Source organism: Paenibacillus sp. FSL P2-0322 (assembly GCF_037975315.1).
In the GTDB taxonomy this organism is placed as follows: domain Bacteria; phylum Bacillota; class Bacilli; order Paenibacillales; family Paenibacillaceae; genus Paenibacillus; species Paenibacillus polymyxa_B.
Window position 1 is genome coordinate 3,219,388 of record NZ_CP150243.1, and the last position, 230,686, is coordinate 3,450,073.

Consider the following 230,686-nt stretch of genomic DNA (forward strand, 5'->3'; position numbering starts at 1 on the left):
CAATTCTGTAGTAATTGCAGGCACGAATGTAGCAGTTTCGTGCTGTATACCAGTTTCCAGCCGTTTCGGCCTCCTTGCCGTGTCTTTCCAATGCCTGAGCCGTTATGAGCCATTCCCTGTGCCACGTGTCCTTGTCATCGGGGTCGATTTTTTTGCAGGCCTCGTAGATCTCGGTGACGTCCGTAGCACCGAGGCTTGCCATACCTAAAGCTTTGGTGACTTGGTATGACATCATGTAGTTATTGGGCCAACGGCTGAACTCAATTGACATTGCAACATCCTCCTTTTCCAGTTCTAGTGATTGTAGTTTTTTTACTACAAGTAATTTTTACAACACAAAGATAAAGCTTCTTTAAAAGAAAAATAAATGTTTATAAAGAGAATATAAAAAACTATAAACCGCTGAAAAAACAAAAAAGGCTGCTGCCTGGGTGTTCACACCTGGCAGCAGCCTTTAACTCCTGTAGTAAAAGAAAATGTGCAAAAATAAAATCAGTGTTGTGCGGCCAAGGGAAGGCTGAATCTTATCCCCAAACCGCCATATTCGGAAGGGTAGGCGCAAATTTCGCCCCTATGATGTTCAATAATGGATTTACAGCTTGCAAGACCCAGACCCAGCCCGCCCTTTTGGATTTGCCGCGATTTATCCACAGTGAAAAATTTGAGGAACAGAGAAGATATATCCTTATCCGGCACTCCAATTCCATTATCTTCGATTTGAAAAAAGGCATACTGTCCTAGCGGGTATCCGGTCATATACACTTTCAGTTTATTTTTCCCTCCATATCTTACAGCATTGCTAAAGAGGTTGCCGAAAACCCGACGTATCTTCGGTTCATTGACCATCAGCAATATATTTTCCGTGAATGAATGGCGGCAAGTAAGCTCGTTGTCAAGTCCCGCCAACTCATACTCATATTCAAGGGCAATGTTTTCAAATAATTTTGATGCTTTTACAGGTTTAGCTACCATAGATTCCAACTCCAGTTTTTCTTTGGTGAAACTGGAGAAATCATTGATGAGTTCGACCATATATCCTGACTTCCTTTGAATCAAATCATAATATTCCTGCTTTTCAGTTTCTGGTAAATCCTTGTGTGTAGCCAGCAGTTCAGTAAAACCATTAATAGATGTCAAGGGTGTTTTCAAGTCGTGGGCAATTGCCGCGATCATATCGATCTGCTCTTTGTGCGCGAGTTGAAGCCGATGCTCCATCTTATTGAAGTGCTTATAAAGTTCTCCGATCTCATCATTACTTCTCAGAGCTAGCGGAGGCAGTGGATGTACAATATTTACTTCTTCAAGCCTGGTATTCAGAAGCTGAATGGGTTTCTCTATGCAAAAATGAATATAGATAATCAGAATAATAAATATGAAACAGGCAATTGCAAATATGGGCAGGAGCAATGCTATATATCGCGAGTCCAGCAATGAACTGCGTATAGGGGAATATACTGCAAAGACAAGCTTCAGATACATTCCAATCGAAAACATGAATATTATAAACATCAGCAGGAACAAAAGAGGAAGCTTTATTTTCAGTTTCATACTATTGCTCTCTTTCCGTGTATTTATATCCTATGCCCCATATTGTTTTAATAAAGTCATATTCAGAACCAAGTTTCTTACGGATATTTTTTATATGAACCGTTACGGTATTTATTTCTCCGTATTCGTCTCCCCAGACGTTTTCATATATCTGCTCACGAGTCAATACATGATTGGGGTGGCGCATGAGGATAGACAGAATCTGAAATTCCTTCGTTGATAAGTCGAGCTTCCTGCTATTCAGAAATGCTTCAAACGTCTTATCGTTCAAAATGAGCGGAGCATCCGCCTTTTCGTTACTGGGACTAAGTTCATCCCACTCTTTAAAAAGCCTGTCCACTTTTCTGAAGTGAGCCTTTATCCTGGAGACAAGCTCCTGAATACTGAAAGGTTTGGTCATGTAATCGTCTGCTCCTATTTCGAGCCCGACGATTTTATCAATGTCCTTATCACGCGCACTTAAAAACAGAATTGGGACATTATAAGAATTTCGGATACTTCTGCAGACATCAAGTCCATCCATATCAGGCATCACTATATCAAGAACGATGAAATCAATGTGATTTTCTTCCAATGCAGATAAGGCTTCTTTCCCGGAACATGCCGAAATTGTTGCAAATTGCTCGTACCTTAAACTCTTTGTGATGAGTTTTACGATTTCTTCATCGTCGTCTACAACTAATATCGTTTTTGGCATCTTTATACCTCCCAACCTCTTTAAATGGACTGCATTTATATAACACAAGAACCGCATGGACTCGAATTGACAAAAAAAGTCGCGCTCAAAGCGCCTCTCCAGTTCCGGATACGCTGGAATAAGAGCTTGAGCAACGCCTTGGGGAATTCTGGATTTAACAAGCTGGTATGCCCTTCAATAGCGGTCGAGTTATGGGCGTCAGTGTCAATTTAGAACAGATAAATATACGAACATTTATTCCTTTCGGATAAATAATATCAACAACCAGCGCAAAATCTTTCTTCTTATGCGGTGTTCATGAATTTCATGATTCAGGATTCTTTGGTACCGGCTATTGTAGGCTATTTTTAAACAATTGATGATCAGAATTACGCAAACGGATCTGATATAAATAATAATTCCTTAATCTTGTTGATGCAATTCTCCACTTCGTAAATAGAATCAAGGTATAAATATTGAATTGCATAGTCCGTAGAAGTACGTGCACCACCATGAACACAAAGCTTGATATTAACCTCTTCCAGCATTTTATTTACGAAGATTTTATTTCTCCTTGTTAATCTATCCAGAGTGTCTCTGTGCTCTGTATACACATACTCCACTAACGAGATCTCATTTTTGTGTTTACTTGTTACATACTCTCGTAGAGTCATGTCCCCCTGTCTCTTTAAAGCACCAATCAGCACAAAATCACTAGGGGAAATAAGCTTTGTTAATGCTCTTAATGAAATATCTTCGCTATCTTTAAATTTATTGAAGTTCTCTCTTTATCATAAGATCCGTCATCAAATGAACCTACTGAAGTTTGATAATAAGAAAATTCCCTATCACTATCCCCAATAATTACCTTTAAGCGATTCATAAACTTTTCTCCATAGATAGCGCTAGCAAAGCTAACCATTTCTTGCAGTTTTTTTAGAAAAAGTTCTTCCCGCTCTTGTAAACTTTTTTGTAAAAGAAGATTCAGGATATATCTCAATCGATCTTCCATGAATGGTTCTAAACTATCCGAAACCAAAACACAATAATCGTATGTTTTGCATTTTCTTACTCTCACATTAGATATTTGAACCGAAATATCTTCAGGATTATGATAAGTAAAATATTGTTTTCTATCGTGGCCGTTTACATTGGTCGTTCTTGATGTTAAAGAGTAATTGAACTCAATGGTTAAGGTTGGCTTCTTCGACATCGAGAAAGTATACCAAACCTGTTTTTTTATAAATGTATTCATCGAAATCCACTCTTTTTCTAGCATCTGTATAGTCTCTAGCCGAAGAAAATTTCATGAATTTGGACTTATCAAAGATCCAGAAATCTTGAATACTAACGGACTCAAATAAATTATGACGTTCTTCCCATTGGGCAATGGTAAGAGGAGCTATGCTGAAATTCAAAAGCCCATTTCATTCCCTCATACTCTCCATCTTGATGCTCAACATAAATATCTGCTATTTGCCTTGTAGTGGGGATATACACTTCAAATTCCACAAATGCATTAGGAAATTTACCTTTTAACCAATTGTACATTATCCTGAAAGTAACCTTCTATAAAAAATAAAAAAAGGGCTCAAATCTTTGGTAGAATGGTGTTTGTCGAGAACAAAATCACCCAAAGAGAGGAGCACCTTTTAGGTGAAGTCTACCACACCCATCCATAAAATCAAGACCTAATTTTCCCTAAACCAGTCCACAAACATCGGAGGAAGCAAGATCTTCCTCGATTATCTCGAAAAAATTAAACTGAGCCTTGTGCTCCAAACCTTAACCGGAGGCAAAGCTCACAATGCGCTGTTCCCAGTGCACCGCATTCTGCTATACCTCATCGTCGGCTGGATACTGGGCTGTGAGTGTCTGTTTCACTTTCGCCGATGGCAAAAGGACTCCCTCCTTCAGCGGTTTCTCGGTGGACGCTGTCCACACCACTCGCTTCTGTACAAGGAACTGGATCGGCTGGGAAAAACGAATCCTAATGTACGAATGGAACTTCGGCAAGTGAACCTCGAAGTGATTCGGCCTTGTCTGCCCTCCAAGCTCATTCTCGATTTGGATTCGACCGTGGAGTCGGTCTACGGCAATCAGGCCCAAGCGGCGAAAGGCGTGAATGCCCATAAGACGGGGCGCAAAAGCTATCATCCCTTGCTCGCTTTTGAAGGACAGTCCCGCCTTTGCCTGAATGCCGTGCTACGGGCAGGAAACGTTCACTCGTCCACCGAGGCCGCCCCTTTTCTGAAAGAGACCTTTGACCTCTTAGGTCAGCACCCGGTCCAATACGCCCGGTTTGACAAGGGCTTTGGCGGCGAAGACTTCTATTCGCTCTGGAAAGGACGGCAGATCGGCTATGTGGGCAAAATGAAATGGACCAAACGTTTGGCGGCTGAAGTGGCCGCTTGTCGGTATTGGAAACGTTACGTGGACGAAGACTGGATCATTGAAGGCATCGCCCTTTGGTACCAAGCCACGTCTTGGAAGAAACCGCGGCGGGTCGCCGTCATCCGCAAGGCGAAAGTCGTTCAGGACGACCAAGCTTGTCTCCTGCTGGATACCGATTGGGAGTATGAAGCGATCGTCACGAGCCTGGAGTGGGAATCCATCGATTTGTGGCGCTTTTACAACCAGCGGTGTTGTATGGAAAACTACATCCAGGAAGCCAAGTGCGGATTTGCCATCGATAAAATCGCCACGGGCTCTTTTGAAGCCAATGAAATTGACCTGCTCGTCAAATTACTGGCCTATAACCTGTACGAGCGATTCAAACAAGATTGCTGCGAACCGGTTCATAGGGGCTACACGATTGCAAGGTTTCGTCTGGAATTCTTCCGGAATCTACGTGCTGGTAAGCCGTTTTGGAATATTCCCCCTGTTAATACACCCTGATTCTTACAGGTTTTTTGAGCGGTGAGTCTCTGGCTTCTTTGATCTTACGGGCTTTCGAAATTCAGGATAATATATATTATGTTATTTTTATGATCACCATTGTATCGAATTAAAGAAGTCGACCTTGACTTCAACGCCTGTCCAATCGTATAGTATGGTTATATCTTCAATTAAGGGAGAGATTTTGATGTCGGTGAACGTTCTTAACTAAGCAATTGCATATTCAGGGAGTATCATCAGGCGCTTGTATCCTTCGGGGACAGGTTTGTTTGTTGCTTTGTTGTTACCCTGATATTAGTTAAGAACATGCGGATATCATAAATCGCCTTCGGGATTATCTTCATCCAGGCCCTATTCCGTGCTGTGTTCAGCGCGGTTTTTTTGTTTTCAGATTTTGTAACTTCCCTTTAAACGTCTTCCATTCGATCCAAATAGCTTAGAAAAGAGCTGTTGCGTGAATAAATTGGAAACACGGAACTCGGAACTACAAAAGCTGCATAACAGGCTTATTTGATGATAAATTCCCTCTTTCCTTAAGGGCGGAGAATGAACGTTTTGTTCATTCTCCGCCCTTTTTTATTTTAACAGCAAGGTTTCCAAAATCCTGACACTACACAACTAAAGGAGCGATTTATTCATGAACGAAACTACAATGCTGCGTTTGGAATATGATCAAATTAAAACAAAAGTTTCCGAATGTGCTTTTTCTTACCTGGGTAAGCGTCACGCTGCTTCTATGCGCCCAATTACTGATATCCGTACAATTAAGATTCGTCTTGACGAAACGAACGAAGCCTTACAGATCATTCGCCATGGAGCAAGCGTCCCTGTCCCTTCGTTGGAAGGAATGGAGCACATTCTTCATCTGCTCGGGACCGGGTATATGTTCAGCGAGCGCGATTTTTCTCATATGGCCCAATTCATTAGAAGCTGCATTCAACTAATAAAATATATGCATTCCAAGGCGGACGCTGCTCCAACCGTCAGCGCTTATGCATCTTCCATGTATAGCATGGAGCCACTTCTATCCGAAATCGAAAGATGTATTCATTCGGGACGTGTGACGGATATCGCCAGTAAAGAACTAGCTAAAATTCGCAAAAAAATTGCGGTTACTGAAGAACGTATCAAGAGAAAACTTGACTCTCTCACCAGCCGTCACCGATCCATTATGCAGGAAAATATGATTAGTCAGCGCAATGGCCGTTACGTGCTTCCAATCAAAAAAGAATTCCGTAAACAAGTGAAAGGCAATGTACTGGATGAATCGGGAAGTGGTCAAACGGTTTACGTTGAACCTGCCGAGATCACGAATCTGCAATTCGATCAGAGCGCGAACATGGCAGAAGAATCAAAAGAAGAAATGAAAGTACTGGGAGACCTGACGGCAATGGCTGAGTTATACAATCGGGAACTAAGCATCAATACAGAGACGGTAGGTGTACTGGATTTTTTATTGGCAAAAGCCAAATACGCCATGACTCTGGATGCTGTCCCTGTCGAACTTAACCTTGACGGGATTATAGACATCCGAGGTGCACGTCACCCGTTGATGTCCAATACCATGGTGCCGCTTGATTTCTCAATTGGTGAAGGATATTCCTCACTCATCATCACCGGACCGAACACAGGCGGAAAAACGATGGCCCTCAAAAGCGTCGGTCTATTAACATTAATGGTGCAATCTGGGCTACTGGTACCTGTTTTGCATGGCAGCCGAATGGCTGTATTCGAGGAAATTGTGGTTGACATCGGGGATGGACAAAGCATTGAACATGCTTTGAGCACCTTTTCTGCACACATCCGCAACATGATTAGCATTTTAGAAACGACGGGCAACTCTACTCTGATCCTGATTGACGAGATGGCATCTGGTACCGATCCGGGAGAAGGGGTAGGGCTCTCTATCGCGTTGCTAGAAGAATTCCACCGTCGCCGGGCGACAGTAGTGGCTACAACCCACTTTAGCGAAATCAAGCATTTTGCTGAAAACACACCGGGATTTCAGAATGCTCGTATGGAGTTTGATACCGAAACGCTGCAACCATTGTACCGACTTCGCATTGGAGAGGCCGGAGAAAGCTATGCATATGCGATTGCCTTGAAGCTGGGCATGTGGACACGTATTATCGAGCGTTCTGAGGCCATTTCTGCAGGCAGAGTGTCTCGGAAAACACAGGAATCGTTTGTTATTCCCCCTTCTGTAGATGATGAAAAGTCTGATGATGCAAATAAGCCTCTCCCTAAAAAAGCAGCTTTAGACGGTACAGTCACAAAACGGGGGAAACAAGAAATTCCTCTCAAAACCAAGCCATTTGCCCTTGGTGATAGTGTTTATGTAGGCTACCTGGATCGAACTGGAATTGTATACAAAACCGAGGATGAACGGGGGAATGTCGGGATTTTAATCCAAGGACAGAAGCTAACCATAAACAAAAAGAGGCTCGCCCTTCACATCGCTGCTACTGAATTGTATCCTGACGACTATGATCTGGATATTGTTTTAGAAACCAAGGAAAACCGCAAAAAACGAAAACTGCTGGGACGCAAGCATGTCGAAGGAGTGATGATTGAATCTCCCCCGGAAAATGAAATATAGACGCATGCGTATATTCTCAATATAAAAAATAAGTTATTTTTATATTGTCAGTGAAACTTGAATCTGCAAGCGGACACTTGATAAGAGTGATCCACTTGCAGATTTTACCACACAAAAAAACATAATATATATTATGTAAACTTAATGATTCCTTACTAGATAGGACAAGATAAATCAGACATCCAAGTTCATGTAAAACTCGGCTTCTAACCTTCAATCCAGCTTCATTATATAAAGCTCCTATATCAAACGTCTGTAATGCAAAAAAGGCGTGTCCAAAGTTAAGGCACGCTCTTTTATTGTTATTTTATTTGTTTGTAATACTCAATCCCGCGCTCATCGAAATATAACTTTTGTTATCATTCAAGATGATAGGATTGTTTGTAGTTATATATAGCACCTTGCAAATTCGCTTCATTGCCTAATCTACTTTGTTCAATATCTGCACGCACAAAATTATAGAAAGAATCCTTATAAAGCTTTTCTAGCTCTTCCCTAATGGTAATAACCAGTAAAGGATTTTCAGATATGCCTCCCCCAATTACAAACTTTTCAGGATCAAGTATGGATTGCAAATTAATGATTTGTGTTGCGATGTTCCTACAGTATTCTCGAAAAATCGTTTGGACCGTGCCATCACCTTCTTCAATGAACTTGAATATCTTTTCACCTGTCATAGAATCTGCAGGAAGGTCTTTGGCTTTCGCAACGGTTTTAGTTAAAACAAAACTACTCCCTTGCATACCAAGCAGATAATCATCATTGTCTGCATTTTCGTTGTTCGTTCTAATGAAGGAGAACTCCCCAGCTGATAAATGATGGCCCTTCAACAATTTCCCTTGAGAGATGATTCCACCGCCCATCCCTGTTCCAACGACCAGAACGACACCATCGGTAATCCCTTGTAATGAACCACGCCATGCTTCTCCAAGAGCAGCACACTTTCCATCATTTTCAATCGCTACAGGTTTGTGAAACGCTTTCTTAAAAACGTCAAGCATATTTATATCATTTATATATCTTAATGAACCGCCATGCACCATGTGACCGCTTTCCGAATTCACAATACCTGGCATGCTGACGGCTATACCTTCACATTCATCCATAAACTGATTATGAATTTGCTTCAAAGCTACAAGCAGATTCTCAAGTGAGTCCAATGGAGTTTTAACTTTCCCCTTGCACATAAATTCACCTTGAAAATACAAACTAAATTTAATAAAAGAGCCACCAATATCAAAAACCAGTATTTTATTTTTCATGCTACGTATAGTCCTTTCATGAGGCAATTTGGGGTCTTCTCTCCATAACGATAATTAATATTATTGCTTTTGTAAATCCATCATTTTTTTTATCGTTAATAAGACACCGTTTTCTTCGTTGGATTTAGTGATAAAACTGGCTGCATTTTTAGTATTATCACATGCGTTTTTCATAGCAAAACTATATTTTGCTATACTCATAAGTTCCACATCATTTTCACCATCTCCAAAAGACAGGGTCTCATCCTCAGTAACCCCCAATATCTCTTGGAGTTTTCTTACCGTCTCCCCTTTATGGGTATGAAGGGCTGTAATATCCAGCCAATTTGCTTCAGAATCAACGATATAAATTCGATCCATTAGAGTCTTTTCAACATGTTTTCTTAATAAGGAACTTCTTCCAGTTGGATCATATACAGTTATTTTAAGAAAGCTACTGTTGATTTGATCAAATGAATCAATTTTAATCACTTCTTTATACGAGCCTTTCACAATTTTATAGTATTCGTCTTGAATATAAGAATGAACAAATGCTGCTTCCGTTGTACATGCTATGATAATGAAATCATTGGAAAAACTTTCGATGTCTCTTATCGCTTGTAAAGCTAAATTGCGTTCAATCGTAAACTCTTTGACGACGACTCCATCCTTTTTAATCCGCGTAGCACTGTCCCCTAAGATCCAGATCCCTTTTCCGTGCTCGCCAAATAATTCTTCTACTCTTTCACACTGCTTGCCTGTACAGGCTACAAAGGAAATATTATTTTCTTGCATTTCTCCATACACCTGATTAAATAATTCTACATCAAAAGTGCTACTATTATTCAGAAAAGTACCATCCAGATCACTTACTACCAGTTTAAACATATATAAATCCTCCCTTAATATATAAAGATCTTTATTAGCCAAGTTTAATTTACGGCTTTTCATTTTCTTTCCATGGATCAACATCAAAATCTTTATTAAAATCTTCAAACATTCATTTAATAGGTGCATTACATACCCTGTACACTTATTAAACCATTTAATTAAACATATTAATAAAGTGAGTAAAAAAAGTTACTTTATTAAGTGGACATACAAAGTTATTCAAAAAAATCATCGATGGAGCGGTAAGGTTTTACTTCCTTAGGCTGCCCGGATAATGCTAAGCACCAATAAGTACCAACCCATATAACTGAGCAAAGTAAAATCAGTGAGATCATAGAGTGCCCTCGCTTTCTCTTTTAGGTTACACGTTTACTTTAGCTGATGAAACGCGTTTCAGGTCAAGCGATAATTTATAGAAAAGCACATTTTTGTCATGGATGTTTATGATTTAAGATATAATCTTGGGTTAACCGTTCAAAGTTCTCTTTTTCAATGTACGATTCACTTGTTCTGAACTGAACAGCATAAAAAGAAGGAAAACAATGACGGCAATCGGGAAAAAATGAATACTTGTCTGAGAAGCTATAACCCCAAAAATGGGAGGAAGTAATGTCGTTCCTGTATAAGCAACTGCCATTTGATATCTCATGAGTTTGGAAGAATTCTCTTTACCAAACCGAGTTGGCGTTTCATGAAGAAGTCCAGGGTAAATCGGCGCAAGTCCTAACCAATAAGAATAAACCCAGGTAATCATATATACATTATTTAAAGACAATGATTGGACGTTCCAATTCTTTTAGAGTTAACCCTCTCAACCCTGTTTTAAAATCTTCATAAAATAAATCTGAGAAAATAACCTTAGGATACAAAGGCATCTTATGTTTAGATTTGTAGGATTCTAAAAAATGAAAGAAAGACACTTCTTCTATATTCTCTCTATAGATCACAATTCGATCAGGATCAAATACAGATTGTAATATTTGAATAATTTCACATATACTATTGAAGAAAACTTCCGTTCCCTTGCTCTCATCCCAAACTATCGACGGAAGGAATTTGATTTCACCAGCTAATCCATGTTTGCCTTTTAAAACCCCATTTCGCAAATAAATCCCCATTCCTGGTGGAGAATTCTCAGGAAAATAAATAGCCAGTACACATTGATCTTCATCTATTTGTTCTCTATAGACGTAACCACATACAGCGGCATTTACGTCATTCTCCACAATAACCGGCAAACCAAATTTGCTTTGCACATCCTCTGCCAACCGAATTCCATTTAATCTTTCATGACTGCTGACTGTAATTTCTCCATTTACAGATTGTCCCGGGATTCCTATTCCAATAACTTTAATGGAAGGATAGAGGGAAATGATGTCTTGAATCGTGGAATAAAATTGTGTAGCATTAAAAATTTGAAAGGGATGCTCTTCTTTCATCAGAGCATCCTCATTTAAATTCACTACCGTAGTACACACTACATCTGTCCCTTGTTTTTCGTTAATATGTATAATCAGTGCTAGACTATACTCATAATTAAAACGATAGGTTAACGCATGCCTGCCTCCGTTTGAAGGGACGATTTCATCTTCAAAGATCTCTCCATTATTAAGCAATTCCTGCATAAGGGTATTGATAGTTACCACACTTAAATCAGTCAATGCGGCTAGTTGGGGTTTTGTTGTCTTACTGATCTGTTTCAATACTTTGCGAACCAGGTTCAGATTTATTTCTTTAATTAAATTTGTATTAGCTTTTTCCATACATAGCACCTTCTTTTTATAACATCATAAAACAACTTTATAAACCATATTTATAAATTTGTTTCACTAATTTTGCAGTAAAATATTACCTTTGTCAAGGTAATATCGTACTAACCTTTAATTCACTATTGCTTTCCAGCTTATTCTGAATTATTCTCATGCTTAACATAAGATGATCGCTAAAATAAGGAGGCTAATCTATTGAAGAATGCTGTTGCAGAACCAAAATCGAATCGTATGCGCAAAATGATTGGGTGGCAGCTAATCAGTATCAGGTTGGAGCAAATCAATCAAAAACAAAACTAACGCTATGAAAAAGAATACTACGTTCATGATCATAATGACCTAAAGCCGTTGATGTGATTTTCAAGTCAGGATGTAATTTCCTCTGACGAGTTTGCATAATGATTATTATGTAAACTATTTTTCATTTAATCTCAACTTTCATGCTATACTTACAATCTTGATATTGGTATCTGAATATCCAGCTTATCCATTGCTTTTTCTTTTTCCCGATCAGTGACATGTGTATATACTGTGGTTGTCTGAATGGATGAATGCCCTAGTAGCTCCTGTACGGTACGCAGATCTGCTCCCTTACGTAATAGCATTGTCGCAAATGTATGTCTCAGCTTATGGCTGGAATAAGCCTCCCGGCGATCTATACTCTTATCTTGCTGGAATCGTTCGAACGTTTCTGTAGCGATCTGTTGAATGGTGCGCACTGCCAGACGGCGGCCTTTTTGGGATACGAACATCGCATCCTCTTTACCTCTCCACGGCGTCAATCTTTCCTCCAACGCATGCTCTACAAAATCACATACGGCTTCCGGTACCGGGAGAGTACGCCACTTACGCCCTTTACCGAACACATCTAAGGTACGTCTTTCTCGGCTGTAATCCGAGACATTCAATGAATGAACCTCCCCCACCCGCAATCCCATGTAGACCATCAGCAGAAAAATAGCCATATTACGATTTGCATATTTCCCCTCCACCGCGAGCAAAAACGGATGAATATCCTTTTCATCCAGATAGACGGGCATACGATTCTTTTCAGTCTTTGCTTTCTTAATTCCCGCTGCCGGATTTGTGCTGCATAACTCAAATTCCTGTAGCGCTTTAAAAAAACTGTTCACCGCTGCATGCTTCCGGTTCCGCGTACTATCTCCGGCGCCTCCCTCCCGCGCTTTAGACAAATACGACATAACATGAATCTTCTTCACCTGATCGAGTGGTTTTTCACGCAACGTGCGCAAAAATTGCTTTACATCCCCCATATAATTTTTTTGCGTATGTATCGTATATCCCGCATCCTTCATCCAGATCAAAAAAGCTTCCAGCTCCTCAGTATATATTTCATCAGTTTCTTCAGTTGTATCGAGCTCCACATGTCGCAACTCTTTTTTCATCCCGTTCGCCTCCAATTCAGTTCATATTCCGAAATATACTGTAAAACGATCATTTTCGTCTGATTTTTATCGACAATTCAATCGACATCTTATGCAGGAGAGATTCTAAAAGTCGTTTTAAACCTAAACAGCGTATAATTTATATTATACGCTGTTTTTTTAGCGCTTTTTAAGTATAAATAAAGCGCTCCCCTCTTGTCCAGCCTGGTATCGCCTTCAAGCAGACATTTCAAAGCACTTAACGGGGTGGCATAGGGTCAGAGGGGGTCGATCCCACAATGTAGACAAATTAAAACACGCTCAAGAAAAGTTCTCCGAATGTAATTCATTCATATCCAAAACAAAACTAAATAGCCAATAGTCTTGCATGCAGCACCACTTCTCTACTTCATCAGCAAGCTGGGGCGCTGCTCTCGATCGGTAGCAGTCAAAATCGCCATAGCGGCCAAAACATGAATATCATATGCAGTTTCCAGCTCGCTATCCGGATCATCTTCCGGCGCGTGCACCATCTCCATATGATAGCCTGCTAGCTGATTGTAATTTTCACCCAATAGCAGCAGTGGATCACCAAGAATTTCACCGATTTTCGAGATGATGACCGTGTGATCCAGCTTCTGGGCAAATTTCTGCTGGACGCCTACATGCCTTATCATTTAAACTATTAAAAATTAATTTTCGAAAGAGTGAGATTACAACGACAGCATGAGGCTCCAGCACCCGGATCTTACAAACGAAAATACAAACATCACTTTCTGTCAGCCGAAACCCTGATTCATAACTACATAATAATTATTATGTAAACTAAGATTGGAGGATGATTGTATGATTAACAAATTGTACTGGTTACCGATCGGTCAGCTTGATATTGATCGCTCCTCACTCAACCATCATGCACAGCCCGGTGAACTGGTGCGCCTGCAAATCTGGTCGTATCTGCTGGAGACAGATCACGGTCCGATTCTCATTGATACCGGTATGCCGGATTCGTTTATCAACAATCCAAATTATTTTAAAAGTACACCGTTTGAAGGGCGCTTCATTCCCCATATGTCAGCCGATGATAGTATCGTGGCTGTACTGGATCGGATCGGCTATCAACCGGACGATATCCATGCCATCGTAATCTCTCATATGCATATGGATCATGCTGGAGGCAATCCGCATTTTCCGAATACACCGATTTATGTGCAGCAGACCGAAGCAGACGCTGCGATCGGTAATCTGGAGTATGCGCCACCGGAATGCGTGCAGGCGGACTTGAATTACCGACTGCTTCAAGGGGATCATGAGCTGGTTCCAGGTTTGCAACTGTTCTATACTCCGGGTCATTCGCCGGGTCATCAGTCCGCGCTGGTCACAACAAAGGAATCGGGTCCGGTCATGCTGACGATTGATGTTGCCTACACGCAGGAGAATTACGCAAACGACGTGCCGTTTGACGGCTTTGACCGTGAACAGGCACGCCAGTCAATCGCCCGCATTCAGCAGATTGTGCAGGAGGTTAAGCCGAATCTGTTGTTCTTCGGTCATGATCCTGAGCAGGTAGCCGTTCAGCCAGTATATCCACAATACAAATAATGATAATAAAGCAGCTATTTCTCCACCATTCCGGATCTTTTCGGTCCGGGGTATAAAGAAATTGGTATTATGAATGCACACAAAATAGACGTATCCAGAGCCGTGCTTCATTCGGATCATGGCTTCCAGTATACGTCTACGGCGTACACACAGGACTTGAAAAGTTCGGCCTCAAAGGCAAGTGGTGCGGACTGGCAGAATAGTCGTAATTCGGCCAGCTCCTCTCATGAGCTCAATTTCTTCATTTGATTTTTAAATAATCATTATTGTATCTCCTCACTTCCAAAATGTTATAGCCTCTTATTCTTTTCTTTTCATTAGGTAGTTGTAATGACTCCGACATTTAGAACTGCAAAATTTGGTTAACTGAGCTCGCTGATATGGAATAAACCAATGATTGCATTGAATACACCTTTGCAGTTCTAGTTGCTCCCCTCCATAGCTTTCAGCAAAATTTTAAATGGATTAATACACTAAATCCGTTTATATCAAAAAACATGAGCTAGTCAAATTATATACATGAAGTTAATTACGACTAATCCCCTGTTATCGCCAGCATCAGGAAGTATATCTAAGAACTCATGGGGTGAGTCGCTGTCGACACGGCATGGATGATGAGAAAAAGTAATTTGCAGTCTCGCTCCGTTTTCCCTTGATCATCTAGCACGATATACTTAAAGAAGTCGAAAGGCAAACTTATATTCAGCCTATGCTCATTTCAAAAATGTAGGTTTATTCATGACAAAGGGAGTGTTCATTTATTTATGAGTACCGAAATGCTGGAACGTCGAAGTGAAATTCTAAAACGAAACATCCATCAGTTGCTGGTTCAGGAAAATCAACACGGCGTGACACGTCAGGAAAATTACACGTTGCATAAAATGATCAGAGAGCTGCATCAAACCTCTCATGCCTTGAATACTTCCCGTTGAGATGAAAGGCTGCTAAATCAAATGAAAAAAATAACCTTCAGCCCCACTTCCTTAGTGGTATTGAAGGTTATTTTAATTGACAGGTGGTATCCTTTCGTGATGTTACCCTTTGGAGCGACTCAGCAGATATAAAAAGTATGGCGCACCAATGATGGCTACAATCAAACCTGTCGGTATTTCTTTCTGTAAAGGTAAGGATCGTGTGATCGTATCCGCTACAAGGACCAGGAGTGCTCCGACTAAAGCACAGGTTACCAGTAGCGTTTTATGCTTCGGACCCACCAGCTTTCTCGCCAAATGTGGAGCCACCAAACCGACAAAGCCGATACCGCCGCTAACCGAAACACTAGAACTGGCCAATCCAACCGCAGCAGCGAGAAGGAGAATACGTTCCTTTTCGATAGGTGTACCCAACCCCGATGCCGTCTGATCTCCCAGATTAAGCACATTCATCACATTTGCTTTGTAGTATGCGAAAGGAAGCAATACAATCAGCCAAGGCAACAGAGCCATTACGAATTTCCAGTTTGAGCCCCAGATGCTTCCTGCTAACCAATTAGCTACAAACGTGTAGCTTTCAGGTGTCAGCTTAAGAGTCATAATGATCATCGCAGCACTGATACCCGCCGCTACGCCAATTCCGCTCAGCAGTAGCCTTGTTGGGGAAATTCCTTCGCCTTTCTTGTAAGAAAGCGCGTAGATGAGAATAGCAGCTGCTCCTGATCCAATCAGCGCAAGAGCGGGAAGTAAAAACAATGAATTCGTAGTTTGCATAGATGGAAAAAGCAATACAAACAGCATGACCATCAGCCCGGCGCCCGCATTAATCCCCAGAATACCAGGGTCCGCTAGGCCGTTACGTGAGACCCCTTGCATGATGCAGCCAGAAACAGCGAGACCTGCACCGATTAGAAGAGAAATAACCATTCGCGGCAATCGGAATTCAAAGAGGATTAATTCCTGCTGTGGAGTCCCTTGTCCAAACAAGGTTCTAAATAGCTCCATTGGCGAAAGCCGGATGGTTCCCGTATTCGCGCTTATGGTGAACGCAGCAATGAGCAATACGAGCAGAATAATTACAACCATCCAATCATGGATTTTTTTACGATGACTAGCTTTGGCAATAGCCCCATTCGTAACGTTATTCATCTTACAGCGCCCTCCTTTCTTTACGTGCCAGATAAAGGAAGAATGGAACCCCAATTAAGGCAATAAGTACGCCCACCGGTGTTTCCTCAGGTGCGTTAATCATACGGGCTGCCAGATCGGCAAACACAATGAGTAAAGCTCCCATAATGGCCGAGCATGGAATAATCCAGCGATAATCGACGCCAACCAGCTTGCGGGTTATATGGGGAATAATTAATCCCACGAAACCTATAGAACCAACCAACGACACCGCTGCACCCGCCAGAATCAGAACAAGAATCATCCCGACTACCTTTACCACCCCAGTTCGCTGACCAAGACTTAACGCAATTTCATCTCCCAGACTAAGCAGCGTAATAGAGCGCGACAACATGAGAGCGCCGATAAAAGCTGCCACAACCCAAGGCAAAACTATACCGAGCTGAACCCACTTGGTTCCACTAAGCCCTCCGGCATACCAAAAGGCTAAATCCTGTCCAACATTAAAGTACAAACTAATTGCATCTCCTAAGGCAGACAGCAATGCCGTGACAGCTGCGCCCGCCAATACAAGACGAACTGGCGTAAGACCTGATTTGGAGATGGAGCTTGTACCATATACCATCACAACAGCCAGAGCTGCACCAACAAAGGAATACAACATTAACTGTAAAAAGGAAGATCCGGGAAAAAGGGCAAAGCAAATCGCCATCGCCAAGCTGGCTCCCGAGTTCAGTCCAAGCAAGCCCGAGTCAGCAAGCGGATTTCGGGTCATTCCTTGCATAATTGCACCTGCTACGGCAAAGCAAACTCCGATTAGAACCCCACCCAGAATCCGAGGTAGACGGATTTCCCAAATAATTTGATGGTTTTGTAACTCGGGTTTAAAATGAAAAACGGCGTTCCATACCTCTTCTAGCCTAATAGAGGCTGCACCAAAAGATAGGGATAGCGCGATACCGAACGCTAAAAGTCCAAGCCCAGCTGTCAGGATAAGCGAAGCCGCCCAAGGTCGCGAGTGGAATTGAGTCGGCGACTGGTTATGATTACTTTGAGCAGGGCTATCCGATGATTCTGATAATTTCATAACTATTGTTCACCCTTACTGTTGAATAGTATGTAGCTATCACGAACTGTGTTGAAGATGATGTTGATAATGAGAATTATTATCATGCAATCTTTACTATTGTAAATTAATGTGGCAACGGCTTCAATAGCAAATTTCGAGGAATGCCTAATGATCTGCCCTATTGTGAAAAATAAAGCCCTTCGGCATAAATACCAAAGGGCTGCCAACAACACCGAAGCGACTACTTCTGTGCGGCGTTCTCTTTATTCCGCTGGACGATCATATCTGCGATTTCTTCAGCTTGCCCTACAATAGCGATGGGATCGAAGTACCAATATCGATCCTCTTGGAGCTCAAAAACCTTACCTTGCCGGACTGCATTCAGTGATTTCCATATGCTGTCTCCTTCGTAAGCGCCCAAATCCTTGTTAACCGTCAGAAAGATATAAGAGCCGGCATATTGATTAATGACTTCTTTTGACACCGATTTCCATTGAGTCTCACCTAATAATTCTTTTTGGACAAGCGGCGGAGGTGTCAAATTCAGTCCTCTGTATACCGCCTGTCCTCCTCTGCCAAAATTATCACCATAGACATAGTATTCTTTTTCCGAAGCTTCCATTACGGTGAAAGTATCTCCAGGCTGAACAATTCCCTTTAGCTTGTCACGTGCAGCCTGCATTCGCTGATCGTATTGAGCAAGCCATGTTTTGGCTTCCTGTTCTTTTCCAAGCAGTTCACCAAAAGCTGTCAGTTCCTCATGCACATTCTTGTACGTTCCATAAGGAATCACGATGGTCGGAGCAATTTTACTGTATTTTTCATATTCAGAAGCATCTTTGGAACCAATCAGAATCAAATCCGGCTGCAGAGTCAATACTTTCTCAATGGATACACTTCCGCGGTCTCCAATGCTTGTAATTCCCTGTACAAGATCCTTCGAAAACGGATTATCCAGATAATATTTAACACTTCCCACAGGTTTAATTCCTAGTGCTAATAAATCATTCAGGTACAAATCCACTACAACCCGCTGAGGGTGAACCGGTATCTTAATATCTCCATGAATCGTTTTGACTGTTTTCGTTTCCTCTGATTTTTGTTCACTAGAAGTTTGATTCTGCTTTTCATCCGGCTGCTTTACGTTTCCACCACAGGCGGTAAGAACTAAAATGACTGACAGAAGCATCATCACAATCCACATTTTCTTTGTCAAACTCGTTCATTCCTCTCTCTATTTACGGCGTCATATCGACCTATTTACGTTCCATATTGAGCTTGGTGCAGGCGGCTATATGCCCCTTTTACTGCTAATAACTCTTCATGTCTGCCTTGCTCGGCAATCCCTTGATCTGCAACTACGATAATGCGGTCAGCATTTTTGATCGTTGCCAAACGATGCGCAATAACGAGTGTCGTACGGCCTTGGGATAGCTCTGTCAGCGCCTGCTGAATCGCGGCTTCTGTCTCTGTATCCAATGCTGATGTCGCTTCATCTAAAATGAGAATTGGCGGATTTTTAAGGAACATCCGGGCAATAGACAAACGTTGCTTTTGACCACCGGAGAGCTTCACACCTCGCTCACCGATCATTGTATCCAGACCATCCGGATATGAGCGAACAAGGTCTTCAATCTGAGCTCGACGAGCAGCATCCCAGATTTCTTCTTCCGAAGCATCCAGCTTACCATAAGCGATATTTTCACGAATCGTTCCATCAAAGAGGAATACATCCTGCTGTACGATACCAATCATGGATCGCAGCGATTCCAGCTTCATTTCACGGATATCCATCCCATCAATGGTAATGCTGCCTTCCTCGACATCGTAGAAGCGAGGCAACAAACTGCAAAGTGTCGTTTTACCTGCTCCTGAAGGACCCACAAGTGCTACGGTTTCACCCGTATGGATAGATAGGTCCACTTTGCGTAATACCTTGTCTTTGTTCTCGTAACCAAACGTTACACCTGCAAATTGAATATCTCCGTTAAGATGGCCAACCGCCTTGGCCCCAGGCAGATCTTCTACATCCGATTCACTTTCCAGCAAATCCAGATACCGTCGGAAGCCGGCAATCCCTTTCGGATACGTTTCGATGACAGAATTAATTTGTTTAATCGGCCCCAGGAATACATTAGACAGCATCACAAATGCGATAAATTCCCCGTAGGTCATCTGTCCTTCGATAACAAACCATGTTCCACACACAAGCACAAACAATGAAACCAGCTTCATTAGTATAAAACTAATTGAGGAATTCCAGGCCATAATCCGGTACGCGATCAGCTTCGTTTTACGGAAACGCCCATTATTTTCAGCAAAACGTTCCATTTCATGTGCTTCGTTGGAGAACGCTTGAACAACGCGAATCCCGCTGACGTTATTTTCAATACGAGCGTTATAATCCGCAATATCAGAAAACATACGATGGAAAGCAGCAGACATTTTTCGGCTGAAATAAAGAGACAAGTAAATCATGAGGGGTACAATAATGAAAGTCAGTACAGCCAGCTTCCAGTTAATACCGAGCATGATACCAAAGGCTCCCCCCAGTGTCATCAATGCGATAAACAAATCTTCGGGGCCGTGGTGAGCAATTTCCCCAATATCCATCAGATCGTTGGTCATACGTGAAACGAGATGCCCTGTTTTGTTATTGTCAAAAAAGCGAAAAGATTGCTTTTGTACTCGATCAAACAGCTTTTTACGCATGTCCGATTCGATGTTGATGCCCAGCTTGTGCCCCCAATAGGTAACCACGTAATTCAGCGCAGCACTTATGACATAAATACCGAGTAGAGCTAGACAGGCATATAAAATCCATTTCCAGTTTCCGCTAGGCAGCAAATCATCGACCACCCGATTGACTGCAAGCGGAAAAGCCAACTCCAGCAGTGCAGCCAGCAAGGCACAAGAGAAATCAATGATGAACAAAGTCCGGTAAGGACGGTAGTATTCAAAAAAACGTTTAAGCATAGTCATTGCTTCTCCTTTCTAATTTCGAGCGATTATTTAGGATCGATGGAAAGCATGTTAACGGCTTCATCCAGCGATTTGTCAATAGCAAGCGGTGAGTAGGTAAACCACGGGTCGGCTTTGATGAAATACACTTTGTGGTTCTTGACAGCCGGGAGATTTCTCCACAGTGCACTTTGCTCAATTTGCTTAAGCATTCCGTCCTTAGTCGCTTCATCATAAACCAGCATAATAATACGGTCTCCTGACAGTTCGGGTAACTTTTCCATTGAAATGCTATCGTATACAAAGTTAAACTTCGGGTCATTTTCCAGCTTCTGTCGTATGTACTCAGGAGGATTCAATTCCAGTGAACGGTAAATGACATGTCCTACATTTCGCGCTCCATATACTCTTAGCACATCCTTACCGTAGGTCATATAAATGGTAACCGTTTCATCTTTTTTGAATTTTCCAGCCAGCTTCTTTCGACCTTCTTCAGCCTTTTTGTCGAAACTAGCGATCCACTGCTCGGCTTCCTTGTCCTTACCCAGCACGGCTGCGATATCCCGCAGTTGCTTAAATACATCCCCATCTCCAAACAAAACGACTACGGTTGGAGCAATTTTATCCAGCTGCTCTTTCACTTCTGGCGTGGTATCTTCTGTTGTGATGATCAGGTCCGGTTGTAGCTCCAGCACCTTTTCTACATTTGTCGGGTTCCCAATATCCGCAACTCCGTCAATCTTACCTTTTAAATAGTTGCCTTCCAACAAATGGGAAGCAGCACCTGCAGGCTTAACTCCCAAGGCCAGCATAGCATCCAAATATTGTGTCGTGACAACTCGCTGTGGATTTGCAGGGATACTGATCTTATTGCCAGTGGCATCAGTATACTCGCGCATGACAACCGTTTTGGATTGCCCGGAGGGATCATTAGTGCTAGTCTTGTCGTTTGTCTGGTTGTTACTAGCTGCGTTTCCACATGCACTCAATACAACCATCAAAAGAACCACAAGACAAAGCGTGGATTCCCATTTTAATCTGTACCTTTGTTGCACAATATACGTCCTCCTTAGATATATACAATTCATTATATGATAGTGATTCTCATTATCATATAATTGTTATTCTATCTTTTACCGTCTCTTCTTACAATACAAAAATAAAAAACTTCCATTTATGTGTATGTATCGTCATTGTAGAATAGCCAAAAAAAGGACTGATGCGCATTACAGCATCAGTCCGAATAGCTTAATATGTTGAGTCAAGCGCCCTTTTTATTTCGATTGATCCACTAACTCCAGCTTAGCGGGAATGGATGTTTTCACGGTTTTACCTTGAAGTACATCCTTGGCTGCCTGCACCGCCAATTGACCAATAAGCTCGGGTTGCTGAGCTACGGTGGCTGTCAGTTTCCCTTCCTTAATTGATTTAAGCGCATCCTCGTTACCGTCAAAACCGATGACTGGAATGTTCTTACCTGAGCTTTGGATTGCTTCGATCGCACCCAACGCCATTTCATCATTGTGGGCAAATACTGCCTGTACGTCCGGGTTTCCTTGCAGCAGATTTTCCATCACGTTCAAACCTTTGGTCCGATCAAAATCGGCCGATTGTTTTGCTATGACTTTCAGATCCTTATCTGCTACTTCATGGAAGCCTTTCCCACGTTCACGGGTAGCGGATGCTCCTGGAACACCTTCCAGCTCAATCACTTTGGCACCTTTTCCAACTTGATCAATCACATATCTGGCAGCCATTCGTCCTCCCTCTACGTTGTCTGAAGCGACGAGTGCTTTTACGTCTCCTTTGTCAGCAGAACGATCCAGTGTAATAACCGGGATGTTCAATGCATTCGCTGATTGTACCACAGTGGAGATGGCCGACGAATCTGTCGGATTAATGAGTAACGCGTTTACTCCCTGTTGAATCAGATCATCCACGTCATTACTTTGTTTCGCCGAATCATTTTGTGCATCCACAACAATGACCTGCATTCCTTGTTTTTTGGCCTCTGCCACAACTCCGTCTTTGAGAGAGACGAAGAATGGATTGTTCAGCGTTGAGATCGACAAGCCGATTTTAATGTCCTTCAGGTTCGCGGCCGCTTTAGGTTTGGCCCATTCGGGCGGTTCCAAGGAACACCCTGTCATGAGCAGGAGCAGCAAGGCAGTCATGATTAATATAAGCTTTTTCATATTTATGTGTCTCCTTCTACGCAGATTAGGTGTATTATGCGGATTTTTTACGGTCAATCAATACAGCAATAGCGATGACTATCCCTTTTACGACCATTTGATAAAAAGAGTTAACCCCCAGCAAGTTCAAGCCATTGTTTAGTGTACCGATGATAAGCACACCAATTAACGTACCTACGATTCGTCCGCGTCCTCCCGAGAGGCTTGTTCCACCTAATACGACAGCCGCAATGGCATCCAGTTCATAAGAAGTACCCGCTGTCGGTTGTGCCGAGTTCAAACGTGAGGTCAAGATAGCACCCGCCAACGCGGAAAGCATTCCAGCCAGAGAGTAAATCCAAATTTTCACACGCGGTACTTTAATACCGGATACAATCGAAGCCTTCTCGTTACCACCGATGGCATACGTTTTGCGTCCGAATGGTGTTTTATGCAAAATGATCCATAGGACAGCAAAGGTAATGAGCATCGTAATCGCTGGAACCGGAATACCGAACTGATAGCCACGACCGAACAATTGAAATACCAGACTGTCTCCGAGTCCTGTAATAGGGTTACCGTTGGTATAAACGAGTGTTAATCCTCTGAAAATGGTCATGGTTGCTAGTGTAGCGATGAACGGAGCCATTTTACCTTTCGTAATCATCAAGCCGTTGACCATGCCCATCACGCCACCCAATGCACAACCGATGATAATCGCCAAAATAGGATCGAACCCGGCCAGCATCATATTTGCGACAAACGCACTGGATAGTGCTAATATGGAGCCGACTGACAAATCAATTCCGCCTGTGAGAATAACGAAGGTCATACCGAACGCAATTAACGCATTAATGGATACCTGGCGCAATAAATTCAAAATATTAAGCGGTTCCAAAAAGCTGGGATTTAAGACCGATACGATAATTACCAAAATAATGAGTCCCAACAACGGGCCAAGCTTCTGTGTGATTTGTGACATTTGAAAGCCTTTGCTGCTTTTTGATTCATTCATAGTTGTCATATTACTGTCCTCCTGTAGCTAGCGTCATAATATTTTCTTGTGTGGCTTCTTCCCTGCTCAGCTCTCCGCTGATCTTTCCCTCGTGCACCACGACAATACGATCGCTCATGCCGAGTACCTCAGGGAGTTCCGAGGATACCATGATAATCGCGACTCCACGTTCGGTCAGCTCGTTCATCAACTGGTAGATTTCCCGCTTGGCTCCCACATCCACACCTCTCGTCGGTTCGTCAAGAATGAGCACATTTGGACCAATACCTACCCATTTGGCAATAACCACCTTTTGCTGATTACCACCTGACAAACTGCGAACCGTTGTTTCGCCCGATTGGGTTTTAATTTGTAAGCGCTTAATTAAAGTGTTAACAAAATCTAGCTCTTTTTTACCTGAAATAAATCCTTTTGAAGTAAAGCTGAACAGATTTGGCAGCACCATATTTTCCCGGATGGAAAAGTCCAGCACCAAGCCCTCATCTTTTCGGTCTTCTGTAATGAAGCCAATCCCAAGTTTCACCGCATCATCCGGCTTACGAATAGACACTTTTTTTCCACGCACATGAATCTCACCACGATCCAAAGCATCCAGTCCAAATAACGCCCGCATGATCTCGGTCCGTCCCGAGCCCATTAAGCCTGAAAAACCTACAATTTCCCCAGATCGTACAGTGAAATTCACATTTTCAAATAACCCTTTATGCGAAGCATTTTTGACCTCCAGCACCACTTCTCCCAAAGCAGGCGTTCTTACCGGGTAGCGTTCAGTCAGCTCTCTACCCACCATTTTCCGTACAACTTCATCAAAATGCGTATCGGGAATCGCCTGAGTATCCACCGTTTTCCCGTCACGCATGATGGTAATCCGATCACAGATCGCGAATATCTCCTCCATCCGATGTGAAATATACACAATCGAAACACCATCTTTTTTCAAGGAAGTAATAACCTCGAACAGCTTCTGAATTTCTCGTTCGGTTAAGGCGGCTGTCGGCTCATCCATCACGATAACTTTAGCATCCGTCATGAGTGCTTTGGCAATTTCAATCATCTGCTGTTGACCCACTGAACAATCGCCTGCTTCACCGTTCAATGGAAGATTTACCGAAAGCTTGCTGAATTGTTCATTTGCTAGCGCTTTCATTTTGGAGCTGTCTAGTAAGCCCCACTTGGATGTCATTTCCTTGCCGATAAATAGATTTTCCAGCACGGTCATCTCCGGCCACACATTCAGTTCCTGGTGAATAAAAGCAATTCCTTTTTGCTCCGCTTCTTTGGGGTCGGCAAAATAGGTTTCCTGACCGTCAATGATGATCGTTCCCTCATCTCGCCGATGCAGTCCGATTAAAATATTCATCAGCGTTGATTTGCCTGCACCATTCTCACCCATGAGGGCATGTACTTCTCCTTCACGAAGATCAAAGTCAACACCACTCAGTACCTGATTGGTTCCAAAGGCTTTGTGAATTCCTTTCATTTGAATCTGCATGCTGTACCCTCCTTTTTATTCAACATTGATTTATCCAAAATGAACTCCTGCCTGCAAAATACAATTGGCAAACGGCTTAGCCTCTCCTGTACGAATGACCGCCTTCGCATACCGGGTCAGCTCCTTGAATTGTTCATGAGGGCAAAACTCAATGACGGCTGCCTGCTTATTAAGCTGTGGCTGTTCTAATTGCTCCCCTGCAAAGGTGCGCATAATATACTGTAATGCTTGTTCATTTTCTTGTTTAATTTCTTCGGCCAGCATTACTTTTTCGATCACCATATCTGCTGCAATGACATCAACGACGTCCTGAAAGGATGGAACCCCCAATTTAAGGGCCAAATCAATTTTGGTAACGCCTTCAGGAACAGGTAAGCCGGCATCAGCCACGACAATATAGTCTGTGTGGCCGAGATCCGACAGTATTCTGGATATATGACTGTTTAGGATTCCATGTTTCTTCATATTATATTTGCTCCTCCACTTCACGTCGGGTTGGCATTCCACCTTGGGCTCCAAATTTGGTTACGGACAATGACGCAGCACGATTAGCAAATTTCACACTGTCTGCCAGCGAATTTCCTTCAGCCAATGCCACTGCAAAAGCAGCGTTAAACGTATCTCCTGCACCTGTTGTATCAACGGCTTCTACTTTATAAGTAGGAACCACGACTTCCTGTTCTCCGTCGAAGAACCGTACACCGTTGCTGCCCTCAGTCACAAACAGCTTGTTGGGATATTTGCGCAGCGCTTCTTGAAGGCTCATATCCTTAAACATAATGGCAGCTTCATGCTCATTAGGCGTAATGTAGGTCGCATTCGCAATTACGCTGTCATCCACCTCGCGAGCCGGAGCTGGATTCAGCAACAAGGGTACCTGGTACTTCGCACAAATTCCACTTACATAAACAACCGTTTCCGACGGTATTTCCTGTTGAATTAACACAATATCCGAACTTCGGATGACGTCAAGCGCTTCTTCCACATAGGCAGGTGTCACTTCATTATTTGCTGCTTTTACCACGACAATACTGTTATCACCTTCAGCGAGTACAATATGCGCTGTACCGCTTTCCATATGTGTAACCGGTTTCACATAGCCAGTATAAACATGATTTTCTTCAAAATTACGTAAAATCTGTTCTCCAAAATGGTCATCCCCTACACGTCCAATCATCGTAACGTCCGCTCCGAGTCGTGCTGCGGCTACTGCCTGATTGGCTCCTTTACCTCCAGGTACGGTTGTAAAGCTTTCACCCAATACCGTTTCACCAGCACCGGGACGTTTGGACGAAGTAACTACGAGATCCATAGAACTGCTTCCGATAATCGAAATTTTAGCCATCATGATCCACCTTTCTTGTCGTTTCCCGTTCTATAAATTTGACGGGCAATTGTATGCTTGAATAGGTAAGTACTTTCGAATGAAGATTAGGTACGCTTGACTTCGTTACTTGCGACTGCTCAATCAACTGAATGAGTAGCCCTGCTGCTTCCCAGCCCATTTCATAAGCAGGTTGTCGGATCGTTGACAAAGGCGGGAATAACAAACTACTTAATGGTATATCATCAAACCCGATAATTTGAACATCATCCGGGATTTTCTTTCCTAATCTATGTGCCTCATGCATCACCGCTGTAGCCACGATATCGTTACTTGCGATAACTCCGTCCGTATCCGGGTACTTGCTAAACAGCTCTTTGGCCCACGACTCGGCCTCCTTGAACGAAAAGGAGGTTGTCTCGACCACATGGTAAGCAATTCCGGATTGCTGAAGCTCTTCAACCGCCCCGCGAAAACGGTCTTGTGCTGGACGAATATGTGCAGGGCCCTGCATGACTGTAATTTGTTTGCTGCCGCGGGCAACCATTTCTTGAGCAGCCAAGCAACCGCCATGGGCTCCATCTGCATATACGGAGAGGCTGTCACTGGAAGTTCGATCGAGAAAAACGACCGGGATCTTCAGTTTGGCATAACAATCGGCATCGGGATCATTGGTAGAAGAAATAACACCAACGACATTATTTTGAACAAAAGTATCCATGTAATCCAATTCTTTTTGGCGATCTTCATCACTATTACCGAAAATAATCCGAAAATCATTTTCCTGCATTCGATCCTCCACCCCACGAGCTAACAAGGGAAAGTAAGGGTTCGTAATATCCGGCAGCAGCAGGCCGATTAATCTGGATTTCTTTTTATACAAAGAACGTGCAACTTCATTAGGCTTGTAATTTAACTGCTTCACAGCAGCCTCTACCTTTCGCCGTGTATCCTCATGTACATATCCAGTTTCATTAATAACTCTGGATACGGTCGCTACGGAAACACCTGCAAAGCTGGCGACTTCTTTAATTGTTGTCATAGTGTAGGTTCAACTCCAATGTGTAACCGGTTACACATATAAAATATCACAGCATTAATTTTTTGACAAGCATTAATTATTTGCACGTTGAATGCTTTAGCTTTATAATTCTTATTGTAACTAATGAAGTTCCACCTTAATACACATTCTAAAGGGGGGAGCACCACTCCCAGTTACTCAATAAAATACGTATACATGGAGGCTTTTTCCTGATGAATATCGAAGTTTGGTCTGATTATATGTGTCCATTCTGTTATATCGGCAAACGCCGTTTGGAGCAAGTATTACAGCAATTCCCACATCGCAATGAGGTGCAATTGACATTCAAGAGTTTCGAATTGAACCCGAATGCTGTGAGAGATAGTGGTAAAACGATCAATGAAGAACTATCAGCTAAATATGGGGTCAGTCTGCAAGAGGCTCAGGCTATGAATGATCGAATGAACGAAAACGCACGCTCTGCGGGTCTTGATTATAATATTCATGCCATGGTGCCGACGAACTCTCTTGATGCTCACCGCTTAACACTTTGGGCTCAAACACAAGGCAAAATGCTGGAGCTGAGCGAGCGTTTATTCCAAGCTGTTTTCATCGAAGGCAAGCATACAGGGGATCATGAAGTGCTGGTAGCGCTGGCTACTGAAGTTGGTTTGGATCAAAAGGAAGCGGCTGCTATATTAGCCAGTGACCGTTTTACCGACGAAGTTAGAGCTGATGAAGCCGAAGGCGCTGAATTGGGTGTTCAGGGTGTGCCATTCTTTGTATTTGATCGAAAATTTGCTATTTCTGGTGCCCAGCCGGAGGAAGTATTTCATGATGCGCTTCAAAAAGCATGGGATGAACGCTCACCTTTCACCATGATAAGCGGCAGCTCGTCCAAACAAGATGCAGGTGGTTTATGTACCGATGAGGGTTGTGAGCTTCCAGGCCGTGAGGGCTGAACAGTCCGTGAATGAAGATTTTCTACTTCCTAAATAAATTTTAAAAAAGCGTGCCAGCACTCAATTAAACCTGAGGCTGGCACGCATCTTTATTTTATAACGATTTAATCATTCCGCCATCCACAAGGATGGTACTCCCTGTCAAATAGGATGAAGCTGAAGACGCCAGAAAAGCAACAACTTTACCGAACTCTTCAGGCTCTCCATACCGTCCCAATGGAATGCCCTCTTCTGCTTGTTTGCGAACCTGATCCGTCGTTTGCTGGGTTTTCTCAGCTCGATGCTCGTCCAAGCTACGCACGCGATCAGTTGCAATTCTCCCCGGTGCTACAGTATGTACCAGAATATTATGAGGAGCTAATTCCAGAGACAATGTTTTTGCCAATCCAGCAACTCCAGTACGCAGCGTATTTGAAATGATTAACCCCGGAATTGGCTGCTTAACTGAGGAAGAAGCAATATTTAAAATCCTACCGCTTTGTTGTTTTTTCATATATGGTAACACTTCACGGATCAACCGGATATGACTAAGTAAATTTTGTTCAAAGGCCTGCATCCACACTTCATCTGTAAAATCATCAAAGGTACCGGCAGGAGGCCCACCCGCATTGTTAACCAAAATATCCACGGTGCCAAACAAATCAGCTGTACGGCGGATGGCCTGGGAGATATGTTCTGGTTTTGTTACATCGCAAACTACATATTCAACGCGGCCACTCGCTGTTTCCAGTAATTCCGCCTGCGTCCGCTGAAGCTCTGCTTCGTTCCGTCCTGAAATGACGACATTCGCACCCTCGCGTGCCAGCTCTCGTGCGCTTGCCTTGCCGAGTCCTTTACTGGAACCTGCAACAAAGGCTGTTTTTCCCGTTAATCCTAAATCCATCTATGACACTCCCTTTTCTAAGCGTTCTCTATTTAATTGTACACATGACCAGCACATAATGCGAATAGCTTGGTAGTATTATGAAGGCTATCTGTCTTCTCACCATTAAAAAGAATACGAAATCATTAATTTCAAGGTAAAACAAAAAGGCCTGACAGTTAGTCAGGGCCCTTTTTGTTTACAGCACGTTATGATGTTGATGCAGGTGTTGTTGTTGTCTGCTCGTATACAACAACGGACTGGCTCTCAGGCTCCCATTTAACATTTGTCCCCAAGGCCTCTCCGATTACCCTTACAGGTACCATTGTCGTCCCATCCACTATGGATGCTGGCTGCTCGATAGAATACGGCTGACCGTTAATATATGCTTTCGGACTGTTAACAAATAATTTGACGGACACGCCGTTACGGGTGACAGTAACAGCCTTTTCTTTCGGATCCCAGGAAACCTTTGCATCCAAAGCTTCGGAAGCTGTTCTAAACGGAACAAGTGTGGTCCCATTGCGGTTAATCGGTTTGGCATCGTATTTTTCACCATTCACGAACAGCTTCATACCCGACGGCCGTCCGGCCTTCTTCGAGAATTCACCCAGCTTTTTGTAGCTGTCCAGATCGGACACATTAGCCAGTACCGCCTCCTCCTGCATGTAAACGGCATCAGTCACATTTCCGTTTTCAGCCAGTAGCTCAGCTGCCTCAGTCAGTGCTTTACCAGAATTCCGGATCAATTCAAGTTCAGCAACCTGCTCCGGAGTCAAACGGTTTGGGTATTTCGTAAGCAGCAGATTCGCAATAACCGCTCCTGCCGGCTTATCCTTCGTATTTTCTACCGCGTGAAGCAGACCCTTATAACCGTTGCGTCCCTTGTGACCATTATGGTCTTTGGACTCCTCGTATGTATCATCTGTTACTGCAACAGGTTCGGTTTTTCTGATTTCTGCGTGTTTGTCTTTTTTTCTGTTTTCATCCTTTTTCCCGGATGCTTTGTCCTTTTGTTTTTTGGACTGATCATTGTCTGAGTCATGGGGATTGATTAGCTCTTCCCCGCTCTTTTCATTCCCGTCTTTAACAGACGTCTTTGCTTCCTGTTTGTCCTCCTGATCATTTCCGCGTCCCTGCTTGGCTTCAGCGGTTCCCGCTGCCAATCCCAAGACCAGTATACACGCTAGTAAGGCTGTCCAAGTGTTTCTCATGATGCGATTCCTCCTTATAGTAAAGACCGGGCTCAAATGTCCCTAGATGTATTAACGGCTTCTCTAAGCTGATTTTTTATCTTTTCTTATCTAATGTGTGAGACACTACTATAGCTGCAGTCCATATTGTCAAAATCACTATAAAATTTTATTATACGCCTAACCTATTTACACAGTATAATGAGAATTACACATGCATTTTTAAGAATCAGCCTTTACATTCGCATAATAGAAAGAAGATGAAACAGACATGTTCGGCACCATTCTTTTGGACGTTGTTTTACCTATTTTTGTACTTATCGGTTTTGGTTGTATCATGCAATATTATTTTCGACTGGATTTGTATACCTTAGCTAAAATCAATTTTTACTATATCACCCCCGCAGTTGTGTTTACAGGTCTTTATAACTCGGAAATTTCTTTAATGCTCATGGGTGAGGTTTCACTTTTTTATGCCTTGTACATAGCTATTCTGTACGTAATCAGCACTATCGTCGCCAGATCTCTGAAATACAGCCCCGGAATGCGTGGAGCTTTTACAAATAGTGTAATGCTAGATAATTCAGGAAATTATGGTCTGCCAATCAATCAGCTGGTGTTTAAAGGTGACCCGTTGGCCATTTCCGTTCAAGCTCTGATTATGACCTTTCAAAGCTTTGTCACTTTTACATACGGCACTTTTGTTGTGCAAAACGGCAAGGCCAATACTCGAAAAATATTAATTAACTTTTTTAAAATGCCTGTTCCCTATGCGCTTGCGCTAGGTTTGCTCCTTAATCTGCTGCATAGTCCGTTGCCTAATTTACTGGCTGAACCTTTGAATTATATTAGTCAGTCGATGGTTGCTGTGGCTCTGCTTACTTTGGGAGCACAAATTGTGCAATATCCCTTTCGTTTGCGCCGGACAGCCGTGTACATTAGTATGGTACTACGTCTGATTGCTGGTCCAATGGTCGGTTTTATGCTCGTCTTGCTGCTGGGTCTTAAGGGGATTCCGGCTCAAGCCTTGCTCATTGCATCGGGTATGCCTACCGGCGTTAATACAAGTATTTTAGCGGAAGAATATAAAAATGAACCCGATTTTGCCGCACAAACAGTATTACTTTCTACGATTGTGAATGTCATTACGATGACACTGTTAATTTCAGTATCCCGGCATCTTGTTTGAGGTGTATGATAAATATAAAAAATGGATTAGAGACGCTTTTTGTCTAAGGACAGGAGCGTTTCTTTTTTGAGATAAAGGAACATATGTTCGTGTTAGTGTTTCTTTTTTCTACTTAAAGTGGTGTGTTTGTTTTGTGGAGATCGTATGCGAGAAAGAGTTTTTTTATTATGAATTTTTCATATAGTGAAATAATTATATTATATAATTTGAATCTCTATTAGTAGCTGTTTTCAACTTGTCGTTGCTTTTTCCCCAAAAAAAGAATGCGGGACAACAGGTCGTCAAAAATAAAGCCAGCTCACTCATTAGAGTGGCTGACTTAGGATTATCCTTATTAAGGTTTAGGGCTCAATTCCCCATTGCTTGCTTCCAGACAGGTAAGCGGTTATTTTAGCAGAATCTTGTAAAACGTTTGCTGTGGGATTAAATGAATAATCATCGGTTTGTGTGTAACTGCTCCAGTCCTCTTTGGATATCCGGGTTTGCAACTCCACACTTTGACCGGGTTCTAAAGAACCCGCAGCCGATTTAAACCCGATTTCTGCATAAGAATCTGCCCCTGGCTTCGCATTGGATAATGTTTTGAAGCTAGCAATCACATTCCCTGTACCGACGCTCGACCAATCCGTGAAGAAATTTTGTGCTTTCTCCCCGTTAATGGTGTAATAATAACGCAATGTCACGTCTGCTAGGGAAATTGATGAGGTTCCCGTATTGGTTATTTTAAATTTGGAACTGATTGTATTGCTTGTGGCGGATACATTCCCATTGAAGGTTTGCACCTTCAGAACGCCCTCGCCTGTTCCCGGCTCACTTGGCGTATCCTCTTTCACCGTAATCGTAAACAACGCATCATTGCCTGTACTAAAATGGAAGTTTAGTGCTGTCTCTCCTTTAGGAAGTTTAGATAAATACTTGTTGGTAAGAACGACTGTTTCTTCACTAAGCGTATAATCTTCACCTTTGTTCAACACCACACTCCCCTGCTTAATAGCTTCTAGCGTATTGCCGTTAAGTGTTAGCTTGACAGTAAGATCCGTATTGCTGGTATCCACTCCATAGGTTGCAGTCGTTGGTGTAATACTTGCTTGCCCGGTAGACGGCTGATCACCACCCACACGATCTGCCACCAGAATGCCGCGGCCATTCGTTCCCAGATAAGCACGTCCATAAACCCGAGGGTCCCCAATAATTTTGGTCACTCGAGCATATTGATGCTTGTCGTCATTAATGCGCGCCCAGTTTGCGCCAGCATCGTCCGAACGGTAAAATCCACGTGTACCATCAATTTTACCAACGATAAATACCGCTGCATTCGTACGGTTCGGCGCTGCCTTACCAAAGCCTACAAAATCCGCTTCCTGCACATTATCGAGTTTGGTGAATGTAACACCTGAATCCTTGGAATGCCATAAGCCGTATGGTCCTCCATCCTCGGAGCCTCCGGCGAACCACACATCTCCTTCTGCTCCTCGTACAGCATCAATATCAGCATTGCCTGCTGTCGGTAAGCCAGTTGCCGCTGATGGCGTAAAGGATACGCCTCCATTGGTGCTCACATATATTTTCCCGGAGGAAAATGCGTAATATTTATTAGGGTTCACTCGGTCAGAGACGATCTTTGCATTCGCTGGAATCCCTGTGCTTGCTGTCCATGAGTTGCCGCCAGTTTTGGAGTAGAACACACCTTTGTCTGATGTACTCCACAGCAAGCCATTACCATCTGCTGCTACGGCGATGCTGCCTCCTCCTGCTGTACCGGGAGGCTCGCTATTTGCTTTATACCAGTTGGCTCCTCCATCATTGGAAAAACCGATGGATTTGGCATTTGGATCTTTTTTATAATCCGCTTTACCTACTCGGGCCATAAAAGAAGGATTCAGCTCGGCATAATCAATGCTTTCGCTGCTTGTAAAGGTCGGATTATCCAGCATTTTAGCTGGAGCCTTGAATAAATCGTCATGTCTGAATCCAGAGACATCACCTACTGCGCTCACCAAAGGCGCGCCGGTTGGAGGGCTCACCAGATCCAAAATTGCCGTTTCCTCTACCCCTTTAGCGGCTACTGAAATATCCAGCTTTCCGCCTTTATCCCAATTGGTCAGATTTTTAGAGCCATAAATCGTAGCTCCGGTGCCGTACAACATATGGTCTGAATTAAATGGATCTATCTCCAGATCTCCAATCATCCACCCCAGCTTGGGCGATACTTCCGGTGGTGCAGGGTTGGCATTGAAAGTCAGCCAAGGCGCACCGCTTATATCCAGATTGTATTTCAGCTTACGAGACGGATAACCATCAAATTCCCAAATAGGACTCCAAGTTGCCCCACTATCAGTGCTGCGATAAATCGTTTCATCCGGCCACCAGGCATTCAACGTAGCAACCATGAGTGTACCTGGCTTCTGGGCATCCACCGTCAGTCCACCATATCCAAAATGATTGTCCGCACTACTGCTACCTACGGGGCTAATGTTAGTCCATTGCCCGCTTGCTGTATTCAATTTCCACAGTTCACCCTTTGATCCATCATATGGACCTGCTCCATCGCTATAAGAAATATATAGATTGCCGTCCGGTGATAACACACCGTGATGTGGCAAATAGCCCGTAGGCTGTCCCGCTATAGCAGACCAGGTTGTCCCGCCATCTGTACTGCGATAGACACTTTGCTTTTTATCTGCAACACCTACATAGATCGTCTGCGTTGCTTTATTGGAAGAGCCTGTTTTTTTGTCAAAGGTGATCCACGCTAAACCGACAATGTCGCTGGTATATTCATTGGAAGGGTCCTGTACATACGTCCCTGGATTCGGGAAACTGCTTACCTTGCTCCAAGTTGCTCCAAAATCAGAGCTTTTCCATAGTCCATTACCACTTCGAGCTCCAAAGAACAAAATATTATTCTTATTTGGATCAATCGTCAGACGTTCACCCATTGAACGCCCCGGCATATTGCCCCCCACCTTAAAAGGAAGCTTGGTTGTCTGCCACGTATTGCCCCTGTCGGTGGAACGCATAATTTGCCCATTTTGTTTATCCCATGAATTAGTATACGTACCTGTAGCTATATATACACGATTCGGATCAACAGGATCAGTCGCTAGTGCATCGACACCATTTTTGTTCCAATCCTCCCAGCCCACAGAATCCGTCAGCGGAATCCAACTCTCATTGGCAGCATTCCAGCGGTAAGCTCCTCCAATATCTGTACGGGCATAGATCAGGTCTTTTTCCGTTTCATTAAAAATAATGCCAGGTACAAAACCACCTCCTCCACCCGTAACCACACTTTTCCAACTGTAATCGTCACTTGGAGCAGCATGAGTCGGCGCTATCATTCCTGTCCAGGAAGCACCCGCTACCACAAGCGCCAAACAAGCAATTCTCAACCTGTTTTTTGCCTTAGTCAATGAATTCAACCTCCTTCTTCATTATCAATTGAATATGCGAGTCATTTTGAGATAAAAGTAATCACCCGATTCTGAATTCGTTCCTATCGTTATCGTTGCTTCTCACAATTCTGACAAATGTCCTCTCAGACTCACCCCCATTCATTCCCAATAAATACGGTGCAACACCGGTTTTGTTAGCGCTTACATCGGTGTCTTGCTCAATAGATTCGTCATCTTTTTCCCATTTCCTTGTGCGAAAAATCAAGATAATACAATTTTATCTCCTGCTCCGCAGCTTATAATAGGAGGTTTGAACTTCCCTCAGAGTTAATACCTTTTATTTAATTCTATTATGAATTTTTCATATAGTGAATTAATTACTTAATTTTCATTCTTTATGGGTGTCAAAATACTTGGATTTACAACAAAAAACCGCGCTATGCGCGGTTCCAGCTTCGTTAATATGTCGTCAGTCATAAACATATGCCTATTATTGCAAGTATTCAAGCGCCAGTGCTAAAAAAATATGCCCTGAGACGAGCAATGCCCGCTCATCAAAATCAAAGTGAGGATGGTGATGAGCAAAATGCGTTCGTTCATCCTCATTGCGTGCACCCACATGAATGAAGGCTCCCGGTCGATGCTCCAAATAATAAGCAAAATCCTCTGCTCCCATGACCAGCTTCAAATCCAAAAAAGCGTCTGCTCCATACAGTCTGCCGATGAGCTCGCGTACACGTTCCGTTTCGGCTTCGGCATTCACCAAAGAAGGATAGCCATTCAGATAGTCAATTTCGTATCCGGCATGATAAGCCTCAGTCAACCCCTTGACGATACTGCGAATTTCATTCTCGACTTCCTTACGCACTTCCTTATTAAACGTACGTACGGTGCCTTCAATTTTAGCCTTATCTGCAATCACATTAAAGGCAGTTCCAGCTTGAAATACCCCAATAGTTAACACTGCTGATTCAATAGGGTCCACCCTGCGACTAACCACCTGCTGCAACCCGTTCACAATTTGACTGCCGATAACAATAGAGTCCACCGTCTGATGCGGTCGTGCGCCATGCCCGCCTTTACCGTTGATCTGGATCGTAAACGCGTCGACAGCCGCCATCGCAGGCCCACTCTTTAATCCAATTTTACCAAAAGGAATTTCAGATGCGAGGTGAATACCATATACCGCCTCTACCCCATCCAGACAGCCATCCTCAATCATAAACTTGGCTCCGCCAGGCGGTTTTTCTTCCGCATGTTGAAAAATAAACACAAGCTTTCCCTTCAGCGCCTCACGGTTATGGCTCAACACGCGTGCCACTCCAAGTAACGCAGCCGTGTGACCATCATGTCCGCAGGCATGCATAACGCCCGGAACGGTCGATTTATAAGGCACATCCTTTTCATCCTGAATGGGAAGTGCATCAAAATCAGCACGAAATGCAATCGTTCTACCTGGCTGACCGCCTTCTAAAAACCCGAGCACACCGTTTCCACCCACATTCGTTCTTACCTCAATACCAAAAGAGCGCAATTGATCGGCGATAAATGCAGACGTATTCGTTTCTTCAAAAGACAGCTCGGGATGCTGATGTAGATGTCTTCTCCACGCAATCAGCTCTTGTTCATCATCTTTTAATTCCTGAACCCATTTATCTATCATAATACCCTCTTTTACTATTGAATTTATATACTTCTATCCTTATCTTACCATGAACGGCCTGTAGAATGTAGCTCTCTTATCATGCCGATAGCAGATCAAAGGAAGGGGTTGAACCTAGGCCGGGTAATGACAAGCGGCATAATGTCCTGTGCTAATCGCTGTCAGCTCAGGTGCTTCCTCACGACAACGCGAGGTCGCTAGTGGACAGCGGGTATGAAAACGACAGCCGGATGGCGGCTTCGCAGGCGAAGGAATCTCACCTTGTACCGTAATTAGCTCCCGACGGTTTTTCGGATTTGGGTTAGGTATCGAGGCAACAAGCCCCCGGGTATACGGATGGGCAGGATGCCTGAACAACTCGTCACTTGGCGCAATTTCTACAAGTTTCCCCAAGTACATAACCCCTATCCGATCTGAAATATGGCGGACAATGTGCAATCCGTGTGCAATAAACAAATAGGTTGTATCCAGCTTACGCTGTAAGTCCTGAAGCAGATTGACAATTTGTGACTGAACGGAAACATCCAAAGCCGACACTGCCTCATCCGCCAAAATAAACTGCGGTTGCAGAGCAATGGCACGGGCTATCCCGATTCGCTGCCGCTGTCCTCCCGAAAATTCATGCGGAAACCGCGTAACCAGCGAAGGTGATAATCCAACAGCGCTCAGGAGTTCTTCCACCCGTTCCTGCTTTGCCTTGCCATACAACCCTTCATGAACCGCAAGCGGCTCCCCTATGATATCTCCCACATTCCACCGTGGATCAAGTGATCCGTAGGGGTCTTGAAAAATCATCTGCATATCACAGCGAACGGATCGCAACTCAGAATTTCCTAAACGTGTCAGCTCCCGATCCTGGAACCATACCTGCCCTGAGGTCGGACGTTCCAGCTGCATCAGCAGCCGGCCTAAAGTAGACTTACCGCTGCCGGATTCTCCGACCAATCCAAAGGTTTCGCCCTGCCGGATTGAGAACGATACATCATCCACCGCCCGGATCGAAGCACCCGTCCGACCGGGAAAGCTTTTTTTCACCGGATAATACTTGCGAATTCCATCCACTCTAAACAAGTCCTGCTTGTTCTGGACGGTTTCCGTGATAGTCTCATTGGATTTAGGGGAGTTCTTTACCTGTACGCCATGACTGCTCACCTTAGCCCCATCAACAGCAGATACGTTCGTCAATTCTTCCTTTACTTCGGTTGCCTTTGCAACAGCATTTGCCGTGATCTGCCCTTTCATCGATAGCTCTGTAATATGCCACTCGTCGGAGGCAGCCAATTGCTCCGAATGCCAGCAAGCTACCTCGCGTTCATCCTTGGCTGCCAGCGGTGGCGCTTCGTTTTTGCATTGATCTGTCGCATGCGGGCAACGCGGGTGAAACAAGCAGCCGGAAGGCAATGCACTCAGGCTCGGAATTGCCCCCGGGATCGAAAACAGCTTGCTGCTGCGATCTGTATCCAGTGTTGCCACCGAACGAAGTAACCCTCTAGTGTAAGGGTGCAATGGCAGCTCGAACAGTTCTTCCGTTACTGCTTGCTCCACAACTCGACCGGCATACATCACAACAATTCGATCCGCAACCTCTGCGGCAATACCCAAATCATGCGTAATCAACAGAATCGACATGTTGAATTCTGTCTTTAATTCCTGAAGCAATTGCAAAATTTGTGACTGAATCGTTACATCCAGCGCCGTCGTTGGTTCATCCGCTATTAGCAGCTCAGGGCCACATGAAAGTGCCATTGCAATCATCGCCCGTTGCAGCATCCCACCGGACAGCTCTCCGGGGTACTGCTTCATACGAATTTCCGGTTCAGGAATCCCTACCCTGTTCAGCAAATGAACCGCATGAGCCCATGCTTGCTTTCGTGTCTTCCGGTCATGCTCCATGATGATTTCTATCAGCTGATACCCGATAGTGTACACCGGATCAAACGCCGACATCGGCTCCTGAAATACCATCGCCATCTTTTTACCACGAAGTGAGCGTAATTCCTGCTGTGACAAAACGGTCAAATCTATGCCCTGCAACCGTATTTGTCCTTGGGCAATTCGTCCGTTCTCATAATCGATTAGCCGCATAATCGCCTTGGAGGTAATCGTTTTTCCGCTGCCAGATTCACCGACGAGGCAGACCGTTTCTCCCGCCCTGATCGTCAGTGATACGTTGTCGAGTGCTTGCAGCAAACCTTTTTTAGTATGAAAATCGACCGACAAATGTTCAATCTCCAGCAATGATGACAAACGAACTCCCTCCTTCTATAGCACTTAAGAATAGGCTTCCTGATGCTAGTTTGCGTTCTTTTTCGGGTCCAACTGGTCTCTCAGCTTGTCGCCCAAAATATTGACTGACAACACAAACAACGTAATGGCTAGGCCAGGAAAGGTACATATCCACCAAGCTACTGTCAAATATCCTCGTCCTTGAGACAATACTGTTCCCCAATCTGGAATTTCCTTTACCGTGCCAAGTCCCAGAAAGCTTAATCCCGATCCGGCCAAAATAGCGCTACCGATGCCAAGCGTCGCCATCACGAGCAAAGGGGACAAGGAATTAGGAAGCACATGACGCCAAAAGATGCCGAAAGGTGTAACTCCGATGGAACGCGAAGCAATGACGTAAGAACGTCCTTTTATACTCATGATTTGGCCTCGCATAACTCTTGCATAACCGGGGACAGCAGATATGGCTACCGCCAGCACAATATTGAACAAGCTTGGGCCAAGAGCCGCCGCAATCGCCAAAGCCAGCAGAATTCCGGGAATAGTCATCAAAATATCAATAAATCGCATCAGTATCGAATCCACTGTACCGCCAATGTAACCTGAGAGCGCACCAATAATTCCACCCACCAGACCGCCGACGAGTACCGACATGAAGCCAATAAACAGAGAATCCCGACTTCCGTGAACAACCAGACTGAATACATCCCGCCCAAAATAGTCCGTTCCGAACCAGTGAGAAGCACTTGGGCCTTGTAAAATATGGTCGCTTAACATTTCTGTGGGTGCATAAGAAGCAATCCATTGTGGAAACGCCGCACAGACGATTACGAACACAATAATCAGTCCCGCCGCATATACGAACCCATCCGACACTCCACCGAGTTGCCACCTTCCAGTTTGCCGAGCTACCCGCAGCTTTCTTTCCTTCCAAATTGTTTTGGCAGCCATTGTTTCTCTCAACCGACTTCCTCCTCCCTGAATCCTTCCGGCTTACGCCGAGCGTCTAACCCTTGGATCAATGAACGTATACGATATATCCACCAGTAGATTTACGATCACATACATGATGGCAGAGAACAATACAACTCCCTGCACAACTGGCAAGTCTTTAGCCATAATTGCGTCCGCAATTAAACGCCCAATGCCTTGCCGTGAAAATACCGTCTCACTCACAACTGCTCCGGCCAGCATTTCTCCCATCAGCATCCCGATCATCGTTATCGCTGGAATCAACGCATTGCGTAGCGCATGGCGATACATAATAACCTTCTCAGACAAACCCTTGGAACGGAGCGTTACGATGAACTGCTCATTAATGACTTCCAGCATACTGTTACGCACCATTCTGACAATGAACCCTGCACCGACAATGCCCAAAGTGAGAGACGGAAGCACAAGAGTTTTCCAACCGTCCGAGCCCATAGCAGGCAGCCATCCCAAGTGAATGGAGAAAATAAGCAACAGCAGAATGCCTGACCAGAATGTGGGCATAGAAATGCCGAACAATCCAACGATTCGAGCGATGATATCAATCGGTTTATCCCGATGAATGGCCGACAGCACTCCAAGCAGGACACCAATAATGACCGAAATAGCAGAACCGGCAAGCGTCAGCGCCAGTGTAGGCGGGAGATTGACCCATATTTTAGGCAGCACCGGATCAGCATTGAGCAGTGATTTTCCAAAATCACCTTGTAGCAGATTTCCGAAATAGTTCAAAAACTGAACATGAAAAGGCTGATCCACTCCCAGCTTATGACGCAAATTGGCGATCATCTCTGGCGTGGCCGTTGAAGGGTCAAGAATCGAATCCACCGGGTCCCCCGGGAGCAGATACAAAATGCTGAATACTAAAATGCAGGAACCCAGAATGACCAACAAAGAAGTAACCAGTCTTTCTGCAACAGCTCTGATCATAGCCCACACTCCTTCCTTACTGGATGGTCCCCAGAAATTATTTAGCAATACTATTTTTGAATACGCACATCGTTAAAGAGCGGATAACCCACTAAATCGAATTTGAGACCCTGCACTGACTTGGCTGCTCCAACCGTATAAGGGAAAACATAAATCGGAATGATGACGGCCTGATCACGTATTAGCTGTTGCACCTTTTTATAAATCTCCTCCCGCTTGGCATCGTCCTGTTCAATAGCTCCCTGCTCCAACAGCTTGTCGACCTCTGGATTGGAGAAGTTAGGAAGTGTAGGCCGCTGATTTGGTGCCGCTGTGTGGTAAAAAGCATATAAAGCGTTCGGGTCCACATTGACCTGGCTATTTCCGTAGAAATCATAGTTTCCGTTCGTATATACAACTGTTGCAATATCCTTGGTAATTTCAATCTTCACATCAACACCGATTTTCTTCAGCTGCTGCTGAATAATGGCTGCAATGTCGTTCCGTTTTTCACGGTTCGGTGTGCCGTCTACATAATGCAGCGTAAGACGTTGTCCATCCTTCACCCGGAAACCATCCGTTCCCTTAACCCACCCCAACTCATCCAGTAACTGATTGGCCTTGTTAAGATCAGGCTGTAAACCGTTTTCCAGTGATTTATCATATCCAAAAATACCTGGAGTGAGTGGCGACCAAGCCTGTTCATAAGTTCCTAGATACAGCGTTTTGACGACCGTCCCCACATCAATACCATATTGTAATGCCTGCCTCGCCTTTAATTCATTCCACGGTGTCTTCTTTTGGTTAATGAACAGCGTATATGGCAGTCCTAGGGTATTGACCTGCAACAATTGGAAATTAGGGTCACTCTTCAACGTTAAAATGTTCTGCGGTGGGACGGTTTCAGCGGCCAAAGCCTGCCCACTCTGCACACTGCCGATCCGGGTCGCCTCCTCCGGAACAATTTTAAAGGTCACGCTGTCCAAATACGGTGCCCCCTGATTCTCAATAGTTTCCGGTGCCCATTTGTAATCCGGGTTACGTTCGATTTTGATTTCTGCATTTTCGTCCCATTTTACAAACTTAAAGGGGCCTGTACCCACTGGATGCTTACCGAATTGATCTCCATATTTTCTAACTCCTGCTGGCGAAACAATGGCTACAGCCGGAACACTTAAATTGCTCAAAAATGCCTGCGATGGTCGTTTCAGATTCAATTTAATCGTGTATTCGTCAATCACCTGTGAGGATTCATAGGGAGCCAGCAAGTTAGCGGCATTACCTACTACGGCTTGCGGATCAATAATCCGATCATAGCTAAATTTGACGGCTTCCGCATTGAACGGAGTTCCGTCATGGAACTTAACATCCTTGCGCAGCTTGAATGTATAGCTTTTGCCATCCTCGGAAACGCTCCATTCGGTTGCCAGCCAAGGCTTAATCGTATTGTCCGGTAGCTTTACCACCAAGTTATCGAATATCGCACGATATACCCGAGATGCTACTGCCAATCCACTCTTATGCGGGTCCAGTGAATCCGGCGATGTTGCCAGTGCATAGGTAAGATCTCCACCTTCTGCAGCTTGCCCGCCTCCCGCTGCATTCGCCTCAGTATTCGTAGAATTGGCCCCGCTATTACCCGAGCATGCCGATAAGACCAGCACCATCGACAGGGTTAAAGCTACCATTTTTGCAAATCGACTTGTTCGTTTCACCTAAAAACACTCTCCGATCTGATGGGTGATGTTATGATTACATTGCATTTTTGGAGCCGATGTTTCATTGTTGATAATTCCAATCAGATATATATGAATTATGTTAATAACTGTATACCTGCGTCTTTATAGTGTCAATGCAGGTTCTAATTGGAATGCTCTATAGATGGATAGAAGACTTGAATTGACAACAAAAAAAGAGCCGATAGGATACTCTCCCCGACTCTTTTTCATTACTTAATTTCTATTTCGAATTTTTCAGGTATTGAAAAACTGACTGATATTCCCTCTTACCGGATGTGTCTGTTCCCTGTACTCACCTTTCGTATAGCTTCCAATCACCTTACGCCAAAAGGACTGTGCCGGCCTATTCGTGCTCATTTGGGTCACCTTCCAACGTCCGTTAAAACGTCCAAACAGCTCATGAGCCGCCCAAGTCCCAACCCCATTATGCCGATAAGGACGAAGTACAAAGAACTCAGCCATGTAGTAGTCAGCTTCTCGATTGCTGGACATTCGGTCAACGAGTGCAAAACCCACAGGAATATCCTGTCTCCAAATCAGAAAAGGTAGCTTCTGTTCACCGCTCGTCCAATATTGATACAAGTCTGGATAAGCCGGGAATGTCCCCTTCTCAGTGACATCAATTCGAAGATAGGTTGTAAAATCATATAAATAAAATTGCATGAGCTGTACAATAATGTCCTTTTGCGACTCCGGTACACTCTTAATAGACAGCTTCAGTTCCGATTTGATATTATACCCCATACTTTCACCTCTCTTGGCGGTTCAATCTGTTCTTTAACTTCGAATTACATCCCATCCAGTGCTGTTCAAAATATGCTAAAATACATATATATTATGACCGGACGAGGTGGAACTCAATGAATATACAAAAGATCATCGACCGGCGCAAACTAGATGAAAAAATGCCGGGATTACCATGGTACGTGCAGCAATTTATGGATTATAAGCTGCCCGACCTGTCCCCTTCCACATTACTAGAATATGTGCGGGATTACGAAGCTTTCTTTTCATGGCTTCGCGCGGAAGACTTGTCCACCGGAGAAACGAATGCCCAAGTTACACTGGAAGAGTTGGAGACACTTCATATGGACAGTATTACAGGCTTTCGATTATTCCTGTCTACTAAGCGCGAAGGCTCCAACTCCCGTATTACCATTTCACGTAAGCTATCGTCTCTGCGTTCGCTTTTTCATTATTTAAGTCAGATCGCTGAGGATGAAAATTTTTATCCGTTGCTCAAACGCAACATTATGGCTAAGGTCGAAATCAAGCGTATACATAAACCCAAGGATACGGCGGCTAAGCTTAAAGGTAAAATACTGGAAGAGGAAGAACTGCTTGAATTCATCGGTTATATTTATGAAGGCTATGGTCAAGATTTGGCCGATAACAAGCAGGCTTTATACTCCTATGAACTAAATAAGGAACGGGATGCCTGCATCGCCAGCCTCATTCTGAACTCAGGCCTGCGCGTATCTGAAATCGTCAATCTGAATCTGGACGATTTAGACATAAACAATAAACTATTATATGTGTACCGCAAAGGCAATAACGACGAAACCTTTAAAACGCCGGTGTATTTCCGCGAGCAATCCAAAGATGATCTCGTACTTTATTTGTCCCTGAGACATACCCGTTACCGCGCTCCAAAAAAAGAAAAGGCTCTCTTTGTCACACGTCCTAACGGCAGTACAGAAGGCAAACGAATGACCAAAAGAGCGATTCAGGCAATGATCATTAAGTACGCCAAACGGTTCGGCAAGCCTTACCTTACCGTGCATAAGCTTCGTCATTCCTTTGCTACTGACTATTATTTACAAAATGATATTTACAAAACAAAGGAACAGCTGGGGCACGCTTCGACAGAAACAACAGAAGTGTATGCTCACCTGACTGACAAAACCATGTCTCAGGCGATCGAACGGCGGGTAGAGACTCTAACCGACTCAGCCGATTGATGTCTCACCCCTGCTCATTCCTCATTCCTTCTATCTGCTTTTGAGTCTGTTCGAGTAGCCAGCGGCCTGCGGGTCCGTTGGCCTCGGCAGGAAATATCTGTATCATTTCATCTGAGTAGTGACCTTGAGCCCAATCCATTTGATGCTCCCAAACCGCTACTCCCTGTACATTTGTCAGCTTATCGGTAAGCTGAGCATCCGATTGTTCCCGCACCATGACCAGCTTCGGATAATCCTCTTGCTTGAAGCCTTCTAGCAACACACAATCATAGGCCTGAAAATGCCGGATCAGTCCGGTGACAGGCTGACTATTCTCCTCTAAAATGGCTGTTCTTCCAGCCGAAACAATAGCTATGCCTTCAGCACCCGCCTGTCGGTGCTTGAACGTATCTGTACCCTCATGATCCATTTCAAATTCATGTCCATCATGCTTAATCACTGCTACGCGTAGACCTGACTTCTGCACATAACGAATCAATCCTCCGAGAAAGGTCGTTTTTCCCGTATTTTTGAATCCGACGATTTGACATACAAATGGATGTTTCGTATTCACGTCACCTGTCCACCTTGTAACACCAGTACACGCACCTCTTCACCTTCGCGTAATCCTTCTGTTGTGGGAGGAATCACGATCAGACAGTCGCTGTCCTTAATGGTCACCATGACACTGGATTCATCTACTCGCGCAGGAATCGCGTATACTTGTCCACCACGTATCTCCAGAGAGCTGCGTACAAAGCGTGTATAGTTGTTTACCTTCATATAATCTGCGCCTAACTTCGCCGTCCAGGTTTGTAAATATGGATGTGCCGAAGATACCATCATTTGGATCGTCGGCCGTACAAACAGCTCACAGCCTACAAAGCACGCACCGGGGTTGCCTGAAAGCGCAAATAACAGCTTGCCGTCAATCACTGCGGCTGTGGTCACACTTCCTGGACGCATCGTAACCTTGTTGAACAGCATATTCACATCTTCCTGTCGTACCAGATCACCCATAATATCAAAATCCCCCACTGATACTCCTCCACTCGTGACCACGATATCATAGGCAGCTATCGCTTCACGTACAGAAGTACGGGCAAGGCTCAAATCATCATGAATGGCTTGTAAAATAAACGGCTCTCCTCCTGCCTCTCTAATTTGAGAAGCCAACATATATGTATTACTGTTTCGAATTTTCCCCGGTTGTAACGGCTCATCCACTGCAAGTAATTCCGATCCTGTAGAAAAAACGGCCACCTTTGGCTTCCTGTAAACAGGTACCCGGTGTACTCCAAAAGTAGCCAGTACCGAGATGTGCCCTGCTCCCAGGCAGGTTCCCTTACTAAGCAAAAGCCGACCTTCCTGAATCTCATGACCAATCTGTGTCACATTTTTGCCAACTTCTATACGCTTCTTCAAGCCGACATATGTCTGTCCGTTTTCCTCACGCAGCTGTGTCGCTTCCAGCATGACAACCGTGTCCGCTCCTTCAGGTAATTGCGCTCCTGTCATGATGCGGGCAGCCATTCCAGTCTCCACCCGCTTGTCCGATACGGTGCCACATGGAATTTCATCAATCACATGTAGCCAGATTTCCTGACCGGATGAGCACACTTCGGTGTCCGAGCCTAGGATCGCATAACCGTCCATACCTGACCGACGAAAACGGGGATACGGGTGTGGTGCGGTCAAATCCATCGCCAAATAACGTCCATGCGCCTGCTCCAGCTCTACGTCTTCCCTTTCACCCTGTTTAACATAGCTAGCTATCCTGCTTTGTGCCTCTTCCACCTGAACTGCTTTACGCTGGAATTTTTCTGCGTTTAATGATGTATGATTCATAATCTCACTCCGTTCTTCTAAAATGCCCTCTTTCTGTTATAACGCTAAAACCGTTATCTGGCAAATCCGGGCGGAGTTTAGAACGTCAAACTCGGCTGCTTTTCCCCGTGCTGTTGCGTGTTTTGGGCTTACTATATAAGTATGTTGGCAATAAAATAACCCGTGAATTCCACGGGTCATTTCCATAACTTTATAAGTGCTTCAAGCTTATTATGAGAAATAGAGCAAGTGAAGCTTCGAATCGTACCAGGCCTTCAAATGCGCTAGACTCGATCTCACAGCTGAAAAGCTTCCTTACAAGCCTGTGCAGTTACCCCGATCGTATAAGAACAATGTCTAGAGTAACGCGGTACATAATCAGTTCTTTTCTTTTTTCTTGAGCTCTGCCGGTATCGGTTTAGCGCCAAATACTGTTTTTTCGTTTTTGGTAGATTCGTTAGCGTATTTTCCCAGTCTTAAATTTAAAGCTCTCGCCAATTTCTTATCCATTTTCGTTCACCTCCTTTCCATAAAGGAAGAATACTGAATGCTTGAATAGCTAAAGATAAGCATATTATGTGGGATTGTACAAAAAAATTCACCACACAAATTAAAACACATACCGTTTTATAATATTTGTGGTTATTGGTCTTATGAATATAAATAAAATGATTGGGTGCATAAACTAAAAACACTAATACTGAACAAGCATTAATAATCAAAATCGTTGATAAATTTAAAGAGACGAGAGGTATAGTTACACATATTGCCGTTGTAAAACAGACACAAAATGTAAGATTACTGAAGTGTGCCCCTCCTGAAAATCTTCTTACAAACATGATAGTAACCAGAGCAAATAACGATCCCCAAAAATGCCCGGTCATCCAAGCGATAACCGCAACCATTAGTATCGATGATACTTCGGTAATTTTTATACCAAGCGCATACTCCATCACTTCTACACTTGTTGGACCATCAGGATCAGCTTTTTTTATTTCCGTTGCGATGTACCTTGATAGCGCTTCTAGCACCCTCATAATCTCCTCTCTCTGAAAAGAAATACGACACGCCGAAAGTAAGCAATGAAATGGATAGTAATCCTATTGTATTTGAGCTATAGATCATATACAAAGTAATAAAAATGGTGACAGCTGATATTAGAGCACCTAGAATCAACATTTTATTTAGGGATGATAAGTAATTTTCGGCTCTTAAAAAATCATGTGGAGGCTGAATTATAAACGAGAAACCAAAGTTATATTTTCCCATTATATAAGAAATAAAGCACGCAATAATAATAGAAGTTAACTGAATAACGTAAATAGAAGAGCCAGAAGTATCATTAATAGCACCTGGTTCTGCTACTCCAAAAAAATACGCAAACAGAAATACAAAAAGTTGTAAATTAATGTAGGCCGTTAGACCAGAACCAGCAGAAAAAGCTGCTAGATGGGTTTTGATCCCTAAACCAAATCTAAAAAAGATAACCATTAACAAATACTGAAGCGGCAAATCTAATTTAGGCAAGCCTATAACTTCCCTCATTAGAAAGGAAAACAAAGCTATGCCAATTGCATAAAATAATATTTTTCTACGATATTCCCTCACGGGAAGCATATAAAGCTTTAAGACCAAAATAACAGCGGCCAAAGCATCGAATACACCAAGTGATATATATAAAAAAGCAGATAACACAGATACACCATCCTCTTATTTCGCCTGTTGTAATTGTATATTTTACTATTAGATGTGGCAATGAAATAATCTAGTAAACTGGTAATATTTGTTTTTATGTAAGGTAAATATTTATTTTTGTCATCAAAAAATATAAAAAGAACGATTTTAAAATCGTCCTCTTGTTGCAGTTTTAGCCTGGAACCTTCTGAATTATCTATCTGGCATCATCCTTTTGTCGAGCTGCTCAAGTACAAGCGGCCAAGCCTGCTCATGTTGGTTTCTTGAATTCTCGTCTGGTAAACCTGCATGCGTTAAGTAAAGATGCGTGCCATTACCGCGAGGTTTAAGCTCAACAGTGAGAACTGTTTCAGCTCCCTTGGTACCGCCTTCGCCAGTAATCCAAGTCAGCTCGATCAGTCGGTTTTGCTCAAGTCTTAGAAATCTTCCGTAATGTGGATGACGCTTCCCCTCAAAATGCGTTTCGAAAAAGAAGGTCATGTTCACTTCAGCCTCCATTAATACTGATCCTGGGGCTGCAAACCAACTGTCAAACTGCTTCGTCCAAGCCTGATACAGGACATTCAGAGAACACTCCATTTTTCGTTCCACCATTAGATTAAATGGTCTTTGTGAAAGATCTGGCCAAGAAATAGATTGTACCATTTAATTTTCAATCCCTTCAATCAAACAAAGTTTTGATTATCTCTACATTATTATATCCATAAAAGTGTAGGTTTGGCTGTGCCGCTAGATGATCACCAACGTCATCTCTAAAAATAAAAAAAGGAACTGTGCATCAGTACCACAGTTCCGCGAATCTTTTGTTTTCAAATAAATTGACGATACCCATTATCGTCGACTTCGTCGGCTGATTTTACCTGAACCGCTACGTGTTTTGGGCTTACTATAAGATCTACGCGGCGAATCAAATATGCTGGAACCGTCGCTGTCGCTCCGGTCACGTGAAATCGAGCCTCTGCTCGGTGAACTGCTGGACCCTCTGTCAAACAAACTTCCGCTTGATCCAACGCTAGAATCCGAGTTCTTTCCTCTACGGGTAACCGAACCTTTCCGCTCCACCGTAATCGGCGGAATTGCCTTTTTCTCCTGCACTGTAGGAGCACGATATTGGCCCTGAGAAGGTCGGTATACATCTCTGCTGGAGTAGCCTCGATAGGAGCCTGAACCACGCAACGAATCAAACAGAGCATCTAGTACAGTTGCGGTTAAGTATCCTTTTACAAAGCTTGAACTGTAATTTTGTTCGACATACTTTTTACTGTCAATTTCAATGAGTGTATCTTCCTTCTTAGCTGGATCTTGCTGCAAATGGTACCACTCATCGCTATATACCAGAAACATCCGCTCATTGCTCTGCGGTGACATTTGTTCCGGTGTACGCTGTTCTTTCAATTCCTCCGCTACTTCCGGGACTGTCTTGCCAGCTGCCCGGTATACATACGAGGTCGAGTTTCCGCTGCCACTAACCGATTCCAGCGGATACGTATCTTTTACACTTGGCGCGCCGCAGCCGCTTAACACGGATACGAACAAGCTCAGCGCCACAATGACCTTTAATGCATACTGCCAGGTGCGTTTGCTCATGTGTAACCCTCTCCTAGCTTGCCCGAATAACCTTGACGTCTCCGGTAATCACTTCTTCTCCTTCATAAAGCATAAAGCGACCGTCCTGCCACTCTACTCGCAACAGATGGTAATCATCAGACTGGTACTGCCACACATGCTGCTCTCCACCCTGTCGGAAAGGAGCACGGCCCATGACGGTAACATGCCCAGAATACTGCTCCTCCAAATGATACGTTGTATCATCCAACTCTAAAATGGTCGGCACTTCCTCAGGGTTGTCAAGTCTGCCGTCGATGGCCTGATATAGTCCAAATTGCAGTGTTTCCCGTTCCTCAATATGAAGATAACTGACTTGATTACCATCCTGAAGCGTCAAAACAACGGCATTCCGGGCACGATTATGTACACGACCTACCACTTCATAGGTGACAAGCGACACTTCACAGATATCACCTGGATTTAAGTGAAGCATGCTTTTCTCTGCTTTCGGCGGCTCCGGCTTAGCAAATAGATTTGAAATTCGTTTCCACACACTCATGGTTATATTCCTGCCTTTCTTAGCCTAGAAGCATGCTGTAATGATCAAGGCGCCAACCAGATGCAGCGCTCCTGAAAACAGACCGAAACCAATTTTACCTTCCTGTGTCCCTTTATCCAGATCAAACTGAGCCCAGTACCGCAACAGCAGACGTACAATAACTTCCAAAACAAGCAGGATGACAAAGGCAATCACAGAATACACAAGCGCTTCGAGCAAATTATTAGCTGTAGCGATAGAGCCTGACAAGATATAACCTTGTGCAACTAACTTCATAATCATTCGTACCGTTACGGCCATATTTCCAGCCTTCACTTCGGCAAAATCCTTATACTTCGTAAATAAAGAGTCGACATACATTAATGCGAAGATCAAAATAGCCCCCGCACCAGTCCATACAAGCATTGCTTTCATCGTTTCTAAAAAATGCATTTCATACCATCCTCCACATCTTCTTGACCTTCATATAATGTTTTACGCCTCCAGGCAGGGAAAAGCGAAGGAGAAAACGTTTCTCCTTCGCTTCCTGAGCAATCACTCTTGGCGGCACTGCTAAAATGTTCTTATTTATTTTCGTATTGCTTCAACAAAGCGGCAAGCTCATCGTCCACGGCGCTTTTCTTATCCAGCTCCTTGAACTCCTCATCCAACGATTTTTCCTTAGAAGACATTTCGTTGCTCGCTTCGGCACGTGCTTCTGCTTGCAGCATTTTTTCTTCCATACGCTTCAATCCGGCAGTTGCCGTATCAGAGCTAAAACCGTTCATAGCTTTGTTAATTTCAGTTTGCGCTTTAGCTGCATTATAACGGGCAACCAGTGTCTCGCGCTTGTTTTTCATTTCTGTCAGCTGTCTGCGCATTTCATCCAGCTTGCCACGCAGGTTATCGGCTGCAGCTTTGTTCTGTTCGTAACCAGCTTTGAACTCATTCATTTTTTGTTCAGCAGATTTCTTTTCTTCCAGCGCGCGACGAGCCAGATCTACATTTTGTGCTTTTGCAGCGGTATGTGCCTGTTCTTCGCGTTTCTTTACCAAAGCAGCCTGTTCTTCGTATTGCTGTTTGAATCTCTTTTCAATAGCAATTTGAGCGGCTACCGCTTTCTCTGCATCTTCCAGGTCCTCTTGCATATCACGAATGTATTGATCCGTCATTTTAATTGGATCTTCTGCCTTGTCAATAATGGCGTTAATGTTGGACATCGTAAGATCTCTTAATCGTTTGAAAATAGACATGTGAAGTTCCTCCTAGAGTTGAATGCTTAAATTTTAAGCTCTGTACACATGTTTACGCAAGCTTTGCAAAGAGGGTTTCAAAAATATCTAAAAGCCGCGCAAATAAGGCTCTGGGATGTCGGCCTGTACTTTTAGCTCCCGCGATGCATGCAACGCCCAATAGGGATCACGCAGCATGGCACGGCCTATTGCTACCAGATCAGCTTCTTTCTGCTGAACAACCCGACGGGCGTCCTCATAATCATCCAGTAAGCCAACAGCAATTACAGGTACATTCAGCTTTTCACGGATGGTATGAGCCAAATCCACCTGATAGCCGGCACGCGCAGACGGGCCTCCGCCAGAACCAATCGGACCCTCACCACCAGAAGAGATATGGAAAATGTCCACACCCGCATCACGATATCGTTCCCCTACGCCTGTTATGTATTCCACATTATATCCATCCTCGACGTATTCTTTGGCAGATATCCGCATAAGCACAGGCATATCAGCAGGAAGAACCTCTTTAACAGCATGTATGACCTCAACACCGAACAGTGACAAATCCTGCCCATATTCATCTTCTCTGGCATTTGTTAAAGGCGAATGAAATTGATGGATCAGATAGCCGTGAGCGCCATGTATCTCGACCGTGTCAAAACCTGCTTCCACCGCGCGGCGCGCGCCTTCTTTGTATGCCTGAACCAGTTCCCTGACTTCAGCTGTCTTTAAGGCGTGCGGCTCTTTAAAGCGTTCGCTAAAAGGAATCGAGGAAGGACCCACAGGTTGCTCAGCATCTTCAGCCTTGCGTCCAGCGTGGCCTAGTTGAATGCCAATTTTGGCACCATACTTGTGAACTTCCTCTACAATCTTACGATATGCAGGAATATGTTCGTCACTCCAAATACCCAAATCACGATCTGTAATACGTCCATCTGGATGGACCGCTGTCATTTCCACAATAATAAGTCCAGTGCCTCCTACTGCCCGGCTCACATAATGGACATGATGCCAATCCGTTGGATTTCCGTCCTTGGCCTCCACGCTGTATTGGCACATCGGGGGCATGACAATCCGATTTTTTAAAGAAAGCCCCTTTAATTGATAAGGAGTAAACAAGTCGGTCACTTTTATCCATCCTTCCTTCAATTCCATGTCTGTACAATTATGAATTGCATCCCCATTATACACCAGCTGTCACGGTATACCGAATTCGTTGTAAGGCTAAAACTTGCGAAAATGCTCCTGTTTTCGGTCATGTTTAAGAGAATATGTACGTTTAGCTCCATCATCTTCATTGATAATCGTTTCATCGTGGACTTCTTTCCAGTCGTTTATGAGCCGAACTTGGTAACCAGCATATTTTTAATAGGACAGGTACATAATAGTCGAGAGCACCACTAGGTATCACTGCACGGAAAGGGGGGATACATATGCCGTACAGGGGAGTGTTGCCAGGCTTGGCACTGTTACTAGCATTTTCAAGTTTACCCGTTCACGCGGATGCGCCTCCCAACATCGGAACGCCCCATCCCAAGGAAGCAACTGTTGCTTCTTCTGTACAACAGAGCATAGATCGAGCAACTCCTACATTAGCAATGCTGCGAAAAAAACATGCGGACATTTTTAAAATGTGCGGCCCACACACCCGCCAAATTGCCCTAACCTTTGATGATGTGCCCGATTCTAGGTATACGCCGCAGGTTTTGGACGTATTACACGCCAATGGCATCAAAGCTACATTTTTCATCGTCGGTCACCGTGCGGAAAAGCATCCGGGGATCATACGCCGTATTATCCGTGAAGGCCATGCTATAGGAAACCATTCCTATACTCATCCGGATTTTAGGAAGGCCACACCAGAACGCTTTCGCAACCAGATTACAAAAACAGAACGTATTTTACAAGCCAGCGCAGGTTTTCGCCCCAAGTTGATTCGTCCACCCTACGGTGAAATCACGGAGCCTCAAATCCAGTGGGCACGTCGTCATGGCTACATGATTGTCAATTGGAATGTAGACTCTCTCGACTGGAAGGGACTAAGTAAAACACAAATTCAGCGCAATGTGATCCCAGCTACTGGGCCTGGCTCTATTATTTTAATGCACGCAGGTGGAGGTCAAAGTTCCAACTTGCAAGGCACTGTCCAAGCTCTGCCGGGTCTAATTCACTCTCTAAAAGCTAAGGGCTACAAATTTGTGACAGTCCCCCGGCTACTCCACACATCGGAACAGAAATAACCATATGTTTATGATTGAGCTACAAGCTAAAGCAACGTAAAAAGGCTGTCTTACCAGCAGAAGTTTTCTGCTCGTCAAGACAGCCTTTTTTATGGATAGGACCTGATAAGAGTCTGACCTAGTTATATGCGGTAGGATACAGGCATTAAGTTTACATAATATATATTATGTTTAATTAAACCATATACACGTATAATGCTATTTATCAATAACGTACAGCTTCACATTTTGAAATCCAAAGTCGTTCACAAATGATTTGTTGCCAGGAATAAAGATATCAATCCGTTTTCCTGTAATGGCGCTGCCCTGATCACGAGCGACAGCTACAAAAGAATGATCCGGCAAACCTGGGTGGGAATAGCCTGTAACCAGCACTTTCGTGCCCATCGGAATGACGTTCGGGTCTACCGCAATTGTACCTAGTTTAAGCGGATTGCCGTAGTAGTCCACAGCTCCCCATTTACCATTCTCATCGGCTGCGGCAGAATACGCAGTAGCCTTAACGTCAACTATTTTGCTATAGTTAAATGTTTTGCCCCACGCTTCAATCGTTGGCCCCTCATTCGCTGGTGCTTTCTCCGTAAGAAGCTGAGGCTTCGAATCCGAAGCTGCATTCACACTTTTTTCACCAGGTACCTTAATTTGCAGACCTGCATATATATTGTTAGAGGCAATGTTTGGGTTCGCCTTCGTCAGCTCGTCCACTGATACTCCATAACGTTGAGCAAGCAAAAAGAAGGTATCGCCATCTTTGGCAGTATGAAGCGAAGCAGCATCCGCTACTCCAGCTGTCTGTGCCAGCCCTGCAATGGCTGCGGCAAGCACCGCAAATTTCATGGTTTTTCCAATATGTTTTAGATGTTTCAAAGATATGTACCTCCTCTGTTATGCCTGCGAAGTTAGCTGTCGGATTCGGACTCAGGAGAAGCCCTATGCTTGTGCAATTCACCCCTAGGCATATTCCATATCGTCTTATGACGTTTCGGAAAGACTGCCGTTGTTACGTCCCCCGCACTTCCCATAGTTTGGGCCCAGCATTCAGCGTTTGTCATAACCGCATGCTGTCCCGGTAAGTTTTGGCTTACTGCATAATATCACAATTTTGTAACCTTATCCGCATGAAAATGTTGGGAACCTTGAACATCATACTATACTCGTTACAATTTTGTCACCAAGAAATCGATATTTGTTACGAAAATATGGTGAAATGGTGACAAAAAAAGAAAAAGCCCTCCGTCAAACGGAGGGCTTTTTTATAGCTCATATCAGCACTTTCTTACAATACTTTGGCAAGAAAATCACGGGTGCGATCATGGCTTGGAGTACCAAATACCTGCTCTGGTGTACCTTGTTCCACAATTTGACCGTTATCCATAAAGATGATTCGATCGCCTACCTCGCGGGCAAAGCCCATTTCATGCGTCACGATTACCATGGTCATGCCGCCTTCGGCGAGCTTCTTCATTACATCCAGAACCTCTCCAACCATTTCAGGGTCCAATGCAGAAGTCGGCTCATCGAACAGCATTACGTGCGGCTGCATGGCCAAAGCACGCGCAATCGCAATACGTTGCTTCTGACCACCGGATAGCTGGTTCGGATAGGTATTCTTCTTATCCTCAAGCCCTACGGTACGCAGGAGTTCTAGCGCAATTTTTTCCGCTTCCTTCCCTGACTGTCTTCTAACCTGCGTTGGTGCTAGCGTCAGGTTCTGCAACACTGTTTTATGCGGGAACAGATTAAAATGCTGGAACACCATCCCCATCTTCTCCCGGGTTACATTAATATTATGACCACGAGCTGTAATCGGCTCGCCCTCAAACAAAATCTCCCCGTTCGTAGGCTGTTCTAGCAGATTCATGCAACGCAAAAACGTACTCTTCCCCGAACCGCTGGGACCGATGATGACGACGACTTCACCTTTGGCGATATCTATATCAATGCCTTTTAAAATCTCATTCTTGCCGAACGATTTACGCAGTTGTTTAACGGTGATCACTGGCTCTCAACTTCCTTTCCCATAAACCCAGCAGCTTAGACAAGCTGAATGTCATTACAAAATAAATAGCGGCTGCGATTACGAACGGACTTAACCCTTCGTAGGTAATGTTCTTAATGACCTGGGCCTGATACATAATATCCACCATCCCAATGGTCGAAATAATGGATGATTCTTTAATGATCGTAATAAACTCATTACCGATAGCAGGCAAAATAGATTTAAATGCTTGCGGCAAAATGACATGACGCATAGCTTTGCCTCGTCCCATACCCAATGAACGGGCAGCCTCCATCTGTCCACGGTCTACTGCCTGGATACCTGCACGGAAAATTTCAGCCAGATATGCCGAGCTATTCAGAGACAATGTGATTATACCAGACTGGAGTGGAGTAAAATTGACACCCAGCGTCAAAGCAACCCCGTAGTGAATAATCATGAGTTGCACCAGCATAGGTGTGCCACGCAGTATCTCTACATAAGTGGTACCTAACCACTCAATGATGCGTACTCCACTCATACGTAGCAAGGATATGATCAGACCAATGATGAATCCGAACAGTACTCCGAGCGCAGACAGCAACAAGGTGTAGCCGATACCCGTAGCGTATAAACTGCGGTATTTCCAAAAAATATCTACAATGTTATTAGAAGAAACCTGACGATCCGCAGAAAGTGCACTCGCTTCCGTGGAAAACTTCTCAATCGACCCGTCTGCTTTCAGGCGAGCCAACGTTTTATTTACAGAAGCAAGCAATTCTGCATTCCCTTTACGGATACCTACAGCTGTTTCTGCTCCCGCATCCTCAGGCACAGCCTTGGCAAGGGTTACGGTACCGTCTAACGTGTATCCTTTAGCAACCGTATCTTCGATCACGACAGCGTTCACACGCTGGGTCCGCAGCTGGAGTACCAGGTCAGATATTTTATCCAGTGAAGTTACAGAGGCATTGGGCACTTTTTGAGCAATCTCTTCCTGAATACTTCCCTTTTGTGCTCCGATCTTCTCGCCTTTCAAAGCATCCATCGTCGGATATTTGTCTTTATCCTCTGGGCGTACCATGATGACTTGCTTGGAGCGATAGTATACATCCGAAAAATCAATACTCTTTCTGCGTTCATCCGTTGGTGTCATACCGGACAGTACCAAGTCTACACGACCACTTTGCAGAGCAGGCAGCAAAGAGTCAAAACTCATGTCTTCAGGGACCATCTCCGCATCCAAATCTTTGGCGATTTCCTTGGCGATATCCACATCGAACCCAACAATGGTATCCTTACCGTTAATGACTTTATGAAACTCATACGGCGGAAAGTCGGCACTCATGCCCACTACAAGTTTTTTCTGTGGCTTTGCTTCCGTTCCGTATGCATTGAGCATGGGAAGACCAGTCAACAGCAAGATAACCGCCGTCAAAACCAGGGCGGTAAAACGATATGCCTTTTTCAATCTTTTTTTCTCTCCTTAAATTCTTTATAATAAATAAGATTGTGTCATTATAAATGAATATGCATGATTATGCAATGAATGTTATAGTACAATTTCAGCATACCTAACGCAGTACCTACATTACAGCTTATATAAAGGAGTTTTCAGCATGGATTTTAAACAGACCATTCAACAGACCATCGAGCAGCATGCCCCACGGTTTAAGGACATTTCGTTATTTATTGGCGCAAATCCTGAACTTGGAAACGAGGAATTTCTGGCCGCTGCCCGTTTAAAAGAAGAACTGGTTTTTCACGGATTTGAGGTCCAGGCACCTGTATTGGGCATAGAAACAGCCTTTATTGCAACTTACAAAGCTGCAAAACCCGGGCCGGTTGTCGCTTTTCTGGCAGAATATGACGCTCTGAAAGGTCTAGGACACGCCTGTGGGCACCATTTGATATGTATGATGAGTACTGGTGCTGCCGTCGGCCTCAAGTCGATCATCGACGAAACTGGTGGAGAAGTACGGGTATATGGCACACCTGCCGAAGAAACACGCGGTGCAAAGGTCCCTATGGCCGCTGCCGGATTGTTTGATGATTGCGACATCGCACTTATGACGCATCCTTATGACCGTTACGAAAAATCAGGCAAATCACTGGCGATTGATGCTGTACAATTCGAATTTTTTGGTCAATCTGCTCACGCGGCTGCCAGCCCGCACGAAGGCATTAACGCGCTGGACGCTGTGATTCAAACGTTCAATGGCATCAATGCGTTCCGTCAACAAGTAAAAAGTACAGTGCGTATCCATGGGATCATTAACCAGGGTGGGCAAGCAGCCAATATTATTCCTGATTACGCCTCAGCCCAATTTTATGTAAGAGCGGCTACACGTCAAGAACTGAACCCACTGACTCGCCGTGTTATTCAAATTGCTGAAGGAGCTGCTTTACAGGCCGGGTGTCGTTTGGAGACCTCCAATTATGAGACTTCTTATGATGAAATGGTCACGAACCGTGTACTTTCCGATGCGTTTACCGCAAATTTGGTGCAGGCTGGCATTTCACAAGAAGATATAACGGAAGGCGAAGATCACGGCTCCATGGATATCGGAAATGTATCGCTTCATTGCCCTGCTATCCATCCTTACATTCAAGTTATTGACGAGAAGCATGCCTTGCATACACCAGAATTCCGCGATTTGGCGATGCAGGACCGGGCCATGGAAGGAACGCTGCTGGCTGCGAGAACTTTGGCATGGACTGCTTGCGATGTAATCACGAATCCTGAACTGCTAGCCCGGATAAAAAAAGAATTCGCTCTGCTGAATAACGAACGCTAAATCTTAATTCCGTGTTCTTTCAGAAAGGAGTAGTCAGCCATCATGGATAGTATGAGCAGCTTTTGGACGTTGTTTATTGTGGTGATCCTCTTCATTTTTTGGTTTATATTCCGTGCAATACGCAGAAACCGGGGAAACAGAAAAACACGGAGCCGGAATGCTTTTTTCCTCAGCTCCCCATCCCCTTCGTCCCTTGCGCAGGAGCGTCATCCAGAGATTACAGAGCTGATGCAGCTACTGGAGCAATCCATTCCCGCCTCCTATGCTCATAGCGTAAGGAGTCGTGTAATCGAAGCCCACCCTGAGCTGACGGAGCAAGAATATGATTGGCGCTGGCATGAGCTAAAACGATATTTTATGCTATGCGCGATTATGAATCGAGTGCCTATGTTCAGTAGTGATGTGGATGAATTATGGCACGAAATGTTGATGTTTACCCGCGAATATCAGCAATTCTCGGAAGCTTTTTTTGGTCGTATGCTTCACCATGCTCCTCATTCCGGCGGCTCTCAGCCGATGCCTGAGGAGCGGGCGTGGTTTGACTGGTTGTATGTAGAATGCTTTGGCTGGAACCGCTATAGCGCCAGTTTGTGGGGAACTTTTTTTAATCATCCATTACCTAGCGACGAGCTTTCGCGCTATTACAAACTCACAACTTCCGCGCAGCCAGCAGGTGACCGCTGGAATACGCAGGAGAATATAGCCATTTCACAGCAGGCCCAACAAGCGGTTCATAAGATTGTACAACATCTGCGCGAGCGGGTGAATAAAGCGGTGGATGATCCTGAGGGTAAGCAATTGCCTAAGGTCAACTATTTACAGGTCGACTACTTGTTATTAGCTTTTGTGTGGTATTCATGGTATCAACCTGAGCAATTTGCCATACACATGCACCCGGATGCTACAGGTAATGCCGTATTAGCTAGCTCATCCGGCTGTAGCTCGGCAAGCGGCTGTTCGAACTGGGATACACATCACTCGCACCATCATTCCTCTCATGACAGTTCTCATCATGGAGGCTCTTCTCATCATGATTCAGGCGATTCTGGTAGCCATTCTTCGTGTAGCAGTGGCTCTTCATGTGGAAGCAGCTGTGGTGGTGGGGGCGACTGATCATAGCAAAAAAGGGAATTCCTCAGCCAGAAAACTTGGCTAAAGGGATTCCCTTTTTCTTTAACATGACTGGGGTGTTCCTACTCTGTCCAGTCCGTTTTTGCTAGCAAATGGTAAATATCCATATACGCTTCGGCTGAAACATCCCAACTATATTCTCCTGCAAAAGCCGTCTGTGTAAGCTTCGACCAATGCTCAGATTGGCGATAAAAATGAACAGCACGACGAATGGTGTTCAGCATATCATGTGCATTGTAGTTCGTGAAACTAAATCCGTTTCCTTCACCTGTGGATTCATTGTAAGCCTGCACAGTATCGTTAAGGCCCCCTGTTTCTCGTACAATAGGGATACTTCCATAACGAAGTGCCAGCAGTTGGCTGATCCCGCAAGGTTCAAACCTTGATGGCATAAGATACATATCGCTTGCCGCATATATTTTTCGTGACAGAGGTTCGCTAAAAGCGAGCTGCGCCGACATTTTCAGTGGATAGCGTCCTGCTGCCTCACGGAACCAATGCTCAAAAGCCGGATCCCCTGTTCCCAGCACGACAAACTGGAGATCATCATAATACAAGATTTCGTCAAGCACTCTCGTTACCAGATCTAGCCCCTTCATATCTACAAGCCGGGTTACCATGGCAATCATAGGTACGTCTGGCCGCACCGGCAGACCCAGCTCCTTCTGCAGGCCAATTTTGTTTTCCTTTTTCTTTGTCAGACTCGTGCGGTACTTCGTATAAATACGATTGTCCGTGGCAGGATTGTAGCTTTTGGTGTCAATTCCGTTCACAATCCCCGTTAAGCGACCCTGATCTCCCAATTTACGAAGCAGACCCTCCAGCCCATATCCGTAAAATTCCGTTTGAATCTCCTCTGCATAGGTTGGACTTACGGTCGTGACATGATCCGAGTACGTAAGCCCACCTTTCATAAAATTCAGTCTGCCATGATATTCCACACCCTCGGGGGTGAAATAGCTCCCATCCAGGTTGAGCAGCTCAGTTAAGACCTCATACGGAAAATCCCCCTGATACAGCAGATTATGTATCGTAAACACTGTGCGAATATCACTGTAGAAGGGCAAATGTCGATAATCAGCATTCAGAAGCAGCGGAACCATCGCCGTATGCCAATCATGACAATGCAAAATATCCGGCCGAAAGTTCAGTTCAGGCAGCACTTCTAAAATCGCCCGGTTAAAAAAGGAAAAACGTTCGCCATCATCCATATAACCGTAAATACCGTCACGACCGAAGTAATACTCATTGTCTATAAAATAAACCTTGATTCCGTCTAATGTCAGTTCCTCTATTCCACAATATTGATTACGCCAGCCTACGGCTACTTGCTTCACCGCTACCGGACGCAGAGACTTTTTATAAGTATTGGGAATCCCCGCATATTTAGGTAAAATGATTCGGACGTCGCACCCCGCCTGACGAAGTGCCTTCGGCAGTGCGCCAATGACATCAGCCAACCCGCCTGTTTTAATAAATGGATGTGCTTCTGCTGCCGCAAACAAAATGTTCATATGTGCTTCCTCCTTATGTGTTTAATCTGCTTTTTTAGGCCTCCGAGGCGCTTTCTTGAGTATAACGATGCTCAGGGGTGGTATGGTCACCTCCAAGCTGTGAAGCTGTCCGTGGCAAGGGATGGGGGCGGTCCGTATTATTCCCGTATTCAGCTGGTCCCTTCCCCCAAAGTCCTTATGATCACTGTTCAGCAGTTCGATATAACTCCCGGCCTTTTCCAGCCCAATTCGGTAGTTCTCTCTGGGCACGGGCTGAAAGTTAATAAGCACGACCAGTGTATCTCCCGGCTTTTTACTTTTACGTAAATACGTAATTACGCTCTGCCCACGGTCCTCCGCCTCAATCCACTGATATCCATCCCACGAATGATCCAGTTCCCATAATGCCTTTTCCTGAATATACAAATGATTCAGCGCTTTCGTAAAGGCGTGCAGCGAACGGTGACTGTCATAATCCAGCAGAAACCAGTCAAGCTGCTCCTCATCCTTCCATTCGATGAATTGGCCGAATTCCCCTCCCATAAATAAGAGTTTTTTGCCCGGTGAGGTGATTTGGTAACCGAGAAGCGCTCGAAGCCCGGCAAATTTTTGCTCATAGCTACCCGGCATTTTATCAAGCAACGACTTCTTACCATGAACAACCTCATCGTGCGACAACGGCAGTGTAAAATTCTCGCTGTACGCATAAGCTATGGGGAATGTCAGCAAATTATGGCGCTCCGGCCTCTGATCGAAATCCGTTTCGATATAATCAAGCGTATCGTTCATCCAGCCCATATTCCATTTGTAATTAAAACCGAGTCCTCCATCGCTTACCGGGGAAGTCACCATCGGCCAGGCACTGGACTCCTCTGCCATCATCAGAGCATACGGATAATAGCGGAATACTGTTTCATTCAGTTGTTGAAGGAAGGCAATAGCCTCCTCATTTTCAATGCCTCCTTTAGAGTTAAAACGATATTGACCGTCCTGCTTTTCAAAATCCAGTCGTAGCATACTCGTCACTGCATCTACGCGCAGGCCGTCAATATGGTACACATCCATCCAGAATAGCGCATTAGATATCAGGAAAGAACGCACCTCCGGCTTGCTGTAATCAAACGTCAGTGTTCCCCAGCCGGGCTTTTCCGCAATCAGCGGATCCGCGTATTCGAACAGGGGCGATCCGTCAAACAGCCTTAATCCATGAGCATCCTTGGCAAAATGGGCTGGAACCCAATCCATCAGCACTCCGATTCCCGCCTGATGGCAACGATCCACCAAATACATAAAATCATGCGGTTCTCCATACCGGCTTGTGAGTGCAAAATATCCGGTGAGCTGGTAGCCCCAGGAAAGATCATACGGATGTTCACTCAGCGGCATCAGCTCAATATGTGTATACCCCATATCGGTCACATAAGGCACAAGAAGATCTGCTATTTCCCTGTATGTATAAAACGTACCATCTTCTTTTTGCTTCCAAGTGCCCAGATGAAGCTCGTATATGTGCAGAGGCTTTCCATAAGGTGCTCTACGTTTTCGGCGCCAAATCGCATCGTTCCAAGCATAACCATCTATAGAAGCTACCACAGAAGCCGTTGCCGGTCTCACTTCAGCACGTACCGCGTAAGGGTCTGCTTTCAGGAATCGTTCACCGTTTGCCCCCGTAATGTCGTATTTGTAAAAAGTTCCTTGGGATATCCCCGGAAAAAAACGACTCCAAAAACCGGATTTGGGAACCCTATATAAGGAATCCTGTTCCCCATTCCAGTTGTTGCGATCTGTAGCAAGCCCGACATGGAGAGCATGAGGAGCCCAGACCGTAAAGCGGACGCCCTGTTCTCCGTTCTCCACAGTAAGGTGGGAACCCAAAGATCGGTAGCTGTGATAAAGCGTTCCTTCATGAAACAAATAAATATCTTCCGATGAAATAGCCTGTTGCGGAAGAGTTTGGTCTGTCATCACGTCACCACCCTTATATGTTTTGTAAGTAAAAATGTATGAATCGGTAATGCATTCGCTTTTGGGTCAAAGCTGACCTGAGTTATTACCCCATTCTAGCCACAATGAACAGAAAAATGACTAGGAAAAAAATAAACCTTAGTTTTGGGGGAATCTTATATACCTTATGGTTTCAAGAGTACCCCATACCGTTTATGTATGTACTACACTGACAACTAAACCGGGAGGGAAACGAAATGTTTAATAAAGAATGCATTGCCATGCTGCTGGCAGGCGGAGAGGGACGCCGTCTTGCTCCCCTTACTTCAACGATTGCAAAACCCGCCGTACCTTTTGGCGGTCATTACCGGATCATCGATTTTCCTCTCAGTAACTGCGTAAATTCAGACATTGATACTGTAGGTGTACTGACGCAATATGAGGCAGAATCCTTGCACGAACATATCGGGGATGGAACACCATGGGGTCTTACAAAAACAGATGACAAAGGAATTACCCTGCTTCCATCTTATAACACAGGTAACGCTGAATACTTAGGAACGGCAGATGCTATTCATAAGAATATCGAATATATTGACAGCCAAAATCCGGAGCATGTGCTTATTTTATCCGGTGATCATATTTACTATATGAATTATCGTGAAATGCTGAACCACCATAAGGAAAAAGGAGCTGCAGCTACCATTTCTGTCATGGAGGTACCTTGGGATGAAGCACACCGTTTTGGTGTTATGAGTGCCGATGAAGATCTGCGTGTCACAGAATTTGCAGAGAAACCGGAGAAACCGGTAAGTAATTTGGCCTCCATGGGGATTTACCTTTTCAAATGGGATTACTTAAGAAATTACCTGTTAGAAGACGCACAGGATGCTCAATCCAGTCATGATTTTGGTAAAGATATCATACCTAAAATGTTAGCGGACCAAGAATCCTTGTACGTTTATGAATTCCAGGGCTATTGGAAGGACGTGGGTACCGTTAAAAGCCTATGGGATTCACACATGGATTTGTTACAGGATGATTGTGCTATCGACCTTCAACGCAAGGACTGGCCGATGTATACACGTGAACGCCGCACAAGGTTGAGCGCACAAAAGGTACCTAACCGTCAAACACAACCATTGGGTAGCTTGTTGCATGATTCCTGCCAAGTAGAGGGCCGAATAGAACGCTCCGTTGTATTTAGTGGTGTCGAGGTAGGTAAAGGATCAGCCATCAAAGAAAGTATCGTTATGCCTGACACACGTATTGGACGTAACGTCCATATTGAACATGCGATTATCGGTGAAGGTGCTGTGATTCGCGATGGTGCTGTCATTAAAGGTAACCCGGGCGAAATTATGGTCATCGGACCCAATGAAACGGTATTTGGTAAAATGGCGGTACGACCGCAAACTACACGTATGCTGAAAGAAGCTTACGAGCGCAATACACGCTTGCGTGCCGAAGGTTTTACTTCATAACGTACCCCCAAATTAAAAACAGCCAGCCCTCCCGATTGAGAGGACTGGCTGTTTTTCTAATTACACCTATAAGTAGGCTTTAAATCTGTCCTTCAGTAAGTTGTGATGGTTCCACGGACTGCTCTGCTTGCAGAGCAGGTAATGAAACCGTAATGGTAGTTCCAGCCCCCAATTCACTTCTGATGAGCATCTGACCATGATGACGCTCGATAAACTGTTGCGAGATTGCCAATCCCAGTCCAGTACCACCGTTTTGGTGGTCTACCTGGAAAAAGCGGTCTCTGACTCTGGCAAGATTTTCAGCACTAATTCCAATCCCTGTATCTTGTACGGATATCTCGATATTGCCATCAATCCGTTGTAGAGACAGGAAAATAATTGAGCTTTCATGCGAAAACTTGATAGCATTGTCCACAATGTTCAAAAACACCTGTTTTAGACGGTTACCGTCTCCATGGACGAGATATGCCGTTTCCTCCGAATCCAGCTGAAGTTTTATCTGCTTCATTTCTGCTTTGGCCCATACGTTCAGCATAATTTCCTGCAAAAGCTCCCGTAGATCCACCGTTCCCATCACAAGCTTCATGGCATTTTGCTCCAGCTTGGAAAAATCGAGGATTTCCTCCACCAAGCCAATCAGTCGATCCGTCTCTTTAGAAATAATCTTCATCCCGATTTTCGTCTCTTCCGGGTCATAACCGCCAGAATTTAACGTTTCACTCCAACCTTTAATAGATGTAAGCGGAGTACGCAATTCATGAGATATGGATGATATAAAATCATCCTTGATTTGATTTGTTCTGACAATTTCCTGTGCCATATAGTTCAGAGTCGAAGCCAGTTCACCCAACTCATAGCGATAATCGCCTTCAATGCGTGCATCAAACCTCCCCTGAGCCATCTGAGCAGATACATCGCGGATATTATTAATTGGTCTAACAATGGAATTCGCGAGCCCTGTACTGACCACAAATACAATAACCAGTACAGCTGCCATGATGCCAAGAGAAAACAGCGTAATCGTAAACAACTTATCATTTACCAATTCCAGCGAAGTCGTATACCGAATAACATACACCTGGTCTCCGACGATATTGTCCAGTTTTTGAGATACCGCCATCACCTGCTGCCCCGTACTCGGTTGCTTTCCGATCCATTTGCCCGTATCTCCAGCTAATGCTTGTGTCACATCACTTGTTTGCACACTTAGATCTGCTGCAAAATTAGTCGAGTTATCAATTACATTTCCCTGTTCATCAAGCAACTGCAGTTCAGTGAAGGGCAGAGAAAATGTATTTAACAAATACGATTGCAAAGACTGTTCCGGCTCTTTGAATTTGGGTGCAAATTCACTTACCGATTCGATACGGCTTTCGATATGTTTGTAAATGGAATCGTAATAGTACGACCGGAGTGCAAACATAAAAATGACTTCTACTAACAGAAGCGCCAAGAACACTACGAAAAAATAGTGAAGCACAATCTGTCGGCGAATCCCCTTTTTGATCATTGAGACTGACCTTTCCATTTATATCCATGTCCCCACACTGTTTGTAAAAAAGCTGGCTCAGATGGATTGTTTTCAATTTTCTGCCGCAAACGTCGGATGTTCACATCCACAATTTTCGGATCGCCCATATATTCCTTGCCCCATACGTGATCAAGTAGAACATCTCGGCTGAGCGGCGTGTTTTCTTTTTCGAGAAAAAATTGAATCAGGGAAAACTCAGTCGGTGTCAACTCGATCAGCTGCCCGCTCTTCTTAAATTGCTTAGCAATCAAATCTAGCGTAAACGGTCCAGACTGGAAGGACACTTTGGCTGCTGTTTCACGATGTACATTCACCCGACGCAATAACGATTGAATACGTGCAATCAGCTCCGTCGGGCTAAAAGGTTTACTCACATGGTCATCGGCCCCTACAGACAAGGCATACACCTTATCCTGCTCCTGTACCTTCGCTGTGAGAAAAATAATGCCGATGCGTTCATTCGTTTCCCGGATTCTCCGACAGACTTCAAAACCATCCATACCGGGTACCATTACGTCAAGCAGTGCAATATCAATATCCCGCACCGTGTTCAAAATATTCAGAGCCTCATGCCCTTCCGACGCCTCCAGCACCTCAAAACCGTTACGTTTCAAGTTAATGACGATAAAACTGCGAATGGATTCCTCGTCTTCCATGATTAAAACTTTACTCACTCTACTCTACCTGCCTTTCCCCCATCTTGTTTTTTATAGTTTTACGCGGTTCCAGCTCACTGGATCGCTTAATGCCAATGACCTGCGCATTCGTTCGCCACAGTTGGCTATACCCTTCGTTGTTTCGCTCCCATTGTGACAACGAGAAAAATTTAATTTCCGCAATCGTTTTGTCTGTATCATCCAAAATGAAGCGCAAATAGCTGTCCTTCTTCGAAACTTTCGGATCAATCGTCACCTTGCCATGCAGCTCTTTCGGTAATCTGAAGTAGACCTGTTCATTAGAATCACGATACTGCTGCTGCTTAAAAATCGTCCCTTTCGCCCCGTCCCACTGATAGAACGACACAAAATATGGAACCTCATCCAGCGGCTTGTTACTCCAACCTTTTGGCTTCTCCAAATTACCAAATTCCAGAATACCGTCACCATCCACATCACCACTGGCGATGGTCGCATCCTTGAAGGTGACATCCATAAGATTAAGCTTCCTGAGCTTGCCGTGATCCATCACAATGACATTGGAGACGGTAGTGGTCTGGGCAATTTTGGTATCTATAACAATCCCCTGCCTACCCTCGGCTACCTTGCCAGCAACGACATTATAGACACCTAAGACCTGACTGTCCAAATCCAACGATCCGATTTCCTTAAAGGTTCCCCCACTGAATTGAAATGTTTTAACTGTAAAGAATTCATTACGTCGCAGCGTGATAATCGTCAAATCATTCAAATTATCCCCGTTCAAGTCCATCTTGTTATGGTTAAAATCATCTACGACGAAGTCCGTATAGCCTGTAGCATATATTTTCTCCAGAGTTCCTCCGGTATAGGAATACACGATGAGTCCCTTCTGATCCCCGCCATCGCCACTATCTCCACTGGAAAAACCCGCTACAATATCGAGTGTTCCATCATTCGTTAAATCCACGAGCTTAAATGACTCTAGCACAGTGCCTTCCCCATCAAACGTTAGCTTCTTTACCCACGTTCCGCCCTGATCTTCAAACAAGGCACCATGTATTTTTACGCTCTCATCTGGCGTTTCATAAAAGAGCACTGCTTCGTCTGTGCCATCATTGTTCAGATCACCCGTCCGAATTGGCGTCGGGTCATCTGGGTCATTCGGTCTTAAAGGCTGTACCGCCCCTAGTTGCGTATTCACTGCACCATTCAACTGCTGTTTCTCGTCAGACATCGTCGGTGTCTCCATCAGCGAAATGGGATCGCTAATAACATTACAGCCGCTTAAAAATCCAGCAAGGAGCAGCAAGGAACAGCAGCCAGCTACCATTCTCAACAGCATTATTTTCACTTCTCTTGCCGTCCCCTTCACAATTTGTTCTTTTCTGCTTGTGTCAATCGTCTTCCCTGAATATCAAACACCAATTCACCATCATTCAACCCCCATATACGGGAAGCAAAGCGTTCAGCCATTTCCAGCGGCAATACAGTAATGATCGTCACCCGCTCGTCAGAACACAGCTTGCGAAAGGTCTCCAATACATGCGCTGCCGAAGCTGGATCAAGTCCATTTACAGGCTCATCAGCTAAAATAACTTTGGCTCCGTGCACGAGAGCACGCGCAGTCGCTACCCGCTGCCGCTCGCCACCGCTGAGCTTGTCGCATTTATCATGCGCCTTATCCAGCAGACCCAGATCCTCCAGTACGTCCATCGCTCCCATGTAATCGTCGGAACGCACCATACCGGTCACCATTCTCCACATTGGAGTTTGACCGGATCTGCCAATGAGCACATTTTTAAGAGCGGTTCGATTCATATTTAGATGCGGGTTTTGCTCCAGGTATGCCCATTCCCGCTTTATTTTCATCTTGCCCGTCCACCCGGATTTCAGCACATCATTGCCACCTACAATTAAACTGCCTTCATCCCATGGCTCTAGTAAAGCAAGACAGCGAAGCAACGTCGTTTTGCCGCTTCCACTTGGCCCTACTATGGCAATGAATTCGCCCTGATGAATTTCAGCATCAATTCCTCGAAGTAGCTGGGTCCGTTCAGGCCCCACTTGCTTGGTCAGCTTCCGAATTTTAATCATCTAAGTGATTCCCCTTTGCGCGCCATCAATACTGTTTATATTTTATAGTAAATGTGAAACAAATACCATGCAAACCGCAGTTTTAAACCGCCGGTACTCTTTTTCTGGAAAACAGACCTAACAATCCGAAAACAACGTAACTACCTCCAAGGACAAGAAACATGCTGCCTTGAGTTCCATAGTCCAGCAATCCTCCGCTAATATTAGGTCCGATCACACTTCCCAGATTAAAGTGAAAGGATGCCAGTACATTCGCGGCTGCTAAAAATGATTTGGGCAGCAGATCAGCGGCATAGGCCAAACCGAGGGAGAAAAAGGAGCCTACTAAACCACCTGCTAGGGTCAGCAATATCAAAGTGAACATAAAATGATTACCGCTCCATGGTAGCAACATAAAGGTTATTCCCCCTGCTATACCTACGCTCATTAGCACCTTTTTACGTCCCCAACGGTCACTCAGTATCCCTAGCGGTAGCTGCAGCACTAACCCTCCCAAACTGACGAACGGCAGCAAGGCGGCGATTTCATCGGTATGAAAGCCAATACGTAGGCCATAGACTGGAAAGTTACTGTTCAGGCTCGCTTCCATATAGCCGTATAGAAATGCTGGCAAAAGAGCGTACCATGCCCAGCTGTAACTGCGACGAAATCTTTGAGTGGGACGTGCCTCGGACTCCAGCTTCTCCGGTCTGGAGTCCGGCAGCTTAATTAACACCAACAGCAAGACAAGCAAGCACAATAAGGCCAACGCAGCGAATGGAACCAGCATTCCATAATCGAGTAGCCATAATCCCAATGGTCCTAATGCAAAACCCAGACCGTATGACATACCATAAAAGGAAATGTTGCGGCCTCGCTTCTCTGCTGGAGTCACCAGCAATATCCATAGCTGCGCAGAGTAGTGCAGTGCACTGTCACCAATACCTACTAGCAGACGCAGTACGAACCATACCCGAATATCAGGGATTAGCGGGAACAGCAGCAGCGTAATGAGCACTAGCACAAGCCCTCCGGCCATCAGCTTTTTGAACCCTAACAAGCCCAATGTCCGTTCTGCCACCAACGTCATTGCGAATGAGCCAATATACAGGGCAGCCGCATTCATTCCGTTTAGTGAAGATGAAACTCCCATTTGTTCCAACGAGATAGACAGAATAGGTAATAATAAACCTTGGCATAATCCGGCAACAATAATAACAGCAATTAAAATAAAATAATGAACCCGTAACGACGACGACATCCTAGCTCCTCCTGATCGAACAAATAAAATAATTAAAATTAATGTTAAGAAATGATTTGCATTTGATTCCATAATCAATAATAATTCTTATCACTATGTATTCCATACCGTCCTGCAAAACCGACAAACACATACAAATTCAGGTGTAATTAGTGTATTAGAGAATAGAAGAAAAAAATCGCCATCTGAGATGACGATTTTACGGAAAGAGCTTGTCTGGTATGTATCCGACTCCTTTGGTTAAGGAGCCTCGTATGTTCAATCCGAACCCATTCACGTCACAACGCACTATTTCATATTATAGTGGACAATCCCTGGCAGAACAAGCCATAATAAATAAGTGAGCAATTATTAAAATGCTCATGTTTTGCTTATGGACGGGCTTAATTACGTTCACCGCTCTGGGCTAGAAGACAGAATAGGAGGCATTGGGTTCCATGAGTTATCAAATTAAAATAGACACTTCTCCAATTTATGAATTGCTCGGCAGCTTCATGGCCTATGTGACTAAAAAGTGGGTCCAAGATATGGACTTGGGCCATGAATGGATCGACAAGGTGGATGCACGACTACAACATGAAGTTCGTACTGAGCTTGCTACAGCTCAGGATTGCCCTTTTAGCGATTATGACGCACTCTATGCCTGGGCGTTACTTCGACCGGAATCGGATGAAATATCTGATTATATCTCTTATTTGGACCACGGTCCGGATAAAGATATGTTTGAGCTGCTCGTTCCGCATATCCCTTTTTTAACCTTTGAAGAATCTTTACGCATTCGTAAGGTATACGCACCACTCCTCAAATTGTGGGATCGTGATTATTTTCGGGCCTTGGAAGGCGAACTACGTGTGTTGGCAGAAGAAGACGCTGCGGAAAAGCGCATGCTACTGAGTAAAATGGAACCGGAAGCACTGGTTGAGTATGCGACAGCTGGACTAGTCGTGCCACACATGGAAGACCTGGATACAGTAGTCCTATTTCCGGTTGTCCATAATCGCCCGATTAATTCATACTGTTTTTATACCCGCACACTGCTGATCCAGTATCCAGTAGATATTCCCGAGGAGAGCGAGGAAGAACCGCCTACGCTTCTGCTACGGCTCACTCGTGCGGTCAATGATCCGCAGCGGCTGCGAATTCTGCGTTATGTAGCTCAAGGTCCTAAGTCTCTCGAAGATATGCGCCATGATTTGAGCCGTTTGGAAGATACACTCATGTCTGATATGATGATTTTACGAGTGGCTGGTCTGCTCCGTATTCACATCGGACGTTATCATAAGGAAAAATTCAGCATCCGTCCCGATGGCGCGGCTGATTTACAGGTATTTTTGGAATCCTATATTGGATTGTAATTTGAATTGTACTTTTAGTTATAACCAAAGCAGCGTTAAAGCTTTGGCTTGGAAGGAGTATGCATCATGTCGTATCCGAAGCAGCACATTTTATTTGATCTTGATGACACCTTAGTCCACTGCAACAAGTATTTTGACCTTATCCTCAACCACTTTTTCGATTTGCTTCAGGAATGGTTTGCAACTCATAATCTAACGAAAAATACGATTCGTGAAAAACAAATCGAAATTGATGTGGCTGGAGTTCATCAAGTGGGCTTTGCCAGCGAGCATTTTCCACAATCTCTGATAGATACGTACCAATTTTTCTCGGAACAATTCGGACGCCGTCTCGATTTTCGGGAAGAGCAGGAGCTTCGCTCTCTTGGCCGAAGTGTGTACGAACAGGAAATCGAACCGTATCCAGGCATGGTCGAAACGTTGAACTCCCTCCAAAAAGCAGGGCATTCCCTCCACCTTTATACTGGGGGTGAGCAGATCATTCAAGAAAGAAAGATTGAACAAATGAAACTGGCTACCTACTTTAATGAGCGCATCTACATTCGCCAGCATAAAAATGTCGAAGCACTGGAAGAAATCATCCAGATGAATCGCTTGGACCGAAGCATCACCTGGATGATCGGGAATTCTCTGCGCACTGATGTATCTCCAGCCCTTGCCGCAGGTATTCATGCTGTGTATCTCAAGCAGCCTAAGGAATGGATTTACAATATGGTTGAATTGCAAAAAAACGTGAACTCCGTGATGTATACGATACAGAAGCTAACGGAAGTACCACGAGTTATCCACGAAAGCATACAATTGCATCAACAAAAAAGGACCCTCGGATAGGGTCCCTTTTTTGTTTTTAAAATGTTATTCAACCTTTGATTCAGCCAAAATGGTGGTCTAAACCCTGTCTCAGGATTCCTCTCGAACGCTAAGTTGTCCTGTACCTGGTTCATTCAGAACAATTCGCGCTTTGACGGTCGATCCATCTTTACGCTTAAAAGACAACAATTGCGTCTGTCCCTTCGTCAACAGAGATTTGAGCATCGTTCCGGTAATCTGCTTTCCAGCATATTCCTTCCAGACGACAAAGCCACAACCCTTCTTGTAGTGGCTGCACCCATACCCTTTGCGGCCTTCTATAATGCTTCCGCCGCAATTAGAGCGTGGGCAGCTACCCAAAGCTTGCCTTTGGCTCACCGAAAAGCCTGAGGCTCCATCGGAGGAGCTGCGTGCAGCGGAACCCGCTGTTCCCGCAGCACGACTTGCTGGTGCTGCTGTCTGCTCCAGCGTTGCGCTTCCACCGCGTCCTGATGTAGCACGCCCCACCCCTTTGGCGGCGGTGCCTCCACTCGCGCGTGCATTACGTGCGCCTTCTTTTCCAGCTGCACGCTTTCCCCTCGCTTCCTCGCCAAAGGCATTTGCCGGAGCCGGTGGCTGCTGCCTCACCTTGTCAATGATGGACAACGTAAATCTTTTAACGTTATCCATAAACTTCTCTTGAGCCGCCTCTCCTTTGGAAATTTGGTGTAGACGACGTTCCCATTGACCAGTCATCTCCGGCGAGGCTAATAGATCAACCCCAGCATGACGGATCAGGTCAATAGCCATCTTTCCCTTTTCCGTAATAAGAATCTTTTTGCCCTTCATTTCAATATAGCCAACCTTTTTCAATCGTTCAATTGTGGCGGCCCGCGTCGCAGGTGTGCCTAAACCGGCGTCCTTCATGACCTCACGCAATTCCTCATTCTCCATCTGTTTGCCCGCGCTTTCCATCGCCTTAAGCAATGTACCCTCCGTGTAGCTTTTAGGGGGCTGAGTCGCCTTTTCTTTCATCTCGGCCCGAACACAATCCACGGGACGCCCCGCATCAATCTCAAACTTCTTATCCGTCCACTCGTCCGTTTCCTCTTCATCCTCTTTTTTCGGTGATTTGCTCTTTTTACCTTTATCCTGATCAGCCTTACTCAAAACCACTTTCCATCCCAAGGAAAGAAGCTCTTTGATATTTGTTTTAAACAGATGCTTGTCCACCTGTGTCATTACGGTATGCATTTTGTATTCAGCAGGTGGGAAAAAATGTGACAAAAACCTGCGAATAACCAGGTCATATACATTTTGCTCCTCCTTGCTTAACGTTCCTGGCCTTTTTAACGTCGGCAGAATAGCATGGTGATCCTCAACACGAGATGGATTGCAGACCGATTTATTTTGTTTATGAACCAAATTGGGGTTGGCTTGTTGTACCAGATCAGCATAAGGACCTGTCCCCAGCATCCGTAGTGCCTTGTGCATGCCGTCTATATTTTGCTCTGTCACATAGTTAGAATTGGTACGCGGATAGGAAATGACCTTGTGTCGCTCATAAAGCGCTTGTGCCACATCCAGTGTTTTTTTGGCCGAATAACCGTACTTGGCATTCGCCTCGCGTTGAAGCAGCGTTAAATCGTACAATTTAAAAGGATACTCTTTTGTCTGCTTGGTATCATATTTGGTGATTTCACCTGTTTTTCCGCGAACGGCCGCAGCGATCGCCTCAGCTTCCTCTGGCTTCGTCAACCGATCCCCCTGCCACGCACCTTTGTACTTAATCTGTTCTTGCTTAAATTCAGCCCACACATCATAGAAGGTTTGAGACTGAAATGCCTCAATTTCCTTTTCCCGGTCATGAATCAGTGCCAGCACGGGAGTTTGCACCCGTCCTACTGACAGCAGTGTATTATGTCGTGTTGTGAACGCTCTGGAAGCATTCATTCCGATCAGCCAGTCCGCTTCACTTCGTGCCCTCGCAGCTTGAGTCAGAAATTCAAACTCCGAAGCATCTCGCAATCGTTCAAAGCCTGTCGCAATACTTTCCGCTGTCAAATCTGAAATCCACAGCCGCTTAACTGGCTGATGCAACTTCAATTGCTGCTGAATCAACGCAAAAATATATTGCCCTTCCCGTCCAGCATCACAAGCATTTACGATGGCATTGCAGCGTTTAGCCAGTTCACCAATCATTTTCAGCTGATCTTTTGTTTTCGGATTCGGTACAATTTTGAACTGCTCAGGGATAATAGGAAGATCCTTAATATTCCATCGTTTGTACTTCTCATCGTATGCATCCGGCTCAGCCAAACCCAACAAATGTCCGATCGCCCAGGTTACAATGTATTTCTCACCTTCCAAATAAGTACGGTTATTTTTAGCCCGCGGCTCCATAACAGCGGCAATCGTCCGTCCCATATCTGGTTTCTCAGCAATAATCAACGTCTTCATTCATACTCCATTCCTTCCTGACGGCCTTCTGTTTCTCCCCCATGAATCATACATATACATGGAACGTTAATGAAAACACAGGTATCCCGGCCTCATGCAAAAGGAGCCTTCTCGCGACGAAAGCTCCTTTGTAAATTCATTTAGTCTAACGTTTCAACAATATACGTGTATTATACCATAGATACCATGGTTCTCTCAGGTCATGATTTTATACAGTCAATGAAAGTTATGTATATGTTAATTTACATGACACAAATATCGGATTTTATCTAATTTTCTTGTGAAATAATTCTTTTTTCTATAAAAAAGCTACACTAAACACTCTTTTTTATGTTATGATCAATATAGATAAGAAATATATGGTGAGATAATTAAATTGGAGTTATATTAACTAACATAAATTTCACATGTTTCACAGCTTAATAATCATTTATTCATTTTTCGCTTCTGACAGACTCAGCTTGAAATACAATAAAGCCCCATCCGAAGATGGAGCTTTTACTGATCCGTAACATAAAATTTATAATTACACCAAAACAGTAGCGCCCATGAGGTATTTATCAACCTCTCGTGCAGCTTCGCGACCTTCATTAATAGCCCACACGACAAGACTTTGTCCGCGACGCATATCACCTGCAGCAAAAACCTTATCTACATTGGTAACATATTTTCCATAACGTGCTTTAACGTTGGAGCGACGATCCGTCTCCAAACCAATTTGCTCTACAATCGTTTGCTCAGGACCATCAAATCCAATGGCAATAAGAGCAATTTGTGCAGGGAATATGCGCTCCGTACCTGGAATCGGTTGATAGATTTTGCGGCCCGTTTCATCAACAATCCGTTGAATTTGAATGGTGTGTAGCTCTTTCAAATTACCGTTCTCATCACCTACAAATTTGGTCGTCATGATGGAGAACTCACGCGGATCTTCTCCGAACAGCGCCTTCGCTTCTTCCTGTGCATAATCGAGAGAATACACGTTTGGAAATTGTGGCCAAGGATTGGCAATCGGGTCACGCTCCATAGGCGCTTTGGTGTGAGTACCAAATTGAGTGACACTCCGACAACCATGACGCAAAGAAGTAGCTACACAGTCTGAACCCGTATCACCACCACCGATTACAATAACGTCTTTACCTTGGGAGGACAAATAGTTGCCATCTTCCAGGTTGGAATCCAAGTAACTTTTGATGGTACCATTCAGATAGTCCATCGCATAATGAACACCCTTCAAATCGCTACCTTCAATGTTGAATTCTCTTGGCTTCGTAGAACCACCGCATAGGACAACCGCATCATATTCAGCAATCAACTGATCGGTAGGGATATCTTTGCCGATTTCCGTATTTGTGATGAATTGAATACCTTCAGCCTCTAGCAAATCCACACGCCGCTGAACAACCTTCTTATCCAATTTCATAGACGGTATTCCATACATCAATAATCCACCCACACGGTCCGCACGCTCATACACAGTCACGCTGTGCCCTGCTTTGTTAAGCTGAGCAGCTGCAGCCAAACCTGCCGGACCCGAACCAACAACAGCCACACGTTTGCCTGTACGCTTTTCTGGCGGATTAGGAACGACCCAACCTTCCTCAAAGCCTTTTTCGATAATAGCTTCCTCAATGGTTTTAATTGTAACAGACTGTCCGATCAGGCCGACTGTACACGAACCTTCACATGGCGCAGGACAGACACGACCTGTGAATTCCGGGAAGTTATTCGTTTTGTGCAGCCGCTCTAGTGCTTCCTTCCACAAACCACGATATACGAGATTGTTCCATTCCGGAATGAGATTATGAACCGGGCAGCCTAAAGTTGCTCCCATGATATCCATCCCCGTATGACAATAAGGAGTTCCGCAGTCCATACAACGCGCCCCTTGGGTACGCAGCTCTTCTTCAGACATATGCTTATGGAATTCTTCCCAATCCTTTATACGCTCTGCCGGATCCCGGTCTGTAGGAAGCTGTCGTGTGTATTCCATAAATCCAGTTGGTGTAGACATGTTACGTTCCCCCATCTCTTCGCTTATGAACCCCGATCATCCATTCAGAATTTAAGTCAAATTCGAATTTGTCTGTTTGTATTATGAAAGGGTCTGTTCTCGTTGAATTTGATTTATTGTATCACAATACAGCGTAAAAGTGATGAAAACTTATGCAACTTTCTGCATCAACAGCCAAAAGGATTTTTTATATGGTTTATTAATTTTTCAAATGAGTGGGGTCGAATACAGTCTATTCTTATTCCGTTCTCTCGTAAACAACAAAACGATACTCATAGGGATTTTTGTCATCCTTGATACCCGGGGTCTCACTGACTATATTCCAGCCGTTCCAACCCAGCTCAGGGAAGGTTGTATCGCCTTCAAAAGTCTCCTCAATCCGAGTCACAATCAGCCGATCAGCATGTGGCCAAAACAGTGAATAAATCTCCGCTCCTCCAATGACCATTAACTCCTCCTGCTTTGCTAATTGGAGCCCTTCTTCCAGTGAATGAATTACTTCCGCACCTTCTGCCTGATAGCGCTGATCTCGAGTCAAGACGACGTTACGTCGGTTTGGCAGGCTTTTTCCTCCAAAAGATTCCCACGTCTTGCGTCCCATGAGTACCGTTTTATTAATCGTCTGCTCTTTGAAAAAAGCCATGTCTCTAGGGAGGCGCCAGGGAAGTTTGTTATCCCGGCCAATCACACCATTTTGTGCCATAGCCCATATCATTGAAATGCCCATTTTTCCACCTCCTCTAATCAGATGGCGACAGGCGCCTTGATCCCTGGATGATACTCGTAATTTTCAAAAGCAAAATCGTCGTAGGTATAATCAAAAATCGAATCCGGCTTGCGCAGAATTTTTAACTGAGGCAACGGATAAGGATCACGTTCCAGCTGTGTATGCACTTGCTGCATATGATTTGAATAAATATGCACATCGCCTCCTGACCAAATAAATTCGCCGGGCTCCAAACCGCACTGCTGTGCAACCATATGCGTTAGCAATGCATAACTTGCGATATTGAACGGTAACCCTAAAAAGGTATCCACAGAACGCATCGTTAGCATACAGGAAAGTTTCCCTCCAGCTACATAGAACTGAAATACAAAATGACATGGAGGCAACTTCATCGATTCGATTTCAGCCACATTCCAAGCACTGACGATGTGTCGACGTGAATCCGGATTATTTTTAATAGCCTCAATGACATTCGAAATTTGGTCAATATGTTGTCCATCTGTTGTTTCCCACGAGCGCCATTGCGATCCATATACAGGCCCCAGATTGCCCTGCTCATCGGCCCATTCATCCCAAATGGTAACTCCGTTCTCTTTGAGATAAGAAATGTTGGTATCTCCCCGCAAAAACCATAACAGCTCATGAATAACGGATTTCAAATGTACTCTTTTGGTGGTCACCAAGGGGAAGCCCTTGGCCAGATCAAAACGAAGTTGTCTTCCGAAAACAGATAGTGTACCCGTTCCTGTACGATCCTCTTTTTTTACTCCATTCTCTAAAATATCCTCCAGCAGTTCCAAATAGTTACGCACGTTATTCCTCTCCTTTGAGCATGAATAAAAACCTGGCATCGCCAGATTCTAATCTTTAAAATTCTTTTTCTGCACCAATATCTATATTTAGTTTATCATGTACGGTGCTTCGTTGACCATGTACTGTGTGAATTTTCATGGTAGTCCTGAAAATCCTAAAGTTTGAAAAAAAAGAGACAAAGAGCGCAGATATAGCGCTCCTTGCCTCTCTTTGTCATGTATGAAAACCAAAAACGAGATAATGAAAAATGGTATTAGCGACGTGGTGCCAATGCGTGGATCGGATGACCCAGCACGACTTCTGCTGCTTCCATAACGATTTCGCCCAATGTAGGGTGAGCATGAATAGTCAAGGAGATATCTTCGAGTGTAGCACCCATTTCAATCGCCAGACCCAGCTCAGCAATAAGGTTGGAAGCTTCCAGACCTACGATTTGCGTACCCAGTACCAGACCTGTGTCAGCGTCAGCTACGATTTTCACAAAACCTTCAGCAGCGTTCAGGGAAACCGCACGACCGTTTGCTCCATAAGAGAACTTGCCAACTTTGACATTGTAGCCTTTTTCTTTGGCTTGTGTCTCTGTGTAGCCTACACTGGAGCATTCTGGATCTGTGAAAACGACAGCCGGCATACACTTGTAATCTACTACAGACGGCTCGCCTGCGATTGCTTCAGCAGCTACTTTACCTTCGTAAGAAGCTTTGTGCGCCAGAGCAAGACCAGCTACGATATCGCCGATTGCAAAGATGTGAGGAATGCTAGTACGTCCTTGGTGGTCAACTTTCACCATTCCGCGCTCATCTAGTTCGAGGCCGATCAGATCCAGACCCAGTTCACCGTCAGTGTTTGGACGACGTCCAACAGTTACAAGCAGATAATCAGCAGTTACTTCTTTGCTTTCGCCGTTGACGGAGAATTTCACTGTTACGTCTTTATCTGTTTGCTCTGCACTTTCCGCTTTAGCGCCAGTGAAGATTTCGATGCCAGTTTTCTTCATGCTTTTCGCAACGATTGAAGTCATATCTTTGTCGAAACCAGGAAGCACTGTATCCATACCTTCAATGATCGTTACTTTGGAACCGAATTTGGAGTACATTTGTCCAAGCTCTGCACCAATGTATCCACCACCGATTACGATCAGGCTTTTCGGAATTTCAGGCAGGTTCAATGCTTCTGTAGAAGACAGAATGCGTCCGCCAAATGGGAATGGTTTCAGTTCAATTGGACGGGAACCTGTTGCGATAATTGCATTTTTAAAACGGTAACGTGGTGATTCATGTTCGTTGAATACACGCGCTTCGTTTTCGTTGATGAACATGCACTCACCATTGAAAACTTCAACTTTGTTGCCTTTGAGCAAGCCACTTACGCCGCCTGTCATTTTCTTAACAACACCGTTTTTGAATTCTTGTGTTTTAGCAAAGTCTACTTTTACGTTCTCAGCCGTAATACCGAAAGACTCGCCATGTTTAGCTGCTTCGTATTGATGAGCTGCAGAGATCAAAGCTTTGGATGGAATACATCCACGGTTCAGACAGACACCGCCCAGCTCAGATTTGTCAACGATCAATACGCTTTGTCCCAATTGTGCGGCACGGATGGCAGCTACATAGCCGCCAGGACCCGCACCGATAACCAATGTGTCAATATCCAGAGAAGCGTCTCCTACTACCATTGATTACACCTCCATAACAAGCAACTCAGGGTTAGCGAGCAGCTGTTTGATATAGTTCATGAAGTTTTGAGCAGTTGCACCGTCAATAATACGGTGGTCAAAGCTCAAGGAAAGAGCCATTACTGGAGCAGCTACAATTTCACCGTTTTTCACGACTGCTTTTTCACTGATGCGGCCAGTACCCAAAATCGCAACTTCAGGGAAGTTAATGATTGGAGTAAAGAACATACCGCCTGCGGAACCGATGTTAGTGATTGAGATTGTGCTCCCTCTCATCTCATTCGCAGCCAATTTTCCATCACGACCGCGCACAGCTAGATCACGAATGGAATCAGCAATCATCCAGATACTCTTACGATCAGCATCTTTGATAACAGGAACGATCAAGCCGTTGTCTGTATCTGTAGCGATACCGATGTTGTAGTATTTTTTGTAGACAATTTCGTTTGCTTCTTCGTCGATCGTGGCATTCAGAGCCGGGAATTGACGGGAAGCAGCAACCAAAGCTTTTACGATGAATGGCAGGTATGTTACTTTTGTGCCTTTCTTCTCAGCAATTGGTTTGATACGAGTACGGAAAGCAACCAGTTCAGTTACATCTACTTCATCCATAATCGTAACGTGCGGAGCCGTATAAGCCGATTTAACCATAGCATTGGAAATAGCTTTGCGGATACCTTTAAATGGTACGCGCTCTTCCTCAGCACGTGGATCTACTGCTGGTGCAGATGGTGCTGCAGCTTTCGCTTCTTTCTTAGCAGGCTCTTGTGCTTTTGCAGCTTCTTTCGCTACTGGTGCAGCCGCTTGACCTCCACCATTTTTGAAAGCTTCTACATCTTCTTTGGTGATTTTACCATTTTTGCCGGAGCCACTCACTTGAGCGATGTTTACACCTTGCTCACGAGCAAATTTGCGGACGCTAGGTGTAGCCAGTACGTCTTTGTTAGAAGCAGCAGGTGTTGCAGCTGGTTTTGTGTTAGCTCCGCCTTTTGCAGCATCCTCTTCTTGTTTCACAGCAGCTGGTGCATCTTCTTGTTCAGGAAGTTCGCCCTCTGCAGCGATTACAGCCACAACTTGACCTACATTAAAGATGTCACCGTCTTTGGCAAATACTTCTTGAACCGTACCATTGACTGGACACGGAACTTCAACTACTGCCTTATCGTTCTGTACTTCCATGATGATATCTTCATCTGTTACTTTGTCGCCGGGCTTGATGTGAATCTTGATGATTTCGCCTTCGTGAAGACCTTCACCCAGCTCTGGGAATTTATATTCAAATCTAGCTGTACCTGCAGCTCCGCCTTGTGCAGCAGCACTTGGTTCAGGGCTAGCAGCTGGTGCTTCTGGTGCATCTTCTTGTTCAGGAAGTTCACCTTCTGCATCAATTACAGCTACGACTTGACCTACGTTAAAGATGTCGCCGTCTTTGGCAAATACTTCTTGTACTGTACCATTAACCGGACAAGGAACTTCAACTACAGCCTTATCGTTTTGTACTTCCATGATGATATCTTCATCTGTTACTTTGTCGCCGGGCTTGATGTGAATCTTGATGATTTCGCCTTCGTGAAGACCTTCACCTAGCTCCGGGAATTTATATTCAAATTTAGCCACGTTTAAAACCTCCCAAATTTACGGTGTGCTTTAATTAAAATTCCAATACTTTATTAACCGCATCAATGATACGTGTTGGCGTTGGCAACCAAGTATCTTCAATTTGAGCAAAAGGATAAACGGTATCTGGACCTGCTACACGCAGAACGGGTGCTTCCAGATGCAGGATTGCTTTTTCGTTAATTTGTGCAATAACTTCAGCAGCTACACCGGAACTCTTTTGCGCTTCTTGAACAACGATGGCACGATTGGTTTTTTGAATAGAAGCAACAACGGTATCAATGTCAATCGGGCTAATGGTACGCAAATCAATGATTTCTACTTTGATACCTTTTGTTTTTTCCAGCTCATCAGCAGCTTTAATCGAAGTGTGTACCATCATACCGTAAGTAATGATCGTCACATCGGAACCTTCACGAACTACATTAGCTTTGCCCAGTTCAACTGTGTAATCATTCTCAGGAACTTCAGCGCGGAATGCATGATACAGGTTCAAATGCTCCATGAAAAATACTGGATCATTGTCGCGTATAGACGCGATCATAAGGCCTTTTGCATCGTAAGGGTTGGAAGGAACAACAACCTTGATACCAGGTGTTTGAGCCAGAAGACCTTCCAAGGAATCTGTATGCAGCTCGGCTGCCTTAACACCACCACCAAAAGGTGTACGGAATACGATTGGAGAATTGTAACGTCCACCGGAACGGTAACGCATACGGGATGCTTGAATTGCCATTTGATCGAGTGCTTCAAAGATAAAGCCTACGAACTGGATTTCAGCTACAGGGCGGAAGCCTTGAATACCCAGACCCACAGCAAGACCCCCGATTGCGGATTCCGCCAGCGGAGTATCGAATACACGTTCTTCGCCAAATTCTTTTTGCAGACCTTCCGTAGCGCGGAATACGCCACCTACATGACCTACGTCTTCACCGAAAAGCAGGACGTTAGGGTCGCGTTTCAACTCTACGCGCAGTGCGTCACGAATCGCTTCTTTCATGTTCATTTGTGCCATTTGCTTCATTTCCTCCTTAAACATTGACAGATCAATTTCAGTTCAGGTCAATCGAAAAGCAGACCGGATCGGGTTACCGCCCGGTCTCTTTTAAGTTCAATTATTTAAAATCAGCTTTTTGTTCTTCCAAGTGCTTAGGCGTTGTTTCGAACATGCTATCAATCAGGCCAGGAATTGTCATTTTCTCTGTTTTCTCGGCTTTTTTGATCTCTTCGTTCACTTTTGCCTTAGCTTCTTCTTTTACGCGAGCTGTATCTTCTTCAGTCCAAAGACCTTTTTTCTCAAGGTATTTCGCAAAGCGGGCAATCGGATCTTTCGCATTCCATTCGCCTTCTTCTTCTTTGGAACGATATTTTGTTGCATCATCAGAAAGGGAATGCGGACGGAAACGGTACGTTACGGCTTCAATCAATGTAGCACCTTCGCCATTACGTCCACGTTCTGCAGCTTCTTGAACGGCTTTAATAACTGCAAGCACGTCCATGCCGTCAATTTTCACGCCTTTAATACCAGCAGCTACTGCTTTATGAGCGATCGAAAGAGCAGCCGTTTGTTTTGAGAATGGAGTCGTGATCGCGTAACCATTGTTTTGCACAAAGAAAATAACTGGCAACTTGTATACACCAGCATAGTTCAGGCCTTCGTAGAAATCACCTTCGGAAGAACCGCCGTCACCTGTATATGTAATGGCGACTTGTTTTTGCTTTTTCAGTTTGTAACCCATCGCAATACCCATAGCATGCAAAATTTGCGCGCCAATGATGATTTGCGGCATCAGTACATTAACACCGTCCGGCACTTGGCCGCCGTGTTGATGACCACGGGAATACAAGAAAGCTTGGTATAATGGCAGGCCATGCCAAACGATTTGCGGAATATCGCGGTAGCCTGGAGCAATAAAGTCTTCTTTTTGGAGCGCATATTCGCTACCAATCATGGTTGCTTCTTGTCCGGATACCGGAGCGTAGAAACCGAGACGTCCTTGACGGCCTAAGTTAACGGCACGGTCATCCCAAGTACGTGTAAATACCATTCGATACATAATTTCTTTCAATTGATCATCTGTAAGTTTAGGCAACATATCTTTATTGATAATTTCACCATCCGGAGAAAGTACGGACAGCGCCTCAACTTCCTCTGTGTAAACTTCATAAGGAACCTTGCTCATTTTCTTCACCTCAACAAAAAAATTTGAATATCAAGTTCCGCTGTTATAGGATTATTATACACCTGTTATATCGCTCGCGTCAAAGATTTAGTTATTTTTTTTGAGTTTGCCACATTTTTGTGTGTGTAACAGGGTATGTTTTTTACTATAACAGCTTAGTACATGATTGAAATTTTAAACATCTATTGCAATCAGGGTAATCTTAACTTATTGTGATCCCGAATGCAAAATAATACCCAAGAAAGGTGACGAAAAATGACGGATTCTCGGTATTTAAAACGAACCATCCTTAAAGACGAAGTAGACAGCCGCTTTCTTGGCGAGACCAGAACTCTCCGGATTTATTTGCCGCCCGGCTATAATGAAATATTGAGCTACCCGGTCGTATACTGTCAGGACGGAGAAGAATTTTTCAATTTTGGCCGCATTGCAACTCACGCCAACCGCCTCATTCTAGATGAGGGCGTCGAACCCTTCATTATTGTAGGAGTGGAAGTGAACACCAAAATCAGAACTCAGGAGTATGCTCCCTTTGGCAATCGTTTTGAGGCGTATACCGCCTGCTTTGCAGAAGAAATTATTCCCTATGTAGAGCAAAAGTATCCTATAAGAAAAGATGCAGCGTCCCGCATTTTGGCGGGGGATTCACTGGGAGGCAGTGTGTCTCTGCATTTGGCTTTGATGTATCCTCAGCTGTTCAACCGCATTATCAGCCTCTCAGGTGCTTACTATAAAGCTTCGCAGGAAATCATAGCCCGTGAGAAAGATCTGTCTCATTTGCGGGTGTGGATGACAGTTGGCCTTCAGGAAGATGCATTTGAGAGTGATACTGGCATTTACAACTTTGTAGAGCTTAACCGTCAATGTGCAGATTTGCTGCGCGAACGGAACGCTGAAGTTTCTTACCGTGAAAAGGATGGCAAACATTTGTGGGGCTTTTGGCAAAACGAGTTGCCTGACGCGCTAATGTATTTTTTGGATCGCGCCTGAGTAAATATTCTTCCAGGTAACTAAGGGGAATGAGAGCATTGACCTAATAGGTCATAAAGCTCCTTCCTCTTTTTCATAATTTGGTTACGCTTTCAAAAGTGTATAACGAAAAACGGCAATTATTGCCGTCATCTTTCGTTCACATTATAGCTTTTCTTCTATGATCTTGTCCAGCAAGGCGTCGCACCCTGCGTCCATTAATCGATAGGTCTCTTCAAAATTCCCTGTAAAATACGGGTCGGGTACTTCTCTTAATTTTTCTTGAGGGAGCAAATCCATAAATTTTAGAATATCAGCCTCCGCCCCACCTGCAATCTTACGCATGTTTTGTTCATTGGAGTCATCCATGCACACAATATAATCAAACGCGTCAAAATCGCGGCCCGTTACTTGCCTCGCCTGTATGCCTTGTTCGCTGATTCCATGCAGCTTAAGTTGCTTTAGTGTTCCCTCATGCGGGGGATTTCCGATGTGCCAGTCGCCTGTCCCGGCCGAGTCTACCCCGATTTCTGCACCCAATCCCCGTTCCTGCGCTTTATGTCTCAGTATCGCCTCCCCCATCGGAGAGCGGCAAATATTGCCCAAACATACAAACAAAACGTTAATCATTTCGTTCTCCTTCCTATTACACTTCCTTTTTTCTGTTTCATTGTATCCGTGTCCTCCAAAATTGTGCAAGCCATATTTAACGCGGTATACTTAAAAACGATGGTATATATAGGATCGTATCAGAAAGAAAGGATGTTGATTATGACAAAAAAACGAGCGATTGTATTTTCAGGCGGTCGTCTTAATGAAGAAGATTTACATCAAATACAACCCGATGATTTTATTATAGGTGCAGATAAAGGTGCTCTTTTCCTGATCGAACACGGTATTACACCACATGTCTCTGTAGGAGATTTTGATTCGATCACACCAGAGGAAAAAGAAAAGGTAGAATTAGCAAGCCAACGTATGATTGCGTGTGATCCAGTACTTAAAGACTTAACAGATACTGAGCTTGCTTTGGAAATCGCTATGGACGAGCACGTAGATCATGTATTGTTGCTTGGTGTGACTGGCACCCGGATGGATCACACATTAGCTAATGTTCAAATATTGGTACGCGCAATGCAGCATCATATTAGCTGCGCTATTATGGACGCACATAATTATATTGAGCTCACCGGATCAACGCTTGAGATCCAGCCTATGGGCTATACATATACATCGCTGCTTCCTATGACTGCCGAAGTAACAGGTATACAACTGGAAGGATTTATGTATCCGCTACATAATGCCACCCTCAAAATGGGACAATCGCGTGCTGTCAGTAATAAGCTAACGGCTTCAAAAGGTACGATTTCCATCAAAAGCGGTCTACTACTCGTTATTCAAAGCAAGGATTAATTATGACATTGTTGTAACCATTGTTCAGATTGTTCTTTCACTCAAAACCCTTGATTAACAAGGGTTTTTCCGTTTATAGAGATCTATGAATCGATATATTTTTTACAAATTGTAATTTTTAATCGTTTTTTAATAAACGCTGTGTAAGTCTTGTCCCTCAAGCATTTGAGAGTTCTTTTCCAACTATTAGGCGGTTTCAAAACTGTTATACTCAACGCTGTCAGTTAGTTAGCAACTCAGCAAAATATTGCACAAATCAATTTCTGGAGGTACTTACAACATGAATATGCAGAAAATCATAAAAAAGGTAATTATAACAGGGGTCGCAGCCACTATCGGCTTTGGTACTTTTGCAATTGAGGGAACAAATACGGCACAAGCTGCCACTACTACTTCAGTAGGCCAAAAAGTAATTAACTACGGTGAAAAATATATGGGAACTCCTTATAAGTTTGGAGCTTCCACGAGCACTACACGTAATTTTGACTGTTCTTCTTTCATGAAGCACATATTCAAGAAATACGGAGTGGATTTGCCACGTACTTCTGTTCAACAGTCTAAAGTCGGACATGCCGTATCCAAGTCCAATTTGAAAAAAGGTGACTTAGTGTTCTTTTCAAGCGGTAGCCGTGCCACAGGACGCAACATTACCCACGTAGCAGTCTATATGGGCGGGGGTAAAATTTTACACACTTACGGCGGACCTGGCGTGACCATCTCCGATTTGAACTCCGGCAACTGGAAAAGAACATACATTAAAGCACGCCGCGTGCTGTAATATGAAACTCATTTTGAAATATGCGAGCCGGGACGAAAAGTTCCGGCTTTTTTATATGCCTTATGCTATTCTGATACTGTTGGTGTTCTGAGTGAATAGCCAATACCTCGTTCCGTACGGATCATTTTAAACTTATACCCTTTATCTACTTTAACCCTCAAATGTCTGATATAGACGTCTACCACGTTCGTATCAACGATATAATCATGTTTCCAAACATCCTTCAGAATTTGCTGCCTGCTACAAACTTGGTTAAGATGTATCGCCAGATGAAGCAAAAGATCAAATTCTTTCGGAGTTAATTCCAGTTTTTGTTTCCCTCTGCTCACCATTCTGCTTGCATTGTCTATATGTAAATCACCCGCTTCGATCGCCCTTTTCACATCACGTTCAATACCAAAAATCCGCAATAAATTAGCCACTCTTGCCTGAAAAACTCTTGGATAAAAGGGCAGAACGATCACATCATGTGCCCCTTGTTCAAAGCAGGAAACAATATGGTCCTCCTCATCTGATGAAGTCATTGCAAATAGCGGGACATGAGGATGGTTTTGCTGCAAAATGCGAATCAAGCCTTGTGTATCCGCCTGTTCATCTCCTATGTTCAGGAGTAGCAAATTCACCGGATTGTGGGCTGCATAAGAGCTTGCATCCGATGTATTGCTAACATGTACCACCTGATAACCTGCCTGCTCCAATGGAAGAACAATTACGGGAGACGCTTCATTTACATCCACAAGTAAAATTAACGGGCTCATCTTTTCACCCACCTGGTTTGGACATAGCATTACATTGGATACGAACAAGTTTGTTATAAGCCATTAAAGCATATTAATATTATTGTAACAAAAAAGCAGAAAATCATTCTCCAAAGAATGGCTTTCTGCTTTTATGGTTTAACCCAAATAGCGATGATACAGACTTCTTGCTTTTGCCACGTCCTTTGTCCCATGGATCAACGCTCTGCCATCTGCAAAAACAACTAAGCGATGCTCGCTTGTACTAAAGGAAACCAAAAACGGATTCTGCTCTACTTTTCCTTCTCCCAAAGAAGCAAATCTATCTGCTATTTCCGCAAGATTCAGATGTGTCGGGTTTGCTGGTCTAATTTGAACGGTATCCCTGCCGCACAAAACATCTGTTTTCTGCCGATGAGAGGCCGACAAGTAGGGATACGTCGGTTGGTTGCCGCAAGAAGGACAATTCTCCTTTTTAACGCTATCTACTGCTATCGTTACATACTCATTTTTCCACAAATCAAACGAAAGCAGCTTTCCTCTCAAATCTTCTGGATATCCACCCAGAAGTTTGAAAGCTTCCGTAGTTTGGTTAGCCGTGACCATCTGTACGGCCTGCGGAATAATCCCGGCGCTATCACAGGTTTCACCACCAAACGGCACAGTTCCCAGCAGACAGTGAAGACAAGGCGTTTGACCCGGTAAAATGGTGTAGGTTACACCATAGCTGCCCACACATCCCCCATAAATCCAAGGAATCCGATGCTTTAGTGCCATGTCATTCATAAGAAGTCGGGTATCGAAATTATCGGTTGCATCCATTACGAGATCTACCCCCTGGATCAACTCTTCCAGCTCTTCCACCCTAACATCCAGTACATGTGCATGTATAACCGTTTCCGAATTAATATCCTTTAATCTTCGCTGAGCAGCTACTGCTTTGGGACATCTTTGCGCAGCATCACTTTCCTGAAAAAGCTGTTGGCGCTGCAAATTGCTCCATTCCACATAGTCCCGGTCTACGAGGCTCACTGTACCTACGCCCCCGCGAACAAGTGTTTCCGCAATACCTGTGCCTAGCGCTCCAACACCTATGATTAATACGTGAGAGGAAGCAAGCCGACGTTGTCCTGTCGGTCCAAAGGGTGTGAATCTTTCTTGTCTGGAATAACGGTCACTTGGATGTGTTCCTCCTGCACCGGATTTGTCAGATACCTTCATGCCTGAATCATGCCTTCTGTCGGACTGCTCGCTGAAGCGTAACGTTTTACAGGAATCATCCCCGCCTCAAAACCATATCTTCCAGCACGAACAGCCAGTTTCATGGCCTCAGCCATTTTTACTGGGTTCTTCGCTCCTGATACGGCTGTGTTCAACAAAACAGCATCTGCCCCCAACTGCATAGCCATTGCCGCGTCACTGGGTGAGCGAATACCCGCATCGACAATAACCGGGACCTCCGCCTGTTCAATAATTAGCTCTAATGAAAACGGATTGAGCAAACCATGTCCTGTACCAATCGGTGAAGCTCCAGGCATAACGGCGTGTACTCCAAGCTCTTGTAGCCTCTTGGCTAGAATCACATCGTCCGATATGTAGGGTAGCACGATAAAGCCTTCTTCTAACAGCTTTTCACTAGCTTTCAACGTTTCAAAAGGGTCAGGCAGCAGTGTCTTGCTATCCCCAATGACTTCCACCTTAATCATATCGCACAAGCCGGAGGCTTTTGCCAATTGGGCAATACGAATGGCCTCCTCTGCTGTTGTAGCCCCTGCTGTGTTGGGAAGAAGTGTATATCGGCTCAAATCCAGCATATCGAGAAAATGCTGCTTATCCCGTTCCTCCAAGTTCAATCTCCGTACAGCAAACGTCAATATTTCCGTCTCAGCAGCCTCTACGGCTTGGGATTGGATATCCAGATCAGTGAATTTTCCTGTTCCCAACAACAACCTTGAGGTAAAAGATGCTTTTCCAATGGTTAACATGATCAACCGCCTCCCACAAAATGTACAATCTCTAGGCAATCTCCATCCTTCAGTACTGCTTCATCATGATCTTCACGGGTCAATATACGCCGATTCAGCTCTACCACTACAGTTTTCACCTTTACATCAAGCTCATGTAGCAATTGATCCACATGAGTGATTCGATTAGAAAAGGTCAGGCTCTGGCCGTTAATCGTCAGCTTCATAAGCTTTCCTCCTTGAGGAGCTCAGAAGAAAATCTACTTATCCCAAGTTCAGCTGCACCAGCCCCATTAAGCATAGCTGCCAGCGCACGCCCGGTAGCATCACTCAGCAGGACACCGTTGCGATAATGCCCGACGGCAGCATATACGCCCTCGACCCCAGGGACAGTGCCTATAAAAGGATGACCTGATGCGGCCTGCGGACGTAAGCCCGCCCAAGTGCGTATAAAAGAAGCTTCACGGACGCGCGGCAGCCAAGCAGAGGCACGTGCCAGCAACCCCTCCAAGCCTCCTACGGTCACCTCTTCGTCATATTGATGCGGAAGGCTCGTTGCCCCAATCCAAAGCTCGTTATTCTGTTTAGGCACGAGGTAAATATCATCAGCATAAATGGTGTATTCTAACGGGTGATCCTTCAAGGAGACCGCTACCGCTTCGCCCTTGACCGGATAAAGTGGATATTCAAATCCAACCTGCGCTAGCAATTTCATGCTATCCAAGCCTCCAGCAATAATGACCTGATCGCAGGAAAAAAAGCCACTATGTGTTCGAACACCGCAAACTCGACCATTCTGTATGACCAGTTGCTCTGCCTGTGTACCAGACCATACCGTTGCCCCCAGCACCGCAGCAGCACCTGCATAAGCACGGCAAAGCTGGACAGGAGCCACTTGTGTCTCCTTTGAACGATATATTGCCCCGATCGCTTGTTCATCCAAACCTGGAATTCGTCGGGCCAATTCCCTCGCATCCCACCAGATAGGACAATCATCCTCTCGCGTTTTAGCAGCTTTCCAGCGTTTTTGGCCTTCAGTTTCCGTACGGAAAGGGGTCACAAATCCTTCTGTACGGAATTCCACCGAAATACCCGACAAACGCTCCAGATCACAGACAAGCTCAGGGAATGCGTCTCGACTTATGCGAGCAAATCGTGCCAGCTCAGAGTCGGTGAACTCTTCACTTTCCGCTGCCAGCATTCCAACCGCTGCTCCTGAGGCTCCCTCACCCGGGATCAATCGTTCCAGCAAGATCGTACTTCTTCCCTCCTTGGCCACATGATAAGCAATGGAACTGCCGATGACACCTCCACCTATGACCAAGCATTCAGCGTGTCCTATCGCTCTTGCCTCTGTGTGTATCTTTGGCATTTGTTTCGTGTCTCCTCTCCATAAACCATTCTGCTTTCAGCTTGCCTCTACTCTCGTTTTCTCGCTACAGGCTGTGAACTACAAGATCTGCCATTCGCCTATATTCCATCGCAGCTGCAACGGGCGACTCAGCCTTCCATATACCAGACATCACCGCAATTCCGCTTGCTCCGGCCCTATAAAGCTCCGGGATATGGTGCGGTTGTATGCCGCCCAGCGCGATCACCGGAATGTTCGACAGCCTGCAAATATGTTCAAGCTGAGCTAAACCCCGCGGTACAATACCGGGCTTACAATGGGTCTCATATACGTGACCATAAAGTACATAGTCCGCTCCTGCCCGCTCGGCAGTCTGCGCCTCCTCCAAGGAATGCACAGATACTCCACAGCGTGTACCCTTTGGAAGCAGGCTTTTCACATCCGCTACAGGTAATCCATTAGCTGGTAGCTGGACGGCTCCAACCAAAGTAAGTAAAGCTACATCCACACGATCATTTACTACAATTTGTTGCAAAGAAACTCCCTGCTCCACCATGCTGCGAGTCAAAGAAAGCAATGCAGAGGCACCATTCTGTTTTAAACGCGCGTGTACATAATGAACATACGGACAAATCACAGCAGCCACTTGGGCTGCTTGTGCAAAAGTGCCCTTTTCCATCGAAATTGCGTGTAATTCGATTTTGTCTTCACCTCACATTGGACTAATGGATCTAAGCTTAGTCAGCCACGTCTACCAGCAGTAATGAAAGGGGATTGTATGTGAATCGTCTACGGAAGCTCGAACAACTTAAAGTGAACGAAACGCAAAAAAACCACTTCCCCAAGGAAGTGGTTTAACGAACGTCCAATAATCGAACGGACAATGATATCCGTATACGTGTATCGTCCCACGCACAAACAAAAATAAGATGGTGTTGCCTTGTTTGTACGGCGCTCACTTCCCTACGCTGGCATAACCCAGATCAGGTGCAAAGGGTCCGAAATCCATTTATTCCGTCTCAGCCGCATGGGCGGCTCCCCTAGTGTGACTATTTTATTGTATAAGCTAAAGATAGCTTAGCATATTTTCCTAATTCTGCAAACCCCACTTCGTGTGAAATATGCAGAATTGGATTTAGTTGATGTTAGTTAACTTTACTTGACCACTCTTCCACATTCCACGTTTTGGTTACCCAATCCTCGTAAAAGTCCGGTTCGTGAGATACAAGCAATACGGTCCCTTTGTATTCCTTCAAGGCACGTTTCAGCTCATCCTTAGCTTTAACATCCAAGTGGTTGGTAGGCTCATCGAACAGTACCCAGTTGCTTTCACGCATTAACAGTTTGCAAAGACGGACTTTAGCCTGTTCTCCACCACTGAGCGCAGATAGCGGACGCGTGATATGCTCATTCTTTAAACCGCAACGCGCCAAATGCGCTCGTACTTCATGCTGGTTCAAATGTGGGAATTCATTCCACACATCGTCAATCGGTGTAATTTTCTCCGCCTTTACTTCCTGCTCAAAATAAGCGGGCTGCAAAAAATCACCTTGATAGGTTTTTCCACTGATTGGCGGTATTTTTCCCAATATGGTTTTGAGCAATGTCGATTTACCGACACCGTTGTAGCCAACAATAGCAATCTTTTCGCCACGTTCAATCGTCATGGACATTTTAGGCAAAAGGGCATGCGTATAACCAATCTCAAAATCAATACCCTCAAATACCGTCTTTCCGCTTGCACGTGCTTCTTTGAATTGAAAGGTTGGCTTCGCAGCTTCTTCAGGCTTATCTATACGTTCGATCCGATCAAGTTGCTTTTCACGGCTCTTTGCTCGGCCAGATGTAGAGGCACGCGCTTTATTACGCTGAATAAAATCTTCCTGTTTCTTAATAAAGTCCTGTTGCTTCTCATAAGCATCAATATGCTGAGCTTTGTTCAGATCCGCCATTTCAAGAAACTTTTCATAGTTAGCTGAATAACGGGTCATCTTGGCAAATTCAAGATGGTAAATAACATTAACGACCTGGTTCATAAACTCAGTATCATGTGAAATAAGAATAAAAGCATAGGGATAATCCTTCAAATAGCGCGTAAGCCATTCAATATGCTCTACATCCAAATAGTTGGTAGGCTCATCCAGCAGCAGAACATTTGGCTTTTCCAACAGCAACTTAGCAAGAAGCACCTTTGTCCGTTGCCCACCGCTAAGTGCAGATACATCCCGATCCAGTCCTATGGCCGACAGACCTAGTCCATTCGCCATTTCTTCAACCTTCACATCAATGAGGTAAAAATCCCCCATATCCAGTTGCTCCTGAATTTCACCCATCTGTTCCAGCAGCACTTCCAACTCTTCAGGAGAAGCATCCCCCATTTTGTCAGTAATCTGCATCATTTCCTTTTCCAATTCCAACAAAGGAAGAAAAGCGTCTTTCAAAACATCACGTACCGTTTTGCCCGGTGTCAGCTTGGTATGCTGATCCAGATAGCCGTAACGTACACGTGGAGTCCATTCCACTTTACCCTCATCCTTAAGCAATTTTCCAGTCAGAATGTTCATGAGTGTCGATTTACCGACACCGTTAGCTCCTACCAAACCTACACGTTCCCCCGCAAGCAATCGAAAGGAAACATTTTTAAATAATGCGCGGTCCCCAAAGTTGTGAGATACATTTTCTACAGTCAATAAACTCATAAGCTGTTTTTGGCTCCTTATTGTCATCGGCGCTGCCGACTGTTCTTATTTCATATGCATTTCGTTTCTTTCAAAGCTTTATTGTAGCACATTCTGCAACCATATCGGAATATGGAAAACAGCGATTTTTAAGGTTTTTGATATGGATCTGCCTAAAAAAAGAAAAACCACCCATGAAGGTGATTATTTTAAGCCATTATAACATTTGTACTCAAAGTATCCCGCAGCTGCTGCAGATTTTTCATCCGCAAAACGTTCACTCGCTTTAAAGGGAGCTGGACATGAATCTCTATAAAAATATTTCATCCCAGTATCTGGTTCTATGCCGCCTATAATGTCTTGCTTTCTAACGACTCTCCCACCACCAAATCCATAGTTATTGTAATACCTGTCTCCGACCGGAATGCCTTGGATAAACGCGATCAGACCCACATCATCTACTGTGTTGTACCACTCCTCTTGCGGAATGAGCGGTAGCGTGAACGTATAAGTTATGCCGTTACGTGCAGCTTTTTCGTTATGGACATTAATAATTCGCGCCAGGTCCTCTTGGACGCTGCGAACGATGGTGGAACGACGTATTTGCTCAAAAGTTTCTGAATTATTCAGTAAAGATATAGGGGTCTGGTCCTGAAGTTCCTTTTGAAAGCCCTCCACCCACCTGTGATTCCGCGCATCATATGCGTGCACATAATTATCCAAGGTGAACCCCACACTGTTGCCTACTGAATCAACATAGGCATATGGCTTTTTTTCGCTCCATTTGGGACCTATGGCAGCTTGTCCATGCTCGTCGGTATAGGCTTCTGAAGTGAACGCATAATAACCGTCATAATCTAGAATTACAATGGCTGGTATGTAATCCAATAATGCACGTTGTGCTACTATATCCCCATCAATGCCTACATTAAGAAAAAGGGTGTGCAGGAACGTGTGCAGCGCTGCTTCTTTATCTACACGAAAAAACTTATCCGATCCGTATCCGGCCTCGCGTTCTTGACGTTCATTCTGTGAGAGCATAACCCCTGCATCCTGAACTGCGGTACGGAGAGCCGACGTATATTTCATTTCTAGCTGCTGCACTTCACGCTGATTCTGGACCCGTAAGTCACTAACTACACCAAAGGGCAAAAACAAAAGTATAAATATGACTGCAAAATCAGTAATCTTCATTCAGAACCATGCCCCCGTAAGAAGCTGTAACTGCCGGCTTTCCGCTATCTGCCCCACCGAGAAGCCATGATTTGTACAAGTCCGCAGGAGTCCGATTCGTATTATGTAGCCGGACCGTAAAATAATCCCCGGCCATCAAGGTATACCGACGTAGCTGATCTGATTTTGGCTGCTGATTGTCAGGAAACAGTACAGGTAAGATTTGCGGATTATAGTACCCATCATATACAGTTTCATAATTGCCCAGAAAACTGTCTGGCTTCGCGGCATCTGCATAGTCCGGTACATACTTTTTGTGCATATGCTCCAAGTCAACTTCGTAGATATTGCCTGTCAATTCCAGATCACGCATAAAATCGTTATACATCGTCGGTGTAATGTAACCTTTGGTTCTTACCATATCAACAAAACGTACAGTTGAATGATATGTATTTAACCCGGATATATCATCCTGCCGTTCAGCAGCTTGAGCTGCGGGTACGATGTACAAAAGCAATACAGCGAGCAGTGCCCCCAACAGCTTGGATATTGTTTGAACCACTTCATTCCTCCTCCAATTTCTCAAAACGTACAGATGTTATGTCCCCATTCCCATTACGCTGTGGGTATATGGAATATAAAGAAGAAGCATCCAAGGTCGATACATCAGGCTCAAACGGTTCAGAATACGCATCGTACTCTGTTCCGTCGACATGAATCGAAATCCCCTCCTGTAAGTTCATGCGAATTGCCTGCATTACCTGAGTTCCTTTTATCCGTTCCGGCAACCCCACCCCAGCAGTACGGGCTATTCGCCCTTCAGAATGCTCCTCCTGCTGTGATCTTAATTCCAGTGCACCATCCAGCTGGCTGGACAAGTCTGCTGCCGTTACACATGCGGTTATGAACAGAATAACTGACACACCAAGCCGCAGCATGCTTGAAGCGTGATCAGACATACTCTCATCCCCCCTATGATTATTATCTTTACTGTAGTGCTTAGGACTGGGTAAACAACAATCCACGGACAACGTTCGATTTGTCCTTGACGATTTCAGCCTTGAATTTGCCACTTGGATTTACGTATTCATTCTCTTTCTCATTAAGCGTATTCGTGATTTTCCCAGTCTTATCACTGCCGCCATTCACGGCGCCATACTGTTCACTGTCTGGGCTAATGTTCAGAGCATTACCGTACCACTGGCCTGCCATATTTTTGCCGGTTTTAATCTGAATGCCGAATTGGTCCTTCCCCTGAAACTTCCGCAGCGCATTGGTCACCTGGGAACCGCTAATGGTTGTGCCATCATATACCGTAAAAGAGGCTTGCGACAATTCGGTCTGGATATCAGCAAAATTGTTTTGTGCCGTTTTAGTCGCCTCCTGGGCTGAAATAAACAGTATAACTACAATCGTAATTAGAGCGATGGTCAAAAATATCCCAGCGGCTACCTTTAAAGCTGTTGATGCGTTATTCATTGTTTTTCTCTCCTCAGCTTGTTATTTTGTATTAGTCATAATAGAACTTTTTTACTGAATTTTTTGTATTTGCTCATAATAGTTATCCATTTGAACAAAGCTCATACCGATCAACGGAATCACCAAATATAAAAAGATAAGACCATACATCGGGGCAAAACCAATCATCCTTCCCCAGATAGCCTTGCTGTCTATTATTTTTTCATACTCCTGTTTTCTTTGTTCGAAATAGTAGGACATATGGGATTCCAAATCATCGAAGGCCTCTCGAATCGTAATTTTACCCAAAGACAAATGGAGCTTGTCCACTAGACGTTGAAATTCCGGCAAAGGTGCCTCTTCTTTTAGCAAGTCGAGAGCTGCCTCTGGCCCGTGTTCATAATGAAGCAAACATTTTTGCAGAGGTCTTTTGAATATAACTGAAAATCTGTTCAGCCACTCCAATATTTCCTCGACAGACATTCGTTCCATAACCCGTAAAATGGAAATAACCGTTTGAAATTGATACACCTCATGCCTCATATCCAACCGACGCATTTTTCGTTGCAAATATAATAAAAGCATAGGCATTTGATAGGCTACATACCCAACAATCAAACTAATCAGTACTTCCCACCACTTGATGTATTCATCATTCCAATCTTTCAGCTTTTGGAGGATACGCCGAGTATTTGTGGATAGCTGTTCAGGAGTAGCAGTTCCATTAGCATTATGCTCTAAAACAACGTACGTTTGTTCGTATGTGCTGTTCGCCCTCATGTTCAGCGAATGCATGATTTTGCGATCAATCTCACTCTGCTTCGAAGCTTCTTTTTGCTCCACCGGACTTAAACGTCCAAACATTTGACCTGATTGTACTGGGGCGTGAAGGATATGCGTTTTCTCAGCTTCATGTAAAAAAAATATCGTACTGATGCTGAGCACCAATCCCACGATAAAAAGAGCCATTCTGCGTATGTAGAGCCACTCCAGCTTAACCTCCGCACCACTTTCCTTTAATAGACGGGTTATTTGGAAATAAGAAGACATATGCTGACGCGGAATTAAAGAATCCACCACATTACGAATGATGGGAAAACGGTATAGCTTCTGCTCCCAAACCCTCCGGCCTCTACCCGCACGATATCCTGTCTCATCGGTCTGTTGCAGTTTCTGTAACAGGAAATAAGATACGATTATCACAATATAAACGGACAATTTCGTGATATAACCCAATTTTCCCTGATAAAACTCATCCATGGATGGAAAGCTGGATCTCGCCCATGTCTCGATTGGGGTCGTAAAGAAAACAGGTGCCAGTGCGATCACGTTTAGACTTTTTAACAGATAGTCCAGTTTATTTCTTCGCAGCAGCTCCAACTGGATTTCGCGTGCGAGACTGCCGAGCCCCTTCAAATAAATGGAGCCACCCTCCTCAACCCGGTCACCAAACTCCATTACCATATATGAGATACCGGCAAAAGCTTTTAAAAATCGATTAGGAGCCGACTCATAGTATCTTTCCAATGCTTCGTGCGGATCAACATCTGTTAGCGCCTCATGGATGAGTCGTGCGTGTCTCCCAGCCTCTGCCTCCGCCAAATCGGCCGCTTCGGATATGGCTTCCTCCACCATACCGTGCTGATGGTAATAATGACGTACATTGGCGAATAATTCGATCATCTGTGCAAGTAGCCTTTTCTCCATCCGGCTAATGGCCATATCCAAAATAAGACTGTTGATTACCACTCCGCATAAAACAGCCAATATAGCAAACTCTATTCCTGGCTTCATCATGAACAGCACAACGCTACTGCAAGCAAAAGCCCCCCAGATGAACAGTGTCATCTTCATGGTCTGTAGGCGAAGCTTGTACTCATCGTAGGCATGCTGACCAGCTAGTCGCTTACGTACACTTGTGATGTATCCAGATAAGAAAGGGACCTTCATACACAGCGTGCACAACTTATGCAGTAAAGCTTGCAGCTCACGTTGAAGTACCGCTTTTCCTTTGCGCCCTTCCTGAACAGAATGAATTCGTCCTCTGCGAACTGTATGACTACCGCGCTTACGCAACCCCCACAAAACTATATATAGAAGCGCAAAGCTCCCACCTGATATTAGTAAAATCCATAATAAAATTTCTTTAAGACTCATAGTCTTCCTCCCAATAGCGGGTCAAAAAACTGCGGAAATCTCTGGCATCCTTTACATTCATCTGCTCACACATTTCTTTTGCACTTTTGGCAGTTAGGGGCTCCATCGGTATATAGCTTCCGTTCCGATATTCCATAACGTGGCGATAACTATAGCTCGATGAAGCATTGGAACCTGCATCCGTATGATCCGGGTCACGCGGCACGCATTCTGTGATCCGTTCGATGTAGCGTCGCCCTTCCGCATCACGTTTGAGATGCACATCAAAGTTAATGACATGAACTACCTGTTCCTCAGCGATGCCTTCATGCTGAAATACTCCTGTTTTGAGCAATGAATTACGAAGTGAAAACACGAGATCACGAAATGTTTTGGCATGATGAGTAAAAATGGTGAACAGACTGGCAACCTGCGACATTTGAATCATCCAAGCAGCTACTTCATCACTTGCTACTTCGCCTAGTATATTGACGGTTCCATCTGTTTTTTTCTGCAAGTCAAGCCCTTGTTGTCCTGAAATATGGTCCGTTTCTCGAAAGGTAAGAATGTTACGGCGACTGTAAATGCTGCGTAGATGCAGTTCAAAGGCCATTTCTTGAACACGAAGCGTATACGAAGCATAAATATGCTTGACCATCGCCATTAACAACGTCGTCTTACCTGAACCCTGCGCGCCTGTAATAGCAGTAATCCGGCTGCCTTTCATTAAATAAGAAAGTAACTGGATTGGAAAATCAGCATTCTGTCCCTTAATTAACTGTTTCAGCGATGCGCTTTGAATATCGAATTTACGGACAAAGAAAGCCCACGATTCTGAGAAAGGAGGGCGCACCACCACTACCCGTGACCCATCCTTCATTTCGTTGACCTTATAACCATTCGCTTCGGAAAGCTGTCCCGGGTAATTGTATTTATAAATATTTTGGCACACCCTTTTAAGTTCACGCTCAGATCCGAAGGAAAGGAACGAAAGATGGATAGTTTTACCTTTATAAAAGATCCATACGCTCTCATAACCATTGGCAGTAGGCGCAGATGTTTGTTCAAATACATACCTATCCGAAGGCCAGTCTGATGATGCAGGAATCCCACCTTCCGGCATACCACTGACGCCCCCACTTACACCGTCGATCCGCTGGTCACGAATATCATCAATGACGGAAAAGCCTTTGTAATGCTGATAAATCCGCTGGACAATAATATCCACTTTCTCCAAAAAGGAAAGAGGGCGGTACTCACAGTCATAGATATAACGAATATCCTCTGCGGTAACGAGATAACTTCCATCTTCTTCACCTTGCTGTGAATACCTCATTTCGGCCAAGTCATAAGTATCCAGTAAACGTGATAGTGCATCAGCGCCAAACTTCTGCTGGTATTGGTAAAATATAATTTCGAATTGATCCTGTATGCTAAACAACTCAGGTCGGGAGAATGGCATAACAATATCGACAATTTTCTCGTTTAAGCCGTAACCGTTAATCAGAAGCTCAGCCATCAGATTTTTAACAAAACGTTTATCACCCATGCTGCCATTGGCACAGTCCTTTAACGCCCTGCGTAGTTCCGCCCTTTGATGGATACGCCGTCTATATTCCTCTTCATGCAATCCGGCATCCGCCATCTGGCTATGACTTAGTTCATGAAGTGCATTTTTGATATACTCTATTAATGTTTCGAATGTGGCATCTTCGTTCTTTTTTTCTACCCGAAGGGTTGAATGTCGCGAGTGAAGATTCCCTCGGTATTTAACAATAATCAGTACGATGCACATCAGTACTATACAGGTAAGAATCAATCCGTTGATCATTTGAGCGGACAGCATTTAAGCGCCCCTCTCCAAAGCCTTGAGCCGAAGATCGGACTCTGCCGCCTCCAGAATAGCTTTGCTGATATGCCGTATACTCTGCGCCCATCTCACGGGCATAAAAAGCTTGCGGTGCTGCTCTTTTCCACTTCGCACCTCACGCTGCACATGGCCGATCACATCCCTGCGGTTCCATGCGTCCATAAATCCGGTGCTATAAGGGACTGTATACAAAGCACCTTTGTAGCCATATCTCCTGCGAATATTCGTTTCATTCACTTGAGAATGCACATCATATTTCCCAAGTACAATCAATAAGGGTAACGATGAATAGGTAGATAACGGAGACACAGATTCAAAATAAGCGTCTAACTCTCGCATATTCTGAGTGAGTGAAAGAACGGCCAGTTTAGCTCGTGCACATGCTTCATGCTGTACAGCCCCCCACCCTGCTCCACTTCCTGCATCAATCAGCGTTAAATCATAATATTGATTCGCTGTATCTATTACTGCCCGTACAAGCCCTGGAGATAGTAACGGCGGTGCAGCTCCAAAGCTGGAGGTTCCCTCAAGTACATCCAAAGTATGTTCGAGTACAGGCGTCGTATAATTACGAATATTTTCTTTAGACAGTGTCCCTCGCAGAACTAAACGTGCGGCAGCATCCCAGCCCCCTTCCTGAAGCTGTAGGGTTGGATCGTCCATACCATACTCTTGTATAGGTAATCCTGATTCAATACCGGTATATTTACGACCCAAATGAGTCAATAATAGTCTTCCCCGATATAGATTGCCTATGGTAATTGCTATTGCTGCCGCCAAAGAGCTACTTCCACTAGCCCCCTTAATGGGGCTCCAAAACAAAATGGTACTCATGCTCTACTCCTTTCCGCACGCTTTAGCGCACGACGACTCACTTTTAATTCCCAACTCATCCATTCCCCAATACAACGGCATAATTGTTTCTTATACGTTCTGGATAGCGGTTTTAGTAGTAGCTGTTTTTTATGCTCATTTTCCAGTTTCAGAGCAAGTAGCCCCTCATCCCATGGCAGTACATATGGCTCTTGCTGCCAAGAAGCTGGGAAATGGTTCATGTATTCCCACAGGTACGGCTCCTCCACACCACAATCCACAGCCTGTAAAAAAAGCTTGTGAAATACAAGATCTTTAGGAAATTCAGGTTGACTGAATAAATGCTCAAGCCAATTCTGTCCGTTATGCATTAGCATGCGGCTATAATCACTGACCCAAACTCGCAGTTCTGCCCTTTTCCAAACAGAAATTGGGCAAAAATCAGGTAACTCTACATCCAAAATAACAATGTCATAAGCCTGCTCTGCCTTCTGATCAGCCGTCATACCTATATGCAGGTCTTCCCATGCTGTAAATCCAATTGCTACATCAAAACCACTAAACTGCGTAATGGGAAGTGGTTTGTCAAGCATCCCTATGCTATACCGATACCGTCCCCGCAACGTAGCATCTACAAGCAGTACCTGTTGGCCGGAAGCTGCTAATATGCTGCTGATGTATAACAAGGTATCGCTTTTGTCACAAAGCCCGGCAAATATCCATGTTTTCATACTTCCGTTCCTTTTCTCTCATTTATTTGGCATACGGATCAGAGCTTCCGTCCTGCGTCAGAATCTTTGTTTGTTCTTGATGATCCTGCTCGTTCTCATATTCATTTCTTGTATCATCATTTCCGCTTGCTGGGTTTTCTATAGTAGCACCCGCATGCTGAGCTGCAATTTCCTCACTCAGACTCCTTTCCACAGGTGTTGAAATCACACTGTTTGATGAATTAATTGCATTTTCAAGGGAATCCCGCAGCTGCTTGGACAGCTTTTGTTCAGCAATGTGTATCAAATTCGGATCACTATTCATTAACGCTAACACCTGCGCATTGGGCGGATAGGTCGGGATTGCTTTGGGCTGAAATTGGGGATCGACATATGTCAGAGCATAAATGGATGCTTTATGCAGATAGGCATCAACAATCGCGCTCGAAAGCGATAATATTTCCTGCTCATTCAAAGTGACCCAGACAATTGGACCTTCCAGTCGGGAAATCTTCTTTTTGGATAATAGAATGTAATCCTGACCTGTTGGAAATTGAATGCGAATATCCACTTCGTCCCCCGACTTCAGGCTGTTGGGTAGTACCACCACCTTTAGCTCACGGTTGCGTAAATCTTTAGGTGTGGGTTCATCAGCAGTTATCATAGCCGATGTAAGCACAGATCCTTTTTTAAGCTCAATCTTGGCTGTGGTTCCGGAAACTTCACTTTTATCTGCCAGCAAATTTGATGGAGCCTGAGAACCGGGAACTTTAATTCCCTTCAAATCATTAGATGCAATCTGTTCACCTGGAGAAATGTCACGGACAACCACCCAGCCTTGTTTTGCGGTTCGTTGCTCCTGTTCATACACTTTCCATTTCAGTTCTGCCTCTACCTCAGCCTGTTTCCTGACCTCATTCATTTGATGGATATTAACCATAAGGTAGCCGGCAAAGATAATGCCAACAATCCCAGCGCCAATGCAACCGGCGTATAGTTTTTGTTTACTGCTTTTTCTTAGCTTGGACACACAACTTCTCCCCTGCCTCTTTTGATATATACCTTCTATCTAGCGCCGTCGCTTAAGGAATACGAAGCGTCTTCTCCGGGTATCTGGAATGACTCCGCGAAACAGCTCGTCCAACACCTGATCCATCTCATCATCCGGTTCGAAGGGGTCTGAGTGGAACGGTAGAGCAAATACTTTATCGTGATCCAGCTCCTTACGAAGCCTGCGGGCCGCCTCCGAGGTTGCCAATGGCAAGCAGTAATTCCATTTGTGCTGTGGATGGCGCTGAAGAGATCGGGCTAACCCTGCTATATCCTGAACTCTCCATTCGGCCCCTGAGCCAACGACGAGCGGATAATCGGCTCTCAAGAATTCTTCCAGTCGTTCATTGTCCTGCCCACTCCCCAGGTCCAGTACGATAAATCTATAGGAACCACCCAACAAAGAAATGACATCCGCACGAGATGTTTGTCGCCAGTAATGTACTCCATCGACTTCAAAACGCCGACTTGAACTCGATTGTCCAACAGATGTGCCTTCTACGACTTCTTGAAGTCGGGCAAATGCTTTGGCTGTGCTGTGCAGCTCAACCAAAGCTACGGAGCGGGACCTTCGAGCCAGATAGTGGCTCACCGCAATTGCTGTATGCGTAGCACCGGAGCCGGCAGATACACCCAGTACAGCCACTACCCTTGTACCTGCATAATCCATTGAGGCATCATTAACGGATATTCCTTGTTGAGCAGGCTGAAAATCAGCACTGTGCCGCAGTTCTCCAATGACCTCCCCGGCAGATTGAAATCGTTCCTCAGGATGCTGACGCAGCAGTTTTCGAATCACTGGGATCAAATGGCGGGGCAATTCTCCGCGAATATACCCTTCTACTCCCACAGTCCACTCGCTATATTTGCCTCCTGTACAAAGATACAATAGCAGCGCTCCCAAACTGTATAAGTCTGAACGAGCATCCGTCTGACCAGCTCCATATTGCTCCGGAGCAGCGAAGCCCACTGTGCCCAGCTTTACCGTATCTTGATCCACTTCAGCCTTATAGCTCCTCGCTATTCCAAAATCAATCAGTATAAATTCCATTTCCGGTGTCAGCATAATATTCGTTGGTTTCAGATCCCGGTAAATGACTGGCGGTTGACGGGTATGCAAATAGTCCAACACATCCAGTAGCTGCAAAGCGAATGGGACGATTTGCTCCTGTGGAATATAGCCTTGGTAGCCCTTCATGTATGCTTCCAGCGTAATTCCTTCGATGTAATCCATGACCAGATATACCGCACCAGATGGAGGATGCTCAAAAAAATCAACAATTCTCGGTAAACGTGGATGGCTTAGCGAAATCAGCATCTCTGCCTCCGTGCGTACAAGCTTCATAACTTGTGGCCCGGCAACCGACTCCTTCACCGCCCATTGCTTGCCTGGCAGTTTTAAATCCTCTGCCATGAACACACGGCTCATTCCTCCCGAACCCAATGTGCGAACAATACGGTACCGCTCACCGATAATTGATCCGAATTCCAACTGTGATGGTTGCTTCATTATTCTCCTACCTCCTTTCTCAAGCAGACAACGCAAAAAAGGGAAAGCTGCCGCAAAATCAAATTTCCATGTCGTCATGAAAACCGTTTTCGCGGGATGCTTTCCCTTGATTTAAACGTGATTATTATTTTTAAAGGAACAATTTGGATTTATTATATAGCATACCTGTATCCATTGTAAAGTATTATTTTCCATACTTGATCATGTACAGGGTGATCTCATCTCGGTTATGGAATAGCTGCTTAGCTCGTTGAATCTGCATGCCGGACTCTTCAAATGAAGCAATTACATCATGAATGAGCGCCAAAGGCTTTTTATGCATTAGCTTGACCGTAACGATAGCAGTACCACCACTTCGCAAACTATATAGTAAATCAGTAACGAGCCTTGCCATTTGCTTAGGACTCCAGCTCATATCACAAACCAGCAGATCGAACGAATTCTCTTTAAATTTGACTTCACTTGCATTTTTACGCAAAAAAGTCAGATTGGCGTACTTCATCAGTGATGGCTCCATCTTTGCCGGATCAACCGCTGTAACTTTCAGTCCCCGTTCCAGTAAGAAGGAAGTCCATCCACCCGGTGCTGCCCCAATATCCAGTCCCTGATGGAAAGCGGCAAAATCTATGCCGAACGTTGCTTCTGCTTCCAATAGCTTGAATTTGGCACGAGAAATTTGTCCATCTTCTTTTTGAAAACGAACCGCGCCTCCGCTCCAATCCGATAGATTGTCCTCAGGACGCGATATACCTGCATACCACGTATCTGTATCTGCAAAAACGGACACAATAAGATCGGCGCCTTGTACTGTCTGCTCCATAGGTAGATCACTTAATTGTTCACTCAAAGCCTGCTTGAGCGCACCTGCGCTTTCAATCCAACTGCTATTAGATCCTTTGCGCACTTGTAAAGAAACACGTTGATCCATCAGTTCCTTGCGGTTACGGATGAATGCAACCAGACGCTCCTGTACCTGAACCAGGTCCGTTCCTTCTTCCTGAAAATGAACAGGAAATAAGTGACGTAAAAACATCGGCGGCTGACCTGTAATTGTCCTCACTACCTCAATTTCTTCCGCAGGTAATGTAGCCAGAAAAATTTCACCAGGTAAAAGCATCGTGCTTTTAACAGAGCCAAATATTCTTCTAAGCTCCTCTTGAGCATAGGGTGCAAAACCGTGATTGGCTGTACAAACAAATCTTGATGATGACAAAGTAGATTCACTTTGTTCATCTGTACTGATATATAGTTCCTCCAAAATAACATTACCCTCCAGTGCACACCCGAATCCAGGGGCGTTCTCCATCCCAATCCAGCTCAACCGGAACTTCATATGTGTGCATAATCAATTCTTTCGTTAAAACTTCCTTTTTCGGGCCAGCTGCTGCGACCTTACCATCACGAATCAATGCAACATGCGTAAAGAGGGGGACAATCTCCTCAATGTGATGAGTCACATAGACCACTGATAACTCCCGCTTGCGGAGCCGATCAATCTCGACCAGCATTTTTTCCCGCTCAAATAGATCCAACCCGGCACAAGGCTCGTCCATAATTAGCAGACGAGGTTCTGCCATCAGTGAGCGGGCCAGCATCACCTTTTTACGTTCTCCTTGAGATAACGTCCCCAGCGGGTGATGAATCAAGTCGCCTAAATTCATACCCTCCAGCAAAGATATGGCCTTTTCTTTTGCCTCTGTCGGAATTTCCTGATAAAAGCGCAAAAAAGCATATGCACCTGTAGCAACGACTTCCCAAACGGGATCTTTTAGCGCCAGCTTTTCCAACAAAGTCTGGCTGATATATCCGATTTGTTTGCGAACTTCCCGCACATCACATTGACCATACATTTGCCCAAGCACTTCAACCGTACCACGACTTGGAAACATATACCCTGTCATCATTTCCAGCAATGTTGTTTTACCGGAGCCATTGCGACCCAGAATAGCCCAATGTTCACCTTCTCGTATGTCCAGGCTTACATCGTCCAAAATCCGTCTTTCTTCCCGCTGCAACGTAATGCTCTTCATGGATATCATTCCATCACGCTCCTTATTTTGCTCAGCAAGTGTTCTACAGATTCCATTTTGTAGATGATTTCAGGATTTTTGTTTTCACCATTATATATAAGAAGCGCGGGAACACTGGATATCCGGTACTCCTGTACCAGTTCAGGAATATAGTTAATGTTGCTCTGCACCACTGCTTCTTCAGGGAGCAAATACTCTGCTACCTCCAGCATTTTACGGGCAGCCGCGCATGTTCCACACATGGGAGTGTACACAAACAAAGCCAGCTTGCATCCCTCCCATATGGCACGGCGCACCTCTTTTTGTCCGATCTCTTTCATCGTTCAGACTCTTTTCTGATCTCTCGCATACGCTCCTCGGGTATGGGCCCGTTATGCACGGTGACTCCCTCTGGCTTATTCGCATAGAGTAGCTCGTACATGGCTCGCCGCCCCTCTGGACTGGAGGAATGCAAGTAAATTTCACGTGGATATAACCGTTTCTCTGCGATAGCAGCAGCCACATCCTTTCCCGTAGGCTGACCTGGACCCAAATCATAATCTAGCGATAGTATTGAAATAGGGTATTCATGAAGTAGCAGTAGACACTCATCCGCATCTCTTGCCAGCTTAAAGCCCGGAGGACAAGGCCGATAATCGTCCATAAACAAATACATCAACTTCTCCTCCTTTTTCCCATAAATGCAAGCTCACAAGCCTCAAAGATAGTTATTACCAATCAGACCGATTTACTCCCAGCTTAGAATCATTTGAATATCCTCCTGATGTGTCCCATCAGGTCCCGTCCCACTCTCCAAAACGATAGGAATACCTCTTACAGCATCCTGATCTGTCATCCAACGCATTCCTTGAGTACCAATGTAGCCTTGTCCCACACGGGCGTGTCTGTCTTTTTTAGAGCCATACGGGTATTGAGAATCGTTCAAATGAACTCCGCACAGAGCTGACCAATAGCCGAGACGATTCCCTTTTTCGATCAAAGCCTCGTCCATTCCACCGTTCCATAATCCCGCTGCATACGCATGACAAGTGTCCAAGCAAAAGCCGATACTGTCAGGATTCTGGCACAACTGACGGATTTGCACCATTTCCTCAAGCGTGGTTCCCATGGGCCCGTGATCCCCCGCCTGATTTTCAATCAATATTTTAGCTTTTCCTTGCCAGCCTTCCAGCACATCATTAAAACAGTTAATAATGTTACGATAGCCCTCTAGTGGGTCTGACGAATGCATATGCCCAAAATGAACGACGATCCCTTTTGACCCACAGGCTTCAGCAATATCCAGATCATTGCGTAATGAAGCAATCGTCAGCTCATAAAGTTCCTGGCCACGCTCGGACCCATTAGCCGGATTAACGGGATATGGCGAATGAGCAATGGATTGAAGCTGGTGCTCTAAACAGTAAGCGTTGCAAGCAGCAGCATCAGTAGCACTCCATTCCTTCAGCCTAAGACTACGAGGATTTTTCGGGAAATATTGAAATGAACGTCCCCCCTGCTCTCGCGCACGCATAGCGGCTTTGGAAAAGCCACCACGCGTACTCACATGGGAGCCGATTAGCAATTTAGGCATCATGCTGCTGTACCGGGCAATAAAATGCTTTTTTCCCCGCCAGTTCAACCCTTACAATTTTTCCGCCACTTGGAGATTCTTCTCCTTCGCGGTCATATACTCGACACTGATGATCAAATCCACCTGTTAGCGTGTCCCCCTCCATTAGAGGCATTTCCATGTACCCGCCTTCCGCAGTAGCTTCACGTAGTACGGATTGAGTGGCATGATATAGTTTTTCCACTTTTTCTGGGGACTGCACAATGTTTTGTACTTTGGAACCCGGTGTAAATCCGGCGATATAAGCAATTTCGTCTGAATAACAATTGCCAATACCCGAAAAAATCTGCTGATTCACCAGCGTTGTTTTCAAAATCCCCCGGCGTCCCTTCAGACGTGCTGTAAACTTTTCCAAAGTCATGCGGCGGTCTAACGGATCAGGTCCCAGGTCTGACAAAGCTTCTTCTGTTTCTTTAGCCGTTAGCAAGTGCAGATAACCTAAGCGCAGTCCGATAAAATAAAGCTTTAATCCACTAAAATCTAATTCGATCTGAACTGTACGATCTGGACGCTGCTCCTCCGTTCCCAGATATAACAGTCCTCCCAACATCAGATGAAGTACGAGCCGCCCGCCCGTGTTTAAATGAAAAATCAAATGCTTGCCTCGACGCTCTAAATATACAACGGTCGTTCCCAGCAATTGCTTCTCAAACGTTTCCACTTCAGTATTAATGGACTTTTCACGGCTAACCGTCACTCCAGTAATCGGAATGTCCAAAATTTGTTTTGATAATAAGATTCTGTAGTTTTCCATTTCAGGAAGTTCCGGCATATCAACATCTTTCCTTTCGTAGCTACATAGCTTTTAATTCTCGCAAGTTTTGTAAGACATATACTTTCTATTATTTCAGCTCTTCTTTCATCCAGTCCTGCAGTTCAGCGAGATTTTCAAACATCAGGTCAGGTTTCACTCCAACGGTATGCACATGTTCATCCATATTAGCGCGGGTCGTCACGCCCGACAGGATCAGAGCTGTTTTACAACCTGCTGCTGCACCTGCCGCAATATCTGTAAGCATATTATCGCCCACAACCAGAGCTTCATCCGCCCTAATGTTTAAGCGGTTCAGCGCATAGTTCATCAATACGCTTGAAGGCTTACCGATGACAATAGGCTTTACCTGTGAAGCAGCTTCAATTGCAGCTCCAATCGTACCTGCACCTGGCGTTAGCCCATCATGTGAAGGCAATTGGAGATCCGGGTTTGTCAAAATAAAAGTTGCTCCTTCCCGAATCCAACGCATGGCAGCGGCCAGCGCATCATATGTAAATTGACGATCTATCCCCTGCACCACATAATCAGGATGGTTCTCAACAAGCTGCAAACCGGCTCCTGTGAGTGCATCGCGTAATCCTGTTTCACCAATACAATAGACACGAGCTCCAGGACTTTGCTGTGCAACATATTGTGCAGCTGCTAACGCCGAAGTATATACTTCATGGCTGGCCGCTTCAATTCCCATACCAACCAAATGCTCAGCCACCAATTCGGGTGTACGTGAAGCATTGTTTGTAACATAAGCATAAGGTATCTGGTCTGTACGCAATCGGGATATGAACAGATCCGCACCCTTGATCATCCGATTTCCATGATAAAGTGTTCCATCCAGATCAATTAGTAACGATTTTATCGCAATCCCCTCCCCCACTTCAAATCCATTCACATCATAGCATTGAAAATTATAATTCATCCCATGAACGATGTTCTCCTTCTTATTTAACCACCTTAATTATTCAGGTCATTAAATAATCGGCCGTCTCCATTCATCTCATCTATCTTAAGTCAAAAATGCTTATGAAGTCCATGAATTGCTGGTAAACCCTCCAAAATGGCGCCATTCCTCGCTAAAAGCCGTCGCTTTCACATGACATAAGTTCACTTCTTCGTCGAAATCCATCGAAGGAGCTATTTCCTCAAAGGAAATCTCCTGTATTTCCTGGTCATACTCAAGAAATAGAATCCTTTAAATTCGATATATAGAAACTCGAATATGACACGCCTCTATATGTGGTAGAACAAATTCATCCCCTACCACCGTGTACGGGTTCTCATCTCTTGTCGCATCCTGCGCTTTCCCGGAAAATAATTTGGGTGAAAAACAAAGGCACCGGGGCTTGCCCCGGCACCCATGCACATATCTTCTCCAATCGTTTATTAACCGATATCAGGTACCGATAACAACACATGCTGCTCCGCAAGCAATGAATTGGGAAATATGCTTCGCGCTTCCTCCAGCAATGGCTGAAGCTGCTCCTGATCTTTATACCTAGAACTAAAATGCGTCATGATTAGCTGACCCGCACCTGCGGCTTTTGCAGCTTCCGCTGCTTGAAGCGCCGTACTATGATGATACTCGTATGCTGTATCTGACAGTTCATGCAGAAAAGTGGCTTCATGAACGACGACAGTTGCATCTTGAGCCAGCACTACCGTATTCGGACAAGGTCTCGTATCCCCTAAAATCGTGATGATACGCCCTTTTTTCGGCGAACCCAGTACATCCTGAGGATGCAAAATAACTCCACCTTCTACCTCCACGCTTTCCCCACGCTTTAACTTACCGTACACCGGGCCGGGCTTAATACCATATCGCTCCAACAGCTCTTGGTTAAGCTTACCGGGCTTATCCATCTCTACAACTCGGTAGCCATAGCTGTCGATCCGATGATCCAGTAAAGCTGACTCCACCCGGAATTGACCGTCATCAAACAGAACCCCGCCCGTATGCTCCACAATATGTAGTTGGTAATTGATACGCGATTGGCTGATCCCTAAAGATAGCTCGATATATTGCTGGATTCCAGGCGGTCCATATACCGTCAGTGGTGTCGTTCCCCCCTGATACGCCCTGCTCGACAGCAGTCCCGGCAGACCGAAAAGATGATCCCCATGCAAATGGGTGATAAATATTTTTTCAAGTCTGCTTAGTTTGAGCGGCGAACGCAATACCTCTTGTTGAGTGCCTTCTCCACAGTCGAACAGCCACATGCTTCTTCGTTCTTCCAACAAACGAAGAGCGATGGACGTTACATTTCGCTGAATCGTAGGCACCCCTGCATTTGTACCGAGAAAATAAAATTCCATAACATTAACCTTCTTCCTGCTGACCAGCAAAAAACCTCCGAAGCTCGGAGGGTATTTGCTATCCTATCTGATAAAGGTGTTAAACCTTTTCGACGTTAAAATACTGCGCCTGAGGGTGGCTGAACACCATGGCTGATACAGAAGCCTCCGGTTCCATCATAAACCCTTCCGTCAGCTCAACGCCAATATCCTCAGGTTTTAACAACTGGAACAACGGCCCCTGATCCTCCAGATCTGGACATGCCGGATAGCCAAAGGATACCCGTATGCCTTGATATCTGGCACCGTGTCGCTGTTTCATTGTCATATCGGCAGGGTCTGGGAACCCCCAGCTATCCCTGATAATATGGTGAAGCCGTTCCGCTAACCCTTCTGCTACTTCGAGTGCTACCGCTTGAAGTGCATGCGAGCGCAGATAATCCCCTTTATCTTTCCACCGGGTAGATATCTGCTGAATCCCATGACCAGCTGTAACGACCATGAAACCTACATAGTCCATAACCCCGGATTCCACTGATTTCAAGAAATCAGCCAGACATAGATAAGGCTCTACCTGCTGGCGCGGGAATGTAAATGTGTGCAGTACCTTGCTCACATCCGACGGATCATAGATCAGAATTTGATTTCCTTGGGACTGCGCTGGAAAGAAACGATACATAGCATGTGCCTGGATGATTCCGTCCGTCACAGCTTCAAACATGATGCTGTCCACGGTTTCCTTCAACTGAATCGCTTTCGGATCTTCCGAAGCCAGCAGCTGCTCAACATTGCCTTTTAAACCAAGATGATGCCCCATTAGCATTTGCATATTCACGTAAGGCAAAATATAATTCAGTGGATAATTACGCAGTACATGACGATCCGTATCTGGTGGAATATAGACGGGCAGATCCTGAGCAATGTTAGAGCGCACAGCTCGAGTGAGCTTAGGGAGCGGCTTGGCTTCCACTACTATTGCCGCTTCAGCCTCCCGCTCAGCCTCCATGTCCTCAGCCATTTTTTTGCGGGACTCAGGATTCATAAGCTTGTTGGCAATATCCAGCCCATCCATAGCATCCTTTGCATAGGCAACCAGACCATCATACTCAGGACGGATACGATTTTTAGTGAACTTACGTGTTAAAGCAGCTCCACCAACCATTATTGGAATATCAATATTCGCATTTTTCAAATCCTGTGCGGTCAGCACCATTTGTTGTGCCGATTTAACAAGCAGTCCGGATAAGCCAATCATATCGGCCTTTTCTTCACGGTAAGCCTCAATAATGCGTTCTGGTGGTACTTTTATACCCAGATTCACGATATGGTAACCATTGTTGGATAGAATAATCTCCACCAGATTCTTACCAATGTCATGCACATCACCTTTGACTGTAGCCAACAAAATCTTACCTTTTACTGAGGATTCATTCTTCTCCATGAACGGCTCTAAATAGGCTACGGACGCCTTCATCACTTCAGCGCTTTGCAGCACCTCCGCAACAATCAGTTCGTTATTGTTAAACAGTCGTCCTACTTCCTCCATCCCCTTCATCAGCGGGCCGTTAATAATCTCCAGCGAAGAATATTTCACGAGCGCTTGCTCCAGATCCGGAATGAGTCCCTCCTTACTTCCCTCGACTACATAGGAAGCCAGTCGTTCTTCGAGCGAAAGGTTTGATATCTTTTCTTTTTTCTCCACTTTCTTGTTACGGAAAGCTGCTACAAAAGCGGATAAAGTATCGTCATTTGTTTTATAGATCAAGTCTTCCGCAAGTTTCCGCTCATGCTCTGGAATGGATGCATAACGTTCAAGCTTCTCAGTGTTTACAATCGCATAGTCCAGACCTGCTTTGGTGCATTCATATAAATAGACGGAATTGAGCACTTCACGACCCGCTTCCGGCAAACCAAAAGATACGTTACTGATGCCCAGGATGGTATGCACCCCGGGAAGCGCTTCTTTAATAATGCGAATGCCCTCAATGGTTTCCTTAGCTGAACCGATATATTGCTCATCACCTGTTCCTACTGGGAATACGAGCGTATCAAAAATTAGATCCTCCGCTGCCAAACCGTAACGGTTCACCAACAGATCATAAGAACGTTTAGCTACCTCAAGCTTATCCTCACGTGAAATAGCCTGTCCGCGTTCATCAATTGTTCCAACAACAACAGCGGCGCCGTACTTATGAATAAGAGGAGCCATTTTCTCAAATTTCTCTTCACCATCCTCCAAATTAATGGAGTTAATTATTGCCTTGCCTTGCGAATATTGAAGTGCTGTATCAATGACTTTAATATCCGTGGTATCAATCACTAAAGGTACCTTTACCTTGTTTACAACCAGTTTCAAAAATGCTTCCATATCCGTCATTTCATCGCGATCCGGGTCCTGCACACAAATATCAATGACATGCGCTCCGCTTTTTACCTGAGCACGGGCAATTTCAGATGCCTCTTCATATTTGCCTTCCACGATCAAACGCTTGAATTTGCGGGAGCCCAGAACATTCGTTCGCTCACCAACCATATACGGACGATTGTCCTGTTCAATATATACAGGCTCAATGCCCGATACGGCAGGAGGATGATGACCTACCAGCGGACGCGGCTCAAACTGCGCCATACTTTCACTCATAACTTGAATATGCTCAGGCGTGGTACCACAACATCCCCCGGCAATATTCAACCAGCCTTTTTCAGCGAAAGCAGCCATTTTACGTGCTAATGAATCAGGCGATTCATGGTATTGGCCATTTTCATCGGGCAATCCCGCATTTGGATAACAGCTAATAGCTGCAGAGGACATTTCAGACAGAGAGCGAATATGATCACGCATAAACTCTGGACCTGTAGCACAATTCAATCCAATCGAAATTGGGTGCAAGTGTTCCAGTGATATGCAAAAGGATTCGATATTTTGTCCGGCCAATGTCGTTCCCATAGGCTCAATCGTGCCTGAAATCATTAGCGGAAGCTCGATACCTGTCTGCTCAAAAGCTTGCCGAATTCCGATGCTTCCAGCTTTGACGTTAAGCGTATCCTGTGAGGTCTCCAATAGCAGTACATCGACCCCGCCTTCAATAAGCGCCAAGGCCTGCTCTTGATAGCTTTCAATCAGTTCAGCAAATGTAACCCCACCTGTGACAGACAAGGTTTTCGTGGTTGGGCCCATAGCTCCTACTACAAAACGAGGCTTGTCCGCAGTGCTGTATTTATCCACCGCGTTACGCGCCAGTTTGGCCGCCACCAGATTAATTTCACGGGCACGTTCTGGTATATCGTAATCCGCCAAAACGACGGATGTTGCTCCAAATGTATTCGTTTCAATTAGATCTGCTCCGGCCTTCAAGTATGCTTCATGAATCCCTTGAATGACATCCGGTCTCGTTAAGACCAGCATTTCATTACAGCCCTCCAGCTCTTCCCCACCAAAATCATCGGGGGAAAGGTCTTCCTGTTGAATCATGGTGCCCATGGCCCCATCAAGAAGGAGTATTCTTCGTTGTAATGCATCCTGCAAGCTAACTTTATCCAAATTTCTTCACCCCCGCAAAACGTTAAATCCTAGTTTAGCAGAAACCGTATCATTTAGATAGATTGAAGTAAAAACATACGTTTTATACAGGTTGTTCTTTGTAAAAATGACTTCTCTTATCCATTTTTATAGTTTGTAGCATTATAGAGCGTACTTAACCCTGCATCCTTTAGCTATGGTCATTTGCATTATAAAATGTTGAAATCCTGTATTGTACAACGTTTCAAGACATGGTATTCTTTATACAACATTAATCCAAGTGGAAAAGAGGGAATATATATATGGCCGAAATCTTAATACGTAATACCAATGAACGAATTAGCGGTGAAGAACAAGTACGTGAATTTCTGGAGAGTCACGAGATATTGTATGAACATTGGGATGCTTCCAAATTGTCTGGTGAGCTGCAAGAGAACTTTACCTTAACAGATGATCAAAAGGCCGCTGTTCTCAAAACATTTGAACCCGAAATCAAGGATTTAGCCGCACGTCGCGGATATAAAATATGGGACGTTATCACTTTATCTGAAGCAACGCCGAATTTGAACGAGCTGCTGGCCAAGTTTGAGCAAATTCACACCCACACCGAGGATGAAATCCGTGCCATTGTCGCTGGTAAAGGCATCTTCATCATTAAAGGCCCTGAAGAGATCGGCTATTTTAACGTAGAGCTTTCACCGGGGGACGTTATCTCCGTACCTGAAAATATACCTCACTTCTTCACTTTAATGGAGAATCAAAAGATCGTCGCAATCCGCTTGTTCATCGAAGAAAATGGCTGGATTGCCGAACCGTATGAAGATCCAACCTTCATTAAAGCATAATTACGAATTTATCCTTGTGTGAATAAAAAAACTCCCTCTGCTCTGTAACAATAGCGAAGGGAGTTTTCTTAATACTCGTTTCTAAAGACTATTGATTTCTTAGCTTAACGATTGAATAATTCCGTCCAATTCAGACAGATGCTTGATTTGGAACTTCGGCTTGATCTCTGTGGTATTGGTTTTAGTGTTTCGGTTCACCCAGACCGAGTGTACACCTGCTGCCAACGCTCCTTGAATATCAGTCGTCAGTTTATCTCCTACCATTAAAGCATGTTCAGGCTCAATACCAAGAAGCCCCAAAGCATGCTGGAATATAGACGGATCAGGCTTGCCTCGACCAAATGAACCTGAAATGACAACATGATCAAAGAAAGGAGCTAATTGAGGAACTCCATCCAGTTTCTCCTGTTGTAGATCAGGGGAGCCATTTGTCAGCAATAACAGCTTGTAATGTCCCTTCAATTGTTCTAAAATCTCGAACGTTTCTTCATATACATGTGGACGCGCGCGTCTTTCCGAAGCAAATTGGGTAGCCAGCTTTTCCGCCAACTTCTCATTATCTATCCCTAGTTGCTGGAGTCCTCTGCGCCATGATTCCTTTCGATAAACAGGGGCCAACTGTTCCAATTGGCGGAATTCAGGTTGCTCACCTGCTGTAAAATTCGCCCACAATCCTTCAAACGGATTAATGCCGATCATTTGAGTAAAACTAAAGGTTTCATAGGATTCATACAAAGCGCGTGCTTCCTTACGTACGGCTTCCTCCAGAGTTTTTGGATCAACGCCTGCTTCACGGGAGCCTGTTTGACACGCTGCATCAAATGCCTCTTCTACACTACGTTCATCCCACAAAAGGGTATCATCAAGATCAAACATTACCGCCTGAATCGTCATCTGAATTATCCACTCTCTTTCCACAGTATATGTACGCCTATTTGCTTGATTAAGCATTTGAATCGTTATGTGTGCCCATATTAAGCAAGCGGCCGCAGCATGTTATATGAAATAACATCATACGGCCTTTGTTACAGAGCTACAGGCTAAATCAGTTATTTCTTGTCTACCTGTATCTGATTGGATAGCGCAAACTTCTCAAGTCGCTCTGCAATGGCATCCGTGTCATAGCGACCTAATGATTTTGTGAAAATAAAATTACCACCCTTACCTTTTCTTTCAACGGTTACGTAACCCTTTTCAATCTTGATGGCTTTCATGTCCCCTGCCGTCATTGGACGTTTTCTACCACCTTTCAGCATATAGAGAGTATCCTTTCCCACTTTCAAATAAGGACGACGGATGAAAAAGATAACAGCCAGCATCAAGTACAGGCCGAATACAAGCCAATCCATCCCTCGCATACCGGTCTTAGTCAAAAAGTAACTCATAAGCATGTACAATACAGAAAGACCAGCCAGCATAATTGGCACAGTAATGTTACGGCCACGGAAAATATCCATTGTAGAACCTGCGCCGCTAATGGTTTGAATGCCTTGCTTTTTGCGCGATTTATTTAAATGCGCTGTGTTTTTGCGTACTTTTCTTTCAAATGATCGGGCCATCTCTCAATTCCTTCCCAGATATATTACATTAAAACAATTGCCTCAAAGCTGATCTATATAGATACCATAAAAGGTACCTAAAACAAAAGGCAAATTGCAGGCTTGGGCACTTTAACAACATTAATGCTTCAGCCCGTCATTTCCTTTCGATGTATCATCGTCCACAAATTCAATCGTCTCAAGCTGCTGCCGAAAATTACGGCGAATGTTACCTAAATAAATTTCCCGTAGATTGGCGCGCTCTGTGGCTTCCTCTTCCGTCAAACCCTCGGATTTTGCTTTGCGCGCTAATTCATTAATGCGCTGTACCAAGCTGTCTATATCCAAATTGTGTCCCCTCCATAAAAGCAAAGATATAATACACTTTGACATGTAGAAAAGAGCTTGTCAAGGCTCCCGTATTACGCTCCCTGACAAGCTCTAATAGTCTAAAGATCAGAAGTTAGGAAGCTTGAGTACCTGACCTACTTGCACTCCCCGATCCTCCAAACCGTTAATCCGCACAATTCCTTCTATATATACCCGTGTATCCATTCGTTCCGGTTTATGATTTGCGGCAATCTCCCACAACGTATCCCCAGGTTGTACGGTCAGTTTAGTCACTTCTTCCTTGGAAGCTGAAGGTGCCGCGAAAACTGTAAGTACACCTGCCCCTGCAATCCAAGCAACAATCACTATAATAAGAAGCTTAAGTAAAAGAGTATTGGTAATAATCTGCATAAAACGTGCCCTACCCTCTTTTCGAGTCTCCTGTAAATTTTCTAAATTCATCGGAAAAATACTTTGATAAGTGCTATATTTCATCATTGGCTGTGTCCTCCAAACGTTTGTTCTTATGTTTTCACAATATAACACGAACATTTGTTTTGTTCAATAGAAAAGAGAACAAAAGTTCGTAATTATTTTTAGGGATTATTTAGAACTTATGTTTGTACGAACGGAGGTTCTATGCTATAATTTTCCCAAACGTTACTAAATGGGGTTGATACGGTATGTCTAAGATTTCGAGCCGCCAGCAGGCCATTCTTGAATTTATCCGCAATGAAGTGCGTCTAAAGGGATACCCCCCTTCTGTACGCGAAATAGGCGAGGCTGTCGGATTAGCCTCCAGTTCTACGGTTCATGGTCATTTGGATCGTTTAGAGAAAAAAGGACTCATTCGCCGCGATCCTACAAAACCACGGGCTATTGAGTTACTCGGTCAAGACGAATCGGATAACAGCAACTTGATTAATTACTCCATTAGTCGTGTCCCCGTCGTCGGCAAAGTAACTGCTGGCCTTCCTATTACGGCGACAGAAAATATTGAAGATTACTTTCCTCTTCCCCAACACTTTGTTGGTGAGGATAAAATATTCATGTTATCTGTTGTAGGCGAAAGCATGATTGAAGCTGGTATTGCTAACGGAGACTATGTAATCGTACGTCAGCAGCAGACCGCTGATAATGGTGATATTGTTGTAGCTATGACAGATGAAGACGAAGCTACAGTTAAAACCTTCTACAAAGAAAAGGATCATATCCGGCTTCAACCTGAAAATCCAGCCTTTGAACCGCTTCGCCTGACACACGTCAGCATTTTGGGCAAGGTTGTAGGACTCTTCCGGGACTTCCACTGATTTCTCGTTCTTTCTGCCCCGTTATTCTATCCACTAATATAAAACCGGCTGCCTAGGGCAAGCCGGTTTTATATTGCTATTATGTTTATTATGTATCTCACAACTTTTTTTTCATTTCAGCAACCTATCCCTATTTTTTCTACTAAAAATCAGCCTCCTCATCTCAAATAATTCCCCACTGACCTTGAGCAGCTATACTGTCATGGGCAAAACTAATAGATCTTTCTTTATTTTAGATAAATATGGTATATTAATTACTTATAGCTCTGTAGGAGGAATTAAATGAAAAAAATTATAATTTCAGCGTTTGTTGTGATATTTATCGCCATAAGCTGTGTAGTTCCAACAATGGATCATTTGTATGCAAAAGAGAACTCCCACATAACAACCTACGACCGTATTAAGTATATACAAATACTTATCCATTTCAGGTATTTAGAAAAGCAACTCGAAGCTGTAATTTTCGAAAGAAATAATTATCCAGAAGACAGCCAAGAATATAAACAGCTCTCTGAACAACTGAATCATATTCTTGCTCAAGAGGCGTACTACGAGAAAAAACTTAACACTCTTAATAGTAAATAATTTTCATACTAACTGCCTATTATCTTTATCTACACTATTAGACTCATGCCGACCTGCCTATAACATTCTCCTGCAACGTAAAGTTGAAAAGGCGAAGACAGGTTCGCATGAGTTTTTTTATTAACCATTAGGAATATAGGTACTAGCTTCTTTTTGCTTTTAATAGATTTATGCTGATACATTACTATCACAATTGACATATGTATATAGCAGAACTAAGCAAAGGAGATATGCAGATGATCAGAAATAGAGTTAAAACGTATAAGCATCGCATCGGGAAAAACAGATATCTGGTCGTTAAAGTCTTTCAAGCCGCAGCTGCTAAAACAGGAAGCGGAAATGCACTAGCAACCAATGCCTTGAATATCAAAATTGCCAAGCGTAAGCATAAACGCCACTAAGATTTAACCGTACCTTCATTTCTTTGAAGGGAGGTGATAATATGAGCAGAAGACATTGCAGACGTGATTTGAGAAGAAGAAGATCAAACATCCGTTCCACTCAAAGAGCCATTGCGCGTGCAAGAGGTAACGCACTGGCTGTTAATCTGTTTAGCGTAAATGATAGACAACGCAGACGCTAATAATCGTTTTCAAGCAAAAGCGGGAAGAATTCTTCCTGCTTTTTTTGTGTTAAACGATACACCAACTCCTAAATTCCATAGAACTGCTAAATTCAGTTGCCTTCCTTTTAAATACCATCGACATATTCAACTATGCTTCCACTGGTTAAAACAGAAGCGAAATAGTACCCAGTCAAAGCAGCAGCATTCTTGACTCAAATACTTTGTGTACAACTGACCACACCTATAGCCCTCAAACTTGTTTCAGCTTTTTTCACTTAAGTATTCTGGCTGTAAATCCGTCCAGGGTTTGTACGCTGCTGCATTGTTTGCTCAATTTTTTATTTTTAAATTTTATAAGGCCCCACTTGCCCACCACCGTATTCCACAAGCTCCATCATATCCTACTCAACGGATGGACTACAGATGCTCTTATCTGACTTAATGCAGCTGAAAACAATTCGATATTCGATCAACTCTTCATATGTATGATTCATGTTGGTCACCTCGACAATTCATTCTGGATAAGCGCTAAAAATCCTTCTCTAAATAATCATCTCCTTACATGATTATTAGAAAGCTAATATCCGACACATAAAGATAAAATACAACAAACAAAGACAAGAAAAAAATTTCTCTTCACAACCAATGAACTATATACAAATACATTACACATGTATAACATTAAATACAAATACTAGAAAGGTGGTAACAATTTAATGAAAAAAGTATCTTTACTAGCATCAGTAGCAATGCTTATCTCATCTGTAGCTTTTGCTGCACCTTCTTTTGCAGATCAGGTCACAAGTGACACTTATAGTTCATTACAAGACTCAAATAGAAGTATAGAGTCTGTTACGCCTTTTGCTAATGTTGAATATGTCGTTACTGTAAATACGGCCAATCTCAAAGATGCTGGAACAGACTCGAACATCTCTATAACTCTGTATGGTTCTAATGGAGATTATGCTACCGCTACACTCAATGGTAGCTTTGAACAAGGAGATTCCGATACAACAAGAATCAGCACTAGTAACCTAGGTGACATCAGAAAAATTACTATTAGAACTGATGGATCTGGGTATAAACCAGGTTGGAAAATCGCTAATGTCAAAATATCTGGAAACGGGAAAACTTTCTCATTTGCAGGTCCTAACCGTTGGCTTGGTGACGGCGGTTCCGCAGATTCCGAAACACTTTTTCCATCCTAAAACAAATATTCATACAAAAGACTCTGTCGATATTTGGATAGAGTCTTTTAGTTTTGGATGAATAATCCTACTAAAATTGTATCGCCGTAATTATAACCCCATCTCAAGAATCAATTTTAAGAATAAACTCACTAATGGGAAAATGTTATGTAATTTTGCTATATAAACAAAAGCTAAGAAATGGCCGCTGGAAAAATATATTGAATCTACTAAGAAAATCATAGCTTTAAAAAGAATTCAAGCATCAAATCACAACACCTAATTTTTTCGATTTAGCATGTCTCTTTTAGTCTCAATACTTTTAAGTTGATCATGTACATTTTCGAATATTGGATTATTATTTCCATCTACCTGACTTAGCGTAGCTGCGAACAGTTCGGTATTCTACTTTACCAATTTGTACTTATGATCAACAGTTACATTACTCTCTTGTATTTTCACAATAATCTCATCCCCAATAGCCGCCAGTGAAAGCAATTAACCCTCAAGCCAATTCTCTTATCATAGGATACCTCCAAAGTATAATAAATCTTCTAAATACTATACTGAAAGATGTGTCAAAGTATCGTGCGTATTATCGCAAATAAAAGACTCATACCAGTTATTGTTGCAAACTAATAAAGCCCTATCTGAGATTAAATTTAGGTATTAGGAAGGATTGTACCCATTCAATGAAACATTCCCCTTCTTACAAAATACAATAAGCGCAAATCTATTATGGCAGGAAATCCACCAAGTATTCGCCAAAAGAGAAGCGAATACTGTAGCTATTGCCAAATAGCTTATGCGCTCATTGAGTTCAACTATTTGCCATCCATGAGTGAAGTGGTATTATCCAACAGTTCTTTTCACGAATTAAACCCAAAGTGATTTAGTGATGATAACTAAGAGAATAAAGAGCACTAAAATTGCCGCTGTAGAAGTCCATACACCGCCGCCACCTGCACCTTCATATGCACCCATGTCTTAAACCTCCTTTATTTGTCGTTCACCTTAATATATGTATAAATACGTTCAGTGATAGGGCATGCAGGTAAACAAAACAAAGGCTCACACCCAGATAAACCGGTAGAGCCTAATAATCTTTATAAAAGAATTAATTTCAAGATGATTACCAACAATATGAAGAGTGCCAAGACAGCAGCTATCGATGTCCAAATCTTCCCGGCCGTCTCTTCGTAACCTCTTTCTATTCCTCTCACACGTAACGCCTCCTTTGTTTACTCCACAGGCTATGCGAGGTCTTGTTTATGGGATGGACTTCTAGGAAAATAAAAACACTTTACCAGCGTACCCAGCAAGGTGCCACTGATGAAGAACTTTTACTATTGCCACAACTAAAGAACAACAAGAAGGACTCCTACAGCATTTAGCTGATAGAGTCCTTCTTTATATCTGCCTTAATTCAATTTAATTGCATTGAGTTATGGCTTCGAGTATATATTTTTCACTCCTCAAGACTCAATTAATGAATTCTACTATATTCCAAAACAATAAACATCCCGTCAGCGCATGCCAGTAGGGTATCACCCATTCTTTCGGATTATGCAACGGTTTGGTGATATTTCAAAAGAATTTATGTAAGGTCAAGCTACTCGCCTTACGATATTAAACGTTCTGTCCAGTTCCAAGTACCTTGGCTTGTTACTTTGATCTTATCCCCAACGATAAAAAAGGCCGTTTTTGTGGTGGAATCCCCGAAGAAGCCCTTGTACCACTCTTTGCCTGGCTAATCGATTAAACCCTTCGGCGCGTTCCAGTGCCACCCCACATATCTATATTTGCTCCTTCAAAAACTTCAAGAAAATTCCTCTTAACATTAGATGGCAAGTAGAACTAACGTTTCAGTTAGTTATAGGGTTCCCAGTTCGTATCGCGTATATCTTTATCTGAGGCTTTTCTCACAAACTCTATGCATTTTTCTTCGCAAGCGCCAAATACTTTATAATTTTGCTGGCCCTGTCTTAAAGATACTATGTTTGCCCCACCATCATAATCAGGATCTGCAAACTGAATACCATCATCTTCCCAAAAACAAATTTCACAAATATCATAGGTTCCAGGCGGTTCATCGTTTAAGGTTTTGTAACCACAGCAAGGACAAGTATATTTTCCCACCGCTATAAGACCTCTCCTTATTATGTATCTATTTTTTGTTCTGTCAGCCAGTTATGTGAGTCCTTCATTACTTGTAATTTAAGGAGATAGGAAGATCTCTTTCGGATAAATCGCTTTAAACATCAATATATCGGTCTGTATATCCTGTCTGTATCTGTATCAATCACATAACCAACCTCTGTGTCATCTTCAAAACGCAATCGATTAAAATTATGAAGTCGACAAAATATATCAGGTAAATCTCTAATATTAAGAGTTATCATTTTTGCTTGTATATACTTTTGATATAGTTCTTCTTGTGTGCATTGGTGACCAGTAATCAAATTTTGAAAAAAGTGACCTTCAATTTTAATAATCATAAAATCACCACTGGTGGTTAACCATTCTTTATAAATTTAGAATACTTACATAACAATTACTCAACTAAAGCGCATATTAACTTAACCTTAGTGAACAAATTAAAGCTCCCTTTCTAACACATTTGCTATGATAACTTCTATTTTTCTATTAATTTATTGAATATTTCTCTATCTTTGGAAGTAAAGTCGGAAATCCGTTTCTTTTGCTCGTACGTGTTGGTACTTGAATCCAATTTAATGAAGCCTTTTTCACCAACCACGTATACGATATTTTTTTCTATTTTATAAGACAGAACGTTATCAATCACTGAATTTGGAGCTTCAATTTGATGAGTGTATAGTATTGGAGGCTCACCGGCTCCTCCTCCTCTGTAAATCTGAAAAGTCCCATCTCCAAAAAACTCTAACGTATCTTTGCCATATGGGTACTTCCTGATTGTGTCGTCTCCAGAATTTGCCAGAAAAATTAAAGTAGTAGCTATAACTAGTAGAGAGATCAAAATGTAGATGTATCTGCGCTTCATCTGCACTTCACACCTCACTTCCAAGCCTTTTTTGTATCAGTTACTGTAACATAAGATGTATACTCATTGAGTGTTCCCCATGATTCCATTAAATTTGTTAGGTTGGCCGCAGCCCAACCGAGCTTGTTGTCCCCAGTAAACATTTGTTTAAAATTATATTCAAAATTATATTTATCATAATATATTGTAGTAATTTCCCATTGTCCTTTTACATATGTTCCATCTATTTTGTACTTCATTTTGTGAAAAGCGTTATACAAATCTCTGTCACTTTCAATTGCAATAGACCCCTCACTTGAAAAACTTTTAACTTTTTTGTCGTTAGCTTTTTGTACTGCTTTATCAATTACATACATATTATGTTCTTTGGATTTTTTAATTTGCTGCGCCTCATACGACCACTCATTAAAGTGTAAATGTCCTGGTTTGTAATCAAGGGAATGTTGAAGTAAATTGGCTGTGATGTCCCCGTACTTCTTTCGAGCTATAGGAACAGCTACTAATGTAAATGCTTTACGATCAGGAAAATGTATTACAGTGTCTGTCGAATCTTTTACCTTCTCTACGCCTCGTACCCAAGTCTTTTCTAGTTCTACCATAGGATTTTCAAACGGAAAAGTATTATTTCCTGCATACACTAACATATTCTTACTATATGCGCCTTCTAGTATTTTTTGCGAGACATCAGGCTGATCCTGTTCTCTTGTTTCCTTAAGTTCTAACTGAGGAGTGTACTGAATTTTTCCCAATTGATCTTCTTTTTGTTTTAAAACAAGTTCAAACTCAAGAATCTCTTTGCTGGTATCAATTTGTTCTTGATACTTATCTACATAAGCGTGTGTAAACGTAATATCACGGATCGCGTTTTCATTTCTCACGACTTGGATGTTACATTTTCGATAGTAGTCCTCACTATCAGGTTTATATTCTGCGTTTGCCCATGTGTACAGCATGTTGGAATTATCCGCATTGTATATAACTGAAGGAAGCGAATGAAGCGGAATTTTGCTTCGAATATGTAGCGAATGAGCCAAGTTTGTAGACTTAGCTGAAAGGTTTATGGAACTATTATTCTTATAAGTAAAGCCAGTGATCTCACCTTTTATAAACTCGATTGGTTCACCACCGGATTTACGTTCTATTCTTAATGAAATGCTCATTGAGATAATCTCCTCTATTAATTCAATCTATTTTCGCAGGAAAAATTTATGAAAAAATAATTTCCAAATATTAATATATACGAAAAATATTAAATAGTAAACATATTTTAACTTGGTAAAGGACGTAAAAAAGACCCGGTTACCTAGGGCCTTTTATGTACTTGCAGAAATAATATCCTCCAACTTAATCCAGCTAAAATCATCCTCACCGCGTGACAGCCGTACGTGAGTTGTAGGAATCTATTAGCGCTTGTTCGATTAGCTGCACTTCCTGATCATCCAACTCTGGCTTGCCGCGCCCTTGACGGTCTTTCATGAGCTTTAGATACGCTTCCTTATGTTCCAGTATGAAGATGCAGCTGCTTTCCCATAATCCATTACCTTCGAGTCTTTTTGACATGTATGTAGGCTCCTGATGTGTTATGCACAAATTATATTCTGAGTACAAAAAATAAACTCCAGATCATTGGAGGTTTAATAACGTATAATGCCTATTTCCAGACGAGGAAAATGTAATGATCTTTTGGTCACCATCCCAGCCCTCTATGATTACAATATAGAGCGCATATCGCTCTTGTTGTCCCCTTCTTCCCAAAGCCAGCAACCGCGCGCCTTTATGTCCACTACACTGCTACCTGTCTTTATCTCCAGTTCCATCATGTTGGGCACCCGTCTTCGCTCAGCAGAATTATTGTAGAGTATTGGAGTAGCGTTCGATATCAGGTAACAAAGCGTTCAACTTTTTTGTTACCCGGCGTTTCCGTATACTATACAGATCAGAACAATGAACGACGAAAGTGGACACAACTATTATGCAACAACAATAGCGGAATAGACGGTTGCCAAAGTTACACTAAACTTTTGCAGAAGTTTACGATGGCGCACGTAAAGCCATGGAAAGAATATGGGGGCGATATTCCTGAGCCAATAGGATAAGACAAGAACAGCAGTAAATTTAATGTGTGTATTCCTAAAAGCCTACTCGTCCATTGTCAAAAGGGGCTACTGCCGAAAATTCTCCCTTGAACCAGCATTGCCTTTACAAATTGAGCAAATGAGGGATTTACAATAAAGTTCGGACCTCCCCCCCATTAACCCAGCCTAAACAGACGCATCGCAGTTCGTGCCAACCTCAAACGGCAGGTCATTCACCCCATTGGTGCCAAGATGCCAAAGGCTGAGGATAGCTGCGAGTTCCCAAAAAACAGTGTTCAATAAAGCGTACAATCGCAGCACGTTAGTTACATTTAACTAATCAGGAAATTATCCAAGTAGGAGGAAATAACCATGGCATTTGAAGGTTATAGAGAAGACAAGCGAGAACATTGGTTTGACTGGCCATTCCCCTTGTCGGTATCAATACTGTATGTGGATGCGGATGTAGATCTAGATGTAGATGAAACAGAAACGAAATGGTACCTCATTGACGAACAAGAAAAACACTTGATCCGAATTAGGGATGAAAAACAAATTGAACTGCTTCATCACTGCATGTATGGAGTCTTGTTAAATGACGAGAAGATCAACTGGATTATTGATAAAAATGGCGGTAGATTTACCTATCATGATGGTGTGGAAGATTATATCAAATCCCAGAAAGAATACCTTGATACATTATAAGAGGCGTGAACAGTTAAAAGCTCTACCGACCAATTAAGGTTAGCAGAGCTTTTAAATTTATTTAGAATATTCACTTACTTCAAATGTTAGGATACGATCATATAGCATGTAATCCTTTCGGCTGCTGAATGGACCTTTATTATTATCGTGTTTATTAATGGCGTATGAAGCCGATCCAGAACCAGCCTGCTTGCCCTCATACCATGAGATAAAGTCATTGACCTCTTTCATGCTTAGGTCAAACTCCTTTTCCAAACCAGTTGTCATAGTAACCACCAGAATTGCACGGTCCCCAGTTGGTAGAGATGGATCAGTTGGTTCGGGAGTTGGTGCCGGCTCAGGTGTGGAACCGTCAATCTTCCCGAATATCTCTATAGTATTAACCGGAGAATTTGCCAATGTACTCTGACTTCCTCCAATAACGTAAATTTGTCCACCTAATGTTATAGCCCCTGCCCCACTTCTGGCTTGCTTTAAGCTAGCCTCAGGAGACCAGTTATTCTGTTCAAAATCAAAGGATTCTACTGTATTAAGTTCATAACTACGTCCACCTGCTTCAGTTTTTCCAGCAATAGCAAATATTTTATTGGAATAAATGACAGCTTGGGCCCCTCCACGTGCTGTCAAAAGATTGGGTTTAGTTGACCAGTTATCGTTATCAGGATCACATTCAAGAAATGTGTTTAGTGAGACATTTGAATTATTATCAATATGTCTACCTGCTACAAGATAGATTTTGTCCTTATGTACAACTGCAGAGGAACCATGAAGTGTATTCGGCATAGGTTTCTTCGTTGAACAGCTGTCGGAAGCCGGATCATATACTTGGACAGTAGCAACTGAACGCGTATTTGTTGTCATCCCACCAAACACATAAATCTTTCCCTTATACAAAACACTTGTCAACGAACCTAAAGCCAGCCTGCGGCATAGCTTTCCTAACACTCCATGTATCTGTCTGGGTATTGTAAACTTCAACATTATTTACTGAGGAGCCTCCTGTCCAGCTAAAGGCATTACCTGTATAGCCACCAATAACATAAATATCATTTCTATAAACAACGGAAGTTGCTGTAGAACGAGCCGTAGGCATGCTACTTCCTGAGGCCCATATATTATTTTTCGGATCATAAATTTGAACATCCTTATATGGGTTTGATTCTGAAGAACCACCGAAAATAAATATCTTGCCATTCAATTCAGAAACAGCACTTACCACCTTAGGATTTTCCATAGTCGTTTTAATCGACCATTCATCGCTTTCAGCTTCTGCTTTTACCTCTAAAGCTGACATATTCAAGAACACTATCACTACAATTAAAATGCTCCATAATGCTTTAATTTTACTTATCACTCGATCTCTTCCTAGCAATATATTGAACTATTACCAATATAAATCATTCTTAAAAACCTGTCTAAACATAAACTTGCTGATCTTTAAATATAATCTAAATATTTTCATATTTATTTTTTATTGGGTATAAAAAAGACTCAGCCAGTACCTGGTTGAGCCTTTCACATCTACTCTAATTCAAACTGGTCAACGAAAAATCTCTGCCGACCAGTTGTGGTTAGCAGAGATTTCTGTTTTATTTGAGCATTCACTTACCTCAAACGTTAAGGATTTTTTAATATTTAATTATAGCTGATCCTGCTTTAGCCCACTCTTTTGATTCTAATTGAATCCATCCATATACTTTTGAATCAGAGTTGATCTTTTGTTTTATCAGAGAAAGGTTCTCATAGCTACTGGAACCGTAAAGACTCCCTGTTTTTGGTGCAATTTTTACTGATAACGTATTTTCTATACTCGGTGTATTTTCATCACTTGTCCAGACCAAACGATTATAATAATTAGCATTAAAAGGATTTTCCAAACCATTAATTGAAAATTTCACTCTTTTCCCTGTAACTGATACATCTGTATATGCCGTGTCATCTTTAAATATTACTGATTGTGATAAAACTATTTCTTGATTTGTGAAATTTTTGTAAGTGTCAAGCGTTACAGTTGCTGCATCTGCAGAAGCTGACAACGGAGCAATAACTGAAAACAAGAGAGCGATTGTGGAAAAACATAAAGTAGCTTTCCTTCCTAATTTCATTCTCATTTTTTTGTCCTCTCCTTCTTTTAATACTCATTAATAAACATACAGCTTAATGACTGTCAAAGTAAGGGGAGCTTTGTCTGACATGAAAAATACACATTTGATTAAGTCTCCTTTTTCGCGTCCACTCTAAATTCAAACTGCTCACGAAAGAAATAAGATCCGTTAATCTTAATTAACTCCGGTGTAATCTTCTCCAACTGCGCCCGTAGTCCACAATATCTATCAAATCCTCACCCAACGGTTGTATTACACCAAAGCCACTAAACTTGGTGATATATACAAAAAAATTCAATAAACAATATTTTTCACCCTAACTAAAGAAAAGGGCATCAGTGTCTGATGCCCTTTCAATTTGCAGCAGTTTCAAAAATTTAAGATTATGCGGTCCATTACAGATAAAGTGATTATTTCTGAAAGTACTTTGTTCCATTACTCGCAATGACGTCTTTGTACCAATGAAAACTTTTCTTTCTAATTCTTCTAAGCGTGCCAGAACCGTCATTGTTTTTGTCCACATAGATGTAACCATACCGCTTCTTCATTTCGCCGGTACCGTTACTCACAAGATCAATCGGCCCCCAACTTGTGTACCCTATAATATCAACCCCATCTTTTATTGCTTCAGCAATCTCTGCAAAGTGAAGATCCAAATACGAGATGCGGTAATCGTCTTCAATGGTATCGTTGTCCATAAGAGTATCTTGCGCACCAAGTCCGTTCTCAACGATAAACAATGGTTTGTTGTACCTTTCATGCAACTGGTTGCAGGTAATACGCATGCCTTTTGGATCAATCGTCCATCCCCACTCGGAAGTTTCCAAGTAAGGATTGATTACGGAACCAAACACATTCCTATCCGTAAAATTTTTCAGAATTTCAGGATTAGCACTGGTACAACGGCTCGAATAATAGCTGAAACCGATGTAATCCACAGTATATGTCTTCAAAATCTCCAAATCTTCAGACTCAAGCTGTAGCTGAATTCCATTCTCGATGAAAAAGCGTTTGGCATAACCGGGATACTCCCCTTTGGACTGCACATCAATCAAGAAGTATGAATCACGCTCCATTTTCATTACTTCCCAGTAATCTTCCGGATTGCTACTGTATGGATACACATTTCCAGCCGCCAACATACATCCCATCATGGCGTTAGGAATAATTTCATGACAAGCCTTGACTGCTAGTGCACTTGCAACCAGTTCATGATGCGCTGCTTGATACAGAACTTGTTGTTTGTCCTCGCCTTCTTCAAAAATAATGCCCGCTCCTGTATAAGGAAGATGCAATAACATATTAATTTCATTGAATGTCATCCAGTATTTCACTTTATTTTTATAGCGTTCAAACAGTGTTTTAGAGTATTTTTCAAATAGTTTAATCATGATTCGGTTTTTCCAGCCGCCATACGTTTTCGCCAAGTTCACGGGTAAATCAAAGTGACAAATCGTAACGACAGGCTCAATATTGTACTTCAGAAGTTCATCAAACACGTCATCGTAAAATTGCAATCCTGCTTCATTTGGAGTTATATCGTCACCATTGGGAAAGATACGGGCCCAGGAGATCGACATCGAAATGATTTGAAACCCATTTCAGCAAAAAGCGCGATATCCTCTTTATAACGATGATAAAAATCGATAGCTTCATGTGAAGGATAAAACTCGCCTTCCTCGGGTACAAATGAATTTAAGTTGCCAGTCGAAACCTGATTACGTTTGGGCCCCGTCGGCATCAAATCAATGGTCGTCAGTCCCTTACCATCAGCCAGGTAAGCTCCCTCAATTTGATTCGCAGCTGTAGCTCCACCCCACAGAAAATTATCCGGGAATTTAGTGATTTCATTAAACATTTCCACGTACCTCCCTATTTTTTATACATATACTTTGATTAAATGTTCTTTTTCATTAACCATGTCATTTTTGGTCCCTACAATGACATCACCGACCTGAACACGATCACCATCCTTAACAAATGCATTGAAATGCTGACCTTTTAACTGAACCGTATCTTGTCCGATATGAATGAGTATTTCTACCCCGTCATCACTAATGAGACCAATGGCATGTTTAGTACGGTAAATCGTTTGTACAATGCCGTTCACTGGGGAAACGACACGTTCATTCGTGGGGCGGATGGCTATTCCTTTACCCATATGTTCCCCTGCAAAAGTCTCGTCTTTAATATCTTGGAGTCTAACAACAGTACCGGTCATCGGACTAACAATTTCAAATGGTTGGTCATTCAATTGACTTATGTTGGGAATGGGTTCTTGTTTGTCGCCCATATTTGTTGACATTGTTTCTGTTGGATCTTTAAAACCAATGAAGTAGATCAAGACAATTGATACGTCCCAGATGTTTCAGTAATCCAACCGAAAGACAAAAACAGTTCATTGAATCCTTTAATCATTCCTGTCGCAGCCATTCCGTTTTGGACAATCCTTCGTCCTTCAATTGAAAGCGCAATCGTGTTACACAATGAACAATGCTGGTAACGCTTTCAATACCGCCAACTCGAGACAAAATCTCCTTGGCCAACTGGTCATAGTTCATGAATACTCTTCCTCTCTGGCTGTGACTTTGCATCAAAATAACTGAATAGCTGCCCCGTGCATAGATCTTAGGCAACATCACCATGCTGGAAGTTTAGCGATCCAGGTTTTGCCCTGCGACGGTTAAATCCTGTAAGGCTGTGTTAGCGATTTCCGATTTGTCACAGCCCTCAAATTTTGTGAAAGTTAGCTGAAGGTACGTCTTTTCTGGCCAGAAATGGTATTGCCTGATTGAACAGTCACAATCCAGTTGATGTACAAGCTCCCTTTGCGGACAATAATAAAACACTCTTTTTTGAAAATGCAAGGTTTTTTTCTCTGGAATTTAACTTGTAGAGAGGAATTCACATGAACATTCTTACATTTCATATATGAAGTAATTTTGGCCCAAATATTTAAAAAATAATTTGGGCTTGATTGCTATTTAATCATATTACTTTGTATTTAACTGTTACTGTCGCTTTGACCTACTTTAGATTTCATCCTGATTCTCTCCGAATCAGATTATTGACAAGAACAAACCTTTGCTTTTATACTGATACCGAAATGAACGAAATACTAAAACCCGATGGATGTGGATTTTTCTAGAGAGTCATCTCTATTTTCGCCACACGAATGCCTTTACGCATTTGTGTGGCTTTTTTGTATTCAAAAAAGGAGGATTGTTCATGAAGTTGTGGCATTATGCAGTTATTGTTTTCTTGGGAGGTTGTTGTTACGGCATACTTTCCACATTTGTTAAACTGGCATATAGCGCTGGTTTTTCAACACCAGAGGTAACTGGTGTGCAGTATTTCTTTGGTGCAGTTTTGAGTTGGATGTTTGTAATTTTTGTAAAAAAGAAAAACCTTACGTACAAGCAGGTTACAAAACTCCTTCTATCCGGAATTCCATTTGGACTGACAGGTATGTTTTATTATCAATCGCTACAGACCATAAATGCTTCCCTAGCTATCGTCCTTTTATTTCAGTTTGTTTGGATTGGGACACTATACGAATGGGTTCTCCAGAAGAAAAAACCAACCAGGGGTAAACTTATCTCGATTGGAATACTGCTCATCGGCTCGGTTTTGGCGGCAAACATTTTTTCTCAAGGTGATCTCTCACTCTCGTGGCAAGGAACGATTTGGGGGCTATTGGCTGCTTCAACATTCGCTTTATTTGTTTTCCTCAGTGGTGCTGTTGCGAAAGAATCTTCGCCCACACTGAAAAGCGCCCTTCTTTCAACCGGAGCTGTTATTACTGTTTTTGTGGTATTTCCGCCAACCTTCTTATTTAACCTCGATGTGCTGGCAGGATTGAGTCCTTTTGGATTAGTCCTCGGGGTGTTCGGAGTTGTGCTGCCTCCGCTTTTGTACTCCATAGGTATGCCACATATTGGGTCAGGAATGGGTACAATTATGACTGCATCTGAATTACCCATGGCCGTTATTATGTCTTCTCTTGTATTAGGAGAATTTGTAGGCTGGTCTCAATGGATCGGTGTTATCATCATTTTATGTGGCATCGCATTTAGCAACATAAGACACAGAGGATCAAAACCACAGACTTTAGTGAAGAAGAACATAGCATAACAAGATATCTATAATTTTAATAGGTTAGATGGACAATGATTTCAGAATAAGATTTGAAGCATTTACAACGCTGTGTAAAATGCGGGGGCTTATAACGCTCATCCCAGATTTCAAAATCATAGTCTTAGAAGATTCACCCGCTCTGTTCAAACAAAAAAGGACCTATCGGTCCTTTTTGAATATATGGCTAAACCTGTTTTTCATGTTTGAAAGGTTAAATTTTTTTTCGCAGGATTAGATTCCTCAGTTTCAAATATAGCTCCCCAAATTTTCCAAACTCGTATGTTTTCTGTTTTTATTATCAAGCATAATCAAATTATCTTTAGGCTGGTTAAGCCCCTCTTTTAGACTCTTAGCCTCATTATAATGCTAAATGAAAGTTGCTTCGATGAAGTGAAGCTCGTTAAATATTCTGTTCTTGTCATTTTTGTAAACTTCAAAGATTTGTTCAATATTTGGAAAGTATACATCATCATTTTCTGTTAATTCGATAGTCCTTGGGATTCGCTTGTTTAAATCATGGATTGCTACAGGTATACGCCAGATCCATGTATTCCTGCCGATTCCGGTTTCTCTTTCTAAGAGAAGATAAGTTAGTTAATGCTCTAGAGGGAAAACGAGGCAAAGCAAAAGGGCCAGGCATCGGCAGACCTCGAACACGACCCGAATATCCGGAGGTCAAGCTGAAACGCCTCGAAGCGGAAAATGAAATGCTAAAAAAGCTCTTGCAAATGTGAACGGAGGAATGGATGCTGTACCCAAGAGTAAAAAGTTTGCGGTGATCCAAGAATTGCTTAGTAAGGGACATAGCATCGTACTACTATGGCAAGAAAGTAGCCTACGTTGTTTCTGGCAATCATCTGAACCGGGAGTTTAAGACTGACCAGCCGAATCAAAAGTGGGTAACGGACATCACTTACCTCATGTTCAATGGACAGAGACTCTACCTTTCCACGACTCAGGATCTTCTTAACAACGTAATGGTTGCCTACCAGATCAGCAGCAGAAAGATTTGAGCCTGGTGTTAGATACGGTGAAAAAGGCAAGAAAGCGACAGGACGCGCGAGGTGTTACTGCATAGCGACCAAGGATTTCAATATACCTCTCGCCTCAGCTCAACAGGTGGAGCATGCCATCCAGAAGTATATCCATTTCTACAACCATGAACGCTTTCATGAGAAACTAAACAACCTGACTCCTTATGAATACAGTACTCAGGCTGCTTAATTATTGCTTTTTGATAGCTGCCTGCTTGAAAGGGGTCACTTCATGATTGCGGATGCTTCTTAATTTACTTTGCGAAGAAACCAAGATCAGATAGCGACTTGATGCAATGCCTAAACTTTAGGCCAATCGACCTCGGCCCGTTCTTCTGTAGCTTCCCATTTTTCGCGACCAATCGAAAAAGAAAATTTATATTGATTGCCGCTCATGAGTTGTCGTTTCTGACGGATCAAAGCAATAGTTCCTATTTTGTCACAACAAAAAAAGAAGGTAGGAAAAGTTTCCTGACCTTCTTAGCATCCATATTTCTATGTCTGAATAATATCATTGCTTTTTACCATGTTACTACGGATTTTCCATTTTAACTTTAAAGATAGGCTTTGGAGTAGTGGTAATGTTTAATGGATCTTATTACTACCACTACGTTCTCTTGCCATGCTACACAATCCCCCCCATAAATACGTCTGCTTACTATGAGTGTAATTAGACAAACTGACGATATGAAATCGTACAGTCTTTTCTAAAGCGGCTACATATAATGTTCTATATATCATTAAGAATGGCTTAAATAGTCAACTTTAATATAGTAAGAGTAGTATTGGTAAAGTTATGAAGTTGGGCTGGGGTTGCATTTGCATTTACTAATTGAATAGTTGTAGGAACGACCCCTACAGTAATAATGACTTCTGCCGAAGTTGGTCCGCCACCGTTACCCGTGAAAGGTACTGGGGTAACAGGGAATCCATTTACGGTAAGGTTAAAGTCAGCATTGCCTTGGTTATGAATTGTAAAATCTATTAGATAGCTCCCCGTTTCGTTGATTGTTATCGTTGGAGATGGAGGAGTGAAAGTAAATGCACCACCAACATTAGCCAAAACTCCAGTAAAGGTAATTGGTGAGTTACCCGGAACTGTGTCGGTTCCCGTACCAGGATCTGCTCGGAAAACACTTAAGAAGTCTGATATCCCGGCGCCAGCAGGCCCTGCTGCCCCCGTTGCTCCTGCTGGTCCTACCGCCCCTACCGTTCCCGCTGGTCCTGCTGGTCCTATCGCTCCTGCCGGTCCCACTGGTCCTGCTGGACCTGTTGGTCCAGGAATTCCTTGAAAACCTTGTAGCCCTTGCTGGCCTTGAGCGCCTGGAACTCCCTGTGGACCCGGCAGTCCCTGTGGTCCCTGAGGTCCTTGAGGTCCTTGAGGTCCTTGAGGTCCTTGAGGTCCTTGAGGTCCTCGGATCCCTTTAACAATAACTTTCGGTAAAACTTTGACTTTTTTAACTACACATCTTCTAAATTTTCTCCGATGCATTTTCTTTTGCCAATAATAATGTCGAAACATATTTAATGATCACCTCCAAAGTCTAGTCAAAGTAGCTTATTGTGCAATTAACCAAAAAGATTGGGCTGTTGACTTCATCTTGGGAAAATAGGCATAGGTCTGACTCTATCGTGTTAGCATTATTACAGCTCATCCTTCTGAAGCTTATATCCAGTTCAATCAACCGATCCAGATTCTGCACTATCTGCATTTTTATATTTCTAGCCTGTAGGTCTTTGACCCACTGAGCTATACCAGCCTTAACAATCTTTCGGTACTATACCATTGATCAAGGATACCCTCTACGAACTCTATTTCGCGCTGTAGTAGTGTCTCTTGCTATTCGTTGTCTGTCCCATTGTCATTGGGGAGACGTTCACGCGTCTCCCTTTTTATTTATACTAGGCAGAATATACACAAACTTGTGAACCATCTGCGGTTACATTAATATAGTGAATGCTACGTTAAACAACGGTTTTATATATGGGGGAGAATAAATAACAATGGTTAACAAAGAAATATCTTCTGGTGACCAAAATTCTTGGACAGCATCTGATAAGATTCATACCGACCTGCTTGCCGCTAAAGTTTCAGTTTATAATCCATGCAATTTTAAATGTACTGGACCAATTCCAGAAAAACAAAACTCTGACTATGGGGCCTACTTCTTTAATTTAAATGCCCACTCTATACGATTCCGTATTGCAAAGACAACTCCAAAAAAGATCGGGCAATTTGTGACTATATATAAGAGAATTGGGGATGGACCAATACAACCCTATGACGTATCAGATCCAATCGACTTTTTGGTTATTAGTGCACGTAAAGACAGTAGCTTGGGGCAATTTGTATTCCCAAAATCCATTCTGATTAAACATAAAATATTATCTAACAAAGGTGAAGGTGGTAAAAGAGCAATACGTATTTATCCACCATGGGACACGCCTACAAGCCTCCAGGCTCAAAAAACTCAGACATGGCAGTTAAAGTATTTTCTTAACATACCTGTAAACGAACCAATAGACATTTCTCGTGCAAACGTACTTTACGATTTAGAATAATGTGTTGCAACATTAGAAAGACGTACCGGCTCCATGCCGGTTGCCAGCTGATATCGCATTTTAATCACATCACAAAATACCGGGTCCAGTTCCATGGTCCTGCAACAGCGGTCAAGCTAATCACAGGCCATAAGGGTAGAGCCGCTGCCGCCAAAGAAATTGACAACTACGCCACTAAGCTGGCTACTATTCATAATGGGAATAGCTAGTAGATCAAGGGGCATCTGAGTGGGGTGAACATACTTATTTACATTGCCCCGTGAAACTTCCCATACTGTCCTAGGCAGCGGTTCCTCAACAGGAAGACCAGCCTTCCATACCGTAGTCTGTGTTCCGATCACCGTATCGGGCTGGAGCCTTGCTTTTCAGATGAGCGTAAAAGATCGGCTCATGTTTAAAACGATACTGTGCCCAACCAAAGGAAGCAGCATTCATAGCATCCTCAAATTTTCTTTCTACAATAACAAAAGTATGTTTCTTAGTAGAAACAAAAGCCTGATGAACAAGTGTCATCAGGCTTTGCTAAAATCAGGACGGCTGCTTTGGTTTAAATAGAGAGCGGTATTATGGTAAAGAAATATTTGAAAAGTTAAAGACAGGAGAACATATTTATAAGGGTTTAACGTACATATTTTTAGAATATTAAAAAAAATATAAATCGCAAATATTGGATTTTGGTACACAACTTTATTGTATATCGCACAGGGGAAAATAATTGTAGTTGACTCGCTAGTACACAACTTTATTGTTCGAAGAAAACTCCATAAAATAAGTTTTAGACTGACCTTAGAAATTAGAACAGCGACAACCAAGGATGAAAAAATAAAGGTCCTAGACTGTCGCTGTTCCATTAAACTAACGTGTCCCGTTAGTTCAATACCAATCCCATTCCGAGTAATGGTGATTATTAGGCCCTGTTAGAGCCTCGCGAACGTGATGTAATCGACTTGGGCAGGCTCTGCCGATTCGATCCGAAGTGCCCGGTTGATCTGCCCCCGGTGATATTGCCCATGTAAGAGGACCTGCGACAGGATGTCCCGTACGGACGTTCGGAACGGAACCCCGCTCTGGTTCGCATAGTCGATCATCTCGTCCAACTCGGATTCCTCGAGCCCTTCGATATAGACGCGATATTGCTCGGCGTTTTCTTCGAACATCGTCCGGATCGCCTTCAGGTCTTCCACTTCCTCCCACAACGAATATTGCGTGCTGCCCTTGCCCTGCAATCGGCACAGCCAGACTCGTTCCGCGACCGCGACGTGCCGAACCAGCTTCAGAAGGTCCTTGTTCTTCGTCTCACTCTCCTCAAGCACGTCCAAGATGCGCCCGTCCGCCCAGTACAGGTGGTCCATCATGCACTTGATCGTCTTCATTTCGGTTCCCCCCTCTTCGTTTCATCGATTACTTGAACCTACTGTTATTCGTTAGTTTAATCATTTGAATGAACTAAAACAACCTTTTTTGGATGAATTCCTTGTTGCTGTAACACTTCCAAGGAGAAACGTACATTTTCAAAGGTATTAGTTGCTTTATCTTCTTTAAGTAATGATTCTGAAGGTACTCCTAACGCTACCCCGACATTTTTTAGAAACTCCCATTCGGCTGTTTCTACATGAGGGATCGTACCACCAGAAGGTAGAATAAATTGAGCGATACCGCTATGGTACAATGTTGCAACTCTTTCCATTAATTGAGGATGACTTGCTCCTGGGAATTAATATAATGTCTGACTGTTCCAACTCCGTTTCGAAAAACATAAAATCACTAATACAATCAAAGGGGAATGACATATGTAGAACTCCTCAGTATTAACACCCTGGAATCCGGTATTTTCGAAGTATTCAAAGACTATCCATTCGCTATTTGGTTAAATTTTCCTGCCCGTTAGCTTAATGAAGCATCGTCAGACTATTACTTTATTTTTCTGTCTAGAACTTTATTTTCTTCTGACACCTCAATAAAGACCGCAAAGGCTTAAGCCCTTACGGTCTAATTTACTTCTGGCACCCTAAGTCCGATTTCACCCTCCTTGTTGCGGCCCCGACCATAGTCAATAACCACAAAATCCAAAGTCCGATTAATTTTAAGACTGTTTGCTATATTTACAATCGCTCGTCGTCGTTTAACTGCAAATGTCGTGGCTGAGATACTAGGCACATCTTTTCTGTATCCCTTCTCCATATACTGCTGGGCCTTGAGGTATTTTTTACCGTCTATGAACAGCAGCTTAGCAGCAAGTCCCTCGTGTGGATCCCTCATGTTGTTTACGGCGAAGCGGACATTGTTTGTGATGAATTGATAGAATTTGTAATTCATATGCCGTTTGTCCTTTAGGATTACAACGTTTGCTGTTACACCTGCCGTTAACTCCTGACCTGACTCTCGTTTTGCAATTGCCCCCTCGGCGGAAAGTAACTCATACGCAGACATTCCGTTTTCAATCTACTGGAGAGCAAACTCATAGTTTTTGATCACCTCGATCATATCAACATACTTACTAAGAAGCCACTTTGTTTTTCGAATATCTTCCTGCTCAATGTCCGAAAAAAGTTTACCTGGATTATCTTTTGTGTATCAGAAGACTCATCTTCAAGACTATTAACTATACACATTTGATCGTCATTCATCGTTTATCATTCCTTTATATAATGTGATAATTTGGTGAAATCGTTATTTTTGGTAGATATATGTAAATCAAAACGCTATAATTACCTTACACCATAGTTTGCATACGAAGAAAACAAACTAAGGAGGCTTTACTTTTGAGAAAATCTATTATTGCTTTGGCTGCTGGCACAGTTCTTCTTGGGGCATTGTCTGTACCGTCTTTAGGTTTTGCAGAACAAGCCCCAACTTCAGCAAATATTTCTTCTCAGTCACCATATGATCCGCCTCAAGGGAACAAAAAATGGGTAAGTGGCATCAGAGGTGCAACAGTTAAAGAGGATATGAAATCGACAGTTCCAACTCAAAAATTTTACATGACAGGAGGATTTGGAGGAAATATTAATTTATATAAATGGCAACAAAAAGGCAACAACAAAGTATGCCCATTATATCAAGGCTACATTTACAAAATATTCCCTTAATAATAAAACTAACTTTAAAGTAAGCACTTTTTTTCATAGGTGCTTATTTTTTTCATCGTTATTATTTGCCATATTTAATCCTCACCTCGCTTGCCGGCACAGTCTCAATCAACATATACCTATCTACTTGTACTACACCTATAAACAACAGTACAGCAGCTAATATAGTGGTATATGCGCGTATCATGTGGCATCCTCCTTGACCGCCGCATTCGCAAACACTTTAGATAACTCGATATTAATACACACTTTGCCCTCTGCGTTCGGTGCATTAAAATAATCAGTCCACAGCTGGAAGGCTTTCATGAGTGACCCGTTTAGTCTGGCTATCTCTGCATCCTTTGTTGTATTAGGGATTCAGATTCCTTTTGAGTATCGACGAGTACCTTTATGTTTCCTTTCAATAATTTCATTTTCGGTGTTCGAAAAATACAACCGTTTTTCTATATTATCTGCCCAACTTTTTTCTTTTTCGGCTTCCAGTATCCAGTAAACCATTCGCTTTTCCCAGTCTGGTTTATCTGTCATTGTTGTTCCTCCCCCAGCATTCGTCGTCTTCATCGTCTCCTATAAGACGTTCTGAGCAGCACGGACATAGACGATTGTAACAATCCTCGTATCGCCAAGTAGCCCGCGATTCAGGAGAATCCATCGCTTTTCACTCACTATAGGTTAATCTTCATCGCGATTGTTTCCCGTCGTATGAGTACCACAGTGTATGCATTCTCCTGTCACCCAATCGTCGTCTTCGAAATTTCAGTTCTTCTTCTTTTCGATCAATCTCTATATGCAGTTCTGACCAAAAAAATCCTTCTGCCAAAATGCGAAAATCTTCTCCTTGCAAGTCTTCTGTGTCTTCTTGTTTTTCCTTTTCTGATTTGATCAAGTCCATGATCGAATATTCGTGTCCGTCTTGGAAGAAGCGACGCAGTCCGCTTCCTGCTCATTATTCACTACGATTTTCATCTATATATTCTCCCTTTGGTGCCGTGTGACCGACACCCTGTATAGGCTTAATATTCAAATCACGATATCTTATCCCATGTTCAATGGGGCTGCTGCCTAATTCTTCATGTTCATCATCACATTCCCGACAGCAAGCAAACTCCCCATCGTATAACCTGCCTGTAAGTTTTTCTCTAGCTTCGCTTATCGGCTTTCCGCAGTTGGCACATCTGGACTTACCATCTTGTTTAATAGCCGATATCGGCCACACATTCATATCTATCATCCTTCCAACGTTCCTGGGTGAGCGTATTGTATTGGTGGTTACTCCCTACCTCATCCACGTAAAACCGCTCTATGTAGCGTTTGAGGTGTATTACCTCACTGTGCTTATCGCTCATTATAGGTATATTTGTCTAATATCTATGTCAATCAGTTCTAATCCCCCTAATTCTTCTATTTCTTGTGGGGTTATGATCATATTGGGCTTTTCAGACCGAATCTGCGCTCCGATCTCACGCATTCTATTCCCTTCGTATTCTTCTAGATAAACCAACTGTCTCACCGCTACTGTTTCATACACTTTGTATTTACTCACGGGTTATCTCTCCTTTGGTATAGGGGATGCATTGTGTCTCTCTCCTTTATGGAAAGTTGCCCCTCCTTCTTGTCCCCTATGGGTTCAAAACTTTTTAATGCAATGCTCCAAAATACTTTCATGGCATTGGCTTTGTATAAACGGTCTTCGCATCTTCATATGTCAGGCGAAAATATGCACTTTTCTCATCCCGTCCGCCTCGTTTTGTAGCTAACCCTTTAGCAACAAGATCATTCCAAACCGATCGACCGTGTCACAGTAAAAATTGTTTTTTGTCGGCTTCTTGTTGTAAGTTAAGCCCCAAGCGTGCTCACATTCTCCAGCTGTTTCTCGCTAAGTTCCATCTTGTATCCTTCCTCTCTACTCTTCGGGGCCATTAATGACGCAATACACCGCATTAGCTTAGAGGCATATCTACCAAGCCCTCAACACTGAATATCTTCTGCATAAACTATCAAAAAGGAGATGAGATAATGACTAGATTGTTAGATGCTCGAACATCTCAAAATGCAAGCTATGGTAATACAATCTCAATTCCCTTGCCAGCCAATACTCCTGTAGCCATCGCAGAGCTTGGCTTAGACGTGACGGGCGCTGGGGAAAATATGCGTGTACAATTATCAGGGATTGCTGAGCTTTCATTTCCCACTACTCCACCATTTGACTCCGTTATTGCTATTTCTATTGTTAGAGGCACTCTCGACTCTCCTGTTGCTTACGCCCTTTACTCTGTTAGTGTCTCCGAGGCAAATCCCAACGCTGTGCAGGTCGTCACCATTAATGCTTCCGATTACAATGTCCCTCTACCACCATCAAATGAATTGGTGTATACCTTATATCTATTTTGCACAGCGGATGCCACCCGAATAGGAATAGAAAGTTTTAACGCGGTTGCCTATTCAGATTAAAATTACACCTTCAGATGGAGGGCAAAGCCCTCTTATTTTTCTTCTATCCGTTCTTGAGGGACGATACTTTCCATCTGTCGTTCTTTTTTGGTATAGTTTACTTAAAGGGGCTGATCCAATGGGATTCATGCTTATTTTTATTGCGATTATTTTTTTCTCGCTTGGTATTTTAAGTAAACGAAATCCCACTTGGGGATGGCGTGCAAACGAAGCCTGGAAGATCAAAGGTGACTCAGAACCAAGTGATGCTTACATTGATGACATGAAATTTAGAGGCTCTGTATCGATTCTCTTTGGGTTCTTCTTTTTAACATGTGGACTTTTGGTTATATTCCTGTAAGTTCTACTATCTGTTTTCAATCCTCAAATTACCCACATCCATAAGGCACTTGCTGTTTGGCGGCGACTCCCAAAATGTCACTGCTCACGTTTTCAAAAACAGAAATCTGTCTCTCATCCATAGCTTCCAGCAAACGAACTTCCTTAATCTTCAAAGACCGACTGCCGCTGTAGTAAGTAGTAAAAATCATTTTTCTCGCATAGTATTTACTCATCTAACCAGCCACCTATAAGGAAGAACAATGTAGAAACTCGACTCGTCACTTTGGAGTGTGAGTAGCTTAGAAGAGCCAGTATACCCGAGTGTAATGACTTCATTTTCTAAGACTTTCAAGGCATCCAACACATATTTGCATTCAACGTTAGTTTGAAATTTTTTCACAGCCGACGTTTATGCACACATCTCCAAAAAAATAGAGATGAATAGCATGGAGAAATATGAGTCTTTTACCGGGAGTCTACTTCAATAATATTTTTTTATGGGGAGATTGTGGGGAGAACTAATTAGTCTCAAATGACGGATGGATTACCCACATACAAAAAAATCCCTCAACGCTTAGAGCGCCAAGGGATTCCCATTTTAGTAAAGAGTCAGATATTGATCACGTTCCCATTGATGCACTTGGGTGCGATACATATCCCATTCAATTTCCTTAAGCTCATAGAAGTAGGCCAGAGCATGGTCGCCCAGTGCGTCAGAGATAACTTCGCTCCGAATAAGCTCAGACAAAGCTTCTTTCAAGTCTGCAGGCAGACTTGGAATGCCTTCTTCAATCCGCTCTTCCTCAGACATCACGTAAATGTTACGATCAATCGGAGCTGGCAGAGCCAACTGACGTTTGATACCATCCAAACCGGCTCTCAGCATCACTGCCAAGGCCAAATAAGGATTCGCCGCCGGGTCAGGGTTACGAACTTCGACGCGAGTGCTCAGACCACGAGATGCGGGAATCCGAATCATTGGACTGCGATTGCTTGCAGACCAAGCCACATAACAAGGCGCTTCATAACCTGGTACGAGACGTTTGTAGGAATTTACCGTTGGATTCGTGATCGCTGCCATTGCACGTGCATGTTTAAGAATACCAGCCATATAGTGGCGGGCCGTCTGGCTTAATCCGAGTTCATCCGTTTCATCATAAAATACATTTTCATTATCCTTAAACAAGGATTGATTGCAGTGCATACCGGAGCCATTTACACCAAACAAAGGTTTTGGCATAAAGGTAGCATGCAAACCATGCTGACGAGCAATCGTCTTAACAACGAGCTTGAACGTTTGAATCTGGTCGGCAGCTTTAATTGCATCTGCATATTTAAAGTCAATCTCATGCTGACCAGGTGCAACTTCATGATGAGATGCTTCAATTTCGAAGCCCATCTCTTCAAGCTTAAGTACAATTTCACGACGGCAGTTTTCACCCAGATCCATCGGAGCCAGGTCAAAATACCCGCCTTGGTCATTCAGTTCTGTAGTTGGCTCGCCTTTTTCATCCGTTTTGAACAAGAAGAATTCAGGCTCTGGTCCGACATTCATCGAAGTATATCCCAACTCTTCTGCTTCCTTAAGTACACGTTTCAAGATCCCCCGCGGGTCGCCTGCAAACGGAACTCCGTCCGGCTTGTAAATATCGCAGATCAAACGGGCTACACGATCCGAGGTTACCCAAGGGAATACAACCCAAGTGTCCAAATCCGGATATAAATACATATCAGATTCTTCAATACGCACATAACCTTCTATGGAAGAACCGTCAAACATCATTTTATTATCCAATGCTTTTTCCAGTTGACTAACCGGAATTTCAACGTTCTTAATAGTGCCCAGCAAATCTGTAAATTGCAAACGAATAAAACGAACATTTTCTTCTTTCGCAATCCGAAGGATATCTTCTCTGCTATAACTCACTCTAACCTCTCCCTTTCTGTAACCACTATATACGAATCGGTTGTTATATAAATTACTTAAATGATGAGACCGGGTTTTAAAGTAAAGCGACCTTATGCCAAGAGGTAAGTCAAAGCATTATCTCTTATTGAAGAACCGTGATAATTCGCCTTGGATCAGGGATACCTGTCCTGGTCTTTTGCCTGCAACAAGTTGTTGTTTCAGCAAGCGGTGAAGCTGAGTATCGGACATTTCACGGCGTTTGACTTCCGTATCTGCTGTAATAACCGTAGCTTCCTCCGATTCCTTGGTAACCGGATTCATGACTTGTTTAATTCCCGCAATGTTAACACCCTTCTCGATCAACGCCTTAATTTCAAGCAGACGCTCTACGTCATTAAAAGAAAAAAGACGTTGGTTTCCCGATGTACGGGCAGGAACTATCAAGTTATGCTGTTCATAATAACGAATCTGACGTGCTGACAAGTCCGTTAGCTTCATGACAATACCTATTGGAAATAAGGCCATATTTCTGCGAATTTCGTCGCCCATTTGTCATCAACCTTCCAGTGATCTATTATTCACCTTATTGTACATTTAGCTGATGCAAAGTGTCAATGACATGTTAGAAAAACTCACAATAATTTACGTTCTTTCATCGTTTGCAGAGCCATAAGCACTCCAAATTTAACATGAGAGTAGGTTAAGCCCCCTTGCATGTAACCAATATAAGGCTCACGAATCGGAGCATCTGCGGATAGTTCCAAACTTCCCCCTTGTATGAACGTACCTGCAGCCATGATAACTGGATGCTCATAACCCGGCATATCCCACGGCTCCGGCACCACATGGCTATCCACGGCAGCCGCACGCTGAATGCCCTGTACAAAAGCAATTAGATGCTCTGGTCCACTAAAAGAAATAGCCTGAATCAAATCTGTACGCTCTTCATGCCAGGCAGGTTTGGTCTCAAATCCCATCTCCTCAAAGACCGCAGCTGCGAATACGCTCCCTTTAACCGCTTGCCCAACCAGTGTTGGAGCAAGGAATAGTCCCTGAAATATGCCTCGTGTAGTACCTAGCATGGCACCTACTTCTCCACCGATTCCAGGTGCAGTTAATCGGTAGGATGCTAGCTCTACATACTTTTGTTTGCCGGAGATATATCCACCCGTTTCTGCAATGCCACCACCGGGATTTTTAATCAACGAACCTGCCATCAAATCGACACCTACCTGAGTAGGTTCCAGCTTCTCGGTAAATTCACCGTAGCAATTGTCAACAAAGACAATGACGTCAGGTTTTATTTCCTTCACACGTGCTGTCATTTCTTCAATATCTGCTACACTAAACGAAGCTCTCCAATCATAACCGCGTGAACGCTGAATACCGATCACTTTGGTATTGGCATGGATCGCAGCCTCCACCGCTTCCCAGTCCACTTTACCTTCCTCTGTCAGTGCGGTTTCTCCATAAGTAACACCAAAATCCTGCAAAGATCCTGTTCCATCGCCGGGCTTACCAATCACTTTGTGGAGGGTATCATAAGGTCTCCCAGTAATGTACAACAGTTCATCCCCTGGACGCAGCACACCAAATAAAGCAGTGGCAATTGTATGAGTACCCGAGGCAAAATGCGGACGCACCAACGCTGCCTCCGCACCGAACACATCCGCATAGACTTCTTCCAGCACCTCACGTCCCCGGTCATTGTAAGCATATCCCGTAGAACCCGCAAAGTGAAAATCGCTCACTTGCTTCCGCTGGAATGCCTGAATTACCTTCCACTGATTTGAATCTACAATATGATCTATGTGCTGTATACGTTCTTGTATTTTATGTTCTGCAGTTTCCTGAATTTTCTGAATTTCTGGACTAAAAACTACCATTTACCTTCTTGACCCTCTCTCTTACGCAGCCTTAAGCTATTCATGTTATATTATTGTTCACTTTGAACGATGAGCATTTTCATTTTATTGACCCAAAAACATCATTAGATGTTAACCTTCTGTGAACTCGCTAAGTGCATGACCGTACTTTTCGTACTCGCCTCTTTGAATCTCAACCTCATAAATGACATCATTGCCATCATACTCTGTCAGCAGTACATCTCCGATTCGATAAAGCACCGAGGTTAAATCTCCACGTTCCGCGGGAATGCGAAATCTCAGCGTATCCCCACTCAGATGCTCTTGAATCAGTTCACGAATGCGCAGCAAATCCCCTTCATCAAAAGCACTAATTTTCAAATAGCCCTCCCCAGAAGGAAGCATTTCCAGTTGCTCAGGGGTACAGGCATCTTTTTTGTTAAATAATACGATCTGAGGCTTGTCCGCAGCCCCTAGCTGCTGCAAGATCGTCTCTACAACTTTCATCTGTTCGTCTCGCATATCCGAGGAAGCGTCCACGACATGCAAAATGAGATGAGCCTCATTCGCCTCCTCCAAAGTAGCCCGGAAGGAAGCAACCAAATCATGAGGAAGATTTTGGATAAAACCAACTGTATCCGTAAGAATAATTTCTTTTCCACTCGGTAGCTCCATTGTTCTGGAGGTAGGATCCAGCGTCGCAAACAGTTGGTTCTCAATATATACATCGGCTGCTGTCAGTTGCTTCAACAGCGTCGATTTGCCCGCATTGGTATAGCCAACAAGTGCAACCTGAACAATACCGCTCTTTTGTCTGCGCTCCCTGTGCAAATACCGGTGACGAGTCACTTCCTCCAGTTGGCGTTTCAGATCACTGATTCGGTCACGAATATGACGACGGTCTGTCTCCAGCTTGCTTTCACCAGGACCACGTGTTCCGATTCCGCCACCGAGACGCGAGAGATTTTTGCCATGTCCAGACAAACGGGGGAGTAAATATGACAACTGCGCCAGTTCAACCTGAATAATACCTTCCCGTGTTTTTGCACGTTGAGCAAAAATGTCCAGAATCAACTGTGTCCGGTCAATAATTTTGAGATCCAGACTTTCTTCCAGATTCCGTACTTGGGCCCCCGAGAGCTCCTGATCAAAAATAGCTGTATTCGCTCCCAATTCTTCAGCAACTGCACGCAATTCCTCTACTTTTCCTTTGCCAATAAACCATTTTGAATCCTTGGCTTCCTTATTCTGTGTCAGGACGCTCAGTACTTCAACTCCCGCTGTCTCAGCCAATTTCACCAGCTCATCCAACGAGTATTCCGTATTGATGCCAGATCGTTTGACTTCATCCGTAATCAGACTGACCAGTACCGCCTTGTCCTGCATTTCAGTTTGTGTATCATGAGTGGAGTTCGCCATATTGTTTGCTCCTTTATTTTCATGTCAACTCTCGAACAGAGACCGACCTGATGTTCAGGCCGGCCCCCGTTCGATGTCATACCATTCGATGTGATTCAGATTCCTATTATCGCCTATCTTTTGTCCATTTTCAAATCCTCTGGACGCAGCGTCATCAATTCCTGCTTGCCGGGTTGCCCGCTCCGGTACTGATTGAGCAACCTGACAGCTTGGTGCCGAATCGCTTTTTCAATCACGTTACGAACATAGCGTGCATTACTAAATGCATGAAGACTGTCATTACGCTCGTTTAGCAAATGCTCCTTCATTTTAATTATGGACTGAGGCATGAGAATATAATCCCGCTCCTTGGCCATCATCTCGGAAATTTGGATAAGCTGATCTACAGTATAATCAGGAAAATCCAACTGGATTGGAAAGCGAGAAGGAAGACCAGGATTCGTTCGTAAAAAAAAGTCCATTTCTCCCGAGTATCCAGCGAGAATCAAAATAAATTGATTTTTTTGGTCTTCCATGGACTTTACCAAGGTATCAATCGCTTCTTTTCCAAAATCCTTTTCCCCTCCGCGTGCCAAACTGTAAGCCTCATCAATGAACAACACGCCGCCAAGAGATTTCTTTACCAGATCTCGCGTTTTCTGTGCAGTGTGCCCAATATACTCACCGACCAGATCAGCCCTCTCCACCTCAATCAGATGACCTTTGCTCAGTACCCCCATTTTTTGCAGCATTTTAGCGATAATGCGGGCTACTGTCGTTTTCCCCGTACCTGGATTTCCTTTGAAAATCATGTGATATACGTGTGCATTGCTCAACAATCCCGCATCCGTGCGCATATGGGCGATTTGCAAAAAGGCATATACCTCAAATACCAGGTCTTTGATGTTATCCAAGCCGACGAGATGATCGAGTTCTTTCTGAATTTCCTGATAAAGACTGAGATACTGCGGTAGCGCCTGTGACTTGGTTGAAGCCACTGCTTCCGTCTCGTCCACAGTCACCGAAGCTATCGGCTCCGGGCTACGCAGCACGACATTAATTTGTCTGGAAGGTCTCTCCTCCGACCGCTTGCCCGCGGCGATTCCCCGTCCGTTCATGCATCCATCACCTCAACATTTCTTCAGGCACAGCTTACCCTATTAATGTATTCGGCCTGGCATGTCCTTATTAGCATAAAAGCAACGGGAACGTGCACAAAGCCTTTTCTTAAATTCAGGCAACCCAAGTTTGAGCGCTGATCCACCACCGTTGCAGCGTCCATTTAGCGTATGCCAATACTTCTCTTGATTGATGAATTGGCATATTCAGCACTTTGGATTCCGTCAGAGCCATCTGAGGATGATCAAAATTCAAGAATTGAGCAATCTCCATCGCCCGAGGGCCATGATAGCTATGTGTAATGATCACGGTGGAGGTCCATCCATATTCCTTCATAATGCGCTGGCTATAGAGCAGATTTTCGTAAGTACTGGTCGCATGGTTTTCCAACACAATATGCTGTACAGAGACCCCTTTACCTACCAAATAGCGTTGCATGCCCTCAGCCTCCGTATACGGAAAATCTGGTTTATCCAGTCCCCCACTTACAATTAGACGCTGTACCGTCCCGTTGCGGTATAAGTGCAGGGCTTCTTCCAGCCTTTCCTTCAATCCAGGGCTGGGCTCAGCTCCCCACATAGAAGCACCTAGTACGATACCAATTTGCACTTGCTGGAGCGGAGTGGTAGAGGCAGCCGTATTCATGTTCCACACTCGGATACCTGCCCATACCAATCCGACCAAAATGAAAATCATCAAACAAAGTACAAGACGCTTGGATACCATAGATATTTTCTTAAGGCGACTCTGCCTGCTTTTCAACTCAGGACGTTTGGGTCCAGTGTCTTTAATCCACTGCAAAACTTTCACCGTTCTCTCTTGAAATCACCGTTGTGAAACCATTCTGCCCGGTGTTTCAGTGACATTTTAAAATAGGGGAACACGTGGGCATCTATCTGATGTAACACATCAGCCGCTGTACGGTTAGCCAATTCTGCCTCTTGCGTTGAGATATGCCCCCGTTGTAACGCCTCCTCCAATTCATCCTCATCCACTAGGAAGATTTCACCGTTTTTAAGCACCACAACATCTAAATACAAATCGTCAAACCAAGGGACTCCTTGATCGGTCACACCCTGATTTCGGCAGGTATCAATATACCATTCAACGATTTGCTCCCGATTATCAAACATAGCAGTCACCACGTAGTGCTCACCTTTTGGATAATATTGCAGCCAGGAATATCCTTTATCGGCTATGCAAAACGTATGACCACCGTAACTTTTCCATAACGGCTCCTTGAGACTCAAAATTGTATACAGGGTCACATATCCTGTAAACGCGTCACTTTCTACATACCGGCAAGCAAACTTGCGATTGGTGATTCTGCGCCAGTTGGCCCGGTCTCCGAATTTGCGCTTCATAAATGATGTTCCTCTCCAACATTGGTAAAACCAGCTTACCATATTTAAACTGTACACTCAAAAAGAACCCCTTTAAAACAGCAAAAAAGGTATTCTCAGACCAGTTCACGGACTGAGAATACCTTTGATTTGAAACAAATTCAACTTGCATAAAGCAATACTTGCTAATTCCGATTGTGACGTCCACGATTGGAGTTCGAATGACCGTTGGAATTGCCTTCTTGAGTCCCATCCGTTGTGACTTCAGTCGTAGATGCATCCGTGTTTTCTGGATTTACCATAGTATCTTCATCAGAAATACCTGCATCCGGTGTAGTAGTCTGACCATTTCCCTGATTAGTATCGTTTCCATTGCCGGAATTACCACTATTGTTACCTGTGCCTCCAGCACCATTCCCATTAGTATCCCCAGGAGATGCCGGAACCTGACCTAAGCCATTATTGTTATTGATACCGCCAGGAGTTGTATTTCCCTGATCTGTACCGTTTTGTCCGTCTGTAGCCCCGCCATTATCCGGTAAGGTTCCATTCTCGTTTGGATCAGTCCCTGGCTGTGGATCAACCGGAGTAGTCTCTGCCGGAATTTCCACACGGATCGTATTAGAAGCCTCGGATTCTTTACCATCCGCCCCATAAGCTACTACATAATATTCATACGTGTTTCCAGCTATAGGAGACGTGTCTTCACCACTCGTGCCCTTCATAGCCTCCATGATTGCCGCAAAGCCTGTATCGGAAGTCCCTTTGCGATACACGCGGTATTGTACATTATCCCCCGTAGCCGCAGTCCAAGATAACGATACAATTTGGGTGTCCTGACTATAAGACCCGCTCAGTCCGCTCGGAGCGGTAGCCTGAACCGGCTCTTCTGGCTTCTGCTCAACTGGTGGTTCATATCCCTTCGGCTCGCTGAATTGCGTAACCGGGTGTCCCTTGAGAGCTTCACCCATGACCCTTCCGAAAAAGGCTGCCGACTGCCCACTGTAGTTTCTCAGCATATGCTTGCTGTCCGGCTTGTCATAACCCATCCATACCGCTCCGGTATATTCCGGTGTATAACCGACAAACCAGATGTCCCGGTTACCACTGTTACCGCTAATCCCACTTTGGGTCGTACCCGTTTTACCAGCTACAGGCCAGTCAATACGTGCTTTGCGACCTGTACCGCTATTGACTACATTTTGCATCATTTGTGTCATTTCATAAGCCGTTTTTTCACTCATTACAGATTTAGTTTCCTCTTCATGAGTATAAACAACTTGATCATCACTATTGTTAATTTGCTTAATAGAATAAGCTTTTTGGAATTGTCCTTTATTAGCAAAAGCGCTGTACGCCTGCGCCATTTCAAGGGTATTCGTTCCTTTGCTTAATCCACCCAATGCGATAGCAAGTGAGTGATCATTTTTGTCCATCGGAATTCCTACGCTCTCGGCAAATTGAACCCCTTTTTCCACACCGATTTGATTCAGCAACCATACAGGCGGAATATTTTCAGATTTCGTAATGGCGTCGAGCATGCTGATGGTCGACGAGTAACCATGCAAGTTTTTCGGACTGTATCCGTTAAAACTCTGGCGTTCGTTACTCAAAGGGGTATCCATCGTAAACTTACCGGATTCAAGAGCTGGCGCATAGGCTACAATCGGCTTAAAGGCCGATCCTGGCTGTCTGCGGCTCTGTGTCGCACGATTGAAGGTTCCCTTTTTGTAATCCCGTCCGGGTGCCATCGCGGCAATTCCACCTGTCTGGTTGTTAATAATGACCATCGAGGCTTGAACAGGCTGATCGTCCGGACTTTTTTCGAACATGTCATCATCTGCCATCGCCTGATCCAGCGCATTTTGAGCCTGGGCATCCATTGTGGTATGAATTTTATAACCACCAATAATCAGATCATTACCGCTAACTCCTGGCAACGCATCCTCTGCCTCATCCATGACGTATTCCATAAAATTTTGATACTTTTGAACTTTTTCCGGCTGTTTGTAATCGTAATTTACAGCCTTGGCCTCTTCCATCTCCTGCTTTCCAATCATTCCCTGCTCAAACATCAGCTGGAGAACCACAGCACGCCGGGCCTTTGAGTTTTCTGGGTTACTAATCGGATTATACTTGGATGGCCCTTTTGGAATAGCTGCCAGTGTAGCGACCTGCCACAATTTTAATTTATTCAAATCCGTTTGCCCAAAATAGCCTTCCGACGCTGCCTTAATTCCAGAATACGAGCGTCCAAACCAAATCCGGTTCAGGTAGAGTGTAATAATTTCATCTTTAGTCAAATTCCGCTCCAGCGCCATTGCGATGGATACCTCTGTCGCTTTACGGAAAAAGGTTTTGTCACGTGTCAAAAACAAGTTTTTGGCCAGCTGCTGAGTCAGCGTACTGCCACCCTCCACTGCCGAACGGGCCACGATATCCTTAACGGCTGCCCGGCCGATAGACCAAATATCAACCCCTTGATGCTCCATAAAACGCTTATCCTCGGTTGCGATAAATGCTTTTTTGAGCAGCGGTGGAATTTCTTCACTTTTGACAGGATCGCTTTTTTGCACAGACAACTCACCCATGAGCACACCGTTGCGGTCATAAACCTTCGATGTCTCGTTCACTGTAATTTTGTCCTTGTTGGCTTTGTAAATTTTTTCGCCATTAACCATGACAAATAAGTATCCACCAAGTGCGCAAAATATGGCTAACGCCGCTGTAATAAATAGCGTCCACCCCACTCGCTTACCTGTTATTTTCTTTTTCTTGCCCTTCGGCTTCTCTTTAGATGTGTTTCTATTGCGATTGCCGGATCTGGACAATGAATCGTTTGGCATTCCCCTGACTCCCTTTCGCGAATAATCATATGATACCTAACATAAGCTTAAAGCTTGCTGTCGGCAGCATGAAAGTAAACGGAATGAAAAGAACAACCCTGATCAGGTTGCTCCCGGTCACATTCCTATACAGTTAGACGAGACGGGCGCCTGAAAAGTTTCATGAACCCGGGCGACCGTCAAGCCGTAATCAGTTATCGCTAGCGTTATCCTGTTGCTGTACAAGCGATACATTGCGTTGCGGTGTAAAGGTGGAGATGGCATGCTTGTAAATCAGCTGTTGCTTTCCATCCGAGTCGATAACAATCGTAAAATTGTCAAATGCTTTAATCGTCCCTCGCACCTGAAATCCATTGATGAGGTATACCGTTACAGGTATAGAATCCTTGCGCAATTGATTCAGAAACGTATCTTGGATATTAATGGACTTGTTCATTTTAGCCGTACCCCCAATAATCATTTGGATTGTTTTGAAGTATATTCAAGGTCTGTCCGGAACTTTCCTGCTATAATTTCGTGTATTCGGGCTGCATGAGCAGAAAAATTTCCGAAATCAGTGACATCTACCCACTGGATATCCTTCATATGGCGAAACCACGAGAGCTGTCGCTTCGCAAAATGACGCGTATCCCGTTTTAGCCAAGTCACCGCCTCTTCCAAAGACACTTCTCCCCGCAGGTAGGAGGATATCTCTTTATAGCCTAGACCTTGCATGGAGATGGCATCGCTTCGCACTCCCCGTTCCATTAAGGAGGTTACCTCAGCAACAAGCCCTTGATCGAGCATCCCGTCAATTCGGTCTTCAATACGTTTATATAGCATTTGCCTATCCATTGTCAAACCTACAATGCAGAGTTGGTAGGGAGATTCCTTTTTTTGACTGGCAAGTTGAGAGCTAAGTGTCGTTCCGCTAACATGGTAAATTTCCAGTGCCCGAACGACACGACGACGATCATTAGGATGCAAACGAAGTGCACTTTCGGGATCAACCGCCTGTAGTCGCGCATGAAGCGCCTCAGCTCCAAACTGTTCGGCATAGTCAAGCTGTTCCTGACGAAAAGCTTCGTCAGCCCCTACCTCGGAAAACTGGTATTCATAGCAGACTGATTCTACATATAAACCTGTTCCGCCTACGATAAACGGTAGCTTTCCTCTAGATTGAATATCAGGTATGAGACGACGACAGTCTTCCTGAAATTGGGCTACTGAATATGGGTATTCAGGCTCATGAATATCAATTAAATGGTGCTTGATTCCTTCCATTTCCTGTTCGGAAATTTTGGCGGTTCCAACGTCCATATGACGGTATACCTGCATGGAATCCCCGGAAATAATTTCTGCGTCAAATTGTCGAGCCATCTCGATGCTTAGTTTCGTCTTGCCAACCGCAGTCGGGCCAACAAGAACAAGTAGTTTAGGCTTAGGTGCCACTGTCAATATCAATCACTCCGTACACTGTTTTCGTTGTGCCCCGCTGCTCCACACGGAAGCCGAGACGGGCAAATTCCCCGCTACCCCGTTTTTCTTTTAATACAATTGTTTTTCGTGCAATCCGTTTCGCATGAATAATACTTTCCTCACTCAACGCGTCTGGGTTAGCCAACCCTCTCAATGGACCGATTGCGCTGGAATCGAGCAACGGATCACGGAACATGGGGTCAAAATAAATAATATCTATACTGCGATCCGGCAAACTACACAAATAGTCCAAATGATGACCAAAACGAACGTCAATGTTGGAAAAGGCCTGATCTACTTCAGCGTTGCCGGAACGGTAATGCCTCATTCCATCCTTGATTAAAGCATAGACGGGGAAAGAACTCTCCACAGCCGTGACTTGTCCAGAGCTTCCCGTTCCAATTGAAAATAGAAGAGAATCCGTACCAAGTCCTGCGGTGCAATCCAGCACAGTATCACCCGGGACGATCCGGGCAGCCGTCAACATCGGGTCAGGTTCACCCTTTAATACTCGTTTGGCGCGAATGAAGCCCATACTCGGGTGAAAAACCATCGGTGATTGTTCTGGACTAATCAGCCTCACTCCGCCCTGCACCAGAACCAACGCTTGACGGACTCTGTGAGCCGCAATTAGCTTAGCTACCGATATGCCACGACGAGGGGCATACAGCACCCCTAACTCGGCTGCAAGCAGCTTCGCTCGCTCCATAACCTCTGCCGAGGGGGAATCCCCTGTCGTGACCAGTAATTCGACTTGCTTCTCCCGTAGCCTCGACCGCTCTTCTTCTTCACGGTTTTCCCGATCCTGCAACATATATATACTCCCTTACATTACTCTTTTAAACAGCTTCTCTAAATCATATGTGGAAAAGGAAACCACAATAGGTCGCCCATGAGGGCAAGTATATGGTTGTTTGCATGCTGCCAAACGCTCTAGCAGCACGATAGCCTGTCGGTCAGTCAGCTTCTGGTTTGCTTTAATCGAAGCCCGGCAGGAGCACATGATTGAGGCTGCTTCCCGCAGCTTAGCAAGATCAATGGCTCTTTCCTCCAGCACCCATCCGGCCATTTCCTCAATGACATCCGCTTCTTCCCCTTGGGGAAGCCAGTACGGGTAAGAGCTGACACGGAAGGTTTGACCGCCAAAATGCTCCAAATACACCCCCGCCTGTTCAAACCAGTGCAGCCTTGTTTTCAACTTTTCCGTCTCGGAAGGCGTAAAATCCAGTGTAATTGGCAGTAGCAGTTCCTGCGATACTGACGCAGGATTGCCGAATTTTTCATAATAAAATTCATAATTCACCCGTTCATGCGCGGCATGTTGATCAATTAAATACAAGCCCTGGTCGTTCTGCGCAATCAGATATGTCCCATGGTGCTGACCGATTAAATTCAGTTCAGGAAAAGTGGGCAACTCTGGAGCTTCTCCCGACACCGCTGCCAATTGCTCGGCATCTAGGCGTTGCTGGCGCGGCTTCTGATCCGCGAAATGACGGGAATCCGTAGCGTGTCCCGCAATCGGCGGCATAGAAGATGGGTAAGCAGCAGAAGCAGCCGTTTCCTGTATCCCTCCACTGTATAAGGAAGATGTGCCTATTGCGGCACTATCTCCTTCGGACGACTGTACAGTCGCTCCATCAGGGAGCGGCACGTCCCCTCCAACTTCACTCCCGCTGTTTTCTTCTACAAAATCTGCATCCAGTTCATCATCACTAATACTTTTACCTGAAAGGTTGTTTGCCCGTCCAATGACTGAGAGGCTATCCCTGCTCGGACGTTGCTCACGCTCCTGGCTACCTCTGTTATTCTCTTCGTTTCTGTTCAAGTAATTGGATTGGCGCGGTACCTGGCTCTCCGGCGAAGTCACGGAAAGTGGCAGTGCTCCCCCCCGGTCTTTGCCGGAAGGAGCATCCCCTTCCGCACCATTTCCCTTCGAGAAGTGAAACTGCTCCTGCACAAACGAGCCACTGTCCTTGCCACCGATCTCGCGCTTGACTGCCTTCGGAATCAGCACTTGCTGCCCTAAAACAGCTTTTACCGAATCTTCAACCAGCTGAAACAGTTCAGCTTCTTTGCTGAACCTTACCTCCAGCTTGGCAGGATGAACGTTAACATCCACCAAAGAAGGATGCATTTCCAGTTGGATCACAGCCAGCGGAAAACGATTGATCGGCAACAAGGTATGATACGCCTTGAGCAACGCCTGATTGAGCCCGTAGCTTCGCACAAAACGTCCATTCACTACCGTCGAGATCGCATTTCGATTTGATCTCGTCCACTCTGGACGGCTGACATAGCCGCTAATTCGATAATCGAGGCTCTCTCCTTCCAGCAGCAGCATGGATTTCGCCGCAGAAGTTCCGTAAATAGCAGCAATCACCTGCAGCAAATCACCATTACCCAGCGTTTGCAGCAATGTATTGCCATTATGCCGCAATGTGAAGGCTACTTCTGGATGCGAAAGCGCCATTCGATACAATACATCCGAAATGTGTCCCAGCTCGGTCTGGATTGTTTTCATATATTTCAGCCGTGCAGGTGTATTATAAAACAGCTCCCGTACGGTAAAATCCGTCCCTTGTCTACTAGCAGCATCCTCGTGAAGCAACAGCTTACCGCCCTCAATCACTAATTTACGGGCACGTCCGTCATCTCCGGCTGCTGTAAGCAACTCTACTTTCGATACAGCCGCAATACTTGGCAACGCCTCTCCTCGGAAGCCGAGACTTGTGATCTGAAACAGGTCGCGACCATGTCCAATTTTGCTTGTCGCGTGCCGATAGAATGCCGTCTCCACATCTTCAGGCTCAATGCCACTTCCATTATCCGTCACCCGGATACTTTGCAGGCCGCCCTCTTCTACCCATACGTCCACCCGCGTACCGCCTGCATCAATCGCATTTTCCACCAGCTCCTTCACGACGGAGGCTGGACGTTCTACGACCTCACCGGCAGCAATCTGGTTCGCAATATGTTCATCCAGTACCCGAATTTTAGACATCCTTTTAACCTCCTCCTGACTTCAAAGTGTGATGAAAAATAAGAATAATGTCACTTATTTTAACTACAGGCCATTGGCCTTGTTTTTAAGATCATTTAATAGCTGCATTGCCTGTAAAGGAGTCATATTCATGACATCAGCATTTTTCACCTTGCGCAAAATTTGGCGCACAATCGGATTAGCCTCTACTGTCTCTGCGTGTGGCTTGGAGGCGGCAAGCTCCTGCTCTCCGAAAATGGACAGCTGTACCACTTCGGTTGCTCCTTGCTCCAACGTGCTGAAAGTTTCCACCGTCTGCAGAGTATCTTCTTTTACCAGGGTGGCCTGCTGTGATAAAGACTGAGCTGATGATGCAGTTTCTCCGCTTTCTCGCAATGTCTGGCCTGAATTATATTCGGTCAAAGAAGAAATATCTTCTGTCCCTGAAACTGTACGAAGATCAGTCCCTTCCTTCCCTCCTACTACTGTCTCGGTACCTGCCGTTACTTGAGCCGCTGCCTGTTCAAAACCATTCAGCAGTCCATTCGCTCGCTCAATAATGTTATTGGGCAAACCTGCAAGCCGAGCACAATAAATACCATAGCTACTGCTAGCCGCTCCCGGTATGAGCTTGCGCAAGAAATTCACCTTGTCGCCGCTTTCCTGCACAGCCATAGAGTAATTTCGCAGCGAAGACAGGCCTTGCTCCAAATGCGCCAGCTCATGGAAATGCGTGGATACCAGTGCCTTACAGCCGATCGTGTCATGGACAAATTCGATGACTGCCTGTGCAATTGCCATTCCTTCACTGGTGGACGTACCTCGTCCCAGTTCATCAATAATGATCAAGCTTCGCGGAGTTGCCTTGTCCGTCATTACTTGGATATCTGCCATTTCGACCATAAACGTACTCTGCCCGCCGATGAGATCATCCGCCGCGCCGATCCGTGTGAAAATGCGATCCAGCATTGGCACCTTGGCACGTGCAGCAGGGACAAAGCAGCCAATTTGAGCCATAATTGCAATAAGTGCAACCTGACGCATATACGTACTTTTCCCAGCCATGTTCGGCCCAGTGATAAGTAGAATATGCGCATCGGCTTCCTCCAACACCGTGCTGTTTGCGATAAAACCGCCATCTTTCATTACGGCTTCCACCACGGGATGGCGCCCCTGCTCGACTACGAAATCATATCCTGTAGTCAGCTCAGGTTTCACAAATCCCCGTTCCGAGCTAACCGAAGCCAGCGACTGATACACGTCAATTTCAGCAACTTGTTCTGCCAGCTTTTGCAAACGTGGAATTTCAGCGTTCAGTTTACTGCGAAGCTCGGTGAAAAGCGTGTACTCCAGATCAACCATTTTATCCTCGGCTTCCAGAATTAGAGATTCCTTTTCCTTCAACTCCGGTGTAATATACCGTTCCGCATTCGCTAGCGTCTGTTTGCGTTCATATCGACCTTCTGGTAATGAAGCCAAATTGGATTTGGTCACTTCGATATAATAACCAAATACTTTGTTGTATCCAATCTTAAGTGACCGAATGCCGGTTGCTGCACGTTCCTTGGCCTCTAGCTCAGCGATCCAACGCTTACCGTTCACACTCGCCTCGCGCAGTTCGTCCAGACGCTGATGGTAGCCTTCCTTAATAAGACCTCCATCCCTTACGGAAATCGGCGGTTCATCCGCCACCGCTTCCTCAATCAACGCACACAGGTCTGTACAGCTATCCAGCATTTGTGCAATTCGTCTCAGCGTCTTCGAAGGAGATTCAGCGCACAATTCGCGTAAAGACGGAATTCGGGCCAGCGACAGCTTGAGGGCGATCAGATCACGTGCATTAGCACTGCCAAAGGCGATCCGTCCAACCAGACGCTCCAGATCATAAATCTCTTTAAGCTGAGCACGTACATCCTCTCGGAAAATAAACTGGTGATATAGCTTGTCCACCGCCTCCAAGCGCTCCTCAATAAGACTGCTGCTCAACAACGGCTTGTCAATCCAACGACGCAACAGACGCGCTCCCATGGATGTCTCTGTGCGATCCAACAGCCACAGCAGCGAGCCTTTCTTGGAGCGTTCACGTACCGTCTCCACCAGTTCCAGATTCCGGCGGGTAAATGGATCCAGAATCATAAAATGGTTTGGCTCATATACCGAGATTTGGGTCAATTGGCCTAACGATCTTTTTTGCGTTTCATTCAAATAGGAAATCAGGCGCGATACGCACCGTCTACGTTCCTCCGTAAGCCTTGCCCATGTGGCTTCGCCAAATTGATCCCGAACCAGATCATCCTTGGATTTGTCCCAAGCCGTATACACAACGCGCCGTCCAACGGGGGACATACGGGATGTCACAAAATCGAGCAGATGACCATCCCCCAACATTTCGGAAGGCTCATAAATGTTAATTTCATCTAGTAGCCATTCTTTCGAATCAGGCACAGAGGTCACATACAATTCACCTGTTGACAAGTCGCACGCCGCAAGTGCCAGCATCCCGTCCGTCTCTGTGACACATACCATGTAGTTGTTGGATTTGTCGCCCAGCACCTTGCCTTCCATTACCGTACCCGGGGTCACAACGCGGACAATATCCCGCCGCACCATCCCCTTCGTAGCTGAGGCTTCCTCCATTTGCTCACATATAGCCACTTTATAACCCTTCTCAATGAGGCGCTGTATGTAATTTTCCGCTGAATGATAAGGCACGCCGCACATCGGAATTTTTTCCGTGGCGCCACCCTCACGACCCGTAAGTGTAATTTCCAGCTCCTTGGATGCAAGAATTGCATCATCGAAAAACATCTCGTAAAAATCTCCCAGACGGAAAAATAAAAATGCATCTTTAGCCTGCTCTTTTATGGATAAATACTGCTCAATCATCGGTGTATATTTGGACATACCGTTTACTAACCCCCACACTTTGTTCCGTTTAAACTTATAATTATCTCTCATTATATCAAAAATGACAGTCGATAACATGAAACCATTCCTGGTGTCGACACTTGATTTTACGTAAGCTTCCAATACGGGCGCAAATCCCGTGATTCATCCCACTGTTTCCCCTTGCGGAGGCTGTCCAGCAATGGCGCTACATAAGCTTCATATTGCGAGTATATTTCCAGTGAAACCATGTCCAAAATTAGAGGTTCCATATACTCCTTAAGGACAAGTTGATTTCCTTCATAAAAGGCTCTGTGAGCCTCCTCCTCACCCAGCGGCCTACGTTGCAAACGCGGATATTGAGAGGCAATGAGAAACGCCATTCCAATCACACCTTTCGCCAGCTGTGGCGAGATAAGAAAACTGGGCAGTGTACGATATTCAAAGCCTCCATACGACTGACGGCGAAAATCACCTAAATTGCCATAATGCGGTCTGCGCCGAGCCGCACGCTTGTCTTCCAGTAGCGCTAAAGGCAGTGCCAAATAGTTATCCAGTGCCCGTAGCAAGGCACCGTTTAGCGAAACCCCGCTGAAATGCAGATGTCCGCCCAGCGGAAAACCCGGTTGCGGCATCCCCCCTGCCTGCCAGATGAGTGTGCGGTCGGCAATGCGCCGGGCTGCTGTTGCAAAAGCTTGACGCAGGTGCTTCAGCAGATGGGCCGGATCTCCACTCGGCGCAGGGCGAAGCTCAGCGACTGGATACAGTGTTCGTCCTCGACGAGTAACAGCATCGCAGCCGGCTATGCCGAGACGACCCAAATATCTTGAGGCCGGAACGACCCGTCCCTCGGGCATACGAACCAGCACAAATTCAGGGTCCATTCCGATGAGCAGTCGATCTCTCCCTCGTTGCGCTGAAAGATTCTCACCCTCAACATCCCCTTCGCGCGCAGCAATTTCATATAGCGTGGCCAAACGTCTATCGTTCAGCCATGGCTGTGCTGAGATTTCGCGCACCTGACAGTTGCGCTCCCCCAGCGGCGTCAGTACCACCTCACCACTGTCCAAACCCAGGGTGTACAACGCACGTACAGCCAGCCGCTCCATCCGGACATAGAGCGGTGAGTGTTGATCCAGTTCAGACAGATCGTATGCGCGGACTTTGGATGGGCCTTCGATGGCACGTCTACGAATTTCCAACACTCGCAGTTGATGGATTTGCACCGCGTAGCCTATCGCAAAATCTGCTATACTGCTATCCATCCACTGCACCGCTATGCCTGAACGCTCCAGTCTACGCTTTTTTTCATCATTTGGCATCTGTCTGAAGCGTATGAGCGACTGTCCCGGCTGCTGCATCATATTCCCCCCTACGGACTACGTACGGATTTCAACCCACAATAACAAAAAAGGAGGGCCTTTGCCCCCTGCGCAGAATCAGCCGGCGCAAAGAGTAAAGCGGCCCTCTTTTTGGTTACTTCTGTCAGAGCTCGTCGTCAATGAGGTCGGGGTCGAGCTCCTCATAGTCCCCCTCTTCCGCTCCAAAATCAAAGTCTTTGTCAAAATCATCGCTGCTACCATTCGGGAATACTTCTACAACAATCTTCGTTTCCGCCACCAGCTCCACCGCAAATTCCCGCTCGACCCGGATCATTACGCTGCCACCTCCAGAAGACACACTGGCCTCGACGCAACTCGGCTCCTGTGTAGCTTCGGCGGATACTTCCACTGTAGACGCCCGGTGCTTCGGATCAAGATACGAGAGCGGCACATTTTCCACGTACGACACCGTTTCCTTGGCCACATCGGTCTGCGAGTTTTTATCGTATGAGTACCAAATATTGATATCATACGTCCCGACGACCTCAATGCCGTCCCCCGCCGCCACAGCTTCATACTGGTGGTTAATAATCCATGCCCCTAAAATGCTCGTCGGATTATTCGGCGGAGTTACGGTATGGGTTACGGTAGAGAATCTGCGACCTTTACCACAGATCGCTTTGGTAATAATCTCTCTACGATTTTTATGACTTAATGCCATTCTTGAACCTCCTCCATACAATCAATCATTCCATACATATGTATGCAGGTTGTGGGCGAATGTTGAGTGAATAGGCGAAAAGGAAAAAATATTATTTGTATAAGCATATGCCGCGATGGCTTGAACTCATGCACGCCAATGTGTTACATGCTGCTCAACGATCTGTAAAAATTCACTAAGAGCCGGGGATTTCCACTTTTTCGTGTGATAGGCGACCTGAGTAGCCACCTGCTGTTCACTGTCATCCCAGGTTAAACGCGCCATTTTACCTTCTCGCAGCTCGTTTTGTACCGTTACCAGCGGAAGCAGCGCGATACCCAATCCAGCCATGACACACTGCTTGATGGCTTCAATACTCCAAAATTCCAGGCTAGGGTCTGAAAAAATACCGTGTTTATTCAAATACTGCTCAAAAAGGATACGGTACGTACATCCTGCCTCCGTATGCAAAATGGTTTCGTCCTTCAAGTCAGCAGGATCTACCCGGGTATAGGTAACCAGCGAATGCTTAAGTGGAGCAACCAAGGCCATCGGCTCATGAATAAGCGTGGTGACATTCAGTTCTCTATCCTCCGTCTCAGGCTGAAGCAAAAAAGCCAAATCCAGCTCACCGGAGCGGATCAAATCGCGTAATTCCCAGCATTCACCGGGTTTAAGGACAATTTTAACCTTCGGATACCGTTCTCTGTACTCACGGATCAGACTCGGTAGACGAAAAGCGGCCAGAGACTCTGGTGCTCCTATTTTCAGCGTGCCTGCCAATTCCGTTTCTGAACGAAGCGCATCCTTGGCCATAGCATGCATCTTGGAAATTTCCTGCGCATAGGGCAGCAAACGTCGTCCAGCATCCGTCAGCATGATTTTTTTGCCAATGCGATCAAAAAGCGGCGTACCCAACTCTGCCTCCAGCGTTTGAATTTGAGCAGTGATACTCGACTGTGCATAATCCAGTATACGCGCTGCTCGCGTAAAACTGCCTGCCTCAACTACATTTAAAAAGGTAAACAAATGCCGCGATTCCATAATCCGCTCCTTCAATCGGTTTTTCCGATGCAAGCAATCGTTATATTCCGTTTTTCCGATAGATTGATTATCTGATAAGCTGGAGAAAATAACAAGAGAAAGAAGGCTTTTCTGCATGACAAATGAAAGTAAACTTCAATCCACCATTGGTCTTCCACAGGCCATTGCACTCTATATCGGAGCTGTACTGGGTTCGGGGATATTGATTGTGCCTGGACTTGCCGCCCAAATGGCGGGACCGGCATCGCTGCTGGCATGGGGCTTTATGACCCTGCTCATCCTGCCAATGGCACTTTCCATGGGTCTTCTATCCGCCAAATTTCCGAATGCGGGAGGGGTATCGCATTTTGTCACGTTGGCCTTTTCACCACGTGCTGGTGCTTATATCGGGTGGTTTTTTCTCATGTCGGTTCCGATTGGGGCACCTGTTGCCGCACTCACTGGAGCTGGCTATATGACCGCAGCCATGGGCTGGGGAGAGGAAAGCCGCATGATGTTAGCCGCTGCTATGTTGGCGGTGGGCCTGATCATCAATTGGATCGGCATGAAGGTCGCGGGACGTATTCAGATCGTAGTCGTCATAGCTATCGTTGCCGTCCTTATATTCGCTATTGCCGCAGCACTTCCTCAGATGGAAACAGTCCATTTCACCCCGTTTGTTCCACATGGCTGGCTCTCCGTCGGTCAAGCGGCCGCGATTCTGTTTTGGTGTTTTATCGGTTGGGAGGCCGTGTCCCATATGTCAGAGGAATTCACCAATCCCCAGCGGGCGGCCGTTAGAGGTGTGACCATTGCAGCCGTCATTGTTGGTTTGCTTTATTTCTTAACTGCGCTGGCTACTGTGGGCACACAAAGTTACCTTGCAGGGGATTCGGATGCTTCGCTCGTATGGGTGATTAGTCGGGCTATCGGGCCATGGGGCGCGATAATTGCAGGCTTGACGGGTATCTTTATTTGTACCGCTACTATTATTGCTTATGTTGGTGCCGCTTCACGTGTCGCTTATGCTTTATCCCGGCAAGGACAGGCCTTTCGCTGGATGGGCATGTTATCCCAACGATTCCATACCCCTATTGGGGGTATTGCTTTTCTTAGCGTCTGCTTCGTGATCATTATGGTGTTGTACGGTAGTGGTACTGTTTCACTCACTAACCTGATCCAGTTCCCGAACGCCACCTTTATTCTGACCTATTTAGGAGGTTGTGCAGCAGGAATTAAGCTTCTGCGTGGTAGTCGCTGGGGCGTTGCCATTAGTTGGATATCGTTCATCTTTACGGCGATCGTTTTCCCCTTTGTCGGATGGGCTATGCTGTACCCTTGCCTGATCACCGCTGTCTTATGGATCACAGACCGAATTCGGCACAAACGGACTTTCAGTCATCCGGCTTCTACCATCACTGAACAAGAAAAGGCTACTGTCCGTCATGGATAGTAGCCGCTCAAGGCCTTTTACTCTAATTTTTCACTGGAGTAGGGGCCTTGTCCTTTTTCGCAATTTTCAAATACTGATGAAGCTCATGTGTAAGCTGCAATAATGCCGAACGAATCTCAAATTCCTCCCGGGTTGCGGGAAGCTCCATTGCTTTAAATTCTTCACGAACCTGCTCCAGCAGCTTCTCAGTCTGTCCTGTATAATGTCCAGCCAAAACGTCATTGCTAAGCTGGTCGAACAGCTCGGCCAGAAGCTTGGCCTGCGGCATATGCTGATACATTTGTGCGATCAACTGCATCATGTTTTGGATCGAATCCAGCTGCTCTTTTCGCATATAAAAATACACATTCCAACCCTCTTGGGGACGAAGCATCTGATTTTCCAAGGAACGCCCCGCCTCAGTGACCCCTTTGGCTATCACGCTGTTCGCTTCAATAACTTCCTTGCCATCCCATATGTATGCTGGACTACGCAGCGTATTGGCCATATTTCTGAATATAACAGAAAATGTCCGATCCACTTCCTGCCGAATTTGTTGCATTGTATTATCAGAACCCGGCATATAGGCTAAATTGACAATCATCGCGGAACCCAGTCCAATCACTAGCAGAGCTAGCTGGGTCAGCAGTACCTCCATATCAATCACGCCGCCGCTGAATACACGAAAAACCACGACCGAGCCGGTGACGATCCCTTCTTTAAAGCCCACCCGTACAATGACTGGAAACGCCGTTAAAATATATAATGCTAGTACCCAATCATGAAATCCGAATACCACAAACAAAACACAAGCAAAAAGAAGCCCCACGACGGATGCAAAAAATCTCGCCGAAATGGTACGGAGACTTCTCTTGCGTGTGACATCCACCCCCAAAATCGCTAAAAGCCCTGCTGAGGTGGCTCCATGAATGCCAAAACCCTCCGCAATAAGTACGGCCATTAATGCGGCAATAGCCGTTTTAATCGTACGAAAGCCCATGAAAAAATTCTGTCCTCTCTAGATGAAATCTGTTTCCACATTTTCATAAATATTAAGTATTTCATTTTCATGGTACTTTATTTTCACGTTTTACACAAATGTTCAGAAATTTTATTATTACCGATGAGGACGACCGGAAAGCAGACGATGCTCCACATACACGACCGCCTGATACATCAGTGTAGCTACGACAGCAATGATCAACAAACTGGACATAACCAGCGTGAAATTGAACACCTGAAAACCATAGATAATCAAATAGCCTAAGCCGTTTTTGGCCACCAGAAATTCACCAACTATCACGCCAACCCATGCCATACCGACATTCACTTTCAGCGTAGAGACGATTGCAGGAAAGGATGCAGGTAAAATCACCTTTTGAAACGTATCTCGGCGTGATCCGCCAAACGTACGAACCACTTTGATCAGATTCGAATCAACTTCCTGAAAGCTGTTGTATACGACTAGTGTCGTAATAATGACCGTAATGGAGAGGGTTGTCATTAGGATAGCAGTAAATCCCGCCCCAAACATGACGATAAAAATTGGACCTAGCGCCACCTTAGGCATACTGTTGAACACGACCATATAGGGATCAAGCACCCTCGACAAAAACGGTGACCACCAAATAAGTACAGCCAGCAACGTACCTAACAGTGTACCGAGTAAAAACCCCGCCATCGTTTCTCCCACGGTGACACCTACATGTCCCCATAATTCACCACTGACCGCATCCTTACCGATCTGGGTGAAAATTTTGCTCGGATAGCTGAACAACAGTACATCAATCCACTTCAAACGGCCTGCAATTTCCCATAGCACAAACAAAAGCAGTAAAATAGCTGTCTGTACACCTGTCACTAACCATCGCTGCGAACGCCTGCTGCGTAAATACGCCTGATGTAGTCCTTGAATCCAACGTTGCTCAAGCTGATCCGCTTCGTCCTTCATACGTTAACTCACTCCTTTGCTCCCGAAGCCTCCAGTTCACCCCATATTTCATGAAAAAGCTCATTAAAACCCGGCTGCTCGCGTGCATAAAAAGGCTGAGCTTTTCGGATGCAATCCGGAATCTCGAAGGTACGTCGGACATGACCAGGATTTCGACCCATCACTATAATCCGGTCACTGACCGCAATGGCCTCGGCCAAATCATGTGTGACTAAAATAGCCGTCTTTCTCCGCTCGCGCAAGGTTTCCGCAATCAGATCTTCCAGCTGTAGCTTGGTTTGATAATCCAGCGCGGAGAAAGGCTCATCCAGCAGCAGCAGCCCCGGATTGGTCGCCAGCGTCCGTACCAGCGCCACGCGCTGACGCATTCCCCCAGACAGCTGGGACGGATGCAGATGCTCCTTCCCTCCTAGACCCATGCCTTCCAGCAACAGCCGTGTCCGCTCACGCGCAGCTTCATCCACTCTATTGCCTAGCTCCAAACCCAACAATGCGTTATCCATTATCGTCCGCCACGGGAACAGATAATCCTGCTGCAGCATGTAACCGACCTCTGGACTCGGACCACTTACCGGCTGACCTTGCAGCATGACTTGGCCTGCCGCTGGACGCAGTAGCCCCGCGATCATGGACAGGATCGTCGTTTTGCCGCAGCCGCTTGGACCAACCAAACTGACAAACTCCCCTGTCTCTACAGAAAAATCAATATTCTCAACCGCCAGCGAAGCTTCACGATCCGTTACATAGACATGCGTCACTTTCTCCATTCTCACCATCGGGATGGTCGCGTCCGAAGTGAGGCCACTCCGTTCCTCCATCATGACGAACCTCCAGCACCGACACCTGCATCCGTAGATTCAGTTGTGCTCTTTTTCACAGGCGGTTCAGTATTCCCGGTAGAGTTTGATGAAATCGCTTGTTGTGCAAAGCTTGGGTTCACTAGCTTATCTAGTACAACCGGACTTTTAAGCTCCCCTGCCGAGGTCATGACATCCTGTAAGTTCTTCCATTCCTTTTCCTCAATCATCGGGTTCAAAGCATAGGTACTCTGTTCCTTATATCGTTTGATACTACTCGTCAAAACAGCTAAATCTGTATCTTTAAAATAGGGCGTGATTGCTTCAGCAATCTGTTCAGGTGAATGCGTAGCAATCCACTGTTGTGCCCGATATACAGCATTTGTAAATTTCTGTGCAGCCTCGCTATTTGTGTTCAGGTAGCTTTGCTTAGCCATATATACCGTATACGGCAACTCGCCGCTCTCCACACCGATAGAGGCAACTACCCGTCCACGGCCTTCCTTTTCAAAAATAGATGCCTGTGGCTCAAACAGCTGCACATAATCCCCTGTACCGGAGCCGAAAGCAGAGGCAACATTAGCAAAATCAATATTTTGAATCAGCTTCAGATCCTTATGAGGATCAATGCCGTGTTTGCGAAGCGTAAATTCAAGTGACATTTGCGGCATTCCGCCCTTGCGTTGCCCCAAAAAGTTTTGTCCTTTCAGCTTTTCCCATTCAAAGCTATCCTGCGTTTGACGGGCAAATAAAAAGGTACCATCCTTCTGTGTCAGTTGGGCAAAATTAATGATAGGGTCCTCTGCTCCTTGCTGATACACATAAATAGATGTTTCCGCGCCGATGAGCGCGATATCTGCCTGATTGGACAATAACGCCGTCATCGCCTTGTCACCCCCGGGAATCGTTGCGAGTTGGACATCCAGTCCCTCCTGAGCAAACATCCCCTGGCTCAAGGCTACATACTGCGGCGCATAAAAGACCGTACGGGCTACCTCGCCCAGTCTGATCTCAATCGTCTGCTCCCCTCCTTTAGGGGTGCACCCACTGAGCAACAGTAATCCGAGTAGTGCCGCAGCCACCACAGCTTTGAAACGAGCGCCGTTTTTCATCCTTGTTCCCTCCCCACCTTTTTACATCGGTTGACTTCATATATTGTTATGCGACTGTCGTTATAATGGTTAATCGCACAAAAAAAACCCGCGTTCGCCTAGGAACGCGGGGTAGATGCATATATGATTATTTTATAGTTTCTAAATTACAGCTTGTATATGGAGGTATATTTCTCTTCCAGATAGTCGGCGAGATAATCCGGGTTCAGCTCCTCACCTGTAATGGCTACAATCAACTCGGATGGCGTCCGACTCTTGCCGTAACGGTAAATACGTTCGGTCAGCCATTGCTTGATCGGCTCAAGTTCCCCAGCAGCAATTAATTCATCCAGATTGGGCAACTCTTTGCGTAATGTCGCCAAAATTTGCGCTGCATACATATTGCCAAGCGAGTAGGAAGCAAAATAACCAAAATCACCACCGGACCAGTGAACGTCTTGAAGTACGCCCAGTCCGTCATTCGGTGGTAGAAGCCCCAGGTAGTCCTTATATTTCGCATTCCACACCTCGGGGAGACGCTTCACATCCAGCTTTTCATTAAACAGCATTTTTTCAATTTCATAACGGATAATGATATGTAAATTATATGTTAGCTCATCCGCTTCAATACGAATCAGTGAATTTTCCACACGGTTGACTGCCCGGTAGAATTGCTCTGCCGTAACCTTCGCCAAACGATCAGGAAAATGCTGTTGCAAATCATCGTAATACCGATCCCAAAAAGCACGACTGCGTCCGATTTTATTTTCCCACAAGCGCGACTGGGATTCATGAATCCCCATAGAGGTTCCTCCAGACAGTAGTGATCCTGCCAGCTCTGGAGCAATATTTTGTTCGTACAGCGCATGGCCTCCTTCATGCAACGAACTGAAAATAGCGCTGGTTACATCATCTTGCAGATAATGAGTTGTTATACGCACATCACCTGGATTTAATCCTGTTGCGAAAGGATGTACACTCTCATCCAAACGACCTGCGTCAAAGTCATACCCCATCTGTCCTAAAATGAACAGGCTGAACTTCTCCTGCTGCTTCACATCAAACACACCATCTAAAAAGCTCTTATCCGGCTGGTTCGATGAAGCCTGAATTTTAGACAATAGGGGCACAAGGCGCTTTTTGAGACGATCAAACACAGCATCCAGCTTTTCAACCGTCATCCCCGGCTCATATTGATCCAAAAGCGTGTCATACTCTGTATCCTTAACACCCCAGTAGCCGATAAACTCACGCTTCATGTCGACGATTTTAGACAAGTACGGTTCAAATCCGGCAAAATCGCTATGTTCCTTTGCGTCCTCCCACTTGCTCTCTGCCTGTGCTGCAAGAATGCTATACTCCCGATATCGGTCTGCCGGAACCGAACGATTCAGTTCATAATTTTTACGGCATTCCTCCACCAATCTGCGATCATTATCCTCCAGTTGCTTCAGCTTGTCTTCTGGGGCAAAAAATTGCAGCAATTGTCCCATTTCATCCGAGATCATCAGCTTGAACATTTCAGTGGACAGCATACCTAACGTCTCCGACCGAATGTCAACGCCCTTTCGCGGGGCACCAGTCCGTAAATCCCAGTGCAGCAGACCTACTGCTTCGCCATAACTACTAATTTTGTGTGCAAGCTCCTTTAAAGCCGTCAATTGATCCAACGTCTGTTGCGCCATATTTGAGGTCACCTCTTTAACTTAAAATGGTTAAAACTTTACAATACCTATACTTGATGATACTTATATTAAAAAGTATAATCAACACACAACATGTACGACCAGCTCCTAAGACCTGAAATAAACGTTGGGCTGTACATATCAAACTTTATAAGAATCTGGAGGGAACAATCGTGGATCACATCAAAGACATTTTAGAGTACAATCGTGTTTTCGTAGAAAACAAAGAATACGAGGCCTATAGAACGGGCAAGTTCCCCAATAAAAAAATGGTCATTATCACCTGTATGGATACACGGCTAACAGAGTTACTCCCTAAAGCCATGAACCTGCGTAATGGTGATGTGAAAATCATCAAAAATGCGGGTGCGATTATTTCACAGCCCTTTGGAAGCGTAATGCGCAGTGTACTAGTCGCCCTGTATGAGCTGGGAGCAGACGAAGTAGTGGTCGTGGGCCATTATGAATGCGGCATGGCTGCATTAAATGCAGACCACATGGTCAATGAAATGCTCGATCGCGGAATTTCTCAGGAAGTGCTGAATACATTAGAAAATTCAGGAATTAAGCTAAATAAATGGTTGAAAGGTTTTGACAACATTGAAGAAGGGGTAAAAACTACCGTGAAGCTTATTAAAAATCACCCGCTTCTCCCCCCTAATGCCCCCGTTCACGGCATGGTTATTCATCCAGATACAGGAGCGTTAACGCTTGTCGTTGACGGGAATGAACAGTAAATAGGATACGCTTCGGCAGAAAGTTACCAGGTAGTTTAAGCTCGTACATACGAGCTTAAACTACCTTTTTTATGAAAAAAAGCGCATATACGTGGAAAATGACAGGAGCCAATTTTGGCTAACCTGTGAACGACCTGTCTGAAAGTTGTCAAACCATACAGTTTCAGTGTACACTTTTCATGAAGCTGCAGAATACCTGCCGCAGTGCTGTTACAACCGTTACTATGATGGATGAAGGAGATAAGATCTATGAATTTACTATCGTATGGTCTGTTGGGGCTTCTCGCAAGAGAGGAATCCTCCGGCTATGATCTGATGTTGCGTATCCAGCCTTTTTGGCAGGCCAAGCACAGTCAGATCTATCCGCTACTGGCCCGTATGGAGGGCAAGGAACTACTAGCCTCCCGTTGGATTCAGCAGTCCGACAAGCCTGATAAGAAAATGTATACCATTACCGACAAGGGAATCCATATGCTTCAGCAATGGTCCCAGGAAGCGTTAGCTGCTCCGGTTACACGGGATGAATTAAGTCTTCGACTGTTCTGTCTTTGGTTGACAGACAAAAGTAGTGCCAATCGTATGCTGGAGGAACGCAAACGTCATTTTATTCAGAAAATCCAGCATCTAGAGGATATTCTGAACAACATTCCCGCAGAGAATTTACATTTTGGCAGTAAAAACTTTGGTGACTATATTTTAGTACAAAAAGGGCTTTTGAATGCTAAAGCAGGTCTGGAATGGTGCCAAATGGTTCTGCACATGCTGCTTGCCGGTGATGTCAGTGTGGACACTAATCCGTTTGCACTTAAGCCGCAAAGCTGAATGCTTTTGCTAATCCATGCATAGGATTTAAGGAACGTTATTATTTAATTTTTTAAAAATTAAAATTCTTTGAAACCCTTTTCCATGCCATTCGTATTACTAGTAAGCGGTTGTTTGACCTATAAAACAATTTACTAAGGGGGATTATATTTACATGAAAAAAACATTCACTTTGAAAAATATGATGATGCTGATGATGGCTTTTACCCTATTCATTGCTATGATCGCACCATCTACAGCTGACGCAAGGCGAGGCGGCGGGTTTAAATCCGGGCCTAAATCGTACCAATCTACACCAAGCAAGGCGAATGACAGCAATGGCATCAATAAGTCAGATAGCGGAACCAAGTCAGGGGCAACTGCTGGTAATACAAGCAGAACTGGTGGATTCCTTGGCGGTGGCGGCGGTTTCCTGAAAGGTATGATGCTGGGCGGATTGGCAGGTATGCTCTTCGGTGGATTGTTCGGCAACATGGGCGCATTGGGCAGCTTGCTTGGCCTTGCCGTTAACGTTCTCGCCATTTACGTCCTGATCATGGCCGGAGTAGGTATCTACCGTGCTATTAAAAATCGTCGCAGACCAGATGATTCCCGCGGAGGACGTTACTAAGCTATGATTTTGAGTATGGATGAGATTGTCAACGCTATTTGCTTGCATATGGCTGAACGCAAAGGTGTCCAGCCCACTGATGTGACAGTAGAATTAAGCTGGGAAGAGGATACAGGTTATTCAGCAGAAGTCCATGTACAGGGCCGCAGTCAATATCTGGTGGAAGCCAATATGATTGAAGCAATTCTGAGATACCTATATTCCGAATACAATATTCGTGCCTATCGCGAACAAATCAGATTGGATCTGGATGAAGAAATTACTGCTATTGTCCAAACTTGATTATTTCGCATAAGATCGTCACACAAACTTATTATAAAACAGAAGAACCGACCTTTGCTTGAGGGCAAAGGTCGGTTCTTTTTTGTTGCTCGTTTCTCTAATAGATCAAGGTGCTATAGTATTACATATAGACGTGGACGTCCCTTGCTATATGGATTCATTTGCTCTATGAATAGCCTGTCTGCCAAATGATGGAACCGGAGCTACCTGTACCCGCGGCACCCTTTCGAGCAAGCCGCGACCGTACATTTCCCGAAACGGCTGCTCCTCCATATGGATATAGCCGATATAGCAGCCGCATTCTTTCATCCGACACGGGCGCTTGCCGCTCAGACCTTCCAAGCCATCCCTGTACAGATGCCCAATTACACGTCGATCCTGATAGCAATGCTTTACACGTCCATCGCCTTGAACATAAAATACATCCTCTCCGGCACGACATGCTCGCCCCTGACTGCTGTAATCCTGCAAATTCCATTGGAAATAGGGGTCGATTACAGCCAATTCGTCCATCTCGGCATCCGTATAATAATGGGGGCGATCCTTGTAGGCGTTGATCCACAAATAAACATCCTTTGGAAGTTGCGATCGTAAGGAACGAATAGCCGGAAATGCCTGTCTTAACCCGACGGTACCGACACTATAGGAAATACCAAGTTCATATAGCTTTATAGCCTGCGATATAAAAACTTGCTCTTTCGTCTCTCCAGGGTGATATGTAGCCCACAGCGCAGCAGTCTCCGGGTTCAGTTCTTGCGTCCAATCCAGCTTAGTCGATAGATTCGTCTGTACCGCCACTTTTTCCACATGCGCCATGTGGGAAAACTCAATCATGGTCTTGCGATACCAGGAATGAATTAAGGCTTCTCCATACGGATTAAAAAAAATAGAGAGACGATGCCCCAAAGCGCCCTGTTCCCGTACCCAATCAGCAAAACGTTCCAACTGGGCCCGATCCTTGTTCAACGTTTCCCGACTATCAACGTTTTTACTGAACGGGCAGTAAGGACAAGCATAGTTGCAAGAGGTCAACGAACCACGATAATATAAGGTCGCTCTCATGCGCCTACATATCCTTCCATGCGCTCACGTACTGACGTGGAGATCATCCAGTCCCCAATCGCATCGGAATAGGCCATTCCTTCCTCTGTAAGTCGCAGCGTACCCTCCTCGACGACAGCCATACCAGATTCCAGCAGCAACGACATTCCTGTAAAATCGTCCGACAGGGATACACCGAAGCGCTCTGCATAGGCCGATAGCTCCAAACCTTCACGATGAAGAAGCGCCTTTAAGATAAAGCGTCGCTTACTCTCATCCACATTTAAAATAAAGCCGTAGTCAGCCAGATCATGACGTTCCGCAGCAACATAATCTGCGATAATACTACGCGTAGCTGCTGCACTAACACCATAACGGCTAGCATAGTGGACATTGCGTGTATAGGAGCGTGCACCACACCCCAGACCGGCCATACCTTCCTCCTGACAACTGTAGGGCAAAAGCTCTTTGCTGGATATACCATCATTTTTAGCAAAACGGCGCATAGAATATTGTACATATCCTGCCTGTTTGAGCCGTTCACGCGCCACTTCATACAAAGTAAGGCGAATATCATGATCCAGCCCGGTATAGCCTGGCTTTAAAATCGTATTTTCTCGAATATATAACGGGTAAAGAAAAATCTCTCCTGGCGAGTAAGACAGTGCTTCCTCTAAAGAATACAGCCAGGTTTCCACCGTTTGACCAGGCAGGCCATAGATCAGATCCACGTTCAGCAAAGGAAAGTTGTATTCCACCAGCCGCTCAAGTGCTTCTCTAACAAGTTTTGGCTTCTGAGGTCGGTATATGGCGGCACTTTCTGATTCCACAAAGCTCTGAATTCCCATGCTGACACGATCTGTCCCGCGGCGCTTGAGCACCTCCAACCTATCCTCAGTCACAGTATCAGGAGAGGTTTCCACCGAAATAGAAGCTCGTTTAGGGTCCAGTCCCATTATATTTTCCGCAATGTCAAACAAACGCTCCACCAAAGGAGCCTCCAGTAAGGTCGGTGTACCGCCGCCGATCGCAAAACGCGAAAAAGGCCGACGGCCCATAATTGGTGCCCATTGCTTGGCTTGTCTTTCTAGCGCATCCACATACTCCTTATGTACATCCAGACGCTTGTCCGGCAAAGTGAAGAGGTTACAAAATCCACAGCGAGCCGCGCAAAATGGAATATGCATATACAAAAAATAGCTTTCTAACTCCTCCTTCTCCCACAACTCCTGCAACGAGAGCGGTGTATCAAACGGGCGATAGGCCGTTTTATGTGGGTAAGAGTACAGATAGGAGCGATAGGGAGCTTCACGGATCGTGCGTGCCCATTCAACAGGAGTTTCAGGCCACTGAAACCTAGACGGTGTTAAGTTTGTATCTATCTCCTGGGCTGCCGCACCCGTTGGATGCGAGTGATTCAGATTCATGGCTTTCATTTCTGCTCCTTCCTCGCGCTGGATTGATTTCTTGATATTTTACCAGTGCAATCTATATTTCTATTTGCTCTATAATATAAATTCGCGGTAAGGCACATTCCAGACTACCTCATGCGCCAGACGATGTCCTTCATAGCCGTCTTCCCCATAAGCTGTACCATGATCGGAAAAAACCATACAAAACGTTTTGCCCCGATTTCGTAAGGCATCAAACAAACGTCCAAGTTCACCATCCACATACCGCAAGGCTGCCCGTTGAGACTCCACTGAATCTTTAGCAGAGCCCTTCACAAAATAATGATTTGGCCCATGAATCGCTGATACATTCAGAAACAAAAACAAGCGCTGCGACGGGTCTGTATTCCCCAACAGTTTCAGAGCATGATTCACCTGATTCTCCGTCGAACGGGGGTTGGTAACGCCAAAGTTCATACGCCAGTAGCTTTCTTGAAAATATCCAGGCAGCACCTTGGCAAGCTTATTTTTCTTCGTGAAAAAAATAACGCCGCCGATACAGATGGTCCGATAACCTTCACCCTCTAGCCCGGACACAATATCCGGGGCATCGAACAGCCAGGTATGTGGATGCGTACGCAGTCCCGTATCCTTTGTGTGAAACAGTCGGATATGTGAAGTCTTATCCGTATTCGCCGGAGTCGGCAAAAATCCGCCAAAAAAAGCATGATGTGCAGCATAGGTAAAGCTCCCCGGTGTATGGCGTTTTTCCCACGAGCCGGAGCCGCACAAATTGGGACAATTCTCTTCCTCCAGCTTTGCTACATCATAACGCAGGGTATCCAGCGTAATCATGACAATATCATGAGAGCCGACAATTTGGTTCATATCAGTCATATCTGTCTTTCCTTTCCCTAACCACGCTCCTATTAGCGAGGTGCTGCATTTCCCATTCATACGGATTCCAACCCTGATGTTCAACCCGGTACAGCAAATCACCGAACGGATTAACATCCAACACATAGGGACGACCCCCATGAGCCGGAACAAGCACATCCAGCCCAGCGACCATGGACGCCGGAAAAACACTCATAGCAGCTTTCGCAGTAAGCTGGACCGATTCCACCGTACTCTGTGGTAATCCGGCTTCCTTCAGCGAGAGCCGCTCATTACGCAAATGCAAATTGGTAATGGGGCTGTGGCTCAAACGCAAAACCGCATGGCAAGCTTCTGATCCGCACACGAGTTGACGCACATCATAAACACGCCCGTTCAGGGTCGCTTTGGGAATCCAGCGCTCCACATGTACCCCTTCCAGGCATAGCCAGTTAAGGATAGCATGAATGTCCTGCTTATTCGTATAACGACGTAATCGTCCGGCATTATAATACACGCGCTGTCCGTGTATGATTTCCGTTCCAATCGTGGTCACCGCCAGTTCCGCGTGTGTATGGGGATGTACCTGATAGGCCATGACACCAGAAGCACCGGACCCACAAAATATTTTCACAAATACGCGGTGAAACCCGCTCTCCTTCATTGCCGTGTGCAGATCATCAACATCACGAAATGCACCACCTGAAGATGCAAGTACTGGCGGGACCCTTATGTCTGCCTTGCCTAAATCGGTGCTACAACGCCGTTTGTCGAACATTACGGCCACTTCCGCCGGATCATTCATCCAGTGTGACGAGGGCCAGAGCAGAGGCACTTCATCCCGCAGCCAGGCCAGCAGACGGCAATAGCCCCGGAACCATTGTGCCGGGTGCCAAATACGACCGTGCTGCTCCTGCAGACGTCGCGCTTCTGCCGCCGCTATACCTGTGCCTTGTGTCCATTCGGGCCATGGCAACAGAGAATCGTCTCCCTCAACATCCGAGGCGCCCAGAGCAATCAACTCACGCTCTACCTCAAAGTTTTCGCCCGGTGCATCCAGACGAAGCAGCGGACCACTGTCCATCTGCCCCGCCAGTAACTGATCAATGCTCTCTTGCACAAAGGAACTACCATTCACGCTATTCCGCGTAGCTCGTGCAGCTATTCGCAACATTAGCTCGCTCAGACCTTGTTTCTGCCGAATAGCTTCCAGCACATTCTTATAGGAAACCTCCAGAGCGGGCGGAAGCTTTAATCTGCTTCGCGCCTCCTGCAGCCCGGTAGTTCGACGATTCCCCGGATTACCGAACAAGATAAACGGCTCGCTGACATTACAGTCTGACATCCTAACCATAGAGCCGCCTCACTTTAGATCATTTTAATTTTGAAAACAGTCCGTTTTAGAAATCCATTTAACAAATTACTCAGTCAGTGATGGATAGCGCCAATCATCTTCCTCATCCGCTTCTTGTTGATCTTCCACGTTCACAGATAGACCCGAGCTTTTCCAACGTTGCATCATTTCACTAGACATATAATGATAGCTCAAATCCAGATGCTTCAGCCCTTTTATACTTTCACTAGCCAGCAGCGCTTCTGCACCTTTATCAGACAACGTACCTTGTGAGAGATCCAGCACTTCCAGCTGTCCAATCACAGGGGCATTAGCTGCTGCAATTGCAATTTCATCCTGTATTTCACTATCTTTGAGTCCCAAGTATGTAAGTTTGGGAAAAGGATTGCTGTCCAAGAACGGCAAAATATCATTGAGGTTACCGTCAAAACCATAGTCCTCGACACCCAAATACAGTTCCAGCTTGCGCAGTTCAGGCAGTTCGGCATTACGTATTTGCTGAAGAACCCTCGCAGGCAGGCCACCACAGATAATAACCAATTCCTGAAGATGGCTATGACGAAGCGGCTCCAAGCTCAGGTCCTGGCTTCCTTTGATATGAAAGGACTCCAATGCTGGAAACGCTTCTAACAACGGGGACAGATTCGTCTGGTTAATCCATGAAACCTCACACTCATCATATTCCATATCACCAATAAACAGTTTGCGTATCTTAGGGAATTGATCTTTGAGCTTCACTAACACTGGGATAAAATCCTCTGGTGAACTTTCATAGGCGCCGCCCCAATCTCCAATGATGAGATCAGTAATTTGCGCGCTCTCCGGCTTGGCTGCCAGTTCCTCAATAGATTTAGCCATCGTTTGGCCATTCTCATAAGCTTCATAATCCACTACCAATTTCACTTCCATCTTACAATTCCTCCGATCGCTTGTCTGAGATCTCGTAAACTATCTATTTCCAATTTAGTCTATCCTATTCTACCAATGTTCGTCAAAAATAGTCCCGCTTCGACATCAATCCTATGTAAAATGTGCTCAATGAAATAAAAACAAGACAGCCCGCTAAGCAGGCTGTCTTGCATATTCACAATAAACTTCTACTATTATATAGTACGTGAGTTTAGAGCCAAATTATTGGCTAATTGTAATCGGTGAGTTATCGGACAGCAATGCCAGATTATTCACGATCACATTCTCCTCATTGCTCAAACCACTGGTAACGAGTGTTTGGGAACCTGCCGTCTGAACAGTCTTCACTTCCTTACGTTTCGCATGGTCTCCGTTTACAACATATACATATTCTTTACCTTGATCCTTTTGAACTGCCGCAGTAGGAACCACAATGCCTTCTTGTGCATTGGCAGCGACAAAGCTGATATCAGCCAACATACCGGATTTCAGTTTCGTGTCTGGATTCGCTACTGAGATTTTTACAGGATATCCTTTTCCACTTGCATCCAACGGGCTTACATTTTTAACTGTACCTGTTGTTACAATGTTGGAAGCTGCAACACGAACCTGTACCTTGTCACCTGCTTTTACATTGTTGATCTGTTCCGCTGGAACATAGATCAAAGTATTGACTGTACTCAGATTAGCGATGACCAGTGCAGGAGACTGAGCGGATACCATTTCGCCCACTTCTGCATTTTTCGTACCCACAATACCATTGATCGGTGATGTAACAACGGTGTCATCCAATGCATCCTGAGCAATGTTCACATTCAGCTGAGCCTGCTTAAAAGATTGTTGGCTGGACTCGATAACCGCAGTATTTTGAGATACTTTGAGCTGATTTTGCGCATTACTGTAACCGCTATTGGCATTACTATAGCTATTTTTTGCTGAATCATAGCTGTTGCGAGCTGTAGTTAGGGCCTTCTGCGCAGCTACCAACTGATCTTGCGCATTAGCCTGAGCATTTTGTGCATTATTGTAAGCCGCTTCCGCATTCACAACTGCTGTTTTGGCTTGTTCTAATTGTGCTTGGGTACTCGCACCTGCATCAAATAGACTTTGTGTACGTGTTACATTTTTCTGTGCATCTGCCAAAGCTTGCTGCGTTTGTTTCACCGTATTGGCTGCTGAGGAGACACCATGTGTTGCTTGTTCTACGGCTGTAGTGGCTTGATTAATAGCCCCCTGTGCCTGATTGATTGCGCTTTGGGATTGAATCACGCCGCTCTTGGACTGCACTAAGCCCGAGTTTGCTTGAACCATCGTAGATTCGTGGGATGCTTGAGCGGTGCTTACTCCGGCTGCTGCCGCAGCTGCTGCGGCGCGGGCTTTCGCAACATTATTCCGCATGTCCTTATCATCAAGCTTGAACAGTACTTGACCCTTTTTAACCTCGGTGCCAATATCCACAGGCAGTTCAACCACTTTGCCGCCCACTTTAGGCACGATGTTCACCGTCTCCGAAGGTGTTACGGTTCCTGTATAAATATTTCCCTGTCCGATAATTCCCTGCTGTGCTTGGCTGATTTTAACCGGAACGACCATATCCTGAGCCGCCCCGCTATTACTGGAGCAGCCTGCCAGCACTGCGCCGCCGAGCACTAAAGCCGCTAATGTACTTTCTACTCTCAATATTTTCATGATAATTCCCTTTCTTTCTGTCCGTGGAAATAATGTAAGCCATCCAGTCGTATTTTATAGTTCTTTGGTTATGCTTCCGGCTGTGTCTTTGCTTTCTTCCTCTGAATAAACAAAAAGATTAGTGGAATCGTGCAAAACAGCGGTATGGATGAAATGAGGAACGTATCCCCAATTCCTCTTGATGTAGCATCCAGTGTGATTAAACTACTTATGGATGACATCCATGAGCTGCCCAATGTCGCTTGTAGCGTATGAGCCGAGTCTGGTGTAATGGACTCCGAAATTTGCTGGGCATGAGCAGCCGAACGGCTTTGCATAATGGCGGTTAGCACCGCAATCGCCATAGATGCAGCCACAGTACGTACCAGATTGGACGCTGTAGACGCATTGGCTACCTTGCTCGGATGAACGGCATTCATGCCGACCGTGGACAATGGCATCATGCAAATACCAATTCCCAGACCCCGTAATGCCATTACGGTTTCCAACCAGGCATGCGAAGTATCTGGCGTAAGCTGGTGAAGATGATAGGTCATAAAGCTGGTTAGCGTCAGGCCCACAAGTCCCAAAGGCACAATGCCGAACTTATCGAACAGCTTCCCGGCAATAGGCATCATAGCCGCCATGGCAATGGCCTGTGGAATGAGGATAATACCGGTATCAATCGGTGACACACGCTGGATATTTTGCAAAAACAACGGTGTTAGGAACGTTCCTCCGTACATCCCCATCATGACCAGACTGGAAGCAATAACACTAATCGTATATTTTGAATTCTTGAATAATGAGATTTCAATTACCGCATTATCCTTCCCGCTTTCTACATAGATCAGAAAAACAAGTGCCCAGAAAGCAACAAACAGCAAGGATACAATTCCAAAAGAAGTCCAGCCATCACGCTGTCCGTTTGTCAGTGCGTACAAAAGTGTTCCGGCACAAGTTGCGGCCAGCAAAAAGCCCGGTAGATCAAACGGCTTCGGCTCTACTTTAGGCGGTTCTTTGATTAGAAGAATAACCATTAAAATTGCAAATAAAGCAACTGGCACACTGACAATAAACAAGAACCGCCAGTTAAACCACTCAATTAAATATCCGCTGAGCGTAGGCCCTACAGCCGGCGCTGCCATTGCGGCGATCCCCCATATACCAAGGGACATACCGATTTGTTCACGCGGCATAATTTTGTAAATAATCGTCATACTCAGCGGCATAATAACACCACCGCCCAGACCAGCCAGCACCCGTGCTGCGATCAGGGAAGAATCACTCCATGCAAAAATACATATTCCCGTTCCCAGCGAAAACACGCTGAGCGCAAGAATCAAAAACTTTTTGTATCCGAGGCGCTGCTCCATATATCCGGTAATCGGTACAATTACACCAGATGCAAGCGTGTAACCTGTAATAACCCACTGAATACGTGTCGTCGTAGATCCTAAATCCGTCGTCAATCTAGGAATGGCGACATTGATCAGACTGTTGTTCAGAATGGCGACAAAGGCGCCTAAAACGATAGCGAAAAAGGCAAGCCAGCGTTCTTTGGAAGAATCTGTCGAAGGAGCAGCAGCAATATCATTGGCAGCCACATGGACCCCTCCTTTTTAAGGTGTATGAATTTTTACTTCCACGTTCGTTCCAGGGATAAGCTTCATATCCTTCGGCTTGTTCACAGCAATCTCTACAGGCACACGCTGAGTCACCTTGTTAAAGTTACCACTTGTGTTCACTGCAGGAACGAGTGAGAACACGGCGTTGGAGGCTTCGCCCACTTTACGAACTTTACCCTGAATCACCTGGTCACCTGCTGCATCAAGCGTAATATCAACAAGCTGTCCTGGTTTAATACGGTTAATATCGGTTTCTTCAATGTTCGTGGATACGTACAAGCTGTTCATATCCACCATAGTTGCAACAGCACTACCCGGCGATCCGATTTCATGCTCTTTCGAATAAATCTTAATAACGGTTCCGTTGATCGGCGCGCGCAGTACGGACTTGCTGATCATACTCGCATCCAGCCCCGATACATCCTGCTCGGCAATCGGTTCGTTACGCTGAACAACATCTCCTTCTTCCACATCAATGTGGCTAATTTCTCCGGAGATTTGCGGCATTACCTTATATTGATCGGCTTGAATGCGCGCATCGTCACTTTTAACAAAGTGTGTTGCCTGATACCAATAATAGTAGCCAATAGCTCCACCGCTCAGAATGAGCAGTACAATGAGGATTGGCAATACAGTTTTCTTACTCACTTCTTCCACCCCTGTTGTCCAAAAAATTTTATTATTCAACGCTAATATTTTAAAATTGAAATATTAGGCCATTAAACCAAATAGAGAACGTAAATAAACACATGGCAACATTCCATGCAAAAGACAGGACTAACTTTATGTACATAGGACAATCTGATCCATGATCCACAAACCGTCTTTTTATATTTAAATATTTTCATATAACTATTGTACATTGAAATATTATAGATATATTTATCTATTCAGGCAACATAAATTTTCAGTTTTTTCATAATTTTTTTTCATAAAAAAGAGCCTTGTTTCCAAGGCTCTTTCACGAAAAGGGATAGTTTACAATTAAAGGGTTACACAGTAACGTTATGAGAAAGGCGTAGGTACAGCTGACCGTTGTTTGCAGTTTTTCGCCCCCTGCCCTTCCTTCGTGTTCCTATTCATTCTATTCCCTTGAGAAGCTTGCTTTTCCATGCAACCCCCGCAACGGCAGCGTTCTGTTGTCCCATGTACATACTCTTTGGAATCCCGTAATAGCAGCACGTAATCCAGAGATTGCTGTAAAGAAGAAGGTCCCGGAATGAAACGGACCTTCTTGCCTTCTAGCAGACAATATACCTCAATAAGCTGAGGAAGAGCTCCAAATGCATAATAACAAAATACATTTGTCATATGTTGGAACGTACTAATAACGTTAGGGTTATAGTCAACGATGTACTTTTGAATGAGCAGGGAATCTGCTTCTGCTGATAGTTGCCAAGCAGCCTGAACAATAAGCGAAATATTGACCTCTAACTCAGGCACAGACGTACAAAATTGTTCATACAGCATTACAGGTACCAGCAAGTCATTATTTAAGCCACAAATTTTTGACAACTCACCTGACACTTTATTTTTGACATCCCAATAATGGAACAAAGATTCAAAGCTGTCTGACTGCTTGGGCCACCATTTCTCCAGCACATACTGGACAGGGACTTCCCGCCGCACCTCTACTTCCATTCCAAAGTATTCGTTCAGCGCATGCCCTATTGCATATTGAACCCGTTGCCGCCAATTCCAACCCTCACGCCCTCTTTTCCTCTGTGATTGACGAATTGGCTGTGGAGTTCTCCACATCTCCTCAAGCTGATAGTCGTGCAGAAGAGGAAAGGCGCTTAAGCCATCGCTATTGCGCATACCTATCCCTCACTCTCTTCTCAGGACACCCCAATACCCGCCTGTGCAAATTGTCTTCCGTAAGCTCGGCAATTCTCCTTATCATCATCCAATGGATTAAATTCAATCTTCAGACTCTCCTGAATGACCGATGCGCCGCGTTCTTTGACTTTTTCCTCTACCAAGTCCACTGCGCCACAGAATTGCGTATAAGATGTATCTCCACTGCCAAATACTGCGGTCTTTTTACCAGACAAATCAAGCTCGTCTAGTTCCTCGTAAAAATCCAAAAATTCATCAGGAAGCTCACCATCTCCCCATGTATATACACCCAGTAGGAACCCGTCATATGCGAGCAGTTCTTGCGCGCTGCAATCATACGAAGCCTTCAACTCCGCCTCGTGCCCTGCCTGACGGACGCCCTCGGCGATCAATTCCGCGATTTCCTCTGTATTACCTGTCAAACTGGCATAAGCAATCATGATTTTACCCAAGTTCATCCCTCACCTTTATTTGAAATATGGGATGCTTTCACTCCCTGTTACTCAAATAATATTTGATAATGATTCTCATTGTCAAATGTTAATTTCAAAAACTAGCTTTAATCTTATGGAAATATACGCAAAACAGCCGCATTACATGCGGCTGTTGGCAGATAAACTCTATGGATAAACAAATTATTAGTTACAACATAGGTCATTACCTTATAATGCGTTCCGCCAACATGAATCCACGCTTCGGCAGAAGCTTCGAACGAAGGCTTCGTCTACCACAAAACGCTGGCTACAGGCAGTTTAGGCAGTTTGTGTTTAATTAAGTGGAACTTCAGCTGTGTTGATAAAAAATATTATGTACGTACAATCCATTCCGTCTTTCATTATTATGATAAAAAACGGATGGTTGTACGTACAAGTGGGATTGATTTCATTTTAATATGGAAGCGCTATAATTACAAGTGCATCCTAGAAAAAATATTTTGGACCATTTGACTACTTACTTATTTATGTAATCATTCGATTGTTGCTGAGGTTTGTTGTACAATAGACTCCATATGGGGATTTCTGTGCAGCTTGCTGCCTGAATCCTGAATTGACTGCTGAAGGATGGATTGTACATGTATGTAGCACAAGAATGGAAAGACTATGAAGTAATGGATACAGGCGGTGGTGAAAAACTGGAACGTTGGGGTGATATTGTCCTGCGTCGTCCCGATCCGCAAATCATATGGCCTTTGGCCCAGGAAACAGCCGAATGGCGTAATGTTCATGGACATTACCACCGTAGTTCCTCCGGTGGTGGCAACTGGGATATGAAAAAACCTATCCCCGAGCGCTGGACAATTAGCTATGGACCGCTTAAATTCCACATTAAACCGACCAGCTTCAAGCATACCGGTCTTTTTCCAGAGCAAGCAGCGAACTGGAGCTGGATGATGGATAAAATCAAAGGCGCAGGCAGACCAATTTCCGTACTGAACCTGTTTGCATACACGGGAGGAGCCACGACTGCTGCTGCGTATGCTGGAGCTAGTGTAGTTCACGTGGATGCCGCCAAAGGCATGGTGCAGTGGGCAAAGGAAAACGTTCAATTGTCCGGTCTGGCTGACCGTCCGGTACGCTTCATTACGGACGACGTATTCAAGTTCGTGCAACGAGAACAACGTCGGGGCAACCGTTATGATGCCATTATTATGGACCCTCCTTCTTACGGACGCGGACCAAACGGAGAAACTTGGAAGCTTGAAGAAAGCTTATACCCGTTTCTCGAATCCTGCATGAGCATTATTTCAGATCAACCGCTGTTCATGCTGATTAACTCTTATACTACAGGTATTTCGCCTACTGTATTGCGCAACATGCTGAGCATGACCATGCAACAAAAGTACGGCGGCCAAATTAGCGCTGGTGAAATTGGATTGCCGATCACACGCTCGGGATTGAATTTGCCTTGTGGTATTCTCGGACGCTGGGAGGCTTAAATTCCTCTTATGACTCAAAATGAACTTACCCGGCATGAGCATGCACAGCCGAATATTCCTGTCCTCTATGAGGACAATCATGTTTTGGCGGTTGTAAAGCCTGTCAATGTTCCAACGCAAGAGGATGCCAGTGGTGATCCTGATCTGTTGTCTTTACTCAAGGAAGATCTAAAAATTAGACACAATAAGCCTGGTAACGTTTTTTTGGGTTTAGTTCACAGACTGGATCGGCCTGTAGGTGGAGCCATGATTTTTGCTAAGACGTCCAAAGCTGCTTCTCGCCTGTCTGAGTCGGTTCGAAGTCGTCATTTTCACAAACTGTATACAGCAGTTCTGAATGGCGTTCCTACGGCCCCACAGGGCCGTCTAACCCATTATCTGCTAAAGGATAGCCGTACCAACACGGTTCAAGCGGTTCGGCCTGGCACGGCTGGTGCGAAGGAAGCCATTTTGGAGTACCGCATGATCGGACAAGCAGATGGACTCAGTCTCGTGCAGATTAAGTTGCACACCGGACGCTCACACCAAATTCGTGTGCAAATGCAGGCGATCGGCTGTCCCCTCTACGGTGACCAAAAATATGGCGGTAATCTGAGCCGGCCCGGTCAACAGCTCGCGCTCTGGTCCTTACTCGCTGGAGCACCGCATCCGGTTAGCAAGGACGATATGAGATTTCACTCGTTACCTCCAGTCCAATTTCCATGGAATGAATGGCCCCGGTCGCTTTATGAGAACATGATTACGTCTGAAATTTGAACCGGAAAGCCCTGCCCTATCTGGATATCAACATCTTCAACCCCATTTGCACAAAGAACCTGCAACGCATGTAAACAAACATGCATTGCAGGTTCTTTTTTTGCAGAAAATTAAATTAATGCGTCATCTCATCCTTTTATGACGAGGAAGCCACGGACTGTCCCTTCTTGCTGTTTACCAGCTGTTGACGGGGATGGGCGTTTTGTGCATTCGTATTTTTGATGAAAAACGCTAAAATCAGAGCGGCCACACTCAACACTGTTGCAATGATAAAAGCCGAGTTAATCCCATAAATTGTAGCTTGGTTGCCTGCAGCCAGCATCCCCGCTTTATCCGTCACGGTCAGTCCCTCAGATGTAACAATCGATGTCAAACGGTTGCTGCTCTGTGTTGACATCACTGTCACCAGAATTGCCGTCCCAATCGAGCCAGAAATCATACGCAGCGTGTTACTCATCGCCGTACCATGTGCATTCAATCGTTGCGGAAGCTGATTCAACCCGGCTGTTTGGATCGGCATCATCAGCAACGACATCCCGAACATCCGCACCGTATAATTGATTAACAGTGTCATATAGGTGGTTGTTTCGGTCAACCGTGTAAACTCCCAAGTCGTTATAGCCATGATCAGCAAGCCAATTACAGACAACCAGCGTGCTCCGATTCGGTCAAAAATAGCCCCCGTTACAGGAGACATGAGCCCCATCAGAATCGCTCCCGGTAACATTAGCATACCGGACTGGAGCGGTGTAAAACCCCGAATATTTTGCAAATAAATCGGAAGCAATATCATACCGGCGTACAAAGCCATCGTCACAATCACGTTAATGATTGTCGTCAAGCTGTACACATCGTATTTAAAGATACGGAACTCCAGCATAGGCTCATCTGCCTTCAGTTGGCGAACAATAAACAAAATAAGCGCAATAGTCCCAACGATAAGCGTAGACAGGACCGGAATACTTCCCCAACCCGATGTTCCTGCATCACTAAAGCCGTATAATATTCCACCGAAACCGAGCGTAGACAAAATGATGCCGGGAATGTCCAGCTTTGGCTTGGACTGCTCCGTTACATTTTTCAGAAAAATAAATCCGATCACAATCGAAATCACTGAAATCGGCAGGATGATCCAGAACAAAACCCGCCAGTCATAATGCTGTACTATATAACCGGATAAGGTTGGCCCAATGGCTGGAGCAAAACCCATCGCAATCCCCAAGGTTCCCATCGCCCGGCCACGACGCTCTATTGGGTAGATGTTCAAGATAACCACCATCATTAAGGGCATCATGATACCTGCTCCCGCGGCCTGAATAAGCCGACCGATCAGCAATATGCTGAAGCTTGGAGCTACAGCACATAACAGCGTGCCTATTGAAAAAATAGTCATCGCGCTAATAAACAATTTACGAGTGGAGAAACGGGCAATCAAGAACGCGGTCACCGGGATCAATACCCCATTCACGAGCATAAAGCCCGTACTAAGCCACTGAGCTATATTGGCATCTATATTCAAATCACTCATCATTTTCGGTAAAGCCACACTGATCAACGTCTGATTTAATATCGCTACAATCGCGCCAATCAACAGAGCGGCCACAATGGGTGCTCTGCGTACATTACCTGGTAGTGTCATTTGAGGACTGCTCAAGTTGATCCATTCCCTTCGGTGTTAATTTCATGATCATTTGTTTATGGATATCCAGAACCATCTCTAGCTGCTCCTTCGGGATGTCCAGAATGGGCAAGACGCGCTCCATCCACATGGCGTCTACTTTTTGCATGATATCTTTTCCTTCCGGCGTAAGCGTCAGCACTAAGGATCTACGGTCATGCTCATGCCGTCCGCGAGCAATATATCCCGCCTTGGTCAAGCGGTCAACTACCCCACTCATAGAGCTGCTTCCCACATGCGCTATGTCTGCCAGCTCGGATAATCCGATGTTGGGGCGTTTATTCAGAATTGCCAAAGCCATATGCTGAATGGCCGTCAGATCCAAATGCTGCTCCTCATTCCAGAAGGAATAAAATATCGTTTTGTTAACCTCCCTTACCGATTGAATAATCCGGTACACCTCAAGTCTGTCTTCCTCTCTATCACTCACTGGAACCATCCTTCTTTCTAATATCCAATTGACAATCCATATACATATACATATACTAGAAACTATTTGCATACGAAATGTTATTTATTCATAACTATTATTTTATCATCTCTTATGTAAATGTCAACATTCACCCAAATATCACCTATACTTCAACACAAAAAAGCGCGGTATGAATACCACGATAGGTATTTACATCCGCGCACTCCTACTTACCTTAAAATGATAATCTGCTGCGTACAGCTACTTTTCATGTAGCCGCCATTCTAGTTATTCTGCTCGCTCTATTGGTTCCTTTACTCCCTCAGCCTCACTTGTCATTACTGAAGTTTTCGCCTTCGTTGTAATTTTCCCCAACAAATAAACCAGCAAATTTTGATTGTGCTGAGAAATTCGGTTTAGTGCAGAACCCAGAAAATCATCCCGGATTCGCAATCCACGCTCTACTTCTTCTCTCCCTTGATCCGAGATAACAATCCATACAATTCTACGGTCCTTTACGTCTCTGAAACGGGTGACCAGTCGATTCCGCTCCATCCGATCCAGCAGCATCGTAACCGCGGCTGGTGTGGTGGCGAGATATGGGATTAGTTGAGACGGTTTCATACGGCCGTATTCGTTCAAAACCTCCAGCACCGTAAGTTGAGCTTCCGTTAGTGATGGAGCCAGCTGCTGCTCCATATGAACCTTATAATCCTTAGCCATTCTGGACCAGATTTTCGCAAATTCGGTCGTTTGCATTTTGCCTCACTCCTTTAAATAACAGGGTCAGTAAAAGCATCAAAGTTACCGTATGGGCCACCGTCCGGATTGTATTTCATCACATTAAATTTTCGCCATTCAGCCCCGGTTTCCTGCCGTTTTTGGAGCACGAAATGAAAAGGGGAAGGAAGTCTCACCTCGGTTTTGAAGGCTGGTCAGGGTTCGACAGCATGACGGCAAAAAGGTCCTCATTCGTGCCGGAATGGCACGAGAGGACCTCTCTTTTTCGAGCTAAAAAGCGCTTGACTTTCCTATTATTCTATGGACTGAGAAGCTTGCGGCTCACTACGCAGCAGCACATTCACAATTTCGTCCTTCTTCTCCACTGGAGCTAGCAGCTTGCCTGTATCCTTTCGGTCGGTCAAAGGAGCCTTTTCCGAAAGGAAGGACATCGTTTGTCCTTCTGCTGTGATTGCAAATAATTGAACAGCTTCACGGCAATAGAAGGCAGCCACGATTCGAGTTCCATTCGAACGTACTCGTTTGCCTTCCTTGAACTCAAAGGTGGTGATACCTTTGCCGCCTCTTCCCTGTGTAGGATAATCCAGCAGAAGCGTACGCTTACCATAACCGGACTCGGTCAGCACCAACACTTCTCCTTCATCCTCTTCTACCCACAACGCCGCGATAATTTCATCGCCTTCGGCTAGCTGTATACCTTTGACACCAGCCGAGACGCGCCCCATCGCATTAACCTCTTGCTCCTTGAAGCGTATACTCATACCCGCGCGGGTAATCAGCATAATATCCCGGGTACCCTCGCTTAACGTTACCGATAACACCTCATCGTCCCCTGCTACTTTGCAGGCGGCTACGGCACTGGAACGTTTTGTAGCATATTCTTTCAATTCTGTACGCTTTACTTGGCCCTTCTTTGTTACAAATACCAGGCTTTTGCCAATTTCCTCGATGTTTTTGAGCGGGATGACACTTACGATACGATCTTCCTTCGATAACGGAATGACGTTGACAATTGGAGTGCCCGGCTCTTTCCACTTATACTCTGGCACCTGATGTACAGGTAATAAAAAGTATTGTCCGCGCTGGGTGAAGACGAGCAATATGTCCAGCGTATTCACATCAAGCAATTGGGTAACGTAATCCCCTTCTTTAACACCAGAACTTGAACGTTCCCCGCCTGAACGAGTGAATGACAACATACTTGTACGTTTCACATAGCCATCTTTTGAGAGTGTCAGCAGCACATCCTCTGCTCCCACCATGACTTCCAGGTTCACCTTAATCTCTTCTACCTCGCCCTGGATATCTGAACGACGGTCAATGCCGTACTTTTCACGAATTTCCAACAGTTCCTTGCGAATCAGGCTGATCAGCTTGCGATCACTTTCCAGAATAGAACGATATTGTGCGATTTTTTTCTGGATGTCACCCAGTTCTTTTTCAAGCGTGGTGATTTCCAGATTGGTGAGACGATACAACTGCAAAGTCAAAATAGAATCTGCCTGACGTTCGCTAAAACCAAACATCCATTGCAAATTATTTTGCGCGTCCTGGCGATTTTTGGAAGCTTTAATGGCTGCGATGACCTCATCCAGAATGTTCAGCGCCTTGACCAAACCTTCCAGCACATGGGCACGATCCTCTGCCTTTTCCAGTTCATACTGGATACGGTGAGTGACAACTTCGCGTTGATGGGCGATATACGCTTCCAAAATGGACTTTAGCCCAAGCTGATGTGGCGCTTTGTTCACAATAGCTACCATGTTGAAGTTATATGCCACCTGTAGGTCGGTTTTTTTCAGCAAATAAGCTAAAATCCCTTCCGCATCGGCTTCCTTCTTCAGCTCCACAACAATGCGCAAACCATTTCGTCCGCTTTCGTCACGAACCTCGGCAATCCCTTCCACCTTTTTCTCCAGACGGATATTCTCCATGGCGGTTACGAGCCTTGATTTGACGATCTGGTATGGGATTTCGGTAATGACTAGCTGCTGCTTACCTCCGCGCAAGGACTGAATTTCCGTTTTGGAACGAATATAAATACGTCCTTTTCCCGTGCGGTAAGCGTCCTTGATGCCTTCGCCACCCATAATGAGTCCGCCAGTCGGGAAATCAGGACCTTTGATAAAGGTCATAATCTCTTCCAGCTCAATCTCTGGCTTTTCCATCACCGCAATGCTGGCATCAATAACTTCGCGTAAACTATGTGTAGGGATCTCTGTCGCAAATCCCGCCGAGATCCCACTGGAACCGTTCACCAACAAATTTGGATAACGAGACGGCAACACAACGGGCTCTTTGGCCGAGTTATCAAAATTGTCCTTGAACAAAACCGTACGCTTTTCAATATCGCGCAGCATTTCCATTGCGATCGGAGACAAGCGAGCCTCCGTATAACGCATAGCTGCCGCCGGATCATCATCCTGGGAGCCCCAGTTACCGTGACCGTCCACCAGCACGTGACTCATTTTCCAAGGCTGCGCCATCCGTACCATGCCATCGTATATCGACGAGTCACCGTGGGGGTGGTAATTACCCATAACGTCCCCAACGGTTTTGGCCGATTTACGATATGCTTTATCCGGCGTATTGCCCGAATCGTACATTGCATAAAGAATACGACGTTGTACGGGTTTTAATCCGTCCCGTACGTCGGGTATCGCCCGATCCTGAATAATATATTTGGAATATCGGCCAAAGCGGTCACCGACCACTTCCTCCAGAAAAGCTGGCAAAAACTGCTCCGATAAGCTCATGTATACACCTCTTTTGATAGCACTACTCTACGTATTCCGTAAAATCTACGTTTTCCACGATCCAGCGCTTGCGCGGATCCACCTTATCACCCATCAAAGTGGACACCCTGCGTTCAGCCTTGGCTGCATCCTCTATCTGAACGCGTAGCAAGGTGCGTGAATCGGGATTCATCGTTGTTTCCCATAACTGATCAGGGTTCATTTCCCCAAGTCCTTTATAGCGCTGAAGCTCAAAATTTCGTCCAAATTCTTTTAAATAATTATCAAGTTGCTCGTCAGTCCAAGCATAACGCACCGTTTCGAGCTTACCCGACTTTCGAGTTATTTTATACAATGGCGGTTGAGCAATAAATATGCGTCCTGCATCAATAAGCTCTTTCATGTACCGATAAAAGAACGTCAACAACAGCACTTGAATGTGCGCACCATCTGTATCTGCATCGGTCATAATGATGATTTTGGAATAATTGCTGTCTTCCAGCGAAAACTCTGTTCCTACTCCCGCACCGATAGCTGCTGTAATAGCACGGTACTCATCATTCTTCATAATATCCGCCAGTTTGGATTTTTCCGGATTCATCGGCTTGCCCTTTAGCGGCAATATGGCCTGAATTTTGGAATCCCGTCCCTGCTTGGCTGATCCTCCAGCCGAATCGCCTTCCACAATAAACAACTCATTACGTGTAAAATCCTTGGACTGCGCAGGCGATAGTTTACCATTCAAATTGGAACTTTCACTGCGCTTTTTACCGGAACGCATTTCATCCCGAGCTTTACGTGCAGCTTCACGTGCTCTGGATGCTTGAACTGCCTTCTTGATCAAAGTTTGTGCTATCTGCGGATTTTCTTCTAAAAAACGCTGCATCTGCTCAGATACGATGGCATCCACTGTACTCCGTGCCGAAGCGCTACCAAGCTGATCCTTTGTCTGGCCGACAAATTCAACTTCAGCCATCTTGACACTGATTACAGCCATCATGCCCTCACGTAGATCGTTGCCCTCCAAGTTTTTATCCTTTTCTTTCAACATCACCGTTTTCCGGGCATAGTCGTTCATGACACGAGTGTAAGCGGTTTTGAATCCCGTTTCATGCGTACCTCCGCCACGTGTCGGAATGGAGTTAACGAACGAAGCGATCGTCTCTGTATAACCCGCATTGTACTGGATGGCAATCTCTACTTCAATGTCTTCTTTCTCGGCATTAAAGTGAATAACGTCATGCAGCACATCCTTGCCCTCATTCAGAAAAGCAACAAACTGACTTGCGCCACCCTCATAAAAATACTCATCTGACTTTCCGCTGCGTTCGTCTTTAAGTTGAATACGAAGGCCCGAATTTAGAAAAGCAATTTCCTGAAGGCGCTCAGCCAACGTATCGTAGTTAAAATGAATGCCTGCCTGAAAAACACGAATATCCGGTTTAAATGTAATTTTCGAGCCCGTCTTGTTAGTATTGCCCAGCACTTCAAGGCCTGTGGTCGGTTCCCCGACATGCTCCACGCCCTTCTTGTCCTGCCAATATTCAAACCGCTGACGGTGAATCTTGCCGTCCCGGTAAATTTCTACTTCAAGCCATTCCGAAAGAGCGTTCGTTACAGACGCACCTACACCGTGCAGACCCCCGGATTTTTTATATCCCGAACCGCCAAACTTACCTCCGGCGTGCAAAATGGTGAATACAACCTGAGGCGTAGGAATTCCCGTTTTGTGCATTCCCGTAGGAATACCGCGCCCGTTGTCTGATACTGTAACGGAACCGTCCTTATGCATTGTAATATCAATGCGAGAGCAAAACTTGGCGAGATGTTCATCCACCGCGTTGTCTACAATTTCCCATACCAAATGATGCAGCCCCGAAGAACTGGTGCTCCCGATGTACATGCCCGGCCGTTTGCGAACTGCCACAAGCCCTTCGAGCACTTGAATGTCGTCCGCGCCATATTCCGAAGCTCCGCTTTGTGTGCCGGACACTCCCGCAGACAAGTCGATTTTGTCGACCATTCATGCTCCCCCTTTGTCTAATCGTAACCGTGTTTTGCCTTATTCTTGATGATTTTCACCAAAAATGCAAACAGATGTTTTCTTTTACCTTGTCCATTTTAATTCAATATATCCCGTTTCGTAAAGACGGCGAATGAAACAATCAATGCCGCAGCCCCCCAAATGCCCAGTACAGCTAAAGAAAAGGGTAAGGTCATTCCCTCAATGGGGGCGGGGCTTCCAGATAAATAATCGGTTAATTCGAGGTTAACCATAAATAAATATTTAGCACTCTGCCAAGATGAAGCCATGTTTGTCAAAATAGTGCCCGAAATAAGTGCAGCCATCATGACCACGATACTTGCCGCCGTACTTCGTACCAGGACAGATACCATGAAGGCTAACGAAGCTACCACAAGACTGACGAACCAGATCAATCCGGCTTGCAGCATCAGATAATGCCATTGTGGAATCGCGTGTACAGCAGACAAATCCACCGTCGATCCAACAATTTGAAATCCGGTAAATACCGGAACATTAAAACCGCGAAAACCAAAAAACAAGCCTGATATCAGATAGCTAATTACAAATACAGCTAAAATGATGAGCGAGACGAACATATACAATGTCAGCAGCTTGCTCAGCAGTATTTTCCACCGCCTGACTGGGCGAGTCAGCAACATTTTTATCGTGCCTGTCGTCCGTTCTCCAGAAACCAAGTCGGAGGCAATGGCCATAATCAACAGCGGAACGAACAGATTAATGGAATTATCCATAAACTCTCTGGTAAAGGTGACACCACTCGGCTCATTAGGATTCACATCATTTTCCAAATAATATTGCATCTGCTGCACAAAGACCCGACGGTAGGTCTTCCATTCCTCGGGAACCCGGTCACTTCCCAGCGAGTTTTGATTATCGGTAATCGCCTGACGCAGTTCGAGTCGCCAATCATTGCCGAATTTTTCGCGATTGTTTTCTGCCACTTTCATCTGAGCGTACGTAAAAATCGGCACAAGCACAAGTAAAACAAGTAAAATGACATAAAATCGTTTCTTCTTGATAATTTTGAGCGTTTCATTTTGTACGAGCGGTAAAATGTTATTCAAGTATCTCACCTTCCGTCATTTTCAGGAATAGCTGCTCCAGTGTAGGATTGATTTTGGTTACACCTTTAACGGAAATACCGGAAGCCGTCATTTGTGTCACCAGCTCCGCAATATGCTCTTCATCCATTTCTGTAAAAATTGCATCGGCTCCGCTGCCTGCCACAATGCTGTCATCAATTAATTCATCGGCGTTCGTAATTATTTGCACATGCGGAGAATTTTGCAATATGGCAAGACCCTGATCACGAGGCTCCAGTTGCCATACGGCCATGTGCGAGTGCGTATCAACCAATTCCCGTACACCACCTACAGCTAGCACCTTTCCCCGACTTATAATTGCCACCCGATCACATAGCAGCTGGATTTCGCTGAGCAAATGGCTGGAAACAAATACAGCCATGCCTTCTGCCGCTAGCAAACGGATAAAAGCTCTCATTTCCTTGATCCCCTTGGGGTCTAACCCGTTCGTCGGTTCATCCAAAATGAGCAATTTCGGTCTACCAAGCAAGGCTTGGGCTATACCAAGACGCTGGCGCATTCCGAGAGAATACGTACTTACTTTATCATGGATACGGCGATCGAGCCGAACAAGCTCAACGACTTCGCGGATACGCGGCTCGTCTACACCAGGCTGCATACGGGCAAAATGCTCTAAATTCTCCCACCCTGTCAGGTAGCTGTACACCTCTGGATTTTCCACAATAGAACCAATATGCCGCAAAGCCTGCTCAGGGTCACGATTTACATTATGTCCACAGACAGTAATCGTCCCTTCCGTAGGCTTAATTAAATCGACCAGCATACGAATAGTCGTCGTTTTTCCAGCCCCATTAGGACCGAGAAATCCGAAAATTTCACCCGCACGAACGTCGAATGTTACATCATGAATGATCATTTTGCGTTTGATACGTTTCTTAACGTGCTGAACAGAGAGAACTGTTTCGTTATTGCTTCTGTCTCTGCCTGCGCTGCCAACCTGATTGGCGGAATGGAAACTGGACACTGCATCCCTTGATGTCGGATTTTGGGTTATTCCAGCCCCGGTCTTGTCAGCAGATTGGATGCTCATTACTTGTTCCCTCCCTTTTTCACTTCAGCGGGTTGGCTACTTGTAGACTGTTGTTCATTATCCACTTTATCGGCATCCTTCGTGGTTGCAACTGCAAACCCTTGCGCGATACGTTCAGCGATTGCCTGATAGCCCTGTCCGTTTGGATGAAAATGATCGGAAGATAAATAGACGGGCAAATTTTGCTGGAACAAATCGAAAGTTGGAACCAGCGTCATATTGCTGTTTTGGTTGGTAATTGCCATGGCAGCCAGATTCCATTCTGTGACCACAAGATTACCGGGAATTTTCATTTCCTGCAGATCACTGAATGGATTATATAATCCGACATAGATAATTTTAGCATTCGGATTGATTTTCCCTACCTTTGTCAGCACTTTTTGCAGACGTTTGGCGGCATCAGGCACAGCTTTACGCAAACCACTGAGTGTAGGTGGCTCTTTGCCAGTTTGGGCAGCCTGAGCCCCCTGAAATAAATCATTTCCGCCAATCGAGACAATAATGACGTTAGCCTTTTTCAACACATAAGAAACACCAGGCTCATCCAGCTTGGTCAATAGTCCTTGAGTCGTCAGTCCATTAATCCCCAGATTATTTATGAGCTGAGCCTTATGGCCTTCCTGATTATTTAACAAGCTCACCGACCGACGCACAAAACCACTTCCGGAGTCATCCCCTGTGCCTTTGGCTAGCGAATCTCCAATGGCAGCTACCCGAAACTCTCCCGTCTGATTTGTAGCGGATGGCGCAGTTTGTGTCTGCGATGAACCGGAATGCACAGGTTGAGTGCTAACCATTGGCTCTGGAGCCGTGATACTTTGTACTGCTGTAATAAATCCGTACAATAATAGCAATGTGGCGGCAATGGAAACGGAACCGACAGACCGCCAAATCCATTTTGATGAATTCACTCGTGTTCCCTCCTGATAGCTTAGTGAAATAAACATAAGGCTTCTCATATCATTTTGCAAATAAACCGTTCGGAATAAAAGCGCAATAAACGCTTAGAGTCACACATAATTTCCCATGAACATGCAAAAAAAGGATGGCAAATGGCCACCCTTAATATTATACTTTCTTGTGCGAATAGTTTATCCTCACGACTCTAATCAGACGAACCAAACTATTTACTATCAGGGATGAAACTTTTGATCCATTGTCCAAAACTGCCCGGATTTCGACTTTGAATCAGTACCGTCCCTTCACCGCGAAAGCGGCATACAAGCGCTTCTCCACTCGTTACGCTGGACAACCAGCCTTTAGATGCTTTTTCAATTTTATAATCCATATAATCCGGCCATGCCACCAGATGAGCATTATCAATAATACGCTCCTCTCCTGGCGCGATGTAAATGGGATGAATGGCTCCATAAGAGGACAGGAATACCGTACCTCGACCACTGATTTCTACGATAAAAAAACCTTCACCAGAGAATAAACCTTTCATCAGGTTTTGCATTTTGGTGCTAACCTCAATACCTTCCGTGCAAGCCAGAAAACCGTCCTTTTGGACCAACAGTCTATACGTGCCATCCAGTTCCACCGCTTGTACATCACCTATACTGGCAGGGGCTAATAACACCTCAGCCGATCCCCGGGCTGCCCTCAGTTCTTGAAAAAAGAATTTTTCTCCGCTCAGCATTCTGCCTAAACCACGTAACAGTCCACCGTCTACCGTCCCCTTTATATCTACACTGGAAGACATGGAAACCATCGCTCCCATTTCCGCTTTAATCATTTCTCCGGGGTTCAACTGCACCTTGAGCATAGCAAAGGCACCTTCATGCACGATTTCGTAGCTCATTTGTTCACCTGGCTTTCCATAAGTAGTCTGCAATCCATTCAACTTGCTGATATCATACTATAAATACGTCCCTTATGTCTTTTCTGGTATAAAGCAATGGTTATGCCCCTGGAGGAATAAGAGACACCAAAAGACCCGCTGAACGTGTCAGCGGGTCTCCAGATTAACGTCACGTCACTATCTTTTCGTAGCAGCGACATGACGTTGTGAACGTATTTACGATCATCTTAGTTACGTGTGAACTCTTGTACCCAATATCCATTGTAGTAAGCCACACCAATTTGTGTATATTCTGCCTTCAAAATATTCTCACGGTGTCCCTGGCTGTTCATCCAGGCTTTCATCACTTCTTGTGGTGTTTGTTGTCCCATGGCAATATTCTCACCCGCATACGTATAAGTTACACCGAATTTTTTCATCATATCAAATGGTGAACCATAGGTCGGAGATGTATGGGAAAAGTAATTGTTCGTACTCATATCCTTCGCCTTGACTAAGGCTACTTCTGTAAGCTTCGCATTCGATGCGAGGGGCTTCAGACCTTTTTGGCTGCGCTCGTTATTTACAAGCTTTACAACCTCAGCTGCAAATTGGGACTTGCTCAGTTGTGCATCCGATCCTGCTGACTGACCCGCGCCTGAGTTTGTGTTTTGTTTTTGGGTCTGTTGCTTGTTACTAGACTGCGATGCCTTTTGGCTACCCTGTTTGGTTGTTGCTTGTTTACCGGATGAAGGATTTGCTGTTTTGTTTTTAGCCTTGTCCTTTTCAGAAACATCCTTAATTACGGTCTTTGTTATCGTAGTCGTCCCGTTGGACATATTGACGGTATATCCGTTATTTTGAAACCATTGTTGCAGTTGGGCAGTCAAATCGTCAGCTGGTGAAGCTGATGCCGGAACGATGAATCCTGCGGATAAAATGGCGCTTAGACTTCCCATCACCAGTGTTTTTTTCAACATATTCTTCATTTCGTCATCTCCTTGTTGTATAAATGCCTTGGTGTGAACGCGTCTGGTTACAACTTTGTAATCTTTACTCTAGCAGTATATCATGTTTTATAGAAGGATCAATGGTATAAAAGTTGGAAAAAAAATAGCCCCGCTCGGAATTGACCCATGCGGAACTAAGTTAAAAGTAGTGAGGCTTTAAGTATTAGATTGTCTTGTTATAGGCTGATTATCTAAGCTTTTTGCTGAAACGGTAGCCTTGCTTTTCAAAGCCGATTCGATTGTAGAATGCTCGGGCCTCTACTTGTTTGATGCGGTTATTCGCTCCGGTAATGAATAAATGATAGCATCCTTGCGCACGTCCCCACTCCTCACCACAAGCCACCAGGCGCTTGCCAATGCCCTCGCCGCGATACTCCCCGCTCACGACCAGCATGGTGATTTGTACGGCAGGATCAGGATAAGCCAAACTTTGAGCCGTATGCATGCCGATTACTCCGACAACACGACCATCCATTTCTGCAACCATCATATTCGCTTGACTGTCCTCCCGCGTTGTTCCCATAACTTCTTTCATTACACCACAAGTCATCGGGTACCCGACTTCTCTTAGTAGTCCAGTTACGGCTTCGCAATCGCCAAGCTCTACGGAACGAATTGTCAGTACTGGAATCATCACATTGTTAGACATGATTTACCTCCACTTTCAGCATATTAGCAGCTTCTTTGGCCGTCTTCCGTGCTGTTTCCACATCTTCTGCAGCGCTAAGCGCTACAGCCATCCGGCGTCCCGGCTTGGTTTCAGGCTTCCCGAACACTCGCACCTGTGTCCGGGGTAGCAATAATGCATCATGCAGACCGCTTATTACGAAATCCCGCGTAGCCACTTCTGCCTTCAAAGTAGCTGAAGCTCCTGGTGTAAGCAACGTGACGGATGGCACCGGGAATCCGAGAATGGCCCGCACGTGAAGCGCAAATTCCGACAAATCCTGCGTGATCATGGTCACCATTCCTGTATCATGCGGACGAGGGGATACTTCACTGAATATGACGCCATCAGCTGTTAAAAACAGCTCTACGCCAAACAATCCGTAACCACCCAGTTCATCCGTAATCGTACGGGCAATGTTCTCCGCCTCCGAAAGCTGCTTGTCCGTCATGCCATGAGGCTGCCAGGATTCGACATAATCCCCATCTTTCTGAATGTGGCCAATCGGTGGGCAAAAAATCGTACCCGAAACCGATCTGACGGTCAATAAGGTAATTTCGCTCTCAAACGGGACAAAAGCTTCAACAATGACACGTGTTGTTTTGGCACGCGCGCCTTCCAGCGCCGTATTCCAGCAGGATTCTGCATCTTCGAGTGCCCGGCATACAGACTGCCCTTTACCCGACGAACTCATCAAAGGCTTGACCACACATGGCGTGCCCAGCTCATGAACCGCCGACCGCAACTGGTCAAAATTATCTGCAAAACGATAGGCAGCAGTCGGAAGCTGTAATTTCTCGGCAGCCAGCCTGCGGATACCTTCCCGGTCCATCGTAAGACGGGCGGCACGGGCCGTTGGTACTACGTAAAATCCTTCTTGCTCTAATTCTTCCAAAGCACCCGTAGCAATAGCTTCGATTTCAGGTACAATTATGTCGGGCTTTTCCTCACGAATTAGTGCCTTCAACGCCTCAGCATCCTGCATATCCAGACAGTGAGAGCGATGGGCCACCTGCATTGCTGGAGCCAGTTCATAGCGATCTACAGCAATACATTCCACGCCAAGCCGCTGAGCTTCAATAATGACTTCTTTTCCCAATTCGCCGCTACCCAGCAGCAGCATCTTCTTAGCTTTGGCAGAAAAAGGAGCACCCCACATCTTGAACTCTTCCCCCTCTGACGAAATTGCTCTGATCTCTTTTCATCTTTATTTTCAGGGTTTAGCTCCAAGAATGCAATAGTGCTCGGCATTTAAATTTACAAAAAACGCGATTTTTTGATCTTTTTTTTACAAAAATCTGAACTGTGCTTCCACCAGCCCCCGATATATTCCATGTTTTTTCATCAATTGTTCATGATTACCACTTTCTTGGATTTCCCCATGATCCAGTACAACGATATGATCAGCATTCCGGATGGTGGACAAACGGTGAGCGACCATAAAAGAAGTTCTGCCTTCCAGTAAAACCTGAAGAGCCTCCTGAATTTTCAACTCCGTTTCCGTATCAATACTGGCTGTTGCTTCATCCAGAATAAGAATTCTTGGATTTGCCAGCAAGGCACGAGCAAAGGATAAGAGCTGTCGCTGGCCCATGGACAACATTCCCCCCCGCTCCTCTACCTCTGTTTCATAGCCAGCTGGCAAGTGAACAATGAACTCGTGAGCATTGACCGCCTTGGCAGCCGCTTCAATTTCCTCATCCGTTGCATCCAATCGGCCAAATCGGATATTATCGCGTATCGTCCCCGAAAAAATAAATGTATCCTGTAGCACGATGCTAATCTGGCTTCGCAAGCTCTCCACCGTGACATCACGCACATCATGACCGTCAATCGTAAGCCGCCCTGACGTAATGTCATAAAAACGGCTTAGCAGATTAATAATTGTACTTTTACCTGATCCGGTATGACCCACAAGCGCTATAGATTGGCCCGCCTCGACAGAAAGATTAATACCTTTAAGCGCCTGACGTCCCTTTTCATATTCAAAAATGACCTTTTCAAATTGGATATCGCCCCGAATGGACGGCAAGGCTTTTGCTCCCGGTTTGTTTGCAATATTCGGCTGTTCATCCATAAACTCAAAAATTCGTTCTGACGAAGCCATCGCAACCAGTAACTGATTATACATTTGGCCCAGTCGATTAATCGGTTCCCAAAAGTTCCCAACATAGTTAGCAAACGCAACCAGTAATCCCACCGTAAGCTGATCTGTCTGAATTAAATGCGCTCCAAACCAGAACAGCACAAGCGTACCAAATCCTCCGGTAATATCAATAAGTGGGCCAAAGACCTGATTCATGGCAGAAGCCTTATCCCACGATTTTTTGCTAGAGCTGTTCATGTCGTCGAAATAAGCCATGTTTTCCTGCTCCTGCGTATACGCTTGTGTCACACGAATCCCCTGAATGGACTCATTCAAATGAGAGTTGATACGTGAGTTCTTCATACGCACTTCTTGCCAAGCACGGCGGATGCGTACGCGCAGCTTGGTCGAGATCAAAAACATGATCGGAACGGTCACAATTACCGCCAAACCGAGCTTCCAGTTAATAAGCAGCAAAATGACAATAATTCCGATAAGCTGTACGCAGTCAATCAGGACATTCACTGCACCGTTCGTAAAAAGATCCTGTAGCGAGTTAATGTCATTTGTCACGCGCACTAATACAGAACCTGCTGGTCTCTTATCAAAAAAGTTAAAGGATAGCTTTTGAATATGCTTGAATAAATCTTCACGCAAATCGTAAATAACCCGTTGACCGATAATATTGGTGAATTTAATGCGGTATGTGCTGGCTGCCCATTGAATTAAATATAACAAGAGCACGGCACCCGTGATGAGCAGCAGTAACTTTACGCTGGGCAGTGCAGGCCATGCGGGAGCAATTGCCTTATCAATGGCCAGACTGATCAAATAAGGAACGGTCAGCTTGGTAATGGTGCCGAGAATCATCATGACCAGAAGGATCGGCAGAATCTGACGGGCATAAGGCTTCATGTATGCCAGCAAACGTTTGAATTCTGACCAGTTAAACGGTTTGTCAATGACATCATCATCTTGATAGACAAAGCGTTCATTCGTTGGCTTTTTTAACGGTTTGACTTTTTCTGCGGGTATATTCATGGTCTCACCTGCCCTTCGGATACACCGTCTGGAGCCTGAGCTATGTAATCGGCGTATTGAATATGATACACATCCTGATATGGACCTGGAGTAGCAATGAGCTGTTCATGTGTTCCACGCTGGACGATTCGTCCTTCCTCAAGCACCACAATCTCATTGGCATGACGAAGTGAAGAGATTCGATGAGCAATTATAAATGTTGTTCGACCACGCATAACCTCTTGAAAACCGGTCTGTATTTCATGCTCTGTCTCCATATCAACCGCACTGGTAGCATCATCCAGTACCAGAATTTTCGGATTTTTGAGTAGTGCGCGCGCGATGGCGATCCGTTGTTTCTGCCCTCCGGACAGTCCCAATCCACGTTCTCCGACGACAGTGTCATATCCCAGCGGTAGTTCAGTTATGAATTCATGTGCCTGAGCCAGTTTGGAAACGCGTATGATGTCATCCATACTGACATGACTTAATCCATATGAAATATTGTTGCGTATAGAGGACGAAAACAAAAACGTCTCCTGAAACACGGAAGAAATTTGAGCACGTAAATCGCGAATCTTCAAGTGACGTATATCCTTGCCATCCAACTTGATACTTCCTGCATTCACATTATAAGCGCGCATGAGTAATTGAATAATGGTAGACTTCCCTGACCCCGTTCCGCCTAAAATTCCAATGACTGATCCCGGAGGTGCGTCTAAATTGATGTCAACAACAGCAGGGAGCTTATTTCCGTAAGCAAAGGTAACATGTTCAAACGTAACATGTCCTTCCACCTGATCGGCATCGAGTTTAAGTGCTCCGGCTTCATCGGTTACATCTATGGACTGATTTAGCAGTTCCAAGACCCTTTCACCAGAAGCTTTGGACTGCGTATAGTTATTGATATGAAAGCCAATGCTCCAGATGGGGCCGATAATATACCAAATTAAGCTAAAGAAAGCGACGAGCTGCCCCAAGGTCATTGACTTCTGAATGACCAGATACCCCCCCATGCCCAACAGCAGGACCACACTGACAGAAGCTATCAGTTCCATTGCGGGGAAGAACCGACTCCATAAGGAAGCAGCCTGAATTTGATTACTTTTGTATTGCTCATTACGTACTGAAAATTTCTCAACTTCATATGATTCGCGGGCAAAAGATTTGACGGTTCGCACACCTGTTATATTTTCTTGGACCGCTGTCGTCAAGGCGCTAAGGGCAATCCGCATTTCCTGAAAGGTGGGATGAATCCGGGATTCAAACTTGAATGTGACGAAGAGTAGCAATGGCATGCTGATCATCGTAATGAGGGTGAGCTGCCAGTTAATATACAGCATCATCATAGAGCCGAATACGACCATCAGTAGCACATTGAGGAGTTGGGCAAAACCAAACCCGATAAAGTTACGAATTGCCTCCAAATCACCAGTCAGTCGGGACATGAGATCCCCCGTTTTGGCAGTGTCATAATATCTGAAGGACAGAAATTGCAGCTTTTCGTAACAAGCATTGCGGAGTCGGTACGCCAAGTAGTTACCTAGCCGTCCACCAAAAAAACCATGTAAAAATTGCATGAACCCTTTGATGATGACTACTCCCAGCACAGTCAGAGCCAGCGCCGGGACTTTCCCGAAGTCACCGGGGATGATAGCGTTATCAATTAGCCTTTGGAGCAGGTTCGGATACACCAGTCCCAGGGCCGTCGCTATCGCAAGGCATAAAATAGAAAGAAACAGATAGTGTCTCCTCTCGCGAAAAAAAACTTGCAGTTGCCTGAGCACTTCCATGTCAATGTCCCTCCATTAGTTGCACGACGTTGTTATATGGCTTAGTGAAGTTTACCATTCGCTTTCCAAGGGGGCAAAGAGGATAACAAGCCGTATTCAGGCAGGTTATCAATTGGTGGGTGATTAGACAAATTAAATCGCTTTCTTATTATTGAATATGGCTATTTACTCAGTATTGCTTTCTTTTTGGAGCATGCATAAAACACCGGGTTGTCCCACAACCCGGTGTCCTGAACTTAAATAAATGGTGTACTTATTTATCTTTACTCCAAAGCCGCAATCTTGCCAGCAAGCTCTTCCCAAACCTGTGGCTGCTCACCGCCCATAAGGGCATGCTCCATGCCACGAGTCGTCTCCAGCATTTGCTCTCGAAGCTGAGCTTTCTGCCACATTTGTTCCTCCTGCATCAGCGTAACGTAAAAAGAAGACATTCGTTCTCGTTGCTGATCCACAGCTTCCCCGATTCGCTGGCGTAATATCGGCTCCAGTTTGGTTTGTAGATTCGCTCGCCCAGTTCCTTCAAAAAATAGCTTTGGATTTTTAAAGCTATTCCAATAGTCCTTCCAATGAATAGACTCCTGCAGGGAAATTTCATTCAGCTCGGGAACAGCCCAGTTTCTGGATTCAGGAATCGTACAATCTAGTCCTTGCAACTGGTGGTTCATGTGTTCTACGCACTGTTGTATAGTCTTGTGTACCAAAATTTGGCCCGTTTTTTCCAGCCGGAGTGTGGTTGCCAGCAATTCCTGAGACAGCTCCAGTTCGATTAAACGCATCAGCTCACGACCACAAGATGCAAAAGCCGAACGAAGATCACCTACTCCTTCACGCAGAACAGATGGATGAAAAGCCTCTGCCATAAATTCTCCAGTCCGATAGGACAGCCTTTGACGTACATGATACAGCAATTCATCGGTTTCACCCGATAACACAGATGCACCGTTGCTGTCAGTCAGGCCTAGGAGCGTATGCTCCAATTCTCCACGGATGCGAGTTAATCGCTCTAATCGAATCTCACGTTCTTCCTCGCTATACCGGGCATCGGTTGCATGTTGCTCTATGCGGTTCCGCAGCCGACCCAGTTCCTGCATAGCAGAAGCAATGGACAAACCTGCCAGCTCTTCGGCTGCAAATGCTGAAAAATCATCTTCAAATGCATCAAAACGTGAAGCTGAACGCAGCGAAGCCTCTCCCTGTTCGGCAGCTTCCAACGCCAGCATACTGGAAAGCGGATAAATACGTGGTTTTCGGATTCCATTCGCCTGTAGTTGTTCCTGTACATGCCGGGTAACAGAATGCAGTTCTTCTTCAGAAGAAGCCAGATCTGATGCATTAACTATAAAAAACGTCTGATCCAGCGCCAAGGTCTCTTTAACTCGACCTAGTTGGTTCAGGAACTGGCGATCACCTTGCGTAAACGCATGGTTATAATAGGTGACAAATACAAGAGCGTCCGCATGCTTCATATAGTTGAAAGTCACGCCTGTGTGTCGTGCATTCACAGAATCCGCTCCTGGCGTATCCACTAGCACGATGCCCTGACGGGTCAGAGCGCAATCATAATAAAGGTCGATATGCTCCACAAAGCATGATTTGTGCTCAGACGCAACAAAATCCCGATACTGCTCTAAATCCACCTGAAGCTGTTGTCCCAGCAAGCTTTCAGCTTCTTCCCATCCGGCTGCGGCAGCCTTCAAAAAACTATAATGAGGCCTACCCGCAGGATGGATGCCTTCCGGAGATAAAGCATGAACGGCTTCTTGCCAGCCCGCTGCCGCTGGTTCCCCCAATCCTAATAACCGAAATGAGTATTTAAGATCTTCCCGCAACGCGTCCACTGGTTTCATATGGACGTCAGCCGTGGCATGGCGCTCAGCACTTGCAGGCGCCATTATGCGGTTAATCGCCGCTGTCGTTGGATGCGGCGATACGGGCAACACAGCTTCACCCAGCAAAGCGTTGGCGAAGCTGGATTTCCCAGCGCTGAACGCTCCAAACAGCGCCAGCGTAAACTGCCCACCCTCCAGCGCAGCGGCGCGGGCATGTAAATCCCGTACCGCCGCTTGCATGGCAGGGTACGGGCTTACCAGGGCAGCGGCAGCCTTCAATCGGGCCGCTGCTGCATCCAGCCGCGTGCGGCGGCCTCCGGCGGCAGGCTGTGCTGACGCCGTTCCTGCTAGCGGCTGCGCCGATGCGTTGCGCGGGCCAGCGATGTCAGAACGCGCAACGCCCGTTGGTGCCGCAGCTGGCGGGGCAGCAGCGGCGGTATCGGACGCCGGTGCAGGCGCGTCCGCACGGGGCAAGCCGCCTGGCGCGGACGCCTGCGGCAGCAAGCTGCGCAGCAGGCTGGCGTGCGAAGCCGAGGCCTGCACACGGGTGCTGTAGCGGCTCGCCGCGTCCGCCTGCGCCAGCAGCGCAGTGCGTGCATCCGCGAGAGCCGCGCGGCGGGCTTCCGCTCGCACTGCAAGCTGGGCCAGCAGCTGGTCTACCAGCGTTAGCGCCTTACGGCGACATTCGGCGGTCACAGCAGCGCGTAGATCCTTGCAATAGTTCAACGTATACTCCGGCGACAACGCATTTTCCTTCACCGTCTGCTCTACCAGTTGCCGGTCCGTCACAGGGCGGACGTCATCCAGCTCCTGCTCCATCGCAGCGGACCACAAACCCTGACTGTCACCCCAAGACCTCAGTAGCTCCCGTACATGGGGAAGCAATTGTCCCTCCACCTGATCAGTCAGCATTCCTGTCAGCCGTTCCAAACGGCTTTCCTTTTCTCGCTCAGTCTTTCCTCCTGCAAACCATATTCCTGTTTTGAAGCCCGGCTTGCGGCTCTCTAAGTATTCGCCTGCGGCTTCACGTAGCTCCGCTGGCGTCAAATGTGCGTGTTCCAGTAAATGATCCAGCTCTTGACGCAGTCGTTTACGCTCCTGCTCCGGAAGCACCTTCCAGTGTTCATCTTCTTGCTGCAAGGTTTTCTGCTCTATATCCAGGCGCAAAATAGCTTCTTCTCCACCTGCTTCTTTTAACAGTGTGTTCAGTTCCTCTTCTTCAGCTGCCTGCACAGTCTCCACATGTTGCTCTACCAAATGATGCATAGAGGACACTAAACTGTATGCCAAAAGCTCTGTTTTTCGCTCCAGCAATTTCGGAATCAGGTACGTCAACTGTTTCCACTGGTTCCATGGATGATTCTGCTCCTTCAAGGAAGTAAAGAGGATATCCGTATAATGAACCTGCCAGGCATGAAAGCTGGTCTCCACCTCATTACGATAACGTGTAAATGAAAGCTCTCGCTCCCGGTGTTTATCGATTTGATTGATGATCAAATATAACGGCTTGCCCCAATCCGACAAACTTTTGGCAAAGGACAAATTATTTTCAGATTGGACATGATTGTAATCCATCACATAAAAAACAATATCTGCCCAATGTAAAGCAGAATGTGTCGCCAGCGCATGTCCGTGGTCTGTGGAATCTACGCCTGGTGTATCCAGCAGCACTCCTCCGCTAGATAATATCGGAACATCCTCCCACACTTGAACCGATTCATAGGCTCCACCATTTTTACAATACTCAGCAAGCTCGGACAGGGACGCTTCCATGCTTTCCGGCTCTGGGTTTCCCGCTGTTTTGGCTGGATGAATGAGCGCTCTCGGACGTCCATAACGGATGGACACTACATTAGCGCTCGTAGGCACCGGTCCAGACGGCAGCACAGTTTTACCACACAGGCTGTTAATCAAGCTCGATTTACCCGCTGAAAAATGTCCACAAAAGGCAATGGTCAGCTCCTGCGCATATGCTTTTTCCAGCAGATCACCTATCGCCTTCGCTCCCGCTTCATCCCCGGCTCTACGCAATGTATTCTGTATCTGTTCTATCGTATCCAACCACTTTCCCGCATCTCCTGTAATCGTTTGCATCATAAGCTACGGTTCCACTCCTTATCACTTGTCTGCACCAAATAGCTATATTGTAGCATTCCTAAGCCGTTGTGAGAATCATCACATCAAAAAAACTAAACAGCGCTCCCCGCCAGTACTTGGCATTAGGGAACGCTGTTTTCGTACATGATAATAATAAGTTCATTTTATTCTGTTCAAAACGGATCATTAAAAATAAATATTTAGGCAACCGAATGCAATTCATCAAAGCCCTCAAAGAGCACCGACGAAGCAAGATATGTATACAACGGGTGAGCCTGCTCATCACGTACATTCACCTTTTAGAACATGGGGAACGCGACACCATAATTCAGGGTCAAAATGTATGCACACTTCATTGGAACGAGGCTCTATCCATATCAGGATGGTCTGCAAGGTTCGTGTATATATGCGCCTTCGGGCTGGTTAAACCAGCCGAGCCGCCTACACCGGAACATGCAACGCATGTCGTCCGCGAATTGAACTTAATTGGCTGCAGTCTCAAGCACTGGCAGCAAAATTTCAAATACTTGACCATGCTGTAAAATCGTAATCCCACGGGATTTGTCCTTCATTACGACCACTTCTGGCTTTTGTGACATACGCTCCAGATAATGTTCAGGTACATCACCGGAATGACTAACTGTGATTCCCTCAAGCTCGCGCTCTTCGTTTTCAGCAAATTCTGTTGTTACAATTTGCTCAAAAATATCAGAGAACGCTTCAAAATTGTCTGTATATACCGAAATGCACTTCATACTCTTCATCCTTTTCTACACATAAATGGTTAAACCCTCTGTTACTCTGTGGGTCTTTAAGCTCTACGTTCCTTATCTTTTCTGATAAGAGACGTTTTCATACGTTTCTTGCCTTCCCTGCACACATCAAGTAACGGACATACCTGACATTGAGGATTTTGAGCTTTACAATGGTAGCGTCCGAAAAAAATAAGCCTGTGGTGGGTCAAAGACCATTCATCCCTAGGTACCCTCTTCATCAGCTTTTTTTCCACCTCAAGCACTGAATCATCCCACCCTGCAAAACCGAGCCGTTTGGAAATACGCTCTACATGCGTATCTACCGCAATAGCTGGTACATTAAAAGCAGTAGATACTACGACGTTAGCCGTCTTACGGCCAACACCCGGTAGCTTAACCAGTTGATCGTGCTCCGAAGGTATCTCTCCCCCGTACTGGTCTATTAAAATACGACAGAGGTTATGAATATGCTTGGCCTTGTTTCGGTACAAGCCGATTCTGCGAATATCCTGCTCCAGTTCCTCAAGAGGAACAGCCAAATAATCCTCAGGTGACTTGTATTTTTGAAACAGGTCTGCCGTTACTTTATTGACCATCTGATCGGAGCATTGAGCAGACAATAACACGGCGATCGTTAATTCAAAAGCATTGTCATGGTTCAACTCACAATGGGCATCCGGAAACATCGTACCGATGGTGTCCAATATATGACGTGCGGTTGCTGCATTCACGGAAATCCTACCTCCTACCAAAAAAAACGTCTTGATACGGGATAGCCCGCATCAAGACGGTCACTCTAAATAATCATCCGGAAAGAAACGAATACTATTTGTGCATGACTGCCTGCATAGGCGAGAAATACACTCCTATATTATCATTATCTGTCACAGATTGCACGTGAAAAGTGTGTAAATCTCCAAGAAATTTTCATACCGTCTGATCGGTTAGCGGCTCATGGGATGATCCAAATCTACATGTCCCATTAAGGACTCTAAAGATTGACCATCTACGAGCAAATCCAGCGTTTTGACTTCCTTGAATTGGAACATCGTTTTCTTCAAGGCATCGATAGCTAATTCCTCGCCGCCAGCTCCCAATCGAGCCTCGTCCGGCAGAGAAATATCAAAAGTCAATGCACCGTTATCTAATTTGATCTTATGCACGGAAATTTTCTCGGACCACAACGGGATAAGAGCAGAATCCCCACTCTTTTGCAGAGCTTCAAACGCTTTTTGCAATTTTTCCAGCTCGCTTGGATAGGTAATTTCCTTTTTCTGTTCTTTCAAGCCGTTCTCTTGTGTATCCGTATAGTACACCGTAATCTGCTGTGTTTGTCGATCTCCTGAATTTTCCGTGTCCGTCTTGGTTTTTGTAGGCTCTGTTGACGGAGATTCAGGTGTTTGACTCGCCCCATTATTTTCAGCAGATTGAGCCGAAGGTTCAGGGGTCGTCTGTTCAGGTGTACTATTTTGTGCATTCGAAGTTTGTGTTTCCTGAGATGGAGTCGCAGGAGCCGTTGTTTGCTTAGAGGCACACCCTGCACCTGCAATGGCAAACAGTGCCAGCAGACCTGCAATTACGATTTTCTTGTTCATATGTCCCCCTCCTTGCTTGACGTTGACAAGCGATTTGTTGAAGATCTATTTTACGTCGAGATACTCTGTGATTCCATCTGCAATCCCTTGAGCTACCCGGTTTTGAAAATCTTCATCAAACAGTGTGGCTTCCTCTTTTGCATTACTCAGATATCCTACTTCAAGCAGTACGGCTGGCATAGTCGTTTCCCGAATTACATGGAAATTGCCATAACGAATGCCTCGGTCTGTCAGACCCGTCGCAGGAGCAAAGTACTTATGCATAACGTTAGCGAACGCTTTGCTTGCACTACGCTGGTAATACGTCTCTGTACCGTTGGAAGCTGAGCTACCGCTGCTGTTAGCATGAATGGACACGAACACGTTAGCATTAAGGTTTTCAGCTACTTTTACGCGCTGTTTAAGCTCCAAGAATGTATCATCACTGCGTGTCAGCACAACCTCAAGCTTGGGGTTCTGCTTTAATATGCTTTCTACTTTCAGAGCCATAGCTAAGTTGAAGGTCTTTTCATAATTTTTTCTTGAAACACCAACTGCTCCAGAATCTTTTGCTCCATGGCCAGCATCAATAACAACGACCTTTTTACCATTGCTGTTAGTTGGTGATGTCTGCGTGTCATCCGGCTGTGAGCCATCTGGTAACGTTGCGTCTGGCGTGGTATTCACAGAATCTTTGGAAGCCAGATCGACGATAACACGATTCGAACCATCATTATATGCGGTATAATTCATGGCATGTTTCAAATCAATAACAACGCGCACCGTTGAAGGTTCCTTTTGGAATAAAGCATAACGGATACCGGACACATCCGCTTCATTCTCAATGTCCAGCGAACCATTTAAGTTGCTATCCAGCTTTTGCTGCTCTCCGAAATTGTCAGCAAACGCAGTCGCTGGCAAATCCACCACTACCCGATCAGGGCCTGCCATCGTAAACGCTTTCGGCTTGACGGCACTGGCTGTTGTGATGGTTAAACGGTTTTGGCTGAAACTAACTCCCTGCACCTGTGTAACACCTGAGTTCGCATTATTCGTTGGTGCAGTAACACTACCAGTACCTGTACTGTTATTTCCGGACTTGGGAGGTGTAAATTCCCCGTTTCCAGACCCGCTACTGCGGGTATATAATTTTACGGACTTGGAGCTGCTGTCCCATTTTACGTCCAGTCCCATTTGCTCGCCGATAAAACGAAGCGGTACAAGGGCATAATTGGAACGCAGCAGAGGCGAAGCATCCAGACTAATGTCGCTTCCATTGACAGTCGCCGTCTTACTTCCGATTATCATTCGGATCGAGGTACTGTCTTTCTCAATCGTTATGGTTCGCGCCTGCTGCTTCCATGTCACGTCATATCCCAAATTTTCAGAAATTACGCGTAGCGGGACCATTGTACTTCCGCCAATTACTTGTGCCTTAGCACCACTAGGGACACTTAACTGTTGATCGTCGAGATAGATTTGTGTTCCACTCGAAGCCGCATGTCCATAACCCGGAACCGCCCACATGAAGACAAATAATAACAACAAAAAACCAAATTTCTTCATTCGTCACCCTTCCATTCATAATTTTTTTGCCACATGCTCCGGTGCGGCGACCTGATATACGCGCTTATGTAATATCAGACAACCTTATAGACGTTATCTCACACCAAAAGTTGCGAATATATTCCATCATAACAGAAATATACGTGCCAAAGAACTATTTTTGTCGAATTTTGACTAAAAATATAGATCATTCGCTTTCCATCAAAAGTCACAGCCAAAAAAACTAAAAAAGCTACTTTTCACCCCATGAATTTTCATTAAAAGGTGGAAAGTAGCTTTTATTGTAAACATCCTTAGTTAAGTGATTCAGTTGCTCCTGTGCCTGTTCCAAGATACTCCTTCAACCCATCGACAATACCTTCGGCGATCTTTTCCTGTGTTTCTTCTGTGAACATGGCAGCTTCATTTGATAGATTACTAAGGTAGCCACATTCCAGCAATACAGCGGGCATTTGTGATTTTCTCGTCACCACATGGTTTGCCACCCTGATGCCATTATCCTTAAATCCGGTAGCCGCTACAAGATATTTATGCATCGCCTTTGCCAGTGCCAAACTGTCCTGGCGTGCATAATAGGTTTCAGAGCCATTGGTTTTTCCTTTATCTGAAGCTAGCATACTATTACCATGAATGGATACAAACACGCTTGCCTGTTGACTATTAGCCAGTTGTGGTCGTTCATCCAGCGTGGGATACGTATCTCCATTGCGAGTCAATACGATTTGAATGTCAGGATCATTTTGTAGAAGCTGCTCGACCTTTAACGCTACCGCCAATGTAAATTCCTTTTCATGTCGCCCAGTCACACTACCTGCCCCAGGGTCCTTGCCACCATGTCCGGGATCAATGACGACGATTCGCCGTCCTTCGACATTCGTTGGTGTTACCACTACCGGATTCACACTACGCTCACGCAATTGAAGGGTGATATCGCCTAGGCCATTGGTTGAAAGATCGTAATCACGTGCTTGATTTAAAGCAATGACAATGCGTACGCCCCCATTTTGTCCATCTGTGGGAGCAAATCTAATTTCCTGCACATCCTCGCCGTCACTATTCGTCAACGCCCGCGTGCCATCGGTGCGAATCGGGAACGGCTGAAGAAAATCAGTCGCCAGTGAAGCCCCGGGTAAATCTACAACAATACGATCATTCCCCGTCATTTTGGATACTTTAGGGGTAACATCTTTGTTCAGAGAAATCTTTAACGTTTCACCCTCAAAAGTAATATTTTGTACAAGCAACGCATTTGCTGTGGTCTGTTCTGTATTTTGCTGCTTGGCTGGTGAAGATGCGGCTTCAGTATGCTTGTCTGCTTCAACTGGATTTATTGTCGTCGCTGTTGCTGAAGACGTTTTATTGGTGCTTGTTGTACTCTGTGTTGACGTTTGCGACGATGGTTGGGATTGAGACTGTTTACTCGCTTGTTGAGTTACAGCCTTTTGACTGAGATTTACGGATTTACTTTTATTATTCCAATCTACTTTTAGCCCCATTTGCTCCCCAACAAAACGCAATGGGACCATGGTCGAGCTTCCCCGAAGCACAGGAGGTGCATCCAGACTAACTGTTTTTCCATTCACATCAGCCGATGTACGGCCTACATACATGGACATATCGGTACTATTTTTTTGAATTGAGATTTTATAGGATTGTGGTTCCCACTTGAATTGATATCCAAGCTGCTCCCCAACCACCCTTAGCGGTACCATGATTTTTCCATTGACCATTTCAGGCTTGGCATCTGCAGGCGCTTCCACCCTTTTGCCATCTAAAAACAAATCTGCTCCAGCCGCATTCGCATGAGGGGAGGACGGCCACAACCAAATCAAGATAGCCGCTAGTATCACCCAACCATATTTCTTCATTCTCATTCCCCTAACTTATATATGTATTTTTTGGTATTTCTCACAGACACAGTCCTTCAATCATTTTACATTTACAATACCATGCTGAGTCGAACCGTCAACCCCTTATTTTCCAATTTATTTTTTGAGCATGATAAAAGCCCGCAGGCAAAAGTAATGCCAGTACGGGCTTTCTGTCTAACAAATGAGCTAGCTATATGACTACGTATTGAAACTGAACTGGGAATTAACCCTATGCGCCTTGTTTCGCAGCACGTTTTTGTTCATAAGCCAGAATTTCAGATTCATGCTGGAGTGTCAGGCCAATATCGTCCAAGCCTTGCAGCAGGAACTGGCGGCGATGTTCATCCAAATCGAATTCAATTTTCAGACCATAATCGTCAGTGATCGTTTTATCATTCAGGTCGATGTTTAATTGGTAGTTATCATGCTGCGCCGTGCGCTGAAACAATTCCTCTACTTGCTCTTCAGACAGCTTGATCGGCAATATACCGTTTTTAAAACAGTTATTATAGAAGATATCCGCATAAGACGGAGCAATTACGCAACGAAACCCATAGTCCATAATCGCCCACGGCGCATGCTCACGTGAGGAGCCACAGCCAAAGTTAGCGCGAGAGATCAGCACAGACGCCCCTGCATAACGAGGCTTGTTCGGTTCAAATTCAGGATTGATATTGCCCGCTTCATCAAACCGCCACTCGTAGAACAGAAACTGTCCAAAGCCCGTACGTTCAATTCGTTTCAAAAACTGCTTAGGAATAATAGCATCTGTATCCACGTTCACCCGATCCACAGGTGCTACAATTCCTTTTAATGTTGTGAAAGCTTCCATCGTAATTCCTCCTCTGTATCCTAGCGGACTACTTCTTCCTGCTTGAATTTCCAATCCCGTACATCAACAAAATGTCCATGAATCGCCGCAGCGGCTGCCATTGCTGGAGATACCAGATGAGTCCGTCCTCCGCGTCCCTGACGACCTTCAAAGTTACGATTAGAAGTCGATGCACAACGCTGTCCCGGTTGCAGTACGTCTGGATTCATCGCAAGACACATACTGCATCCCGCTTCACGCCACTCAAATCCTGCTTCTGTAAAAATGACGTCCAGCCCTTCTTCTTCAGCCTGAATTTTCACACGCCCCGAACCTGGTACGACGATGGCCGTTACTTTGTCAGAAACCTTGTAACCTTTGGCAACCTCAGCGGCTGCACGCAAATCTTCAATCCGCCCATTGGTGCAGGAGCCGATAAACACATAATCAATCGCAATATCCGTGATCGGAGTACCTGGCTTCAAATCCATATATTCAAGCGCTTTTTCAGCTGCTTTACGTTCGTTTTCGGTTGGCAGTTCTGCCGGAATCGGTACAGTTGAGGAAATATCTGTACCCATCCCCGGGCTGGTGCCCCAGGTTACTTGCGGAATCAAAGCATCTACGTCAAACTCCAGCACGACATCAAACTCAGCGCCTTCATCTGTGACAAGCTCTTTCCACTCAGCAACCGCTTGCTCGAAAGCAGCTCCTTGTGCTACATGTTGACGTCCACGCAAGTAATTGAAGGTGGTTTCGTCCGGTGCAATCATTCCTGCTCTGGCTCCGCCTTCAATGGACATGTTACACACAGTCATGCGCTCTTCCATGCTCAATTCGCGGATAGATTCACCTGTGTACTCAATAACATAACCTGTGGCGAAATCTGTACCGTATTTGGCAATGACACCCAAAATCATGTCCTTTGCTGTCACACCAGGTTTGCGGCGGCCTACAAAGCGAACTTCCATCGTTTTGGCTTTAGCTTGCTGGAGACATTGTGTTGCCATTACGTGCTCTACCTCACTGGTTCCGATACCAAAAGCGAGTGCTCCGAACGCCCCGTGTGTGGAGGTATGGCTATCACCACAAACAATCGTTTTGCCCGGATGAGTCAGACCAAGTTCAGGCCCCATAACGTGAACGACACCTTGATCCACCGTATCCAGATCATACAGTGTAACACCGAAATCACGGCAATTTTGAGTTAATGTATCAATCTGCTGCTTGGAAATCGGGTCCGTAATATTGTAACGGTCCTTAGTCGGCACGTTATGATCCATCGTTGCAAACGTAAGCTCTGGACGACGCACCTGACGACCGCTAAGACGTAATCCTTCAAACGCCTGCGGCGATGTTACCTCATGTACGAGGTGAAGATCAATGTACAAAATACTCGGCTTTCCCGCTTCCTGATAGATGACATGGTTATCCCAAATTTTCTCGAACATGGTCTTTTTACTCATCATTATTCACCCCTGTGTTTTTCGAACCTAGTGGAGAGAAGCTAACGGCTCTCTCTTGAATGTCAATAATATACCACGGGATGTTTGATTGGTCTAAGATATGATATCTATAGAAGTGATAGGTTAAGGCTATAAGGATGGATACTATGAACTCTGTCGCCTTTTCTAAGGTACTGCCAGTTATTACATTAAGGATTTGTTTGAATATTCATACTGCGAAAGCTGAGTCAATTATATATTCTCAGATAATGTTGACAATATAAGGAATAAACTTGTACAATTAGGAAAATATTTTGTTTGGATTCCATTCTTCGTTGGTAACAAGGATATTGGAAATCGTAATAAGAATCATCTTAGCGATTGCTATAATGGTTCTTTTTTTCCTCTACTTTTGCAAAACTGTTCGTATTTGATTTTGTTAGCTCTCAATAACTATATAAAGTATAAAACGAAATATAGTTATATAATTTGATATAAATTACAGGCAATTAACAACGGAGCAAGAATTTTATGAATATCATCATGATGCGTTTTGTTGCAACAAATAGAAAACTGACTACGAGATTCAGCCGAAGATAACATTCACATCCTAAAAGGGAGTTGGAATGATGAAACAAAATGGAATATCCGTTGAAAACTACACTCCAATTTTGATTGTCGGTACGGGGATCTCAGGGCTTACTGCTGCTTATTATTTGTCGAAAAATAATATTAAGTACACGATTGTAACAAAAAAGAATGCACCCAAACAAAGCAACTCCTTTCTTTCAGCCGCAAATACTCGGGTTCCATCAGAGAATGAAGTTAACAATATTATTAATCTTACTATTGATAAATGTGGAGCAGATCGATCAGTAATTGAAGCGCTATATAGGAATTCCAACATAATTATAAATTTCTTCAAAGAATTAGGAATTCCTTATGAGAAAACATCCTTTGGTATCATGCCTGAATGTTTGATTAAATCACATGGGGGAAAGAAATTAATCAATTGTTTGTTACAACATATTGAACAACCGATGTGTAATAAAATTTTGATTCATTTGGAAAAGTACGATCAAGGAATTATCGCAATATTTTATGACACACAATCAGATCAATTTATCAGAATATTTACAAATTATTTGGTATTAGCTACGGGAGGATATGCAGGACAATTCTGTTTCAATGATAATTCGCCGGGTTCAACTGGTGAAACGCTTATCTTAGCTAAAAAAATAGGTGCAAGATTAAAGGGAATGTCTACAGTAATGTGTCATCCTTGGTCTATATATAACGGAAGGCAAATTTTATTGGGCGGGGTTGTATCTTTGAGTCAAGGGAAAATAATAGATGAGGATGGAGTTCAATTATTAAAAGATAAGTATATTTGTGATGCAATTGCTCGAGATGATTACCACGAAATGATTGATGAGATTTTAAAATTCCAACTTGAATGTATCAAACAAAAAAAAGACATGTACTTGGATATGAGCCATGCTGATGAAAATGTTTTAAATGAAAAATTCAAAAAATATGGATTTAGTCCTAAGGTAGTTAAAAATAAAAGAATTAAAATTACACCAACGATGCACTATTCTTCAGGAGGAATCGAAATCAATGCTAATGCTGAGGCTATAAACTTGAATCGTGTTTTTGCTACTGGAGAAGCTCAATTTAATGGTGATCTTGGTATAGGAAGAATCCCTGGGCAAGCATTCGCATCGGGGATCGTTTTTGGTAAATTAATTGCGGACAAAATAGCTAATGAAGGTGTTTTCAATACTCAATATCAAACTTCATTTAAAGATCCACCTGAAACGATGCATCTGTATTCAAAAGAAAATAATGACTTTCCGATTGAAGAGTTTCAGAAAAAGTTGTCAACTCTGATGATGGATTTGATCGCTTCCAATCCACCTGTGGTTTCTCTATCATTCCTTAGAAAAAAAATACAAGAAAGTCAAAACATCATATTAAGTAGAGCAAGAGGATCAGGAAAACGATACGAGGATATTTTAACATTGTCTTTTGGATATTTTGTTGCAATGGAAATTATAGAAGATCTTGAAGCAAAGTCAGGCTTGTTGAGTATCCAAAAATAGGATAAAAAGAGTCGCCTTTTTGGCTAATGGAAAGTACCACCCAACCATTCCAAAAAGAGGCGACCCTCATGGATTAGCCTAGGGCCGAACGGCGAACCTTATAGATTCCTCGGGAACTAATGTGGCTATGCTCAAGAAATTAAATTCAACACGCTTTAGTCATTATGACCAAAAGGATAAAAAGCACAGGGCTAAACAGCAATTCGAAAAAATGCCGGTGGAGCTTAAGAATCTTTATAAATGAATTAATTTTAAGATGATTACCAGCAAAATGAACAATGCCAATACAGCAGCTATCGATGTCCAAACTCTTCCGGTGATTCCCTCGTAGTCTCTTTTCATTTCCCCCACACGTAACGCCTCCTTTATTTTAGGGTACTCCTACTCCATAGGCTATGCGAGGTCTTGGTTTAAGGAAGGGCTTCTTAACAAAAAAAGCTCAGCCGCCCCATTAAGGTCAGCTGAGCTTTTTGATTTATTTAGAGTATTCACTTACTTCAAACGTAAGGATACGATCAAACAGCACGTAATCCTTGCGGCTGCTGAATGGGCCTTTATTGTTATCGTGCTTATTGATTGCGTATGAAGCTGATCCAGAACCAGCCTGTTTGCTTTCGTACCACGAGATAAAGTCATTAACCTCTTTCATGCTTAGGTCAAACTCTTTTTCCAAGCCTGTTGTCATAGTGACCACCAATATTGCACGATCTCCAGTAGTTGGCTCTGGATCAGGTTGACTGCCTCCTCCTCCTAGTGGAGTTGCTGAAGCTTCATTGGAGTATTCTGAATCCACACCATTTACTTTAGCACTCACAACAAAGTAGTATTTCGTTCCATTGGTCAGACTTGGAATGATGAAGTTTCCATAGGCATCTTTTGTTGCTGTAGCAGTTTCAGTGTATTTACCTGACTCCGTTCCGTATTTAACTGTATAGCTTTCTGCATTCTCTATTTGATCCCATTTTAAAGTAACCTTGCCGTCTCCAGCTTTTGCTGTAAGATTAGCGGCAGTATTAACATCTACTAATTTACCATTTTTATCAATATCAATTGCATCCAAATCATAGTGACCCCCGGTAAGCTGTGGTACAGTAATTGTTACATTATGTCTTCCTTCTGGTAGTCCTGTTTTTTCATATGATAGATTTTGTCTTAAAAGCGTTCCATTTTGAGAAAATACTTCATCAATATTATCTATTGTAATTTGCACATTAGTTGGTCTATCTAGGTATCTTGTACCAATCAGTCTCAGTTTTGTTCCATAGAATGAGAACTTAATCTGCGCTCCCGATTGGGTCGTATATTTTGAAGTGCTGTATAACAGATACTACGGTAATACATTCTTTAGAATGTGTCTAAACATAAACTTGCTAATCTATAAATATAATCAATATATTTGCATATTTATTTTTTATTGGGTATTAAAAAGGACTCATGCCAGCTTCTATACTGGTTGAGTCCTTGTTTTTTTTACAATAAACCTCACTTTAGTCCCGATCTTCATACTCATCTAACTGATGACTTACCCATGATCCTGCTCCCCGGTTATCACTAGGCTTTATGTATCTGATATCAGCACCTGCGCCACCTTCTGCACACATTGCCATTGGCGATTCATCGCGATCATATCCCTTTTTCGTCGGATAGCCCTTGAGCGATTCCTTCCTGTTTTCTTCGGCTCCATCCCGATCAATTGTACACACCGCAGAATGTCCGGCTGCTATTGCATCCCCTGTTTCTGGATAACGTGAGCTTGGGAACTCCAGCGTATACCCAACTGCTGCTTGTTGGTTGATTGCTGCCGGTTCAGCATAAACACCCTGTACGGAAAAGATAGCTGCCAGTAACAATACGATTAATCCTTTTGCGATTCCTTTTATCATACGACCCTCCATAGTATTTAATCTTCTCAATACTATATTGGGAGACATGTCGAAGTATCGCGTATATTGTCACATAATAAAAAGGACTCATACCAGTTTTCGGGCAGAGCTCATTACTCCAGAAATTAAAAACCACATTTAAACTTATTTTTGAATATATAGACATTAATGTTTAGACTCCCTTTTTCAATTTTGTATGATTACTGAGCAAATAAACAAAAAGGGGATTTATACATGAAAAGAAAGCTCAATTTAATTTTATGCTTCACTTTACTTATTACTATTTTCCTCCCATTGTCATCAGTGAGTGCCTATACGGGAGGTTATGCCAACGGAAAAAGTGTTGATGCAATGATACCTGACATATATTTTATAGGAAGACCCCATGCAAGCAAAGCAAGTACAACACTTATAACAGATAACAATGAAGAAACAAACTATTTACTTCCTAAAGATAAGATGGTTATGATTGATTTAGGTACAGATAGAACTATTGATTCTTACAAGCTTAAAAGTGATTCTAAAAATTTAAGAATTAGTTTCTACGACCGAGACACAGGTTATATAGGCATATTTGAAACCAACGTAGGAAATGGAGAACTGAAGAAGCTTCCAAATGAAAAAAAAGTAGAACGCGTTAGATTCGTCACTCTTTATTCACTTAGTGGTGAAGACATAAATATAAGCGAACTTGACTTTTTCAACAGTAAAGATACAGTACCAGCACCGGAACCTTCTCCAACACCAGATCCTAAACCGACACCTGAACCAACACCGACGCCAAATCCAACACCAAGTCCTGAGCCTAATCCGTCTGAACCTACTGAGCCGACCGAACCAGCACAACCAACTGGCGACCGAGCTATTCTGACTGTAACAATGGACAATGGATTTGATAAGGAATTCGATCTAAGTAAAAAAGAACTCAGTGCATTCATTGCTTGGTATGACGCTAAAGATGCTGGTAGAGGCCCTTCATTCTTTGCTATCGATAAACACAATAACAACAAAGGTCCATTCAGCAACCGTAAGGACTATGTAATATTCAATAAAATACTCACATTTGAAGTAAGCGAGTATTCAACAAAATAATAAACAACAAAGGACTTCATACTGGTTACATACCAGCGGAGTCCTTTTTCACATCTACTCTAAATTCAAATTGATTCGGAAGAAATAAGATTCGTTAATCGGAATCGATTCAGGTAAAAACTTCTCTACGGGGCCTCTATATAATCTAAAGTGTCATTTATGTTCTTCATTCGGTTGTTTTAGAACAAGTAAGAGTTTTTTAATCTCAATCAGTTCGCCTTCGATCCGATGAAGGTGGCTCTGCATATCGTCAATCTCTTGTTCGGCTTTGTAGTTGATCGCGAAGTCAATGATCGATTCATGCTTATCCCTTGCAGCTTGGCGGTTCTGACTCATCATAATGACCGGAGCCTGAAATGCTGCAATAAAGGACAAACACAAGTTCAACAAGATAAATGGAGGTTCATCGAAATGAAAGCGAGTAAACGGCAAGCTGTTCAAGAGTATCCAGAGGGTCAGAAAGATAGCGAAATAAGTAATAAATCTCCAGCTACCGCCGAATGATGCAATCCGATCTGCAAGACGATCTTGCCAGCTTGTCGTTCTTTGGTACGCTTCATCTAAATGAGAAAGAATGCTATTCTCGTAACTATCGACTAGCCGATCAATACGACGGGTATTTTCCTGATTCAATTCAATATCAAAGCCTTGAATATGAGCAGCACTTTTATTTTGCTGTTTTTTTTGAAAAAAATTCATTTTTGACATGTCAACTGCCTCCTTGTTTTAAGGCAGTCGGGCCCAATACTAACCCGTAGGGGAGGAATAGCAACCATACTCAATTATGGTATCTAGTTTTAACCCGACTGCCAATAGACTCCCTGGTTCTGGATCCGGTTCAGACGAACTTCGACTACTCATTGAATGGTTCAACCCCTCTCCCCTTAACATGTTGTGGGCTCCATATTTTACTGATCACACTGGAACCAAATCATTGCCAATACTACAACATTGAAATAAAAACGCCCCTCAGCTAACTGAAGGGCGTCGTTCTGCATGCAGGATAAAGCATACAAATATCCGATTCCCCCAAGTCGAGCTTTAGCACTATACGACGTAAAAGAACCAAAGTTCTTTAGCCACATTAAGAAGAGCCTTAATCCGGCAATTCCTGTTATACCCATTGGCATCTTTCGATGTTTCCGGGCAGTGGCTTATGTTCATATAGGAGCCTCACCTAACGAGGACATCAATATTTCCTTAGCAAGCATACTGCTGTCTAAATGTGCTGTCAAACCCAAATATATTTGCTATATTCCACATGTGTTTGTGCCTGGTGACAGCGACGCTGGCACTCCCCCTTATAACGCAAAAATAATAAGTCGTGGGGCCGCAGTTGCGGCAAACAGATGGTCTAAAACTTACATCATATCATCACCCAACGGTTTTACTACATATACTCTTACCTGGCTTAATGCAGCAGCAAATAGTTCTATATCCGACTTTAACACTTTATATGTATGGTTCAAGCTGATCACCTCAGATAGTTATTCTGCCGTGTGTGGTAATTCCTGCACTAAAGAAAGCTCTGCCGACCATCAGGTTAGCAGAGCTTTTTCTTTAAAATCCTCCAATGGTAACGTTAGGCTGAATACTATGGTGGTGGTTAAAGGCTTGGTCCGGCATAGTAACAATAAACAAAAAGCTAGCCGCGATGACTAAAAATACCATTTTTTTGAACATTGTTTTCCCACACCCTTTCAATAAAATTGAAATACTCAGCTTTAGTTTCAGGAACTGCATGGGCTTGAAAACGAACAAACAACCCCATACAGTTTATAAAGTAAGTTTCATTATTTATTATATGTGACTTTACCATTGCATTCATCAAATATTTAAAGCCATCAATGTACTTCCCTCGGTATAAATAATAAAAACCTAATTCGTAACCAAACCACGCGATATAATCCGGTATCACTTGTCGGGTATACATATCATCTGATGATGGTTGCTGTGAAAAAGTCGCAATTAGCGTTTCAAATCGTTTGAGTATATTGTCTACATCTATGCTAAACTGGTTTGCTGCGATTATAACATTCAGCAGTTTTGAAAGCTTTTCATTCTCGTTAGCGGCTGATGTTGTAGCAATATATTCAACATAATCGTTCAGCAGGCTTATTTCTCCTGACAACAGCTTATATACGTAAGTATTTCCTACCGCCCACTGACTGAACAGGTTTACCCAGTGTTTTGTATCCTCGTCATCCTCTTTAACCCAGTCTAAATCCGCATAGGCGTATGTATATTGTAGAGCTTGTTGATAATCGCCTTGGGCTTCACAAACACTAGCACACAACAAATCGGCGTAAGCAATGTATCCAAATAACGGATTTCTGGTTTCCTTTTCATGCTCCCTGTTCTTTCGATTCTTCTGCTGATGCTTTATGGAATATTGTACTTCAGCTTTCCCTCTCATTTGCCTTGCCATTTCCTCAACCTTGTCCCACTTACGCAAAGACCTGTACACATTAGCCAAATCCTTTAACGCATCAAGTTGTTCTAAATCATCTAGGCGCTCGACATAAGGCTCAAATAGTATAGCTGCCTTGTGGTTGCGGCTTTGGTCGTCACCAATCTGAATCGTGAATATACGATATTGACAGACTGCCAATCGTTCTGAATGTTGATATTTCTCCGCTTCAGCTACCCCCTCATAGAGCAGCAATGCAGCCGCATGTCTTCCCTGCGCCAACAATTCTTCTGCAATTTCAAATAGCTTGGGTGAATACAGTAGATTGTCCATGATGGCTCCCACCACTCGACGGATTGCATCCAACTTGTCCAACTCCGCACAGCGAAACAAAAATGGCTCGATTCGTCTCATATTCGGAGGATGGTCGATGATGTAGTTTTCTATGAACAAGACATAAAAGTGACCTTCCGGTAACCCCATAGCCTCGGTAATGCGATCTATCTGGTTAACAGACATAGATTTATTGCCTGACACTATGCTACTTACTATCCCCCTATTCATGCCCGCTATATGCCCAAACTCCATCATGCTCAAACCTTCTTGTTTTAGATATTGTTCCAATTCTGCTCTAATCGTGGGTGTAACTTTCATAGATAAACCACCCTCCATACAGAAGTACCAATATTTATATATTATTACATTCTATTGTTGTCCATAATTTAACAGTTGTCAATAATTTTTATTTATTTGCATCGAATGTCGAAGTATATAAAATAAGCAGTTCCAAAGAGTCACTCTGCATTGAAGTCAAATAACCCTGCCACTGTTACCGGTGAGACTTATGTTAATGGAAATATAATCCTTCAAAAAGCAGACACTTACATTGATCTGACTGTACAAAAGTACGGAGGGTTACTTGCTGAGTGGGACTACAAATGATTGGTGATATTATGCTACTCTATAAATAAGCAAATAATTTAATCAAGAGGTGTAATAATGCGGTTTCATGAATTTTATATCGGACAAGTATTTAAAACCAAGTCTTTAAAATTAACTAAAGAGGATATTACCAGATTTGCAAGGGAGTTTGACCCGCAATATATGCATTTAGATGAAGAGAAAGCATTACAAGGTAGATTTAATGGAATTATCGCTTCAGGAATTCAAACATTAGCTGTTTCTTTTAAGCTTTGGGTTGAAACAGGCAGTTACGGTGATGAGGTTATTGCTGGAACTGCTATGAATAATATTAAATTTATTAAACCAGTATATCCAGGCGACGAATTGTACACCATTGTTGAAGTGATTGGAGTAAAAGAGATGAGGAATGGAACAGGACTCGTTACTGTATTGCTGTCGACTTTCAACAACAAAGAGGAGCAAGTTTTTGAAGGCGATTTATCCGTTCTGGTTAAACAGTAAAGTTTCATAAAAAATCAATTATTACAAGTTTGAAGAGGTCCATGCATTTTAGCACGAACCTCTTCTCTTTATTCTAACGTGGCTTGACTTGCGGCTTCATGTTCAGCCACACGTTGCAGTAATTCCTACTAAGTCTTCATTTGACGACCTTGACGTGCCCTTCTACAAACTGAATATCGCATAGATTCTACATCTTGAACCCGTACTTTTCCACCATTTTGGATAACATATCTATGCCTTCTGGAGTTCGACTAGCATTTCCGTCCAATGTAATAATAATAAATTGATATTGCAAATCATATAAATGAATAATTTACTATAAATCTCTGAGATTCGCACTGTGCTATTTTAGTATAGAGGGCTTTGAGAATGACATTTACTAATCTCAGCCCATAGTTTGTCATTCAACTGCTTTTGTATTGGATCTGGACAAACAACGCGATGGAACGAGAAGCATCATACAAACCATAGAGGTATAGTTGCTTCAAGAGCGGTCTAATCTATGTAAAATTTTGGTTCAGTGTAATGAATTTCACATCTTTCCGGGTCAACCTGTTCTACCATAGAAGGGTGATACGCCGTGCTGGGCAGACCACTTTGGTCGGGACGGTTACGTCTTGTTCTAAACCAGCTACACAGGCTGTCTGGCATGCGCGGCAAGTACGCCTTTATTTTGATTCGAAGCGGAGTGTCCAGATGTTGAATACCGAATTGGAATACCGTGAGCGCATCAGGAAGTTGGCCGTGTGTATTGTCAAGCACTACCGGGGAAAAGGACCGGACAACGTCAAGGTTTCACTGGATTCGCCGCTCCGGATTACGGTAGAAATTCGAGGTACATTGTCTAATTTGTCCGAAATTCTCGTTCATGAAGGGGCTGAGGACAAGGTCAGGGAATATTGGGACGTCCTTCGTCCCTATCTAGAAAAGGAGTTTATGAACGAAGCCGAAAAAACACTCGGCAGTCCCTTCACTTATACTTGGGAGGTCTGCCCCTCCGTCCATGGAGACGGACACATTATCATTACTCTAGAACTACAACACATACACCGGTTGGATTAGCGGGAAGGAGCTTGTCTCCTCGCTCGCGGATAAGCCAGTACAGGATGCAGCGTAAAGCGGCATTTTTGTATTGGCTTTTTTTATGTTACGAGTTTCATCTATTTCATATAAAAGAGGTGCTGCACTTATGGCAGACAAGGTATTGACCGTATGTCCCTACTGCGGGAGCGGTTGTCAGCTTCATTTGCTGGTGGAAAAAGGACAGGTAATTGGCGCAGAGCCGGCTGGTGGTCGTACGAATGAAGGAACACTGTGTCTGAAAGGACACTATGGATGGGATTTTTTGAATGACCCGCAAATTCTGACTGCACGCTTGCGCAAGCCCATGATTCGCAAAAATGGAGTTATGGAGGAAGTCGAGTGGAAGGAAGCCATTCAATATACTGCCGAACGGCTGTCAGCAATTAAGGAAAAATACGGACCCGACTCCATTATGGGAACGGGCTCCGCACGCGGTCCGGGTAATGAAGCCAATTATGTCATGCAAAAGTTCATGCGAGCGGTCATTGGCACGAACAATATTGACCATTGCGCTCGTGTATGCCACGGCCCTTCTGTAGCAGGTTTGACTTACTCGCTCGGAGATGGAGCTATGTCCAACTCTATTCCTGAAATTGAACACTCTGATCTCATTTTCGTGTTTGGATATAATGCACCCGAAACACATCCGATCGTCGCAAGACGCATTGTAGCTGCCAAGCAAAGAGGCGCCAAAATTATTGTATGCGATCCGCGCATGACCGAAACAGCTCGTATTTCGAATATGTGGCTACCCTTAAAGGGCGGTTCGAACATGGCTTTGGTGAACGCTTTTGGTCATGTACTTGTGCATGAAGGACTGTACGACAAACGATATGTTGAAGCAAACACAGAAGGCTTTGCCGAATACGTAGACAGCATTAAAAAATATACTCCCGAATATGCGGAAGGCATTACGGGGGTCAAGGCAGCCGATATCCGGGCGGCTATGAGGGAATATGCAAAGGCTCCTACCGCTACAATTTTGTACGGAATGGGCGTATGTCAATTTTCACAGGCCGTTGATGTGGTAAAGGGGCTCGCTTCCCTTGCACTGTTGACTGGAAATTTGGGCAAGCCGAATGTGGGTATCGGACCAGTACGGGGACAAAACAATGTACAGGGGTCCTGTGATATGGGCGCTTTGCCGAATGTGTATCCTGGCTATCAGGATGTAACAGATAACACAGCTCGCAAAAAGTTTGAAAAAGCATGGGGTGTTGAGCTGCCACGTAAAAAAGGCTATCCACTTACGGAGGTACCACACCTCATTCTGAAGGAGAACAAGCTGAAAGCTTATTACATTTTTGGCGAGGACCCTGTACAAAGCGATCCGAACGCCGCCGAGTTGCGTGAAGCCCTAGACCAATTGGAATTTGTCGTGGTTCAGGATATTTTCATGAACAAAACAGCGTTGCACGCCGATGTCATCCTCCCTTCTACTGCCTGGGGCGAGCATGACGGTGTATATTCTTCGGCAGATCGGGGCTTTCAGCGCATCCGTAAGGCCGTTGAGCCACAGGGTGATGTTAAGCCAGACTGGGCCATTATTAGCGAGGTTGCTACCGCCATGGGCTATCCTATGTCCTATGCAAACACAGAAGAAATTTGGGATGAAATGCGCAGTCTCAGCCCATTATTCTCCGGTGCCAGCTACCAAAAAATGGAGCAGCAAGGCGGCGTGCAATGGCCCTGCCCTACTGAGGATCATCCAGGTACACCGTATTTATATAAAGGAAATCAATTTTCGACACCTAGTGGCAAAGGCAGATTATTCGCCTGCGAATGGCGTCCACCACAAGAACAACCGGATGCAAAATACCCGCTTGTCTTGTCCACAGTCCGTGAGGTAGGTCACTATTCCGTTCGTACCATGACTGGCAATTGCCGCGCGCTGCGCCAGTTGTCTGATGAGCCTGGCTTTATTCAGATTAGCCCAGAAGACGGAGCAGATCTGAATATTCTGGATGGCGAAATTGTTGCCATATCCTCCCGTCGGGGACGCATCATGGCACGGGCACAAATCAGTGACCGTGTGCAACAAGGTGCGACCTACATGACCTATCACTGGTGGGTTGGAGCATGCAACGAGCTGACCGCTGATTTTCTCGATCCGGTATCCAAAACCCCGGAATTAAAATACTGTGCCATCCGTCTGGAGCGGATCGCCGACCAAGCGCAGGCCGAACGTGATGTACATGAATCGTACCAACGGATTCGCAGACAGATGAACGTCCAGGAAGCTATTTTGGCTGATAAGGTGACGAGATGAGCGGCACAGGGAATATGATGCACTGTCTAACAGATTACCGGTCAGCTTCGACGAGTAGAATGGGAGCAGCCAGTAGAACAAGCGCTGTTGCTTCTTCTTTTGTAGTCGCAGACGCCGGACAGTGCATCGGTTGCAAAGCCTGTGAAATGGCGTGCTTCGCCGTTCACAGTCAGGCTAACGGCATAGGAGCTTCGGTCGGAACCGTCAGCGTACCTGTTGTACCCAAGGTGTATGTTGTACGTACAGGGGATATGTATGTGCCGGTGCAATGCCGGCATTGCGAAAATGCCCCCTGCGCACATGCCTGTCCGGTGCAAGCCATTCGTCAGGAGGACGGCGTCGTCATGATTGATGAGGAGCGATGTATCGGCTGTACCTCCTGTGTTTTGGCCTGCCCCTTCGGGGCAATTGAGGTGTCTCCGGTCTACCGGGCAGGACACGTTGTAACGCAGTCCGGCCTGACTCACCGTGCAAATCGAGTCGCCCTTCCCCGCACCGCAGCAAGCAAATGCGATCTGTGCGCGGAAACAGAGAACGGACAGCCTGCATGTGTAGAGGCCTGCCCGAATCATGTCCTACGGCTGGCCAAAGGTATATCCGACTCACCTCCAGAGCCTCGGCGGGAAGTCTTTTTCCCACGCCTATAAGGCCAAAATCAGCCGCAGAAAGGTAGAAAACCATGTCAACCACAATAGACAAGATCTCCTCGCCTCCTTGTATGAAGACGACTGATTGCACAGACCCTGTCATTCATATTGACCCTACGCTCTGCACAGGATGCAGACGTTGTGCTGGGGTTTGTCCAGTAGATGCCATAGAGGGATTGCCCGGAGAACCGCAAACCGTTAATGCAGACCGATGTGTTATTTGCGGTCAATGTGTACAAATATGCAGCGTATACGCATCTGACTGGGCAGGTTCATCTTCACAGGAAGGCGCCGCTAGACGGCTGGAACGTATCCAAGAACGCGATATGCCTGCCGACATCAGAGAGCCACTATTCGCTGCCTATTATAGCTACAACTTGAATAAGGTAGCCGATATGATGACCAAACCTGGACAGTTTCGGATCGTCCAATGTGCTCCAGCCATTCGTGTTTCACTCGCGGAGGAATTCGGAATGCCGTTCGGCACCTTGACGCCTGGGAAAATGGCTGCTGCTTTACGCCGCCTTGGCTTCGACCGGGTATACGACACCAACTTTGGAGCTGACGTGACCATCATGGAGGAAGGCACTGAATTGATTCGTCGCGTGACCGAAGGCGGTCCCTTACCCATGTTCACATCCTGCTGTCCAGCATGGGTCCGATTTGCAGAGATTGAATATCCCGATCTGCTAGACCATCTATCCAGCTGCAAATCTCCGATGCAAATGTTAGGAGCGCTAATCAAATCTTATGGCGCACAACTGGACGAGGTGGAACCTGCGAATATATACAGCGTTGCCATCATGCCCTGTACTTGTAAACAATTTGAATGCGATCGTCCCGAAATGGAATCTGACGGTTACCGTGATGTGGATGAGGTACTGACCACGCGTGAACTTGCATACTGGATCAAGCAGCGCGGAATTGATTTTGCGAACCTGCCTGATGAAGAATTCGATTCACCGTTAGGACAATATTCAGGTGCAGGCTCCATTTTTGGAGTCACTGGAGGAGTCATGGAAGCTGCCATCCGTACAGGTTACGAGCTGCTGACAAATGAAAAACTGCCGAAGCTCCAGCTCGATTTTGTACGTGGTGAGGAAGGCATTCGAGTAGCTGAGGTTCAGGTAGGCAAGCTGCAGCTCAAGGTAGCGGTCGTCGCCGGGCTACAACATGCCTATCAGCTACTGGATCGTGTCCAGGCGGGCGAATGTGATTATCATTTTATTGAGGTGATGGGCTGCCCTGCTGGATGTATCAGCGGAGGGGGACAACCTAAGCTCATGTTAGAAAAGCAACGAATTGAAGCTTATCGTGCACGTAAATCCTCCATTTATGGACATGATGCTGCACACCAGGTACGAAAATCGCATGAGAACCCTCACATCATCAAACTTTATGATGAATTTCTAGGTGAGCCGCTGGGTCATGTGTCGCATCATCTGCTGCACACCACCTTCCAACAACGGGGGCCCGGCAAGCAAAGCCGCAGCAACACTATTTCCACCAAAGGGGATGCGGATTACTC

210 protein-coding genes, 9 pseudogenes and 3 riboswitches (2 of these 222 running past the window's edge) are annotated in these 230,686 nt (G+C 44.6%); of the genes and pseudogenes, 43 read left to right on the forward strand and 176 right to left on the reverse strand.

Going from position 1 to position 230,686, the window contains the following annotated elements:
• The 4 genes from MKY24_RS13930 to MKY24_RS13945 all read right to left on the reverse strand — a co-directional run.
• Positions 1–271 carry the start of an alpha/beta hydrolase gene (locus MKY24_RS13930; RefSeq protein ID WP_339200208.1) on the reverse strand. It extends 911 nt beyond the left edge of the window, so 271 of the gene's 1,182 nt are visible here — the first part of the coding sequence; its start codon is at positions 269–271; its stop codon lies off the left edge, out of view.
• 221 nt (positions 272–492) lie between these two features.
• Positions 493–1,548, reverse strand: a complete 1,056-nt coding sequence (locus tag MKY24_RS13935; RefSeq protein WP_339200209.1) for a HAMP domain-containing sensor histidine kinase — start codon at positions 1,546–1,548, stop codon at positions 493–495.
• 1 nt (position 1,549) lies between these two features.
• The gene (locus MKY24_RS13940; RefSeq protein ID WP_028541665.1) at positions 1,550–2,245 is read right to left on the reverse strand and encodes a response regulator transcription factor; all 696 of its coding nucleotides are present in this window, start codon (positions 2,243–2,245) and stop codon (positions 1,550–1,552) included.
• Between the two features lie 721 nt (positions 2,246–2,966).
• Positions 2,967–3,503 (reverse strand): hypothetical protein, encoded by a 537-nt coding sequence (locus MKY24_RS13945; protein WP_069080622.1) that lies wholly within the window; start codon positions 3,501–3,503, stop codon positions 2,967–2,969.
• A 377-nt stretch (positions 3,504–3,880) separates the two neighbouring features.
• Between MKY24_RS13945 and MKY24_RS13950 the strand changes: the two are divergent.
• A pseudogene (locus MKY24_RS13950) lies at positions 3,881–5,065 on the forward strand (IS1380 family transposase); the annotation flags it as partial.
• Between the two features lie 694 nt (positions 5,066–5,759).
• Positions 5,760–7,721: a DNA mismatch repair protein MutS gene (locus MKY24_RS13955; protein ID WP_339200210.1), complete on the forward strand. Its 1,962-nt coding sequence runs from the start codon at positions 5,760–5,762 to the stop codon at positions 7,719–7,721.
• Positions 7,722–8,080: 359 nt separating this feature from the next.
• Here the strand turns inward: MKY24_RS13955 and MKY24_RS13960 are convergent, their stop codons facing one another.
• From MKY24_RS13960 to MKY24_RS13985, 6 genes and pseudogenes are all read right to left on the reverse strand, one after another.
• Positions 8,081–8,983, reverse strand: coding sequence for an ROK family protein (locus tag MKY24_RS13960; protein ID WP_023988912.1), 903 nt, complete (start codon positions 8,981–8,983; stop codon positions 8,081–8,083).
• A gap of 60 nt (positions 8,984–9,043) precedes the next feature.
• Positions 9,044–9,850 carry an HAD-IIB family hydrolase gene (locus tag MKY24_RS13965; protein ID WP_339202325.1) on the reverse strand — a complete coding sequence of 269 codons (807 nt, stop codon included), beginning with the start codon at positions 9,848–9,850 and terminating at the stop codon, positions 9,044–9,046.
• Between the two features lie 469 nt (positions 9,851–10,319).
• Positions 10,320–10,603: pseudogene (locus MKY24_RS13970) on the reverse strand (MFS transporter); the annotation flags it as partial.
• Between the two features lie 11 nt (positions 10,604–10,614).
• Positions 10,615–11,616 (reverse strand): ROK family protein, encoded by a 1,002-nt coding sequence (locus MKY24_RS13975; RefSeq protein ID WP_068942569.1) that lies wholly within the window; start codon positions 11,614–11,616, stop codon positions 10,615–10,617.
• 455 nt (positions 11,617–12,071) lie between these two features.
• Positions 12,072–13,028 carry a tyrosine-type recombinase/integrase gene (locus tag MKY24_RS13980; RefSeq protein ID WP_076295085.1) on the reverse strand — a complete coding sequence of 319 codons (957 nt, stop codon included), beginning with the start codon at positions 13,026–13,028 and terminating at the stop codon, positions 12,072–12,074.
• 383 nt (positions 13,029–13,411) lie between these two features.
• Positions 13,412–13,684 carry a hypothetical protein gene (locus MKY24_RS13985; protein WP_339200211.1) on the reverse strand — a complete coding sequence of 91 codons (273 nt, stop codon included), beginning with the start codon at positions 13,682–13,684 and terminating at the stop codon, positions 13,412–13,414.
• 169 nt (positions 13,685–13,853) lie between these two features.
• Between MKY24_RS13985 and aiiA the strand changes: the two genes are divergently transcribed.
• The 3 genes from aiiA (at position 13,854) to MKY24_RS14000 (ending at position 15,541) form a co-directional block, all read left to right on the forward strand.
• The gene (aiiA, locus tag MKY24_RS13990) at positions 13,854–14,609 is read left to right on the forward strand and encodes an N-acyl homoserine lactonase AiiA (protein WP_071558670.1); all 756 of its coding nucleotides are present in this window, start codon (positions 13,854–13,856) and stop codon (positions 14,607–14,609) included.
• A 69-nt stretch (positions 14,610–14,678) separates the two neighbouring features.
• Positions 14,679–14,858: a hypothetical protein gene (locus MKY24_RS13995; protein WP_339200212.1), complete on the forward strand. Its 180-nt coding sequence runs from the start codon at positions 14,679–14,681 to the stop codon at positions 14,856–14,858.
• Between the two features lie 515 nt (positions 14,859–15,373).
• Positions 15,374–15,541 (forward strand): hypothetical protein, encoded by a 168-nt coding sequence (locus MKY24_RS14000; protein WP_007432475.1) that lies wholly within the window; start codon positions 15,374–15,376, stop codon positions 15,539–15,541.
• A 102-nt stretch (positions 15,542–15,643) separates the two neighbouring features.
• Here the strand turns inward: MKY24_RS14000 and MKY24_RS14005 are convergent, their stop codons facing one another.
• The 11 genes from MKY24_RS14005 to MKY24_RS14055 all read right to left on the reverse strand — a co-directional run bounded on the left by MKY24_RS14005 (position 15,644) and on the right by MKY24_RS14055 (position 27,746).
• Positions 15,644–16,690 carry an iron ABC transporter permease gene (locus MKY24_RS14005; protein WP_076265286.1) on the reverse strand — a complete coding sequence of 349 codons (1,047 nt, stop codon included), beginning with the start codon at positions 16,688–16,690 and terminating at the stop codon, positions 15,644–15,646.
• Between the two features lies 1 nt (position 16,691).
• Complete coding sequence (locus MKY24_RS14010; RefSeq protein ID WP_025720646.1) at positions 16,692–17,756, reverse strand: iron ABC transporter permease; 1,065 nt, start codon at positions 17,754–17,756, stop codon at positions 16,692–16,694.
• Between the two features lie 223 nt (positions 17,757–17,979).
• Positions 17,980–18,942 (reverse strand): ABC transporter substrate-binding protein, encoded by a 963-nt coding sequence (locus tag MKY24_RS14015; RefSeq protein ID WP_339202327.1) that lies wholly within the window; start codon positions 18,940–18,942, stop codon positions 17,980–17,982.
• Between the two features lie 56 nt (positions 18,943–18,998).
• Positions 18,999–20,714, reverse strand: coding sequence for an ABC transporter ATP-binding protein (locus tag MKY24_RS14020; RefSeq protein ID WP_339200213.1), 1,716 nt, complete (start codon positions 20,712–20,714; stop codon positions 18,999–19,001).
• A gap of 32 nt (positions 20,715–20,746) precedes the next feature.
• Positions 20,747–21,754, reverse strand: a complete 1,008-nt coding sequence (locus tag MKY24_RS14025; protein WP_339200214.1) for an ABC transporter substrate-binding protein — start codon at positions 21,752–21,754, stop codon at positions 20,747–20,749.
• 219 nt (positions 21,755–21,973) lie between these two features.
• Positions 21,974–22,894, reverse strand: coding sequence for a ribose ABC transporter substrate-binding protein RbsB (rbsB, locus tag MKY24_RS14030; RefSeq protein WP_023988925.1), 921 nt, complete (start codon positions 22,892–22,894; stop codon positions 21,974–21,976).
• A 34-nt stretch (positions 22,895–22,928) separates the two neighbouring features.
• Positions 22,929–23,897, reverse strand: coding sequence for a ribose ABC transporter permease (rbsC, locus tag MKY24_RS14035; protein ID WP_013310465.1), 969 nt, complete (start codon positions 23,895–23,897; stop codon positions 22,929–22,931).
• 1 nt (position 23,898) lies between these two features.
• Positions 23,899–25,380 carry a sugar ABC transporter ATP-binding protein gene (locus MKY24_RS14040; protein ID WP_023988927.1) on the reverse strand — a complete coding sequence of 494 codons (1,482 nt, stop codon included), beginning with the start codon at positions 25,378–25,380 and terminating at the stop codon, positions 23,899–23,901.
• A 30-nt stretch (positions 25,381–25,410) separates the two neighbouring features.
• Positions 25,411–25,845: a D-ribose pyranase gene (gene rbsD / locus MKY24_RS14045; protein WP_023988928.1), complete on the reverse strand. Its 435-nt coding sequence runs from the start codon at positions 25,843–25,845 to the stop codon at positions 25,411–25,413.
• A gap of 1 nt (position 25,846) precedes the next feature.
• Positions 25,847–26,725 carry a ribokinase gene (gene rbsK, locus MKY24_RS14050; protein WP_339202330.1) on the reverse strand — a complete coding sequence of 293 codons (879 nt, stop codon included), beginning with the start codon at positions 26,723–26,725 and terminating at the stop codon, positions 25,847–25,849.
• Positions 26,718–27,746 carry a LacI family DNA-binding transcriptional regulator gene (locus MKY24_RS14055; RefSeq protein WP_053325576.1) on the reverse strand — a complete coding sequence of 343 codons (1,029 nt, stop codon included), beginning with the start codon at positions 27,744–27,746 and terminating at the stop codon, positions 26,718–26,720. The genes rbsK and MKY24_RS14055 overlap by 8 nt, the downstream gene beginning before the upstream one ends.
• 212 nt (positions 27,747–27,958) lie before the next feature.
• Between MKY24_RS14055 and MKY24_RS14060 the strand changes: the two genes are divergently transcribed.
• Positions 27,959–28,687 carry a DsbA family oxidoreductase gene (locus MKY24_RS14060; protein ID WP_023988931.1) on the forward strand — a complete coding sequence of 243 codons (729 nt, stop codon included), beginning with the start codon at positions 27,959–27,961 and terminating at the stop codon, positions 28,685–28,687.
• Between the two features lie 94 nt (positions 28,688–28,781).
• Here the strand turns inward: MKY24_RS14060 and MKY24_RS14065 are convergent, their stop codons facing one another.
• Together MKY24_RS14065 and MKY24_RS14070 are read right to left on the reverse strand one after the other, a co-directional pair.
• Positions 28,782–29,570 carry an SDR family oxidoreductase gene (locus MKY24_RS14065; RefSeq protein WP_023988932.1) on the reverse strand — a complete coding sequence of 263 codons (789 nt, stop codon included), beginning with the start codon at positions 29,568–29,570 and terminating at the stop codon, positions 28,782–28,784.
• Positions 29,571–29,758: 188 nt separating this feature from the next.
• A complete protein-coding gene (locus MKY24_RS14070; RefSeq protein WP_023988933.1) occupies positions 29,759–30,763 on the reverse strand; it encodes a copper amine oxidase N-terminal domain-containing protein in 1,005 nt (334 codons plus the stop codon).
• A gap of 250 nt (positions 30,764–31,013) precedes the next feature.
• Here MKY24_RS14070 and MKY24_RS14075 point away from each other — a divergent pair, with 250 nt between their 5' ends.
• Positions 31,014–31,931: an AEC family transporter gene (locus MKY24_RS14075; protein WP_264453707.1), complete on the forward strand. Its 918-nt coding sequence runs from the start codon at positions 31,014–31,016 to the stop codon at positions 31,929–31,931.
• A gap of 341 nt (positions 31,932–32,272) precedes the next feature.
• Here the strand turns inward: MKY24_RS14075 and MKY24_RS14080 are convergent, their stop codons facing one another.
• The 7 genes from MKY24_RS14080 to MKY24_RS14110 all read right to left on the reverse strand — a co-directional run bounded on the left by MKY24_RS14080 (position 32,273) and on the right by MKY24_RS14110 (position 43,597).
• Positions 32,273–35,344, reverse strand: a complete 3,072-nt coding sequence (locus MKY24_RS14080) for a X2-like carbohydrate binding domain-containing protein (protein WP_339200215.1) — start codon at positions 35,342–35,344, stop codon at positions 32,273–32,275.
• A 472-nt stretch (positions 35,345–35,816) separates the two neighbouring features.
• Positions 35,817–36,989 (reverse strand): M20 family metallopeptidase, encoded by a 1,173-nt coding sequence (locus MKY24_RS14085; RefSeq protein ID WP_339200216.1) that lies wholly within the window; start codon positions 36,987–36,989, stop codon positions 35,817–35,819.
• Positions 36,990–37,103: 114 nt separating this feature from the next.
• Positions 37,104–39,236, reverse strand: coding sequence for a dipeptide ABC transporter ATP-binding protein (locus MKY24_RS14090; RefSeq protein ID WP_339200217.1), 2,133 nt, complete (start codon positions 39,234–39,236; stop codon positions 37,104–37,106).
• A gap of 45 nt (positions 39,237–39,281) precedes the next feature.
• Positions 39,282–40,178, reverse strand: a complete 897-nt coding sequence (locus tag MKY24_RS14095; RefSeq protein ID WP_339200218.1) for an ABC transporter permease — start codon at positions 40,176–40,178, stop codon at positions 39,282–39,284.
• A gap of 30 nt (positions 40,179–40,208) precedes the next feature.
• The gene (locus tag MKY24_RS14100; RefSeq protein WP_023988940.1) at positions 40,209–41,135 is read right to left on the reverse strand and encodes an ABC transporter permease; all 927 of its coding nucleotides are present in this window, start codon (positions 41,133–41,135) and stop codon (positions 40,209–40,211) included.
• A gap of 50 nt (positions 41,136–41,185) precedes the next feature.
• On the reverse strand, positions 41,186–42,829 hold the full coding sequence (locus tag MKY24_RS14105; protein ID WP_339200219.1) for an ABC transporter substrate-binding protein: 1,644 nt from the start codon (positions 42,827–42,829) through the stop codon (positions 41,186–41,188).
• 258 nt (positions 42,830–43,087) lie between these two features.
• Positions 43,088–43,597, reverse strand: coding sequence for a GNAT family N-acetyltransferase (locus MKY24_RS14110; RefSeq protein ID WP_339200220.1), 510 nt, complete (start codon positions 43,595–43,597; stop codon positions 43,088–43,090).
• Positions 43,598–43,713: 116 nt separating this feature from the next.
• Here MKY24_RS14110 and xerS point away from each other — a divergent pair, with 116 nt between their 5' ends.
• Positions 43,714–44,814: a tyrosine recombinase XerS gene (gene xerS / locus MKY24_RS14115; RefSeq protein WP_339200221.1), complete on the forward strand. Its 1,101-nt coding sequence runs from the start codon at positions 43,714–43,716 to the stop codon at positions 44,812–44,814.
• A 4-nt stretch (positions 44,815–44,818) separates the two neighbouring features.
• Here xerS and mobB read toward each other — a convergent pair whose 3' ends face one another.
• The 11 genes from mobB to MKY24_RS14170 all read right to left on the reverse strand — a co-directional run bounded on the left by mobB (position 44,819) and on the right by MKY24_RS14170 (position 52,764).
• Complete coding sequence (gene mobB, locus MKY24_RS14120; RefSeq protein ID WP_339200222.1) at positions 44,819–45,367, reverse strand: molybdopterin-guanine dinucleotide biosynthesis protein B; 549 nt, start codon at positions 45,365–45,367, stop codon at positions 44,819–44,821.
• Entirely contained in the window at positions 45,364–46,641 is a 1,278-nt protein-coding gene (gene glp / locus MKY24_RS14125) for a gephyrin-like molybdotransferase Glp (protein WP_076159570.1), read from the reverse strand. The genes mobB and glp overlap by 4 nt, the downstream gene beginning before the upstream one ends.
• 357 nt (positions 46,642–46,998) lie before the next feature.
• A complete protein-coding gene (locus MKY24_RS14130; RefSeq protein ID WP_023988946.1) occupies positions 46,999–47,130 on the reverse strand; it encodes a hypothetical protein in 132 nt (43 codons plus the stop codon).
• Positions 47,103–47,651, reverse strand: coding sequence for an accessory gene regulator B family protein (locus MKY24_RS14135; protein WP_339200223.1), 549 nt, complete (start codon positions 47,649–47,651; stop codon positions 47,103–47,105). The genes MKY24_RS14130 and MKY24_RS14135 overlap by 28 nt, the downstream gene beginning before the upstream one ends.
• Complete coding sequence (locus MKY24_RS14140; protein WP_339200224.1) at positions 47,602–48,315, reverse strand: hypothetical protein; 714 nt, start codon at positions 48,313–48,315, stop codon at positions 47,602–47,604. Before MKY24_RS14140 ends, MKY24_RS14135 begins: the two co-directional genes overlap by 50 nt.
• A gap of 192 nt (positions 48,316–48,507) precedes the next feature.
• Entirely contained in the window at positions 48,508–48,960 is a 453-nt protein-coding gene (locus tag MKY24_RS14145) for an SRPBCC domain-containing protein (RefSeq protein WP_339200225.1), read from the reverse strand.
• Positions 48,961–49,146: 186 nt separating this feature from the next.
• Entirely contained in the window at positions 49,147–49,902 is a 756-nt protein-coding gene (locus MKY24_RS14150; protein ID WP_339200226.1) for a DUF4247 domain-containing protein, read from the reverse strand.
• A 13-nt stretch (positions 49,903–49,915) separates the two neighbouring features.
• On the reverse strand, positions 49,916–50,422 hold the full coding sequence (locus MKY24_RS14155) for a DUF4178 domain-containing protein (protein ID WP_053325589.1): 507 nt from the start codon (positions 50,420–50,422) through the stop codon (positions 49,916–49,918).
• 24 nt (positions 50,423–50,446) lie between these two features.
• On the reverse strand, positions 50,447–50,854 hold the full coding sequence (locus MKY24_RS14160) for a DUF350 domain-containing protein (protein WP_013310484.1): 408 nt from the start codon (positions 50,852–50,854) through the stop codon (positions 50,447–50,449).
• 131 nt (positions 50,855–50,985) lie between these two features.
• Positions 50,986–51,654, reverse strand: coding sequence for a PspA/IM30 family protein (locus MKY24_RS14165; protein ID WP_013310486.1), 669 nt, complete (start codon positions 51,652–51,654; stop codon positions 50,986–50,988).
• Between the two features lie 87 nt (positions 51,655–51,741).
• On the reverse strand, positions 51,742–52,764 hold the full coding sequence (locus tag MKY24_RS14170; protein WP_023988950.1) for an NADH:flavin oxidoreductase/NADH oxidase: 1,023 nt from the start codon (positions 52,762–52,764) through the stop codon (positions 51,742–51,744).
• 305 nt (positions 52,765–53,069) lie between these two features.
• Here MKY24_RS14170 and MKY24_RS14175 point away from each other — a divergent pair, with 305 nt between their 5' ends.
• Positions 53,070–53,876 carry a polysaccharide deacetylase family protein gene (locus MKY24_RS14175; protein ID WP_028541698.1) on the forward strand — a complete coding sequence of 269 codons (807 nt, stop codon included), beginning with the start codon at positions 53,070–53,072 and terminating at the stop codon, positions 53,874–53,876.
• 198 nt (positions 53,877–54,074) lie between these two features.
• On the opposite strand, the gene MKY24_RS14180 is transcribed toward MKY24_RS14175, so the two are convergent.
• The 3 genes from MKY24_RS14180 to MKY24_RS14190 form a co-directional block, all read right to left on the reverse strand.
• Positions 54,075–54,743: a 3D domain-containing protein gene (locus tag MKY24_RS14180; protein WP_023988952.1), complete on the reverse strand. Its 669-nt coding sequence runs from the start codon at positions 54,741–54,743 to the stop codon at positions 54,075–54,077.
• Positions 54,744–54,749: 6 nt separating this feature from the next.
• Positions 54,750–54,918, reverse strand: a riboswitch (cyclic di-AMP (ydaO/yuaA leader).
• Positions 54,919–55,152: 234 nt separating this feature from the next.
• Positions 55,153–55,875, reverse strand: a complete 723-nt coding sequence (locus tag MKY24_RS14185; protein ID WP_068942600.1) for an amino acid ABC transporter ATP-binding protein — start codon at positions 55,873–55,875, stop codon at positions 55,153–55,155.
• Positions 55,862–57,325: an ABC transporter substrate-binding protein/permease gene (locus tag MKY24_RS14190; RefSeq protein WP_023988953.1), complete on the reverse strand. Its 1,464-nt coding sequence runs from the start codon at positions 57,323–57,325 to the stop codon at positions 55,862–55,864. Before MKY24_RS14190 ends, MKY24_RS14185 begins: the two co-directional genes overlap by 14 nt.
• Before the next feature lie 148 nt (positions 57,326–57,473).
• Here MKY24_RS14190 and MKY24_RS14195 point away from each other — a divergent pair, with 148 nt between their 5' ends.
• Positions 57,474–58,652: a M20 family metallopeptidase gene (locus MKY24_RS14195; RefSeq protein ID WP_264453699.1), complete on the forward strand. Its 1,179-nt coding sequence runs from the start codon at positions 57,474–57,476 to the stop codon at positions 58,650–58,652.
• Positions 58,653–58,694: 42 nt separating this feature from the next.
• A complete protein-coding gene (locus tag MKY24_RS14200) occupies positions 58,695–59,765 on the forward strand; it encodes a hypothetical protein (RefSeq protein WP_339200227.1) in 1,071 nt (356 codons plus the stop codon).
• Positions 59,766–59,845: 80 nt separating this feature from the next.
• On the opposite strand, the gene glgA is transcribed toward MKY24_RS14200, so the two are convergent.
• A complete protein-coding gene (gene glgA, locus MKY24_RS14205) occupies positions 59,846–61,297 on the reverse strand; it encodes a glycogen synthase GlgA (protein WP_339200228.1) in 1,452 nt (483 codons plus the stop codon).
• Positions 61,298–61,318: 21 nt separating this feature from the next.
• Positions 61,319–63,241 (reverse strand): 1,4-alpha-glucan branching protein GlgB, encoded by a 1,923-nt coding sequence (gene glgB, locus MKY24_RS14210; RefSeq protein WP_023988957.1) that lies wholly within the window; start codon positions 63,239–63,241, stop codon positions 61,319–61,321.
• 236 nt (positions 63,242–63,477) lie between these two features.
• Between glgB and MKY24_RS14215 the strand changes: the two genes are divergently transcribed.
• The gene (locus MKY24_RS14215) at positions 63,478–64,704 is read left to right on the forward strand and encodes a glucose-1-phosphate adenylyltransferase (RefSeq protein WP_339200229.1); all 1,227 of its coding nucleotides are present in this window, start codon (positions 63,478–63,480) and stop codon (positions 64,702–64,704) included.
• 79 nt (positions 64,705–64,783) lie between these two features.
• Here the strand turns inward: MKY24_RS14215 and MKY24_RS14220 are convergent, their stop codons facing one another.
• From MKY24_RS14220 to MKY24_RS14240, 5 genes are all read right to left on the reverse strand, one after another.
• A complete protein-coding gene (locus tag MKY24_RS14220) occupies positions 64,784–66,214 on the reverse strand; it encodes a HAMP domain-containing sensor histidine kinase (protein ID WP_023988959.1) in 1,431 nt (476 codons plus the stop codon).
• Entirely contained in the window at positions 66,211–66,909 is a 699-nt protein-coding gene (locus MKY24_RS14225; protein WP_023988960.1) for a response regulator transcription factor, read from the reverse strand. Before MKY24_RS14225 ends, MKY24_RS14220 begins: the two co-directional genes overlap by 4 nt.
• 1 nt (position 66,910) lies before the next feature.
• Complete coding sequence (locus MKY24_RS14230) at positions 66,911–68,245, reverse strand: hypothetical protein (RefSeq protein ID WP_023988961.1); 1,335 nt, start codon at positions 68,243–68,245, stop codon at positions 66,911–66,913.
• Positions 68,242–68,967, reverse strand: coding sequence for an ATP-binding cassette domain-containing protein (locus tag MKY24_RS14235; protein ID WP_023988962.1), 726 nt, complete (start codon positions 68,965–68,967; stop codon positions 68,242–68,244). The genes MKY24_RS14230 and MKY24_RS14235 overlap by 4 nt, the downstream gene beginning before the upstream one ends.
• An 82-nt stretch (positions 68,968–69,049) precedes the next feature.
• Positions 69,050–70,207 (reverse strand): MFS transporter, encoded by a 1,158-nt coding sequence (locus MKY24_RS14240; protein ID WP_023988963.1) that lies wholly within the window; start codon positions 70,205–70,207, stop codon positions 69,050–69,052.
• 437 nt (positions 70,208–70,644) lie between these two features.
• On the opposite strand from MKY24_RS14240, the gene MKY24_RS14245 reads away from it, so the two are divergent.
• Entirely contained in the window at positions 70,645–71,562 is a 918-nt protein-coding gene (locus MKY24_RS14245; RefSeq protein WP_023988964.1) for a hypothetical protein, read from the forward strand.
• A gap of 66 nt (positions 71,563–71,628) precedes the next feature.
• On the forward strand, positions 71,629–72,393 hold the full coding sequence (locus tag MKY24_RS14250; protein WP_028541704.1) for an HAD family hydrolase: 765 nt from the start codon (positions 71,629–71,631) through the stop codon (positions 72,391–72,393).
• A 69-nt stretch (positions 72,394–72,462) separates the two neighbouring features.
• On the opposite strand, the gene MKY24_RS14255 is transcribed toward MKY24_RS14250, so the two are convergent.
• The 8 genes from MKY24_RS14255 to pdhA form a co-directional block, all read right to left on the reverse strand.
• Entirely contained in the window at positions 72,463–74,811 is a 2,349-nt protein-coding gene (locus MKY24_RS14255; RefSeq protein ID WP_339200230.1) for a DNA topoisomerase 3, read from the reverse strand.
• A 526-nt stretch (positions 74,812–75,337) separates the two neighbouring features.
• Complete coding sequence (locus MKY24_RS14260; RefSeq protein ID WP_023988967.1) at positions 75,338–76,825, reverse strand: glutamate synthase subunit beta; 1,488 nt, start codon at positions 76,823–76,825, stop codon at positions 75,338–75,340.
• A 238-nt stretch (positions 76,826–77,063) separates the two neighbouring features.
• Positions 77,064–77,552: a dihydrofolate reductase gene (locus tag MKY24_RS14265; protein ID WP_023988968.1), complete on the reverse strand. Its 489-nt coding sequence runs from the start codon at positions 77,550–77,552 to the stop codon at positions 77,064–77,066.
• A 17-nt stretch (positions 77,553–77,569) separates the two neighbouring features.
• Positions 77,570–78,364, reverse strand: a complete 795-nt coding sequence (thyA, locus tag MKY24_RS14270) for a thymidylate synthase (RefSeq protein ID WP_023988969.1) — start codon at positions 78,362–78,364, stop codon at positions 77,570–77,572.
• A 254-nt stretch (positions 78,365–78,618) separates the two neighbouring features.
• The gene (gene lpdA / locus MKY24_RS14275) at positions 78,619–80,040 is read right to left on the reverse strand and encodes a dihydrolipoyl dehydrogenase (protein ID WP_023988970.1); all 1,422 of its coding nucleotides are present in this window, start codon (positions 80,038–80,040) and stop codon (positions 78,619–78,621) included.
• Positions 80,041–80,043: 3 nt separating this feature from the next.
• Complete coding sequence (locus MKY24_RS14280; RefSeq protein WP_339200231.1) at positions 80,044–81,657, reverse strand: 2-oxo acid dehydrogenase subunit E2; 1,614 nt, start codon at positions 81,655–81,657, stop codon at positions 80,044–80,046.
• A 34-nt stretch (positions 81,658–81,691) separates the two neighbouring features.
• A complete protein-coding gene (locus MKY24_RS14285; RefSeq protein WP_013310510.1) occupies positions 81,692–82,672 on the reverse strand; it encodes an alpha-ketoacid dehydrogenase subunit beta in 981 nt (326 codons plus the stop codon).
• Positions 82,673–82,772: 100 nt separating this feature from the next.
• Entirely contained in the window at positions 82,773–83,840 is a 1,068-nt protein-coding gene (pdhA, locus tag MKY24_RS14290) for a pyruvate dehydrogenase (acetyl-transferring) E1 component subunit alpha (RefSeq protein ID WP_013310511.1), read from the reverse strand.
• Positions 83,841–84,095: 255 nt separating this feature from the next.
• On the opposite strand from pdhA, the gene MKY24_RS14295 reads away from it, so the two are divergent.
• The gene (locus tag MKY24_RS14295; RefSeq protein ID WP_339200232.1) at positions 84,096–84,830 is read left to right on the forward strand and encodes an alpha/beta hydrolase-fold protein; all 735 of its coding nucleotides are present in this window, start codon (positions 84,096–84,098) and stop codon (positions 84,828–84,830) included.
• Positions 84,831–84,974: 144 nt separating this feature from the next.
• Here MKY24_RS14295 and MKY24_RS14300 read toward each other — a convergent pair whose 3' ends face one another.
• Positions 84,975–85,439 (reverse strand): low molecular weight protein-tyrosine-phosphatase, encoded by a 465-nt coding sequence (locus MKY24_RS14300; protein ID WP_023988973.1) that lies wholly within the window; start codon positions 85,437–85,439, stop codon positions 84,975–84,977.
• A 141-nt stretch (positions 85,440–85,580) separates the two neighbouring features.
• Here MKY24_RS14300 and MKY24_RS14305 point away from each other — a divergent pair, with 141 nt between their 5' ends.
• A complete protein-coding gene (locus MKY24_RS14305) occupies positions 85,581–86,222 on the forward strand; it encodes a thiamine diphosphokinase (protein ID WP_069080597.1) in 642 nt (213 codons plus the stop codon).
• A gap of 280 nt (positions 86,223–86,502) precedes the next feature.
• Entirely contained in the window at positions 86,503–87,000 is a 498-nt protein-coding gene (locus tag MKY24_RS14310; protein ID WP_339200234.1) for a C40 family peptidase, read from the forward strand.
• Between the two features lie 65 nt (positions 87,001–87,065).
• On the opposite strand, the gene MKY24_RS14315 is transcribed toward MKY24_RS14310, so the two are convergent.
• The 26 genes from MKY24_RS14315 to metH form a co-directional block, all read right to left on the reverse strand.
• Positions 87,066–87,758 (reverse strand): response regulator transcription factor, encoded by a 693-nt coding sequence (locus tag MKY24_RS14315; RefSeq protein WP_339200235.1) that lies wholly within the window; start codon positions 87,756–87,758, stop codon positions 87,066–87,068.
• Between the two features lie 138 nt (positions 87,759–87,896).
• Positions 87,897–88,958: a ThiF family adenylyltransferase gene (locus tag MKY24_RS14320; RefSeq protein WP_053325600.1), complete on the reverse strand. Its 1,062-nt coding sequence runs from the start codon at positions 88,956–88,958 to the stop codon at positions 87,897–87,899.
• Entirely contained in the window at positions 88,955–89,722 is a 768-nt protein-coding gene (locus tag MKY24_RS14325; protein WP_076159169.1) for a thiazole synthase, read from the reverse strand. The genes MKY24_RS14320 and MKY24_RS14325 overlap by 4 nt, the downstream gene beginning before the upstream one ends.
• Before the next feature lie 2 nt (positions 89,723–89,724).
• The gene (thiS, locus tag MKY24_RS14330) at positions 89,725–89,928 is read right to left on the reverse strand and encodes a sulfur carrier protein ThiS (RefSeq protein WP_013310519.1); all 204 of its coding nucleotides are present in this window, start codon (positions 89,926–89,928) and stop codon (positions 89,725–89,727) included.
• The gene (gene thiO / locus MKY24_RS14335; RefSeq protein ID WP_339200236.1) at positions 89,925–91,073 is read right to left on the reverse strand and encodes a glycine oxidase ThiO; all 1,149 of its coding nucleotides are present in this window, start codon (positions 91,071–91,073) and stop codon (positions 89,925–89,927) included. The genes thiS and thiO overlap by 4 nt, the downstream gene beginning before the upstream one ends.
• Positions 91,074–91,137: 64 nt before the next feature.
• Positions 91,138–91,731 (reverse strand): thiamine phosphate synthase, encoded by a 594-nt coding sequence (locus MKY24_RS14340; RefSeq protein ID WP_053325602.1) that lies wholly within the window; start codon positions 91,729–91,731, stop codon positions 91,138–91,140.
• 264 nt (positions 91,732–91,995) lie between these two features.
• Positions 91,996–92,104, reverse strand: a riboswitch (TPP riboswitch).
• Between the two features lie 93 nt (positions 92,105–92,197).
• Entirely contained in the window at positions 92,198–93,751 is a 1,554-nt protein-coding gene (locus MKY24_RS14345) for an ABC-F family ATP-binding cassette domain-containing protein (protein ID WP_023988981.1), read from the reverse strand.
• Positions 93,752–93,934: 183 nt separating this feature from the next.
• On the reverse strand, positions 93,935–94,924 hold the full coding sequence (locus tag MKY24_RS14350; RefSeq protein WP_053325603.1) for a hypothetical protein: 990 nt from the start codon (positions 94,922–94,924) through the stop codon (positions 93,935–93,937).
• Positions 94,911–95,465, reverse strand: coding sequence for a hypothetical protein (locus tag MKY24_RS14355; protein WP_053325604.1), 555 nt, complete (start codon positions 95,463–95,465; stop codon positions 94,911–94,913). Before MKY24_RS14355 ends, MKY24_RS14350 begins: the two co-directional genes overlap by 14 nt.
• A 1-nt stretch (position 95,466) precedes the next feature.
• On the reverse strand, positions 95,467–95,862 hold the full coding sequence (locus MKY24_RS14360) for a hypothetical protein (RefSeq protein ID WP_053325605.1): 396 nt from the start codon (positions 95,860–95,862) through the stop codon (positions 95,467–95,469).
• 40 nt (positions 95,863–95,902) lie between these two features.
• Entirely contained in the window at positions 95,903–96,382 is a 480-nt protein-coding gene (locus MKY24_RS14365; RefSeq protein WP_023988985.1) for a hypothetical protein, read from the reverse strand.
• 51 nt (positions 96,383–96,433) lie between these two features.
• Complete coding sequence (locus MKY24_RS14370; RefSeq protein WP_339200237.1) at positions 96,434–98,518, reverse strand: hypothetical protein; 2,085 nt, start codon at positions 98,516–98,518, stop codon at positions 96,434–96,436.
• Positions 98,508–100,343 (reverse strand): ATPase, T2SS/T4P/T4SS family, encoded by a 1,836-nt coding sequence (locus tag MKY24_RS14375; protein ID WP_339200238.1) that lies wholly within the window; start codon positions 100,341–100,343, stop codon positions 98,508–98,510. Before MKY24_RS14375 ends, MKY24_RS14370 begins: the two co-directional genes overlap by 11 nt.
• A complete protein-coding gene (locus tag MKY24_RS14380) occupies positions 100,344–101,201 on the reverse strand; it encodes a hypothetical protein (RefSeq protein WP_023988988.1) in 858 nt (285 codons plus the stop codon).
• The gene (locus tag MKY24_RS14385) at positions 101,198–101,911 is read right to left on the reverse strand and encodes a hypothetical protein (RefSeq protein WP_339200239.1); all 714 of its coding nucleotides are present in this window, start codon (positions 101,909–101,911) and stop codon (positions 101,198–101,200) included. The genes MKY24_RS14380 and MKY24_RS14385 overlap by 4 nt, the downstream gene beginning before the upstream one ends.
• A gap of 22 nt (positions 101,912–101,933) precedes the next feature.
• Entirely contained in the window at positions 101,934–102,920 is a 987-nt protein-coding gene (locus tag MKY24_RS14390) for an SAF domain-containing protein (protein ID WP_075154275.1), read from the reverse strand.
• Between the two features lie 39 nt (positions 102,921–102,959).
• Positions 102,960–104,453, reverse strand: coding sequence for a serine/threonine-protein kinase (locus tag MKY24_RS14395; protein ID WP_339202331.1), 1,494 nt, complete (start codon positions 104,451–104,453; stop codon positions 102,960–102,962).
• A gap of 181 nt (positions 104,454–104,634) precedes the next feature.
• Positions 104,635–105,693, reverse strand: coding sequence for an SAM-dependent methyltransferase (locus MKY24_RS14400; RefSeq protein ID WP_339202333.1), 1,059 nt, complete (start codon positions 105,691–105,693; stop codon positions 104,635–104,637).
• A gap of 22 nt (positions 105,694–105,715) precedes the next feature.
• Positions 105,716–106,489: an ATP-binding cassette domain-containing protein gene (locus MKY24_RS14405; protein ID WP_023988993.1), complete on the reverse strand. Its 774-nt coding sequence runs from the start codon at positions 106,487–106,489 to the stop codon at positions 105,716–105,718.
• Positions 106,486–106,800 carry a thioredoxin family protein gene (locus MKY24_RS14410; RefSeq protein ID WP_023988994.1) on the reverse strand — a complete coding sequence of 105 codons (315 nt, stop codon included), beginning with the start codon at positions 106,798–106,800 and terminating at the stop codon, positions 106,486–106,488. Before MKY24_RS14410 ends, MKY24_RS14405 begins: the two co-directional genes overlap by 4 nt.
• Positions 106,797–107,135, reverse strand: a complete 339-nt coding sequence (locus tag MKY24_RS14415; protein WP_339200240.1) for a cyclic-phosphate processing receiver domain-containing protein — start codon at positions 107,133–107,135, stop codon at positions 106,797–106,799. The genes MKY24_RS14410 and MKY24_RS14415 overlap by 4 nt, the downstream gene beginning before the upstream one ends.
• A gap of 72 nt (positions 107,136–107,207) precedes the next feature.
• Positions 107,208–108,056, reverse strand: a complete 849-nt coding sequence (locus MKY24_RS14420) for a deoxyribonuclease IV (protein ID WP_028541726.1) — start codon at positions 108,054–108,056, stop codon at positions 107,208–107,210.
• Positions 108,046–108,864 carry a DNA-formamidopyrimidine glycosylase family protein gene (locus MKY24_RS14425; RefSeq protein WP_028541727.1) on the reverse strand — a complete coding sequence of 273 codons (819 nt, stop codon included), beginning with the start codon at positions 108,862–108,864 and terminating at the stop codon, positions 108,046–108,048. Before MKY24_RS14425 ends, MKY24_RS14420 begins: the two co-directional genes overlap by 11 nt.
• A gap of 70 nt (positions 108,865–108,934) precedes the next feature.
• Positions 108,935–109,783, reverse strand: a complete 849-nt coding sequence (locus MKY24_RS14430; protein ID WP_339200241.1) for a TIGR01457 family HAD-type hydrolase — start codon at positions 109,781–109,783, stop codon at positions 108,935–108,937.
• 464 nt (positions 109,784–110,247) lie between these two features.
• Positions 110,248–111,177, reverse strand: a complete 930-nt coding sequence (rnz, locus tag MKY24_RS14435; RefSeq protein ID WP_028541729.1) for a ribonuclease Z — start codon at positions 111,175–111,177, stop codon at positions 110,248–110,250.
• A gap of 79 nt (positions 111,178–111,256) precedes the next feature.
• The gene (gene metH, locus MKY24_RS14440) at positions 111,257–114,697 is read right to left on the reverse strand and encodes a methionine synthase (RefSeq protein WP_339200242.1); all 3,441 of its coding nucleotides are present in this window, start codon (positions 114,695–114,697) and stop codon (positions 111,257–111,259) included.
• Positions 114,698–114,978: 281 nt separating this feature from the next.
• On the opposite strand from metH, the gene MKY24_RS14445 reads away from it, so the two are divergent.
• Positions 114,979–115,521, forward strand: a complete 543-nt coding sequence (locus MKY24_RS14445) for a cupin domain-containing protein (RefSeq protein ID WP_023989001.1) — start codon at positions 114,979–114,981, stop codon at positions 115,519–115,521.
• 99 nt (positions 115,522–115,620) lie between these two features.
• Here the strand turns inward: MKY24_RS14445 and MKY24_RS14450 are convergent, their stop codons facing one another.
• The 4 genes from MKY24_RS14450 to MKY24_RS14465 form a co-directional block, all read right to left on the reverse strand.
• A complete protein-coding gene (locus MKY24_RS14450) occupies positions 115,621–116,415 on the reverse strand; it encodes an HAD family hydrolase (protein ID WP_339202335.1) in 795 nt (264 codons plus the stop codon).
• 155 nt (positions 116,416–116,570) lie between these two features.
• The gene (locus tag MKY24_RS14455; protein WP_339200243.1) at positions 116,571–117,080 is read right to left on the reverse strand and encodes a hypothetical protein; all 510 of its coding nucleotides are present in this window, start codon (positions 117,078–117,080) and stop codon (positions 116,571–116,573) included.
• A gap of 120 nt (positions 117,081–117,200) precedes the next feature.
• On the reverse strand, positions 117,201–117,407 hold the full coding sequence (locus MKY24_RS14460) for a DUF896 domain-containing protein (protein ID WP_013310543.1): 207 nt from the start codon (positions 117,405–117,407) through the stop codon (positions 117,201–117,203).
• Positions 117,408–117,515: 108 nt separating this feature from the next.
• Positions 117,516–117,884, reverse strand: coding sequence for a LysM peptidoglycan-binding domain-containing protein (locus MKY24_RS14465; protein WP_071559624.1), 369 nt, complete (start codon positions 117,882–117,884; stop codon positions 117,516–117,518).
• Positions 117,885–118,072: 188 nt separating this feature from the next.
• Here MKY24_RS14465 and lexA point away from each other — a divergent pair, with 188 nt between their 5' ends.
• From lexA to MKY24_RS14490, 5 genes are all read left to right on the forward strand, one after another.
• Positions 118,073–118,699, forward strand: coding sequence for a transcriptional repressor LexA (lexA, locus tag MKY24_RS14470; RefSeq protein WP_013310545.1), 627 nt, complete (start codon positions 118,073–118,075; stop codon positions 118,697–118,699).
• A gap of 282 nt (positions 118,700–118,981) precedes the next feature.
• A complete protein-coding gene (locus tag MKY24_RS14475) occupies positions 118,982–119,284 on the forward strand; it encodes a hypothetical protein (protein ID WP_028541732.1) in 303 nt (100 codons plus the stop codon).
• Positions 119,285–119,520: 236 nt separating this feature from the next.
• On the forward strand, positions 119,521–119,685 hold the full coding sequence (locus MKY24_RS14480; protein WP_177235818.1) for a hypothetical protein: 165 nt from the start codon (positions 119,521–119,523) through the stop codon (positions 119,683–119,685).
• Between the two features lie 41 nt (positions 119,686–119,726).
• Positions 119,727–119,867: a hypothetical protein gene (locus tag MKY24_RS14485; protein WP_202404308.1), complete on the forward strand. Its 141-nt coding sequence runs from the start codon at positions 119,727–119,729 to the stop codon at positions 119,865–119,867.
• A gap of 698 nt (positions 119,868–120,565) precedes the next feature.
• On the forward strand, positions 120,566–121,057 hold the full coding sequence (locus tag MKY24_RS14490; protein ID WP_023989006.1) for a PLAT/LH2 domain-containing protein: 492 nt from the start codon (positions 120,566–120,568) through the stop codon (positions 121,055–121,057).
• Positions 121,058–121,912: 855 nt separating this feature from the next.
• Here MKY24_RS14490 and MKY24_RS14495 read toward each other — a convergent pair.
• The 7 genes and pseudogenes from MKY24_RS14495 to MKY24_RS14525 form a co-directional block, all read right to left on the reverse strand.
• The gene (locus MKY24_RS14495) at positions 121,913–122,020 is read right to left on the reverse strand and encodes a hypothetical protein (protein ID WP_023989007.1); all 108 of its coding nucleotides are present in this window, start codon (positions 122,018–122,020) and stop codon (positions 121,913–121,915) included.
• A gap of 122 nt (positions 122,021–122,142) precedes the next feature.
• Complete coding sequence (locus tag MKY24_RS14500) at positions 122,143–122,250, reverse strand: hypothetical protein (protein ID WP_023989008.1); 108 nt, start codon at positions 122,248–122,250, stop codon at positions 122,143–122,145.
• A gap of 655 nt (positions 122,251–122,905) precedes the next feature.
• Positions 122,906–123,175 carry a CPCC family cysteine-rich protein gene (locus MKY24_RS14505; protein ID WP_023989009.1) on the reverse strand — a complete coding sequence of 90 codons (270 nt, stop codon included), beginning with the start codon at positions 123,173–123,175 and terminating at the stop codon, positions 122,906–122,908.
• A 122-nt stretch (positions 123,176–123,297) separates the two neighbouring features.
• On the reverse strand, positions 123,298–123,534 hold the full coding sequence (locus tag MKY24_RS14510; RefSeq protein ID WP_068942636.1) for a hypothetical protein: 237 nt from the start codon (positions 123,532–123,534) through the stop codon (positions 123,298–123,300).
• A gap of 137 nt (positions 123,535–123,671) precedes the next feature.
• A complete protein-coding gene (locus MKY24_RS14515; RefSeq protein ID WP_028541735.1) occupies positions 123,672–124,058 on the reverse strand; it encodes a hypothetical protein in 387 nt (128 codons plus the stop codon).
• A gap of 14 nt (positions 124,059–124,072) precedes the next feature.
• Positions 124,073–125,218: a hypothetical protein gene (locus MKY24_RS14520; RefSeq protein WP_254347420.1), complete on the reverse strand. Its 1,146-nt coding sequence runs from the start codon at positions 125,216–125,218 to the stop codon at positions 124,073–124,075.
• A gap of 153 nt (positions 125,219–125,371) precedes the next feature.
• A pseudogene (locus MKY24_RS14525) lies at positions 125,372–125,618 on the reverse strand (YolD-like family protein).
• Positions 125,619–126,505: 887 nt separating this feature from the next.
• Here MKY24_RS14525 and MKY24_RS14530 point away from each other — a divergent pair.
• Complete coding sequence (locus MKY24_RS14530; protein ID WP_023989013.1) at positions 126,506–126,838, forward strand: hypothetical protein; 333 nt, start codon at positions 126,506–126,508, stop codon at positions 126,836–126,838.
• Positions 126,839–126,895: 57 nt separating this feature from the next.
• Here the strand turns inward: MKY24_RS14530 and MKY24_RS14535 are convergent, their stop codons facing one another.
• From MKY24_RS14535 to MKY24_RS14560, 6 genes and pseudogenes are all read right to left on the reverse strand, one after another.
• Positions 126,896–127,699: a hypothetical protein gene (locus MKY24_RS14535; RefSeq protein WP_302055735.1), complete on the reverse strand. Its 804-nt coding sequence runs from the start codon at positions 127,697–127,699 to the stop codon at positions 126,896–126,898.
• Between the two features lie 25 nt (positions 127,700–127,724).
• Positions 127,725–128,192, reverse strand: a complete 468-nt coding sequence (locus tag MKY24_RS14540) for a kelch repeat-containing protein (protein ID WP_339200246.1) — start codon at positions 128,190–128,192, stop codon at positions 127,725–127,727.
• Positions 128,193–128,466: 274 nt separating this feature from the next.
• The gene (locus tag MKY24_RS14545) at positions 128,467–128,949 is read right to left on the reverse strand and encodes a hypothetical protein (protein ID WP_028541738.1); all 483 of its coding nucleotides are present in this window, start codon (positions 128,947–128,949) and stop codon (positions 128,467–128,469) included.
• 404 nt (positions 128,950–129,353) lie between these two features.
• Positions 129,354–130,801, reverse strand: a pseudogene (locus tag MKY24_RS14550) (6-phospho-beta-glucosidase).
• Positions 130,802–130,822: 21 nt separating this feature from the next.
• Complete coding sequence (locus MKY24_RS14555) at positions 130,823–131,236, reverse strand: PTS glucose transporter subunit IIA (RefSeq protein WP_339200247.1); 414 nt, start codon at positions 131,234–131,236, stop codon at positions 130,823–130,825.
• Positions 131,237–131,357: 121 nt separating this feature from the next.
• Positions 131,358–131,504 (reverse strand): PTS transporter subunit EIIB, encoded by a 147-nt coding sequence (locus MKY24_RS14560; RefSeq protein ID WP_143109556.1) that lies wholly within the window; start codon positions 131,502–131,504, stop codon positions 131,358–131,360.
• 667 nt (positions 131,505–132,171) lie between these two features.
• Here MKY24_RS14560 and MKY24_RS14565 point away from each other — a divergent pair.
• Positions 132,172–133,077 carry a DMT family transporter gene (locus tag MKY24_RS14565; protein WP_339200248.1) on the forward strand — a complete coding sequence of 302 codons (906 nt, stop codon included), beginning with the start codon at positions 132,172–132,174 and terminating at the stop codon, positions 133,075–133,077.
• Between the two features lie 1,788 nt (positions 133,078–134,865).
• On the opposite strand, the gene MKY24_RS14570 is transcribed toward MKY24_RS14565, so the two are convergent.
• Complete coding sequence (locus MKY24_RS14570; RefSeq protein ID WP_339200249.1) at positions 134,866–135,369, reverse strand: hypothetical protein; 504 nt, start codon at positions 135,367–135,369, stop codon at positions 134,866–134,868.
• A complete protein-coding gene (locus MKY24_RS14575) occupies positions 135,348–135,545 on the reverse strand; it encodes a hypothetical protein (RefSeq protein WP_339200250.1) in 198 nt (65 codons plus the stop codon). The genes MKY24_RS14570 and MKY24_RS14575 overlap by 22 nt, the downstream gene beginning before the upstream one ends.
• Positions 135,546–136,118: 573 nt before the next feature.
• On the opposite strand from MKY24_RS14575, the gene MKY24_RS14580 reads away from it, so the two are divergent.
• The gene (locus tag MKY24_RS14580; RefSeq protein ID WP_076264861.1) at positions 136,119–136,676 is read left to right on the forward strand and encodes a MepB family protein; all 558 of its coding nucleotides are present in this window, start codon (positions 136,119–136,121) and stop codon (positions 136,674–136,676) included.
• Here MKY24_RS14580 and MKY24_RS14585 read toward each other — a convergent pair.
• From MKY24_RS14585 to MKY24_RS14600, 4 genes and pseudogenes are all read right to left on the reverse strand, one after another.
• A pseudogene (locus tag MKY24_RS14585) lies at positions 136,661–137,099 on the reverse strand (DNA methyltransferase); the annotation flags it as partial. The gene MKY24_RS14580 and the pseudogene MKY24_RS14585 overlap by 16 nt on opposite strands.
• 494 nt (positions 137,100–137,593) lie before the next feature.
• On the reverse strand, positions 137,594–138,049 hold the full coding sequence (locus tag MKY24_RS14590) for a DinB family protein (RefSeq protein WP_339200251.1): 456 nt from the start codon (positions 138,047–138,049) through the stop codon (positions 137,594–137,596).
• 56 nt (positions 138,050–138,105) lie between these two features.
• Positions 138,106–138,363 carry a YdcF family protein gene (locus MKY24_RS14595; protein WP_071558643.1) on the reverse strand — a complete coding sequence of 86 codons (258 nt, stop codon included), beginning with the start codon at positions 138,361–138,363 and terminating at the stop codon, positions 138,106–138,108.
• A gap of 302 nt (positions 138,364–138,665) precedes the next feature.
• Positions 138,666–139,303, reverse strand: a pseudogene (locus MKY24_RS14600) (hypothetical protein).
• Between the two features lie 135 nt (positions 139,304–139,438).
• Between MKY24_RS14600 and MKY24_RS14605 the strand changes: the two are divergent.
• The gene (locus tag MKY24_RS14605; RefSeq protein ID WP_023989029.1) at positions 139,439–139,765 is read left to right on the forward strand and encodes a hypothetical protein; all 327 of its coding nucleotides are present in this window, start codon (positions 139,439–139,441) and stop codon (positions 139,763–139,765) included.
• A 61-nt stretch (positions 139,766–139,826) separates the two neighbouring features.
• Here MKY24_RS14605 and MKY24_RS14610 read toward each other — a convergent pair whose 3' ends face one another.
• The 6 genes from MKY24_RS14610 to MKY24_RS14635 all read right to left on the reverse strand — a co-directional run bounded on the left by MKY24_RS14610 (position 139,827) and on the right by MKY24_RS14635 (position 141,308).
• Positions 139,827–139,952: a hypothetical protein gene (locus tag MKY24_RS14610; RefSeq protein WP_023989030.1), complete on the reverse strand. Its 126-nt coding sequence runs from the start codon at positions 139,950–139,952 to the stop codon at positions 139,827–139,829.
• Positions 139,949–140,071, reverse strand: coding sequence for a hypothetical protein (locus MKY24_RS14615; RefSeq protein ID WP_023989031.1), 123 nt, complete (start codon positions 140,069–140,071; stop codon positions 139,949–139,951). Before MKY24_RS14615 ends, MKY24_RS14610 begins: the two co-directional genes overlap by 4 nt.
• A gap of 51 nt (positions 140,072–140,122) precedes the next feature.
• A complete protein-coding gene (locus tag MKY24_RS14620; protein WP_023989032.1) occupies positions 140,123–140,293 on the reverse strand; it encodes a hypothetical protein in 171 nt (56 codons plus the stop codon).
• Positions 140,294–140,444: 151 nt separating this feature from the next.
• Positions 140,445–140,657: a hypothetical protein gene (locus MKY24_RS14625; RefSeq protein ID WP_023989033.1), complete on the reverse strand. Its 213-nt coding sequence runs from the start codon at positions 140,655–140,657 to the stop codon at positions 140,445–140,447.
• 54 nt (positions 140,658–140,711) lie between these two features.
• Positions 140,712–140,987 carry a hypothetical protein gene (locus tag MKY24_RS14630; RefSeq protein ID WP_023989034.1) on the reverse strand — a complete coding sequence of 92 codons (276 nt, stop codon included), beginning with the start codon at positions 140,985–140,987 and terminating at the stop codon, positions 140,712–140,714.
• A gap of 123 nt (positions 140,988–141,110) precedes the next feature.
• The gene (locus MKY24_RS14635) at positions 141,111–141,308 is read right to left on the reverse strand and encodes a hypothetical protein (RefSeq protein ID WP_023989035.1); all 198 of its coding nucleotides are present in this window, start codon (positions 141,306–141,308) and stop codon (positions 141,111–141,113) included.
• A gap of 473 nt (positions 141,309–141,781) precedes the next feature.
• Between MKY24_RS14635 and MKY24_RS14640 the strand changes: the two genes are divergently transcribed.
• Together MKY24_RS14640 and MKY24_RS14645 are read left to right on the forward strand one after the other, a co-directional pair.
• Positions 141,782–142,216 (forward strand): hypothetical protein, encoded by a 435-nt coding sequence (locus MKY24_RS14640; RefSeq protein WP_023989036.1) that lies wholly within the window; start codon positions 141,782–141,784, stop codon positions 142,214–142,216.
• Positions 142,200–142,556, forward strand: coding sequence for a DUF6199 family natural product biosynthesis protein (locus tag MKY24_RS14645; protein WP_237449129.1), 357 nt, complete (start codon positions 142,200–142,202; stop codon positions 142,554–142,556). Before MKY24_RS14640 ends, MKY24_RS14645 begins: the two co-directional genes overlap by 17 nt.
• A gap of 28 nt (positions 142,557–142,584) precedes the next feature.
• On the opposite strand, the gene MKY24_RS14650 is transcribed toward MKY24_RS14645, so the two are convergent.
• The 17 genes from MKY24_RS14650 to MKY24_RS14730 form a co-directional block, all read right to left on the reverse strand.
• Complete coding sequence (locus tag MKY24_RS14650; protein ID WP_068942649.1) at positions 142,585–142,770, reverse strand: hypothetical protein; 186 nt, start codon at positions 142,768–142,770, stop codon at positions 142,585–142,587.
• Between the two features lie 365 nt (positions 142,771–143,135).
• Positions 143,136–144,464 carry a type I glutamate--ammonia ligase gene (gene glnA / locus MKY24_RS14655; RefSeq protein WP_013310575.1) on the reverse strand — a complete coding sequence of 443 codons (1,329 nt, stop codon included), beginning with the start codon at positions 144,462–144,464 and terminating at the stop codon, positions 143,136–143,138.
• A 117-nt stretch (positions 144,465–144,581) separates the two neighbouring features.
• Positions 144,582–144,995: a MerR family transcriptional regulator gene (locus MKY24_RS14660; RefSeq protein WP_007430683.1), complete on the reverse strand. Its 414-nt coding sequence runs from the start codon at positions 144,993–144,995 to the stop codon at positions 144,582–144,584.
• 83 nt (positions 144,996–145,078) lie between these two features.
• Entirely contained in the window at positions 145,079–146,332 is a 1,254-nt protein-coding gene (locus MKY24_RS14665) for a methionine gamma-lyase family protein (protein ID WP_053325618.1), read from the reverse strand.
• Between the two features lie 111 nt (positions 146,333–146,443).
• Positions 146,444–147,730, reverse strand: coding sequence for a GTPase HflX (hflX, locus tag MKY24_RS14670; RefSeq protein ID WP_264453672.1), 1,287 nt, complete (start codon positions 147,728–147,730; stop codon positions 146,444–146,446).
• Positions 147,731–147,843: 113 nt separating this feature from the next.
• Positions 147,844–148,827, reverse strand: a complete 984-nt coding sequence (locus MKY24_RS14675; protein WP_025718768.1) for an AAA family ATPase — start codon at positions 148,825–148,827, stop codon at positions 147,844–147,846.
• 115 nt (positions 148,828–148,942) lie between these two features.
• A complete protein-coding gene (locus MKY24_RS14680) occupies positions 148,943–149,638 on the reverse strand; it encodes a YdcF family protein (protein WP_339200253.1) in 696 nt (231 codons plus the stop codon).
• Positions 149,635–150,192, reverse strand: a complete 558-nt coding sequence (locus MKY24_RS14685; protein ID WP_013310580.1) for a DUF402 domain-containing protein — start codon at positions 150,190–150,192, stop codon at positions 149,635–149,637. The genes MKY24_RS14680 and MKY24_RS14685 overlap by 4 nt, the downstream gene beginning before the upstream one ends.
• Positions 150,193–150,356: 164 nt before the next feature.
• Positions 150,357–153,017 carry a PBP1A family penicillin-binding protein gene (locus tag MKY24_RS14690; protein ID WP_339200254.1) on the reverse strand — a complete coding sequence of 887 codons (2,661 nt, stop codon included), beginning with the start codon at positions 153,015–153,017 and terminating at the stop codon, positions 150,357–150,359.
• A 190-nt stretch (positions 153,018–153,207) separates the two neighbouring features.
• Positions 153,208–153,453 carry an RNA chaperone Hfq gene (hfq, locus tag MKY24_RS14695; protein WP_023989043.1) on the reverse strand — a complete coding sequence of 82 codons (246 nt, stop codon included), beginning with the start codon at positions 153,451–153,453 and terminating at the stop codon, positions 153,208–153,210.
• A 20-nt stretch (positions 153,454–153,473) separates the two neighbouring features.
• Positions 153,474–154,454 (reverse strand): tRNA (adenosine(37)-N6)-dimethylallyltransferase MiaA, encoded by a 981-nt coding sequence (gene miaA / locus MKY24_RS14700; RefSeq protein WP_220025261.1) that lies wholly within the window; start codon positions 154,452–154,454, stop codon positions 153,474–153,476.
• Complete coding sequence (locus MKY24_RS14705; protein ID WP_339200255.1) at positions 154,438–155,289, reverse strand: class I SAM-dependent methyltransferase; 852 nt, start codon at positions 155,287–155,289, stop codon at positions 154,438–154,440. Before MKY24_RS14705 ends, miaA begins: the two co-directional genes overlap by 17 nt.
• A gap of 12 nt (positions 155,290–155,301) precedes the next feature.
• Positions 155,302–157,476 carry a DNA mismatch repair endonuclease MutL gene (gene mutL / locus MKY24_RS14710; RefSeq protein WP_339200257.1) on the reverse strand — a complete coding sequence of 725 codons (2,175 nt, stop codon included), beginning with the start codon at positions 157,474–157,476 and terminating at the stop codon, positions 155,302–155,304.
• A 63-nt stretch (positions 157,477–157,539) separates the two neighbouring features.
• Complete coding sequence (mutS, locus tag MKY24_RS14715) at positions 157,540–160,359, reverse strand: DNA mismatch repair protein MutS (protein ID WP_339200258.1); 2,820 nt, start codon at positions 160,357–160,359, stop codon at positions 157,540–157,542.
• A gap of 110 nt (positions 160,360–160,469) precedes the next feature.
• Positions 160,470–161,705 (reverse strand): hypothetical protein, encoded by a 1,236-nt coding sequence (locus tag MKY24_RS14720; RefSeq protein WP_339200259.1) that lies wholly within the window; start codon positions 161,703–161,705, stop codon positions 160,470–160,472.
• 121 nt (positions 161,706–161,826) lie between these two features.
• Entirely contained in the window at positions 161,827–162,384 is a 558-nt protein-coding gene (locus MKY24_RS14725) for an outer spore coat protein CotE (RefSeq protein ID WP_013310588.1), read from the reverse strand.
• Between the two features lie 126 nt (positions 162,385–162,510).
• The gene (locus MKY24_RS14730; protein ID WP_339202338.1) at positions 162,511–163,407 is read right to left on the reverse strand and encodes a LysR family transcriptional regulator; all 897 of its coding nucleotides are present in this window, start codon (positions 163,405–163,407) and stop codon (positions 162,511–162,513) included.
• A gap of 115 nt (positions 163,408–163,522) precedes the next feature.
• Here MKY24_RS14730 and MKY24_RS14735 point away from each other — a divergent pair, with 115 nt between their 5' ends.
• Positions 163,523–164,839, forward strand: coding sequence for an amino acid permease (locus MKY24_RS14735; protein ID WP_339200260.1), 1,317 nt, complete (start codon positions 163,523–163,525; stop codon positions 164,837–164,839).
• A 22-nt stretch (positions 164,840–164,861) separates the two neighbouring features.
• Here the strand turns inward: MKY24_RS14735 and MKY24_RS14740 are convergent, their stop codons facing one another.
• The 5 genes from MKY24_RS14740 to MKY24_RS14760 form a co-directional block, all read right to left on the reverse strand.
• Complete coding sequence (locus MKY24_RS14740) at positions 164,862–165,818, reverse strand: aromatic acid exporter family protein (protein WP_023989050.1); 957 nt, start codon at positions 165,816–165,818, stop codon at positions 164,862–164,864.
• Between the two features lie 117 nt (positions 165,819–165,935).
• Positions 165,936–166,769 (reverse strand): ABC transporter permease, encoded by an 834-nt coding sequence (locus MKY24_RS14745; protein ID WP_013310592.1) that lies wholly within the window; start codon positions 166,767–166,769, stop codon positions 165,936–165,938.
• A gap of 8 nt (positions 166,770–166,777) precedes the next feature.
• On the reverse strand, positions 166,778–167,590 hold the full coding sequence (locus tag MKY24_RS14750; RefSeq protein WP_023989052.1) for an ABC transporter ATP-binding protein: 813 nt from the start codon (positions 167,588–167,590) through the stop codon (positions 166,778–166,780).
• Entirely contained in the window at positions 167,587–168,678 is a 1,092-nt protein-coding gene (locus MKY24_RS14755) for an ABC transporter substrate-binding protein (protein WP_023989053.1), read from the reverse strand. Before MKY24_RS14755 ends, MKY24_RS14750 begins: the two co-directional genes overlap by 4 nt.
• 146 nt (positions 168,679–168,824) lie before the next feature.
• Positions 168,825–170,342 carry a carboxypeptidase M32 gene (locus MKY24_RS14760; RefSeq protein ID WP_068942662.1) on the reverse strand — a complete coding sequence of 506 codons (1,518 nt, stop codon included), beginning with the start codon at positions 170,340–170,342 and terminating at the stop codon, positions 168,825–168,827.
• A 173-nt stretch (positions 170,343–170,515) separates the two neighbouring features.
• On the opposite strand from MKY24_RS14760, the gene MKY24_RS14765 reads away from it, so the two are divergent.
• The 4 genes from MKY24_RS14765 (at position 170,516) to MKY24_RS14780 (ending at position 172,793) form a co-directional block, all read left to right on the forward strand.
• On the forward strand, positions 170,516–171,079 hold the full coding sequence (locus MKY24_RS14765; protein ID WP_023989055.1) for a carbonic anhydrase: 564 nt from the start codon (positions 170,516–170,518) through the stop codon (positions 171,077–171,079).
• Positions 171,080–171,328: 249 nt separating this feature from the next.
• Positions 171,329–171,901: a PadR family transcriptional regulator gene (locus tag MKY24_RS14770; RefSeq protein ID WP_028540701.1), complete on the forward strand. Its 573-nt coding sequence runs from the start codon at positions 171,329–171,331 to the stop codon at positions 171,899–171,901.
• A gap of 154 nt (positions 171,902–172,055) precedes the next feature.
• On the forward strand, positions 172,056–172,511 hold the full coding sequence (locus MKY24_RS14775) for a hypothetical protein (protein ID WP_023989057.1): 456 nt from the start codon (positions 172,056–172,058) through the stop codon (positions 172,509–172,511).
• Between the two features lie 3 nt (positions 172,512–172,514).
• Entirely contained in the window at positions 172,515–172,793 is a 279-nt protein-coding gene (locus MKY24_RS14780) for a YxcD family protein (RefSeq protein WP_013310599.1), read from the forward strand.
• A gap of 147 nt (positions 172,794–172,940) precedes the next feature.
• On the opposite strand, the gene MKY24_RS14785 is transcribed toward MKY24_RS14780, so the two are convergent.
• The 11 genes and pseudogenes from MKY24_RS14785 to MKY24_RS14835 all read right to left on the reverse strand — a co-directional run.
• On the reverse strand, positions 172,941–173,855 hold the full coding sequence (locus MKY24_RS14785) for an STM4011 family radical SAM protein (RefSeq protein ID WP_339200261.1): 915 nt from the start codon (positions 173,853–173,855) through the stop codon (positions 172,941–172,943).
• The gene (locus tag MKY24_RS14790) at positions 173,852–175,270 is read right to left on the reverse strand and encodes an STM4012 family radical SAM protein (RefSeq protein WP_339200262.1); all 1,419 of its coding nucleotides are present in this window, start codon (positions 175,268–175,270) and stop codon (positions 173,852–173,854) included. The genes MKY24_RS14785 and MKY24_RS14790 overlap by 4 nt, the downstream gene beginning before the upstream one ends.
• Before the next feature lie 69 nt (positions 175,271–175,339).
• Positions 175,340–176,122: an STM4013/SEN3800 family hydrolase gene (locus tag MKY24_RS14795; protein WP_023989060.1), complete on the reverse strand. Its 783-nt coding sequence runs from the start codon at positions 176,120–176,122 to the stop codon at positions 175,340–175,342.
• Positions 176,115–177,455, reverse strand: coding sequence for an STM4014 family protein (locus tag MKY24_RS14800; RefSeq protein ID WP_053325629.1), 1,341 nt, complete (start codon positions 177,453–177,455; stop codon positions 176,115–176,117). The genes MKY24_RS14795 and MKY24_RS14800 overlap by 8 nt, the downstream gene beginning before the upstream one ends.
• A gap of 66 nt (positions 177,456–177,521) precedes the next feature.
• A complete protein-coding gene (locus tag MKY24_RS14805) occupies positions 177,522–178,364 on the reverse strand; it encodes an STM4015 family protein (RefSeq protein WP_023989062.1) in 843 nt (280 codons plus the stop codon).
• 222 nt (positions 178,365–178,586) lie between these two features.
• Positions 178,587–180,053 (reverse strand): efflux RND transporter periplasmic adaptor subunit, encoded by a 1,467-nt coding sequence (locus MKY24_RS14810; protein WP_023989063.1) that lies wholly within the window; start codon positions 180,051–180,053, stop codon positions 178,587–178,589.
• 68 nt (positions 180,054–180,121) lie between these two features.
• A complete protein-coding gene (locus MKY24_RS14815) occupies positions 180,122–181,639 on the reverse strand; it encodes a DHA2 family efflux MFS transporter permease subunit (RefSeq protein WP_023989064.1) in 1,518 nt (505 codons plus the stop codon).
• Between the two features lie 15 nt (positions 181,640–181,654).
• A complete protein-coding gene (locus MKY24_RS14820) occupies positions 181,655–182,308 on the reverse strand; it encodes an HlyD family efflux transporter periplasmic adaptor subunit (RefSeq protein ID WP_023989065.1) in 654 nt (217 codons plus the stop codon).
• A gap of 357 nt (positions 182,309–182,665) precedes the next feature.
• On the reverse strand, positions 182,666–183,478 hold the full coding sequence (locus tag MKY24_RS14825) for a hypothetical protein (protein WP_053325630.1): 813 nt from the start codon (positions 183,476–183,478) through the stop codon (positions 182,666–182,668).
• A 20-nt stretch (positions 183,479–183,498) separates the two neighbouring features.
• Positions 183,499–183,957: a flavodoxin gene (locus MKY24_RS14830; protein ID WP_034095047.1), complete on the reverse strand. Its 459-nt coding sequence runs from the start codon at positions 183,955–183,957 to the stop codon at positions 183,499–183,501.
• 107 nt (positions 183,958–184,064) lie between these two features.
• Positions 184,065–184,208: pseudogene (locus MKY24_RS14835) on the reverse strand (hypothetical protein); the annotation flags it as partial.
• Positions 184,209–184,571: 363 nt separating this feature from the next.
• Between MKY24_RS14835 and MKY24_RS14840 the strand changes: the two are divergent.
• Together MKY24_RS14840 and MKY24_RS14845 are read left to right on the forward strand one after the other, a co-directional pair.
• On the forward strand, positions 184,572–185,435 hold the full coding sequence (locus tag MKY24_RS14840; protein ID WP_028540694.1) for a class I SAM-dependent methyltransferase: 864 nt from the start codon (positions 184,572–184,574) through the stop codon (positions 185,433–185,435).
• A gap of 9 nt (positions 185,436–185,444) precedes the next feature.
• Positions 185,445–186,191 carry an RluA family pseudouridine synthase gene (locus MKY24_RS14845; protein WP_023989069.1) on the forward strand — a complete coding sequence of 249 codons (747 nt, stop codon included), beginning with the start codon at positions 185,445–185,447 and terminating at the stop codon, positions 186,189–186,191.
• Positions 186,192–186,327: 136 nt separating this feature from the next.
• On the opposite strand, the gene MKY24_RS14850 is transcribed toward MKY24_RS14845, so the two are convergent.
• From MKY24_RS14850 to leuC, 23 genes and pseudogenes are all read right to left on the reverse strand, one after another.
• The gene (locus MKY24_RS14850) at positions 186,328–187,830 is read right to left on the reverse strand and encodes a DHA2 family efflux MFS transporter permease subunit (protein WP_028540693.1); all 1,503 of its coding nucleotides are present in this window, start codon (positions 187,828–187,830) and stop codon (positions 186,328–186,330) included.
• Positions 187,814–188,299, reverse strand: coding sequence for a MarR family transcriptional regulator (locus MKY24_RS14855; protein ID WP_053325632.1), 486 nt, complete (start codon positions 188,297–188,299; stop codon positions 187,814–187,816). The genes MKY24_RS14850 and MKY24_RS14855 overlap by 17 nt, the downstream gene beginning before the upstream one ends.
• Before the next feature lie 270 nt (positions 188,300–188,569).
• Complete coding sequence (locus MKY24_RS14860) at positions 188,570–189,040, reverse strand: MarR family transcriptional regulator (RefSeq protein WP_013310615.1); 471 nt, start codon at positions 189,038–189,040, stop codon at positions 188,570–188,572.
• Positions 189,041–189,315: 275 nt separating this feature from the next.
• Positions 189,316–191,778, reverse strand: coding sequence for a DNA gyrase subunit A (gene gyrA, locus MKY24_RS14865; protein WP_013310616.1), 2,463 nt, complete (start codon positions 191,776–191,778; stop codon positions 189,316–189,318).
• Positions 191,779–191,800: 22 nt separating this feature from the next.
• Entirely contained in the window at positions 191,801–193,780 is a 1,980-nt protein-coding gene (parE, locus tag MKY24_RS14870; RefSeq protein ID WP_028540692.1) for a DNA topoisomerase IV subunit B, read from the reverse strand.
• A 98-nt stretch (positions 193,781–193,878) separates the two neighbouring features.
• Positions 193,879–194,868 (reverse strand): ABC transporter permease, encoded by a 990-nt coding sequence (locus MKY24_RS14875; protein WP_023989072.1) that lies wholly within the window; start codon positions 194,866–194,868, stop codon positions 193,879–193,881.
• Entirely contained in the window at positions 194,861–195,937 is a 1,077-nt protein-coding gene (locus tag MKY24_RS14880) for an ABC transporter ATP-binding protein (protein ID WP_053325634.1), read from the reverse strand. Before MKY24_RS14880 ends, MKY24_RS14875 begins: the two co-directional genes overlap by 8 nt.
• Complete coding sequence (locus MKY24_RS14885; RefSeq protein ID WP_053325635.1) at positions 195,937–196,884, reverse strand: GDSL-type esterase/lipase family protein; 948 nt, start codon at positions 196,882–196,884, stop codon at positions 195,937–195,939. Before MKY24_RS14885 ends, MKY24_RS14880 begins: the two co-directional genes overlap by 1 nt.
• A 176-nt stretch (positions 196,885–197,060) precedes the next feature.
• Entirely contained in the window at positions 197,061–197,741 is a 681-nt protein-coding gene (locus MKY24_RS14890; RefSeq protein WP_023989075.1) for a TIGR00266 family protein, read from the reverse strand.
• Between the two features lie 227 nt (positions 197,742–197,968).
• A complete protein-coding gene (locus MKY24_RS14895) occupies positions 197,969–198,709 on the reverse strand; it encodes a CAP domain-containing protein (RefSeq protein WP_339200263.1) in 741 nt (246 codons plus the stop codon).
• Between the two features lie 208 nt (positions 198,710–198,917).
• Positions 198,918–199,379: a GNAT family N-acetyltransferase gene (locus tag MKY24_RS14900; RefSeq protein ID WP_013310623.1), complete on the reverse strand. Its 462-nt coding sequence runs from the start codon at positions 199,377–199,379 to the stop codon at positions 198,918–198,920.
• Positions 199,372–200,556, reverse strand: coding sequence for a formate-dependent phosphoribosylglycinamide formyltransferase (gene purT / locus MKY24_RS14905; RefSeq protein WP_076159250.1), 1,185 nt, complete (start codon positions 200,554–200,556; stop codon positions 199,372–199,374). Before purT ends, MKY24_RS14900 begins: the two co-directional genes overlap by 8 nt.
• Before the next feature lie 129 nt (positions 200,557–200,685).
• A complete protein-coding gene (locus MKY24_RS14910) occupies positions 200,686–202,524 on the reverse strand; it encodes an ABC transporter ATP-binding protein (protein ID WP_068942685.1) in 1,839 nt (612 codons plus the stop codon).
• Entirely contained in the window at positions 202,521–204,296 is a 1,776-nt protein-coding gene (locus tag MKY24_RS14915; protein ID WP_023989079.1) for an ABC transporter ATP-binding protein, read from the reverse strand. The genes MKY24_RS14910 and MKY24_RS14915 overlap by 4 nt, the downstream gene beginning before the upstream one ends.
• A gap of 263 nt (positions 204,297–204,559) precedes the next feature.
• Entirely contained in the window at positions 204,560–208,222 is a 3,663-nt protein-coding gene (locus tag MKY24_RS14920; RefSeq protein WP_339200265.1) for a dynamin family protein, read from the reverse strand.
• A 203-nt stretch (positions 208,223–208,425) separates the two neighbouring features.
• A pseudogene (locus tag MKY24_RS14925) lies at positions 208,426–208,557 on the reverse strand (glutathione peroxidase); the annotation flags it as partial.
• Positions 208,558–208,704: 147 nt separating this feature from the next.
• Positions 208,705–208,977 carry a hypothetical protein gene (locus tag MKY24_RS14930; protein ID WP_013310628.1) on the reverse strand — a complete coding sequence of 91 codons (273 nt, stop codon included), beginning with the start codon at positions 208,975–208,977 and terminating at the stop codon, positions 208,705–208,707.
• Between the two features lie 56 nt (positions 208,978–209,033).
• The gene (gene nth / locus MKY24_RS14935; protein WP_023989081.1) at positions 209,034–209,708 is read right to left on the reverse strand and encodes an endonuclease III; all 675 of its coding nucleotides are present in this window, start codon (positions 209,706–209,708) and stop codon (positions 209,034–209,036) included.
• A 213-nt stretch (positions 209,709–209,921) separates the two neighbouring features.
• Positions 209,922–210,572 (reverse strand): GerMN domain-containing protein, encoded by a 651-nt coding sequence (locus MKY24_RS14940; RefSeq protein ID WP_339200266.1) that lies wholly within the window; start codon positions 210,570–210,572, stop codon positions 209,922–209,924.
• A gap of 45 nt (positions 210,573–210,617) precedes the next feature.
• A complete protein-coding gene (locus MKY24_RS14945) occupies positions 210,618–212,117 on the reverse strand; it encodes an N-acetylmuramoyl-L-alanine amidase family protein (RefSeq protein WP_023989083.1) in 1,500 nt (499 codons plus the stop codon).
• 293 nt (positions 212,118–212,410) lie between these two features.
• The gene (locus MKY24_RS14950) at positions 212,411–213,985 is read right to left on the reverse strand and encodes an N-acetylmuramoyl-L-alanine amidase (RefSeq protein WP_075154373.1); all 1,575 of its coding nucleotides are present in this window, start codon (positions 213,983–213,985) and stop codon (positions 212,411–212,413) included.
• A gap of 232 nt (positions 213,986–214,217) precedes the next feature.
• Positions 214,218–214,820 carry a 3-isopropylmalate dehydratase small subunit gene (gene leuD / locus MKY24_RS14955; RefSeq protein WP_013310633.1) on the reverse strand — a complete coding sequence of 201 codons (603 nt, stop codon included), beginning with the start codon at positions 214,818–214,820 and terminating at the stop codon, positions 214,218–214,220.
• Positions 214,821–214,840: 20 nt separating this feature from the next.
• Entirely contained in the window at positions 214,841–216,265 is a 1,425-nt protein-coding gene (leuC, locus tag MKY24_RS14960; protein WP_013310634.1) for a 3-isopropylmalate dehydratase large subunit, read from the reverse strand.
• A 605-nt stretch (positions 216,266–216,870) separates the two neighbouring features.
• Here leuC and MKY24_RS14965 point away from each other — a divergent pair.
• Entirely contained in the window at positions 216,871–218,349 is a 1,479-nt protein-coding gene (locus tag MKY24_RS14965; protein ID WP_226887761.1) for an FAD-binding protein, read from the forward strand.
• 234 nt (positions 218,350–218,583) lie between these two features.
• Here MKY24_RS14965 and MKY24_RS14970 read toward each other — a convergent pair whose 3' ends face one another.
• The 3 genes and pseudogenes from MKY24_RS14970 to MKY24_RS14980 all read right to left on the reverse strand — a co-directional run bounded on the left by MKY24_RS14970 (position 218,584) and on the right by MKY24_RS14980 (position 220,244).
• Entirely contained in the window at positions 218,584–218,691 is a 108-nt protein-coding gene (locus MKY24_RS14970; protein ID WP_196233322.1) for a sporulation protein YjcZ, read from the reverse strand.
• 133 nt (positions 218,692–218,824) lie between these two features.
• Complete coding sequence (locus MKY24_RS14975; RefSeq protein ID WP_254664472.1) at positions 218,825–219,559, reverse strand: fibronectin type III domain-containing protein; 735 nt, start codon at positions 219,557–219,559, stop codon at positions 218,825–218,827.
• A 234-nt stretch (positions 219,560–219,793) separates the two neighbouring features.
• Positions 219,794–220,244 (reverse strand): annotated as a pseudogene (locus MKY24_RS14980) (NucA/NucB deoxyribonuclease domain-containing protein).
• 222 nt (positions 220,245–220,466) lie between these two features.
• Here MKY24_RS14980 and MKY24_RS14985 point away from each other — a divergent pair.
• A complete protein-coding gene (locus tag MKY24_RS14985) occupies positions 220,467–221,324 on the forward strand; it encodes a hypothetical protein (RefSeq protein WP_316243884.1) in 858 nt (285 codons plus the stop codon).
• Positions 221,325–221,477: 153 nt separating this feature from the next.
• Here the strand turns inward: MKY24_RS14985 and MKY24_RS14990 are convergent, their stop codons facing one another.
• Together MKY24_RS14990 and MKY24_RS14995 are read right to left on the reverse strand one after the other, a co-directional pair.
• Positions 221,478–222,032, reverse strand: a complete 555-nt coding sequence (locus MKY24_RS14990) for a DUF1003 domain-containing protein (RefSeq protein ID WP_049828342.1) — start codon at positions 222,030–222,032, stop codon at positions 221,478–221,480.
• A gap of 311 nt (positions 222,033–222,343) precedes the next feature.
• Positions 222,344–222,516, reverse strand: a riboswitch (M-box (ykoK) riboswitch).
• 453 nt (positions 222,517–222,969) lie between these two features.
• Positions 222,970–224,388 carry a helix-turn-helix transcriptional regulator gene (locus tag MKY24_RS14995; protein ID WP_068941642.1) on the reverse strand — a complete coding sequence of 473 codons (1,419 nt, stop codon included), beginning with the start codon at positions 224,386–224,388 and terminating at the stop codon, positions 222,970–222,972.
• A 345-nt stretch (positions 224,389–224,733) separates the two neighbouring features.
• Here MKY24_RS14995 and MKY24_RS15000 point away from each other — a divergent pair, with 345 nt between their 5' ends.
• The 5 genes from MKY24_RS15000 to MKY24_RS15020 all read left to right on the forward strand — a co-directional run.
• Positions 224,734–225,159, forward strand: coding sequence for a MaoC family dehydratase (locus MKY24_RS15000; RefSeq protein ID WP_028540679.1), 426 nt, complete (start codon positions 224,734–224,736; stop codon positions 225,157–225,159).
• Positions 225,160–225,684: 525 nt separating this feature from the next.
• Complete coding sequence (locus tag MKY24_RS15005; RefSeq protein WP_231517125.1) at positions 225,685–226,221, forward strand: hypothetical protein; 537 nt, start codon at positions 225,685–225,687, stop codon at positions 226,219–226,221.
• Between the two features lie 127 nt (positions 226,222–226,348).
• Positions 226,349–228,511 (forward strand): formate dehydrogenase subunit alpha, encoded by a 2,163-nt coding sequence (gene fdhF / locus MKY24_RS15010; RefSeq protein WP_339200270.1) that lies wholly within the window; start codon positions 226,349–226,351, stop codon positions 228,509–228,511.
• Between the two features lie 14 nt (positions 228,512–228,525).
• Positions 228,526–229,158 carry a 4Fe-4S dicluster domain-containing protein gene (locus MKY24_RS15015; protein ID WP_339200271.1) on the forward strand — a complete coding sequence of 211 codons (633 nt, stop codon included), beginning with the start codon at positions 228,526–228,528 and terminating at the stop codon, positions 229,156–229,158.
• 71 nt (positions 229,159–229,229) lie between these two features.
• Positions 229,230–230,686 carry the 5' portion of a [FeFe] hydrogenase, group A gene (locus MKY24_RS15020; RefSeq protein ID WP_071559616.1) on the forward strand. The gene runs 10 nt beyond the window's last position, so the window shows 1,457 of its 1,467 coding nt (coding positions 1–1,457); its start codon is at positions 229,230–229,232; its stop codon lies beyond the right edge, outside the window.

What these genes read in the sequence shown, in the direction of transcription:
- MKY24_RS13935 (WP_339200209.1), bottom strand. Translation starts at nt 1,548, where the DNA reads ATGAAACTGAAAATAAAGCTTCCTCTTTTGTTCCTGCTGATGTTTATA.
- MKY24_RS13940 (WP_028541665.1), bottom strand. Translation starts at nt 2,245, where the DNA reads ATGCCAAAAACGATATTAGTTGTAGACGACGATGAAGAAATCGTAAAA.
- MKY24_RS13945 (WP_069080622.1), bottom strand. Translation starts at nt 3,503, where the DNA reads ATGCTAGAAAAAGAGTGGATTTCGATGAATACATTTATAAAAAAACAG.
- MKY24_RS13955 (WP_339200210.1), top strand. Translation starts at nt 5,760, where the DNA reads ATGAACGAAACTACAATGCTGCGTTTGGAATATGATCAAATTAAAACA.
- MKY24_RS13960 (WP_023988912.1), bottom strand. Translation starts at nt 8,983, where the DNA reads ATGAAAAATAAAATACTGGTTTTTGATATTGGTGGCTCTTTTATTAAA.
- MKY24_RS13965 (WP_339202325.1), bottom strand. Translation starts at nt 9,850, where the DNA reads ATGTTTAAACTGGTAGTAAGTGATCTGGATGGTACTTTTCTGAATAAT.
- MKY24_RS13975 (WP_068942569.1), bottom strand. Translation starts at nt 11,616, where the DNA reads ATGGAAAAAGCTAATACAAATTTAATTAAAGAAATAAATCTGAACCTG.
- MKY24_RS13980 (WP_076295085.1), bottom strand. Translation starts at nt 13,028, where the DNA reads ATGAAAAAAGAGTTGCGACATGTGGAGCTCGATACAACTGAAGAAACT.
- MKY24_RS13985 (WP_339200211.1), bottom strand. Translation starts at nt 13,684, where the DNA reads ATGATAAGGCATGTAGGCGTCCAGCAGAAATTTGCCCAGAAGCTGGAT.
- aiiA (WP_071558670.1), top strand. Translation starts at nt 13,854, where the DNA reads ATGATTAACAAATTGTACTGGTTACCGATCGGTCAGCTTGATATTGAT.
- MKY24_RS13995 (WP_339200212.1), top strand. Translation starts at nt 14,679, where the DNA reads ATGAATGCACACAAAATAGACGTATCCAGAGCCGTGCTTCATTCGGAT.
- MKY24_RS14000 (WP_007432475.1), top strand. Translation starts at nt 15,374, where the DNA reads ATGAGTACCGAAATGCTGGAACGTCGAAGTGAAATTCTAAAACGAAAC.
- MKY24_RS14005 (WP_076265286.1), bottom strand. Translation starts at nt 16,690, where the DNA reads ATGAATAACGTTACGAATGGGGCTATTGCCAAAGCTAGTCATCGTAAA.
- MKY24_RS14010 (WP_025720646.1), bottom strand. Translation starts at nt 17,756, where the DNA reads ATGAAATTATCAGAATCATCGGATAGCCCTGCTCAAAGTAATCATAAC.
- MKY24_RS14015 (WP_339202327.1), bottom strand. Translation starts at nt 18,942, where the DNA reads ATGTGGATTGTGATGATGCTTCTGTCAGTCATTTTAGTTCTTACCGCC.
- MKY24_RS14020 (WP_339200213.1), bottom strand. Translation starts at nt 20,714, where the DNA reads ATGCTTAAACGTTTTTTTGAATACTACCGTCCTTACCGGACTTTGTTC.
- rbsB (WP_023988925.1), bottom strand. Translation starts at nt 22,894, where the DNA reads ATGAAAAAGCTTATATTAATCATGACTGCCTTGCTGCTCCTGCTCATG.
- rbsC (WP_013310465.1), bottom strand. Translation starts at nt 23,897, where the DNA reads ATGACAACTATGAATGAATCAAAAAGCAGCAAAGGCTTTCAAATGTCA.
- MKY24_RS14040 (WP_023988927.1), bottom strand. Translation starts at nt 25,380, where the DNA reads ATGCAGATTCAAATGAAAGGAATTCACAAAGCCTTTGGAACCAATCAG.
- rbsD (WP_023988928.1), bottom strand. Translation starts at nt 25,845, where the DNA reads ATGAAGAAACATGGAATCCTAAACAGTCATATATCCAGAATACTGTCG.
- rbsK (WP_339202330.1), bottom strand. Translation starts at nt 26,725, where the DNA reads ATGGCTAAAATTTCGATTATCGGAAGCAGTTCTATGGATCTCGTAGTT.
- MKY24_RS14055 (WP_053325576.1), bottom strand. Translation starts at nt 27,746, where the DNA reads ATGACAACAATTAAAGAAGTCGCCAGCTTTGCAGGTGTTTCCGTAGCG.
- MKY24_RS14060 (WP_023988931.1), top strand. Translation starts at nt 27,959, where the DNA reads ATGAATATCGAAGTTTGGTCTGATTATATGTGTCCATTCTGTTATATC.
- MKY24_RS14065 (WP_023988932.1), bottom strand. Translation starts at nt 29,570, where the DNA reads ATGGATTTAGGATTAACGGGAAAAACAGCCTTTGTTGCAGGTTCCAGT.
- MKY24_RS14070 (WP_023988933.1), bottom strand. Translation starts at nt 30,763, where the DNA reads ATGAGAAACACTTGGACAGCCTTACTAGCGTGTATACTGGTCTTGGGA.
- MKY24_RS14075 (WP_264453707.1), top strand. Translation starts at nt 31,014, where the DNA reads ATGTTCGGCACCATTCTTTTGGACGTTGTTTTACCTATTTTTGTACTT.
- MKY24_RS14085 (WP_339200216.1), bottom strand. Translation starts at nt 36,989, where the DNA reads ATGATAGATAAATGGGTTCAGGAATTAAAAGATGATGAACAAGAGCTG.
- MKY24_RS14100 (WP_023988940.1), bottom strand. Translation starts at nt 41,135, where the DNA reads ATGATCAGAGCTGTTGCAGAAAGACTGGTTACTTCTTTGTTGGTCATT.
- MKY24_RS14110 (WP_339200220.1), bottom strand. Translation starts at nt 43,597, where the DNA reads ATGGGGTATAATATCAAATCGGAACTGAAGCTGTCTATTAAGAGTGTA.
- xerS (WP_339200221.1), top strand. Translation starts at nt 43,714, where the DNA reads ATGAATATACAAAAGATCATCGACCGGCGCAAACTAGATGAAAAAATG.
- glp (WP_076159570.1), bottom strand. Translation starts at nt 46,641, where the DNA reads ATGAATCATACATCATTAAACGCAGAAAAATTCCAGCGTAAAGCAGTT.
- MKY24_RS14130 (WP_023988946.1), bottom strand. Translation starts at nt 47,130, where the DNA reads ATGGATAAGAAATTGGCGAGAGCTTTAAATTTAAGACTGGGAAAATAC.
- MKY24_RS14145 (WP_339200225.1), bottom strand. Translation starts at nt 48,960, where the DNA reads ATGGTACAATCTATTTCTTGGCCAGATCTTTCACAAAGACCATTTAAT.
- MKY24_RS14150 (WP_339200226.1), bottom strand. Translation starts at nt 49,902, where the DNA reads ATGAGCAAACGCACCTGGCAGTATGCATTAAAGGTCATTGTGGCGCTG.
- MKY24_RS14155 (WP_053325589.1), bottom strand. Translation starts at nt 50,422, where the DNA reads ATGAGTGTGTGGAAACGAATTTCAAATCTATTTGCTAAGCCGGAGCCG.
- MKY24_RS14160 (WP_013310484.1), bottom strand. Translation starts at nt 50,854, where the DNA reads ATGCATTTTTTAGAAACGATGAAAGCAATGCTTGTATGGACTGGTGCG.
- MKY24_RS14165 (WP_013310486.1), bottom strand. Translation starts at nt 51,654, where the DNA reads ATGTCTATTTTCAAACGATTAAGAGATCTTACGATGTCCAACATTAAC.
- MKY24_RS14175 (WP_028541698.1), top strand. Translation starts at nt 53,070, where the DNA reads ATGCCGTACAGGGGAGTGTTGCCAGGCTTGGCACTGTTACTAGCATTT.
- MKY24_RS14195 (WP_264453699.1), top strand. Translation starts at nt 57,474, where the DNA reads ATGGATTTTAAACAGACCATTCAACAGACCATCGAGCAGCATGCCCCA.
- MKY24_RS14200 (WP_339200227.1), top strand. Translation starts at nt 58,695, where the DNA reads ATGGATAGTATGAGCAGCTTTTGGACGTTGTTTATTGTGGTGATCCTC.
- glgA (WP_339200228.1), bottom strand. Translation starts at nt 61,297, where the DNA reads ATGAACATTTTGTTTGCGGCAGCAGAAGCACATCCATTTATTAAAACA.
- glgB (WP_023988957.1), bottom strand. Translation starts at nt 63,241, where the DNA reads ATGACAGACCAAACTCTTCCGCAACAGGCTATTTCATCGGAAGATATT.
- MKY24_RS14215 (WP_339200229.1), top strand. Translation starts at nt 63,478, where the DNA reads ATGTTTAATAAAGAATGCATTGCCATGCTGCTGGCAGGCGGAGAGGGA.
- MKY24_RS14220 (WP_023988959.1), bottom strand. Translation starts at nt 66,214, where the DNA reads ATGATCAAAAAGGGGATTCGCCGACAGATTGTGCTTCACTATTTTTTC.
- MKY24_RS14235 (WP_023988962.1), bottom strand. Translation starts at nt 68,967, where the DNA reads ATGATTAAAATTCGGAAGCTGACCAAGCAAGTGGGGCCTGAACGGACC.
- MKY24_RS14240 (WP_023988963.1), bottom strand. Translation starts at nt 70,207, where the DNA reads ATGTCGTCGTCGTTACGGGTTCATTATTTTATTTTAATTGCTGTTATT.
- MKY24_RS14245 (WP_023988964.1), top strand. Translation starts at nt 70,645, where the DNA reads ATGAGTTATCAAATTAAAATAGACACTTCTCCAATTTATGAATTGCTC.
- MKY24_RS14250 (WP_028541704.1), top strand. Translation starts at nt 71,629, where the DNA reads ATGTCGTATCCGAAGCAGCACATTTTATTTGATCTTGATGACACCTTA.
- MKY24_RS14255 (WP_339200230.1), bottom strand. Translation starts at nt 74,811, where the DNA reads ATGAAGACGTTGATTATTGCTGAGAAACCAGATATGGGACGGACGATT.
- MKY24_RS14260 (WP_023988967.1), bottom strand. Translation starts at nt 76,825, where the DNA reads ATGTCTACACCAACTGGATTTATGGAATACACACGACAGCTTCCTACA.
- MKY24_RS14265 (WP_023988968.1), bottom strand. Translation starts at nt 77,552, where the DNA reads ATGGGCATTTCAATGATATGGGCTATGGCACAAAATGGTGTGATTGGC.
- lpdA (WP_023988970.1), bottom strand. Translation starts at nt 80,040, where the DNA reads ATGGTAGTAGGAGACGCTTCTCTGGATATTGACACATTGGTTATCGGT.
- MKY24_RS14285 (WP_013310510.1), bottom strand. Translation starts at nt 82,672, where the DNA reads ATGGCACAAATGAACATGAAAGAAGCGATTCGTGACGCACTGCGCGTA.
- pdhA (WP_013310511.1), bottom strand. Translation starts at nt 83,840, where the DNA reads ATGAGCAAGGTTCCTTATGAAGTTTACACAGAGGAAGTTGAGGCGCTG.
- MKY24_RS14295 (WP_339200232.1), top strand. Translation starts at nt 84,096, where the DNA reads ATGACGGATTCTCGGTATTTAAAACGAACCATCCTTAAAGACGAAGTA.
- MKY24_RS14300 (WP_023988973.1), bottom strand. Translation starts at nt 85,439, where the DNA reads ATGATTAACGTTTTGTTTGTATGTTTGGGCAATATTTGCCGCTCTCCG.
- MKY24_RS14305 (WP_069080597.1), top strand. Translation starts at nt 85,581, where the DNA reads ATGACAAAAAAACGAGCGATTGTATTTTCAGGCGGTCGTCTTAATGAA.
- MKY24_RS14310 (WP_339200234.1), top strand. Translation starts at nt 86,503, where the DNA reads ATGAATATGCAGAAAATCATAAAAAAGGTAATTATAACAGGGGTCGCA.
- MKY24_RS14315 (WP_339200235.1), bottom strand. Translation starts at nt 87,758, where the DNA reads ATGAGCCCGTTAATTTTACTTGTGGATGTAAATGAAGCGTCTCCCGTA.
- MKY24_RS14320 (WP_053325600.1), bottom strand. Translation starts at nt 88,958, where the DNA reads ATGAAGGTATCTGACAAATCCGGTGCAGGAGGAACACATCCAAGTGAC.
- MKY24_RS14325 (WP_076159169.1), bottom strand. Translation starts at nt 89,722, where the DNA reads ATGTTAACCATTGGAAAAGCATCTTTTACCTCAAGGTTGTTGTTGGGA.
- thiS (WP_013310519.1), bottom strand. Translation starts at nt 89,928, where the DNA reads ATGAAGCTGACGATTAACGGCCAGAGCCTGACCTTTTCTAATCGAATC.
- thiO (WP_339200236.1), bottom strand. Translation starts at nt 91,073, where the DNA reads ATGCCAAAGATACACACAGAGGCAAGAGCGATAGGACACGCTGAATGC.
- MKY24_RS14340 (WP_053325602.1), bottom strand. Translation starts at nt 91,731, where the DNA reads ATGGAAAAGGGCACTTTTGCACAAGCAGCCCAAGTGGCTGCTGTGATT.
- MKY24_RS14345 (WP_023988981.1), bottom strand. Translation starts at nt 93,751, where the DNA reads ATGAGTTTATTGACTGTAGAAAATGTATCTCACAACTTTGGGGACCGC.
- MKY24_RS14350 (WP_053325603.1), bottom strand. Translation starts at nt 94,924, where the DNA reads ATGAAGATTACTGATTTTGCAGTCATATTTATACTTTTGTTTTTGCCC.
- MKY24_RS14360 (WP_053325605.1), bottom strand. Translation starts at nt 95,862, where the DNA reads ATGTCTGATCACGCTTCAAGCATGCTGCGGCTTGGTGTGTCAGTTATT.
- MKY24_RS14365 (WP_023988985.1), bottom strand. Translation starts at nt 96,382, where the DNA reads ATGAATAACGCATCAACAGCTTTAAAGGTAGCCGCTGGGATATTTTTG.
- MKY24_RS14370 (WP_339200237.1), bottom strand. Translation starts at nt 98,518, where the DNA reads ATGAGTCTTAAAGAAATTTTATTATGGATTTTACTAATATCAGGTGGG.
- MKY24_RS14375 (WP_339200238.1), bottom strand. Translation starts at nt 100,343, where the DNA reads ATGCTGTCCGCTCAAATGATCAACGGATTGATTCTTACCTGTATAGTA.
- MKY24_RS14380 (WP_023988988.1), bottom strand. Translation starts at nt 101,201, where the DNA reads ATGAGTACCATTTTGTTTTGGAGCCCCATTAAGGGGGCTAGTGGAAGT.
- MKY24_RS14385 (WP_339200239.1), bottom strand. Translation starts at nt 101,911, where the DNA reads ATGAAAACATGGATATTTGCCGGGCTTTGTGACAAAAGCGATACCTTG.
- MKY24_RS14405 (WP_023988993.1), bottom strand. Translation starts at nt 106,489, where the DNA reads ATGATATCCATGAAGAGCATTACGTTGCAGCGGGAAGAAAGACGGATT.
- MKY24_RS14410 (WP_023988994.1), bottom strand. Translation starts at nt 106,800, where the DNA reads ATGAAAGAGATCGGACAAAAAGAGGTGCGCCGTGCCATATGGGAGGGA.
- MKY24_RS14415 (WP_339200240.1), bottom strand. Translation starts at nt 107,135, where the DNA reads ATGTATTTGTTTATGGACGATTATCGGCCTTGTCCTCCGGGCTTTAAG.
- MKY24_RS14420 (WP_028541726.1), bottom strand. Translation starts at nt 108,056, where the DNA reads ATGATGCCTAAATTGCTAATCGGCTCCCATGTGAGTACGCGTGGTGGC.
- MKY24_RS14425 (WP_028541727.1), bottom strand. Translation starts at nt 108,864, where the DNA reads ATGCCGGAACTTCCTGAAATGGAAAACTACAGAATCTTATTATCAAAA.
- MKY24_RS14430 (WP_339200241.1), bottom strand. Translation starts at nt 109,783, where the DNA reads ATGAATTATAATTTTCAATGCTATGATGTGAATGGATTTGAAGTGGGG.
- rnz (WP_028541729.1), bottom strand. Translation starts at nt 111,177, where the DNA reads ATGGAATTTTATTTTCTCGGTACAAATGCAGGGGTGCCTACGATTCAG.
- MKY24_RS14445 (WP_023989001.1), top strand. Translation starts at nt 114,979, where the DNA reads ATGGCCGAAATCTTAATACGTAATACCAATGAACGAATTAGCGGTGAA.
- MKY24_RS14450 (WP_339202335.1), bottom strand. Translation starts at nt 116,415, where the DNA reads ATGACGATTCAGGCGGTAATGTTTGATCTTGATGATACCCTTTTGTGG.
- MKY24_RS14455 (WP_339200243.1), bottom strand. Translation starts at nt 117,080, where the DNA reads ATGGCCCGATCATTTGAAAGAAAAGTACGCAAAAACACAGCGCATTTA.
- MKY24_RS14465 (WP_071559624.1), bottom strand. Translation starts at nt 117,884, where the DNA reads ATGAAATATAGCACTTATCAAAGTATTTTTCCGATGAATTTAGAAAAT.
- lexA (WP_013310545.1), top strand. Translation starts at nt 118,073, where the DNA reads ATGTCTAAGATTTCGAGCCGCCAGCAGGCCATTCTTGAATTTATCCGC.
- MKY24_RS14475 (WP_028541732.1), top strand. Translation starts at nt 118,982, where the DNA reads ATGAAAAAAATTATAATTTCAGCGTTTGTTGTGATATTTATCGCCATA.
- MKY24_RS14480 (WP_177235818.1), top strand. Translation starts at nt 119,521, where the DNA reads ATGATCAGAAATAGAGTTAAAACGTATAAGCATCGCATCGGGAAAAAC.
- MKY24_RS14485 (WP_202404308.1), top strand. Translation starts at nt 119,727, where the DNA reads ATGAGCAGAAGACATTGCAGACGTGATTTGAGAAGAAGAAGATCAAAC.
- MKY24_RS14490 (WP_023989006.1), top strand. Translation starts at nt 120,566, where the DNA reads ATGAAAAAAGTATCTTTACTAGCATCAGTAGCAATGCTTATCTCATCT.
- MKY24_RS14495 (WP_023989007.1), bottom strand. Translation starts at nt 122,020, where the DNA reads ATGGGTGCATATGAAGGTGCAGGTGGCGGCGGTGTATGGACTTCTACA.
- MKY24_RS14510 (WP_068942636.1), bottom strand. Translation starts at nt 123,534, where the DNA reads ATGATTATTAAAATTGAAGGTCACTTTTTTCAAAATTTGATTACTGGT.
- MKY24_RS14515 (WP_028541735.1), bottom strand. Translation starts at nt 124,058, where the DNA reads ATGAAGCGCAGATACATCTACATTTTGATCTCTCTACTAGTTATAGCT.
- MKY24_RS14520 (WP_254347420.1), bottom strand. Translation starts at nt 125,218, where the DNA reads ATGAGCATTTCATTAAGAATAGAACGTAAATCCGGTGGTGAACCAATC.
- MKY24_RS14530 (WP_023989013.1), top strand. Translation starts at nt 126,506, where the DNA reads ATGGCATTTGAAGGTTATAGAGAAGACAAGCGAGAACATTGGTTTGAC.
- MKY24_RS14535 (WP_302055735.1), bottom strand. Translation starts at nt 127,699, where the DNA reads ATGACAACAAATACGCGTTCAGTTGCTACTGTCCAAGTATATGATCCG.
- MKY24_RS14545 (WP_028541738.1), bottom strand. Translation starts at nt 128,949, where the DNA reads ATGAGAATGAAATTAGGAAGGAAAGCTACTTTATGTTTTTCCACAATC.
- MKY24_RS14555 (WP_339200247.1), bottom strand. Translation starts at nt 131,236, where the DNA reads ATGGGCGACAAACAAGAACCCATTCCCAACATAAGTCAATTGAATGAC.
- MKY24_RS14560 (WP_143109556.1), bottom strand. Translation starts at nt 131,504, where the DNA reads ATGAACTATGACCAGTTGGCCAAGGAGATTTTGTCTCGAGTTGGCGGT.
- MKY24_RS14565 (WP_339200248.1), top strand. Translation starts at nt 132,172, where the DNA reads ATGAAGTTGTGGCATTATGCAGTTATTGTTTTCTTGGGAGGTTGTTGT.
- MKY24_RS14580 (WP_076264861.1), top strand. Translation starts at nt 136,119, where the DNA reads ATGGTTAACAAAGAAATATCTTCTGGTGACCAAAATTCTTGGACAGCA.
- MKY24_RS14590 (WP_339200251.1), bottom strand. Translation starts at nt 138,049, where the DNA reads ATGAAGACGATCAAGTGCATGATGGACCACCTGTACTGGGCGGACGGG.
- MKY24_RS14595 (WP_071558643.1), bottom strand. Translation starts at nt 138,363, where the DNA reads ATGGAAAGAGTTGCAACATTGTACCATAGCGGTATCGCTCAATTTATT.
- MKY24_RS14610 (WP_023989030.1), bottom strand. Translation starts at nt 139,952, where the DNA reads ATGATACGCGCATATACCACTATATTAGCTGCTGTACTGTTGTTTATA.
- MKY24_RS14615 (WP_023989031.1), bottom strand. Translation starts at nt 140,071, where the DNA reads ATGAAAGCCTTCCAGCTGTGGACTGATTATTTTAATGCACCGAACGCA.
- MKY24_RS14620 (WP_023989032.1), bottom strand. Translation starts at nt 140,293, where the DNA reads ATGACAGATAAACCAGACTGGGAAAAGCGAATGGTTTACTGGATACTG.
- MKY24_RS14625 (WP_023989033.1), bottom strand. Translation starts at nt 140,657, where the DNA reads ATGGACTTGATCAAATCAGAAAAGGAAAAACAAGAAGACACAGAAGAC.
- MKY24_RS14630 (WP_023989034.1), bottom strand. Translation starts at nt 140,987, where the DNA reads ATGAATGTGTGGCCGATATCGGCTATTAAACAAGATGGTAAGTCCAGA.
- MKY24_RS14640 (WP_023989036.1), top strand. Translation starts at nt 141,782, where the DNA reads ATGACTAGATTGTTAGATGCTCGAACATCTCAAAATGCAAGCTATGGT.
- MKY24_RS14650 (WP_068942649.1), bottom strand. Translation starts at nt 142,770, where the DNA reads ATGAGTAAATACTATGCGAGAAAAATGATTTTTACTACTTACTACAGC.
- MKY24_RS14660 (WP_007430683.1), bottom strand. Translation starts at nt 144,995, where the DNA reads ATGGGCGACGAAATTCGCAGAAATATGGCCTTATTTCCAATAGGTATT.
- MKY24_RS14665 (WP_053325618.1), bottom strand. Translation starts at nt 146,332, where the DNA reads ATGGTAGTTTTTAGTCCAGAAATTCAGAAAATTCAGGAAACTGCAGAA.
- hflX (WP_264453672.1), bottom strand. Translation starts at nt 147,730, where the DNA reads ATGGCGAACTCCACTCATGATACACAAACTGAAATGCAGGACAAGGCG.
- MKY24_RS14675 (WP_025718768.1), bottom strand. Translation starts at nt 148,827, where the DNA reads ATGAACGGACGGGGAATCGCCGCGGGCAAGCGGTCGGAGGAGAGACCT.
- MKY24_RS14685 (WP_013310580.1), bottom strand. Translation starts at nt 150,192, where the DNA reads ATGAAGCGCAAATTCGGAGACCGGGCCAACTGGCGCAGAATCACCAAT.
- MKY24_RS14690 (WP_339200254.1), bottom strand. Translation starts at nt 153,017, where the DNA reads ATGCCAAACGATTCATTGTCCAGATCCGGCAATCGCAATAGAAACACA.
- hfq (WP_023989043.1), bottom strand. Translation starts at nt 153,453, where the DNA reads ATGAACAAGTCCATTAATATCCAAGATACGTTTCTGAATCAATTGCGC.
- MKY24_RS14705 (WP_339200255.1), bottom strand. Translation starts at nt 155,289, where the DNA reads ATGTTGCAGGATCGGGAAAACCGTGAAGAAGAAGAGCGGTCGAGGCTA.
- mutL (WP_339200257.1), bottom strand. Translation starts at nt 157,476, where the DNA reads ATGTCTAAAATTCGGGTACTGGATGAACATATTGCGAACCAGATTGCT.
- mutS (WP_339200258.1), bottom strand. Translation starts at nt 160,359, where the DNA reads ATGTCCAAATATACACCGATGATTGAGCAGTATTTATCCATAAAAGAG.
- MKY24_RS14720 (WP_339200259.1), bottom strand. Translation starts at nt 161,705, where the DNA reads ATGATGCAGCAGCCGGGACAGTCGCTCATACGCTTCAGACAGATGCCA.
- MKY24_RS14725 (WP_013310588.1), bottom strand. Translation starts at nt 162,384, where the DNA reads ATGGCATTAAGTCATAAAAATCGTAGAGAGATTATTACCAAAGCGATC.
- MKY24_RS14730 (WP_339202338.1), bottom strand. Translation starts at nt 163,407, where the DNA reads ATGGAATCGCGGCATTTGTTTACCTTTTTAAATGTAGTTGAGGCAGGC.
- MKY24_RS14735 (WP_339200260.1), top strand. Translation starts at nt 163,523, where the DNA reads ATGACAAATGAAAGTAAACTTCAATCCACCATTGGTCTTCCACAGGCC.
- MKY24_RS14740 (WP_023989050.1), bottom strand. Translation starts at nt 165,818, where the DNA reads ATGGGCTTTCGTACGATTAAAACGGCTATTGCCGCATTAATGGCCGTA.
- MKY24_RS14745 (WP_013310592.1), bottom strand. Translation starts at nt 166,769, where the DNA reads ATGAAGGACGAAGCGGATCAGCTTGAGCAACGTTGGATTCAAGGACTA.
- MKY24_RS14750 (WP_023989052.1), bottom strand. Translation starts at nt 167,590, where the DNA reads ATGATGGAGGAACGGAGTGGCCTCACTTCGGACGCGACCATCCCGATG.
- MKY24_RS14755 (WP_023989053.1), bottom strand. Translation starts at nt 168,678, where the DNA reads ATGAAAAACGGCGCTCGTTTCAAAGCTGTGGTGGCTGCGGCACTACTC.
- MKY24_RS14760 (WP_068942662.1), bottom strand. Translation starts at nt 170,342, where the DNA reads ATGGCGCAACAGACGTTGGATCAATTGACGGCTTTAAAGGAGCTTGCA.
- MKY24_RS14770 (WP_028540701.1), top strand. Translation starts at nt 171,329, where the DNA reads ATGAATTTACTATCGTATGGTCTGTTGGGGCTTCTCGCAAGAGAGGAA.
- MKY24_RS14775 (WP_023989057.1), top strand. Translation starts at nt 172,056, where the DNA reads ATGAAAAAAACATTCACTTTGAAAAATATGATGATGCTGATGATGGCT.
- MKY24_RS14780 (WP_013310599.1), top strand. Translation starts at nt 172,515, where the DNA reads ATGATTTTGAGTATGGATGAGATTGTCAACGCTATTTGCTTGCATATG.
- MKY24_RS14785 (WP_339200261.1), bottom strand. Translation starts at nt 173,855, where the DNA reads ATGAGAGCGACCTTATATTATCGTGGTTCGTTGACCTCTTGCAACTAT.
- MKY24_RS14790 (WP_339200262.1), bottom strand. Translation starts at nt 175,270, where the DNA reads ATGAAAGCCATGAATCTGAATCACTCGCATCCAACGGGTGCGGCAGCC.
- MKY24_RS14795 (WP_023989060.1), bottom strand. Translation starts at nt 176,122, where the DNA reads ATGACTGATATGAACCAAATTGTCGGCTCTCATGATATTGTCATGATT.
- MKY24_RS14800 (WP_053325629.1), bottom strand. Translation starts at nt 177,455, where the DNA reads ATGGTTAGGATGTCAGACTGTAATGTCAGCGAGCCGTTTATCTTGTTC.
- MKY24_RS14805 (WP_023989062.1), bottom strand. Translation starts at nt 178,364, where the DNA reads ATGGAAGTGAAATTGGTAGTGGATTATGAAGCTTATGAGAATGGCCAA.
- MKY24_RS14810 (WP_023989063.1), bottom strand. Translation starts at nt 180,053, where the DNA reads ATGAAAATATTGAGAGTAGAAAGTACATTAGCGGCTTTAGTGCTCGGC.
- MKY24_RS14825 (WP_053325630.1), bottom strand. Translation starts at nt 183,478, where the DNA reads ATGCGCAATAGCGATGGCTTAAGCGCCTTTCCTCTTCTGCACGACTAT.
- MKY24_RS14830 (WP_034095047.1), bottom strand. Translation starts at nt 183,957, where the DNA reads ATGAACTTGGGTAAAATCATGATTGCTTATGCCAGTTTGACAGGTAAT.
- MKY24_RS14840 (WP_028540694.1), top strand. Translation starts at nt 184,572, where the DNA reads ATGTATGTAGCACAAGAATGGAAAGACTATGAAGTAATGGATACAGGC.
- MKY24_RS14845 (WP_023989069.1), top strand. Translation starts at nt 185,445, where the DNA reads ATGACTCAAAATGAACTTACCCGGCATGAGCATGCACAGCCGAATATT.
- MKY24_RS14850 (WP_028540693.1), bottom strand. Translation starts at nt 187,830, where the DNA reads ATGACACTACCAGGTAATGTACGCAGAGCACCCATTGTGGCCGCTCTG.
- MKY24_RS14860 (WP_013310615.1), bottom strand. Translation starts at nt 189,040, where the DNA reads ATGCAAACGACCGAATTTGCGAAAATCTGGTCCAGAATGGCTAAGGAT.
- gyrA (WP_013310616.1), bottom strand. Translation starts at nt 191,778, where the DNA reads ATGAGCTTATCGGAGCAGTTTTTGCCAGCTTTTCTGGAGGAAGTGGTC.
- parE (WP_028540692.1), bottom strand. Translation starts at nt 193,780, where the DNA reads ATGGTCGACAAAATCGACTTGTCTGCGGGAGTGTCCGGCACACAAAGC.
- MKY24_RS14880 (WP_053325634.1), bottom strand. Translation starts at nt 195,937, where the DNA reads ATGAGCATCCAATCTGCTGACAAGACCGGGGCTGGAATAACCCAAAAT.
- MKY24_RS14885 (WP_053325635.1), bottom strand. Translation starts at nt 196,884, where the DNA reads ATGTTTATTTCACTAAGCTATCAGGAGGGAACACGAGTGAATTCATCA.
- MKY24_RS14890 (WP_023989075.1), bottom strand. Translation starts at nt 197,741, where the DNA reads ATGAGCTACGAAATCGTGCATGAAGGTGCCTTTGCTATGCTCAAGGTG.
- MKY24_RS14895 (WP_339200263.1), bottom strand. Translation starts at nt 198,709, where the DNA reads ATGAAGAATATGTTGAAAAAAACACTGGTGATGGGAAGTCTAAGCGCC.
- MKY24_RS14900 (WP_013310623.1), bottom strand. Translation starts at nt 199,379, where the DNA reads ATGTCTAACAATGTGATGATTCCAGTACTGACAATTCGTTCCGTAGAG.
- purT (WP_076159250.1), bottom strand. Translation starts at nt 200,556, where the DNA reads ATGTGGGGTGCTCCTTTTTCTGCCAAAGCTAAGAAGATGCTGCTGCTG.
- MKY24_RS14910 (WP_068942685.1), bottom strand. Translation starts at nt 202,524, where the DNA reads ATGAATATACCCGCAGAAAAAGTCAAACCGTTAAAAAAGCCAACGAAT.
- MKY24_RS14915 (WP_023989079.1), bottom strand. Translation starts at nt 204,296, where the DNA reads ATGGAAGTGCTCAGGCAACTGCAAGTTTTTTTTCGCGAGAGGAGACAC.
- MKY24_RS14920 (WP_339200265.1), bottom strand. Translation starts at nt 208,222, where the DNA reads ATGATGCAAACGATTACAGGAGATGCGGGAAAGTGGTTGGATACGATA.
- MKY24_RS14930 (WP_013310628.1), bottom strand. Translation starts at nt 208,977, where the DNA reads ATGAAGTGCATTTCGGTATATACAGACAATTTTGAAGCGTTCTCTGAT.
- MKY24_RS14940 (WP_339200266.1), bottom strand. Translation starts at nt 210,572, where the DNA reads ATGAACAAGAAAATCGTAATTGCAGGTCTGCTGGCACTGTTTGCCATT.
- MKY24_RS14945 (WP_023989083.1), bottom strand. Translation starts at nt 212,117, where the DNA reads ATGAAGAAATTTGGTTTTTTGTTGTTATTATTTGTCTTCATGTGGGCG.
- MKY24_RS14950 (WP_075154373.1), bottom strand. Translation starts at nt 213,985, where the DNA reads ATGAAGAAATATGGTTGGGTGATACTAGCGGCTATCTTGATTTGGTTG.
- leuD (WP_013310633.1), bottom strand. Translation starts at nt 214,820, where the DNA reads ATGGAAGCTTTCACAACATTAAAAGGAATTGTAGCACCTGTGGATCGG.
- leuC (WP_013310634.1), bottom strand. Translation starts at nt 216,265, where the DNA reads ATGAGTAAAAAGACCATGTTCGAGAAAATTTGGGATAACCATGTCATC.
- MKY24_RS14965 (WP_226887761.1), top strand. Translation starts at nt 216,871, where the DNA reads ATGATGAAACAAAATGGAATATCCGTTGAAAACTACACTCCAATTTTG.
- MKY24_RS14970 (WP_196233322.1), bottom strand. Translation starts at nt 218,691, where the DNA reads ATGAAAAGAGACTACGAGGGAATCACCGGAAGAGTTTGGACATCGATA.
- MKY24_RS14985 (WP_316243884.1), top strand. Translation starts at nt 220,467, where the DNA reads ATGAAAAGAAAGCTCAATTTAATTTTATGCTTCACTTTACTTATTACT.
- MKY24_RS14990 (WP_049828342.1), bottom strand. Translation starts at nt 222,032, where the DNA reads ATGTCAAAAATGAATTTTTTTCAAAAAAAACAGCAAAATAAAAGTGCT.
- MKY24_RS14995 (WP_068941642.1), bottom strand. Translation starts at nt 224,388, where the DNA reads ATGAAAGTTACACCCACGATTAGAGCAGAATTGGAACAATATCTAAAA.
- MKY24_RS15000 (WP_028540679.1), top strand. Translation starts at nt 224,734, where the DNA reads ATGCGGTTTCATGAATTTTATATCGGACAAGTATTTAAAACCAAGTCT.
- MKY24_RS15005 (WP_231517125.1), top strand. Translation starts at nt 225,685, where the DNA reads ATGAATTTCACATCTTTCCGGGTCAACCTGTTCTACCATAGAAGGGTG.
- fdhF (WP_339200270.1), top strand. Translation starts at nt 226,349, where the DNA reads ATGGCAGACAAGGTATTGACCGTATGTCCCTACTGCGGGAGCGGTTGT.
- MKY24_RS15015 (WP_339200271.1), top strand. Translation starts at nt 228,526, where the DNA reads ATGATGCACTGTCTAACAGATTACCGGTCAGCTTCGACGAGTAGAATG.